This window comes from Asticcacaulis aquaticus (assembly GCF_028550415.1).
Taxonomy (GTDB): domain Bacteria; phylum Pseudomonadota; class Alphaproteobacteria; order Caulobacterales; family Caulobacteraceae; genus Asticcacaulis; species Asticcacaulis aquaticus.
In genome coordinates this window covers 1-200,276 of sequence record NZ_JAQQKX010000006.1, presented here as the reverse complement: position 1 = coordinate 200,276, position 200,276 = coordinate 1, and the positions used below count along the sequence as shown (strand labels likewise).

Genomic DNA, 200,276 nt, shown 5'->3' with positions numbered 1-200,276 from the left:
ACCCATTGGCAACATCCCACCAGCCGAGGCCGAACAACTCTACTACGCTGCCCTCGACACTTTAGAATTGGCCGCGTAACTTAAACCAATGAGCCTCCGGCAAAGCCGGGGCGGTTCAGACAGGCCTTCATGCGGCTCCATCCCCATCACCCAGCGGGCCTGTGCCCCGAAACGCACCGCCTCCCCACTCTGGGCCGAGGCAAGCAGCGCCAGCAAGGCCTCTTCATCGCGGGTCAGTTCGATCAGGCCGGGCCGCCCCAGTTCCAGCTTGCGGCGGCCTTTCGACAGCGCGATCAGCCAGTCGTAGAACGCGCCCACCCCGGCTGAGGGCTCGGGTCCGAAAGCATGGACGAACTCCCGCTGGAGCATCCGGCAGTGCGGCGAACAGGCGACCGACGTCCGCAACGCCCAGGCCAGAAAATGTTCGACATAGCGCAGGCTGCGCAGATCGCGCCCCCGGTTATCACGCATCGACTGTGCCGTCATGGCGTCTCGCCCCTTGTAATTAAGAATAATTCTCATTAACATTGGCAAATCATGATGGCAACCGATTCCCCGCGAAAGGCACGAAAAATGTTCAGTGAACCGACTCTGAAAGAGATGCTCGACGATCCCGTCGTGCGATTGCTGATGCACCGCGACGGCATCCACCCTGACGATGTTCGTCATGTCATGCGGGCGATTATGAAGGCCTGAGCAGATGGAGAGCAGGCAAGGTTGCCGTGGCCAGAATCTTTCTTAAGCCGAGGTCAGGGCGTCCAGCTTGGCCTGTAACTCATCCGGTTTGAACGGCTTCGACATATAGTCGTCCATCCCCGCCGCCAGACAGGCGTCCCGATCTCCCGACAGGGCATGCGCCGTCAGGGCGACGATCTTGACCGGGCGGTTGCGACTGACGCGTTCATACTGGCGGATGCGACGCGTGGCCTCGTACCCGTCCATGACCGGCATCTGAAGATCCATCAGAATGATGTCGTAGGCTCCGGTCTCGAAAGCCTTTACCGCCTCTTCGCCATCTTCAGCCGCGTCATAGGCATAGCCCAGTCGTTCCAGCAGGATACCCGCCACAAGCCGATTGGCGGGATTGTCCTCGACCAGCAGAATGCGCGAGGCTTTGGCGGCGTCCAGGCTCATCACACAAAGGCACCCTTGCGCCGCAAGGGTGCCTTGAACGTGGCGGAGCAGATGGACTTCATACAACAGGGCCCGAATCGAGGTGACGCATTAACCTCAAACAGGTCACAGGGGTTGTAAAAAATCCATAATAACTTCCTTTACATAATCGCGCATTTTATCCGCTGTTTCGTCAGCGGCGATCAGCCCCGCAATGAGGACAGCCGGGGTCATGCGTGGCTTTCTTTCCATTTGGCGTACCGGTTCAACGCGCTGGCGGCACTGTTATTGTACCAGGAATAGCCGCGACGGCGTTCCGGTTCGACATCGGTGATTGTGTCGTGCAGGGTCTTCGAACGGTTGCCGAAGATCGGCTTCAGCGTCTTCATATCGTAATAGCGCGACCACAGCGGCCCGGCGCCGTCCTTCGGCGTCAGCAGACGATCCTGACCGTCGGGCGTTTTCGCAAACACCATGCCTTCGATCTTCAGCTTTTCCAGCATGGCCGCCCCGGCATGGACCGCCGCGACGATGTCTTTCGACGGCGCGTTCAGCTTCATCAGATAGGTCAGGACCGAGGCGCTTTCGCTCGACGACAGGGCTGGCGGCTCATAATTGCGCGCCGAGGTCGGCGTCAGGGTCAGGGGATCATACTGCTGCGCCCACAGGGTGCGCTTGCCGTCGATGATGACCTGCGCATCGAGCAGCACCTGAATGGCGCGCGTTTCCGCCGCAGCGGTTTTAGCCCGCAACTCTGCGGACACGGCGGCAAAGTCGCCCTCCCCGCGCCCGGCATCGCCCATCAGTTGCATGACCGAGGACATGGCATTGTCATTCAGCGTCATGCCGTCGTGATAGCCGCCGGTCAGCGGCCACACTTGCGGCCAGCCGCCATTGGGGAACTGCGCGTTGAGCAGATATTGGAGCCCGCGCAAGGCACTGGCGCGATAGGCCTCCACCTTGGTCGCGGCAAAGACTTTGAACAGGAAGCGCGTTTCAGTGATCGTCGCGTCGTTGTCGATCGTCCCGACATAGCCCCAGCCCGGCAGATGCGGCGCATCGAAGTCGTCCGGCTTCTGGTTCGGCGGCATATTGTTGGCGACGTAATGCTGCCCTTTTAGGCGCACCGGACCATTGCGCGGCTGGTTCTTGCCCCAGCCGCCCGCAGGCGTCTGAAAGCTGACGATATTATCGGCGACAGCCCTGGCCTCGACAGACTCGTACCATTCGGCGGGCTTATCGAGCGGCATGGTGGCTTCGCCATTGCCGCCCTTGGGGCCGTCGGGGATGGTCGTCATCCCCTCGCGCTCGGCCTTGAGCGCCGCCTGATCGGCAGCCATCGCGACTTCGGAACGCTTGAGATAGTCGAGCCACGCCTGACGCTGGGCGGCAGGCAGGGTGTTGATGCGTTCGACCGTGAGCGCCGGGAACGGCGTATTGACGCCGATCTGCGCCGCGAAGGCCGGAACGGCACCAGCCAGAGGCAGGACGGCCAGGCTGGCGAGGAAATGACGACGGTGCATATCAGAGCGCCCTGTAGATGAAGTTCTTGAAACGCACCTCGCCCTCGCCCGCCGCATAGAGGCCGGGCTTGAGCATGAGGAAGCCGCCGCGCACATTGTGATGATAGCCCGAGACTTCCATCCCGCGGTCGAAGCGCTTCCAGGTCACGCCGTCAGACGAGGTATGGAAGCTGACGATATGGCGGTCGTTGCGCAGGCGCATCTTCATCTTCTGGCCGTGCGGATTGGCCGGACGGCCGCGCTCGATGCCGTACTGATGGGTGACGAAGTTCTTCTCGCCGAAGCCCAGCCCGCAATAGAGCTTGGAGTCGTAGAACAGGATCAGGCCGCCGCGCGCCTTCGGATCGATCTCGATCTCGCACTCGATCTCATAGGCCTGATCACCCGTCACAAAGATCAGTGGCGACGACGTTGACGGCGCTTCGCCGGTCGCCTTGAGGTGCATCACGCCGTCCTTGCGCACGATGCGCTCGGCCTCGGTGGTCGACGGATTGAAGAAGTTCCACTGCGTCCCGTATTTGTCGGTTTTGAAGTCGTCCGACAGGGCCAGACCGTGCGGCACGGCCTTGCCACCTTTCGGCTTCGGCAGAGGCTTCGACAGGTCGCCACCGCCGAAATCGAACCAGCCGTCCTTCGACCACGCGACCGGCGCCAGAAGCGTCTGCCGCCCCAGCGTCCAGAAGCCGTTTTCATAACCGTGATAGACGCTCCACCAGTCGCCCGTCGGGCCTTCGACCAGCGTCGCATGGCCGCGCGACCACCACTTTTCGTCCAGCGACGTCGTGCGCACCAGCGGGTTGCGCGGATGCTGCTCCCACGGGCCGTTGATCGACTTGGACCGCGCGGCGATGACCATGTGCCCGGTCGGCGGACCCGCCGTGCCGCCGACGGCGAGGATCAGGTAATAATAGTCGCCGTGTTTGGTGACCTTGGGACCTTCGGGCGAGAAGCCTTCGACGTCCCAGGTGTCGGGATAACGCCAGGGATCATAGACGTGCTCGGTCGCACCCACCGTCGACAGCCCGTCGTCGCTCAGGCGCACACGGTCGCCGCCCGACAGGAACAGCCAGCGCGAGCCGTCTTCGCCGACCGCATGACCCGGGTCGATGTGGCGCGGCAGGTTGAGGTCGATCGGCTCGGACCACGGCCCCTTGATATCGTCGGCCCAGATGACCCACGAGGTCGTCTTCGAATCCGGTGCCGAGGTCTTCTTGGTCGGGATATAGAGGAAGAAGCGACCCTTATGCTTGGTCAGTTCCGGCGCCCAGACCGAACCGACGTTTTTGGTCAACGCCGCGGTGATCGGCTGCCAGTTGACCAGATCCTGCGAATGCCAGATGACCAGACCCGGATAGGCGTCGAAGGTCGAAAAGGTCATATAGTAGTCTTTGCCGTCCTTCAGAATCGACGGGTCGGGATGGTCGCCGGCCATGATCGGATTGAGGAAGGTACCATCGCCCAGATCGGCCTTTCGCTGGCCTTCGATCCCTTTTGCCCAGGTTTTGGGCTTGACGGGCGTGGCAGCCTTTTTGGCGGCGGCTTCGGCGGTCAGCGGCGCACCGAACAGCAGTGCACCCAGCCCTACCGATTTGAGGGCGTTTCTCCGATTGGTCGTCATGGCATTTCCTTATTTTATGAGCGTTTTTGTATTGAACGTCCGGCGCGTCGCTGTCCGTTGCGGATAGCCGCCGACCTCGGCTTCCGAATCGATGAGTTTGCCTCTACCCGACTTAGCGTCGGCGATGATGCGCGCATCGATCGGATCGCGCGCCCACGGGCGGCTGCCGACATTCTTATAGACCGAGGCCTCGACCTGAGCGGCGGGACGGACCACCAGACCGGTGGGCCACAGGGCTTCCTTTGGCATCGAGCGGATATAGGCCTGCGCCACATAGGGACCGGTGTCGAAATAGCCGTCCGGTCGCGCCTGATAATAGCCGATGGACGCAATGGCCGAACCGTCGGCGCGCGTGGCGATATTGTCCGTCGCGTGGAGCATCAGGTCGCCCTGCCCCCCGAACAGCAACAGCGGCGTGTCCTTAGGCGTATCGACCCCGCCGCGCAGGACATTACCGCGCAGGATCATCCGGCCCGGCTGCGGTGTGCGGCCTGTCCACTGCTCCGCAACCAGAGTATATTGCGTGCAGGTATGGCCCGGATTGACGAAAACGTTGTTGACGATGACGGCTTCGGCCCCGCCCTTGACCAGCGGATGACGCTCATTGTTATGGGCGTAGAGATTGCCGGTCAGAAGCACGCCGGTGACGTTGTCGTGGATCAGCGAGCCCATCGAATGCGGGCCTTTGGAATGGCTGGCGTCGCGTAAGGATTCGGCGATCAGGTTGTTCGAAAAGGTAACATTGTGCGACGTATTGCGCCGCCAGTTTTCGAGCGTGTCGCCTTGAAAGCGTGGCCCAGATGCCGACAGGGCCTCGTCCACCGCCCAGGTGAAACTGCAATGATCGATCAGCACATTATGCGAGGCGACGGTCGAAAGGCCATCCGGCTCGAAGCCGCTCTTCTTGGCCATACCCGCCGTACCGGGACGGATGGCTATGTGGCGGACGATGACGTCGTGCGCCGAAATCTGCATTCCGCCCTTGATCAGGGTGATGCCAGGGTCCGGCGCTGTCTCACCCGCTATGGTCAGGAACGGTTCGGTGACCTTCAGCGAGGTCTTGTTGAGATCGATGACCCCGCCGACCTCGAAGACCACGATGCGCGGGCCCTTGGCGTCCAGCGCCGCCTTCAGCGAGCCTTCGCCCGAGGCGTTGAGATTGGTCACACGCAGTATCTGCCCGCCCGTGCCGCCCGTGAACGGCGCGGCCTGCGCCGGGACACAGGCGCCCGCAACAGCAATAGCGGGGATCAGCCCAAGGGCGCGGCGGCGGGTAAATAACATAAGAACTTCCGTCTATCTATTTACAAACACAGACAAAAAGACGGACGGCGGAAGCCTCCGTCGTCCGCTTAAGTGGCCAGCTTGAAACCTCACAGTCGAGGTAACGGGGAGCTGGAGCCCGAACAATGCCGCCACGCACCGCAAATGTGGCTGCCGGCGGCATCGAAACTCACAAAAAAGGCGCCCGGATGGCCGGAAGACATCCGGGACGCCATAGTCAGGAAAGACGTCCGCGCCTCAGACAAAAGCGCGGACAAGATGCTTAGTACTTACAATCGTGCATTCGATCCAAAAACCGCATGCACACTTTATGGCATGCACTTAGTACTTGTAACGCAAACCGACGCGGTAATTGACGCCAACCGAAGCGTAGTTGGAGACGACCGGATCAGTATAGGCGTAACGCTCGGACTTCTGATCCGTCAGGTTCAGGGCCTCGAAGCTCACGGCGATCTTCTTGGTCGGCTGATAGCGAACCGACATATCGACGTTCAGCGTTGCTTTCGAGCCGCCGAATTCGTTGATCAGCGGGGCGTCGCAGGCGGCGCCCGTCGTTTGCAGACCGGGTTGGCAGTTACCGGCAGCCAGCGGATAGGTGGTGTAGTACTCATCACGTTGCGACGCCGAAACGCGGGCATTAAACTTTTCCGTTTCGTAAAAGACGGTGAAGTTGATCGCTCGCGGCGATGCCCCCAGCCACGGTCCAGTGCCATAAACGGCGGGCGTGACGACGGCTCCGGTGGTGGCGTTCTTGGTGCCCGGATCGAGAATATAGTTCAGTTCGGTATCCAGTTCGGTCATGTTGAACTGAACGCCCAGGTTCTTGAAGTACCACGGCAGGAAGGTCAGATTCTGCTGATAGCTGAATTCCCAGCCCTGAACCGTACCGCCCGGCGCGTCGCGCACCTGACGTGCCTGAACCGGGTAATTGCCGTTGATATAGGCCAGACGGAAATTATCCGCCGCCGTACCGGTCGCGAACTGCGCCTTGAGCTGTTCGATGGCCTCAGCGTCGAGGAACTGCGACAGGGGGGCATCGTACAGAATGGTTTGCGGGTAGGAATTGATTTCCTTCTTGAAGATGGCGAAGGAGACCAGACCGCCCTTGGCAAAATACCATTCGGCACTCATGTCGTAGGCCGTACCGCGGAACGGCGACAGTTTGGGATTGCCGACCGAAAGCGTGCCGCCGACCGTCGTACCATCGCCGGGGATCGAGATGCCAGTCACCGCAGGCGACAGGTTGCCGAGCAACGGACGAGCGATTACCTTGGCGGCGCCGACGCGGATATAGAGGTCGTCATACACTTCCCACGCCGCGTTGAACGACGGCAGGGTGTCGTCATAGCTGTTGGTGCCGTAGATCGTGCGGCCCGCCGTCGTCTGACCGGTCGACAGGACGTCTGTATGCGCCTGACGGACACCGATATTACCGAACAGATTACGGCCGAAAACGTCGTAGTTGAAGTTCAGTTGCGCGTAATAGGCCTGCGTCTTTTCGGTCACCGCGAAGGTCGTAGTACGATTGCGCTTGGTCGTCACGCGCCAGTCGCCGTACTTGTTGATACAGTTGCAGGTAAAGCCAAAGACGTTGTCGAAGGCTTCGATTGACGGCGCGAAGAAGCTGGTCGTCGAACCCGCCGGCACATCCAGACCGTCGCCGAACTGAATCACGCGACCCAGAGACGCCACCGAAACGCCCGCTTCCTTTTCGGTCGGATTAAGCGTGTCGTTATTGCGTTCAAGCTGATTGGTCGAGAAGTCGTACTGGCGCGTGACGCCGCCGAACTTCCACGTCAGGTGATCGGTCCAGTCGTAGTTGAAGTCAGCCTTGAACCCGGAATATTCGTTTACGGTTTCGCGGATGTAATTCCGCATGCCCGAGAAGCCCTTGACAATGCCCCACTTCGTCGGATCGGCCGCATTGAAGCCGACATTGAACTTGGGCATGGCGGGATTGCCGCGTTCGTCAAAGATGAACGGCTCCTGCGCGTCCATGTAGTTGAACTCGACCAGAGTGCCCTGGTTCTTGTTCGTCGAACTGGACAGACCGAGCGTAAACTGGCTCGAAAGCTTGTCCGTGAAACGATGCGTCAGGTCGAACGAGACCTGAGCAAATTCGGTCGTATAGGCCCCGCGGTCGGCGGCGGAGCGCCAGTCGACGTTCTGTAGCTTCAGGTATTCGGCGTTCTGACCGATCACATCGGCTTCCAGCACCTTGACTGACGGACGTCCGATCAAATCACCGCGGAACGGCAGGGTCGAGGCGGCACCCATATAGCCCGGCGAGGCCGGATTGGTGTAATATTCGAAGGTATCGCGGTTATAGGGATTGAAGCTGAACGTATACCCCGTCAGTGGCGTGGTGCCGTAAAGTCGCTGACCGCAATCGATACCAGGGTTGAGATCGGTTTCGATCACCTCGGTACAGGTATTGGGGTAAAGGGCGCGACGCTGAGCATCGGTCAACTGCGTTCCATCCCGGGCCGTCGCAGTCGGCAAATTGCCACCATAAGTATTGGCAGGTTCGGTCGCCGGTGCGCGCGGAACATAATCGAACGCATAGGTATCGCTGGTGTTGTTGCGGTTCAGGCCCACCGGTGACAACTGATAGTTGGTGCTTTCGCTTTCAAACTTCGAGTACATGCCGTCGATCGTGAAGCGGGTCTTTTCGGACAGCTGCATCTGGAACGACGAAGTGATGCCGAGGCGCTCGGTAAAGGTGTCGCGTTGCTGGATGGCCGGCAGGGCCGGGAAACGGATCTGCGAATCGTTACAGCCCGGCGAGGTAGCCGTCAGATTGGCCAGCGGCGTGGCGACCGCCGCCGCACAGTTTGGATAAAGCTTGGCGTAGGCCGTGGGATCGGACCCGGTCAGTTCGGCATAAGCCGCCGGATTGGATACGGGGTTGTAGTAGTTGTTGGGGTCCGCCTTATAGGTGTCGAGCGCGGCACCCGTGAGAGTCGTCGGGATCAGGGCGCGGAACACCGTCCCCGTCGGCGCGGCGAAGCCGGCGCGCCCGGGCAGTTCATTGCCAGCCCAGGTCGAACCGCGATAGACATAGTCGGACGAACCGACACCGCGCGAATAGTTGTCGTCTTCCGAATTACGCTTGGCATAGGCCACCGACATCAGGAAGCCGAGACGGCCGTCGGCCCAGCGCTTCGAAAACAGACCGGCGACGCGCGGGCTGTGGGTGCCGCCGTTCTGATAGTAGGAATCTTCCATCGAGAAGGCGTAGGCATCCTTCTTATAATCGAACGGACGCCCCGTGATCAGATCGACAGTTGCCCCCAGCGAGCCTTCGTCGGTCGCGGCGGATGCCGTCTTCTGAACCCGCAGGCTGTTGAACAGTTCCGACGCGAAGGCGTTGAAGTCGAAGGCGCGCGAGCGGTTCGGTGACGAACCGGCATCGTTCGAGGCGCCGGTCGACAGGGCTTCCATATTATTGATGCGAACGCGGGTAAAGTCACCTCCCAGGCCACGCACCGAAATGGTACGGCCTTCGCCATTATCGCGATCGATCGAGATGCCGGGAATGCGTTGCAGCGACTCGGCGAGGTTCGAATCCGGGAAGTCGGCGATGTCCTCGGCATTGATCGCGTCGAGCATGACGTCGGCCTTGCGCTTCGTATTCAGCGCGCTTTGCAACGAAGCCCGATAGCCGGTAACGACCACGGTGGTCGTATCATCGTTCGCCGCAGCGGCAGGCGCGGCGTCCTGAGCGTAGGCGCCTCCTGCGGCCAGCAGCGCCGTCATGGCAGCCAGAGAAATGCCTTTACGCAGAGCCAAAGACGCATTTCGACTGTCGGTTTTGAAGTATTTCATAATTATCATCCCTGTTGTGACACGGGTCGATTTTTCGACGCCATTATTGTTAGGCCACGCATATTGATACCGGCATCATATCCGGAATCGTACATATGCGTCACCTTTCAGACATTGTTAGCGCTATCTTTTGCATCCCTGCAAGTCCAAACATCGTCACCGCGCCACTTTTCCCCTTGCCTTTTGTGACTAGTGGTCCGGATGTGTTTTTTTTGACACTAAATCCGCAGGTACCGGAAGGTTTAGACTTAATAGCGCGAATTATTATATAAATGCCGCAAGACAAGCCGGAACAGCGCTGTCAACGATTTGCCCGTGGCTGCAACCACGCAAACGCCTATTTACTCAGACAAAAACACCTTTATAAGACAGGGCAAGGCACAAAATCGCCAGAGAGGAAGCACATGGACAGGATCACACGGCGGGGCGTCATCAGGAGCGGCGGGCTTGGTGCCGGTTTCATGGGCGCGGCAGGTCTTTCGGCGACGGTTTCGGCCCATGCCGCCACCGGCCCCGCCGTCAGTTCCTTTCCGCTGGCGCAGGTCCGTCTGCGTCCCTCCCCCTTTCTCACCTCGATCGAGGCCAATCAGCGCTACCTTCTGGCGTTGAGCGCCGACCGTTTGCTGCATAATTTCCGTGCGGGCGCGGGCCTTGAGCCGAAGGGCGCGGTCTATGGCGGCTGGGAAGCGCGCGGTATCGCCGGACACAGCCTCGGCCATTACCTGTCGGCCCTGTCGCTGATGTACGCCCAGACGGGCGACGTTCGCTTCAAAGACCGCGCCGCCTATGTGGTGCAGGAACTGAAAACCATTCAGGCCAGGAACGGCGATGGCTATGCGGGCGGCACCACCGTCGACCGCGGGGGTAAAACCCTTGACGGCAAGATCGTCTATGAGGAACTGCGCAAGGGCGATATCCGTACCGGCGGGTTCGATCTCAATGGTGGCTGGGTGCCGCTCTATACCTATCACAAGGTATTTGCCGGGGCGCTCGATGCCCACCGCCTGACGGGTGACACCGACGCGCTGGGCGTGGCGGTGGGGCTTGGCGACTATCTGGGGACCATCCTCGAAGGTCTCAGCGACGAACAGATCCAGCAGATCCTGCGCGCCGAGCATGGCGGCCTCAATGAATCGTTTGCCGAACTTCACGCCCGGACCGGCCATAAGCGCTGGCTGACCCTGGCCGAGCGCGTCGGGCACAAGGCCATCCTCGATCCCCTGAGCGAAGGCCGCGACGAACTGAACGGCAAACACGCCAACACCCAGATTCCCAAGGTCATCGGTGCGGCGCGGCTGTATGAACTGACGCACAATCCGCGACACGCCCGGACGGCCATGTTCTTCTGGGAGACGGTGACCAAAGACCATTCCTACGTCATCGGCGGCAATTCAGACCACGAACACTTCGGCAAGCCGAAGCAGTTGTCGACGCGGCTGGATCAGCAGACCTGCGAGGCGTGCAACAGCTACAACATGCTGCGCCTGACGCGGCACCTGTACGGCTGGAGCGGCAAGGCGGCCTATTTCGACTATTTCGAACGCGCTCACCTCAACCACATCATGTCGCAGCAGGACCCGAAAACCGGCATGTTCACCTATTTCACGCCGCTGGTGTCGGGTTTCGGGCGCGTCCATTCGGACCCGGAAAACGACTTCTGGTGCTGCGTTGGTTCGGGCATGGAAAGCCATTCGAAACACGGCGAAAGCATCTACTGGAAACGTGGCAGCCGCGTCATCGTCAATCTCTACTACGCTTCAACCCTGAACGCCCCCGAAGCGAAACTGACGCTCGACAGCGCCTACCCTTACGGCGACACGGCGACGATCACCGTGCAAAAGGCACCGAAGGAACTGGCGCTGCGCGTCCCCAACTGGTGCACGACGCCGTCGGTCACCGTCAATAACAAGCCCGCCGGCAAGCGTGAAGACGGCTATATCGTCCTGAGCGGTCTCAAAGCCGGGGACAAGGTGGCGGTGAAACTCCCCATGCCGGTCCGCGTCGAGACCATGCCCGACGATGAACGGGTGCTCGCCTTCCTCAGCGGACCTCTGGTTCTGGCCGCCGATCTGGGCCCGACCACCACGCCGTGGGAAGGCTTCGATCCCGCCGTGGTGTCGGACAGCGCCGACAATCTCCTGACGAAGACCGCAACGGCGCACAGCTACACGCTCGGCGGCAAGGGACGCCCCGACACCCTGAAACTGCGCCCCTTCCTCGAACAGCACCACAACCGCACCGCTGTCTATTTCCGCCGTTTCGGCACGGCGGAATGGGTCTCTACCGAGGCCAGCTATGTGGCGGCGGCAAAGGAGCGCGCCGATATCCGCGCCCGGACCGTCGACGTTATCCGGCTCGGGGAACAGCAGCCGGAAAAGGATCATAATTTCGACGGCACGCCCAATACGGCCACCATCACCCACATCGCCGAACGCGGACGACTGGTCATGAAGGGCTTCTTCGAATTCGACATGGCGGTCGGCGACGGTCCTCTGGCGCTTCAGGTCACCTATGGCGGGCGGGAACGCAACAAGGCCTTCCGCATTTTGGTCGACGGCAAGGTGCTGGCGGAGGAAACCCTGTCCGGCGATCCCCAGACGACCGCCAACCTGAAGACCTATCCCCTCGCCCCGGACCTGACGACCGGCAAATCCCGGATACGAGTGCGCTTCGAAGCGACGCGCGATCAGTGGGCCTTCGTCTATGAGGCGCGGATTTTCAGAACAAGCGCGGCCTAAGAAGAGCAGGCCTCACGAGATCAGGCCTGAGCCAAATTGTCGGGGTTAATCCGGCGCAACAGACAGGAAAGACGAGCATGCGGCCTTGGATGGCGATAACGGGACTGCTGATGGTCAGCAGCCTGACGGCGGCGGCGCAGGATAAACCCCGGACCGTGCCGGCGCCCGCCACCTGGACCGCCGACAACGGCAATGGCACCTTTACCAACCCACTGTTTTACGACGAATTTTCCGACCCCGACCTGATCCGTGTCGGCGATGACTATTACCTGACCGGCACCACCATGCACTCCATGCCGGGCCTGCCGATCCTGCATTCGAAAGACCTGATCAACTGGACATTTCTCACCTACGCCTCGGACAAGCTCGATCTGGGGCCGCGTTTCCGGCTGGAGGACGGCAAGGATATCTATGGTCAGGGCATCTGGGCGCCCAGCTTCCGCTACCATAAGGGCACCTTCTACATTTTCAGCAATGTGAACGGCCAGAAGACGCAGGTTTTCCGCGCCACCGACCCGAAAGGGCCGTGGACGCGCAAGGAAATGAAGCGCTCCTTTCACGATTTGTCGGTGCTGTTCGACGACGACGGCAAGGTCTATGCGATCTGGGGCTATCAGGGCATCAAGATGGTGCAGCTGACCGACGACCTGACCGACGCCGTACCTGGCACCGAGCGCGAAATCATCCCGGCCTCCGCCGACCCGAAAGGCGGCATGGGCGAAGGCGTCCATTTCTACAAGTTCGACGGCAAGTACTATATCACCTCGGCGTGGTTTGCCGGACGAATGCGGATGCCGGCGGCGCGCGCCGACAACGTCTGGGGGCCTTACGAGGTCAATCCGGCGATCAGCACCGACGAGGATTTCGGTCTTGCCGAAGGCTACCGCCTTGAGGGCAAAACCGCGCCGTTTAAAATCATTCCGCCCAATCCCGCGCCCAATGGCCGCCTGTCGCTGCATCAGGGCGGCGTCGTGCAGACCCAGACCGGTGAATGGTGGGGCTTTTCGATGATGGATTACAACTCAGTCGGCCGTCTCCTCAGCCTTGCGCCGGTGACGTGGAAGGACGGCTGGCCCTATTTCGGCCTGCCCGGCAATCTGACGCGTAATCCGCGGACGTGGATAAAACCTGATACGGGCCACATTTCAGCGCCCCACGCCCCTTATGAACGCAGCGACGATTTCTCAGGCACTGCGCTGAAACCGGTCTGGCAATGGAGCCATGTGCCGGTCGATGGCAAGTGGTCGCTGAGCGAGCGCCCCGGCTTCCTGCGGCTGCGCGCCCTGCCCGCCAGTACCGTATGGGCCGCGCGCAACAGCCTGACCCAGCGCGCCATCGGACCTGAGTCGCGTCCGACCGTGGCGCTCGATGCCGCCGGGATGAAAACCGGCGACGTGGCGGGTCTGGCCCTGTTCAGCCAGCCCTATGCGTGGATCGGCGTAGAGAAGACCGCCACCGGCCTCGATATCGTGCAGTTCGATCAGCAGACCGGTGACAGCGCGCGCGTGAAGACCGGCGCGACGAAGCTGTGGCTGCGCGCCGACGCCGATTTCATGACGGAAAAGGCGCGGTTCAGCTATTCGACCGACGGCAAGGCCTTCACGGCTTTGGGCCGGGACTTCACCATGGTGTTTCAACTACGCACCTTTCAGGGCGTGCGCTACACCCTGTTCAATTACAACACCTTGGGGGTCGAAGGCGGCGTCGCCGATTTCGACTCGGTCGAGATTTTCGAGCCGCACCCCAGAGGTCTGAGACGCCCCATTCCCTACGGCAAGACCGTCGCCCTGACGGCGTTCGGCAAGACGACCGATCTGGCTACGGTATTGAAAACGAAACCGTTTACGGTTGTCGACACAAAGCTGGGTCGCGTAGCGCTGAAATCCGGCGACCGCTATCTGAGCGTTGATGGCACGGGCAAGGTCGGCCTTGCGGCAGGCACGCCGGGCCCTGCGCAAAGCTTCCAGTGGATCGAGACGCCGACGGGCGAACTGGTCCTGATGTCGCTGACAACGAACCGCTTCCTGCGCCTCGATCCTCAGACGGGCGCGGTCACTGCCGACAGCCCCGGCCCGCAATCCGACGGCAAGGACGGGGTGCGGTTTGTGTGGAAAGTGAAGTAGTTAACTGGCTTTCTTCAACTGCGCCTTGTCCGAAATGGTGCGGGCATAGGTGCCTAGCACGCCTTCGGCATCGACCGCGATGCACACGGTCTGGCTGGGGAGATTGTCCCATGCCCCCGGCGGGAACAGCAGGCCGTCCTGTTTGAGGATGGTCTGCCCCAAAGCGATACCGTCGCAGACCGCGCGCACCCCGCCCTTGGCATAGTCGAACAACTGCGGTTCGAACACGGCGATGGCGGCGGCCACGTCGTGCAGCGCGCAACCGGCGAAACCGTCGCGTTCCCGGTACAGCTTTTCGTAACCGCGTGAAATATCGAACAGGAACTTCCCCGTATCGCCGCCGGTTTCGGCCAGGGCCTGCGCGGCGGCGGTCGAGAAGATGCACTGCGTCGTCACATCGAGCCCGATGGCGCGGACCGGCCACGGGGCGGTGAAGACGCGGTCGGCGGCGTGCGGATCGTTGATGATATTGGCCTCGGCGACCGGTGAGACATTGCCGCGACGCGGTCCCCAGCCGAAGGCACCGCCCATGATGACGACTTCCTTCACCAGGCCGGTAATGCCCGGATCGAGTTCCAGCGCCAGCGCCAAATTGGTCAGCGGCCCGACCGCCAGCAGGGTCACCTCGCCCGGATATTCCCGGATCAGCTCGACGATGCGCACCGGCGCGGACGTGGCTTCCGCCTCGGCCGCAAAGCCTTGCAGGGCACCGATATCGCCCAGACCGTCATAGCCGTGGACGTGCGGCGCGGGCGTCGGCGCGGGCAGGTGCAGCGGCGTATGCGCCCCCTTATAGACCGGCACCGAAATGCCGAAACGCTGCGTCAGATAAAGGGCGTTGCGCGTAGTGATATCCACGCCGCCATTACCGAAGACCGTGGTGAGGGCCAGCAATTCGGCCTGAGGGTGTGCCCCGAGATAGGCCAGAGCCATGGCGTCGTCGATGCCCGGATCGGTGTCAAAAATGATCTTCACTGCGCAACCTCCAGCGGAGTCTGCGCGATCGGCGGCGCGCTGCACAGGTCCGACACGACCGCCAGACACATGATTTTCAGCGTCGTTTCGGCGATGGTGTCCGCCGTGCGCATCCGCTCCGGCGTGGCATGGATAGCGGCGACCTTGGGCCAGATGCGCTCGTAACGGTAAATATAGACCGGCACGGTCATGTCCTTGGCGGCGCGCACGACGTTCTCGATATTGCGTTTGCTGTCGTCGACAAAGATCACGGCGTCGAACTTCTGCCCCAGCGACCCGGCCAGCAGACGCAGCATGATGCCCTTGTCCTGACCGGTCGTCATCATGATACCGTCGGACACGGTGATGTCCTTGTAAGGGGTGTTCAAAAGCGCGACATTCAGCTTCTGTCCCGCTGCCCGGATCTCGGCGTCGCGCAGACGGCCGCTCTTGGTGCACAAAGGTTTGATGCACTCCGGTGCCTTCGACAGGTCAATTTTATTCAGTTCCAGCACGCGCTCGGTGGAACCGCGCAGAGCGGGATTGCGCGCCGTCAGGGCGAAAACGGGCAGGCCGCTGTCCTGAAGGCTGGCGATCAGCGCCGGACCGTCGGGCTGGGTCGGCATCATATTGGTCACCTGATACCAGACGGCCTGCTCGAAAAAGATCGGCTCGTAGTTCGGTGCCTGACCTTCGGGGGTTTTGGCGCGCACCTCAGCCATGCGTTCGGCCAGCCAGCCTTCGGAACCGAGGTCCTGCGGCATGGTCAGGATCGTGTCGTCGATATCGAAAACCACCAGAACGCGCTTTTTATGGGCGTGTTCGCTCAGAGCTTTTTCCACCGGCACCTTGAGATCGGTGACCGAATAGAACCCTTCCGGGCTCAGTTCGGGGTGAGCCGTTTGAGCCAGTGCGGTTTGGGCCAGCAGGGCCAGGCCGAAAGCCATGATCTTGAAGCTCCCCATGAGCTTCCGGGGGCGATAATCGCGCATGTCTGTTCCTTTTAGTCTCAGTTTCACAGGAAACCAGACCCGGCGGCGCTTCGCAAGCCTCTCCTTAGGTAAGTCTGCGCAATTGAAGGGGAAAACGCACGACCCCCATTTCTTTCCGCCCGAAATTGGGTTTACAATCAGATGAAACCATCGCGGAGCTTTTCATGCGCGCCTTTCGACGACTGTTATGTGCACTGGCCGCCTTTACCGCCCTGCCCGCCGCCGCCGAAACGCAACTGCGCCTGATCGGGGTCTATGAAGCGCCGGAAACGCTGGGGGACAAGGGGACCATCTTCGGCGGCATTTCCGGCATCGATTATAATCCTCGTTCCAAAAAATGGGTGCTGGTGTCGGACGACAAGTCCGAAGGCGGCCCTGCACGCTTCTATTTTGCCGACTTCACCTATGACGAAACCGGCATTCAGGGCCTACGCAAGGTGCGCAACGTCATCCTGCGCGACGACGAAGGCCGCCAGTTCGCCGACCCCAAGGTGGCCGACGTCGAAAAGCGCGAAGTCCCCGATGCCGAATCCATCCGCTTCGTACCAGGCACGTCGTGGTTCCGCCCACGCCTTCTGTGGTCGAGTGAAGGCTACAAAAAGGGCGGCTTCAACGCCCGTCTGCGCACCATCGATTTCAAGGGCAAGGTCAGGCCGGACACCTATAGGCTGCCTGCCGATGTGCGCTTCGATCCGTCGGAAACCGTCGGCATGCGGCACAATGCCGGTCCCGAAGGCATGAGTTTTTCCAGCGACGGCAAGGCCTTGTGGGTCTCTCTTGAAGGCCCGCTGATCGAGGACGGTCCTCTCCCCATCAAGGGCAAGGGTACGGTGACGCGCCTGATGAAGCTCGGGGACGCGCCGATGCAATACGCCTATCCGCTCGATGCGATTGTGCATCAACGTGACGGATTACAGGCCGACGACGGTATCTCCGAAGTCCTGGCCGTCAGCGACACGAAGCTGTGGGTCATCGAGCGCGCAGGCGAGGAACGCGCCAAAAACGACTGGGCCTTCCACGTCAAGCTCTACGAAGTCGATACGGCCAATGCCCTCGCCTATCCGCTCGGTCAGCCCCTGCCCGCCGATGCCGTGCCGTTGAAAAAGACCCTGCTGGTCGATTTCGACGGCTTCGGGATGAAATGGATCGACAATCTGGAAGGCATGACCTTCGGCCCGGTGCTGCGCAACGGCCATCGTTCGCTGGTCATGGTATCGGACAATAATTTCGCCAAAAACCAGTTAACTCAGTTCTTTGTTTTCGAGGTCCTTCCCTGATGTCGTTCATCGTTGTTCTCGGCTCCATCAATGTCGATTTCTTCATCCGTGTCGAAGCCCTACCCAAACCGAACGAAACCATCATGGGGCACGACACCGCCGTCGCCATGGGCGGTAAGGGCCTGAATCAGGCCGTCGCCGCCGCGCGATCGGGTGTCGAGACGCGGATGATCGGCGCGGTCGGCAGCGATAATTTCGGCGTTATGGCGCGTGATTTTCTGACCGCGCGCGGGGTCGACGACACGCATGTGGTGGCGCTCGATGAGGTGGGCACCGGCATGGCCAATATCCTCGTCGCTCCCGACGGTCAGAACATGATCGTCGTGTCGTCCGCCGCCAATGCGCGCCTGACGCCGGGTCATGCCGAACAAAACCAATACCTTATCGAAGGCGCGGGCGCTCTGGTGGTGCAGCTTGAAACCCCGCTGGAGACTCTGAAAACCGCGCTGGAAATCGCCACGGCGGCGGGGGTGAAAACCATCCTCAATCCCGCGCCGGTCGATCCGGGCGTCTTCGACCTGCTGCCCTTGTGCGAGGTGGTCACGCCGAACGAGACCGAACTGGCCAAACTGACCGGCATCGACGGTCAGGACGACGACTCGCTGATGACGGCCATGCAGACCCTGCGGGCGCATGGCGCCGAAACAGTCATCGTGACGCTGGGCGACAAGGGCTGCGCCGGTCTGATCGACGGCGAACTGGTCCGTCTGCCCGCGTTTAAGGTCGACGCCGTGGACGCGGTCGGCGCGGGCGACGTGTTCAACGGCGCACTGGCGGCACGGCTGGTGCTGGGCGACGACTATGTCAGCGCCATGCGCTACGCCTCGGCGGCCTCGGCGATTTCGGTGACGCGCTACTCCGCCGACGCCGCCCCGGACCGGGCCGAGGTCGAGGCGTTTCTGGCCCACAGGGGTTAATCATCATCCCAGCCCTGACGGCATTTTTTCTTGCCGTTAATCAGATCGTTAAGCCCCGGATAGGCCCCGGTGCCGTTACGATACTTGTCCCACTGCCGCTCGCGCTCGGCCAGGCACAGCTTGGTCGGACGGTTTTCCGGCGGCTTGTTCGGCAGGTCGATATCCCTGGGCGGCGACACGGGACAATCCTTGTCCATGGGCTTGCCCGCATTACGTTGCTGGATACACAAATCGCGTTTGAGCAGGGCGCGGGTCAGGCCGGCGCGGCCCTTGTCGCCGCCTTCGGGATAGGCGCGCGGCGTCACACCGGTACCGCTGGCACCGGCTTCGGCCTTCGGGGGCGCAGGCGGCGACGGCGATATCGGCAAGGACTCAGGGACCGGAGAATCTATCACCGGGACCGGGTGTATGACCGCCGGGCGCGGCCGCGCTTTCGTCGGCGATGGCGGCGCTTCGGACCGCTCGGGCACGGCCTCCAGCTTCGGCGGGCTTTCCAGCTGCGGCAGATACCACAACTCGACCGGAACAGGCTCGGGCACCGCGTCTTCGGGTACCGGCGCACTCAGCCACAGGACCAGCAGGAACAGCGCGTGGACGCCCAGCGCCACGCCCGTTCCCCACAGCCACCGTCCTGTCCCTGCCTTGCGTCGCGTCATCGCGGGCACTTACGCAGCCTACCGTGTCGGCATTACGGCGCGGGCATGACCGCGTTCGTTTTATTTAGGCCTGTTCACAACAAGGTGTTGCGGCATACCGGCCCCGGAGGCGTATAATCACAGCGTTATTTCATCGGGAAGGAGGTGCATTTCAATGCGTATCCCGAAAGTGAGCCCCAAGGTCGACGCCCTCATGGACAACGTCCTCCCTCTGGCCCTCGCGACGACCATGCTGCTGGCCTTCGCCGCTGCGGCCATGGCCGTTTTCTGAACGTCAGGCGTTTTGGGCGTCCCAGGCTTTTAGCGTCGTCTTCTTGACCTGGGCGCGCCAGACGCGTTCTATATTTGACCTTACCCAGTCCATATCGACCTTGTCGGGCCGCGCCAGAATCAGCGGCCACGGTCGGTGATGATCGGTGGTAAAGAAGGTCTCCGGATCGACCTCCAGCAGGAAGTCGCGCTCTTCGAACGACACCTTGAACACCGGGCAATCGTGCTTTGGGTTCCAGAAGAACATGGCCTTCTTGTTGACCTTGAACGAACGGGCGTCCCACGACATCGTCTCTTCGGTATCCGGATAGGCGAGCGTAATCTCGCGCAGCATTTCAAACGTCAGCATGGGACCTCCGTAAACCTATAGGTATCACGGTTTCATAATGTGCGCGCTTCAAAGCGCGCGCCCAAGCCAGCGCGCGGCATTGCGCGCAAAGGTTTCATTATCGAGCCCGGCGACGTTCATCCCCATTTCGATCCGCCCGCCGTCCGGGCGGTTGAAGACCTGAGCCGACAACATGCCGGCCTCTCCCTGCCCGATAAGTCGGCCCTGACCGTAATCCATGGCAAAGCCCTGATAACGGTCCTTGAGCACTGGCAAGCGGCTATCGCCGATCTGATCTTGCGTCGCCGCTTCGCGCGCCTCCGGCCCCAGCTTCAGAAGACCCGACGCCCCGGACGGCAGGCTAAGAGACTGCCCGGTAAAGGCGCGTACCCGCTTCAGCCCCTGAGTGACCGGATGCGGCAACAGGCCCGTCGTCGGCGTGTAGTCGATCTGGCTGGGGTTTCTGCGCCCCGGCTCGAACACCCAACCTTTACCCATCTCGAAGCCGAACGCGGCCGCCAGACCGCTGGCGGCCGCGCCGAAGGGCGCATGGTCGGCGATAAACCAAAGGGCACCACCGGAACGCACCCATTGCGTCAGGACGTTGCTCTCTTCGGGCGTAAAGGCGGGCTTACCGTTCTGACCGGCATTGGCGATGACCAGCAGACGCGTCCCCTCAAGACTATCCGCCGTGAACGGCGCGGTCCCGGCCTGCACATCCCAGCCGTCCGCCGCCATAACCGCCGCAAACGGCGCGTAACGACCGTCGCGCGTGTGGAAATTGCCATGCGCCTGATCAATCACCAGACGCGGCCGGTCTTTGAAGGCCGGGGTCACAGGCTGAGGCTTGAAGCGGGCATCGCTGGTCTGGACCTGAGCCGCCGCACCGGCGGTGAGCGCCATGCCGGTCAGGGCAACGGCCCCGGTTATCACGTCGCGTCGGTTCATCACATTCTCCCTGATCCTTCCGATAAGCCTAGCATTATTCAGTCGCCCAGACATCTCATACTTGACATCCGGCGGTTTGCCTCGAAGGTGAGGCCGCACACTCGGAGCCCCCCATGCGCCCTATGGTCACCCGTCGAGCCCTTGCCCTTTTCGTCGCGCTTGCACTGGCCACAGGCGTCCAGGCGGCGCCCAAAACGGAAAAATGGGTCGGCAGCTGGGCGTCATCACAGATGATTCCCAACCCCGACACGACTCTGGCCGCCGACATGGCGTCCGACGTCACGATCCGGCAGGTGGTGCGCCTGTCCGCGGGCGGGCCTCGCTTCCGCGTCAGGCTGTCCAACGCCTTCGGCAACAAACCCCTGACCATAGGCGCAGCGCAGGTGGCCTTATCGCCCGACAACCGGACACCGCGCGTCGAAGGCGGTCAGGCCCTCACCTTCAACGGCAAGACGCAGATCGTCATCCCGGCGGGCGCGGACTATTTATCCGATCCCATAAATATGCCGGTCAAACCCCTGACCCATATCGCCATTTCGATCTATCTGCCTGAGGCCGCTACACCGCAGACCAGCCATCCGGGGGCACGGGCAACCTCATGGTTCATACGGGGCAATCACGTCGCCGATGCGTCGTTCGACGCGCAAAGGACGATGGATCGCTGGTTCCATATCGCCGCCATCGACGTCGAAGGCCCGGCAAAATCAGCCGCTATCGTGACCTTAGGCGACTCGATCACCGACGGTTACGGCATCACCCCCGGCAGCAATGCCCGCTGGCCCGACCGGCTGGCCGAGCGGCTTCAGGCTGATCCGCGCACCCGGCACCTGTCGGTGCTCAATCACGGCATCGGCGGCGGACGCGTGCTGAATGACGGCACCGGCCCCAACGCCTTGGCGCGCTTCGAGCGCGACGTGCTGGGCCAGACCGGCGTCAAATATCTGATCATCCTCGAAGGCGTAAACGATCTCGGCACCCTGACGCGCGACGCGCTAGCAAGCGCGGAGGCCCACGCGGCGCTGGTCGACAACCTCATCGGCGCCTATCGTCAGATGATCCGCCGCGCCCGCGATCGCGGCATCAAGGTTTATGGCGCGACCATCTTGCCGTTCATGGGCTTTTCGCTTTATCATCCCGACGCCCTGAATGAGGCCGACCGTCAGGCGATCAATCGCTGGATCAGGACATCGGGCGAATTCGACGCGGTGATCGATCTGGATAAGGTCATGGCAGACCCCAAACGCCCGGACTGGCTCAAACCGGAATACGATTCCGGCGACCACATCCACCCTTCACCCGCCGGATACAAGGCGATGGGCGACGCGATAGACCTTAATCTATTCAAATAGCTATTTGCGAGTCTTAGCCGATTTATCGCGTACCGCCTTGAACTCCGAACCCGGTTTCCACTCGGGCCAGACCTTCGCGGTTGCCAGCTTGCGGCCTAGTGCGTAATAGGCCTCAAGATCCTGCATCCCGCCCGTCATATCCCAGCTTGCCTCGTATTCGTCGGACGGCTGATGATAATGGTCGCGGATATAGGCCTCGGAGAATTTTTTACCGGCCTCAAGCCCGCCCTCGACCATATCCAGCCCCCACGCCCCGAACAGCATCGGTACGCCACGCTTGGCCATCGGGAAATGGTCCGAACGGTAGAACAGCCCCGCCTCGGCGCGCTGATCCGGCGTCACCACGCGCTTTTGCCCTTTGAGCGCCTCGGCCAGCATATCCTCCAGTGTCGATTGCCCGTAGCCGGTCAGCTCGATATTGCGCGTCTTGCCCGCGATATTCAGCCCGTCAATATTGACTCCGCCGACCGTCTTATCGAGCGGAAACAAGGGGTTGGAGGCATAATATTCAGACCCCAGCAATCCGCTTTCCTCGGCGGTGAACGAGATCATGACGATCGAGCGATCCGTGCGCGGGGCCCTGGCGAACGCCCGCGCCAGTTCCAGTATCCCCGCCACGCCGGTGGCATTGTCGAAGGCGCCGTTGAAGATTTTGTCGCCCGTCGCATCCGGATTGCCGATCCCCAGATGGTCCCAGTGCGCCGAATAGAGCACGTATTCATCGGGCTTGGTCTTACCCGGCAGGACGGCCACAACATTGCGGGTATGGATTTCATCGGCGGTGACCTTATAGGTGCCGCTTAAGGTCACGCCTTTAAGCTCAACGGGCTTGAACGCCTTTGATCGCGCCTGCACGCGCAGGGCCTTGAGATCGAGCCCTGCGGCGGTGAACAAAGCGTCCGCCGTATCGGCCTGAATCCACGATTCGAGCGCCGGATTGACCTTGAGCGGTTCGGCCCGGACGATGTCGAAGCGGTCGCGCGTATTGGAGTTCTTCACCGTCGCCCAGCCATAGGCCGCCGCATCGGTGTCATGGATGATGATAGCACCCACCGCGCCCCGTCGCGCCGCTTCTTCGTACTTATAGGTCCAGCGCCCGTAATAGGTCATGGCCTTGCCGTTGAACGTCTTCAACGCCGGCTCGACGAAATCGGGATCGTTGATCAGGACGACGATGATCTTGCCTTTGACATCGACGCCCTTGAAATCGTCCCAGCCGCGTTCGGGCGCGGTTACGCCATAACCCACAAAGACCAGCGGCGCGTTGAGCGTGACATCTGCCGTCGCGCCGCGCGTGGCCACCGTCATGTTCTCGCCCTGCACCACCGGCACCGTCTTGCCGTCCGGCAGGGTGAAACTCAGGGCAGGATCGCTGACACGGAACCGGCGCAGGGCCACATCCTGAAAATAGGACGGCTTACCCGCCGAGTCTTTCGCTCCCGGCAGGAAACCCGCCGTTTTGAAACCATCGGCGATATAGGCGACAGTCTTGTCCTCGGCGCGCGTAGCCACCCCGCGCCCCTCGAATTCATCCGAGGCCAGCACCTGCACGTCTTTCAGCACGCGATCCACGCTTAACGTCTGGGCACTCGCCGCTCCGGCACTTATCAGGCACAGGGCCGTCCATATGACTCGCTTCATGACCACCCCTCCATTTAGATTACGATATAGTCCACTTATAAACGTGAACGAATTTGTCGCCGACCTTGGCGTCCGACTGCGTAAAATCCACTGTCGCGGACCTGTACAATTTAAGCGTCGCGCTCCCGAAACCATACTTTTCAGGGGCTTCACTTAAAAGCTTACAATCCAACCGGCCCTTATCCAGAATCACACATTCGATCTGCGCCCAGCCTTCAGCCATAGAGTCCTTCGCGCGCTCGGGATAGTAGGCATAGCCGGGCCCCTTGAATTTCAAAGTGACTTTCGACGGGTTCGTGATTTGAGGCGGCGCAGGCAATTCCGAAAACCTGGGCCCCGCCATAGCCGTGGTGCTGATCAAGGCCATTGCCATTACAGCACCGCAAACACCAACATGTTTGTTTCGCATTTATTTTCCCCTCTCTCCAATTCTGTAGAAGACTAAACCCGGCTCTTAGCGAATTCAACGCGTAAACATATGGGTGAAGCGGGTCAGTCCTTAACTACCCGCCCCCTGCCCCTTCCCCCGCCTTACGGTTCATGCTATCGCGCAGCCCATGACCGATCTTTCCCAAATCCGTAACTTTTCCATCGTGGCCCATATCGACCACGGCAAATCGACCCTGTCCGACCGCCTGATCCAGTTCACCGGCGGCCTCACCGCGCGTGAGATGAAGGAGCAGGTCCTCGACAATATGGAGATCGAGCGCGAGCGCGGCATCACCATCAAGGCCCAGACCGTTCGCCTCAACTACAAAGCCAAGGACGGCAAGGACTACGTCCTCAACCTGATGGACACGCCGGGCCACGTCGACTTCGCCTACGAGGTGTCGCGCTCGCTCGCCGCCTGCGAAGGCTCGATTCTGGTTGTCGACGCCTCGCAGGGCGTCGAAGCCCAGACGCTGGCTAACGTCTATCAGGCCATCGACAATAATCACGAGATCGTCCCCGTCCTCAACAAGGTCGACCTCCCCGCCGCCGAACCCGAACGCGTGCGCGCTCAGATCGAGGATGTGATCGGCATCGACGCGTCCGACGCTGTGCTGGCTTCGGCCAAGTCCGGCATCGGCATCGAGGACGTGCTGGAAGCCATCTGCACCCGCCTGCCCGCCCCGAAGGGCGACGCGACCGCGCCGCTCAAGGCTTTGCTGGTCGACGCCTGGTATGACGCCTATCTGGGCGTTATCGTTCTGGTGCGCGTTTTCGACGGCTTCATGAAGCCCGGTCAGCAGGTCAAGCTGATGAACGCCGGCGCGACCTACAAGATCGACAAGCTGGGCGTTTTCCAGCCCAAGGCCACCGATGTCGAGGCGCTCGGCCCCGGCGAGATCGGCTTCTTCACGGCACAGATCAAGGAAGTGTCGGATGCCGCCGTCGGTGACACCATCACCGACGAGCGCAAGCCGACCGCGCAGGCCATGACGGGCTTCAAGGAAGTCCAGCCGGTCGTTTTCTGCGGCATCTTCCCGGTCGATGCGGCCGATTTCGAAGACCTGCGCGCGGCGATGGGCAAGCTGCGCCTGAACGATGCCAGCTTCTCGTACGAGATGGAAACCTCCGCCGCGCTGGGCTTCGGCTTCCGTTGCGGATTCCTCGGCCTGCTGCACCTCGAAATCATTCAGGAACGCCTGAGCCGCGAGTTCAATCTCGACCTGATCGCCACGGCGCCGTCGGTCGTCTATCAGATCTATATGAACAACGGCGATGTGATTGACCTGCACAATCCGGCGGACATGCCCGACGTCGTCAAGATCGACCACATCGAGGAACCGTGGATCAAGGCAACCATCTTCACGCCGGACGACTATCTGGGCGCGGTGATCAAGCTGTGTCAGGACCGTCGCGGTATTCAGCTCGACCTGTCCTATGTCGGCTCGCGCGCCATGATCGTCTATAACCTGCCGCTCAACGAAGTCGTCTTCGACTTCTACGACCGCCTGAAGTCGATCTCGAAGGGCTATGCCTCGTTCGACTATACGATCGAGGAATATCGCGAAGGCGACCTCGTCAAGATGTCGATCCTCGTCAATTCCGAGCCGGTCGATGCGCTTTCGATGCTGGTCCACAAGGACCGCGCCGAAGCGCGCGGCCGCGGCATGTGCGAAAAGATGAAAGACCTCATCCCGCAGCACCTGTTCGTCATTCCTATTCAGGCGGCCATCGGCGGGCGCATCATTGCGCGCGAAACCGTCCGCGCCCTGCGCAAGGATGTGACGGCGAAATGCTACGGCGGCGACGCCACGCGGAAGAAGAAGCTGCTGGAGAAGCAGAAGGAAGGCAAGAAGAAGATGCGGCAGTTCGGCAAGGTCGAAATCCCGCAGGAAGCCTTTATCGCCGCGCTCAAGATGGACAACGACTGACCGGCACGCGACCGACAAAAAAGCCCGCTCAACCGAGCGGGCTTTTTCATTTGGTTTGTCGCGATATTGTGGGCGAAAACCGCTCACACCTTTGGCTACGTCGAGCTGCGTTTCGACATAGTGCGCTAGCTATCCAGCGGCATAACACCGACCTTATCGGTGCTGTAAAGTCCCTTGAGCGTCACGCGGCACGTTTTCGTCGCCATGCCCGGTTCACCGTACAACAGCACGGCTTCTTTACCGGGGCACATCTGTTGCCCATTCATATATTGCAGACTGACCTCGCCCGCCGACATCAGGCCATCGCAAGAACCGTCTTTACTGAAGGCAAATTTCAGACCGGCATCGGGTGTCTTGATGCCACCGGCAGGCGTAGCCAGCACAACCACCGTATTGGATTTGACAAACAGCACACCCTGAAAATCATTCGGAGTCATGCAAAAGGCCGGCTTGATCACCGCGTCGTCTCTGGGCATCATTTCGGGACGATCCGTCGGTTTTACATCCGGCCTTGCCCGCACCGTCACCTGTGCCATCGCGCCCGTGCCCGCTGCGATGACCGTCACGATGGCCAACGGCTTCATTATACCGCGCATCCCATACCTCCCCTTACGTTGCGATGTTTCAGCATTCGTCGCGATTCAGGCTATTTTACGACGGCACGTTTCCGAATTTGTGATCACAGACACCTGTGCATAAGTATATTTCCGAACATTTCCCACTTGCCAGTCCACTATTGACGGGCCTACGGTTTGTTTCGATTTGTTACAAAACGTGATCTCGCCATGCCGAACACTGTCCTCGTCCTCGAAGATTCCAAAACTCAGGCGCGCATCGTTTCCGCCCTGTTTGAAAAAGCCGGTTTCAAGACCGACATCGTTCACGACCGTTTCGATGCCTGGCATAAGCTCAAGACCCGGCGTTATTTCCTGATCTTATTGGATGTCTTCATCGGTGAGGACAATACGCTCGACTATATCAACGATTACAGAGCCTTGGCGGATACAACGCCAATCGCGATCATGACCGCCGGTCAGCGTGAACGCCCCCTTGCCGCCAGTCGGGCGCTCAACGAAGCCCGCCGCGCCGAGGTCGAATTCCTTCTGCCCAAGCCCTTCGATCTCAATGACGTGAAACAGGTCTGTGCCGAGACCGAGCGCATCCGCCGCCGCAAGGGGCCGATTCAGCGCGTGCTGGTCATCGACGATGACGCCCATGCGCGGATCATCTATCGCAATTTTCTCGAAGAAGAAGGCTTTTATGTCGCCGAAAGCGCGTCGATCGAGGACGCCCTCATCCGGCTTGAGATTACACGCGTCGACGCCATAGTCAGCGATATCATTATGCCCGGTATCGGCGGCATGACCGGCATCAAGATCATCAGCGCCACCTGGCCGGACGTACCGATCATCGCCATTACGGGCTACACCAAGAACACCCACCATCTTGAGGATGCACTGGAACGCGGCGCCCGCTATAGCCTCGCGAAGCCGTTCAACAAGTCGCAACTGATGCAGTTGATCCTCAAATCCCTGCCGTCAGACGGAAATACCGTTATGATCTAGCTTCAGGTTGTGGGCGTACGCTGATACTTCTGTTTGGCCAGCACCTTGGCCTCTTCAGCGGCGACGGGCGTCGCCGTCTGTACGAAACACGGCGTCCGGATATTGCTGCCGCTGAGTTTTACCGAAAGCTGGATATCGATCGGGTCGCAGATTTGCTGCATGCCGCGCCATTCGAACACAAGAACGTCGTAGGGATTGAGGCGGCAGCCCTCGACCTTGACCAGCATCCCGCTGCGACCGTTCTCCTGCACCAGCAGGGTATTTTCGTCCAGCACATGGGTATCCAGCCCCGGCCCGTTGATGCACCGCCGCATCTTTTCACCCGAAGGCGCCGCATCCTGCGCCCCGGACACCTGAGGCACCAACGCCAGCGCCCCCAGACCGGCTATTATCGCACCGGTCAGACCCAGTGCCCTGTTTCTGATCATCCCCATCGCCAACTCCTTGTCCTGCCGCGGTCGACACCCGTCGGCTCCAATGAAACGGTCTCACGTGACTATCAAAACATTCGGGCTGAATTGGGACGCCCACCTTCCCATTACGGGCGGATATATATAAAACGGAACGTCTCGCAAAAGCGAAAGCCCCTTTTAATCTTTTGACCTTAAGGTTAGCTTACCCGCGCTCGTCTCTTCCTGCCCTCCCCGGCCCAAAGCCGCAAGCCGACGTTCGTTTCATGACCAAGACCGTACTCATTCTCGAAGACAGCCGTACCCAGGCGACGATCATCGGCAAGCTGTTCGAGCGCGCGGGCTATACCCCCACGGTGGCGCTCGACCGCAGCGCGGCTCTGGCCCACCTGCGCAGTGATCTATGGTCCCTGCTGGTGCTGGATGTCTTTATTGCCGGGGAAAATACGCTGGAGCATCTCGACGCCTACCGCAAGCTGGCGCCCGACACGCCGATCGCTGTCATGACCGCTGGCAATCGCGAAAACCCGCTGGCCGCCAGTCAGGCACTCAACGCCGCGCGACGTGCGCGGGTCCAGTTCCTGCTGCCCAAGCCGTTCAATTTCGACGATATCCAGCAGATCTGCGCCGAAGCCGACGCGCTCAACGGCCCGCGCGACGCGCTTTATCTCTAATAGTTTTGCGCCTCGGCCTTGCTTAACGGCGTGATGCTTTCGATCAGGCAGCGCAGAGGCGCTTCGTTAAAGCGCGAATAGAGAATCTTGACGTCGTGACGACCGCAGATCTGGGTCGAGCCGATAAATTCGAAGCCGATGCGGTCGAGATCATCGAGATTCTGGCACGGCTTCGACAATTTGAGCAGGGCCGAGCGGCCAAATCCGTCCTCGATCAGCACCGTCGTCTTGTCGACCACCATCCGTCGGTTAAGGCTATGCCCGTCCAGACAGGTCTTCAGACGGGCCTCGGGTGTTGGTGTGGTTTCGGGCGTGGCATGGGCCAGATTCAGACCACCCAGCAAGGCCAGAGTCGTCGCGGCCCATCCTATGACCCCCATTGGGCCCCCCGCTGGCGTTTTCATGTGGCACCGTTGGTGCGCGCCGTCTTGGGTTCCACGCCCTCGATCTTATCCGCCTCTTCCGGCGTGATCGGCGTCACCTCGGTCACGCTGCAGCGGCTAAGACGCCCGGACCCCAGATCATTGTACAGAATTTCCGCATCAAGGCCGCCGCAGACATTGCTGAGGCCGTTGCGCGTCTTCACGCCGATGCGCAGGGCCTCCTCGATGCCCATGCACGCCCCGGACAGGGTAAGCTTGTAATGCTGATGGGCGTAGGTCTCGATGATCATGGTGCGTGAATCAACCGGGTTGAAGCGGTCGATATCGTCGCTGCGGAAACACTTTTTCATTTCCTTTTGCGCCAGGGTCTCCGGTTTGGCTTCGGAGCGGGCCGGGACAAGGCTGAGCGCGGTCAGGCCTGCCGCCGCGACCGCCGCCAATGACAGCAGGGTTTTCATCGCAATATCCTTACGGTGCTTAAGACGCCAATTAGGCGAGCCAATTCAGGCCATTTGATGACGGATTACCTGGCCCGTCAACCGCCATGAAAGCGGTCCGGACGCACCAGATGCGCCGAGGCTTTCGGCAACGGCGACGGCAGTCCCAGCGCCTGTGCCACCAGCGCCCGGCCCAGAAGCGGTGCCAGACAGAAGCCCCGTGCCCCCAGTCCGGTCAGGGCATAGGTATGGGGGCTCACTGGCCCCATGACCGGCAGATGGTCACGCGTCGTCACCCGGATTGCGGCGCGCGCGTGCGTCCCGGCTTCGGCCGCAGCGGCTTCGTCGGCCAAAACGGCGCGCAGGGTATCGAGATTGTGCGCCCGGTCCGCCTCGCACACCTCCGTTCCCCGATCGCCGCGCACATGCGTCGCCCCGAAGACAAAGCCGTCCGGCGTGGGAACATAATAACCGCCCCAGGCCTGCGCCTGAGGATCGCGGGTTTTCGATCCGGCCACCTCGATCTGGCCGCGCACGGGCCGCAGGTCGAGGGAATGGCTAAGATCGAGGTCAAAAATCCCCTCACCGCACGTCATGAAGATGATATCGTAACCCTCTGTGCTATCTGCAGTTTTCGTTACCCGATTAATGTCACCGAGCAGGCTTTCCACCACCGTACGCGGATCGAGGGCCAGGGCGCGGGGCAGGCGCAGTCCCGCCGCCTCGACACCCATGTCTAGCGCATCGAAGGCCACCTGCCCGGCAATTTTCGCGAATCGCGCCGGGTCTCGGTCGCTGGCCGGACGTTGCAACACACCTTCGGAGAGAATCGCGTCCGGCACGTCTCGCCGCAGCAGGCCCGTCGCATAATAAAAAGCATCGGCAAACAGATCGCTGATCGCGCCCCCACCGGCGTCAAGGCGCGGCGTCAGAAGCCCCGCCGGATTGCCCGACGCACCGCTGCCCGGTGCGGGGTCGATCAGATCGGCGGCGTAGCCATAGTCGCGCAGGGCGGCCACCACCGAAGCCCCCGCAATCCCGCCCCCCACCACGGCGATGCGTTGCGGTTCATGACGCAGGTCGGGCTCACCCGGAAAGATCGCCTCCAGCCGCTCGCGCTTCTTGCCGAAGCCGGGCTGTTTGCTGACCGCAAAGCCCGCTGCCTGAAGCCCGCGCCGGACGAACCCTGCCACGGTAAAGGTCGCCAGCCGTGCCCCCGGCGCGGTTTTATCCGCCACGGCCTGAAGCACGTCGTCGGCCCACATGTCCGGATTGCAGGCCGGCGAAAACCCGTCGAGAAACCACGCATCGGCCTTGCCCTGCCATTGCGACAAGGCGCTGCGCACGTCCATCAGGGCCAGGATCAGGGTCACGCCCCACTGCGGGAAGCGCATGATGTGGAAGCCCCGTCGCTGCGGCGGCCACTGGGCCAGCAGTTCGGCCGCGAAGGGGGCCATGTCCGGCCACGCCGACAGGGCGCTGGCGGCGGCGTCCCGTGGCATCAGGAAGCCTTCGACCGAGAAGATGTGCAGATGACCGCTTTCGGGGCGCTGCGCGGCCCACAGCTGCATCAGGGCGGCGATATTGAGCCCCGTACCGAAGCCTAGTTCCGCGACGGTGAAATGCCGCCGCCCGGCCCAGACCTCTGGCATCGCGCAGCCGTTCAGGAACACCGCGCGCGATTCGCTCAGCCCGTCCTGCAGGGAATAATAGATGTCGTCGAAGCGCGCCGAGCGGGGATTACCGTCGTCAGCGAAATAGAGTTGTGGATCGGTTTCGGTTTGGGTCATGTCAAAAAGAAGAAAAGGCCGCTTCCCGGGAAGCGGCCTTTTCAAATTTTCACAATCACGCGTCCAGAGGACGCGATTGATTAGTGAGCAGCAGCCGGAGCTTCAGCAGCCGGGGCTTCCACGGCGGCAGCCGAGGCAGCGTCGGAAGCTTCAACAGCAGCCGAGGCGTCAGCCGAAGCGTCGGCCGGAACGGTTTCTTCAGCAGCCGGGGCTTCTTCAGCGGGCTTCGAGCAAGCGGCAACCGACAGAGCGGCGACGGCAGCGGCGGCGAGCAGGGCCTTGCGGACGATTTCAGAGGTCATGGATCCAGATCCTTAGGTTCTAACGTTAGAGCGCCTAGCAACTGCGCCCGACTCTATTCATACGCAAATTGGCCGAGTCCCGCAAGAGGTGTTTTCACAAATATGTGATCAACACCGACAATAAAGCGACTATTTTGGGCAGAAATACACCGATAAGGCGAAATTAACGCCTTGAGAGGGCCATTTTCTATAAAATGGCGGCCGGTTTATCCCCGTATATCACGATACAGGTGATACGACCAGAGGGGTTTCCGTTACGGAAGATTCGAATCGTAAACGGTAAAATACGCTTCTGAATCTATTTTTACTCGTTCGGCATATTATTAAGCGCTTCTTCCATCTCGGCAAAGGACGGTTGCGCGGTCGACGGGATATTGCCGCGGCCGATTTCAACCGAAATCTGCGCCGCATTGCCGTGCAGGTGGGCCACAAGCACCGCCTGAATGATCTTGTAGAAGGCGCCCTCTTCTTCCACCACGCCGTTCATGCGCGTGGCGAAGGGACCAACGAGGCCATAGGCCAGCATAACCCCCAGGAAGGTACCGACCAGCGCGCCGCCGATCATGCCGCCCAGCACTTCGGGCGGCTCGGTGATGGCGCCCATGGTCTTGATAACGCCCAGAACGGCGATAACGATGCCCAGCGCCGGCAGGGCGTCGGCGACGCTTTGCATGGCGTGGGCCGGGTGCAGCGCTTCGTGGTGGTGCTTTTCGAGCTGCTTTTCCATCGCGTCCTCGACCTGATGCGGGTCTTCGAGGTTCATGGTCATCATGCGCAGGGTGTCGCAGATGAAGTCGATGGCGAAGTGATCCTTCATGATCTTGGGGAAGCGCGAAAAGATGGTCGAATCGTGCGGCTTTTCGATGTGGCTTTCCAGCGCGATGACGCCTTTCGACTTCATGGTCTTGGTCAGCAGGAACAGCAGCGACAGCAGGTCCTTGTAATCGGAGGCCTTCCACTTGGCGCCGCCGAACACCTTGCCCATGCCGCCGCCCATGCCCTTGATCGTGTGCAGGTCGTTGGAAATCAGCACCGAAGCCACCGCCGCACCGCCGATACCCATCAGTTCGAAGGCCAGCGAGTGCAGAATCGGCGCCATCGAGCCGCCCGACATCAGATAGCTGCCGAACACGCAACCGAAGAGGACGACGATACCGATGATCTGAAACATGAAAGGGCCTGAAAAGCGTCTGAGTCGCGCTCAGGCTAGGGCCTAATCCTTAAGGGCAGGTTTCCGGTTAACCCTTTTTGTTAAGGATAGACACGTCACGCAGCAGGTTTCGCGCGTAAAGAATGTCCGCCAGCTTCTTGTTGGTAAATCGGTTATCGTTCGCCGCCACGGCATGGATAATGTCATCGGCGATTTCGAGCGGCACCTGATCCGGCGCGACCTGAAAGCGCTGAAGTTCGACCTCAGCCAGAACGAAATAGACCGCACCTGTTTCGTCGCGCAGGCAATCAACCACCCATTCGCCGTCATCGGTCTCTTTTATATAGCGCGTCTTGCGGATAGATTCGACGCACAATGGCCACAGCATGTTGAAGTCGTCGGCAGAGATCGCCGTCTCGATCTCGACTAACTCTTCCGCCTGCGGCACCCATTTCTTGTAGGTGAAGAGATAGGTATCGCCGTACTGACGCAGGCGCGGACCGTCGTCGAGATAGGCCTGACGGATATCGATGGCCTGCCAGTCGGTCAGCCGCGCCGCATCGAAATCCGGCGACAGGACGTATTTGCGCTCGTTCTCGACCGGCATTACTGCGACGACGGGCCAAGAATGGTGTAGCCGGTCGTCTTCGCCGACAATTCGTTGGCCAGCTCATAGCTGAGATAGCCGTCGGCCACGCGGCCATTGGCCTTTTGCCATTCGCGGAGCGCTTTGCGCGTGCCGACGCCGATGACGCCGTCGACCGCGCCGACATTGAAGCCCGCCGCATTGAGCGCGGTCTGCGTCCCTTTGCGCTGAGCGATCGACAAAGGCTGTTCTTCGGGCCACGGGGCTTTCAGCGCGCCCTTCCCCGCCATGCCGTCAGCGTTCAGGCCGACCGCCAGCGCATAGGCCGTCGAATTATTGTACTTGCGGATGACATAGTGGTTCGGCAGGGCCAGAAACGCCGGCCCTTTGGCCCCCGACGGCAGGATCAGCACGGCGGGTGCGGCCTTTTCCGATTCGTTCCATGTACCGCCGTCGGCGCGCACAACGCCCTTTTCGGCCCACCAGACCGGATTCTGCGTTTCGGTTTCCGACAGATAATAGTCGAATCCTGCCGGGATCGTCACCTCGACCGCCCAGGCCTGACCGGGCCGCCAGCCTTCCTTGCGCAGCAGGTTCGCCGCCGAGGCCAGCGCGTCGGAATCCGATTTCCAGATATCGACGTGGCCGTTGCCGTCGCCATCCTGGCCCAGCTTGAGGTAGTTTTCCGGCAGGAACTGCGTCTGGCCCATGGCGCCCGCCCATGAGCCTTTCAGCTCTTCGCGCGTCGCCTTGCCCGTCTTGATGATCGTGAGAACCGTCAAGAGCTGCGTCTCGGCCCAGTCACGCCGACGACCATCGAAGGCCAGAGTCGCAAAGGCCGTCACCACGTCGATGTCGCCCTGGACACGGCCGAAATCGCTTTCCATGCCCCAGATACCGCCCAGCACTTCGCGCGGCACCCCGTATTTCGCCTCGATAGCCGGGACGTCGGGATTGGCGCTCAGACGTGTGCGACCGCCTTCGACGCGGGCATTGGACACGGCGTTCTTCACATAGGCGGAGATCGGCTTGGAAAATTCCGGCTGACCCGAGTCGGCCTGCACGATCGCGGCCCGCGGCTGCACGTCGGCGAGGATATTTTCGACAAAGGTGCGCTCGAAGCCCTGCGCCACCGCCTTGGTGACGAAAGCGGCGCGCCAGTCGGCGAAGGTCGCATAGGTCACCTGAGCCGGTTTTGGCGTTGGGGTCGGGGCGGGTTTGGTCTCGTCTTTTGCCTCGTGCGTCGGCTTGGGCTTCGGCGGGGCGTTGTCGATCGGGGTCGGCACGCTGGTCGCGGTCGAACAGGCCCCGAGGAACAGGCACAGGCTGAGGATACGACGCTTCATCAAGGATTCCCTTCCGCTTGGCCCCAAGCTTAGCCTCGCAATTGCGACAATTCCAAGCTTAATCCGGTAAACAAGACGTTATGAAGGGGCAAATCAGCTCTTATCCACCAGTCCAGACAACACCTCGATATAGCTGGCGAAGGCCTTGCGTCCGGCGGGGGTAATATGGACCCGTGTCAGCGGTTTACGGCCTTGAAAGCCCTTGACGATCTCGACATAGCCCGCCTCTTCGAGCTTGCGCAGGTGGACCGAGAGATTGCCCTGCGTCGCCTCAAGCACGGCTTTCAATTCGTTGAAATCGGCGGCCTCGGCGTCCATCAGATAGGCCATGACCCCCAGCCGCAAGCGACCGTGGATGGCGTCATCCAGTTTATTGATGTTGAAGCCGGGGACACTCATTTTTGGCGGTTCATCCACGCTTTGCCAGCCGCCACATGACGTAGCCCGGCACCCCCATCAGCCCGATCAGGGCCAGGGCCAGCCCCAGCAGGTACGACCCTATGTCATGGATGATAAAACCCAGCGTCGCGGCGGCGGCGAACCAGCCGATGGCGACGGCCATCAGCCACAGCTTACGCCGGATCATATAGGCGACGTACCATGCTCCGCCCTGCAAGGCGCAGATGACGATGGGGTAGATCAGCCAGATCAGCATGCTCTTTTCGCGCGTGGCGATGGTTCCAAAGACGAGGATCATCACCAGATTGACCAGCCCCGTCGAGGCATAGGCGGCGTTCATCGCCCGCGTTGCGACGCCGGCGGCCTGTTGCCCGCGTTCCTTGATGATGACCCAGATCATCGGCACCAGAAAGATGACGATGGGCAGGATCGCCGTCAAAAGCCCTGCCAGTGGCGGCAAGCGGTAAAAGCCTGCGATCTCACCCCAATAGACCAGACACTGAACGCCATAGGCCCCGCCGCCGACCATGAACAGCAGACCGGCCGAGCCCTGCGCCTTGGGGGCCTGATCGACCAGCGCCCGCACGAAGGCCAGATCGGCGCGGGTCGCTAATCCGTCATCACTTTCGTTCGTGCTCATATGGTTTGCGCCTTCAGTTTGGCCCTGGCGGGTTTCATGCGTTTGCCGTTCAGAATCGTCCCGATGAAACTGTACCTTACCAGAAGCTGATAGGTCGCGAGCGATATAAAGATCGTGCCGATGACGACCAGCGAAAACTTGGCTTCGGCGGGCCAGTCGAGGTCGAGCGCCAGATACTGCAAGACCAGCAACAGCGGCAGGTGGACGATATAGACCCAGTAGGACGAGTCCGCCACATAGCGCCAGAACGGATTGGGTCGATCCCAAAAGCGGAGGGCCAGCCCCGTCAGGCCCAGACACCACGCCCAGATACCCGACACATAGGCTGCCGCATAGAGCATCTGCGCCGGATAGCTGGCCATGTCGAACTTCGGCACGATGCCTTCGGACCACAGGCAGTAGGCCGTGAAACCGATGGCCGAAACGATACCGGTCAGCCACTGCTTTTTGATCGTCTCCAGCAACCCGACATTCCGGTGCAGCAACCAGCCGACGCCAAAGGCCGAACCGAAAGCCACCAGCGCCACAACATTGGGGGCGAGGCCCTTATCCGGGGTCGGGATACCGAACCAGTACATCCACGTCTGGGGCTGCGCCATCAGGATCAGGAACAGCGGCAGACCAAAGACCAGCGGGCTCAGACCCGATTTGATGGCCAGTCCAAACACCACATCCACCGCCCGACGCAGCGATCCGCCGCGATCGATAAAGGCGAACAATCCGCGCAACGGCACGAACACCGCGTAGAGGATCAGCAGGACATAGAGGAACCACAGGTGCGTCAGCGGAAAGGTCTCCGCCGTCAGGGGCGGTGGTGGCGCAGCGGGCTTCGACGCCAGTTCCGGATTGGCCTTCAACGCGGCCATGATCAGCAGGGTGATGATGATGGCCAGCACCGGTGTCCAGAAGACCGCCAGCGGCATGGCGATACGCTTGAGGCGGTTCATAGCAAAGGCTTTCGCGCCGTAGCGTTGGTACAGCAGCCGCGCGAAAAACCCAGCCAGCAGGAAGAACAGGCTCATACGGAACATATGGATGGTGAAAAACATCACCCCCAGCCCCGGCTCGACCGCCGTGTCGTTTACGATCCAGATATGCGGCGCCATATAGCCGAGCGTCGTGTGCAGGGCGACACCGAGAAACAACGCCCCGCCGCGCACGGCATCGAGCGCGTGATAGCGCCCCCCGTTGGTATATTCAGCACTCATAAGCCTCCGCCCTCCTCCGGCGGTCCGCGATCCAATTCACGCCACATTTAAACCAGTTTATAATTTAAACTAGTCTAAAAATGACATCGATATGAAAATCTGCAAAAACCCTGTCACGGATTGTTGACTTGGGCCGTTCGTTCGCGTAGGAACCGCGCCTCACTTACGGCTTGTCAGTGGCGCTTCCCTTTCGGGTCGAGCGTTTCTTCGGGCCTCAGGCACATTTTTTACAAAGGTTGGGACCATGAAAGTCCGTAGCTCGCTCAAGTCGCTCAAGACCCGTCACCGGGACTGCAAGATCGTGCGCCGCAAGGGCGTGGTCTATGTCATCAACAAGACCGACCCGCGCTTCAAGGCCAAGCAAGGCTAATTGAAGCCATCCTTCGGGATGCTTACAGTTTAAAAAGCGCTTGGAGCCCTGCTCTAGGCGCTTTTTCTGTTGGCCGGACGCTCGATTTCTATCCACAGCAATCGAATCCAGCGCGAATCACCCTGCATTGAGCGACCGATTCGCTTCGGCTATGGTGCCGCCACATACCCCATTAAGGATAGTTGCCATGGCCGACGATCAGCACCCCGACGTTATCACCGCTGCCGCCCAGGGCCGCCTGCGCACGATCATCGAGCGCATCGAGCGTCTGGAAGAAGACAAGGCCGCCATCTCCGGCGACCTGAAAGAGGTCTATGACGAGGCCAAGGGCGAAGGCTTCGATGTGAAGATTCTGCGCAAGGTCGTGCGCTTGCGCAAGCAGGACAAGGTCAAGCGCGAGGAAGAAGAAGCGCTGCTCGACCTCTATCTGTCGGCCATCGGCGGGATTTAAGTAAGCAAGAAACCCCACCACCATCTGCGCTACGCTTGATGCCCCCCCTCCCCGACAAGTCGGGGAGGTATAATGTAGCTTGATCTTTGCTATCTGAGCGCCTTTGATGGCCCGATGAGCCGCCTGCCCGTACATTCAGGCCTAACCGATGGCGTTTAAATCGAAAACGCCTTCAAAAGGCTTGCGGCAAAAGACACCGCTTCAGACCAAAAAGCCGTTGCAATCGAAAGCCGGGTTCAAAGCGAAACCCGCCGCACCTGCCGCGCTCCCTTCCCCGCTCGATCAGAAAAAAACGCTGCAACGCCAGACGATCCGCGCGCTGGAACGCGCGAAGAAAGCCGCGCTTGAGGCCGGAGTCGATCTGTCGGACTGGGAATCAGACTTCATCGACGGCGTTACCGAACGCGTAAAAACCTATGGCCGCGCCTTCGCCGATCCGGACAAGGGCGCGATGAACGGCACCCTATCGCTGCTGCAAGGGCAGAAGCTGCGCGAAATCCGCAAGAAGGTGAAGGACAAGGCCAACCGAGAGACACCAGAGTCTTCCGACGAAGCCTAGCCCACTTCCTTGACCAGACCTTCGAGGCCGCAGTCACGCACCTTGCGATACAGGGTCGAGCGGCCGATACCGAGACGGCGGGCGACTTCGGACATATGACCGGCATAGACGCTGATGGCGTGCTCGATCAGGTCGCGCTCGATGTCCTCCAGCTTGCGCAGGTGGCCCGCACCATCAAGGATCTTCACCGGCTGATCGGTCATGCCGGCATCCATCGCCTCAAGCTGGCTGATCGCCGCCTGATGCTCGGCGATGACGGGGGGCACAGGCGCGGTGAACAACGGCAGGGCGGTGGAAACCGGCAGGCTCTGGCCCGAAATGGCCGGGAAGTCGTAGGCCTGAAGGTGCGGCGTGTCAGACAGGACGATGGCGCGATAGACCGTGTTTTCCAACTGACGCACATTGCCGGGCCAGTCGTAGCCGCACAGCAGTTGCAAAGCGTCCGGCGCGACACCGGTGACGCGTTTGCCCTCCTCGATATTGAACCGGCGGATGAAGTGCTCGATCAGGGCCGGAATATCCTCGCGGCGTTCGCGCAATGACGGCGCCTCTACCGGGAAGACATTGAGACGATAGAACAAATCTTCGCGGAAGGCGCCCGCCTTGACCTGATCCGCCAGATTGCGGTTAGTCGCCGAAATGATGCGGACATCGACCTTGACCGGGCGCTTCGAGCCGATCGGATCGATCTCGCCTTCCTGTAAGGCGCGCAGCAGCTTGACCTGCATGTCGAGCGGCAGTTCACCGACCTCGTCGAGGAACAGGGTACCGCCATGGGCCTCCTGAAACTTGCCGAGGTGCTTGTCCGACGCGCCGGTGAACGAGCCCTTTTCGTGCCCGAACAGGATCGATTCGACCAGATTGGCCGGCAGCGCGCCGCAGTTGACGGCGACGAACGGCTTACCCGCGCGATCCGACGACCCCTGGATGGCGCGCGCAATCAGTTCCTTACCGACGCCGCTTTCGCCGAGGATAAGGACAGGGATGCCCGACTTGGCGGCGCGTTCGCCCAGACGGCGGACCATGGTCATGGCCGGTGACGCGCCGACCAGATCGTCGAACGAGGTGCGGTTGGCGGCGTGCTTCTTGAGGCGCGACACTTCCGCGACCATGTCGCCCATCTGCAGGGCGTTTCTGACGCTGACCAGAATGCGTTCCGGCGAGGCGGGCTTGATGAAGAAGTCCTGCGCCCCGGCCTGCATGGCCTTGACGACCGTGTCGATGCCGCCGGATGCGGTCAGCACCACCACCGGCGTGCGGATGCCCGCGGCGCGGATGTCCTTGAGGGTGTCGATGCCCGACTGCCCCGGCATGACCAGATCGAGGATCACCGCATCGATGCCCGAGGTTGTCGACAGCCGGTCATAGGCCTGCGGCCCGTTTTCGGCATGCAGGACGTGAAACCCCTCGCGCTCCAGCACGGCCTGAATCAGGCGGCGTTGCGTGGGATCGTCGTCACAGATCAGGATCGTCTTAGCCATTTCAGCACACCATCTCATCATCGGTTTCCGTCCCGCTGCGGTGCGGATACGGATTATTTTGAGACAGGTTTACCCCAACACCCTGAAAATCCCGTTGAAAGACAAGGTTAATGTCCCGTTGAGAGACGACCTGTGGCCCAGGATGACCTCAGGTGATCCACTGGCTCAGCGTCTTGGTGGTGCACGTCTCGCCCTTACATCGGACAATGAATGCCCCCCCGACCCATGAGGCCGACCACGCGACGTAAAACGACGAACCGTCGGGCGAAGCGAAAATCGTCGTCACCTGCGGCGGATAGAAGGGCGCCTCACCGCGCCCCAGATGATCGAGGTCGGCGGGCGAATAGACGATCAGCCGGAAGGGTGTTTGTACGATACCGGAAAATATGTCTCGCGCCGAAACGATGAACATCGTCCCGCGCGGCCCCTGCGGCACAGCCCCGCCAAGGGTAGCGGACAAAATATCGTCCAGTGCATTCGACGCCTTCTTCCCACGTGGTGCCACGACGATGGCGCCGGCATCGTGTCCCATCAACTGTCTGAGAATGATACGGGCGATCTGATCGGTGCGGGGATCGGTGTTCGTTTTGTAAGCCGTCAGAGGCAGGGGATCGCGGCCATCGACTACGCCGTCGCCGTCACTGTCGGCTTTATTCGGGTCAAGGCCGATGCGCCGCTCTTCGATATCGGCCAGACCGTCGCCATCGCGATCGGCGCGCAATTCGGCCAGCGGGATATCGAGATAAAGGCCGTCGGCCTGGCGTTTGAACTGCGTATTGACGGGCGGAAAGATAATCGTGTCGGGATCGATCTCACGCACCTTGACTTCCAGTTGCAGACGGTCGTCCCGGATCAGCGGCAGATGCGACCCCGGCGTCACCACATAGGGAAAATGCTGTTGCATCCCCAGATAAAGCGGCGCCTCCCATATACCCTTGCGTTTAAGCCCCAACCACAGGCCGAACGCCGGAAGCTCACCCGACATATCGTATTCGCCTGAGGCAAAGACGACCGCGGCATCCTCGCCCGACGCCTCATATCTCAGGACGTAGTCCATGCGTTCGGGCAGTTGCGCCGATTTCGGGACCTCGGGCGCCTCGTCGCCCTGCCACGCGGTGACACCGTCCGGCAGGGGTTTTTCGGTCCATACCACCGGCGTGGGCGACGCGACGTGGACCGGGCCAGCGATAGCGGCTTTCAACCGTTCGGTTTCGATCGTTCGGGCCGCCGCGATACGTCCTGCCCACTCTGCCTGACGCGCCCGAACCGTATCAGGGATCTGCGCCTCACGACCCTGCCACAGCGACTCGTCCTCGCTAATATAGCGATACTCGCCCTGCGACCTCAGCCACGCCGCCATATCGGCGTAGCCAGCCGCCTGAAGGCGACGCGCGACGATTTCACGCTCGGACGCGGAATGCTGCGCCATTTGAAACAGAGGGCTATCCCCCTGAAGGCCCCCGGAATAGATTTTATTGCCGCAGGTGTCGGCTCCCTTCTTTTGCCGGTCCGATTGGTCGAGATAGAGGGTGAACAGAGCGGCATCAGGGACCGTTGGCTTAAGTGCTTCGCGCACCGGATCAAACAGCGACACCGGCGATGCCTTACGCCATCCCGCCGGCAGGGCGAAGGCCCACAGGGCGCGCGCCTCGGTTTCATGCCCCTCGACCCACAGAGCCGCCGCCATCCGATCGGCAAAGGCCAGACTGTCCCCGGCCTGACGGCACTGATCGTCCGGCGCCCAGTCCATCGGCAGGAACGGCAGTCTGGCGCGTACCGCGTCGGGATAGGCAAGATATCGTTCGACGGCCGCGTGCGTCAGCCCCAGACTCAACATCTCATCCAGCAGGTGCTGGGCGATCTGCAGACGCCAGGCCTGACCGGCGGGCGTCTCGGCCATCCGCGCTTCAGTGGTTTCCAGTACGGCATAGACCAGACCGCTCATTTCATCCTGTGTGCCCGAGAAACGGGCCTGATCGAACAGCAACGGCGGAAGTCCCGTCGGATCGTCGGGCACTTTCAGCAAAGCGGCGGCCAGAAAGCTGGTGTCCGCGCCATACTCATAGAAATGCTGCAGCAGGGACAGGGCGGCGGGATGGGCCTCGATCAGCGGGATTTGAGCCGCCACTTCGCCCCGCAACGCCGCCGTTTCAAGAATGGCCGACAACAGCCCACCCGTCGGTTCCGTCGGCGTCAGTTGCCGGACGCGGTCGTAAAGTGGTGTGCCCGGTGCGAAGACGCAGGAACTCGCGGTCTCGCAGGTATGGAAATAGACCACACTATCGACGATCAGCTCGGCATATTCGCCCGCTCGGGCCGGATCGAGCCGGAGGCGGCGGGCGAAATCCGCTACCGCTGCTTCCCGCGTAGGCGCCGCTTTCGCCGCTACGTAAAGCTGATCTTCAAAATTCCCGGCAACCACCGTGCTGTAGGAAGCGCTGCTCTCTTCGAGAAATGCCTGCCATGACTTCGGGAGCTCTGCCGCCGCGGGCGATGCGACGAACAGGATTATGAGTGTAGATAGACTGAGTTTGAGCCGCATCTTTCCCCCCGATGTCATGCCTTATGGGGGCAAGATTTATCACGAAACACCGGCTTGTAAACCGGGCGTTGCAGTGGATCGGCACGCGCCGGTGACCGTCTATAGAGAAATGGGCGGTAAACCCTGATCGATTCCTGATGCCGCCGGTGCCTAGGGTAGAGTCCCTCCTCTAATCCCTCGGTATGCCCAACTTGTCGTCGTTTAAAGACCGTGCCAGCGATTTCAGCCGCAAGGCCCGCGCCGACATAGCCGGGGCCAGTGCGGCAATGTGGGCGTGGATCAAGGCGACACCCAAACGCGTGCGACAACTATCCGCGCCGATCCGCTGGACCATCGGCATCGTTCTGGCGCTGCTGATCGCGCTGATCCTGTTTCTGGCCAACTCTAACTGGGACTGGTTCCGACCGACGCTTTCCTCGATCATTTCCGGCAAGACCCACCGTCCGGTGCAGATCACCGGACCATTGCGCGTCCACCTGTTCAGCTTTACGCCCAACGCCACGATCGGCGGACTTAAGATCGGTCAGCCGGACTGGCATAAAGACCAGACGAACCTTGCCGATATCGACGGACTGGCGGTCAGGGCAGAGCTGATGCCTTTGTTTATCGGGCGCATCGTCCTGCAACGGCTGGAGGTCACCCGGCCCAATGTTGCGCTCTATCAGGACAAGACCGGCCGCGCCAACTGGGATTTCAGTGACGGCAAGGTCAAGGGGAAGCCGACCAAACTGCCGCCGATCAAGGATTTCATCATCACCGACGGCAAGATCCACCTGACCAGCCTCCAGCGTAAGATGGTCTTCACAGGCACGATCGACGCGCGCGAAAAGGCCGGTAGCGACAAGCAGGCGTTCAATATCAGCGGCGACGGGACGCTCAACGGGCGTGAATTCGAGTTGAAAGCCTTCGGCGGGCCACTGCTCAATGTGCGGACGTCGCAGCCCTATCCGTTCGACATGACCGTGCGCGCCGGATCGACGCGCCTGACCGCCAAAGGCCGCGTCATCCACCCGTTCAATCTGGGACAGGTCGATGCCAATGTCTCGGTCAGCGGCCACAGCCTGGCCGACCTTTATTACCTGACCGGTCTGACCCTGCCCAATACCCCGCCCTATAAGATATCGGCCAAGGTCACGCGCAACGAGCGCACCTACGACATCGCCGGGATCAATGGCAAGGTCGGCGGCAGCGACCTGCACGGCAATCTGAAGGTCGATATCCGCGATGACGGGCGTCCCTATCTGACGGGCGACCTGAACTCGAAAATGCTCGATTTCGAAGACCTCGGCTCGCTGTTCGGGGCGACCGCAGCCAATGCACCCGCCGCGCCCGAATTGGTCGCGGACCCAAAAGCCACCACTGGCCGCCGCGTCCTTCCCAACGCCACGCTCGATATCGAACGCGTGCGCGGCATGGACGCGAAGGTCACATATAAAGCCGCCTCAGTGCGCGCGCGTCCAAACCTGCCGCTGCGCGCCGTCAGCCTTGGGGTGTCGCTGGATAAGGGGTTGCTGACACTCGATCCCATCGACATCGGTTTCCCGCAAGGCCGCCTGACCGGCACGGCGGAGATCAATGCCCGCACAGCCAACCAGAGCAACACCGTCGATCTGCGCGTGACAGGTCTGGCAGTCCAGCAATGGCTGCCCGATTTTCAGGGCACTAAACCTTTGGAGGGTCGCCTGAACGCCCGCGTTCGCGCCACTGGCGGCGGCAATTCGGTACACAAGGCGGCGGCCAATGCCGATGGTCAGGTCGCGGTCGTCATGTCCGGCGGCAAGGTGCGGCAGAGCCTCGCCGAACTGCTGGGGGTCAATGCCACAAAAGGCCTATTCCAGCTTCTGTCGAAAGACCCCAAGGAAACCGACGTGCGCTGTGCCATCGCCACCTTCAATGTACAGAACGGCGTCATGCGCGCCGAGCACATCGTCTTCGATACGGGGGTGGTTCTGGTCAATGGTCAGGGTTCGATCAACCTCAATGACGAGAGCCTGAAACTGGTCTTCAAGGGCAAGCCGAAAAAGTTCCGTCTGATCCGCATCAATGCCCCCATCGTCATCGGCGGCCATCTGTCGAAACCGACCGTCGGTATTCAGGCCGGTCCGGCAATTATTCAGGGTGGGCTGGCAGCGGCGCTGCAATCGGTCGTGCCGTTCCTCAGCCTCGATACGGCGGACGATGCCAACTGCGCGGGCCTGATTTCGGAGGCCCGGGCCGATGGGGCACCGGCAGGGCGATAAATCCCCCTCGATTTTAGATTTTGTTTTGGCTATGTCCGGCACATGACACAGATCACCCCTGCCCTCGACATCGATTCGCCCGACACGCTCCCGATCTGGGACCTGACCGACCTCTATAGCGGCCCGGAAGACCCCAAGATCGCCGCTGACTTCGACGCCGCCGCCGCGGCCCTGAAAGAGCTCGGCAAGCTTCAGGGTAATTTCATCGCCTCGCGCGGCAATCCCGAGCGTCTCGGCCTGTCGATCGATCAGGCGGCGACCCTTTATGAGCGCGCCTCGGACCTGATGGGCGGGGCGCTGGCCTTCACCACCCTGTCCTCGACCATCGCCCGCGAAGACGCCCACGTCGCCAAGCTGGAGGCCGACCTGCGCAACAAGGCGGCGCTGATCTCGACCGACAGCCTGTTCCTGTCGCTGGAACTGAACCAGCTTGAGGACTGGGAGATCGAGCAGGCCCTGCGCGCCACCGAAAAGGCGCAGAAATGGCGGCCGTGGCTGCGCCGCATCCGCGCCAGCCGTCCGCACGAACTGTCCGCCGACCTCGAAAAGTTGCTGCTGGAAAAGATGCCCGGCGTCGCCCAATGGGTGCGTCTGTTCGACGAAACGCTTACCCGGTTGCGCGCCAAGGTCGGCAAGGAAACCCTGACGCTGAACGACGCCCTGACGCGGCTGGGTTCGCCCGATGCCAAGGTGCGCAAGGCCGCCGCCACGGGCCTGTCCGAAGCGCTGAAAGACAATGCGCCGGTGCTGGCGCTGGCGCTCAATACGCTGGCGTTTGAAAAGCAGGTCGAAGACCGCTGGCGCAAATATCCGACTCCTGCCGCCTCGCGCCATCTGGCCAACGAGGTCGATGCCGATGCCGTTGACGCCATGGCCGATGCGGTCGGCGAGTCCTACGCCGCCCTGTCGCACCGCTACTATGCGCTCAAAGCGAAGATCATGGGTCGCAAATCGCTCGATTTCTGGGACCGCAACGCGCCGCTAACCACGACCGAGCAGAAGAAATACAGCTGGACCGAAGCCAAACAGATCGTGCTCGATTCGTTTGCCAGGATGGGCCCGGAATTCGCCGCCCGTGCCCAGACCTTCTTCGACCGCCCGTGGATCGATGCCGCCCCGCGCGAAGGCAAGTCGTCGGGGGCCTACGCCCACCCGGTATCGTCGAGCCACCACCCTTATGTCATGCTCAACTTCACCGGCGAACGCCGTGAGGTCTTGACGCTGGCGCACGAACTGGGCCACGCGGTGCATCAGACTCTGGCTGCGCCGCTGGGCTCGATCCTCGCCGACACGCCGCTGACCCTGGCCGAGACCGCCTCGATCTTCGCCGAAGGGCTGGTGTTCGAATATCTGGTCGCCGACGCGACGCCGGACGAAAAGAAGGCCCTGCTGGCCGGCAAGATCGAAGACGGTCTCAACAGCGTCATCCGCCAGATCGCCTTCCACCGCTTCGAGGAAAAGTTCCACGCCCTGCGGCTTGAGGGCGAGGTCTCGATCGATCAGATCAACGCTCTGTGGCTGGAGATCATGGGCGAAAGCCTCGGCCCGGCGATTACGCTGAATGAGGGGTATGAATATTGGTGGGCCTATATCAGCCACTTCGTCCACGCGCCGTTCTACGTCTATGCCTATGCGTTCGGTGACCTGCTGGTTTCGGCTTTGATGGAAAAACGCCGTGAAAACCCCGAAGGCTTTACGCCACTGTACGAACAACTGCTCAGCGCGGGCGGCACGAAGACCTATACCGAAGCTCTGGCCCCGTTCGGCATGAACCCGCGCGAGAAGGCGTTCTGGGAAATGGGCTGCGCCCGGTTGAAGGGCCTGATCGATCAGTTCGAGGCGCTTATATAATCATACCTCCCCAACTTGTTGGGGTACATTGAAGGCGAAAGTACAGCTTTCGCCAAACGATGGGACCGCACGAGCCACGAAGTGGTGAGATGTGGTGGTGGGGGGGCTTACTTACTTACGATAGCTCCCGCTGAACCTCAGCAAGACACCCCACCACCACGCCCTTCAGGCGCGGTCCCCCTCCCCGGCATAGCCAGGGAGGTATAAGATTCTCAATGCCCGATATAACGTTCCGGCTTGTGCCAGCTCATCATGACCCCGCTCATGGCCGCCGCCGAGAGGATCGAGTACAGCAACTGTTCGCCGTTCAGAACGAAGAACGACGACCCCACGATCAGGGCGTCGATGACCAGTTGCGTCTTACCCGCATTAATGCCGCGCGTCTTTTGCAGATAGAGGCAAAGGACCCCTGTACCGCCTGCTCCGGCACCGTGTCGCGCCAGTGACAATATCCCCATCCCGATGATCGTCCCGCCGAACAGGGCCGCGAACAGGGGCTGCACGTAATCGATATGTACCGCCAGCGGCATAAGTACGCCCAACGCCATGATCGAAGCCGACACGATCACTGTCTTGATCATGAACAAACGACCCATGCCCAGATAGGCGAAGACGAAAAACGGCACATTGATCAGCATAAACAGCACACCGACCGGCAGCGGCACGAGGTAAGAGACCAGCAGCGCTATCCCCGCCACCCCGCCGGTGACCAGCCCCACGGCTTTCAGCAGTACGATCCCCAGCACAATCATCGAACAGCCGATGGCGAAGGCATAGGCATCCTCCAGCGGCGTATGGCGGATACGCAACTCCGAACCGTCAGACGTGTGTCCCGGCTTCAGTCGCCCGAAAAATCTAGTCAGAAGCGCCATATCCCAACCTGTAAGAAATGGCCCTGCCGTGCGTCACCCTGTGTAGATGCAGTCGCATCTTTATATTCTCATTTGAAACCAGTTTTACGCTATTTCAGGCGCACCGTCCATCGCCCCGTTGACCGATCCGCGCACCTTTTGTAAGAACGGATAACAAACCTATTCTCTTTCAGGAAACGCATCATGGCCGCAGATCATTCGGGCGACTACCACAAGGGTGAGATGGACATCCACGAACAGGCCGCGACCTTCGACATGTTCACCGGCATGGCCAAGTGGGGCAGCCTCGTGATCGCCGTCGGCCTCCTGTTCTTCACCGTCTGGTTCGCCGTCAAGGGCGCGGGCTTCATCCCCGCCGCCATCTCGGCGTTCGTCGTGGCCGTCGTCGGCTTTCTGGCCCTGAAAAAAGGCGCCAACGCGCACTGATCACGGTGAGCGATAATCGAAACCGCGAAAGGCCCCACCCGCTGGGGCCTTTTTTGCAAGCGCCGCGCCGGTTCATTCACCGCGCGCTGAGCCACCTCCCCGCGCCTCTGGCCGAATTCATTCTGTTCGGCCTGAAAATGGCATGGTCGTGCCTGTTCGGCGCGGCGATGCTGGCCTTGCTGATCGTCACGCACCTCTTCTGGCCCGCCGACGCGCCCCTCTATCGTTACGACTTCCTGTTCGCCGCCGCGGTGACGATCCAGATTCTCATGCTGCTCACCCGACTGGAAAGCCTTGAGGAAGCCCGCGTGATCTTTCTCTATCACGTGGTCGGCACGGCGATGGAGATCTTCAAGACGCATATGGGGTCGTGGACCTATCCCGAAGCCGCCCTGATTCGTCTGGGCGAGGTGCCTCTGTTCACCGGCTTCATGTATGCCTGTGTCGGCTCGTTCATCGCGCGAGCCAGTCGCGTCATGGACCTGCGCTATACGCACTATCCGCCACTATGGGCGACGGTTGGGCTGGCCATATTGATCTATGTCAATTTCTTCACCCACCACTATGTGGTCGACATCCGTTATCTCCTGTTCGCGGGGATAGGCGGATTGTTCTGGCGCACATGGATCGTGTTTCGCGTCGATAAGGTCGATCGGAAGATGCCCTTCCTGCTGGCCAATTTTCTGACCGCGTTTTTCCTGTGGGTGTCGGAAAACATCGGTACCCTTACCAAAACCTGGACCTATCCCGGGCAGGAAACCTGGCATCTGGTCAGCCTGCACAAACTCGGCGCGTGGGCGCTGCTGCTCGTCCTCAGCTTCGTCATGGTCAGTCTGGTAATCCGACCGAAAGCGCCATAACGCGCACGTGACTATCGTCCTGACCAAACACGGTTATAAAGAAAACCAAAGATGGGGCCACACATGACGAATCTCACAGCCAAAAATCTGACTGACAGGCAGCAAAAATGGTTCGCTTCGGTTCAGGCGTCGCTGGAGCGCGACACCGGCAAGACTCTGGCCGAATGGGTCGAGATCGTGAAAACGCAGTGCCCGGAGACCAAACCCCGTGCCCGCAGCGTCTGGCTGAAGGAAAATTACGGCCTCGGCGTCAACCGCGCCGCGCAGATCCTCGACGCCGCCTACCCTTCCGCCGACGCCTGGGATGAACCCGACGCCTTGCGGGCCGCCCTGTGGACCGATCCGGCGGCCACGGCCATCCTCAACGCCGTTGAGGCCGCCGTCGCGGATTTCGACGGCCTCGTGCCCACCCAGCGCAAGGGATTTTCAGCCTTTTCGCGCAAGGTGCAGTTCGCCGCCGTACGCCCGATCAAGGGCGGCGACGTCTGGCTCGGCCTCGCTATTGCACCGGATGCCGACGCCCGCCTCGAACCCGCGGGCAAGGAGGGATGGTCCGAGCGGTTGACCAGTAAAATTCGCCTGTCACACCCGGACGATGTGGATAGCGCTATCACGGCCTGGCTTAGGGTGGCTTACGAAAGATCATGACGGCGCAAGGCCGACCCTAGGCGCTTAATTTAGAGAAACTCAGCTATCTGTCTTTACTTGAGCGCGCTTTGCCCCTATTGGGCCACAGATAGTAAAAGCGTAATATGTTGCAATTGAAAGGATTTTTCTGAATAAATCAGACAAATCCGGGGAGGAACACCTTGCCAGTGACGATAGGAATACTGAAGGAGGTTGTGGCCGGGGAGACGCGCGTGGGCGCGACGCCGGACACGGTCAAAAAGTGGGTCGGTGCCGGTCAGCGCGTCATTATCGAAAGCGGCGCCGGTGTGGCCGCCGCCTTTACCGACGAGGCCTATATTGCCGCCGGGGCAGAGATCGTCAGCGCAACGGACGCCCAGGGGGCTGACATCGTGCTCAAGGTCCGCGCCCCGCAAGCCGGTGACATCAAGGGTTTTAAATCCGGTGCGACCGTCATCGCGCTGCTCGACGCCTATCGTGAAAAGGACGCGCTAAAGGCGTTGGCCGACACCGGTGTCACGGCCTATGCGATGGAATTCGTGCCACGCATCACCCGCGCTCAGGTCATGGACGCCCTGTCGTCTCAGGCCAACCTCGCCGGCTATCGCGCCGTCATCGAGGCCGCGCATCTGTACGGCAAGGCCTTCCCGATGATGATGACCGCCGCGGGCACCGTCGCCCCGGCCAAGGTCTTCGTCATGGGCGTCGGCGTCGCGGGCCTTCAGGCCATCGCCACGGCCCGTCGTCTGGGCGCGGTCGTCACCGCTACCGACGTCCGCCCGGCGACTAAGGAACAGGTCGAATCGCTCGGGGCAAAATTCATCGCCGTCGAGGACGAAGAGTTCAAAAACGCCCAAACCGCTGGCGGCTACGCCAAGGAAATGTCGGCGGAATATAAGGCCAAACAGGCCGATCTGGTCACCAGCCATATCGGTAAGCAGGACATCGTCATCACCACGGCCCTGATTCCCGGTCGCGCGGCCCCGGTGCTGGTCAATGCCGCTCAGGTCGCCTCGATGAAGCCCGGCTCGGTGCTGGTCGACCTCGCCGCGCCGCAGGGTGGTAATGTCGAAGGCACGCTTGCCGATACCGTCGTCGATGCCAACGGCGTGAAAATCTACGGCCCGTCGAACATCGTCACGGCCATCGCCAACGACGCCTCGGCGCTCTACGCCAAGAACCTGCAGGCCTTTGTCGGCCTGCTGATCAACAAGGAAGGCCAGATTGCACCGGACTTCGAGGACGAGATCCTCAAGGCCGCGCTGGTCACGCAAAACGGTGCCGTCGTGCACCCGAATCTTCAGAATTAGGGAGGGACACCGTGGAACACATCAACCCCACCGTCTTCCATTTCGCCATCTTCGTGCTGGCGGTCTTTGTCGGCTACTACGTCGTCTGGTCGGTGACCCCGGCCCTGCATACGCCGCTGATGGCCGTCACCAACGCCATCTCCTCGGTCATCATCGTGGGCGCCCTGATCGCCACCGCCGCCTCGGGCTTCGGCGCGGGCGCATGGGTATCCAAAGGCTCCGGCGCCATCGCTTCGGCGCTGGCGGCCGTCAATATCTTCGGCGGCTTCATGGTCACGCGCCGGATGCTGGCCATGTACAAGAAAAAAGAAAAGAAGGCGGAGGCAAAGTAATGAGTTTCGCTGATTTCTCCGCCCTCGCTTACCTCGTGTCGGGCGTGCTGTTCATCCTGGCTCTGCGCGGCCTCTCCTCGCCCGAGACCTCGCGTCAGGGTAATCTCTACGGCATGGTCGGCATGGCCATCGCCATCGGCGTTACCCTGCTCGGCCTGTTCATCGGGCAGCAGCTCGACGGCGTGACCCTCGCGCTCATCCTCGGCGGCGTGGCCGTCGGCGGGTTTGCCGGCGCGACCATCGCCAAAAAGGTCTCCATGACTTCGATGCCGCAACTGGTTGCCGCCTTCCACTCGCTGGTCGGTCTGTCAGCCTGTCTGGTCGCCGTGGGCGCGCTCTATGCCCCCGACGCCTTCCATATCGACTCAGGCCTCGGCATCAAGACGCAGTCGCTGATCGAACTGTCGCTCGGTGTCGCCATCGGCGCGATCACCTTCACCGGCTCGGTCATCGCCTTTGCCAAGCTCAACGGCAATATGTCCGGCGCGCCGATCATCCTGCCCGCCCGGCATCTGATCAATATCGTGCTGGGCCTGGCGGTGTTCGCCCTGATTGGCGTCCTCATCGCCACCGCCGGTCAGGCGCAGTGGGCCTTCTGGGGCATCTTCCTGATCGCTCTGGTACTGGGCATCACCCTGATCATCCCGATCGGCGGGGCCGACATGCCGGTCGTCGTCTCGATGCTCAACTCCTATTCCGGCTGGGCCGCGGCGGCGCTGGGCTTCACGCTGGAAAACGTTGCCCTGATCATCACTGGCGCGCTGGTCGGTTCCTCGGGCGCGATCCTCAGCTACATCATGTGCAAGGGCATGAACCGCAGCTTCATCAGCGTCATTCTTGGCGGTTTCGGTGCCGATGCGGGCGCAGCCGCCGGTGGCGGTCACGTCGAAACCCGTCCGGTGAAGCAAGGCTCCGCCGACGATGCCGCCTTCATCATGAAGAACGCCTCGAAGGTCATCATCGTCCCCGGCTACGGCATGGCGGTGGCTCAGGCCCAGCACGCCCTGCGTGAAATGGCCGACAAGCTCAAAGAGGAAGGCGTCGAGGTCAAATACGCCATCCACCCCGTCGCCGGTCGGATGCCCGGCCACATGAACGTCCTGCTGGCCGAAGCCAATGTCCCCTATGACGAGGTGTTCGAGCTTGAGGACATCAACTCCGAGTTCGCCACGGCGGACGTCGCCTTCGTCATCGGGGCCAACGACGTCACCAACCCGGCGGCCAAGACCGATCCGACCTCGGCCATCTTCGGTATGCCGATCCTCGACGTCGAAAAGGCTCAGACGGTTCTCTTCGTCAAACGCGGCATGTCGTCGGGCTATGCCGGGGTCGAGAACGAACTCTTCTTCCGCGACAACACCATGATGCTGTTTGCCGATGCGAAGAAGATGGTCGAAGGGATTGTGAAGGCACTTTAGATAAGGCAAGGGGCCATAATGGCCCCTTGACCCCAGAACTGGCGCAGGCGGCAACGTCTGCGCCTTTTTCGTGCGTTATATCGCTACCATAGACGTTTGTCGTATGGACATGGCCCCCATATCGCGGGACAGTCTCCGCGCGCCGCAACGACGGTGCCGCCGAACGACGGCGGATCAATGACATATTTGGGAATGCACACATGAAAATTCACACCCCTCTCGCCCTCGCTGGCGCGCTGCTGCTGGCCGCCGGTGCCGCCAACGCCCAGACCGCCTTGCCCGAGCACTTCGCCAAGATGGACAAGGACGGCGACGGCAAGCTGAGCCCCGCCGAATGGACCCGCGACAAGCCGCAAACCTTCAAGAAGATGGACGCCAACGGCGACAAATTCGCGGACAAGGCCGAGGTCGAGAAATTCTACGTCGCCATCGCCCCGCTGGACGATCCCAAGACCGCCAAGCGCATCAGCGGCGTTCTCAATGCCGACACCAATGGCGACGGCAAGGTGACGATCGAGGAACTGACCGAATACAGCCTGGTAGACTTCAAAAAGCGTGACAAGGACGGCGACGGTTTCATCTCCGGCGACGACGCCGCGAAGAAGTAACGAAAAGCCCGCCTCAACTGAGGCGGGCTTTTTTTATCTACGTCTGCTGAAAACGCCGAGGCGCCAAAACCAGAGCGCAACCCCCGCCATATACACGAAAACCAAGGCCCAATGCCCCCACAGGAGCATGACATCGGTCTGGCTAAGATAACGCGTCGTGCGGTTGATCGTTTCCGCGACCACGTAACCTGACGAAGGGGCCGGCGCTTCAGGACGAGCCTCTAACTTCGTGATATGCCAGAAAAGACTCAATATGACGAAAAAGCCGATCCAGCACGGCACGCCAATTTTCAGTAGGGGATATTTTCTACCGTTTAAAGTGATATGCATCGGAGCCTCCTTACGGCGATTATACGGTAAAATCATCCTAAGAGAAGTGTCGCAAAGACCGGATATTGCCCAAATCATAAAAGCCCGCATCTTGCGATACGGGCTTTCGGATAGTTGGTCTATATAACCAATCAGGACAACACGACGATAACCACCCTTCGGTTCGCCGCGCGGCCTTGCGCCGTATCGTTCCCGGCCACTGGCTGTTCGGCCCCGTAGGACACAGAGGCCATCCGGTTCAGCGCCACGCCCTGACCGTTCAGGAAGCGACGCACGCTGTCGGCACGGTCGGTCCCCAGCCTGTAGTTGACGGCATCGGTCCCGGTGGAATCCGTATAGCCTTGAATCTCCAGATAGACGTTCTTGTTATCGGCCTTCAGGCGGCTGGCCAGTTGCGCCAGAGTCTGCTTGCCCGTTTCCGACAGCACCGCCTGCCCCGTGTCGAACTTGATCGAATCGTCGGTCAGCACGACCGAATAGACGAACTTGCCTTCGGCCAGCTTGCCCGCCGCCGTGGCGCGGTTCAGCGCCTCCTGCGTCGTCTGGTCCAGTTGCCCAAGGTGCGCGTCCTGCTGGTCCATACGGCCATTGGCGGTGGCGATCTTGTCATCGACATATTTGTGGCTGGCGCACGCCGACAGGCTGAGAACCAACGGCAGCGCAACGATTAATGCGCGGGATTTCAAATGCTTCATCGAAACCTTCCTGTTTCCGATCCCCGGCCCGTTTCTATTACAGAGGGCAAAAAGGACCGGAAAAAGGCAATTTTCTAAAGGAACGATGAGGCATCTACCCGTTTGCCTCCGGCCATATCGTGTTTTAAGATGGCATGTGGGGGAAAAATCATGACCAGCCGATCGCGCGCCAGACGCAGCGTTTTTTATGAAATGGCGGGCCTGCTGGTTTTCGCCGCGCCCATCCTGTACGGCATGATAGGTCCGCTTCATCTGTTCGGTACGCTGTCGGTCTTTCCTTATGGCCTTCCCGACACACCTCTGTTCTGGTGGCCGCTGACCTGCTGGCCCATACTGATCGTGTTCGGTGTCTGGGGCTTGACGGGTCTTTGGATTACAGACAAGACGCCGCTGAGCGGGCCTTGGCTGTTGGGCATAACCGGCACGCTGTGCCTGTCGGCCCTGATCGCTGATATGGGCGGCGGTGTCGCCCTCTATGCGGATCGCATCGTCGTGCGCGACCTCAATCGTTTTTCGGTGGCACAGGAAACCCTGTGGCTCAAGGACGTCCGATCGGTAAGCCTGCTATGCGATAAGACGACCCGGTATGTCCGGCGCGGCGGCAGTAAGCGCCTGCCGGACGCCGCCGAATACCGCGTCAGCTTCGCCAACGGGCGCGTGGTGAACCTGACCGAGGGCGACTACAAGACCAGGGTTCAGGCGCGCTGGCTCAAGGCCATGACGACCGTCGATGCCCGCCTTAGCGCAAACGGCGTGCCGCGCCGCCTGTCGCCCGATCAGGACCCGGCCATTTACGGTCAGTGCCTGAACCTGTTTACCGATGATTTTGCGCCTCAGGACCGGGCGGCCTACACCTATCTCTTCTCACCGGACGCACCAAAATAAAACGGCCCCGTTGCCGGGACCGTTCATATCGTTAGCTAATTTCAAAACCTTGAGTCGAATAATAGCTGACAAGCGCCGCCGGTACCCTTAGTACCGGCAAGCGCAGACCGCGTATTAGTCTACCAAGGTTTGGGATTTAGTCAGCCTTGACGCGCTTCTTGCGGAAGGACGGGTTCAGTTCCTTCTTGCGCAGACGGATGTTCAGCGGCGTCACTTCGACCAGTTCATCGTCCTCGATATAGGCGATGGCCTGCTCCAGCGTCGGGCGACGCGGCGGCGTCAGGCGCACGGCCTCGTCCTTGCCCGAGGCGCGGACGTTGGTCAGCTGCTTGGCCTTCATCGGGTTGACGTCGAGGTCGTCCGAGCGCGAGTTCTCACCGATGATCATGCCCATATAGGTCTTTTCACCGGCGCTGACGAACATCACGCCGCGCTCTTCGAGGTTCCACAGGGCGTAGGCCGCCGTTTCACCGTCCGAGTTCGACACCAGCACGCCCTTACGGTTCTGGTCGATGATACCCTTATAACCTTCGTAGTGCGAGAAGACGCGGTTGAGCACGCCCGACCCGCGCGTGTCGGTCAGGAACTCGCCCTGATAGCCGATCAGCGAACGCGACGGGGCCTTCAGCACCACGCGCTGCTTGCCCGCACCCGACGGGGCCATGTCCTTCAGCTCAGCCTTACGCGCCGACAGCTTTTCAATCACGATGCCGGTGAATTCTTCGTCGACGTCGATCACGACGTCTTCGATGGGCTCCATGCGCTCGCCGGTCTCTTCGTCCGTCTGGAAGACGACGCGCGGACGCGAAATGGCGACTTCGAAGCCTTCGCGGCGCATGTTTTCGATCAGCACGCCCAGTTGCAGTTCACCGCGACCGGCGACCTCAAAGGCGTCCTTCTCAGCCGACTCGGTGATGCGGATGGCGACGTTCGACTCGGCTTCCTTGAGCAGGCGCTCGCGGATGACGCGCGACTGCACCTTGGTGCCTTCGCGACCGGCCAGCGGCGAGTCGTTGACCGAAACGGTCATCGAGATGGTCGGCGGATCGATCGGCTGCGCCGGCAGCGCATCGGTCAGGCTCATGTCGCACAGGGTGTCGGCCACGGTCGCCTTCGACAGACCGGCAATGGCGCAGATGTCACCGGCTTCGGTGCCTTCGTCGATCGGCTGACGCTTCAGGCCGCGGAAGGCCAGCACCTTGGTGATGCGGCCGCGCTCGATTTCGACGCCGTCACGGTTCAGCGCCTTGATGGCCAGACCCGGCACCGCCTTACCCGACTGCACGCGGCCGGTCAGGATGCGGCCCAGGAACGGGTCGGATTCGATAAGAACGCTCAGCATCTGGAACGGCTGATCGACGTTCTTCTGCACGGCAGGGGCCGGAACGTGATCGACGATCAGGTCGAACAGCGGCGCCAGGTTTTCCGACGGCGTGTTGAGGTCCATGGTCGCCCAGCCGTTCTTGCCCGACGCATAGATGTGCGGGAAGTCCAGTTGCTCGTCCGTCGCGCCCATGGCGGCGAACAGGTCGAAGGCTTCGTTGTGGACGCGGTCCGGATCGGCGTGCGGGCGGTCGACCTTGTTGATGCACAGGATCGGACGCAGGCCCAGCTTGAGCGCCTTGCCCAGCACGAACTTGGTCTGCGGCATGACGCCTTCTTCGGCGTCGATCAGGATGACGCAGCCGTCCACCATGCCGAGGATACGCTCGACTTCGCCGCCGAAGTCGGCGTGGCCGGGGGTGTCGATGATGTTGATGCGGGTTTCGCCCGCCTTGCCGTTCCACAGAACGGAGGTGCACTTGGCGAGGATGGTGATGCCGCGCTCGCGCTCCTGATCATTGGAGTCCATGGCGCGTTCGACGGTGGCCTCGTTGGCACGGAAGACGCCGGACTGCGCCAGAAGGGCGTCAACGAGCGTGGTCTTGCCGTGGTCAACGTGAGCGATGATGGCGATATTACGAAGGTTCATAAAGGGCTCTGATTAATCCCCTCTCCCTTGAGGGAGAGGGTGGCGCGGAGCGCCGGGTGAGGGGGTAATCTGTCCACACGCACCCAAGTTGACCTTTATGGCCGCCCGATACGCGCCGCCAAAACAAAAGCCCCTCGCAGGTGTGTGGGAGAGGCCAAAGTGTTCGGCGTGTTGGATTTGGCGCGCTCTATAACCGAATCCGCGTCAAAGCACCACCCCCTCGCCCCGATTATTTTCGCGGGTGCGAGAGGCAGGGGGTTTGATCTCGAAGTATTGATCCAAATGGATGATTGATCTAACAGCGGTTGGTAAGATTTAGGCGCATTCAAGGAATATTTGTATAGTGAGCGATCCGCACCCTATCGATCAGCACGTTGGCGCTATGGTCCGCAGACGCCGCAAAGAGCTGGGCATGTCTCAGGATGCGTTAGGTGATGCCTTAGACCTCACATTCCAGCAGGTGCAGAAGTACGAGCGCGGTGCCAACCGTATCAGTGCATCAAAGCTGTATGAAACCTCTCAAGCGCTAAAAGTGCCGGTCGATTATTTCTTTAGGGGCGTCGAGGCTTTCCCGGAAACCGAGGTCGCCGAGTCCGAAATCACAGTGTCGAACTTCCTAATCAGTGGCGAAGGGCTGGAAATGGCCGAGGCGTTCCCAAAACTGAGCCCGGTGAAACGCCGAAGCATTGTTGGTGTCGTGAAGGCTGTTTTGGCGGATCAAGACACCGACGCCTGAGCTTGGGCGCGACGGCGGTAGACTTCGCTTTCTATGACCGCGCCGACTAAGGAAAAGGCGACACCGTACCCGCTAAGGATCATGAGCGTCGTCAGGTAGCTGTTATAGCCGATATTCAGCGCTAACCCCGCACCTATGTGCGCCAGAACACCGGCGAACGAACACGCCGTCGCAAAGAGGCTCCAGATGCGGCGCGACCAGATCGATATGCCGAGCATCAGTACAAACGCCGTGACATCGACAACAACGCCCCAGATCGTGGGGTCATAGTTTTTTTGTAGAAACGGCGTGATAAACCACGCCGTTAAAATAACGACGGCCCCGCTGCGTTCAGCGGGACCGCCGCGCCATAAGGCTAAGGCTCCAAAGACAAGGGCCATGGCCGACCCCAGATAAGCCCAGATCGAATACATTCTGCCCCCTGTATATCAGGCGGCGATATTATCCTCCGCCTCAATGCGTGTGTCATCGCCATCCGGCTTTTCATATTGTGTACCGTAAGCGACGGTACGGCAACCGATCTGTGTTTGAACGTCTTTTAGCGCGCCATGCGCCTTAACCAAAGCGCCGCGGGCATTCGAAAGCGCCATAACCGCTTCGGCCACTGAACTCACGGCCTCCTGTCCAATCACCGCCGACAACTGGCTGTTGACGCGCATCCGGCTCAGGCTCGATGCCAGATTGGCGGTGAGCGCCAGCGCGTGTTCAACAGCATCTTCGGACATAAACAGTTCTTCGGCACCTTGGCGTACCATATCGGCGCGTTTCATGGCAGTCTTAGCGGTAATATCAGTCATGTTTAGCCCTTACTGTAAGAGCCGGTTCCCCGGCCGGTTGGCACCGACCGGGGAATGTTTACCCGGATCGGCGGTAAATCTGTTGAATGGCTTCCAAAACACCCACGATCCCGACCATAAGGCCACCTGTCACGAGTATGATAAGAAGGGTTAGGCCGATCATCAGACCGACCCATTGGATAGCGCTGAGACTTCTTAAGCGGTCTCCGATACCGGGTGATCGTCCGTAAGCCAGGCTGTCGCGGCGATCATCGAAAAGACGGCCTTCTCTGGCCCCGCCGTGCGGTTCAATTCGCGGATGGCTATGATCGTATCCGTAATCTCGGCCTGTTTCTCCGGTGTCGCCAGCATCCGCCAAGCGGCTTCCAGTTCTTCCCATCGGACGAGAAGGTAAGCTTCGTTCGGGTGGTGTGGGGTATTGGGTGGTGTCGTTTTCATGGTCCGAGGATGCACCATCGTCCTCATCATCGGGCATCACTCTCGGCGGGTGTCCCCCCTCATGGGTGAGGCCTTGCTGGGCGTCAAATTCAACTACCATCAATGCTGCGGCACGACTCGTCGATGCGCCCAAGCGTCGGCGCGCTTCGACAGTATGTGTTTTGACGGTATGCTCGCTGATATTCAGGATGCGAGCGACTTCCTTCGCCTGAAGGTGTCGCGCGATAAGCCGCAATATTTCCCGTTGACGCTGAGACAGAGCCTCAACGCGCGTAATTTTCTCATCCAGCTTTGGGGCCATCACAACGTCCTCAGCGTGCGCTTCTGCATCTCGTTCGGTGTCACGATAGACACAAATTAACGATGTTTCCAGATAGATGCGTCGAACGTCCTTACTTTAGAAACAATCATTTCTACAATTAATCCCCCTCCCCACCTACCGCGCCTATCCTGTTCCCATGTCACAGGACCCGCGCACATCGGAGAGGCTGACGCCGGAAGAGCGGCGGGCGCGGCTGCGCGCCTTTGCCGACCGCATACTGATGTGCGTCGAGCAAATGGACGATCCCAAGGATATGGTCGAGGCCGAGCGCGCCATGCGCTTCGGGGCGCTGGTCGAGCGGGTCTATTCGCGCTGCGATGCCGCCGACGTGCTGCGCGACAAGCAGGCGGCGGTCAAGATCGTTCATCGCGTCGAGCTGGCTAACAAGACCGAATGGCAGCAGAGCCTGATCAACAAAGGCAAGTTGCCCGCGCCGCCCCTGCCCGCTGTGGCCGTGCCGGTTGCGTCGCCTGTGGCGCGGGTCGTGGCCTTGCAGGTGGCGCCGAAGCTGGAAACCAAGCGCGCCCCGGCTTCTGTGGTGGTGCCGGTGGCGACCGTTGATGGTGGCAAAGACCCGTGGCGGCATGTGCTCGACCGGTTGAAGACCGAGTTGCGCTATCGTCCCGACATCGATGAGGACGGCGAACTGAGCCGGGAACTCGATGATCTGGCGGATGATTATGCGGACGATCCCTATCCGGATGATCCCTGGTACGATGAAGATGGAAAGCCGATGGCTGATCCGAGGCGGAAACCGGGGCCGTCGGGGTAGGTGGATGCAGTTCCCCCTCAGCCTCGCAGGCCCGCGCCCGCCCCTCTCCCTCAGGAAGAGGGGAAGAAAGAAAGCAAATCCATACCTCCCCAACTTGTTGGGGAGGGGGACCATGAGCGAAGCGAATGGTGGTGGGGGTTCTTACGGAAGCTCCACGAGCATAGTCGTAAGTAAGCAAGATACCCCACCACCACATCTCACCGCCTTTGGCGGCTCGTGCGGTCCCCCTCCCCGGCATAGCCAGGGAGGTATAAGGTTAGGGATTTCCTCTATAGACCAAAGTCGCATAGCGGCGGGCTTGACCTGACGACGGCGTCGGAGACATTTGCCGTATAACGACACACAACGGTCTCAGGGGTTTCCATGTCCAAATCTGCTTTTGCGCGTTCGCTCTTTGCCGGGACGGCGCTGGTGTGCGCTTTCGCAATGCCCGCTCAGGCCGCCGACAAGAAGACCTTCGTTTTCGGCAGCGACGCCAAGCCGACAGCTTCTGCCGTGGTCGGCAACGGCGTTTATAATGCCGCCTCAGGCTTTGGCGTCGAAGGTACCGCGCCGCAATTGCAGAAACAGAGCGCCAACGGGGCCTTCTACTATTCGGTCGACGTGCCGGAGGGCAATTACAAGGTCACCGTCACCTTCGGCGGCGATCAGGCGTCGGAGACCACCGTCAAGGCCGAACTGCGCCGCCTGATGCTGGAGCGCGTCAAGGTCCCCGCCAAGGGCTCGGTGACCAAGACCTTTATCGTCAATGTCCGCACGCCGGTCTATCCGGGGGGTAAGGTCAAGCTGAAAGTGCCGCGCGAGGTCGAGGGCGAGGCCCGGGCCTGGGATGCGCGCATTACGCTGGAATTCAACGGCACCCCTGCCGTCCGCGCGATCACGGTCGAGCCGGTCACCGTGCCGACGCTCTATGTGCTGGGGGACTCGACCGTCTGCGATCAGTCGGGCGAGCCCTATGCCTCGTGGGGGCAGATGTTCCCACGCTTTTTCAAGCCGACCGTCGCCGTCGCCAATCACGGGGAGTCGGGGGAATCGACCTTCTCGTCGAAGGGCGCCAACCGCTTCGACAAGATCATTTCGCTGATCAAGCCGGGTGACTATTTCATCGTGCAGTTCGGCCATAACGACCAGAAGTCGAAGGATGCCGACGCCGAGCAGAAGTACAAGGCGATCCTGATCGACTGGGCCAATCAGGTGAAGGCCAAGGGCGGCACGGCCGTCATCGTCTCACCGATGCACCGCAACCGCTTCGAGGGCGGCAAGGTCAACGAGACGCTCGGCAACTATCCGCAAATGGCCAAGGAGGCCGCGGCGGAATCGGGCGCGATCTTCATCGATCTGCACGAAAAGAGCCGTGTGCTGTACGAGACCCTGGGCCCCAAGGGCACGATGGCTTTGTTCATGCACAACGAGGATTACTCGAAGAAGGACGGCACTCACCACGGCCCTTACGGCGCTTACGAACTGGCCAAGATCGTGGCGCAGGGCCTGCGCGACGCCAAGGCTCCGGTTGCCAGCGAGATCGTCGCCGATTTGCCGGGTTACGATCCGTCGAAGCCGCTGCTGGAGAAGGACTTCAAGGTGCCGCCGAGCGCTGCCTTCACCACCGAACGGCCGCTGGGGGTCAATCAGGAGCAATAGTTTAGAAACTAATCCCCCGGTCACCCCGGGGGATTATGCTTTTCAAGGAAGGCGACGATGGCGGTGGACATTTCCAACCGCCGGGCCTCGACCGACGACCAGTGGTCCTCGCCTTTCAGCTCGATGAAGGTCACGTCCTTGCCCGCTGATTTGAGCGCGCGCTCCATCTTCCGGCTCTGGCCGATATCGACGACGATGTCGTCCTTGCCGTGGATGAGCAAAACGGGGACCGTGACCTTGTCGACGAATTTGATCGGCGAAATCTGATCGAGGGTCTTGCGATCGCCGACCGAGCGCTTGAGCGACAGGACGACGGGGCTGGTGCTGGAGCCGGACTGGCTGGAATCGAACTCCAGCATGGCCTTGATGTCGGAGATCCCGGCGACCGACACGGCGCAGTTATAGACGCCGGGATCAAGCGTCACCCCGGCCAGAGCGGCATAACCGCCGTAGGAGGCCCCGACGATACAGACGCGTTTGGGATCGACAAGGCCGTCCTTGACCAGATACCGGACGCCGTCGGACAGATCGGTCTGCATTTTGCGGCCCCACTGACCGTAACCGGCTTCGACAAAGTCGCTGCCATAGCCGGTCGAGCCGCGAAAGTTCGGTTGCAGCACGGCATAGCCGCGCGAGGCATAGAGCTGGGCCTCCCAGTCGAAGCCGGAGGTATCCCGAGCATGGGGCCCGCCGTGCGGCAGGACGATCAGCGGCAGGTTTTTGGCCTCACGGCGCGGTGGTAAAGTGAGATAGCCGTGGATGTCCAGACCGTCGGCGGCCTTATAGGTGACCGGCTTTTTCTGGGTGATCCATTGCGTCGGCAGGTCGGGATAGTTGGCCCCGACCGGAATGTAATCCCCGTTGCTGAAATCGATGAAATAGTAGGTTCCGGGATCGTCGGGGCTTTCGCCGTAAATGATGACCTTGCGCGGATCTTCGGCAGCAAACTCATAGATGGAGACGTTATAATCCGGCATGGCTTTTTTGCAGGCTTCGGCCAGACGTTTCAACTGAGGGTCGTTGTACTCATAGGTTACCCAGTCGTCCCAACGCGCGAAACCGGCAAACAGTTTCGTTGTGGGATGGAACATAGGACCGCGATTATAACCGTCCTTGTCCAACGGTTCGGAGAGCGTCCCGTCGTTTCTGATCTCTATATATTCGCCGGCATTGTCACCGGCATCTATATAGATGATCACGGACTTTTCGTCCCGACCGAGTCCGACCAGAGAGGGATAATCTATGGCTTCCTTTTGTTTGAAGACTTCTTTCCAGATACCTTTATCGTTGCGCATCTGAAGACGCCATTCCTTGCGGTCACGGTCGTAATCACAACGCGCCACCGGTACACCGGCGGGCGTCAGAACCCAGCGACGGGTGCCATTGTCCCCGGCATCGAGCTGTTTGGCCTTACCCGTCGCCAGATCGAAGCGGTAAAGCACGAGCCCATAGTCGTCGCGCAGGAAATAGTTGGAGGCCGTAACGTAGTATTTGCCGTCCTGTTTGATGCGATAGAGATCGCCTTCGACGGTATTGTAGAAACTCTCCATCCTGTCGAACAGGGTACGCAACTTACTCGTCGCTATGTTGATATAATGCGCCTGACTGTGTTCCTGACGCGCCCCGGTAAACTCCCTCAGGCCGACGGTCGAAGTCGTAAACACCACCACATGTTCATTATCGCCCCAGAAGACGCTCCTAACCTTGGACTCCCCCAGCCATATCGTCTTGTTCTTCTGGGTGGCGATCTCGTGGATCAGCAGAACATATTTGCCCTCGACCAGCGTAATCAGAGCGATATGTCGGGCGTCCGGCGACAGGCTAACATCGGATATATCCGGTTTCCGGACATAGACTTCGAGTTCGGGCCGCGGTGGCACGACGGTCTTCTCCGCGGCCGCCGGCGTTTCGGCGGCATCAGCCCGCACGCTCAGCGTCATGACCGACACGCCGGCGATCCCCGCCAGCCATTGACGGCGATCCAGTTCGATTCTCATGATATTCCCCCCATCGGTAGCCAGATCAATCTAGCCGGGCTTATCCCCGACGACAAGTCGGCGCAGTCTCATATCCCCGATGCCGTCGGGTCTTACGCGAAGCCTCAGCAAAACTCACTTTTCCTGAGGCGCGAAATCCGCTACGCCACGACACACCAACCCCGGCATAACGGGATTACCCAGGACGTTCTTCATGACCACCGCCCAGATCGCGCCCCCCTTGGCCAAGCCGGTCAATTCCCCGGCTCAGGTGCTTGTCGCCAGCCTGATCGGCACGACCATCGAGTTCTTCGACTTCTACGTCTATGCCACCGCCGCCGTGCTGGTCTTCCCGACCCTGTTCTTCCCGACCAGCGACCCGACCTCGGCCCTGTTACAGTCCTTTGCGACCTTCTCGATCGCCTTTTTCGCCCGACCGATCGGCGCGATGGTCTTCGGCCACTTCGGCGACCGGATCGGGCGCAAGGCGACTCTGGTGGCGGCACTGCTGACCATGGGGATTTCGACGGTGCTGATCGGCTGCCTGCCGTCCTATGCTCAGATCGGGGTGTGGGCGCCGCTGCTTTTGTCGCTATGCCGCTTCGGTCAAGGCTTCGGGCTGGGTGGCGAATGGGGCGGCGCGGTGCTGCTGGCGACCGAGAATGCACCGGAAGGCAAGCGCTCGTGGTACGGCATGTTCCCGCAACTGGGCGCGCCACTGGGGCTTTTGCTGTCGTCGGGGGCGTTCTGGATCCTGCTGCACTTCATCTCTCAGGAAGACCTGCTGAGCTGGGGCTGGCGCGTGCCGTTCATCGCCTCTCTGGCCCTGATCATCGTCGGCCTGTGGGTGCGCCTGTCGATCACCGAAACGCCGGAATTCCAGCAGGCCATCGACAAGGAAGAACGCGTCAAGGTGCCGCTGATCGACATTTTCGCCCGTCACAAGCGCAGCCTGTTCCTCGGCACCTTCGTGGCGCTGGTCACCTTTGTTCTGTTCTATATCGGGAGCGCGTGGCTCCTGTCCTACAACGTCAAGGTTCGCCAGATTCCCTTCCTCGAAGCGCTTGAAATCCAGATTCTGGGCTCGGTCGCCTTCGGCCTGTTCATCCCGCTGTCGGCGAAGCTGGCCGAGCGCTTCGGTCGCCGTGAAGTGCTGATCGGCACGACCGTCGCCATCGCCCTGTTCTCCTTCCTGTTGCCCGTCCTGATGGGCGGCAGCGAAGCGGGGATTTTCGGCTTCTCGATTGGGGCCATGGCCCTGATGGGCATGACCTATGCCCTGATCGGCACGGCGCTGGCCGCCCCCTTCCCGACCAGCGTGCGCTACACCGGGTCGTCGCTGACGTTCAACTTCGCCGGTATTTTCGGGGCGTCGCTGGCGCCTTATGCCGCGACGTGGCTGCAAAAGACCTATGGTTTGAGCCACGTCGGCTATTACCTGCTGGCGGCAGCGCTGATTACGCTGCTGTGTATTTTCGCGTCGGGCAAGGACGAGGTTTAAGGATGAAGCTGCGGGCCTTTCTTGCGGCTTTCTTTCGCCGGGAGACAAAGCCCGTAGCTTTGTTGCCGCTCTCATCCGAACGACCGGCGGCATCGGAATCCTATGCTCCATATCCCTACAAGGCCTTTACCACGCAATACGATCGGGTAGTCGAGGCCGCCGACCTTGGCAAGCTTCTGACGCTGGATGCCGGGGGGCAACGCGCCCACGACGAGGCCTGGGAAGCCTTCGAAACCGGGCTTCAGGGGTGGCGTGTGCGACTTTCGATGGCCGCGCTTGAAGTGTCCGGCGAAATACGCGAACTGACATCGGAAACGCAACGTCATGATACGGTTATAACGCTTCTGGTCGATCAGTCCGGCTCCATGAAAGGTCAGAATCTTCTGATGCTGGCCGGGGCAGTCGATGCGGCTCAGGACTTCCTCAGCCATTTGAATTGCAAGGTGGAACTGCTCGGCTTTACGACCCGAAGCTGGCAAGGCGGACAGTCCCGTAAACTTTGGCAAGGCCAGGGCATGCCGAAAAATCCGGGCCGGTTATGCGACCTGCTCCACGTTATCTACAAATCCGCTGACGATGATCGTTCATCGGCTCTGGGCTACATGCTCAAACCGATGTTTCATCCTCTTCTTTTGAAAGAAAATGTAGATGGCGAAGCCATCCAATGGGCGATGACACGTCTGACCGAACGCGAAGAATCCCGCAAGCATATCGTCGTCATATCCGACGGAGCCCCGGTGGACGACTCGACGCTCGACGCCAACGGGTGGACGCGCCACGGTCACAATATACTCTCCGACCACCTCACTGAGGTCATCACGTCCATTGAAAACCACGGCATTATCGGTATTTCAGCCATAGGAATCGGGCACGATGTTTCAGGTTTTTATCGCGATGCCATTAGTCTGGACTCACCCGACGATCTAGGCACCGCGCTTCTGAGCCACTTGAAAGGCCTTCTTTTGAACGTCGCCCTGACAAGGCATTAATTCGTCTCGACGATCACCGGCGCGCCTTCGGAGGCCGGGACCACCGGGGCCTGAGGGGCGGATATGACCGGGGCAGCTTCCGACAAGGGCTCGGCGGTATTATCGACCGTATTCCGCGCCACCGCCTCGGCGTCGCGGCAAGTGTCAGTGCACACCGTTACCCCGGCGCGCGGTGACAGGTCGGCGGTCTGCACAGAATTGGTATAGATGACAACCGGTCTATCCCCGGTGACGGCTGTGGCGTCAGAATAGGCCACAGGCGACGGCGAGTCCGCTTCCAGCGGCACGGTCTCCGACATCGGCCTGTAAGCCGTATCGAACGACGATGGCGCAAAAGCATAGGTAAAAAGACCAGATCGCGTCTCCGCCGGTTTCGGCGGTCTCACATCAAGGGTTTCACGCACCACGTCGGTGGTGTCAGGGAAGATTGCCCGCGGATCGAGCCGTGCTTCCTGTACGACGTCGGGCATCGAAAACCCGATGACGCGCGTGGCAACGATACCGCCGCCGCACAGGGCCACGATCAGCCCGGTCCACAGGCTAACCGACAGAGCGTGGCGGGTCGGGACGTGAGAGGACAAGGTGCGCATGACTGGCCGCCTCAGGTGACCGACGACCGCACCAGTTCGGCCTCGGGGATGGTGCGGTCATGGCGGCGTTTCAGCCCTTTGACGAAGGTCGCGGCGGCCATCACCGCCAGCCCGATCGTGACGGCGGCGCTCAGGCCCGGCGCGGCGCGGCGGACGAATGGGGTATTGACCAGAGCCGCCGCGGCCATAAGCTGAGGCGACTGGGGTTGTCGGGTGAAGGCCTGCGCAAAGGGCAGAAAGCCCAGAATACGGTTGGCCAGAATACGGTTAGCATGGGTCAGAAGCGGCGTTTTCATGGAGAATCCTCGTTCGGTATTCCCTCAACCTACGCCGCCGCGCATAAGGATGGTCTCGGGGTCTGGGGCACCAACCATCAAAAAACGGAGCGGATTATTCCTTCGGCGGCACCCGGACCCGGGCGACCTGTTCGAAGGCGTAACCGGCCCTGAGCAGGGCCTCATCCGACCACTGGGTACCGATAAAGGACATCCCCAGCGGCAGCCCCTGCACATAACCCATGGGCACCGTCAGGTGCGGATAGCCCGACATGGCCGGCCACTGACTGGCCGAAGGACCTGAGAACTGATCGCCATTGACCTCGTCCGACAGCCACGGCAGGCCATAGGTCGGGGCGACGAGAATGGAGACGTTGTACGATTTCAGCAAACCGTCGATATGGGCCTGCGACACGGCACGGGCCTTGGCGGCGGCCAGTTTGTAAGCCGGATCGTCGAGACCCCTGGTCTTTTCGGCATCCTCGAAAAAGCCCTGCCCGAAGAAGGCCATTTCGGTCGCGGCATTGGCTTTGTTGAAGGCAATGACATCGGACAGCGTGCGCGTTTTCACGGCGGCGGGCGTCGTGGCCAGATAGGCGTTGAGATCGGCCTTCAGTTCGGTCTTGAGCACCGTCAGTTCCGCTTCGCCGAGCCCTTCGATACGCGACACCGGGATGTCGACCAGCACGGCACCGGCGGCCTCCAGAAATTTGAGCGCGCCGTTGAAGACGGGTTCGATCTTGCCCGGCCCGCCGGTACGGTCGCGCAGGACGCCGATGCGCACGCCTTTCAGCGCATCGGGCGTCAGCCGGGCGGCGTAATCGATCTTATGCCCGTCGGCCCCGGCTGTGGCAGGATCGGCGGGGTCGCTGCCCGCCATGACGCCGAGCATGACGGCGACATCTTTGACGCTGCGGCCCATCGGCCCGGGGATGTCCTGAGAATGCGAAATCGGTACGACATGGGTTCGCGAGATCAGGCCCATCGAAGGTTTAAGCCCGACGATGCCGTTCATCGCCGACGGGCAGACGACCGAGCCGTCGGTTTCGGTGCCGACGGCGAGGACGGCGAAGCTCCACGCCACGGCAACCCCGCTGCCCGACGAGGAGCCACAGGCCGAACGACGCGAGTCATAGGCGTTGCCAGTCAGGCCGCCCACCGCGCTCCAGCCGCTCATCGAGTCGTTGTCGCGGATATTGGCCCATTCGGACAGGTTGGTCTTGCCCAGTATGACCGCCCCGGCCGCCCGCAAGCGCGCCACCACCGGCGCATCGCGTCCAGTGATATTGTCTTTCAGCGCCAGAGAACCCGCCGTGGTGGCGATCGGGTCCTTCGTCTCGACATTGTCCTTGATCAGGACCGGGATGCCGTGCAGCGGCCCGCGAATCCGACCGACCTTGCGCTCGGCATCCAGCGCCTTTGCCTCAGCCACGGCATTCGGATTGAGCACGATGACAGCGTTCAGACCCTTCGCCTTGTCGAAGGTCTCTATCCGTTTGATCGATGCACGGGTCAGGGCTTCGGCGGAGGTGTCGCCTGTGCGCATGGCGGTTTGCAGGCTTTCGACCGAGGCTTCTTTTACCCCCTCCGGTTTTGGAGCCGCGCTGACCGAACCGGCCACCAGAGCCACCGCTATCATGATCGTTACCCTGGCCTTCATGACCCGTCCCTCCATCGACACAGCACGAAGGTTACACGGGAAACCGCCTGCCGCAAGCGCCGCATTACAAATACCGACAGCCGAAGAACAACGATTTTCAAAACGAAAACATGGTGTATGTTCCCCTCAGAGCCCGGGCCATGGCTGTTCACCCGCTGCCAGACCGGCAGCACAACGGACCGGGAGCACCACAGGAGACACCCATGCGTATTTCTTCCCTGATCGCCGTCGCCGCCCTGGCGGCGGGCGGAACCCTTGCCGCTGGCGCCTCGCAGGCCGCCGCCCCCGTTGTCGCCAGCGGCCACGCCACCGGCAAGTGCATCGATATCCGCGCCGGCAGCAACGACGCGATCCTATATGGTTGCCACGGCGGCACGAACCAGCAACTGGTGTTCAAGGTCGGCGCCTATGGTCAGCTGATGGTGAATGGCAAATGCCTGTCGACCTCGCCCGGCGATTATAATGCCAAGCGCGCCGCGCCGCTGATCGCTACCACCTGCAATAATTCGACGGCACAGCGCTGGGCCAATACGTCCGAGGGCTTCCTGCGCAACGAAGAAGGCTGGTGCGCCGATATCGAAGGCGCCAGTTCCAACGATACGGCCCGCATCATCGCCTATACCTGCGAAAAGGCCGGCAGCTACGCCAAGTCGAACCAGCGCTGGAGCTTCACCCGCCTCTATACCAATGCCGAACTGCGCACCATGGGCACCGCCGGTATCCAGCTGGCCAATCAGGCCAATAACGCCAAATTCGGTTCCATCCTGAACACCAGCGGCATGGTCGCTGCAGGCGGTGGCAACATGGTCGCCGCGGGCGGTGGGAACATGGTCGCGGCCGGTGGCGGCAATATGGTCGCTGCGGGCGGTGGGAACCTGCTCTCGCCGCAGTCGGGCATGGTCGCCGCGGGCGGCGGCAACTAATTACGACAGATTCTGACGGACGGCGCGGAGTGATCCGCGCCGTTATTCATTTCCGTTTTGCCGACACCGCCACCCCGACCAGCACGGCGGTGGACAGCAGAATCCCCGACATCAGCCCGGCTATGGCCCAGATACCGGCGGGCGTCACCTCAACCCCCATGCGCACGGCCACGGGACCGGCACGCAGCGCCAGATGCGCCGACTGGATCTTGGCGGGGGGATCGATCTCGCTCATGGCAGGCCTCCGGGACTGAGAGATCGTTATAGGCGCTTGTGCCCTCGGTTGAAATGACTACCTTTCTCGAATGCCTGTGCCCCACCGCCCCCTCAACGACAGAGAAATCCACGCCCTGCCTTCGCGCCTGATCGCTGCGCTGGCGCTGGACACAGTGCAACTGGTCGCGGCGCATCACCCGGTGTCGCGCCTGTCGCAACTGATCGGACGCAGTGCCCTGATCGTCGTGCGTGGTCAGCGCATCTTCTGGCCGAACCTGCCCGACGACCTGTCGGCCCGGCCCGAGACCCTCGGGCTGCTGGCGCACGAACTGACTCACGTCTGGCAATATGCCAACGGCATGACGCTGTGGCACTATCTGTGGCGTGAACGCGGGCACTATCGTTACCGGCCTATCCCCGGCCAGCCGTTTCAGGCCTATGGTTACGAGCAGCAGGCGGCCATCGTCGAGGACTGGGTGCGCGGTCTCAACGGCCTGCCGCCACGCTGGGGCGCGACAGCGACCGCCGAATTGCAGACTCTTGTGCCGTTCCCGCATTGACATAACGGCATTCGGCCATCCTTAATAAGGCCTCGCCAGCCTGATGGAATACCCTTGTGCTCGACGACGACAACCTCTTCACCGGGCTTGCCCTCGCCAGTGTAGCTCTGGCGCTGATCGTCGGGCTATGGTTGCTGCTGTCGGCGTTTGCGCATCTGGGGCTGGCCCTGATCCGCGCCCTGAGCGGCAAACGGGCCCGCGTCAACGGCTGGACCGCGGCCCGCGCCTTGATCGCACTCGGCGCTCTCGCGATCGTCGCCACAGGCCATGTCGCCGTTCAGCACGGCATGCTTGGCGATCACCCCCTGCTTCTGCCCGCCGGGGGCCTGATCGCCCTGTTCGGTCTGATCGGCGCGCCGCTGCTGCTGGTCATCGCGCGCATCCGTCTGGTCGATATGGAGCGTCCGCAGAACGCCGAAGGCTGGCCGCGCCTGAAACTGGCGCTGAAAAACGGCGGCCTTGTGCTTGCCCTGCCCGGCATGATGACGCTTCTGGTCACCGGCAGCCTGCTGATCGACACAAACAGCGACCCGGCGAGCGGCTATTATATCTTGCCGCGCCCAACCGCCTGTTCGGTCTGGCTGAGAGGCGCCGCCCCTATCGACCTGCCGCCGCAAACGGAACCGCGCACCACGGGGCACCTCGCCGTCGCGTCTGAATTCTGGCTCGACTCGACGGTCAACGCCCTGACCTTCAGTCTGTTCGACGCCACCGGCTGCTATCTGCGCCGCGTCGACTACAACCGTGAAAGCCCGCGCATGGTCGCCAGCGTCATCACCTACAACCTGATCCTGATCTTCGTCGTCTCGACCATCGTCGTCTCGATCTTCCGCCATAAGGTCCGGCAGGGCATTACCAGAGGCGTGAACAAGGGGTTGAGCGCCCACCGACCGACAGAGGAGCCAGTGTAATGGCTGAACCTAAAACCCAGCCGACCGACGTCGATCCGCGCGTCTATATCGCAACCGACGCACCGGAAAAACATCGCGCCGACGCCCTGCGCCTGATCGACCTGTTCAGCGAAGCGACCGGCGAATCGCCCGTCATGTGGGGTCCGGCCATCGTCGGCTTCGGTCGCTACACCTACGTCAATTCATCGAAAAAGCCCGCCGACTGGCCTTTGGCGGCCTTTTCGCCGCGCAGCGCCAACCTTACGCTTTACGTCCTGTCGGGCGACACGGACAAGACGCGGCATCTGGTCAGGCTCGGCAAACACAAGGTCAGCGGTTCGTGTCTGCATATCAACCGCCTGAGCGATGTCGACGAAACGGTATTGAAAGACCTGATCCTCGACAGCTATACGGCGATGAAAGCCAAATATTCATCTTAATTCTGCCTTGATATTTTCATCCCGCGTTCAGCCTTATTTTCGTAATATCCGGTCGTTACAACGGCCTTTCATAATAAAAGTGGTGGACCTCCTCATGTTTAAGCGTATGCCCCCGCTCGTTCTGGCGAGCGCCCTCAGCTTCGGTGCCCTGGCCGCTACGCCGGTCCTTATGGCCGCGCCCGCTGTGGCCGACGACGTGCAGAAGGAAGTCTCTGCCGATCAGGCCTTTCCGTTCCTGTCGAAATTCCTGGCCCTGCCGATCGCGGAGCGCGACGAAATCACCGTCGCCTACCTGCTCAAGATCAAGAACGGCAGCGCCCGTGACGGCTCGATTATCCTTAAACACAATGGCCAGAGCCAAAAACTGAGCATCCTTGGCGACGGGCGCATTACCCCCCTGCCGACTCTGGCGCAATTACGCGGTGGCAAGATCGTCCTGACCGGCCCAAAAGATATGAGCGTCGCCATGAAGGTGCGCATCTATGCCACCGAGACCCCCGCGAAGACCATGCCTGCCGCGCCGCTGATCAAGGCCGTAGACCAGAGCGGCCGCGTCCTGAAAAAGATCGCCGGGGCCCTGTTCGCCCTCGCCCCCAAGCCGGACCGGGTCTATTTCGTCGGGGCCGGTAATGCCCGCGTCGTTATGGCCGACGGCAGCCAGAAGATTCTGCCGCGCTCGGCGGTCGCCGACGCCTATCCGGCGGGGACGCCCTATTTCGTACCGTCGGAATATCAGGGTGCGGTCAGCTTCACCTTCGACAACGTGCCGTCACGGATCGGCATCGACGATCGGGCGAAGTAAGGCTACCGTCAGGCGGCTCAGGCCGTCTGACGCAACCGCATCAGGGTGACGTAATTGCCCAGCAGCCCCGCGCCATAGGCCGAGACCGCGCATAGCGGCAGACAAATCATTACCACCCAGTTCGGGTGCGGAATGATGCTCATATGGATCATGTAGCTGGCCACCAGCAGAATGCCGGTGAGCCAGGCCGGAAACGCGCCGGTCCGCGCCATGCGCACGGCGATATAACCACCGCCGAAAGTGCCGAGCGTCCAGGAAACGAGCTTGATGATATAGGCGTCGGCCGGCACCGTATCGAGCAGGGTGCGAATATCCTCGGGGCTGGCCATATCGAAGGTCGGCGGCGGCGGAAAAATATAGTTGCCGATCTGACGGAACACCGTGTCCAGCACCAGCCCCAGCAACAGGCCGGTCAGCACCGCCAGAGTCACGTTCAGCACCGCCCGCGTCTTATCCTCCGACCAGTCGGTAAACCAGTTACGAAGCCGTATCAGCATGGATTGTTTCGCCATTCGTAACCTCCCTGAAACACCCGACAAAATGACAAGGCTTCACCGGCGGGTCAACGGAATTATGGTAAATCGGCATCTGCGACGATCAGGGAAGCGGCAAAGGCCGTGGCTTTCCGTCCTCATCGATGGCCACGAAGGTAAAATCGGCTTCGGTGACCATGATGCGTTCATCGTTGTGGCGCGAGCGGCGGTAGGCTTCGACGCTGATCTTCATCGAGGTGCGGCCGACCGAAATCAGTTCGGCATAGACCGAGACCTCGTCCCCGACATGAACCGGCGTATGGAAGGTCATGCCTTCGACGGCGATGGTAGCGGCGCGGCCCACAGCGCGGCGGGCGGCGACATTGCCCGCCGCCAGGTCCATCTGCGACATCAGCCAGCCGCCGAAGATATCGCCGTTGGGATTGGTATCCGCGGGCATGGCGATGGTGCGGATGGCGATGTGGGCTTCGTTGGGGCCTTTAGACGGGGATTTGGAACGCATGATCTGGGTCTCGGTGGCTTTTATTGTTGAGCTATCAAACCGCGCCCGCGTTATTTTGCAACGCAAAAAGCGCCGGAACCGGAGTTCCGACGCTTTTTATACTCTGTCCGAAGACGAAAGCCTTAGGCCTTGGCACGAACCGGAGCAGCACCGCCTTCGCGCTGAATGCGCTTGCGGGCCAGCTTGCGGGCGCGACGCACGGCTTCAGCCTGCTGACGGGCGCGCTTTTCCGAAGGCTTTTCGTAGTGCACGTGGCGCTTCATTTCGCGGAAGGAACCTTCGCGCTGCATCTTCTTCTTCAGGGCCTTGAGGGCCTGATCGACGTTGTTGTCGCGGACAAAAATCTGTACCAGAGGTATCTCTCCATTCCAGTGAACCGCCAGCCCTTTTGTTTGGGCCGAAAAAGGGCGGGGTTAAAAGACCAAGCTGCCCGCAAACTGACGTCTGCGGGCGTGTGGGGAAGGGCAATACATCAAGCTTGCGCTCAATTCAAGCCGAACCGGACAGGAAAACACCCTTATTTACCCTCATGCCTGAAATGCGCGATAAATTTACCGTCGCTCTGGCAGCTTTGGCCGCTGCCTTTGGTCGCAGAACCGGATTTCGGCTTGGCGGGCCTAAATCAAAAGCCTAATATAGATGCCATGACCGACGCTCTCACCGCTCTGGAAACCGAACTGGCCCATGCCGTGGCTGCCGTGATGCCGGATCTGGGCCTCAACAGCCTGTCCGTGCGCGCCGGCGCCAAACGAATCGGCCTCAGCGACGCCGAGGTGGCGCTGGTCTGCCCCAACGGCCCCGCCGATATCGCCGCGATTCTGTGGCGCGAAGGCGACCACGCGGTCGAGGCGGAATGGACGGACGAAGCATTGGCGGGTCTGAAAATCCGCGAGAAGATCGCCACCCTGCTGCGCGCCCGACTGGCGGCGGCCTGTGTCGATGAGGCCGTGACGCACCGTCTGATCGGGCATCTGTGTCTGCCGCAACATCTGGGCCTCTATAAGCGCCTGCTGTGGGATTCGGCGGATCTTATCTGGCGCAAGGCGGGTGATACGGCGCTGGACGAGAACCACTATTCGAAGCGCCTGATCGTGTCGGGCATTCTGGCGACCGCCTTGATGACGCGTCTGACCCGCGGCCTTGAGGCGCAGAACGAACAGATCGATCGCAATATCGATCAGGTCATGGCGTTTGAGAAATGGAAGGCGAAACTGCCATTCAAGCCTGAAACGGCGCTCCTGAACGTCGTGGAAACCCTGGGAAAGTTACGTTTCGGATCAGCGGCTTAAGGAAGATTTTTACCACGAAAAGCACGAAAATCACGAAAAGATGTGTCATCGTCTTTGCGCAAAGCGCCTGGCATTCTGAGCCGCGATACGGGTAAAAGCCCTTCGGGCGAAACTATATCCGTCTGCCTTTTTGTGCTTTTCGTGCTTTTCGTGGTAAAGTTTTCTTATCTTACAGCGAACGCTTCAACCGGTTGATGTGACCCATTTTGCGGCCTTCGCGGGGATCATCCTTGCCATAGACGTACAAGCGTGAATCCGGCTCCTGCGACAGGGTCTCCCACGCCAGAATGTCCGGCCCCAGCAGATTTGTCATCTCGACCTGAAAGCGCGCGGTCGTATCGCCCAACGGCCATCCCGCCACGGCGCGGATATGCTGCTCGAACTGGTCGCACAGGCAGCCGTCCTGCGTCCAGTGGCCGGTGTTGTGGACGCGCGGCGCGATCTCGTTGAGCACCAGCTCATCGCCCTCAAGCACGAACAGCTCAACACCCAGAACACCTACGTAATCAAGGCCTTCCAGCACTTTCTTCGCAATATCCTCGGCACGGTTTTTTAAGGTTTCCGATATCGCTGCCGGAGCCAGGGTCGTCGACAGAATACCTTTCACATGGTGATTTTCGCCGACCGGATAGGTGCGCACCTCGCCATTGAAACCGCGCGCGGCGATCACCGACACTTCGCGCAGAAAATCGGCCTTAGCTTCCAGAATGGCCTTCGCGCCGTTCAGGCTTTCGAAGGCGGCCCTGGCCTCGTCGGCGTGACGAATCCATACCTGCCCCTTGCCGTCATAACCTTCGCGGCGCGTTTTCAGAAGCGACGGTACACCATTGATCGCAATCGCTTTTTCGAGATCATCCAGCGTGTTGATTTCGTAAAAATCAACCGTTGAAATACCGACCGATCGCGCGAAAGACTTCTCCAGAACGCGGTCTTGCGTGATCCCCAGCGCCCGGGCGTTCGGCGCGACCTTCGCGCCTTTGGACACCAGGTATTCCAGCGACGACACGGGCACGTTTTCGAACTCGAACGTAATCACGTCCGACGCGGCCGCAAAGCGATCCAGCGCCGCCTCGTCCGTATAGCGGGCGACTTTGGATACCGCCGAGACGCTGGCGGCGGGCGATTCTGCGTCGGGGCCATAGACCACGACCTTGAAACCCAGACGACTGGCGGCCTGTGACAACATGCGCCCCAACTGGCCGTCGCCGAGAATGCCGATTTTAGAACCTAAAGGAAGAGGCTTCACGCTTAGTCCTCGACGCTATCGGGTACACTGTCGGTCTGGGCGGCGCGCAAAGCCTCGATCCGTTGACTCAGGTCGGGGTCGGTCAGGGCCAGAATTTGTGCCGCCAGAAGCCCGGCATTCTTCGCGCCCGCTTCACCGACGGCCAGCGTCCCGACCGGAATACCGCCCGGCATCTGCACGATCGACAGCAACGAATCGATGCCTTTGAGGCCGTCGCGCACCGGGACCGGCACGCCCAACACCGGCAGGGTGGTCATCGACGCCGTCATGCCCGGCAGATGCGCCGCGCCCCCGGCGCCGGCGATGATCACCTGAAAGCCCGCCGCCTTGGCCCCCTTGGCGAAGTCGACCATGCGTTCCGGCGTGCGGTGCGCCGACACGACGCGCGCATCGTAGGCGACCCCCAGACCGTCGAGCGCCTCGGCGGCCTTCTTCATGACCGGCCAGTCGGAGCGCGACCCCATGATGATGGCCACTTTAGGTGAGGTTTCAGGTTGTGCCATCAGGCGCTCCCAAACTTGCGAACGAGGGTAAGTCAGAGTCGCGCATTACCTTCGAAACGTCGTCAGACATGCGCGTTAATATTAAGCTGCGCGCACTATAGGAATAAAGCGGTGACCGCAAGGTCACCCGCCGCATTTAACACTCGCATGACAGTGAAAAGGTCGCTAAACTCCGCGCCATGAGCCTCCCTCCCCCTGCGTCTCAGAACGACCCGGATACCCCGCGCGCCCCCATGCCCGGAAGCGCGGCGGGTGGCTATACCGCGTCGATGCAGAACCTGCTGCAAAGCCATTTCGGCACGGTCAGCGCACTGGCGACGCCCCGGCCCCAAACTACTTCGCAGGCCGCGCCGACCCTTGCGGAGACCGGTGAGGAATGGCCCTACGCGGCACGCGCTTTGATCGACAGCCTGATCCGCGAAAACACCCGCCTCAAGGCCGATATGAAGGCTCTGTCCGAACAGGCGCAGGCGGCAGAGCATCTGGCCGATCACGATGTCCTGACGCCGACGCTCAACCGCCGCGCCTTCCTGCGCGACATGGCCCGCGCCATGAGCGACTGCAAGCGCTACGGCGAAGCGGCCGTCCTGATCTTCCTCGACATGGACGGCTTCAAGAGCATCAACGACACCTATGGCCATGCGGCGGGCGACGCCGCCCTGATCTATGTCGCTGAACTGCTGAAAGCCAATGTTCGCGAAGGCGACAGCGTCGGCCGGATGGGTGGCGATGAATTCGCCATCCTGCTGCGCCATGCCGATCTTGCGGTCGCCCGTTCGAAGGCGCAGAAGCTTGAAGCCGAACTGCACCTCGGCACGTTCGAATATCAGGGCCTATATCTCAAGACCGGCGGTTCGTTCGGTGTGCGCGCCTATGATGGACAAACCTCCGCCGAAGCCTGGGTGTCCGAGGCCGACGCCGCCATGTTCCTCGTGAAAAAAGCGTCGCGATGAGCCATATCGCAGCGGTCACCCTCGTCGTCCCGGATTACGACGAGGCCATCTTGCACTATTGCGAAGGCTTCGGTTTTGATCTGATCGAAGACACCGATTTCGGTAACGGCAAGCGCTGGGTGCTGATCGCGCCGCCGGGTTCGCATGAAACTCGTCTGCTGCTGGGCAAGGCCTCCACGCCGGAGCAGATCGCCGCCATCGGCCATCAGACCGGCGGCCGCGTCTTCCTGATCCTGTTCACCGACGACTTTGCCCGCGACCATGCCAGCTTCAGCGCGGCGGGCGCGGTCTTCACCGAAGCCCCGCGGCAGGAACCCTATGGTACGGTAGCGGTTTTTCGTGACAGGTTCGGGAATCTGTGGGATTTGTTGCAGCCGAAAAACTAACCCCTGCATCAGTCGGGGGATGGGGGAAAAATGATCAGAATTATGACGCGGCTTGCGGTCATCCTACTGTGTCTCGTCGGCACGGCGGCACAGGCTCAAACCGCAGCGGACGGGCGCTGGTCGGACATTACCGAAGTCATCGTCAAGGCACCGCGCGTCACCGAGGTCAAGGTCAATGCCCCCTGCCCCGCCATGTGGCGGCTGCAGCGCGGCGACTCGGTGGTGTGGGTCATGCCGACCCTGACCACCGTCACCTTCGGCATGCGGTGGGACGAGCGCTGCCTGAAACGGCGGCTCAAAGGCGCCAATGCGCTGCTGGTCCAGAGCCCGATGGTTCGCGTGGCGGCCGATCTCGTAGAACTGAAAAAAGGCCGGTTGAAGGACGTGGTGTCGCCGGAAACCTATGCCCGCTACAAGGCCGCAGCGCGGCGCGCGGGTGAAGGCAATGGCGGTCGCTACGACCGCTATCGCCCCGGCTGGGCCGCGACCTTCTTCCTGCGCGATGCCTATGCCAAAGGCAATCTTGTTAATCAAAGCTATCCGCCCCGAATGCCGGACGTCGCCCGCAGCGTCGGGACGCCCGTCAAGGAAATCACCCTGTTCACCGGGGGCGACGAAGGCCGCAACACGCGCAACCTGCTGGACGCCGCCGGGGACGAAGCCTGCCTGAACGCCGTGCTCGACCGGCTGGACCATACCTATGATCAGCTGCCCGATATGATCGAGGCGTGGCGCACCGCCGACATCGCCACGGTCCTCAGGCTGTTCCCGGCGGAAAACGATAGCTGCTTTCCCGCCAGAGCCGACGGTAAACGCATTCGTCAGGAAAATCAGGACCGTTGGGCCACGGTGCTGAACGCCGCCTTGAACACGCCGGGCAAGACCGTCGTCGCCATGCCGTTGAGCTGGTTCCTGTACAAGGGCGGTGCGCTCGATCAGATGCGGCGCGACCCTAACCTTATCATCACCCTGCCCGAGGGGCTGGAGGCGGAATAGCTAAAGACTGAACAGCGCCTTGTGCTGACTGATGGCGAAGCTGTCGGTCATGCCTGCAATATAGTCGCAGACGACGCGGGCGCGCTGGGCCTCGGTGTCCTTGGTACAGACGCGGCCGAACCAACCGGGCGGCAGAACCTCGGGCTCTTCCATGAACAAGGTGAACATTTGCCCCAGGACGCGCTTGGCCTGAGAGCGTGTGCGGTTGACCATGAAATGCTTGTACATCTTCGCGTACAGGAAGGCGCGCAGCCGCGACAGGTCTTCGTTGACGGCGTGCGAGAACTGCACCATCTGGCGTTGCGCGTGGCGGACGTCCTCGGTGGTCTCTATGCCATCGGCCCTGAGCCGCGCTTCGGTTTCCTGACAGACGTCGCGGATCATAAAACCGATGACCCGGCGAATGGCCTCCAGCCTGAGCAGGCGCGTGTCGATCAGCGGCCAGTCCTTTTCGACCTCGCGGATCGCCGGGCCGATCAGGGGGATATCGCGCAGTTCGTCCAGCGTGAACAGACCGGCGCGCAGGCCATCGTCGACATCGTGATTGTTGTAGGCGATATCGTCGGCGATCGCCGCGATCTGCGCCTCCAGCGAGGCATAGGTCTCCAGCCGCAAATCCCATTCGTCGGAAAAATCGGCGACCGATTTCCAAGCGGGCTTGCCCAGCTTGTGCGCAACGGGACCATTATGCTTGATGATCCCTTCCAGCGTTTCCCAGGTCAGGTTCAGGCCTTCGAACGCCGGATAGCGGTGCTCAAGCCGCGTCACGATGCGGAAGGTCTGGACGTTGTGGTCGAAACCACCCCATGGCTCCATCATCTTGTGCAGTTCGTCCTCGCCCGCGTGACCGAAGGGCGAATGGCCGAGATCGTGCGACAGGGCGATGGTTTCGGCCAGGTCCTGATCGGCCCCCAGCGTATGGGCCAGCGAACGCGCCACCTGCGCCACCTCCAGAGAATGGGTCAGGCGCGTACGAAAATAGTCGCCTTCGTCGGCGACGAAGACCTGCGTCTTGCCCTTCAGGCGGCGAAAGGCCGTGCAGTGGATGACCCGGTCACGGTCGCGCGCAAACGGCGTGCGCGTCGAGCTTTCGGCCTCGTGATACAGTCGCCCCCTTGAGGCAGCGGCGTTTTCGGCAAAGGCGGCAAGGGACAGGGTCATGGGGGGCTTTGCAACAGAATCGGCAGACATCGGAAACTCAGGGTAGGATACGACTTTGCGCCTTCCTTGTCCTTATCGGATCGTCTGGCAACCGGATTTGCGCGAAAATATGAGATTTGCCCCCTAAAACTCCGGGGCGTTTGCCTCTATATTGACGGCATGACCCAGATTACCCTGTCCGGCGCGGCGGCGCGCCACATCAACCACCTGTCCAGCGAAGCCGGGCATCCGATCATGCTGCGCGTGGCGGTCGATGCAGGGGGCTGTTCGGGGTTCCAGTACAATCTCGACCTTGTCGACGCCGCCGAAGACGGCGATGCGGTCATCGAATATCAAGGCGCGAAGGCGCTGGTCGATGAGATTTCCGCGCCGCTGCTGTCGGGCTCGATCATCGACTATGTCGAAGAACTGGTCGGTGCGCAGTTCAAGATCCTGAACCCAAATGCCAAATCGTCCTGCGGCTGCGGCGTGAGCTTTTCGATCTAAACTATACCCCCTCTCCCTGAGGGAGAGGGCTGGGGTGAGGGGGAAATGTAGGCTATAGACTCGATTCCAACATTTCCCCCTCATCCGGCACTTCGTGCCACCTTCTCCCTCAGGGAGAAGGGAATATGTGGATCGGCGCCATGAGATTCTTCACCTACAACGTCAATTCGGTCAATGCGCGCCTGCCGCTGATCCTCGAATGGGTCGCCGACGCGCAACCCGATGTCTGCGCCTTCCAGGAACTGAAGTGCATCGACGAAAAATTTCCCTATGAGGCCTTCGAGTCGCTCGGCTACAACGTCGCCGTCCACGGGCAGAAGACCTATAACGGCGTCGCCCTGATCTCGAAATCCCCGCTGATGGACGTCGAAAAGGGCCTGCCCGGCGAGGATGAGGACGAACAGGCGCGTTATATCGAAGCCGTGGTCGATGGCCCCGTGCCGGTGCGCGTCACGTCGATCTATCTGCCCAACGGCAATCCGATCGGCACCGACAAATACGCCTATAAGCACCGCTGGTATCAACGATTGATCGCGCGCGCCAGAGAGATTCTGGCCTATGAAGAGATAAGCATTTTATCCGGCGATTTCAATACGATCCCCTTCAAGGCTGATCTTTACCGCGAACCGGCATGGCTGGACGATGCCCTGTATCAGCCCGAAACCCGCGCCGCGTTCCAGACCCTGAAAAATCTGGGCTATACCGATGCCTTCGACGTCCTGCCGCCCGCCGATAACCGCTACACCTTCTGGGATTATCAGGCCGGGGCGTGGCAAAAGAACGAAGGCATCCGCATCGATCACCACCTGCTGTCGCCGCAGGCCGCCGATCGCCTCAAAGGTTTCGAAATCCACAAGGATGCGCGTGGCCGGACGCATGAAACGGCCAAACCGTCGGACCACGTGCCCGTCGGCGTCGAACTGCTCACCGAAAATTAACCCGCGCGACCTAAGACTTGATCCGTAAGCTTTTATTAAGCCTGTAGTTCTTAGCTCGGCGGTATGATGGAACAGGCCCTGCGCGTCATCTTGTGGTTCGGGTTCGCCGCTCTGGCGCTGACCCTGATCGCGTCCGGCGCGCTGTGGTGGTTCGAAAACACCCGCCGTCTGGCCCGCGGCGTCACGACGGCGTTGGGCCACGCACCCGACGCCCTCGTCTTCGACACGCGCAACACCAAGGCCGCCGGGCTCGATTTCAGCCACGGTGATCTGGCCATTCTATGGGATGTAGGCCGTCACGGGCTGGTCTTCACCTTCGACGAGATCGAGGGGGCCGAGCTGATCGTCGATGAGCGTGTCGTCGCCCGCACGCAAAAAGGCGAACCGCGCCGGGTGCTGGAAGAGACCTACCCCAACGCCTCGCGCGTTGTGCTGCGGCTGATCTTCGCCGACGTCCAGACGCCGGAATTCGAACTGACGCTGTTTGGCGATGTGACGACCAGCAGCGTCCACCCCAAGACCGCGAGCGAGGCGGTGCAACTGGGCCGCAAGTGGCTGTCCCACGTCGATGCCGTGATCAAACGTGTCCCGCAAAAGCCCGTTCCGGCACAACGCACCGATCTACCCTCTCCTGAAATCTAACATCCTTCCCCGTTTACGGGGCCAAAAAGACTTACATCCTTCCCCGTTTACGGGGAAGGTGGCACTGAGCAAAGCGAAGTGACGGAAGGGGGAGACCGTAGAGTCCTTAAACGCTTTCCCGTCGAGTTGAAACACCGCTTCCCCCTTCCGTCTTTTTGCTTTCAGCAAAAATCCACCTTCCCCGTAAACGGGGAAGGATTAAAACTTAACGCCCGCGCCGTTTCGTGGTTAATATACGGCAGAGTCTTATTTTGGGGAATTGAGACGCCGTCGTGAACCAGTATCTGCCGACCATCATCATCCTGACGGCCGCTGCGTTGGCCGTGCTGCTGGTGCTTTACCGGATATGGGATTCCCGCGTCGAAGCGCCGAAAAAGCTGGAAGATGAAGTCGCCGAAGCGCTCAACGGCGCGCGGCCCGACGTGGTATCGATCGAACCCGCGCGCAAGGCCGCCGCCGCCCTCTCCTACCTCGCCAATACCTGCGTCATCGTGCGCGAATTCGGCAAGGCGCCGACCCGCGTCTATGGCATGGTCGAGATCATCGGGATCGAGGTCTTCGTCAACAACAAGGTCGCCGCCCGCATCATCCGCAGCGGTGCCCATAAGATGTTCGACGACATCGCGCCTCAGGTCGACCGCGTCACCATCCGCCTGATGTTCAACGACCCGTCGCGACCGGATTTCGAACTGGTCCTGTGGGACCCCAACGACGCCCTGACCGCCCGCGCCGAAGGCCCGCGCGCCGCCATGGAAACCGCCCGGCGCTGGTTCTACCACGTCGAAGCGATCATCCGTAAACCTTTGGCCGACATCGAAAAAGAACTCAATCCGCCCCCTCCTCCGGCTCCCGTCCCTGAACCACCCGCACCGGTCGTTCACACCCACACGCCGGACGAAGACGCCCCGCCGCCTCCGCCAAAGTCCAAATCCGACGGCGCCCGGGATGGTGACGTCCTCAACGCCCCGCTTATCCAGTATCTGTAAAAGGCCAAGATTTTCATGTGGACCCTGGCCCTGGCCTGCGCCTTCTTCCTTTCCATCCATGTCCTGATTTCCGGCAGCCGCCTTAAAGAGCAGCTGGTCGACGCTATCGGCGCCGGCATCTACAAGCTGCTGTTCGCCCTCCTGTCGCTGGGCGGGTTTTTCTGGATGGTCACGGCCTTTTTCGGCGCGCGCAGCGATCCGTTCAATCATCATTTCTGGGAAGCGCCGTTTATTCTCAAAACCATCGCCTTCGTGTTCAACTTCGTCGGCCTGATGCTGCTGATCGTCGGCGCCCTGAGCCCCAGCCCGACCAATCTCAAAGGCGCGAGGCACTGGCCCGACGAACCGGTCAGCGGCATTATCCGCATCAGCCGTCACCCGGTGCTGGCGGGTATCGCGCTCCTGTCGGCGACGCACCTCGTCTGTAACGGCAATCTGGCGGCCTGGGTGTTTTTCGGCACCTTGCTGGCGCTGAGCCTTCTGGGTGCCAATAGCATCGACCGCAAACGCGAGGCGGCCTTCGGCGATGCCTATGCGTCGGTCATGCGCCGCACCTCGATCGTGCCGTTTCTGGCGATTTTTCAGGGCCGTGTGGCGTTCGAACCCGCGGAACTGGGTGTTTTACGCGTCATGGTGGCGACCTCGGCCTTTACGGTGCTGGTGGTGTTGCACGAACTCCTCTTCCTCAGGCCCGCTCTGTGATGGGTGCGCACAATTCCATTGCCATCATCACAAATATTTGAATAACTGCGGGTATAGGGTTAAGCGGGGACACGCGAAGGGCTTATGAAACCTACGGCAACGACAATCTTGCTGTTTCTGATCTCGGTGACCCTGGTCTTCGCGAGCCTGATCGGCTATTTCCGTCCGTTCGAAGGCGAAGGCGTCGATATCATGGCGCACTACAAATACGCCTTTATGGGCGCGGGCTATGCGGTGCTGGCCTTTACGGTGCTATTCAAGAGCCGTTAGCGCTTGCGGCTGCGGCTTGAGATTTAGCCACGAAAAACACGAAAAGCACCAAAAAGAAGGCTGATACAGCTTCGCCCAAAAGGCCTGTTACACAGCGTTGCGACTCCAACTTCAGGGCGCTAAGCGCGGCAATCGACACAGCTTTTTCGTGCTTTTCGTGCTTTTAGTGTTTTTCGTGGTCAAAAATTTTCTTAGAAACCTTCGGCAATCGCCTCATCTATCGCCAAGGCCAGCGTTAATGCCTTCAACGCCTCTTCGCCCGTCGCTAGCGGCCGGTCGCGCAGACCGGCGACCTTGTCGAGGAAACGGAACACGCTGGTCCCCAGTGGATCACGGGCGATATCGGCTTCAGCGAAATCCGGATTGAGCGCGAACGGCGTATTGTTCTCGAACTTGCGGTTCAGCAAATCGATGAACAACTCGCCCGACGGGTAGACGATCCGCATGGTACGTTCGCGGGCCTCGGCCATGCGCGACGCGGCAAAGGTCGCTATGAACCCGTCATCGAACTTGACCTCGGCCGCGGCTTCGTCGGCGCCGACCGCCTGATAGCCTTCGTCGGTGCGGAATTTCGCCTGAACCTCGATACCGCCCGCCTCGCCTTCGGCCAGAGTCAGCCCCAGATCGAGATCGTGAATCATCAGGTCGAGCACGACCGAGACATCGAGATTGCGCGTTGAGACCGTGCCGTTACGCACGGCTTCGAGCCGCAACGGGCGCTCCGGCACATCATAGAGGCCCATGGCCTCAAACACGGCGCGTTCCTGATGCCCGCAGACCAGAACCACGCCCTTGTCCGCCGCCAGCGCCACCATGGCCTCGCCATCGGGCTGGGTGATAGCCAGCGGCTTTTCAACATAGGTATGGACGCCCGCCGCCAGTGCTTTCAGCGCGACCTGGGCATGAGCGAAGGCGGGCACGGCAATAGTGATGACGTCGAGCTGCGCGAGATAATCCGGCAATTGCTCACCGTAAAAGGCTGTGACCCCGAACTTTTCGGCAGCCGCTTCGGCGCGCGCCTGATCGAGGTCGTAAATGCCGACGAAGCTGACCTTACCCGCGACTTCGGCTTCCTTGTACTTGTTGGCGTGATACCCCCCGAACACCCCGGCGCCGGCGACGCCCGCTTTCAAAACGGTCATAATTTTACCTTTTATCCAAGCGCCCGAAGTGCGGGCGGCTATTTGTACACAGGATTTCCCGCCGGATGGAAATACAAAATGGCACATAAAACCGACAATGCACAGTTTAGGGTTTGGTGCGGCGCGTCCCTTGGGCTAAAACCCCCGCCAGTTGTTTTAATTCGATAGGAGCCTGCCGTGGCGCGTCTGTTCGGAGCCTATGTGATCGTTGACTGGAGCGCCGCCGAAGGTAAGAAAACCGGCGAGTCCTCAGTGTGGATCGGCGTCATGAAGCGCGATGTGCGCTTTCGCCTGTCTTACGAGTCGCATAATCCCGCCACGCGCGCCGAAGCCGTCGCCCTGCTGAAGACGATCGTCGGCGACCTCCACAAGCGCGGCGACCGCATTTTCCTGGGCTTCGATTTCAATTTCGGCTTCCCGCGCGGTACAGCGGCGAAGCTGGGCCTGACCAACTGGCAGTCGATGTGGGATTTCGTGGTGAAAAACGTCGTCGATAAGGCCGACAACACCAATAACCGCTTTGCCGTCGCCGCCAAGATCAACCGCCTGACGACCGACGAGGCGTTTCCGTTCTGGGGCTGCCCCAAGAACGCCGCGCAGAAGTGGCTGTCGACGCTGAAACCGGCCAGCTATGGCGACTTTCCCGAGTTCCGTCTGACCGAAGACGCCGCACGCAAGCTGGGCAAACACACTCAGGCCAAGACGGTGTGGCAAATGCATGGCGCGGGCGTGGTCGGCGGTCAGACCCTGCTCGGTATCCCGGCGGTGCGCGCCCTGCGAGAGGCGTTGCCGAAGTCCAAAATCTGGCCGTTCGAGACCGGGTTCGCCCCCCTGACCGAGGCCGATCTTGAGGGCACGGATACGGTCATCGCCGAGATCTACCCATCGCTCTATCCGGGCGCGTCCGAACATCTTGAGGTCAAGGACGCCGCCCATGTGCGCCTGACGGCCACGGCTCTGGCCGATTTCGACGACAAGGGCACGCTGGGGTCGCTGTTCGGCGCACCGAAGGGGTTGAGTGAGGACGAGGTCGATATTGCGCTGACCGAAGAAGGCTGGATATTGGGCGTCTAACCCATTTATACCTCCCCGCTGGCGGGGAGGGTGTCGGCGCGGAGCGCTGACGGGTGGGGTGGCACAAACCCGTCAATGGCCTCCCCGCAGTTAAGAAAGAACACCCCACCACCATTTGCTCCGCAAATGGTCCCCCTCCCCGCACTGAAGTGCAGGGAGGCATAGTTACCGGCACTTCGTTTGCTGCACGCGCTGCATTTCCCGAGCCAGTTTTGGGCCAAGGACAAGCTGAGCGCCGGTCGTCAGATGCAGATCGTCACTATTTTTGGGCAAATCTGCCGCCGTAACATAGCCGACACGATTGAGTTTCAACGCTTTTTGCTGCGCCTGCACCTCGGGCCACGCGGTATAACCGCTGGATTTCGTGGGGTCCGGCTGATCAGCCAATCCCACGATAACCCACGGCAGACAGGCATCCTCAAGATCGGCACGAACCTGCGTGATCAGGTTCGTCAGACGTTCGCCATAGGTGTTGGCGGCCTCGACGCTGCGGCCATCGGTTTCGCCCTGATACCATAGGACACCGACAATCGTGCCCTTTCCAGCGGCCTCTTTGGCGCGCGCCAGACAGGAGCCATAAAGCTTATCACGCGCCGGGTTCGGCTTCCATTGCGCCAGGGACGAGCCACCCTTGGCGCAGGTCACCAGACCGACCGGGCGGCGGGTGTTCAGCGCTTTGGCAAACGACAACCCCGGCCCGACACCGGCCTTGTCCTCGCCCTTGCTGCTCAGTTCGTTGGACACGGCGTCGATCTGACCCGTCGAGGAATCGAGCGGGTCGGCGGCGGGTTTCCACACACCGTCATTGCCGTAGAGCCAGATATTGACGAACGGGCCACGGGCTGCGTCCGGTAAAGCGCTCAGATCACCACGCCCTGACATGTTGGATTGCCCCATCAGGAGGTAGATATCCATGTTCTTGGGCGGTTCGGCCTGAGCCGGAGCTACGATGAGCGCCATCAGCGCAGTCAAAAAAGCGAAGCGTTTCATCCTGACAACATGGACAACCGTTTGCCTTTGTTCAAGCTGCTTGCCCTGCGACTTTAGTCTTGCCACAGTCTGCCGATGAAAACGTTCCTGATCTACACCTTCGCCGCCCTGTGCGAAATCGGCGGCTGTTTCTCGCTCTATGCGGTGCTGAGGCTGCACAAGACGCCGCTGTGGCTGATCCCCGGCATGGTGTGTCTGGTAGCCTTTGCGTGGCTGCTGACGCTCACCGACTCAGACACGGCGGGGCGGACCTATGCCTCATATGGCGCGATCTATATCGCGGCCTCGATCGGCTGGCTGTGGGCCGTGGAAAAACGCGCACCGGATATCTGGGACGGCGCGGGCCTCCTGCTGTGCCTGATCGGTGCGGCGGTTATATTGTGGGGCCCGCGAGCCGCCGGATAATGGTACCGGGAGCGCGGGAGAAACGCATCTCTTCTTCGCAGAAGCCCGGCTTATCGCCTCGCCACGTCTGACCTCCCGGCATGGCTAAGACTACTCAAAGTGTATCACGCAGGGCTTTCTTGTCCAGCCACAGGAAGCGCCCCAGCAGAAGCGACGCCGACAACCAGCTGGCAATCGCCGCGGCATAGAGCAAACCCGGCACGCCGAGTTTCAGATGCAAGGCCAGCCAGTAACCGGCGGGCAGCATGATAAACCCATAGGCGATATAGTGCAGGACCGGCGCGACCACGACGTCCTGACGGGCGCGCAGGGCCTGAGCCGCCACGACCTGAATGCCATCCGGCACGAAGAACAGGCACGCCAGCAGCAACGCCGCCTGCACGCCGGGGCGCAGGGCATCGTCAGACGTATAGCCTGCCGAAATCCACTGCGACCCCAACAGAACCACCGCGCAAACGCAAAACATAAAAGCCGCCGCAGACGCGAAGCTAACGCGACCCATGCGCGCGATCCCTTGCGGATCCTGCGCACCGAAGGCCCGACCGACCAGCACCGAACAGCCGATGGCCAAGCCCATCGGGACCATGAACACGACCGAGGCGAAGTTGAGCACGATGGCCCACACGGCCACCGCCGCTTCGGAAATGCGCCCGGCATAGAAGGTCATACCGGCAAAGGCGGCGACTTCGATAAAATAGGAGGCTCCGGCGGCATAGCCGATCTGACGTTGCTCGCGCGCGCCTTGCGGATCGGGGGCATGACGCGACAGGAGCTTGTATTCCGCCACGCCCGGCAGGGTCAGCAGATAGACCAGCAGGGCCACCATGACCAGTCCGCGCGCCACCATGGTCGAGAGCGCCGCCCCCATCGCGCCATCGCTATCGAGGCCGGGGATGGTGATGATCCCCGGCACCAGCAGGAACAGCAGGGCGGCATTGACGACATTGCCCGCCCAGGTGAATACCATGCCGGGGCGCGTCCGTCCCAGGCCTTCTAGGAATTCCGACACCGCAACCGAAACCATATAGAACGGCATGGACAAGGCGAAGACGAGCAACGGCGCGGACGCACCGGCTGCCAGTTCGGGTTTCACCGCCGCGTGCAGGATCGTCGGCCCGGCCAGCCACAGCAGAACCATCGAGCCGAAGCCGAGTATCAGAGCATAGAGCATCCCCCGCCGGAAGGCCGCGCCGATGCGGTGCGGTTCCCCTGCCCCCATGAAATGCGCGGTCTTGACCTGAATGCCGACCAACAGACCGATGGAGGTGACCAGAAAGATCGAGGTCGGGGCCCAGGCGAGCGAATGATAGCCCAGCTCCGCCGCGCTGTAGTGGCCGACGACCAGCGTATCCATCAGCCCCATCAGCATGAAACCTAGACGCGATCCGACCACCGGCCACGACAGGTGGAACAGTTCTTTGAAGGCGGAGGTGTACGCGGCTTTGGTCATGCCGCGACCTGTAGCCGAGTTCGGTTACATCTTCAACGACGTGATCACAAACAAAAAGGGCCGCCGAAGCGACCCTTTCCATTCAGTTCAAATCTGGATTACGCCGCCTTGACCGCGGCATCCTTCATCGCGTGCAGCCGTTCGGCCACGAGGAAGGACAGTTCCAGCGCCTGATCCGCGTTCATGCGCGGGTCGCAGTGCGTATGGTAGCGGTGGCTCAGTTCGTCCTCGCTGAGGGCATGGGCGCCGCCGATGCACTCGGTGACGTTCTGGCCGGTCATTTCCAGATGCAGACCGCCCGGATGGACGCCTTCGGCCCCGGCCACGTCGATGAACGAACGCACTTCCGACAGGATACGGTCGAACGGACGCGTCTTGTAGCCGTTGGCGGCCTTGATGACATTGCCGTGCATCGGGTCGATCGACCACACCACCGGCACGCCGTGTTCACGCGTCGCCTTCATCAGCTTGGGCAGGCGCTCGCCCACCTTGTCCGAACCGAAACGACCGATCAGGGTCAGGCGGCCAGCGATGCCTTCGGGGTTGAGGGCGTCGATCAGGCGCTTCAGGTCGTCGGGCTCCAGCGTCGGGCCACACTTGACACCGATCGGGTTCTTGATGCCCTGCATGAAGTGGACGTGCGCACCGTCGAGTTGACGCGTGCGCTCGCCGATCCACAGCATGTGCGCCGAGGTGTCGTACCAGTCGCCCGACGTCGAATCGACGCGGGTCAGGGCCTGTTCGTAGTTAAGCAGCAGGGCCTCGTGCGAGGTGAAGAAGTCCACCTGACGGATTTCCTGCGCCTTGTCCGACGTGATGCCGATGGCCGACATGAAGCTCAGGGTCTCGCTGATCTTTTCGGCCAGCACCTTGTAACGCTCACCCTGCGGCGAACCCGACACAAAACCGAGCGTCCACTTGTGGATGTTGTAGAGGTCCGCATAGCCGCCGTTGGCGAAGGCGCGCAGCAGGTTCAGCGTCGCCGACGACTGGTTATAGGCCTTCACGAGGCGCGACGGATCGGGCAAGCGCGCTTCGGGCGTGAATTCCATGCCGTTAATATTGTCGCCGCGATAGCTGGGCAGGGTCACGCCGTCGATGGTTTCAACGGGCGACGAGCGCGGCTTACCGAACTGACCGGCGATGCGACCGACCTTGACCACCGGCTTGCCACCGGCAAAGGTCAGGACGACGGCCATCTGAAGGATCAGGCGGAAGGTGTCGCGGATATTGTCGGCGGAAAATTCCTTGAAGCTTTCAGCGCAGTCGCCGCCTTGCAGCAGGAAGGCTTCGCCATTGGCGACCTTACCCAGAGCGGACGTCAGGCGGCGGGCTTCACCGGCGAACACCAGCGGCGGCAGGGTGGCGATTTCGGCCTCCGCGGCACGTAACGCCGCCGCATCGGGGTAATCGTCAGGGATGTGGAGCGCGGGGCGCGCGCGCCAGCTATGGGGGGACCAGGACTTGTTCATGCGGCCTATTTAAGCTGCCGTCTCGGCAAACTCAATATCCACATGGACGTAAAAACGATCAGCCTCAGAAAAAATGACTTAAAAGTCAGTATTTTATAGTTTAATTTGAAACTTCAACCTGCATTTATACTGTACTCCAAGCCATTTTCGCCTCCCGGGCGGCCTATTTTCCGGCGAATTTCAGCGCTTTTTGCGTCATGGCCAGCACGGCGGCGACGATGGCCGCCAGGGCCAGCCACCATTCCTGCCAGATGCCAAAGCTCAGTTGCGCCAGAGTGAAAAACGCCGCGACGGTGGCCAGGATATAGGGCCGTGTATCGATGCCGTCGCTGTCACCAATGTCCCTGAGCGCTCTCGGATCATTGCCCTGCACAGGGCCACCCTGCCCCACCCGCAGAATCAGAAGCACCCAAAAGGCGGCGAGGATAAATAGCCCGACATAGCCCAGTTCAAGAGCCACCTGCATCGACATGTTGTGGGGATGGAGCGGAATCGCCTTACCGAAATGTCGACTTGAATCAAAACCCCAGCCAAGGAATGGCTTGGTCATGATTTTTTCGGCGGTAAACATCCAGATATCGACCCGCGCATCCCACGATGGCGGCAAGAACTGATGCATATTATCGTCCCATTTCATGACTTTGATGAAATGCATGATAACGGGGAAATACAGAATCTTGACCGCAACGACAAAGGCCGCCCAGTAATAGATGCTGATCTTACCGATATAGGGCACATAACGTGCCAGCAGAAAGAAGATATAAGAGACGACCATGGCCAGCACCGGTGCATTCGCTCCGGTAATGATCGGCGTCACCACACAGGCCCCTAGCGCCACGATCTGGATGCTGCGCGACTTGAACTCACCCACCAGCATGACCGGCCAGTATAGCAGCACGAAGGCATAGGTCGCTATCGATAGCTTAACCATAGCGAGGTCAGGGCGGATCGGCTTATAGATGGTGGCCGATATGGCCTGATAGATAGATGCCCCGCTCAAGGCGTCGACGATGATCAGCCCGCACAGACCGATAAAGGCGTAGAATAGTCCCCCGGTCAGCTTGAAGGCGTCTTCGTCCTTCATTTTCAGCGCACCGAGGATCAGGGCACCGTACCACACCGGCTGGAGGATCATCTTGAGCCAGGCCTGATCTTCCCAAGTCTGGTACTGGCCGAAATCGGCCCCGCTCTGGATATCGTAAAGCAGCGTCGAGCGGCAAACGAGCCACGCCAACAGGACCACCAGCGCCAGTCCGACCCAGCCAAACGCCTTGGCGTAGCGCCAATAGCTCAACAGCAGAAGACCGCCGAACGTTGCCGTCAGGGCGTACCCCAGCGAACCGAAATAGGTAAACAGGACGAAGAAGGCGAGCGTGATGAACATCACGCCTTGCGTATAGGACGGCATTTTGAACCCCACCGCCGACATCTTCGCTACCGCCATAGTCCCTCGCCACTCAAACGCTTATCGACTCCCTTACATCCTTCGACGGGGTGGGGAAAGGATTAAGCCGTGCGTTTTTCCCTCAGCGTCACAAATTCCTCGGCCGCGGTCGGATGCACCGCGCAGGTGGCGTCCCACTGGGCCTTGGTCAGGCCCGCCTTGACCGCGATCCCGGCCATCTGGATGATCTCGGCGGAATCCGGCCCGACCATGTGCACGCCTAGCACCACATCGGTCTTGTGATCGACGATCAGCTTCATTAGGGTGCGGTTGTCGCCGCCGACAAACGCCGTCTTCATCGTCTTGAACCGCGCCGTATAGATATCGACGCGAATCCCCTGCGCCACCGCGTCCTGCTCGGTCAGGCCGACCGTGCCGATCTGAGGCTGCGAGAAGACCGCCGTCGCGATCTGGCTGTGGTCATAGGCCTGAGGGTTGTTCTTGAACGCCGTCTCGACAAAGGCCACGCCTTCGCGGATGGCGACCGGCGTCAGGTTGCAGCGGTTGGTCACGTCGCCGACGGCATAGATATGGTCTAGCGCGGTCTTGGAGAACTTATCGACGACCACCGCACCGTCGCGATCCAGACCGACGCCGATCTCTTCCAGCCCCAGATTGCGCGTATGCGGACGGCGGCCCGTGGCGTAGAGGACGGTTTCGACCGTCAGTTCGGTGTCGTCGGTCAGGGTCACCTTGATGCCATCGGCCACCCGTTCCAGCGACTTGGGCTCGGCATGGGTCATGATGCGGATGCCCTTCTTGCCCATTTCCTGAGTCAGGTGCTCGCGCACCTCCTGATCGAAGGCGCGCAGGATCTGGTCGCCGCGATAGAGGAGATGGGTTTCGACGCCCCAGCCGTTGAGCACGCCAGCAAATTCCACCGCGATATAGCCGCCGCCAACGATGGCCATCGATTTCGGCAGCTTGTCCAGATGGAACATCTCGTTCGAGGTGATGGCCAGTTCCTTGCCCTCGACATCGTCGGGCACGAAGGGGTGGCCGCCGACGGCGATCAGGATCGTCTTCGCCGTCACCTCATAGGGCGCATCGCCGTTCGACGGCGTCAGGTGCACCGTATGTTCGCCGGTCAGCTTGGCGCGGGCATTGATCAGGTCCGCCCCGACCTTGACGAGGTTGGAAGCATAGATGTCCGACAGTCGGTTGACCTCTGTATTATTGGCGTTGCGGAATTTCACCCAGTCGAACTTGCCCGACTGCGCTTCCCAGCCGAAACCGCGCGCATAGGCGATCTGTTCGGGCACTTCCGAAGCATAGACCATGAACTTTTTCGGGACGCAGCCGCGCAGGACGCAGGTGCCGCCGGCCTTGTCCTCTTCGGCCACGGCGACCCTGAGGCCGAGTTGCGCCGAAAGACGCGCCGCGCGCACCCCGCCGGAGCCCGCGCCGAGGACAAACAGGTCATAATCGTAGTCGGACATCTTAAATCCTTAGGGATAAAAAACTTTGACACCCTCATCGGTGCCGATAAGCGCGATGTCGGCCAGATCGAGGAACAGGCCATGATCGACCACGCCGGTCGTGGCTTTCAGTGCGCTGGCCAGGCCCGACGGATCGTGGATCGCCCCGCAGGCCACGTCGAAGATAAGATTGCCGCCGTCGGTTACAAAGGCCTCGCCGCTTTTTTTGCGCAGGATCGGCATTTTGGCGATATCGAACTCGGACAGCACATCGGTGATGCGGTTGATCGTGCCTTTGTAAGCAAAGGGCTCAACCTCGATCGGCAGGGCGAACTGCCCCAGCGTAGCGACGTGCTTGGCGGCGTCGGCAATGACGATGCAGCGGTCGGCCATTTCCCAGATCAGCTTTTCACGCAAAAGCGCCCCGCCGCCGCCCTTGATCAGGGCCAGCCCTTCGCCGATCTCGTCCGCGCCGTCGACGCAAAGATCGAGCTTGCCGACATCGTTGATGTCCCTGATCTCCAGCCCCAGCGAATGGGCCAGATGCGTCGTCTGGTTCGAGGTCGAGACGAGCGTCAGCTTCATACCCGCCTTGACCTCATCGGCAATGGCCTTGACGAACCAGGCCGCCGTGGAGCCGGTGCCCAGCCCGACCTTCATGCCGTCCCGGATGTGGTCGATGGCCGCAAGGCCGGAAATCTGTTTTTGCGTATCGGCGCTCAACGGCTCTATCCTTTTTTGAGAGCGGCTTTTTCAGCCCGTTTGCGGTCGCGGAAGGCCTTGGCCCAGCCTGGTTTTTCGGTCTGACGCGCGCGCTCGAAGGCCAGAGCATCGGCGGGCACGTCCTGCGCGATGACCGAACCCGACCCGGTGATGGCACCCGCCCCGATATTGACCGGCGCGACCAGAGAGCTGTTCGAACCGATGAAGGCTCCCTCACCGACGACGGTCCTGTGCTTGAAGAACCCATCATAGTTACAGAAGATGGTGCCCGCGCCGATATTGGCCTTTGCGCCGACCTCGCCATCCCCCAGATAGCTGAGGTGATTGGCCTTGGCCCCGTCACCGATTTTGGCGTTCTTGACCTCGACGAAATTGCCAATATGGGCGTCACGACCGATCTGCGCCCCCGGACGCAGGCGGGCATAGGGACCGATCAGCGCGCCGGACCCGACCTTCGCACCTTCGAGATGCGAAAAGGCCCGGATCACCGCACCGCTATCGACACTGACCCCCTGAGCAAAAACGACGTTCGGCTCGACGATGACGCCGGCGGCGATCTGCGTATCCCATGACAGGAAGACGGTGTCGGGGGCCGTCATGGTCACGCCGTCTCGCATCAAAACATTGCGGCGGCGCGTCTGCCAGATGGCTTCGGCCACGGCGCGTTCGGCCTGCGAATTGACCCCGATGACGTCATCTTCGGCGACGAAACAGGTTTTCGGCTTCAGGCCGCAGCCCTTGGCCAGCCCGACCACGTCGGTCAGGTAATATTCGCCCTTGGCATTGGCGTTGGTCACCTCACCCAGCAGCGAGAACAGCGTCGCACGATCCGCCGCCAGAACGCCGGAATTACAGGCCGTGATGGCCAGTTGCTCAAGGCTGGCTTCCTTGGCCTCGACAATGGCGCTCAGGTCATTGTCGCCCTCGATGATCAGACGGCCATAGGCGCCCGGGTCGGCAGCGGTGAAGCCCAACACAGCCAGATCGGCGGTATCGGCCAGATCGAAGACGGTTTTCAGTACGCTCGTGTCGATCAGCGGGCAGTCGGCATAGGACACCACGACCTGACCGTCGAAACCGGCCAACGCGTCCTTGGCGGCCAGAACCGCGTGACCGGTGCCCAGAGGCGGGTCCTGAATGACGACGTTTTCGGCGCCGAGTCTGGCACGCGCCGTCTCGCCGACCTGCGGCGAATGGGCGCCGACCACGACGACGATGCGGTCGCAGCCCAGACCTTCGGCGGCGTCGATGGCGAGGTCGAGCATCGTCCGCCCGGCAACCGTGTGCAGAACCTTCGGCACAGGCGATTTCATCCGCGTGCCCTGCCCTGCCGCCAGAATGACCGCCGCGCGTTTCGTGTTTTGGCTCATGATCGTCGATTCACCCGTTGCCGTTGGGTTCGGTTTAGAGCGCATTCCGAAAAGTGTGAAGCGGTTTTCGGATCAAATGCGCGACAATCAAAAACAAACTGGCTAAAGCAAACGGGATTAGAATGCAAAAACGAATTGCGAGCGGCTTTTTCAAATGACCATCCTCCCCGACCTGACCGGATACTGCCTCGCCTTCGATCTCGACGGGACGCTGGTCGAAACCGCGCCGGACATTATCGGCACGCTGAACGAAATCCTGGCCGATTACAAGGTGCCGAAATTTGCCTATTCGGATGCGCGCAAACTGGTCGGACGCGGCGCACGGTCGCTGATCCAGCGCGGCTTCGCTGCTGCCAATGTTCCGCTCGATGCCGCCGCCGAAGACCCGATGGTGGCGCGCTTTCTCGACATCTATCGCGATCGCATCGACCGCGAAAGCACGGCCTTCGAGCGGCTGGAGGACACGCTCGACGCCCTCACCGCCGCCGGGGCGACGCTCACCGTGTGCACCAATAAGCCGACCGACCTGTCGGTGTTGTTGCTGACCAAACTCGGCCTGATCGACCGCTTCGGCTCGGTGCGCGGCGCCGACAGCGTGCCGGACAAGAAGCCCCATCCCGGCCATTTGCAGGCCTGCGTCGACGATGTCGGCCTGACGATGGCAAAGACCATCCTGATCGGCGATTCCGAGACCGATTACCTGACGGCGCAAAACGCCGGCGTGCCCTGCGTGCTGGTCAGTTTCGGCTATTGCGACACGCCGATGGAAGAGATGTCACCTGCCGCCCTGATCCATCATTTCGACGAACTGCCCACAGCGATTGCCGGGCTAGCGAAATAAAACCCCTTGTCAGGCGCGGATTGAGCGGCTAATACCGCCGTCCTCGCAACGTGGTAACGGACTCGTAGCTCAGCGGGAGAGCATTCGCTTCACACGCGAAGGGTCACAGGTTCAATCCCTGTCGGGTCCACCATTCCCTTTTTCCATTCAGATAGTTAAGTGCGCGCCGCGCGTCACGGCGACGTGAGCGAGGATGATGCCCTACTATCGATAAGCCCAGCGCTCTGGCCCTGAGTTCTGCCATAAACGGGCAAAAAACCGTTTTTGTTACCCCGGCCCTTATCCCCTCAATGAGATAAACCTAAAAGCCAAGTCTTACGATACATCGCCAAAGACCTGCCCCTGATTATTTATCCTCAGATGATTGCCGTTCGTGTTGACGGCCTTACCCGCTGGCCCGCCCGGACGCCCGCCGTTGCCGCCCGGCAGTCCGGCATTACCACCCGCGCCACCAGCATTGCCCCGCGCCCCTGCTGCGCCACCACCGCCCGGCGTGCCGGGGCGGCCATAGTCCGAAAAGGAACTGCCTTCGGACGCGACACCGGTCCCGGCGGCCCCGCGATTACCATTGGGGAACCCGCCACCGCCGCCGCTACCGCCATTGCCGCCGCCCGGACCACCGGCGCCCCCACCGCCGCCGCCCTTGACGGTGGCCGACGGCAGGATGACCAGCGTGATCGGCGTGTGCAGGGCGATGGCGTCACCCCCGCGCCCGCCCTCCGTTGGCCCGGGAATATCGCCGCCGTCGCCGCCATTACCGCCACCACCGTAGACATGGCCGCGAATGATCAGCCGTATTTTCACGCCTTCTGGCCACAGACCAGTGTCGATGCCCGGCTTGCCGCCCGGCGCGCCCATGATGACGACCTTATCGGGCACCACGAAATCGAAAGCGGTCGGGGTGCGCCCGTCATAGCCCTGCTGATCCGCCAGTTGCCGCAGATTGGCGGTCTGGCTGACAAGGATCAGCGTCGGCATGGCATCCTGCGCCCTGACGGCAGAGGCTATTGCCGCACCGATCAAACCACCCAGACAGGCTCTCCGGTTCAGGTCAAAGGTGTTTGCGGTCATAGGCTCACTCCCGTTTCCATTTGCGCCGACGTTAAAGTATATAATATACCAATTCAAGTGGAACGGTAAAAGGATATGCCATGACGGAACAGATTCTGACGCTCGACGATGCCCTGTCGCTGAGCGAGCGCGTGCTGGAGGCAAACGGCTTTTCGCCAGATCATGCCCGCGCCATCGCCCGGACGATCTGGCAGGGTCAGCGCGATGAATGTCAATCGCACGGCCTGTACCGGCTGATCGTCTGTACCCACACGGCGCGGTCGGGAAAGGTGTCGACCGACGCCCTGCCCGACATTACCGATGCCGCGCCCGGACTTGTTCGCGCCGATGCGAAGGGGGCCTATTCGCTGCTGGCCTTCGAGCGCGGCCTGCCGATACTGGTCGAAAAGACCCGCCGTCAGGGGATCGCGGCGCTGGCCATCAATCACTGCTACCATTTCTCTGCCCTGTGGCCCGAGGTCGAGGCGATTGCCGCCGAGGGGTTGGTAGCCCTTGCCATGACCCCCAGCCACGCTTGGGTCGCACCGTACGGCGGCACCAAGGGCGTCTTCGGCACGAATCCGCTGGCCTTTGCGTGGCCACACGCCGACGCCCCCCCGTTCGTCTTCGACTTCGCCACCAGTGCAGCGGCGCGCGGCGAGATCGAACTGCACCGCCGGGCGGGCAAGGCGATCCCCGAAGGCTGGGCCGTCGATGCGGACGGACACCCCACGACCGACGCCGAAGCGGCCATGAAAGGGGCCATGCTGACCTTCGGCGGACATAAAGGCTCGGCCCTGTCGGCGATGATCGAACTGATGGCCGGACCGCTGATCGGCGATTTCCTCAGTCTGGAGTCTCAGGCCTATGATGCCGGTGCCGGGGCCACGCCCTATCACGGAGAACTGCTGATCGCCATTGATCCGAACATCTTCATGGGCGGACAGGTCGCCCACCATACGCAACGCGCCGAAGCTTTGTTCGACGCCATACTGGGTCAGGGCGCGCGCCTGCCGTCGCAACGGCGCTACGAGGCCCGTGCCCGCAGTCTGGCGTCCGGTACGGTCAGTATCCCCAAGGCGCTGTATGACGATATACTCGCACTGATATGAAAAATGCCCGCGACCGGAGAGACGCGGGCATTCTTCCAATGAAGCGGTTTTGAAAAGGGGGGAGGAAACCGCCTCAGAGTGTATTAGTTTGCACAGTTCGCCTTCGCGGCCCCTTTTACAGACTGCGGCAGTGGTGCTTTCGGTGTCGTCGAAAAAGCCTGCCATTCCTGCGCGGCAACGGCAGCAAAGGTCTTGCCGTCGGTCGAGGCGTCGAAGACCGCCCGCAGGCAGCGCGTGGTGACGGGGGTAAACTCGACGCGGTTATAGGCATCGAGCTGGCTGCTATAAGGCGTCGTGGCGCTGACCGCTTTCCAGCCCTTGCCGTCCCAGTATTCGACGCGCCAGTCTTTCGGCGGTGCGACGCCGATGCCCGATCCGGCGGGCTGATCGCCCCAGAAATACAGGCTCGACCCGTTGAGCGTCACCGGCTGATCCCACTGATAGACGATCCATTGTTGCTTCGGATTGTTCGGCGACCAGGTGCCCCACATGTCGGGTGGCAGCGGCGCGGGATGCACCTTGCCGTCGTTGAGCGCGCGCAGCCAGTATTGCACCGGCACCGGGGCATTCGAAGCTGTGACGCGGGCATGCGAGGCGATATTGGCCACAGGCGCGGGGTCGAACGGCGCACCGCCGGTCGGCACGACCTTTTTCGGGCGCGGCGGCGAGACGCTGTCGTCCCACAGCACTTCATCGACGGCAACCGAACGACGGAAATGACCGCCGTTATTCGCGTCGGCAGTGTGATAAGCGATGTACCATTTGCCCTTATATTCGACGATCCCCGGATGCGAGGTCGTCGACGACACCGGATCGAGCATCACGCCGCGATAGGTCCACGGCCCCAGCGGCGATTTGGCCGTACCATAGGCAATGCAGGCATAGTAGACGGCCTCGGTACAGTCCGACTCCGGCCCGGCGCGGTTGCCCGCATAGGCCATGTAATAGGTGTCCTTGCGCTTGAAAATCCACGGGGCCTCAAAGAAACCGGTCAGGCTGGTCACATCGACCGGTGCGCCCTTGAAAGTGACCATATCGGCCTCAAGCTCGACGCCTTTCAGCCGCCCGAACGTGCCCCAGTAGAGATAGACGCGCTTGTCGTCATCGATCAGGACGGTCGGGTCGATATTCTGGATATTGTTGGCGACCGGGTAGGACTGCGACACGACCGGCCCCTCTGGGTGGGCATCGACCCACGGCCCGGTCGGACTGTCGGACACGGCCACGCCGATGGCAAAGCCGTCCTTGTTGGTCGAACCGGCCTGCATCACCGGGGCATAGAGATAGAACTTGCCGTTCGGTCCCTGTACGATCTGGGCGGCATAGGCCCGGCCCGGCGTCGCCCATTTGAACACGTCGTCGGGCTTGAGGAAGTGCGGATAGTGCGTCCAGTCGCCGCGCATCGGATCGCCCGAAGCCTCAAGCATCTGCCATTCGGGCATGATGAAGTCGTTGACGCCGGGTTCGGCCTTGTCACGCCCGGTCAGGACGTAGAACTTGCCGCCCGCCACCAGCGGTGCCGGGTCGGTCGTATAGTCCGCCCCGTCCGACAGGATCGGATTGGACGCGGCCTTGACGGCGTGGGCCTCCAGCGCCGGATTGGGTGTATAGCTTTTCGTATCCGCAACGGTTTGCGCCGTCGTCGCACAGGCCGCCAGTACGGGCAGAAAACTGATCAGGCTAAGGGGTTTCATCATCAGTACTCAGGTGGTTTTCGTAGCAGGGGCAGTGGTAAACAAACGGACACCGAAGACGGGCCCTGCGGTCTTGCCTTCCTGCGGGTTGAACCTGACATTGACCTTGGTCTTACCGCGCGTCAGGTCGTGCGGGATCGGGTAGGCGACATCGACCCACGCCCCCGGCTGGCGGCCCGACAGGCGTTCATGCGCAATGACGGTGCCGTCGATTTCGATGGTGAAACTGCGGTTGAACTCCGAGCCCCAGTAGGTCGCCTGAAGCACCAGCGGGCCAGGGTCGTTTTTGGCATCCTTGTTGTCCTTGCTAACCTTGAGGTCGAAGGCGAAGAAGCCGCCGGTGCGCGCATCGCGTCCGTTACGACCGCGATAGACGACCGGATAGGAATTGCCGCCCGTGGTCAGATTATGGTCGCGTTCGGGCTGCATTTCGCCGAGGTGCATGACGTCGACCGAACGGTTGGCCAAATCCTTGAGGCGGGCCTGTTCGGCGCGATAGGCAACCTGTGCCTCGGCCCATTCGGCGTCATTATAGCGGTTGAAATAGACTGCCGTGCGGCGTTCGTATTGGCTGTAGAACGGCCGGAAGGTCATATCGCCGGGACGGCCGATGCCCTTCGACTGATAGACGGCTTCGGTCAGCGAGACCGGCGTGAAGCTGCCCAGCAGGTCCGAGCCCACCAGCGCCGGAGCATCGCCTTCCCAAGGCTTGTCAGCCGCCCCCAGATCGGCGGCCAGTACCATCGGACCGCGCAACAGGGCGACGACGGTGTCGTTGCCCGCCGTGGTTTCGAACCGCAGTTCCAGCGGCAGGTCCAGCGTCACCACGTCGCCCGCTGTCCACTTGCGTGTGATCAGGGCATAGCCCTTGTCCGTTTTGGCCAGAGCGGGTTTGCCGTTGACCATGAGCGTGTGGCCCTTGGCCCAGGCCGGGATGCGCACGGCGACGGTGAAGGTCTTCGCGCCTGACAGCTTGCTGAGTTTCAGCGCCACCGCCCCTTCGTAGGGGTATTTGGTGGTCAGCTCGAAGGCGGCCTTCTGCGCGGTCCACTCGACCTTCGACGGGATGAACAGGTTAACGAAGAGCGTCTTATCCTGTTGCCAGTAGATCGAATCCCCGTGCTTGGAATGGGTCTCGATCCCCGAAAGAACACAGCACCAGAAGGAATTTTCCGGCTCCGAAAACTCGCGCGCGGTGCCCGACATCAGCGGCATCATATAGGTGAACATCCCCGTCGCCGGGTTCTGATGCGCCAGCATGTGGTTGAGGTGCGCGCGCTCGTAATAGTCGAACCACGACGCGTCCGGCGACCAGCTATACAGATGCCGCGTCAGCTTCATCATATTGTAGGTGTTGCAGCTTTCGCAGGTCTGCTCGGTCAGGTGCGCCGACACCGTATCCGGCTCGAAGAAATATTCGCGGTCGGCATTGCCGCCGATGACGAAGCTGTGGTGATTGACGACGCGCTCCCAGAAAAAGCCCGAGGCGGTCTGGTACTGCGACTTCCTGGTGATCTCATAAAGCCGGGCCAGACCGATCAGTTTCGGCACCTGCGTATTGGCGTGGTTATTGGCCAGCTTGTCCTCTTTGGCCGCCAGCGGGTCAAGCATCCGCTTGTGATAGAGCCGTTCGGAGAGGGCCAGCCAGCGCGGGTCCTTGGTACGGGTATAGAGTTCGGCAAAGGATTCGTTGATGCCGCCGTGTTCGCAATCGAGCACCTTCTGCACCTGCGCGTCATCGAGTGCGGCGAAGACCTTTTCGATATAGCCGCCCAGCGCGACGGCGACCGGAATGCCACGGTCGATCCCGGCATAGGTCTGGGCATCCATCAGGCCCGCAAACAGCTTATGCCAGTTATAGAACGGCACCCAGCAGCCATTGAGGTCGAAGCCCGCCGAGCGGATATCGCCGGCCATGATCTCCGGGAAAATCTCCTTGCCATCGACGATGCTCGCATCCTTGCGCTTGCGCATGAAGCCCGCAGCATAGCCGTCGCCGTGCGCGGCCTGCACCTTTTCGAGTTCGGCAATGATATAATTGATGCGCGTCACGCATTCGGGATTGCCCGTCTGGGCGTACATCAGCGACAGGGCGCTTAGGTAATGGCCTAGTGCCTCACCGGCGATGGTGTCGGATTCCCAACCGCCATAGATCTCGCCCTTGACCGGCAGGCCTGCGAACTTATGGTAGTTGTGCAGAAGACGGTCCGGCGACAGGAACATCAGATATTTCGTATTCGCTTCGACCGCTGACAGATAAGGCGACGGCAGCAGGCGCACGTCCTTCAGCGGCACGGCCTCGGCCACGATCGGCAGGGTCACGGCGGCCGCGGCCAGATTGGGGCCGATCAGCGCCGTCAGGAGTGTCGTAGCGGCGGCACCGCGCAGCAGCGTGCGACGGTCGGTGGAAAGGGCGATGCGGGTCATCGGGCGGCCTCGTTTTTGTGAATCCGAAGGTTGCACCTAAATCATTATACTGTATACAATTATCGCACAACCCCCGAAAATAACGCTTTAGCCCTGAGGTTCGCGTCCGATGAAAGCCCTGCTCCGCACCACCGCTCTTATCCTCTGCCTATCCGGAGCCGCCATGTCCGCTCACGCCGATCCTGCGACCGACGCGAAGTTTGAAACCATCTACAAGACCGAATGGGAATGGCGCGGCAAACAGATGGCCTCGGACGAAGACGCGCCCGCCGATCAGCGTGGTGGCGGCCTGCCCGACGTGTCGAAGGCCGCGCAGGACAAGAAGCTCGCTTACTGGCAGACCGTGCTGAAGCAACTCGATGGCGTCGATACCAAGGCCTTATCGCCCGAAGCCCTCGTCAACTATCAGGTCTATCGCTTCCAGATCGAGACCCTGGTCAATGGCCAGGTGTTCAAAACCTATGAACGGCCTCTGGCGGGCGACACCTCGTTCTGGAGCGACCTCGGCTATATGGCGCGCGGCAGCTACCGCACGGAGGCCGATTATCGCAACTATCTGAAGTCGCTCAACGACATGCCGCGCTATTTCGCGCAGAATATGGACAATATGCGCGCGGGGCTGAAGCGCGGCTTTACAGTGCCCAAGGTGTCGCTGGTCGGACGTGACGTGTCCCTGACCACGGTCATCGACGCCAGGGGCGAGGACAATATGTTCTTCCTGCCGTTCAAGTCGATGCCGTCGAGCATCCCGGCCGCGAAACAGGCCGAACTGAAGGCGCTGGCGCTTGATGCCATCGGCAAGAGCGTCATCCCGGCGCACCAGTCCGTCCTGACCTTCATCACCAAGGAATATGCGCCGAAGGCGGCCACCTCGATCGCCGCCTATGATCTGCCCGACGGCAAGGCTTTCTATAAGGCCCAGAGCCGCGAATATACGACGCTGGACCTGACTCCGGAAGCAATCCACCAGATGGGCCTCGACGAAGTGGCCAAGATCCGGGCCGAGATGTTCGCCGTCATGAAGGAAGTGAAATTCGACGGCGACCTCAAGGCCTTCCTGCACTTCCTGCGCACCGACCCTCAGTTCTACGTCACCAAGCCGCAGGACCTGCTCGACCGCGCCGCCTGGACGGCCAAGTTGTTCGACGGCAAGGCGGCGGAGTATTTCGGCCGCATGCCGCGCTCGCGCTTCGGCATCTATCCGGTGGCGCCGGAACTGGCCCCCTTCTATACGGGCGGTCGCGGCGGGCCGGGCGGCTACTGGGTCAATACCTATAACCTGCCCGCGCGCCCGCTCTATTCCATCCCGGCTCTGACCCTGCACGAGTCGGCCCCTGGCCACGCCTTCCAGATGCCGCTGGCTATGGAAAATAAAGGCCTGCCGCCCTTCCGTCAGCACACCTACATCTCGGCCTACGGCGAAGGCTGGGCGCTGTATGCCGAACGTCTCGGCGACGAAATGGGCATCTATCAGACGCCCTATGAGCGGTTCGGTATGCTGAGCTATCAGATGTGGCGCGCCGCCCGTCTGGTGGTCGATACCGGCATCCACGCCAAGGGCTGGACGCGCGATCAAGCCATGGCCTTCATGCGCGACAACACCGCCCTGTCGGAGCACGAAATCACCACCGAAACCGACCGTTATATCGCGTGGCCGGGTCAGGCGCTCAGCTACTATCTGGGCGAAATGGCGATCTGGAAGGCCCGCGCCAGGGCCGAGGCCGCGCTGGGTGAAAAGTTCGACATCCGCGCCTTCCATGATACGGTGCTGGAACTGGGCTCGGTGCCCCTGCCCGTTCTTGATGCGGCAGTCGACCGCTTCATCGCGCGCGGCGGCACCAGCCCCTATGCCGGACAGGATTGAGGGATGAACTTAAAAGGGATTTTGCTGGCTGCCGCTTTGGTGGCGACGCCTGCGGTGGCAGCGAATATCGGCCAGCCACCGACCGCGCTCAAGCTCGATCCCTTTTATCGCAAATACCTCAATGCGGGCGGCATTCCCGTCATCGGCTCGGATAAGGTGCCGGACACGGCGATGTGGGCGGCCCGCGACATCGTCGTCACCCTGCTGGCGCACCGTCCGGACCTGCGCCAGGCCCTTGTCAAGGCCGGGGCCCGCGTCGGCGTCATGGCGCAGTCGGAAACCACGACCGACATGCCCGAACAACGCCACTGGAAAAAGCCAACCATCGACGACCCGCGTCTGTCGAAATGCGACGTCCGCGATTATGCGACAACCATAGGGCGGATGACGGATCGTCAGTACTGGGACGCCCGGGCGCGCGGCATGGGCGGGCTCTATACGACCGGCGCGGCGGAAAACCTGATGGCCGTGCCGGGCACGCGCTATTACGGTGAAAACATTCTGGTGCACGAATTTTCGCACAATATTCTGGGGGCGATCCGTCAGGTCGATCCGGCCCTGATGAAGCGCATCGAAGCCGCCTTTATCAACGCCAAGGCCAATGGTTTGTGGCGCGCCGCCTATATGGCGCTTAATGTCGATGAATACTGGGCCGAAGGGACGCAGTTCTGGTTCAATTCGAACATGGCCTATAAGCTGGACGGGCTGGTCGTCGTCAACGACACGGACCTCAAGGCCCACGACCCTCAGCTTTATGCCGTACTGACCGAGGTTTACGGCCGCACACATCGCATCGCCGGCGACGCCTTCTATGGCCACAGCGCACGGCTCAACAGCGCCCCCGCCGATCTCAAGAACGACTGCTATTCTTAAAGCTTATCGATCGCCGCCTGCGGTTCGGTGAACCATTTGGCGCCCCCTTCGGTGACATACATGTGGTCCTCCAGCCGGATGCCGAAGCGTTCCGGCACGACGATCATCGGCTCGTTGGAAAAGCACATGCCCGGCGCTAGCGGCGTTGTGTCGCCGCGCACCAGATAGGCCGGTTCGTGGATATTCAGCCCGATGCCGTGCCCCGTCCGGTGCGGCGTGCCGGGCAGCGCATAGTCTGGCCCCAGCCCATACTTTTCCAGCACGGCGCGCGCCGCATAGTCCACGGCCTCGCACGGAATGCCGACCTCGACACGCGCAAAAGCTGCGGCCTGCGCCTCTTTTTCGATGTCCCAGATGCGCCGCTGCTCCGGCGTCGCCTGACCGAAAACATAGGTACGGGTGATGTCGGAGGTGTAACCCTGCACGTAACAGCCCGTATCGATCAGGACGAGGTCGTTCGCTTTCAGGGTCTGCACACCCGGCAGGCCGTGCGGATAGGCGGTGGCGTGGCCGAACTGCACGATGACAAACGAATTGCCCGCCGCGCCCAGTTTTCGGTGCGCCGCCTCGATGAAGTTGATGACCTCGGTCGTGGTGATGCCCTCGCGCAGGATGCGGGCGGTCGCCTTATGCACAGTTTCGGTCATTGACTTCGCCTGTTGCATCAGGGCGATTTCGGCCGCCGACTTATACATCCGGCAGCCATTGATCACCGAAGACGCCTCGACAATCTCCAGCCCGGTTTCGAGTCCCAGACGACTAACCATCTCGAAACTCATGGCCGGATCGACAGCGATTTTCGACAAACCTCGATCGGCCATCGCCTGTTTGATCAGGGCGTGCGGGCTCTCGTCCTCCTGCCACAGACGCAGATCGAACGGCAGTTTCAGATCGGCCTCGACCGAGCCGCGCTCGAAGAACGGGCAGATGAAAACCGGTGCGCCATCTACCGGCAACAAAAGCGCGATCAGCCGCTCCGATGCCCCCCACGGCAGGCCGGCAAAGTAGCGCAAGGACGCCCCCGCCCCGATCAGCAGCGCCTGAGCCCCCATATCGCGCGTCAGACGCCGCGCCTTGTTTAGTCGCGCTTCATATTCGGCAACCGCAATGGCGGGCGCGGCCACCAGCGGACGCAGCGCGCCCAGTTCGGCTTCGACATCGGAATCACCAATCGACATAATGCTTTATCCAAATCTTTTGAGGTCGAAGACATCGGGGCCCACCCCGGACGCCAGCATATCGGCGACGATTTCGCCGGTCGTTGCCCCCAACGTCAAGCCCAGATGCTGATGACCGATAGCGTAGTAGAGGTTGTCGGCGCGGTCGCTGCGCCCGATAGCGGGCAGATAGTCCGGCAGGGTCGGACGAATACCCACCCATTCGACCAGTTCGCCGCGCAGAGGCAGGTTCAGCTCCAGTGCGTGACGGCGCAGGGCCTGCCATTTGCGCGGATCGGCAGGAGCGTCGATTCGATTCAATTCGACAAAGCTGGCGGCACGCAGACCACTGTCAAAACCGGTAACGATCATCGAGCGGTCCTCAAACACCACGGGCGGGTGTCCTTCCGGCCAGCCGTGATCGCGACTCTGGATATGGTAGCCGCGTTCGGCCACGATCGGCACCTTGTGCCCCAGCGGCTCCAGCAGTGCCTTCGACCACACCCCCGCCGCGACGACAATGTGATCAGCCTCCAGGACTTCGCCGGCTTCCAGCCTGACCGCAGCCTGACCGTCCGTTCGCACCAGACCTGTGACCTCGGTCGTCAGCACCTCACCGCCGCGCGCGACGAAGGTCGCCTCCATCTCGCGCAGCAGTCTCGCCGTATCGGTGACCTGCCCCGTATTTTCAAAGCGGATGGCGCCGTGGATCGGGACCGTCGTCAGGGACGACAGAGCCGCCCGTTCCTCAGGCGTCACTTCTCGCCAGTGCGCCGTGCCGGTATCCGCCGTCCGCCAGCTTTTCAGGCCGTCAGCAGCGCTGGCCCCGCTCTCCCATACTATATAATGTCCATCCTGACGCAACAGGTCCGGCCGGGCGATATCGGCAACCAGTCTTGCCCAGGCGGGCATGGCTCCGGCGATCAGCCCTGACAGGGCGGCCTTGCCCCGTTCGAAGCGCGCCTGCCGCGCTGCCCGCAATAACCGCAGCGAAAAGGGCAGCCACGCACCGATTCCCCCCGGCGGCAGGGAGAGAGCCCCGCCGCGCATGAACCAGCGACGCGGTGCCGACCGCACCATATCCATAGAGGCCAGAGGCTCGACCTGCTCGATCGCGATATGGCCCGCATTGCCATAGGAGGCCGTCGTGCGCACCGCGTCACGGTCGATCAGCCGGACCTGATAACCGCGGCCTTGCAGCCTGAGCGCAATGGACAGACCGACAATGCCGCCCCCGATGACGATAGTCCTCATTTTAGCACACGTAACCTTCTTGCATTGCACTATCGCATATAGTATACGGTATATATTCTCGTGCAAGCCTTAGAGCGTATTCCGGTCTGATTCACACCGCACTCGCTTATAAGTTTTTGTTTTGACGTATATGTTCCCGAAAACCATTGCACAGTTTCCGGGCGGCGCTTTAGGAGCTTTGATATGAAAATCGACTGGCAAGGTGTGTTTCCGGCCGTTACCACGCAATTCAAACCCGACCTTTCCATCGATTACGCCGACTCGCAACGGGTCGTGGACGATCTGATCAAGGACGGTGTTACCGGCATTATCGCGCTGGGCACCTGCGGCGAAAATAACTCCCTCGAAGCCGATGAAAAGCGCAAGCTGCTGACCGCCATCGTCGAAGTCGTCGCCGGTCGCGTACCGGTCGTCGTCGGTACGTCGGAACTGACCACCCCGCGCGCCATCGCCTTCGCGCAGGACGCTGAAAAAATCGGTGCCACGGGTCTGATGCTGTTGCCCGCCATGGTTTATGTGCCGAAAACCGAAGAGCTGGTTGCGCACTTCACGCAGGTCGCCGACGCCACGTCGCTGCCGATCATGCTCTACAACAACCCGACCGCCTACCGCGTCAATATCGGTAACGATGCCCTCGAAGCTCTGCGCCCGGTGAAAAACATCGTCGCCGTCAAGGAGTCCGCCGCCGACACCCGCCGCTTTACCGACGTCTATAATGCCTTCGGCGACCGCTACTCGATCTTCGCCGGTCTCGACGATGTCGCCTATGAAGGCCTGCTGCTCGGCGCCCAGGGCTGGGTGTCGGGCCTGACCTCGGCCTTCCCGCACGAATCCGTCATGCTGGTCAAGGCGCTGAAAGCCGGCGATCTGAAGACGGCGCTGGAAATCTATCGCTGGTTCCTGCCGCTGCTGCACCTCGACGCCGAGCACGACCTCGTTCAGTCGATCAAGCTGGCCGAACAGATCATGGGCCGTGGTTCCGAACGCGTCCGTATGCCGCGCCTGCCGCTGACCGGCGAACGCCGGGCTCAGGTGACGAAAATGGTCGAAGAGGCCGCCGCCTCGCGCCCCAGCCTTAGCATCAACAAGGCTGCCTAAAGGTAATGGGGGCGTAACGCCCCCATACCCCCTTACTTTTCACTTTCCTGATCCTGCACGGCAAAGTATTTGCGGCTTTGCCGCTTCTCTTTATCTGTGAGTGTCTTATGCGTCATACCTTTTTCTGCATCGACGGTCACACAGCGGGCAACCCCGTCAGACTCGTTGCGGGCGGTGCGCCACTGCTGGCCGGATCGAACATGTCCGAGCGACGGCAGGATTTCCTCAACCGCTTCGACTGGATCAGGACCGGCCTGTGCTATGAGCCGCGCGGCCACGACATGATGTCGGGGGGCTTTCTCTATCCGCCGACACAGCCCGATACCGATGCCGGGATTCTGTTTATCGAGACCTCCGGCTGCCTGCCCATGTGCGGCCACGGCACCATCGGTATGGTCACCTTCGCGCTGGAAAACGGACTGATCATCCCGCGCACGCCCGGCAAGCTGAAACTGGAAGTGCCGGCGGGTGTGATTAATATCGACTACCAGACAAACGGCGCGAAGGTCACGGCGGTGAAGATCACCAATGTCCCCGCCTATCTGGCAAAAACGGGCATCGAGATCGACGTGCCGGACTTTGGGCACCTGACGCTCGACGTGTCCTACGGCGGCAATTACTACGCCATTATCGAGCCGACCGCAGACGGCCCCTATACCGGGCTCGACGCGCTCGGTGCGGCACGCATTGTCGAATTGTCGCGCAAAATCAGATCACTGGTGCAGGAAGCTTATGTACCCGTGCACCCGCTCGATCCCACCATTCGCGGCGTCAGCCACGTTCTGTGGGCCGACGTACCCAAAAACGCCGAAGGGGAAGCCAACCCCGCGCATGGCCGTAACGCCGTCTTTTACGGTGAACGCGCCATCGACCGGTCGCCCTGCGGCACCGGCACCTCGGCGCGACTGGCGCACCTGCACGCCACGGGCCGCCTCGCGGTGGGCGAGCCCTTCGTCCATCAGAGCTATATCTGTTCGCGCTTTACCGGTGTGGTGACCAAAGAGGTCGATCTGAACGGTCAGGCGGCCATTATTCCATCCATCGAAGGCTCGGCCATCTCGACCGGTTTCAATACGATCTGGATCGATCGCGAAGATCAGTTCTGGGAAGGTTTTCAGGTTCTCTGACCTTATTCGACCTATGAGTGATTTTGTATCGGGAGAGACAACATAGACTTGCCAGACTCAGGGAATAGCGGGTAGTGTGGTATACTTTATATAAACGAACGTGGGTATAAACTCACCTTTCCTCCCCTAAGGTTTCGGCTTCATGGCCATTATTGTTCAAACCCTCTCCGAACAGATATTTACGCTGGTCCGTGACCAGATTATTTCCGGCAAGATCCCTATCAATGAATCCATCCGTCAGGATGCGCTGGCCGCCGAACTGGGCGTCAGCAAGATACCTCTGCGCGAGGCGCTGGCGCGACTGGAGCAGGACGGGCTGCTGCTCAACCTCAAGAACCGCGGCTATTTCGTCCGTCCGCTGAACTCCGACGAGGTCGAGGAAATCTACGCCCTGCGTCTCAAGATCGAGCCCGATGCCGTGGCGCAGGCCTCTCTGGTCGCCACCGATGCCGATCGCCGCGTCGCCAAAGACGCCTTGCTGGCGCTGGACGCCGCCGCCCACTCGGACAAAGGTGAGGTCGGCAAGCTCAATCGCGCCTTCCACATGGCCCTGGTGCGGCCCCTGAACCGTCAGGTGACCATCCAGATCATCGAGCGCCTGCACATCATTTCCGAACGCTATGTCGGCAAGCACCTGGAGCCCGCCGGTCGCGACGACCGCGCCCACAAGGAACATACCGAGATGTACGAGGTATGGGCCGCCGGCAAGGCGCAGCAGGCTTCGGCCATGATGCACGATCACATCGCCTCGACCCTCTACGACCTCAGGGCACAGTTCGCCGATCAGGGCTGAACCACACGGCAAAGACCATGAAAAAGGGCCGGAGGGCCCTTTTGTTTTGCAGGTTCGGGGCGTTACGCCCCTTCCTTTTTCAGGCGGCTGTTCCAGCGACCATAGGAGAAATAGACCACCAGACCGATGGCCATCCAGATAAAGGTGAAGACCTGGCTTTTAACCGGCAGGCTGTAGAAGATGAAGCCGCACCCTAAAATCGTCGCGACACCCACCAGAATGTAAGCAGGCACCTTGAAGGTGCGTGGCAGGTCGGGGAAGCGACGGCGCAGGATGATCATCGACAAAGCTACCGCTATGAACGCGATCAGGGTTCCGGCGTTCGACAGGGCCGCGATTTCATCAAGCGGTACGAAACCCGCAAAAACGGCCACGAAAACGCCGGTAACCAACGTAATCAAGGCGGGTGAGCCTTTCTTGTTTACCTTGGACACGACTTTCGGCAGCAGACCATCGCGGGCCATGACGAAGAAGATACGGCTTTGGCCATACATCATGACCAGAATGACCGACGGCAGGGCAACGATCGCCGCTAAACCGACCAGCGTGGCCATCAGGGGATAACCAACTTCTCGCAGCACATGTGGCAAGGCCTCACCCGAAAAGGCGAACTTATGGAAGTCGACCGCGCCGATAGCCGAACCCGCCACCAGCATGTAGATAAGCGTCGAAACAGCCATCGAACCCAAAATACCGATAGTCAGGTCGCGACCGGGATTCTTGGCTTCTTCCGCCGAAGTGGATACAGCGTCGAAACCGAAGAAGGCAAAGAAGACAATGGCCGTCGCGGCCATAATTCCGTATTTCTTGCCCTCCATTTCCTGAGCCAGAAAACCATAAGGCGCAAACGGATCGTAATTACCTGCCTGTACGTGCGGCAGAGTCAGAAAGACGAAAGCCCCCAGCGCAACGATCTTGATGATAACCAACAAGATGTTGAGTGTGGCACTTTCGCGCGCTCCAATGAGCAACAGCCCCATCACGCCAAGCGACACCAGAACCGCAGGCAGGTTCACCAATCCTCCGGCATGGGGCGCATGCATCAGTATATCGGGTAACTGAAGACCCAGCCCATCGTGCAGCCAGCCAAAAAGATGTGCCGACCAGCTTACCGCAACGGTCGAGCAGGCCAGAGAATATTCGAGGATCAGCGCCCAGCCGACAATCCAGCCTGCAACTTCCCCGATGGCCGAATAGGTGTAGGTATAGGCCGAACCCGCCGTTGGGATCAGGGTGGACATTTCGGTGTAGCACAACGCCGCGCAGGCGCAGACGAGGCCACAGAGGGCGAAGGAAACGAGTACGCCTGGCCCGGCCAGACCCGCGCCCGTCCCAGTCAGCGAATAAATCCCTGTGCCGATGATGCCGCCGATCCCCAGCGCCATAAGGTGCGGCCAACTCAGCGTCTTGGCGAGCGCCTTGCCATCCTCTTCCGCCCTGACGAGCGGCTTAAGTGGTCCGAAAAGTCCCATGATTAGTCCCCTTGGTAATGTGTGGTCAGTACGGTGTGAATTGGTCCTGCTGTCAATCACCCGTCACGATATTGTCGCAAAAGATACAAGTTTTACGGCGTAAAAAAACCACGCCGTGGTGAGCGGCGTGGTTTTGATATTTAAGCGGGCAGAAGGTTCAGCGTCACCGGGGCGGCGCCCAGCGTCACCGCGTAGGCCCCCAGTTCAACCGGCGCCTTGGCGCTGTAAGCCTTCGCGCCCTTGACGGTCGCTTCCGCCGTCACATAGGCCTTGGGCGTATGGGCGTCAGCCGCATCGAAGGTCACGCTGACCTTGCCGGTGGCCGTATCGTAGGCGACGGCGGCGATCTTACCGGCATCGAGCGTGATCCACAGACCGGCGGGCGCGATGAACACCCGGCGGCGGGCGCTGTCCTTCGGCGTGAAGGTGACGACCGAACCCGTCGTCTTCACGATGCCGCCAAAGCCTGTCCAGCCGAAGGTCGGGTGTTTGACTAGGTACGACGCCGACGACACCGCGTGGCCGAAGAAGCTCATGCCGTAGTCGCCATTGATGGCGTCCCACTTCATGGCGTCGGGGAAGGAGTGGAAGGCCGCCGAGGCGAAGCCCTCTTCGTCGATATTGGTCAGCGAGCCCATCAAACCGCCATAGGCGACGCGCAGCATATAGAGATCGTCCGGCGCGGCGCGGTAGGCGTCGAACAAAGGCACGGCGTTGAGCGAGGAGCCGTAATGGTGCAACTGACGCTCGATGCGCGACTGCTTGCCGGCATAGAGGAAGTCCCAGAACCGTCGCGCCGAGCCGTTATAGCCCCAGTGCGGAATGGCCGGATCATAGGCCATGATGACTTCGCGGGTCACATCGGCCTGTGCCTGATGGCCGAAATAGCGCATCCACATATAGACCTCGGCCTGACCGGTCGAATCCCACGGCATTTCCGAGCCGAACGGATATTTCAGCGTCTTCCAGTGATCGACGCGGCCTTTCATCAGGGACTCGACCTCGGACGCCAGCGTATCCATCTTCTCGCGCTTCAGGTCCTGAAGGATATAGACGAAGACATCGCCTTCCATCTGACCGAACTGCGTATAGTACGGCGCCTTGGTCATCATGGCCTTGGTCGTTTCCGCCGCGCGGGTCAGATAGGTCTGCCACGTCTCGCCCGTCGCCATGCCGGTGTGGTAGCGGTTGACGCGGTAGAGCGTCCACCACGCCGCCGCCGGGTGCGGGTAGTTGTAAGAGCGCCCCAGATCGGCGGCGTGCTTGCGATCCCAGGCCGACCATACCTTCCAGTTGAGGCTCTCGTCATAGGTGCCCTTGGGCATGCCCTCGGGGTCGTAGAACATGACCGACTTGCGCACGCCGTATTTGTCGGGACCTTCCGCGGTCTGGATCTTGCCCCATAGGGTGCTGTTGGCGAAGCGTTCGAATTTCGCCACTTCTTCGGCGTTCGGATTGTCGAGTTGCTTCATGATCGCCGCCAGCCACGCCCCAGCCCCGCCCTCGTCGCTCAGGCCCGAGACCCAGACGCGGTTGTCCTGAAGCACCAGCTTGTTGGTTTCCCGGTCATAGATCATGATCGACGGCGAACGCCCAAAGGCGTCGTTCGGGTTCTCGTACCACTGCTTGGTGGTCAGGAACTCACCCATCTTCGCCACGGCCAGATCCTGCGGCTGGGTGACCTTGTAGTGGATCGTCTGCTGCGTGCCGTCGGCATAGGTGACGTCGAGGCGCGCGCGGCCCAGAACCTTGCCCGCGACCGTGTATTTGAGCCAGCCGCCCTTGACCGTGCCCGCAGGCGTGACCTCAAGCGCCCCCGCCGGACGCACGGCGATGTCCTTGACGGCCTTCGGCGCATGCAGGAACAGGTCGGCGGGCAGGTCCGTCGGCACCACATAGCCCGGCAGGCCCACGGCCACGGGACGGTTATGTTTGATAAGCGTCGGTTCGATCTCGCGGATCGTCGGCGACAGAACGAACTTCACCGCCACCGTGGTCGACGCGCCCGGCTTTATGAACAGCGAGGTCGGCGTGTTCCACTGCTCGATGCCCTTCCATTCCGTGTCGGCGAAGCCCTTGGCATTGGTCATCCAGTTATAGAAGCCTTCGAACGTCATGTTGCGCGGTTCGATATCGGTGTAGATCTTCGGCGTCTTGTCTTCGTTGCGGCCATTGAGGATCGGCTTGTACAGCTCGAACTTCGCCGTGTCGGTCTCCGGCAGGACCAGCAGCGACGGCCCCTGCCCGTTCAGGCGGTTGACCTGAAGATAGCCGGCATTCAGGCCGACATAGGGGTCGTAGAAGGAGGCGACGTCGTGCGCTTCTTCGAGATGACGGCCCGTGATGATGTTGTCGAAGACCATGGCGATGCCGAGGCCGCCGACCTCGATCGTTTTGGCGGTCGGGTTGCTCAGGGTGAATTTCAGCACCAGCTTACCGCCGACCACCGCCCAGGTCCGTACGACCTTCAGCGGCAGGTTGCCAAGGCTGGGGGTAATATCCGCCGCCGCCAGCGCCCCCTTGGGTTTCGGCAATGCCTTGACCTTGACGCGCTTGAAGGCCGTCGAATGGTCGCTCCATGCCTCTTCACCTTCAGAGCGGACGCGCAGGTCGAGATCGCCCAGACGATAGCAGCCATCACCGAGGCGCTGGGTGAACTTGTTCGACGGCGCGAAATCGAAGCCGCCGCCGACGCCCTTGGGGGCCAACGAGACGAGGGTCTGCGAGGTTTCCTGAAGCGAGACCATGAAGTCCGGCGTTTCGAACAACAGGGTCTGAGCGTCCGGGCTGTTCCACAGGTTCTCGGCGCGCGCCACGGCGGGCGCGACAAAGGCCGACGCCAGAGCGATCAGGCTGGTTCGGCGGGACAGCGTCGACGCGGCGGAAAAGGTCATGGCGGGTCTTTCTAAGTCGTTTAAAGTTTAACGCGCATTTGAATCCAAAAACCGCTGTACACTTTTTGGAATGCGCTCTGAAAAGAAGCGCCCGTCGGGAAGATTCCACACGACGGACGCTTGAAGTCTCGCGCGCGGGACGACACCCGGCCTAAGGAAGCAAAACCGATCACCCCGACGCGCTTGGTACGCACAGATCGGACACGACATTCCCGGAGAGGCCCGTCACATCCGATCTGTGAAATTTAAACCATCACCCGATGGCGTCGTCAAATATAAAATATACGATTTTGCAATATATCTGATTTATTTACGATTTTTGTTCGCATCAATGATCGCGACCGCCCCGCCTGACGGCGCGATCACCAGTTTCATCGTTGAGGCCTTCGTCACCTCGGCGTCCGATTTTGTGAGGGTCGAGACCGTGGCCCCGTCCTGCCATAGGCGGACCTTGAAAGCGCCATCACCAAGGAAACTCAGCGGCACCTCGATCGTGCGGCCCTGTTCATTGGTCATGGCCCCGATGAACCAGCGATCGCCCTTGCGGCGGGCGGTGACGATATATTGTCCGATATCGCCCAGCAGGACGCGCGTCTCGTCCCACGTCGTCGGCACGGCCTGAATGACCTCGACGCCGTCTTCCCAATGGCCATCAGGCTTCTTGTAGGCCTGAGGCGCATCGGAGACCATGACCAGCGGACTGTCGTAGACGATATACATGGCGACGGCCTGCCCGCGCGTCGTCTGGGTCAGGGGACGGTTTTCGTGGATCGCGAAGGTCTCCGGCGTGCGGTGGGCAAAGCCGCCGGGCGTATAGTCGATCGGCCCCAGAATCATCCGCGTAAAGGGCAAGGTAACGTTGTGCGTGGCGGTGATCCGCGTCGTCCACTTGTTGTACTCGGCCCCCAGCACGCCTTCCTGCGTCACGTAGTTGGGGTAGGTCCGCACCAAACCGTTCGGCGCATAAGCCCCGTGCAGGTCGACCAGCAACTTGTGGTCGGCGGCCTTCGACAGCACCTTGTGGAAATAGTCGACCATGTCCTGATCGGAACGGTCCATGAAGTCTATCTTGACCCCGGCGATACCCCATTTTTCATAGGCGGCAAAGGCGGCGTCCATCTGCCAGTCCAGTTGCTCCCATTGCAGCCAGATCATCACGCGCACACCGCGGTCTTTGGCGTACTTGATGATCGCCGGCATATCGACGGCGGCGATGGGTTTGGTCACATCCGAGCCCGGCTTAGGACGCGTCGAGGAACCGACGTACCAGCCTTCGTCGATCAGGATGTAATCGAGCCCCATCTCTTTGGCGAAATCGACATAGGCCTTGTAGGTCTCGGTATTGATACCCGGATTGGCGACCGGCGCATTGAATCCGTTCCACCAGTCCCAGGCACTCTTGCCGCCCTTGATCCAGCTTGTGTCCTTGATCTTCGACGGTGCGCCCAGCGTGGCGATCAGATTCGATTCGACCAGATCGCGCGCGCTGTCGCCAATCATCACCACACGCCACGGCGTCTTGAATTCGGTGCCGGTCTGACTGATCTTCGCCACATAGGGCTTGATCGAGTCGCTGTCGAGCCGTGGCGGCAGTTTAACTGCCACGCCCAAACCATTGTCACCCTTACGATTATAGTAGGTCGCCGGATAGTGCTCGACATCGGATTCGGCCAGAGCAAACACCGTCTCGCCTTCGCCCGTCTTGCACACCAGCGGCGAGTCGTAGAGGCTGTGGTCGCGGATCATCGAGGCCTTGACCGCGTCGAACTCGCCTTCGTGGGCGTTGTGATATTTGCCGAGATTCAGCCCCCAGCAGTCGTAGTCCTTCGGGAACGAAAACTCGGTCTTTTCACCGTAGATACCGAAGCTCTGGAAATCCCCTTGGTTCGGCACGACGTACCGCAGGGCCACACCATTGTCATAGGCGCGCACGACGATACCTAAGCGCCGCTCACCGCCCGTTTCCTTGAAGGTGAGTGCGGTTTCCGTATAGACGTCCGGCGCGCTCTTCGCCTTGCCCAGCACAATGGCATAGGTCTCGTTGACCTGACGCACCTTGACGTCGGCGATCTCAAAACCCTTCGCGCCGAAGCCCGCCACATCCGTGCGCAAGCCAAGCTCCGACGTCGCGATAACCGGCTTGCCTTCGAAGGTCACCGCGTATTTGGGCAGGCCCGCAGACGCCTTGTCCAGCGTGATCGCCACGCGACCGTCCGGCGATGCCGTCGTCCACACCTCGGCCTGAGTGGCTCCGGCCAGCAGCACTGACGACGCGGCAATCGTTTTAAAAAACAGAGTCATATGGCAAGTTTCTAAGGTTTGACGTCGATCAGGTTGGTGACGAAATAGCCGGTCAGCTTGTCCCAGTAATAGGGCTGAAAGACCGCATGATTTGTATTGGGCAGGATGACCAGTTCGTGTGGCTTGCCCGCCTTGATCAGGGCTTCCGACAGGCGCAGCGAAGCCGCCACGGGCACGTTGTCGTCGATATCGCCGTGGATCAGCATCAGCTTGCCTTTGAGGTTTTTGGCCACGGAAATATTGGAGTTGCGCTCCCACGTCGCATCATCCGCTATGCCCATCGACACTTCCGGCCACCACGCCTTGTCGAGCCTGAGATCGTGATTGCCCGACGAAGCCACCCCGACCTTGTAAAAGTCGGGCCGCCGCAGAAGAAACCGCGCCGTATCGTAGCCGCCCGCCGAACCGCCATAGACGCCGACGCGGTTAAGATCGAAATAGGGGTACTTCGCTTTCATCGCCTTGAGGACGTGGATGTGATCGTCCAGCCCGACTTCGCCGAGGTTCTGATAGGCCGGTAAGCGGAATACCTTGCCGCGTTGCGACGTGCCGCGCCCATCGATGGTCACCACGATAGCGCCGTACTGCGCCAGGGCATTGGTCGAGGCGACGACATTGTCCTCATAGGACTCCCCAAAGCGGTGCGTCGTCGGACCGGTATAGACGTTTTCGATCACCGCATAGGACTTCGACGGATCGAAGTTGGCCGGGCGATAGATCATGCCGTAAAGCTTGGTCTTGCCGTCATCGGCCAAAGTTTCGAACGGCTCCGGCGGCGTGAATCCCGTGGCCAGCAAGACCGACGGATCGGCGCGGCCCAGTTCGGCAACGATGGCGCCGTCGACCGCCCGGCGCAGGACGGTTTTCGTCGGCACGGTCGGCGACGACATACGGTCGATGATCCACTGCCCGTCGTCGGAGACCTTGACCTCGTGGTCCAGAGGCTCCGGCGTCAGATGGCTGATTTTCCCGTCCAGCGTCACGCGGTACAGGCTCTTGAAATACGGATTGACGCCCGCCTCGCGCCCGATGCCGGTGATCAGGATGACCCCGTCCTTGGCGACGTGGTTGATCTCGGTGACCTCCCACGCGCCCTTGGTCAGGGCCTTGCCGCCATTGGGGTCTTCGCCGCGCTTGATGAAGTAAAGCTGCGCCCAGTTGCTGCGTTCGGAAATGACCAGATAGCCGCCCAGTTCCGGCGCGTTGCGGATGCCGCTCGATGTCACCGTGACCAGTGGCTTCAGGGCCTCACGCACGCGCAGATCGGCCTTACCCGTCACCGGATCGACTTCGTAGAGCGTGATTTCGCCATAGCCGCGCGCCTGCCATTCGTAGATGACCTTGCCCGACTCGTCCCAGTAGATCGGCGGATCGCCCGGCCACAGCAGCGACAGAGAGGGCACATCGAGCAGCTTGACCGGCGACAGCCCGCCCTTCCCCGCTGCGGCCACATCAATGACCAGCGGATGGATCTGCGGCACGTCCTTCGCCCCGGCGGTGGGGTAGACGTAGGAAAATTCGCGCGGGAACTGACTGCCCGGCGGGTTCTGCTGCACGGCGTGCCAGATATAACTGCCGTTGCGGTCCATGCGGTAGGTGACAAGCTTCTGCGAATCCGCCGACCACTGCGCGGCGATGCGCGCATCCGGCGTCTCGGAATTGGCCGCCGCCATGGCCCCCAGCAGCGGATAGTTCTGCCCGTAGCGCCGGTCGTAGCTGCCGTCGGTGGTCAGAGCCGTCTCACGTCCCGTCGCCACATCGACCAGCCACAGATTGTAGTTGCGCGCGATGATCTTCGACTTGCCGTCCGGCGACATCAGCCCATCGTCCTTCGCCGGCGGGATAACCGGCTTCAGCGCCCCCGCCTCATAGAGCCATTCGCGGCCGTTGACGGCGAGCTTAAGCACCTTTTTGTCGGCGTCGTAATCGAGCGGACGCACATCCGCGACACCCTCGATTTTCACGCCCTGCGCCGTCAGCATCGGCGTCAGAGTGGCTTCGGTAACGATATCGGTCAGCGTGCCGGTGGCGGAATCGGCATGGACGATGCGCCCTGCGCCCTTCGCGCCCAGACGATATATCACGCCCTTGCCCCCGCCCGTAAACCGCGCCCGGATATCGAGGTCGGTGATCAGCGCCCCCACCTTACCCGGCAGGTACATGTCGGCCTTTACCGCGCGCGGATCGGGCGCCGTCACAGAGGCCTGAGCCAAGACCTGCGTCACCGGCCCCATAGACAGGGTCGACAGGCAGACAGCGAGGAAAATCGGTTTCAAAGCCATAACAGGTACTTCTCTCATACACGTGACCCGGCGACCTGAGCCGCCGGGCGTAAACTTAAAGGTGCGTGCCGCCTTAGTCTTCGGTGATCACCGTAACCGTCAGCGTACCGGCATTGTCGGCGAAAATATCGTCGTTCAATCCGAACTGGAGTTTTTTAGCGCGCGCCGGGACGGTTACGGTAAAGGCCTCTCCTACGGCAAAAGGCCGTGCCACCAGCGCCCCTTTGTCATCGACGAACACGCCGACCAGTTCATTCAGATGCACCGGATAGCTGGACGGATCGATAAAGCGCGCCGGAAACAACGTGCCCGACCCACCGGGCTGCTCCGTCGCGACGAAATCGGCCTGCCCCGCCGGTCCGAAAAAAGCCCCGCCGGGAATAGTCGAGGTCGTGCCGGTCGCCGTAATGCGGATCGACGCCCCCGGCACGATTTTCAGGCCCTTGACCTCAACCGGCTTGGTGCCGTCATTGCGCCCGAACGGAATGTTGGGATTGGCCTTAAGGCTCCATGGCATGGCCGTACCGGGCACGTTCAGAACGACGGTCTCCGCCAAAGCCGCCCCGGCCAGGCCTCCCAAAATCACGCTTAAACCCATCACTTTTGCCAGCATTGGATTACCCCTGAAAAACACCTGCGCATGGTCCTCCGATCTCATCACAAAGTCAAATACTTTATACGATATACTTTGCGTTATGAAAAAGGCCCCAACCGCGAACGGCTGAGGCCTTTCCTTCTATCTTAACAACGTCTCTTAGTAGCGGAAACGCGCACTCAACTGGATCGTACGAGCCGCCACCCGAACACCGGCGGGAATGATATTATTCGCCCCGTAATAGGTGTTTGTATTGTTTTCCGTCAGGTTCGTACCTTCCAGCGACAGCGTCATATATTTCACCGGCGTCCAGTTGATGGCCGCGTCGAGACGCTCCGTTGGCTGGTAATAGGTGCTGTAACCGAGGGCCGAATAGCCGTCGAGATTGGCGCGCCACTTGTCGCGATAGTTATAGGCGACACGCGCGCTCAGCTTCGGTGTGTCATAGTAAAGCGCAAAGTTATAGGTCGTTTTCGAGTTGTTCGGCGCGTCGAAGATACCCGGGATCGTGTCGATCTGCGCCTGGGTGATCGGCTCACCGTTATAGTACTCGAAAAGTATCTCGGCCTTGTTGTTATAGGTCACATTGGCCTGAGCACCGAAATTGCTCCACGGCTTCGGCAGGAAGTCGAAGAAGCCCTGCGCGTTGAGTTCAATACCCTGGAACATACCACCGGCGGCATTGACCGGGCGGCTGATGCGATAACGCGAGCCATTGTAATCTTCGAAGGTATAGCCCCAGATGATGAAGCCATCCGGTTCCTTTTGGTAGATGGCTGCCGACAGGATACCCCCGCGGCCGAAATAGTATTCCAGCGACGCATCATAGCTGGTTTCCTTGTTCGGGCGCAGGTTCGGGTTGCCACCGTAACCACAGTTACAGCCAAGGGTATCGTAGAAGACGAAGGTGCTGGTATCCGAGAAGTTCGGGCGCTGGATATTGACGCCGTAAGCGAGACGCAGCTGCAGTTTCGGCGTGAAGTGGATCACCGCATTGGCATTAGGCATGACATCTGTACCCTCGCCTTCCTGATACACCTCGAAGGGCGTTTCCATGTAGACGCCGTTCACCAGCATATTGCGACGGCTCATGGTCGTGCTGTTACCTGCGGTGGTCACAGAGCGTACACCGACGATACCGTCGACCGGAATAGCGCCGACATTGAACCCATAGGTAATCTGGGCATAGATGGCCGACGTCTTTTCATTGGATTCGAAGCTGCCGAGCAGTTGTTCAGTATCGACCACCTTGTCGTCCCAGTCGCCCGATCCTCCATGGTAGGAGCGCTGGGTGAACAGGTACTGCCGGAAAGCATCGTAGTTTTGCAGCAGGCTGTTGCGTGAAATGCGATACCAGCTCGGCAGGCCCGAACCGCCCGCTTCGCTCTGAACCAGTTCGTAGGTGCTGCCACCCGGAACGCTGGTGAGGGCTACCGGTGTATTGAACCCAGCGTAGCGGTAACCATAGGCGCGGCCCAGATCGCGGTCGGTATGACGAACGCCCAGTTGCAGGGTGCGGAAGAACTTGTCATCGCTGAGACGATGCGTGACATCGAGCGCAAAGACCGTTTCCTTGCTGCTTTCGAAACCCTTGCCGTCTTCGAATTCCTTGAGCGTGTAGTTGCTTATGTTCGACGGGCTGGCACCGAGATATTCCACGAACGGACCACCGCCGGGAATCTTGTTCGACACCATATCGATGGTAAAGCCGGTCAACCCTTTGAGACGCAGGGTCTGGGTCATCCACTGGTTATTGAACGAATTTTCATCACGATAGGCCGTGAAATTGACGTTGGTCTTTTCGTTGTGCCAGTGCGCTTCGAAGTTGACGCGATTGTTTTCGGCCACATTGAAGTCGTCGCGCGACGTCGGACCGACGGGCAGGATATCGCCATCCGTCGTGTTCGGGTCCGTCACGGTCATGCCGATGATCGTCTTGCCGTCGGCGGCGTAGCGGATGTTCGACAAAACGCCCGGGCTGTCCTTGATGCGGGTGTTGAGCGCACTATAGGCACGGTTTTCGCGTGATTTGAACGACGAGGCTTCGAGCACGACATCCAGCTGATCATTGATGCGCCACTGATAGGACGCGTTTAGCGACGGACGGCGAACCTTACCACTTTCGACGCCGTACTGTGCACGATAGATGGAGATATTGTTCGCGGCCTTCTGAGCATCGGTCGCGCCGGGCACGCTGGTCCACTGGGTGCCGCAACACCAGAACGATGCCGGGGTTTCGCTCTGAACATATTGTTCGTTATAGTTATTTTCCTGATAGGACAGGTTAACCAGGAAGCCCATCTCGCCATAGGGCGTGTCGAAACGCTTGGCGATCAGGGCGCTGCCGTAAGGGCTTTCGGTATCGCCGATGCTGCCATAGACGTTGCGGACGCTGCCCGCGAGGGTCCAGCCCTTTTTCAGGTCGAGCGGACGGCGAAGATCGACGTTCACCGTACCGGCGATCCCGCCTTCGACCTGATCGGCGGTGCGGGTCTTATAGACCTGAACCGATTTCAGCAGTTCGGCCGGAATGTCGTTCAGCGAGGCCGCGCGACCGACACCGGCATTGTTCGGGCTTCCGTTCAGGGTCGTCTGAACGTCGCTCATGCCGCGGATCATCAGGCTTTCGCCTTCGCCACGGGCGCGCGTGATCTGAACACCGGTGACGTGCGCCAGAGCTTCGACCACATTGTTGTCCGGCAGCTTGCCGACGTCTTCGGCATCGATGGCGTCGACGATCTGCGCGGACTTGCGCTTCTTGTCCACGGCCGACTGCAGGCTTTTGCGCAGGCCTTTGACGACGACGACGGTTTCTTCGTCGTCGGCTTCCGCCGCAGGCGCCGTGGTCGTCTGAGCGAACACCGGCGTGCAGTGCATGATGACCGCCAACCCCGTAGCGGCCAGCATAAAGGTTTTCTTTTTACTGACGTTTAGCATCTTGATCCCTCGACAATGTGGCGCCCCGTCCCCTGACTGTGCGCTCGTCTGAGGGTAAGAAGGACACGAAAAACGTCGGTAGTCAAAATATTTTATACGATATACGACCAATAAATGTCATTTTTATTAACAGGACAAAATCTGTTGTCACGATGTCACACCATATCGAGAGGTCTCAAGGCGTAAAATTATCCTGCGATATTAATGTGTATATAGGGCGCTTTCGTTTTCGGTTTATCGCAAGGTCATAAGTCGGACATAAACGACTTGCCCCTTCATTTGTATATGGTATACCAATAAACAAACGGAGGCATGACATGACCGGCTCGACTCACACCACGCGGCGCGACCTCATGACCGGTACAGCGGCCTTAGGGCTGCTGGCGGCGATTCCCGCCACGGCAGCAGCAAGACCCGGCCTGCGCTCGCTACCGCTGTCGGATGTGCGCCTTCTGCCCTCGCCGTTCAAAACGGCGGTCGATGTCAATGAGCGGTACCTCCTCAGCGTCGATCCGGACCGCCTGCTGCACAATTTCCGCAAGGGCGCGGGCCTGAAGCCCAGAGCCGAGATGTACGGCGGCTGGGAGCGCGACACCATCGCCGGACACAGCCTGGGCCATTATCTGTCGGCCATTTCGCTTATGCACGCTCAGACGGGCAATGTCGTGCTGAAGCAACGCGCCGCCTATATCATCGACGAACTGGCCCTGATTCAGGGCGCTCAGGGCGACGGCTATGTCGCGGGCTTCACGCGCAAGCGCAAGGACGGCACGGTCGTCGACGGCAAGGAAATCTTCCCGGAAATCATGGTGGGCGATATCCGCTCGGCCGGCTTCGACCTCAACGGCTGCTGGGTGCCGCTCTATAACTGGCACAAGCTCTATAGCGGCCTGTTCGACGCCCAGACCTTCTGCGGTCACGACAAGGGCCTGACCGTCGCTGTCGGGCTTGGCGTCTATATCGACAAGGTTTTCCGCGCCCTGAACGACGAGCAGGTGCAGAAGGTGCTGGATTGTGAATTCGGCGGGCTGAACGACTCGTTCGCCGAGCTTTACCGCCGCACGCAGAACCCGCGCTGGCTGGCTCTGGCCAACCGTCTGCACCACAAGCGCATCATCGATCCGCTGATGGCGGGCGAGGACAAGCTGGCCAACAATCACGCCAATACGCAGGTGCCCAAGCTTCTGGGCGAAGCGACCCTATACGAGGTCACCGGCCAGCCGGAACACCAGAAAGCCGCCAGCTTCTTCTGGGAGCGCGTCGTCAACCACCATTCCTACGTCATCGGCGGCAATGCCGACCGCGAATATTTCTTCGCGCCGGATACGATCTCCAAGCACATTACCGAAGCGACCTGCGAGCATTGCAACACCTATAATATGCTCAAGCTGACGCGGCACCTGTACGGCTGGAACCCGGACGCGCGCTATTTCGACTATTTCGAGCGCGCCCACTTCAATCACGTCCTGGCACAGCAAAACCCGAAGACCGGGATGTTCAGCTATATGACACCGCTGTTTACCGGGGCCGCGCGTGGCTTCTCCGATCCGGTCGACAACTGGACCTGCTGCCACGGCTCGGGGATGGAAAGCCACGCCAAGCACGGCGAGTCGATCTTCTGGGAGACGACGGACACCCTGTTCGTCAATCTGTACATCCCGGCGACCGCGAAATGGGCGTCAAAAGGCGCGCAAATCCGCCTCGATACCGGCTATCCCTATGACGGCGATATCCACCTGTCGATCCCGGCCCTGCGTCGTCCGACGGCCTTCAAGCTGGCCCTGCGCGTCCCGGCGTGGGCAAAGACCGCCGATCTCAGCCTCAATGGCAAGCCGGTCAAGGGCACGCGCAACGGCGGTTATCTGATCATCGAGCGCGTCTGGAGCGCGGGCGACAAGGTCAAACTCCGCCTGCCGCTCGACCTGCGTTTTGAAGCGACCAGCGATAATGCGCAGGTTGGTGCCCTGCTGCACGGGCCGCTGGTGCTGGCCGCCGATCTCGGTTCGGTCGAGATGCCCTATACGGGCACCGAACCGGCGCTGGTCGGCGACGACCTGCTGGCGACGTTCAAACCGGTGGCGCCGGACAAGGCTCATTACCGCACGCAGGGCTCCGGTCGTCCCGGCGACATGGATTTCGTGCCGTTTTACAGCCAGTATGAACGCCGTAGCGGCGTCTATTTCAAGAAATTCACCCAGACTCAGTGGACAACCGAAGAAGCCGCCTTCCTCGCCGAACAGGAACGTCAGCGCGATCTGGCGGCGCGCTCGGTGGATGTCATGTACCTCGGTGAGATGCAGCCCGAACGCGACCACAATCTCGAATCGGACGTCTCGTGGCCGGGCACCTATCGCGGGCGCAACGGGCGCGACGCGCGTCAGGGCGGCTTCATGCAATTCACGATGAAGGTGCGCCACGACGACGGCAAAGACCCGGGTCCGCTGAAACTTCAGGCGACCTACTGGGGCGACGACAAACGATCCTACGACATCCTGATCGACGGGCAAAAGGCCGTCAGCGTCTCGCATCCGAACGCGCCTAAACCGGGCGAGTTCTTCGACGAGACCTACGACATCCCCGAAGCGCTCACCAGGGGCAAATCGACGGTCCTCGTCCGCCTGCAACCGACCAACAACCGCTCCACCGGCATGGTCTTCGGCCTGCGCCTGTTCACTGCTCAATAGGATTCCCGATGCGCGCTTTGATTTCCACGGCGGCCCTGCTGACCGCCCTCGCCGTCTCGTCCGCTGCAAATGCTCAAGAGGGCAACGCGCGCGAAGCCTGCAAGAGCGGCACCTATACCGTGGTGTCCGGCACGCCCGAAGAAGCCCCGGTGCAATATGAGACCGAGCACTACGCCTTCCGCTGGAAAGAAGGCGCGGTCAACAAGGCCGACGCGGTGTCGGCGGGCGAAAAGCTTGAATATATATGGAAATTCTACATGCAGGGGACCGAATTCGCCGTCCCCTACTGCGACACCGATAAGAAGCACAAGGCCAATATCAATCTCGACCCGACCTTCGCCCTGTCCGGCGGCCCGACGGGCGAGCGCGATATGGGGATGTGGATTCACCCTCTGTCGCTGAAAGACAACTGGGGGCTGGCGCATGAATTCGCCCACGGGCTTCAGGGGGCGTCGCGCGGCTTCCGCGATTCGATCTATTCGGGCTGGCTGTGGGAAAACCACGCCAACTGGATCACGCATCAGTTGCCGTTCTTCCGCGACAACGTCCATTGCTCGGAGATGCTAGTCAACTTCCCGCACCTCTATTACGGCTCGACGCGCGACCGTTACTGTAGCTGGCAGTTCCTCGAATATCTGAAGAACGAGTACGGCTATGCCGCCGTCAACGACCTGTGGTCCAAGGCGCTGAAACCCGGTCAGGCGGGTTACGAGCAGGAAGATCCGTTCGTGGTGCTGATGCGTACTCAGGGCTGGAGCGTGGCCGACCTGAACGACGTCTTCGGTAACTGGGCCCTGCATAACGTCAACTGGGACTATATCAACCCGGACGGTGCGGATCAGGGCGTCGTATATCGCGAAAAGTACGGGTCTTATGATCAGCGCGACGGGCAGCGCGTCCTGCGCGTGACGCAGCTCGATCCGATCGATGCCAAGAAGCGTCAGTTCGCCGTACCGTTCGATTGGGCGCCACAGCGCTGGGGCTACAATATCGTGAAACTGATCCCCGATGCGGGCGCGAAAAAGGTCACGGTGACGTTCCGTGGCGTGGTGCAGGCGAAGCCCGCCAACGCCCTGCCCGGCCTTACTGATGAACCGAAGGCCGTCGCCGATCCCGGTTCGAACTGGCGCTGGGGCGTGGTCGCCATCGGGGCCAACGGCAAATCGCGCATTAGCCCGGTGGTCGATGGCGCGGACGGCGACATGATCTTCCCCGTCAGGGCCGACGATAAGGCGCTCTATCTGGTCGTCATGGGCGCGCCGGACATATACCAGAAGATCCAGTGGGATCAGCCGTGGCATTCGGTCTATCGCTATCCGTGGATGGCATCGTTTGATGGGGCCATGCCCGAAGGCTATCAGGCCGGTGCGCCTGCCCCTTCAGCCAAAGGCCACAAGCATAAGAATGGCGGCGGCTGGGTCGCCGACGGCGCGCAGGTGGACGACACCGTCTATGTCGGGCCTCAGGCCCGCGTTCTGGGTGGCAAGGTGACGGGTCGCGCCCGCATCGAGGACCACGCCCTGATCCTCAGCGGCGAAGTATCGGGCGACGCCGTGGTCGGCGGATTGAGCATCATTTCCAATGGCGTCACGGTCAAGGACAAGGCCGTCGTCCGCACCAGCTTTATGGGCATCGGCATGTTCGAGCCGAAGGCGACCATCGGCGGCACGGCGAAGCTTTACGGCGATGTTGAACTGCGCGGCGGCCCGACCCTAAGCAAGGGTGCCTATTCCGGCTTCGTCGATCAGGCGTCGCAGGACGATCCGAAAAAGGGTGCGGACCTGACGGATATACCGTCAGGCATTACCGCACACCCCGACTATGTCTGGCGACCGTGATATAAGGTTCAACATATCGGACAGACGTAAAGATCCGCGAAAGCGACCAGAAGGCTTTCCAAACAACCAACTGCTGGTAACCCACAAAGCTCACCGGCTTTTTACGGCTATTCCAATCAATAATTGAAACTAAAGCGCGCGTTTATAGAGCGCCAGCAGATTGGCCCAGGCTTTTTCAGCGGCGGCCTCGTTGTAAACCTGACTGGTGCGAACGGTCCAGCCGTGATCGGCGCCTTCGAACACCTCGACCGTGGCCGGTCGCGCGGCTGCGGCAAAGGCCGTCTTCAGGCGCGCCTTGGCCCCCGGATCTTTTGCGTCGTCATTAGCGGCGATTTCAATCAGGTACTCGGCCTTGGTTTGCGGAATAAGCAGATGCGGGCTCGACGGCTGATCGGTGGCCAGACCGCCCCCGTGGAACGACGCGACGGCGCCGATCCTATCAGGTACGGCGGCGGCGGTCCGGAAGGCGAGCGGGCCGCCCATGCAATAACCCTGAACACCCGCCTTGCGCTTCGTGTCGGTAACGGCCTGCGCATCAAGGAAAGCAAGGAAGGCTGCCGCGTCGCGCAAGGTCCCTTCCGGCGTGATACTGGCGCGCAGCGGGGTGAGCTTTTCGCGGTCGGCGGGGGTGGCGAAGTTGAACGTGCCCTCGACCACGGGCGATTTGCGCACCCGATAATAGGGGTTCGGCACCAGCACGACATAGCCTTCGGCCGCCAGCCGTCGCCCCATGTCTTCGAACACCGGGCGCAGGCCCATCACGTCGGTCCAGATCAGAACGGCGGGCCATTTGCCCTTCGCCGCCGGATGAAACAGGACCGCATCGGCTTCGCCGTCCGGCGTCTTTATCGTGACCGCCGTATCGGTCACCGCCGCGGCGGCATGGACGCTGGCGGAAGCGAGGGTCAGCCCGCCCGCCGCCGCAAGCCCGAACGCGCGACGCGACAGACGCGGATCATGGACCAGTCCCTGGTGGATGTCGTCATCGCACATGTGGCGCTCCCTTTTCTGACGGTGAGCCCATGTTACACCCTCAATCGTCCGGTTCAATGGGGTTCCTATCGGCAGATATATAAAGCCGCAATAAGGCTCATCGTCGCGCCCCTTGCGAACGGAAGCGCTCTGTACCATGGTGCGCCCGCCGAGTCGGCCTCCGCCGCCCGGCCGTAGCGATCTATAGCGTACACAGGCAGGCCCATGCAGCCACCCGTCTTCTTCGATCCCACGGGACGACGCAGCAAGATTACCCTGGCGGGCGTCATCGCCCTGTCGGCAGTCTCCGCCCTTCTGTTTCTGGGGCTGATCCTCTCCATTCTTTTTGTCCCGGTGCCCAGAGCGATGGACCTGCACATGGTCTATCCGCATCCGATAAAGGCGCGCAGCGACCTGCCGCACAATCGCCGCGGTCATGCCCTGCACGTCCCGCGAGGCCTGCCCGCTCAGACGCAGCAGATCAGCGCCTTCTACGTGCCGTGGGACGACGGCAGCCGCGCCGCCTTCCGTGACCACGTCGCCGACATGAATCTGGTCGTGGCGGCGCTCGCCACGGTATCGGGGCCGGACCACCGGTTTCAGTATCAGCCCGATCCGCAGTTTCACGCCATCCTGGCCGCCGCCAAACCCGCGCCCCGTCTCTATACGCTGGTTCAGAACGCTCAGGCCGGGGGTTTCGAGCGGGAAAACACCGCCCGGCTGCTGAAAGACGCGGCCCGGCGCACGCGGCTGCTCGATCAGGTCGAAGCCATGCTGCGTCACGAAGGCTCGGCGGGCGTCGTCTTCGATTTCGAAAACCTGCCGCCGGAAAGCCTGCCCGACTATCTGAGCTTTCTGAAAGTCGCCCGGGCGCGGCTGGGGGCGGCCGGGTTCACCGTGACCCTGACCGCGCCGGTCGACGATCCGGACTGGGACCTCAGGGCCTTCGCGGCGGCGACCGATCAGATTTTCCTCATGGTCTATGACCAGCATTCGATGATCGACCCGCCCGGCCCGATCGCGGCTCAGGACTGGTTCAACGACAAGGTCACCTATGCCCTGAAACAGGTGCCCGCCGCAAAGGCCATTATCGCCATCGGCAGCTATGCCTACGACTGGTCGAAGGTCGGAACCGTTCCCCTGAGCGTCGGCGATGCCTGGCTTATCGCGCACGATTCCGGCACCGTGCCCGCCTTCGACGACGGCAGCGCCAACAGCCATTTCAGCTATAGCGAAGACGGAATTGCGCACGACGTCTGGATGCTCGACGCGGTGAGCGCCTGGAACCAGCTCCTCACCGCCCGGGCGTCAAGGGCCGCCGGTGTCGCCCTGTGGCGGCTGGGCAGCGAAGACCCGGGGGTATGGGCCGCCCTGCACACCTATCACGGCACCTCTCTGCCGGATTTGACGGTGCTGAAGCCCGGCGGCAGCGTCGATGTCGAAGGCGCCGGTGAAATCCTGCGTATCGAGGACGTCCCGGCCCTGGGGCGACGCGCCGTGACCTTCGATCATGACCGCGTGGCACAGTCTCAGCGTTACGACCGCCTGCCGACGCCCTATGTCGTCCGGCGCACGGGCTACAAACCCGGCCTCATTGCCCTGACCTTCGACGACGGCCCCGACCGGCAGTGGACGCCGAAGATTCTCGATATCCTCAAGGCCGAAAAGGTGCCTGCCACCTTTTTCGTCGTCGGCGAAAACGCCCTCGATCATCCTTTCCTGCTCAAGCGGATGGTTCGCGAAGGCCACGAACTCGGCAACCATACCTATACCCACCCCAATCTGGCCGAAATCTCCGGCGACTGGGCGCGGCTGGAGCTCAACTCGACGCAACGCGTCGTGGAGGCCTATACGGGCCGCTCTCTGCGCTGGGTCCGGGCGCCCTATTTCGGCGATGCGGAGCCCACCACCGACAACGAACTGGGCCCTGCCCTGATGGCACAGCGCATGGGCTATACCAGCGTCGGCCTGCATGTCGACTCGCAGGACTGGCAAAGACCGGGGGTTGACCGGATCGTCCGGAATGTACTGGACGGCGTGGCCGCCGGAGCGCGCAGCGCAACCTCCGAAGCCTGTCGCGACGACGTGAACGCCTGCCATTCGGGCCAGATCGTCCTGCTGCACGATTCCGGCGGCGACCGCGCCCAGACGCTCGCCGCCCTGCCCCGTCTCATCGAAACCCTGAAGGCGCAGGGTTATCGTTTCACGACGGTCGGCGGTCTGGCCGGACTGCCCGAAAGCGAAGTCATGCCGCGCCTGACGGGGAGCGACCTCGCGCAGGTTCGCTTCGATGTCGGCCTGTTCATGCTGGTCGCGTGGCTGGGGACAGCCCTGAAATGGCTGTTCATCATCGCCATCGTGCTGGGGGTGGCGCGCGCCATTATCCTGAGCGTCATGGCCATCTGGGCGGACTATAGCGGCCATATGAACCCGCCCCCCGAAGACGCCGACGGTCATCTGGCCGAATGGGTCCGATCCCGCCGGGTCAGCGTCATTATCCCCGCCTATAACGAAGCCCGCGTGATCGAGGCCTCCGTGCGCCGCGTCCTGACCAGCGTCGAGGTCGATCTGGAGGTGGTAGTGGTCGACGACGGCTCTATGGATGACACCAGCGCCATCGTCGCCCGCGCCTTTGCCGACGAGCCGCGCGTCACCCTGATCACTCAGGCCAATGCCGGCAAGGCCGCCGCCGTCAATACCGGCATTGCCCGGGCGCGCGGCGAAATCATCATCGCACTGGATGCCGATACGCAGTTCGAGCCGGAGACCATCGCCCGTCTGGTGCGCTGGTTCATCCGGCCCGAGATCGGGGCCGTCGCCGGAAACGCCAAGGTGGGCAACCGCTTCAACTTCGTCACCCGCTGGCAGGCGGTAGAATATGTCACGGCGCAGAACCTCGAACGCTCGGCCCTGGCCACGTTCGGGGCCATGATGGTCGTGCCCGGCGCGGTCGGCGCGTGGCGGCGCACGGCGCTCGACGCCGTCGGCGGCTATCCGCACGACACCCTGGCCGAGGATCAGGACCTGACCATCGCCGTGCAGCGGCGCGGCTGGCAGGTCGCCTACGATCAGGACGCCGTCGCCTGGACCGAAGCTCCGGAAAGCTTCGCGGCCCTGATCAAGCAACGCTACCGCTGGGCCTTCGGGACGCTGCAATGCCTGTGGAAACACCGCGCCATCGTGAAAACCGGTCAGCCGCGCGGCCTTGCTCGCATCGGCCTGCCGCAGGCCTGGGCGTTCCAGATCGGCTTTTCGGTCGTCTCGCCCCTGATCGATCTGGCGCTTGTCCTTAGCCTGATCGACATGGTCTGGCAGGTCAGCCAGCACGGCCTGCAGCAATATGGCGGCAATCTCGAACGTATGCTGATCTATTGGGTGGTGTTCGTCGTGATTGATGCCCTGTGCGGCGCCATCGCCTATGCGCTGGAGCCGCGTGAACAACGCTATCCGGTGTTATGGCTGCTGTCGCAACGCTTCGTCTATCGCCAGATCATGTACTATGTCGTGCTGAAAGCTCTCGCCTCGGCCCTGCGCGGCATGGCCGTCGGCTGGGGCAAGCTCGAACGCAGCGGCCGGGTGACCGGTAACGCGCAAAACTAAGGCTGCGCCGGGTCTTCCGCCGCGTCGTCGGTCAGGATACGCGACAACTCCTTCTGCGACAGGCGCGAGAAATTGACCAGATCCGGCTCGCTGTCGAAGAAGGCGAAGGACTTGCGCAGCGTCACGATATCGTGGGCCAGAAACTGCTTGGCCTTGCGCTCGATCGTCGCCTTGGGATAGCCCATAGAGATCATGGCTTCACGCGCCAGAGCCAGCGACGAGTCGAGCGTTTCGCGGTGGTAGTAGTCGACCCCGGCGCGATCCAGCTCATAGGCGTGACGACGGTTGCGCGCCCGGGCATAGAGCTTGAGCTTCGGGAAATGCTCGCGGGCGTGATGGACGATCTGCACGGCACCGTCGGCATCATCGATGGCGATAATCAGCATCTGGGCGCTCTCCGCACCCGCCGAACGCAGCACGTCCAGCCGTGTGGCGTCGCCGAAATAGCCCTTGGTGCCGAACTTTTGCAGCAGTTCGATCTGGTCCGGATTCTTTTCGAGGATCGTCACCTTGACGCCCTGCGAGACGAGGAAACGCCCGACGATCTGACCGAAGCGGCCGAACCCGGCGATGATGACGCTGTTGCGTTCCTCAATGGTGTCCGGATCGCGTTCGGGCAGGACCGACATGAATTTTGGCACGATGAAGCGGTTGAACAGCTCAAGGCAGATCGGCGTCACCCCGATGGAAATGGCCACCACCAGCGTCAGGAAACGCCGCGTATCGGGCTCCAGCAGCCCCAGTTGCCCCGATAGCTGGAACAGGACGAACGCAAATTCGCCCCCTTGCGCCAGAGACAAGGCCAGCCCCATGCCGACCAGCCCCCTGAGGTCGAAACGCAGGGCGACGACCCAGATGATCAGGGCCTTGATCGCCATCAGTCCCGCGACGGCGGCCAGCAATTGCAGCGGCTGGGTGAGCAGGCGATCGACATCCATGCCCATCCCGACCGAGATGAAGAACAGACCGAGCAACAGACCCTTGAACGGCTGAATGTCGGTCTCGATGGTGGTTTTATAGGGCGAGTTGGCCAGAACCACGCCACCCAGAAACGCGCCCAGCGCCGGAGACACCCCGACCAGCTGCATCAGGATCGTCACCCCGACCACCAGCCCGAGCGACGTCGCCGTGAACACTTCGCGCAGATTGGTGCGGGCGATCCGCGGCAGGAAATAGCGCGACAGCAACTGCCCCCCCGCGACCACCAGCAGGATCGTGGCGATCCCCGCCATGGCCTGCGCCCAGACCGGCAGATCGGCGACCAGACTGGTGCCGTGCGCCGACGCGCCATGCCCCCCCGCCGCCAGAAGCGGGATAATGATCAGGATGGGAATGACGGCGATGTCCTGAAACAGCAGGACCGAGAACGAGGCCTCGCCGACCTGGGTGCGCATCAGGTTGCGCTCCTCAAGCATCTGCAGCACCAGCGCGGTCGACGACATCGACAGCGCCATGCCGATGGCCAGAGACGTCTGCCAGTTCAGACCGAAGGCCATGGCCGCCAGCGTCAGGGCGGCAGACGACAGCACGACCTGCAGACCACCGAGACCGACGATCGTCTTGCGCAGGCGCCACAGCAGTGCCGGTTCCAGTTCCAGCCCGATGAGGAACATCATCATCACCACACCGAATTCGGCGAAGTGCATGGTCGAGGTGACCCGGTCGATGAACCCCAAACCCGACGGGCCGATAAGAATACCGGCGACCAGATAGCCCAGCACGGCCCCCAGCTTGAACCGCGCCGCCAGCGGCACGACCAGACAGGCCGCCGCCAGAAACACGAATACGTTCAGTAACAAGCCGGTATCCATGTCGTGCCTCCTGCAATCCGTTTCAGGATATGTGCGTTCGGGCGCGCTTCACAAGACTTTAGAGCTTTGAAAGCCGGCTTATTTTACACTGGCCGACCACTCCGAGAAATTGAGCTTGATGAGGGTATAATCGCCATCTTCGTACAGGGACTTGCTGACGCGTCCCGCAGAGACCGATAACCACAGCTTTTGCGAAATCCGGTGATTCCACGCCACGCTTATGCGGGTGAATTCCACATCGGCGAGCGAGGCCTCTTTAAAGTCGCGACGATTGTAGGACGCCCCCAAGACCAGGCTTTGCCCTGCCCAGCTTCGGGTGTAGGCAAAGGCGAACGTGCCTTCGCGAATATCCTTCGGCGTATCCTTGGCGATATCGACCGTCGCGACATCCGTATATCTGGCCTGAAGCGAAAGGAAGTCCTTTGGCGCCTTCGAACGATCGTCGCCCAAAGGCACCTTGATGCCGGCCCATACCGACAGGCCGTCCGGCACCAGATGACTAAGGCTCTTATTATCCGCGCTCCACACCTGCCCAAGACCTGCATAGCGCTCGACCTCCCAGAGATAGCGGTTCCGGGCATCGGCAAAGCACTTGCCCGCCTTTTCTGTGGGCTCAAGCGGACGCGTGGGCTGAACACCGGCCAGAAACGCTATAAGCAGGTCTTGCTTATCCGACGGCAGTTTAGATTCCGCGACGATACTCGCAGACACAAGGGTGTTGGACTTAAGTCTGTCCTCCATAATCAGAAGCCTGTCGGTACCCACGCCCATATCGACCAGTTTCGGTTTGATCTTTTCCGTCCACGCCCTTTTTACCCAGGCCTGTGGTGCCTCAAGCTGAACCGCCTGATGCAGACACCCGGCCAGTTCAACGTCTTCCGCCGGATCAGCCTTACCATTGAAACTGGTTTGAACGCCCAAAGCCAGACGAGTCTTTATTCTGCCCTCGGCCTCAACCGTCGCCGTGGCCAGATCGATACGGCTGCGGGCATAGAGACGCCCCAACGGCGTAGCTTCGCGATTGTAGGTATCGAGATCCTGATACCTATGCGTGACAGTCCAGTAGGGGCGAAATGACCACGATATGTCCGGGATGTCGCTCTGGCTGGCCGCAGCGCTGACCGCCCACATACTCCCCAGTTGTCCCGCCGTCGCAGCGTCGGGTTGACGCCCCAGAAGAGTCAACGCTATAGAGCCGGGCATATCCAGTTGGACATTGTATTTCGGCACGTTGGCTTCGCCATCGCTACGGATGGTAACGGTCGGCGCTTCGGCATTGTCCGCCGCCATGGCGGGTACGCCACAGCCAAAGGTAAAAACGGCAAAAGCCGTTACACGATAGAGCCTTTTCAGGATGCCCATATCCCTACCTCCCCTTGCGCGCCGGCTACGGGTCCCGTACTGAGCGGGATAATAATGCGACCTCGGTGACTGTCCTTAAAATTACCGCTCACATCGTCATAGGCCGAGAAGTCCACACCTGCGCCCCCACTGGTAATATCGACAATCAGACCAGGGAAGCCTCTGGCGATTTGCTGAACCACAAAAGGTGCAGCCAGCTCCAGCCCCTCTGCATCGGATTTTATCTGACACGCCCAACTGGCAAACCGCGGCGACGTCGCAGGGCCACTGTTAAAGCCCGTTCGGCTAAATACATTCGCGACCGTCAGCACACTGGCCCCTGCAGCCGTCAGACGAATATCGAACAGCACGTCGGTGGGCACATCGCCCAGCTTAATGAAAATCATTATAACCCCCGAAATAGTGCGACATCACAACTATAACGACTTTATAATTATTATGCATCTTTAAATTGTCAACCCGTGAGATGCACGCAGCATCATTGACAAGTCAAGCTCGCTCGTTTCAACTGTGCTCATGAGCTTTAATAATCAGTCTACGGATATTTTTACCATCCATCAGGGCGCCGGGCCGCTGGTCGTCGCCGCGCCGCATGTGGGCACCTATCTGCCGCCTGAAATCGCCGCTCAGTTAAATGACGTAGGCCGCTCGGTGATGGAAACCGACTTCCACGTTCACCGATTGTATGATTTCGCGCCTGAGCTGGGGGCCTCGACCCTGTTCGCCATCCATTCACGTTACGTGGTCGACCTTAACCGCGACCCCAATTCCGCGCCGCTCTATCCGGGGCAGTTCGAGACGGGGATGTGTCCCTTGACCGACTTCGACCTGCGGCCCATCTATGCGGGCGACGTGCCGTCCGAGGCCGAAATCAACCGCCGCCGTCAGCACTACTGGTGGCCGTATCACGCGAAACTGGAAGAATTGCTGGAGGCCGCACGTGAACGGCATGGGTTCGCCCTGCTGATCGACGCCCATTCGATCCGGCCTTCCATCCCGACCCTGTTCGAAGGTGCCCTGCCCGACCTCAGCTTTGGCACGGATTCGGGCCGCACCTGCCCTGCGGACGTGCTCGACGCCCTGCAAGGCTGGATGGCGCAGACCACGGCCTATTCCAGCGTGCTGGATGGGCGTTTCAAAGGCGGCTTCACCACGCGCGGTCACGGTCGCCCGGAAGACCGCGTCTATGCCCTGCAGATCGAAATCGTGCAAAGCTGCTATCTCGATATGAGCGATCCGACGACCTACGGCGCGGAACGGGCGCGTCCCTTGTCCGAGACGCTTAAACCGCTGGTCGAGACCTTGATTTCGGCGGCAAAACAGGCCAAGTGAGCGGCCATTCCCTTCCGGTGTTCAGGAGCAGCTCAATGGCAACCCGTGGCAATATTATCGACGGCTTCGGCTATGCAAAGGGTCTGCGCGAGCGATTGGGTGAAAAGGTCGCCGCGCTGAAGGCCGAGCACGGCCTGACGCCGTGTCTGGTGGTGGTCATCGTCGGCGAAGACCCGGCCAGCCAGATCTATGTGAAGAACAAGGGCGAGACGACCAAGGCCATCGGCATGGAGTCGCGCACCATCACCTTGCCCGACACGACGTCGGAGGCCGATCTGCTGGCTCTGATCGCCGAGCTGAACGCCGATGCGGCGGTCAATGGTATCCTCGTGCAACTGCCGCTGCCGGGGCATATGTCGTCGCTCAAGGTCATCGACGCCATCGACCCGCTGAAGGACGTCGACGGCTTCCACGTCCAGAACGCCGGACGTCTGGCGGTCGGGCTTGACGCCATTGTGCCGTGTACGCCGCTGGGGTCGCTGATGCTGTTGAAAGACGCGATTAAAACGCACGGTGATGGTTCGCTGTCGGGCCTCAACGCCGTCATCGTCGGGCGCTCGAACATCGTCGGCAAGCCGATGGCGCAGCTTCTGCTCAATGAGAACTGCACCGTGACTATCGCCCATTCGCGCACCAAAGACCTGCCCGCCGTGTGCCGTGGCGCCGATATCCTCGTCGCCGCCGTCGGGCGTCCGAAGTTCATTCAGGGCGATTGGATCAAGGACGGGGCCTATGTGATCGATGTCGGCATCAACCGCATTGAGGTCGATGGTAAAGGTAAGATCGTCGGCGATGTCGATTTCGACGCCGCCTTGCCTCGCGCCACGGCCATCACGCCCGTACCCAAAGGCGTCGGGCCGATGACCATCGCCTGCCTGCTCAACAACACCCTGCACGCGGCGTGCCTGCAACACGGCCTGCCCGCCCCGAAGGATATCTGAGGGTGAGCGGGGTCGTCATCATCGGTGCCGGTCACGCTGGCGGGTCAGCCGCGGCATTTCTGCGTCAGTACGGCTATGAGGGCGAGATCACGATTATCGGGGCCGAGCCGGACCTGCCCTATCAGCGCCCGCCCCTGTCGAAAGCCTGGCTCAAGGGCGAAGCGTCCGGCGACGATCTCTATTTGCGGCCGCAAGAATTCTACGACGAAGCCGACATTGCCATCTGGCTGAACAAAGTCGTCGAAGCCATTGATACGACGGATAAAACCGTTACCATCGATGGCGAACAGATGGTCTATGAGCACCTGATCATCGCCACCGGGTCAAAGGCGCGACCCTTTGGCTGCCCCGGCGCGGAGGAGACGCCGTACCACCTGCTGCGCACTATGGCCGACGCCGAAGGGCTCAAGCCGCACCTAAGCGCAGGTCGTCATATCGGCCTGATCGGCGCGGGCTATGTCGGGCTCGAAGTCGCCGCTTCGGCGCGTAAACTGGGTTGCGAAGTGACGGTGTTCGAGCGCGAATCGCGCATTCTGGCGCGTGTCGCGTCGCGGGTTTTGTCGGACGCTTTTATGTCCATTCACCGCGATAACGGCGTCGACCTGATCACCGGGGCCGAGGTCGTCGGTGTCAGTGCCGACGGCGACCGTAAAAACGTCCACATGGCCGATGGCACGACGCACACCTTCGACGTGCTGCTGGTGGGCATCGGCGCTCTGCCCGCCGACGATCTGGCTAAGGCCGCGGGGATCGCCTGTGCGAACGGAATCATCGTTGATTCGGAGGCCCGCACCTCGGCCCCCGACGTCTTCGCTATCGGCGACGTGACCTCGCGCGAGATCAAACCCTACTATGAAGGCCGCTACCGTCTGGAGAGCGTACCCAATGCGCTGGAACAGGCCAAGCAGGCCGCCGCCGCCATTACTGGCTTCAAGGCCCCGCCGACCGAAGTGCCGTGGTTCTGGTCCGATCAGTACGACTATAAGCTCCAGATCGCCGGGATCACCCGCCCGGACGCCAAACTGCTGACGCGGGGCGATCCGGCGACGGGTGCGTTCAGCGTCTTCCATCTGAACGCGGATCAACAGTTGATCTGCGTCGAAGCCTTCAATCGCCCCGCCGATTTCATGGCGGGCAAGCAACTGATCGCCAAAGGTGTGGCGCTCGATGACGCCGTCGTTGCTGATGCAGAAGCGTCGCTTAAACCCTATCTTCAAACGCCCCGGTAAAGTTGTTGCGATGCGGCATTATTCCGCATGACAGGCGGTCGCGTTTCGGCTTAGGGTCACAGCAAATCAGGAGGTGTGCCGTATGGCCAGCAAGATATATCCCGACGCCAAGAGCGCTTTGGAAGGCCTGACCTTCGACGGCATGACCGTCATGGCGGGCGGCTTCGGCCTGTGCGGCATTCCCGAAAACCTGATTGCCGCCCTGCGCGACACCGGCACGACCGGAATCACCGCCATTTCCAACAATGCCGGGGTCGATGGCTTCGGTCTGGGGGCGCTGCTCAATACGCGGCAGATCAAAAAAATGATCTCGTCCTATGTCGGCGAGAACAAGGAATTCGAGCGTCAGTACCTCTCAGGCGAGCTTGAGCTGGAATTCAATCCGCAAGGGACCCTCGCCGAACGCATTCGTGCCGGTGGTGCGGGCATCCCCGGATTCTACACGGCGACGGGTGTAGGCACTCTGGTCGCCGAGGGCAAAGAACTGAAAGAATTCAATGGCAAAACCTATGTTCTTGAGACGGGATTGGTCGCGGACCTCTCCATCGTCAAGGCGTGGAAGGCCGACGAACGCGGCAATCTGGTCTTTCGCAAGACCGCGCGCAATTTCAATCCGATGATGGCGACGGCGGGCAAGGTTTGCGTCGTCGAAGTCGAGGAAATCGTGCCGGTGGGGTCGCTCGATCCGGACAGCATTCATACACCCGGCGTCTATGTCGACCGCATGATCAAAGGCACGTTCGAGAAGCGAATCGAACAACGCACGGTGCGTCAGCGCGCCTCTGAAACCGCTGCCGCCGGAACGGAGAACTAAGATGCCCTGGACACGCGATCAACTGGCCGAACGCGCCGCCAAGGAACTCAAGGACGGCTTCTACGTCAATCTCGGCATCGGTATCCCGACCCTGGTGGCCAACCATATCCCGCAGGGCATGACCGTCACCTTTCAGTCGGAAAACGGCATGCTCGGCATGGGCCCCTTCCCCTATGAGGACGAGGTCGATCCCGACCTTATCAATGCGGGCAAGCAAACCATCACCGAATTGCCGGAAACCGCCTATTTCTCGTCGTCGGATTCGTTCGCCATGATCCGCGGCGGCCATATCGACCTGACCATTCTGGGGGCGATGGAAGTGGCCGAAAACGGCGACATCGCCAACTGGATGATCCCGGGCAAACTGGTCAAGGGCATGGGCGGGGCGATGGATCTCGTGGCCGGTGTCAAGAAGGTCGTCGTCGTCATGGAACACGCCAACAAGCACGGCGAGTCGAAAGTCCTCAAGGCCTGCACCCTGCCGCTGACCGGGACGCAGGTGGTCAGCCTGATCATCTCGACTCTGGGCGTGTTCGAGGTCAAGTCGGACGGGTCGGGTTTGAGGCTGATCGAACTGGCGCCCGACGTGACACTAGAAGAAATCGCCGCAAAGACCGAAGCCGCTTATGAGGTGGCGATCTAAGCACATCCCAAAAAAGGGTGGCGGTTTTTGGATCAGATGCGCGCCAAATAGTCAAAAAGCCCGGAGCGATCCGGGCTTTTTTGTTACTTCTTCTCGGGCGCGACGACCGGTGCCGGCGTTTCGGCTTCTGCCGCCGCAACGGCCTCTTCGGTAAAGCCGATCAGATTGACCACCGCTTGCGACGACGCCTTTTCGAATCCTTCGACCATCAGGGTCAGGTCGCTTTTGCGGACGGCCACGTCAGAGGAAATAAAGCGCTGCGCCACGACCTTGCGATCCGACAAACGCACGACACGGGCGTCGAGCGCCACGACGATGGTCGGGCGGCGACGTGCATAGGCGGCTTCGAAGCGGCGTACATCGACGTCCACCCGGTATTTGGCCGTCACCCGGCCCTGTCCGCCGATACGCAGACGGTCGCTGCCTGCACGCGCAAAGCCTTCGGACAGGAGATCGCGGAACTGCCCCTGCGCGGCGCTGGCCCAGCGGCCGCCGGAGACGTAGGACACCTCGTTGCCTTCGGTCGTCAGGATACGGTCGCCCGCCGCTGCGCGCGGGAAGTTGTCGAAGTTGAGAAACAGATCGACCGGCTCGGATACCGTCGGCGCGGGCGCCAGCGGCTTATCTACCACTTCAGAATTGAAGCGGATCGTGTAGAGCTGGATCGGCTTCACCTCCGGCAGGAGCGTGATGCAGCCCGCCAGACCCGTCGCGCCCACCGCCATCACGGCCATCGCCAGACTTTTTAAGTTGGGGAAACGCATGACTAGTTGACCTTCCTGTCCTTGGCCTTGGCCTTGCCGATCAGGCCCTGCGGACTTGAGCGGATTTCATCGACCAGTTGTTCGACGGCGCGCGTGGCGCTGTTGAGGTTTTGCAGGCTTTCCGCCATCGCCGGCAGGGTATTTTCGGAGAATTCATTGACCGGACGCTCGATCGTCTTGGCAAGACGCTGAACCTCGGTCGCGGCATTGCCCAGCTCCGTGGCGGCGGCATCGATGCGGACCATGGTCTCAGGCACACGATCCTTGACCAGCACATCGACCGAATTGGCCAGTTTGGAGAGGTTCTCCGCCGCGATCCCGGCCTGCACGATGGCTTCGTGGGCGTCGTCGAGCATCTGCTTGCGGCTCTTGAGGTCCTCGGTGACTTCGCCGATATCGCTGGTGATATCTTCAATGTTTTTAAGCGATTGTGCGAACGAGTTGAGATTCTGATCCGACAGGAGCTTGTTGATGCGGCTCAGCGACTCGTAGGCGCTTTCGATGACGCCGCCCGAGCCCGACAGCAGCTTGTCGAGGCGACTTTCGGTGGCACGGATCACTGGATTGGGCACCCCCATGCCGGCGGCCTTTTTCAGCAGAGCCGCTTCTTTCGAGCCCGGGGATATCTGGATATAGTTGAGGCCGGTGACCCCCAGCGGCTCCAGTACGGCGGTCGAATCGACGCGCACAGGGGTTGAGGCCTGAATGCGAACCGTGGCGATGACCTGGCTGGTATTGACCTGCCCCAGCTTGAGTTCCTTGACTTCGCCGACCTTGATGCCGTTGAAATGCACCTCGCCGCCTTCGGTCAGGCCGTTGACCGGGGTGTTGAACAGGACGTCGTATTCGGAATAGGTCTCGTTGAAGCTGCCCTGAATCAACCAGAAGGCAAACAAAAAGGCCGCGGCGGCAAGCACCAGCGTAATGAGACCGACAAACGCGTAGTGGGCTTGTCTTTCCACGCTATTCTCCTTTGCTCACGCGGCCACGCGGGCCATGGAAATATTCATGAATCCACGGATGTTCGGATTGTTCCAGCACTTTCGGCGGCGCGGTTTCCACCACCTGCCGGTCGGCCAGCACCGCGACCTCGTCGCAGATGGCATAGAGACTGTCGAGATCGTGGGTGATCATGAACACCGTCAGATTGAGGCTGTCCGACAATTCGCGGATCAGGGTGTCGAAGGCCGCCGCCCCGATCGGATCGAGCCCGGCGGTGGGCTCATCAAGGAACAGCAGTTCCGGATCGAGGACCAGCGCGCGCGCCAGCGCCGTGCGCTTGATCATACCGCCCGATAGCTCCGACGGCCGCTTGTCCGCCGCATCGAGCGGCAGGCCGACCAGCGCCATCTTCATCAGGCCGATTTCGCGCGCCATGGCCGGTTTCAGCCTGGCATATTCCGTCAGGGGCACGCAGATATTTTCCACCACGCTGAGCGCCGAAAACAGCGCCCCGCTCTGAAACAGGACACCGAAGCGCGACTGCATGGCGCGCATCTTCTTCTCGGAGAGTCTGGTAATATCCTGCCCGAACAGGTGGATGGCACCCGCCGACGGCTTTTGCAGACCGAGGATCGAATTGAGCAGCACAGTCTTGCCCGTGCCGGAGCCGCCGACGACGCCCAGAACCTTGCCGCGCTCGACCGTAAGCTTCAGGTCTTCGTGGACGATGTTCGGACCGAACTGATTGCGCAACCCTTCGATGACGATCGGGTGGACGACCGGCTTTTCCTCGGTTTCGGGGACGATGTCGGGTATATCTGCCATCAGAAATTGAACCCGTTGAACATCATCGCGAAGGCGGCGTCGATAAGAATGATGGTGAAGATGGCCTGCACCACGGCCTTGGTCACCTGCTTGCCCAGCGAGATGACGTCCGATGTCACGATCATACCCAGACGGCAGCCGATGATGGTGATGGCGGCGGCAAAAAACGGCGTCTTGATCATGCCGACGAAGTAATTGACGAAGGGGACGTACTCGGTCATGCGGATCGAGAAGAAGTTGGGGCCGTAGCCGAGCGTGCCCCATACCACGACCAGCCCGCCGAACAGACCCGCCATCGACCCCGCAAACGAGACCAGCGGCAGGGTCAGGACCAGCGCCGCCAGACGCGGAAAAATCAGGGCGTCGAACGGATTGATGCCCATGACGCGCATGGCGTCGATTTCCTGATTCATCTTCATGGCGCCGATTTCGGCGGTGAAGCTCGACGCCGAGCGGCCTGCCATCAGGACGGCGGCGATAACCGGGCCGAATTCGCGCAGGACGGAAATGCCGATCAGCTCGACCGCGAATACCGCCGCGCCGAACTGCTGCAATTGCAGAATGCCGAGGAAGGCCACAACCGCGCCGACGAAGAAGTTGGTCACGCAGACCACCGCCAGCGCCCCCAGACCGGCTCGCTGCATCTGGGCCACCAGCGGCGTCCAGCGGATGCGGCGCGGATTGACGCACGACAGGAAACACACGACGACCAGTTGCCCGACAAAGGCATTGAGATTTCGGATATCGGCCAGAATCTCAGCCGTACTGCGCCCGATCGCCGCCAGGGTATTGATGATCGGTGAGAACGCCTTGCGGGCGGCCTTATGCTGCGCCTCAGCGATCTTCGGCTGAAGGTCGCAAACCAGCGCATAGACGCGCTGATGGTTGTCCTGTCCGCTGAACAGGTCACCATCGCCTGTGTCGCCCACCGCCGCACGGACGGCATAGGCGCCGGCGGTGTCGAAACCCTTTAATTCAGAACTGTCTATGCGGAGGTTCGTCTGGCCTTTCACGGCCGATTTGAGCCGCTCACCGGCGTCGCGCAGCCCGACCGCCGTCCAGTCGCCCCTGAGGCTGACGACGGGCGCCCCCTCGCCCGAAGCGGTCTGAATTGTAAAGTCGGCTTTGGACATCAAGGCGTATGTAATCACTAAACGCTAAAACAGCTATTAAAATACACAGTCCTGCATAAAGCCTGCCGTATAAGCGGACAATAGGTGTTTCTAATTGTCACTCACGTCGGGCGTCGCTTGGGCCAGGCGCACCCGGTAAATGCCCTTGATCCCTTCGAAATCGACGACCTTGCCTTTGCGGATGACCTCGATCTTGCCTTCGTCGACCAGTTTCTGTATGGCCGCGCGCACCTGCGGCAACTGACGCCGCCAGTTTTCCTCATTGATCGTCTTGGCGACTTGATTGGGGCTCAGGGTATCGTTACCTTTGAGATCAGTCAGGAGTTCGACAATCAGCTCTTCTACCGGGTTCGACATGTTCTGAGCCTGTTTTGTTTGTGTAAGGATAGATTATGGCCGATCAGCTGCAACCCATTCAGGTCGAGGACGGCGAGTTCAAGGGCTGGTTCCTTTCGCCCTTTCACGACGACTATGTCAACCTCATCGGGCCGTTTTATTATCTGCCCGACGATCAGGGCAATATGCAGGTCGCGCTCAAGGTGGAACAGCGGCACCTGAACGGCGGCGGGATCATGCACGGCGGTTGCCTGTTATCGCTGGCCGATACGGCGCTCTATGTCTTCGCCCTGTCGAACCTTCAGACCTCAGGCGGGGTGACCATGCAGCTCGACGCGCAGTTCCTCAGCCCCGGCAATCTTGGCGATATCGTGGTGGCGACGGGGGAAATCACCCTGGCGGGCCGATCGACCATCTTTGGCCGCGGTCAGATCAAGGTCGGCGACCGGATGGTGATGACCTTCTCCGGCGTCATCAAACGCGCCAGCAAGTCGGGCGCGTAAGCTTCAATTTGGCGCATAAATAAGCCCGGAACAACACTCCGGGCTTATTTATGCTACACAAGACTATTGCGCCGAAGCGGAAGCATCCGCCAGAGCCTCGCCTGGCGTTTCGGCTACGGGCGGCAAGGGCGCTTCGACAGCGACCTTTTCCGGCACCTTGTCCGAAATGCCGAACAGCGAGTCCGGCATGGCGCCGATGATCGCCGCGGCCAGACAGGTGGCGACAAAGCCCGCGAACAGGGCCTTCCAGACCAGTCCCAACACCTCTTCGCGGCGTTCAGGCATAAGGACGCTGAGGCCGCTGACCGTAATGCCGACCGAAGCGATATTGGCAAAACCGCAGATGGCATAGGTCATCAGCATCCGCGTGCGCTCCGACATCTCATCGACCGGAATGGCCCCCAGCTTCAGGAAGGCGACGAATTCGGTCAGGGTCAGCTTGGCACCGAGGATATAACCGGCTTTTTGCGCTTCTTCCCACGGCACGCCGATGATCCAGGCCAGCGGTGCAAAGACATAGGACAGGCCCCGCTCCAGCGACAGGGCTTCGCCACCCACGTGCGGGAACATGCCGAGGATAATATTGACCAGAGTCACAAACGACACGAACACGATCAGCGTCGCCGAGATATTCATGACCACCATCAGGCCGTCGGACGTGCCCTTGGATATGGCGTCCATCGCGCTGTCATATTTGAGCGAGGAGTTGTAGTCGGCCACCGCGCCGCCCTCGCCGTCTTTTTCCGGCACGATAATGCGCGACAGAAGTACGCCCGCCGGCGCCGAAACGATCGAGGCGACCAGCACGTGACCGGCAGCATTGGGCAGGGTCGCCTTGAGGATCAGGGCATAGGCGACCATGGTCGAACCGGCGACGGTAGCCAGCCCTACCACCATCATCATGAAGACTTCGGAGCGCGACAGCTTGGACAGATAGGCGCGGATGACGATCGGGCTTTCGATCATGCCGAGGAAGATATTGGTGGCAACGGCCAGCGCCGATGCCCCGCCGAGCCCCATGGTCTTCTGAAACAGGAAACCGAAGGCCTGCGTGATCCATTTGAGGATATGCCAGTGCCACAGCAGCGCTGACAGGGCCGAGATGACGAGGATCAGGGGCAGGACCTGAAAGGCGAAGACGAACAGGGCATTGGGATCATTTACGGCGTAGGGCTGGCTGCCGCCGCCCAAATAGCCGAACACAAACTGCGTGCCCTGATTGGTCGCCGCTGCCAAAGCGTCGACGCCGGCATTGATGCCATCCAGTACGGCCTGGGACTGAGGGAAAGCGAAGAACAGCAGGACCAGCAGAACCTGCACGCCGATCGCACCGATCGTCAGGAAGATCGGAAACTTTTTCTTGTTCTCCGACACCAGCCAGCACGCCAGAAGCATGAGCCCGATGCCCAGTATGCTCTGAAAATTCAACATCCCGTATGACGGCATATACGCTTATCCCCAAAACCAGATTTGTCGCGCGTCTTCACAGGCAGCGCTAACGGGCCGGTGCACACGATTGCGCCCGCAAGCGGTGGACTATCCGATAACAGTTGAAACCATGGCAAGCGCTTTTTACATCCGGCAATACTTATTTACGCGCCATGACAAAAAGGCGACAAATGCCTGATGACAAATCAGGCACGTCGCCTGTAATCTCCGGCTGATATTTGTAACAAGGGCAGGAAAACGTGAGCGCACCCAACGGCATCAACGACGCCATCGTCCGCCACCTGCTGGTCGTCGACGACGACGACCGCATTCGCAATCTTCTCAAGGAGTTCCTGTCACGGCAAGGGTTCCGCGTTACTGCGGCGGCCCACGCCGATGCCGCCAAGCGCATGTTGCAGCTGCTTGACTTCGATCTTCTGATCCTCGACGTCATGATGCCGGGCGAAGACGGATTTTCACTGTCGAAATGGGTGCGTCAGCATTCCAACGTGCCGATTCTCATCCTGACGGCGCGCGGCCTGCCCGACGACCGCATTATGGGCCTTAGCCTGGGGGCCGACGATTACCTGTCGAAACCCTTCGAGCCGCAGGAGCTTCTGCTGCGAATCGAAGCCATTCTGCGCCGGACCGGGATCAAGCCCGCCCTGCCCAAGACCATCAATATGGGGCAGATCGCCTTCGACCTTGAACGCGCCGAACTCAGCAAGAACGGCACCATGGTTCGCTTGACCGAGGCCGAGGCGCAATTGCTCAAATATCTGGCCGAACGCGCCAATGTGCCGGTAGACCGCATGGACCTCGCCAAGGACAGCGTCGATACGACGGGTCGCGCCGTGGATGTTCAGGTGACGCGCCTGCGCCGCAAGATCGAGCCGGACCCGAAGAATCCGCGCTATCTGCAAACCGTTCGCGGCAAGGGCTACATGCTGGCGCCGGATTGATTTTCGCTTTGAAGCCCCCTCTCCCTCGAGGGAGAGGGTTGGGGTGAGGGGGAACGGCTAATTACGAGCGCGGTTCTACCATTTCCCCCTCACCCGGCCCTTATGGGCCACCCTCTCCCTCAAGGGAGAGGGGGAGCCTGTTAAATGCGCATACCTCGTCTCAAATTCTGGCCGCAGGCCTTCAAGCGCAAGATCCCCAAAACCCTGTGGGGCCGCGCCCTGCTGATCATCGTCCTGCCGGTCGCCCTGATGCAGGTGGCGGTGACCTGGGCCTTTTTCGACATGCACTGGGAAACCGTCACGGCCAAGCTGTCCGAAGGCCTGATCGGCGACGTGTCATGGGCGGTCGATGCCTATAAGGCCGATCCGACGCGGGAAAACATGGACAAGGTCGCCGCCGCCGCGCAAAAATCGATGCAGTTGTCCATTGCCTTTCAGCCGGGACGTGAACTGCCGGAAAACCGTCGCCGCAATCCGTGGGCGGCGCTGGATCGTTCGCTGAAACGCGCCCTGACCGAACAACTCGACGACCCGTTCTGGTACGACACTACCCGCTATCAGGCCTCGGTCGATATCCGCGTCAAGGTCGATGGCGGCGTCATTCGCGTCATCGCGCCGCGTGAGCGGGCCTTCGCCACGCGAGCGCATATCTTCATCCTGTGGATGACCGGCGCGACACTGGTCCTGACCGCCATTTCGATCCTGTTCATCCGCAATCAGGTCCGCGCCATCGAGCGCCTGTCGGTGGCCGCCGAAAAGTTTGGCCGCGGCGAGGACGACCCGAACTTCAAGCCCTACGGCGCCGCCGAGGTTCGCGCCGCCGCCCAGAACTTCCTCAAGATGAAGACGCGCATCCAGCGTCACATCGAGCAGCGCACCACCCTGCTCGCTTCGGTCAGCCACGATCTGCGCACACCGCTGACGCGGCTCAAGCTGGAACTGGCCATGGCCCCGCAAGACACTGCCACCGAACGCATGAAACAGGATGTGTCGGAAATGGCCTATATGATCGACGAATATCTGGCCTTCGCGTCGGGCGAAATGATCGAAAGCCCGCAGACCGTATCGGTCAACGGGCTGCTGGAAACCGTCGCCGATGGCGCACGCCGCGCCGGACACGCGCCGGAATTCGTCCCCCTGCACGAGGATATCGAGACCGCCTTCCGCGTCTCGGCCATTTCGCGCGCCCTGTCGAATCTGGTCATGAACGGCTTCCACTACGCCGCCACGGTGCGGATTAGCGCCGAGATAGAGCACAAGACGGGTGGCAAGCGCTCGCTGCATATCTATGTCGACGACGATGGACCCGGTATCGCGCCGGAAAAACGTGAAGATGCGCTCAAGCCGTTTTCACGGCTGGACGACTCGCGCAATCAGAACAAGAAGGGTGTGGGCCTGGGCCTCGCCATCGCCCGCGATACGATCCGCAGTCATGGCGGCGAACTGGAGCTGGATCAGAGCCCGATGGGTGGTTTGCGCGCCAATATCGGGATACCGCTGATCTAGTGGATGTGTCAAAAATCTGATACTTATAATGGCTTAGCGGTTGCTAGCAGGTAGTCACGATGGGAAATCTCTTAAAAGCCTACGATATGGTTTACGCCATCATCGGTGCCATATGCCTACTGGCCTTTGTTTTCTTGCTAATGCGGAACCACACAAAGAAAGAAGGCAAGCGCTTTTGGGAAATTTGGTTCGATGCATGGGACATCTTTGACCCCACGCCTCATAGAGATTCGAATGAAGAAGATTTGAAGCTGAAAGCGCGTCGTAAAGCGCGGAAGCCCGGTCAGTTAGCTGACTTCGACTGACGCCAACGCCTGTATTTTAATGTCAATTAACCCTGTTTTCTAACGCTTTGTTGACTCTGTTGCGGCATTTTATATGCGAAAGCTTTGCCAAAACGCAGGGCTATGGAACAGAAGGTTCAGCATGGCACACGCCGAGACCGCATCGACGCCTGCCCGTCAGCGTGCCCCCCTGAAGGCGTGCGGCGACTGCAACCTGTGCTGCAAGGTCTATGACGTCGATGACGTCGGCAAGAAGGCCGGCACGCTATGCCAGCACACGCGTGAGAGCGCCGGTTGTGGCATCTGGGGCCTGCACCCGCAGATGTGTCAGGATTTCAAGTGTTTGTGGCTCAAGCATGACGACCTGAACGGCCTGTGGCGACCGGATACGGCGGGCTTCGTCCTGCGCCTTGAACCGAACGGCACCACGCTTAATATCGACGTCGATCCCGACCGTCCGGACGCCTGGCTCAAGCACCCCTATTACAAGCAGTTGAAGCTGTGGAGCGAAGGCATATACCGCAGCGAAAATCTGGTGGTGGTCTATGCGCCCGAAGGTCTTTACGTGGTCACACCCGAAGAAGATCTTTTCCTGCGCAAGCCCAAGCGCGGCGACATTCTGGAGACCGGCATGGAAATGACCCTGTTCGGCCCCCGCCCCTTCGCCCGCGTTATCCCGGCGGCTCAGGCGAAGTTACGGGCATAAAAAAACGGCCCCCCGCGAAGGAAGGGGCCGTTTTAGTTTACTCCTGTTCGACCGTGCCTTCGCCGCTGATCTTGGTGTCGAGTTTTTCCGGGTGGCTGGCAATACGTACCTCGCCTTCGCCGGACACCTCGACCTTGGCGTTCTTGCGCGGGGCAATGGTCGTTTCACCTGAGCCCGAAATATTGACGTCGGCGTCTTCGACCCGCAGGCTTTCCAGATCGGCCTCGCCATAACCCGAAATATCGAGCTTCAACGTCTTTGCCTGCCCCTTGATCCGGGCATAGCCGTTACCGGTAATGGTCAGGTCGATGGCGGGCTGATCGTAGGCATCGACCTTGAGCCGCGCATCGCCGGTCAGATTGAAAGCCTTCACCGACGGGGCGGTGACCAGAACGCGCAGACGGTCATCATTGGTCTCACTGTGGATGCTGCCATGGCTCCACCTGATATTGACGACTTTCTCGTATTTCGGGCCGTCGACCATATAGAGCCGACCCTTATCGAGGCGGACGCGGTCGGCCAACACCTTGGGGCCTTCGACCGTCACCAAGGTGGTGTCGCCCTGCGTGTAGATGACCTCTGCCGGCAGGTCGAGGTCCAGCATGGCCCCCGCTTTCCAGTCGAGCGTCCGGCTGATCGACGGCTCGGCCTTCAACTCGCCGCGATAGAGGCGGATATTATCGCCGACTTCACGCATCGACCATGGATTGACCGACATATCGTGTCCGGCCAGCGCCACGGCCCCGGCCAGGGTGGCCACCGAAAGGACAAAGCCCGCGCCGGAAATAATGAACAGTTTGCGTATCATATTGAAATCTCCTCTCGCGTTCTTTTAAGCGGCCTGCGGCTCAAGCGCAGGCTTCAGCAGGCGGTAATGCAGGCGGGCGAACCAGACGAGGCCGTTGACCAGCCACACGGTGACTACACCGGTCAGCGCGGCCAGCGTGACCGCGGCCGCCATCAGACCGACGCCCCCCAGCATGGCGGCCGCGATCCCACCCGGCAGACCGAGGAACGGCCCGGCTGCGAACAGGACGCCGCCCGCGATGAAGACGCCGATGGCTGCCATGAAGAAGCCGACCAAGGTGCCTGCGACCCCCATCAGGATCGGCAGCAGCACCAGAATATCGAGCGCGCCTAGGCCCAGAACGGCGAAGATGGCCGTAACCGCCGACGACGGCGTCTTGACGTCTTCCCACTTTTTCAGGCCGATCTCGGCCTTCAGTTCGCGGGCCAGACGGTCCGGGTCGCCCAGCGCCGCGGCCACTTCGGCCTCACTGCGCCCGGCGGCGATACCGTCCTCGAAGTGTGCTTCGTGATCGGCGACGATGTCGGCGATGCTTGAGGCCGGAAGGCCGACGAGGCCCTGCTTCAAGCGGTTGATGAATTCGTTACGGGTCATGTCCCTTACCCCTCCTGAGTCGTTTCAGATGGCGCCGCGTCCAGCAGCGCATCGACCGCGCGGGCAAAGCCGCGCCATTCGGTTGCCTGCGCCGCCAGGGCCTCATGCCCGGCCTTTGTCAGGCGATAATATTTACGCGACGGGCCGGACGAGGATTCGACCAGCCGGGTTTCAACCCAACCGTCGCTCTGCATCCGCCGCATCAGCGGGTAAATCGTGCCTTCGCCCATGCCGATCGCGTCGGACAGGGTGGAGGCGATCTCGTAGGAATAGCTCTCGTTTCGGGCCAGCAGGGCCAGTACGCACAGGCCGAGCACCCCTTTCTTCAGTTGGATGTCAATGGTTTCCGCCATCTCCGTTTTCCTTTCGCCGGGACGATCATTCGCCCCGTCATGAGATGGTGTATATGACAAGCTACTGTTTATTGCAAGATACCATTTTATAACATGTACCATTTGTAATGTAGTAGCCATCGACGCACGGTAGCTTGTATGGCTCTGCTTGAGGCAAGGCTGGACAGTAACGGTATGAAAAGGCATGTAGACGCCATGACCGAGACACCTCAAATCCTGCCTGACGCTGCTGCCACCAACTGGGTCGACCGCCACGCGCCCGTGGCCCTGCGACCGTGGCTGAAGTTGGGGCGCTTCGACCGGCCCGTCGGTATCTGGCTGCTGTTTCTGCCGGGCGCGATGGGGATCGTTTTCGGCGCGCAGTGGGTGCTGTCGTGGGAGGCTCTCTATAAGCTGGTCCTGTTTGCTGTCGGATCGGCCCTGATGCGCGGCGCGGGCTGCGCTTTCAACGACTTCGTCGACCGCGATTTCGATGCGCAGGTCGAGCGTACACGGATGCGCCCGATCCCCGCCGGGCAGATCACCCCGAAACAGGCGCTGGCCTTCGTCGCGGCCTCTTCCCTGATCAGCCTGCTGATCCTCATTCAACTGGGCTGGACCGCCATAGCGCTTGGCATTGCGTCGCTGGCCCTCGTCGCCGCCTACCCGTTCATGAAGCGCATCACCTGGTGGCCGCAGGCGTGGCTGGGCCTGACCTTCAACTGGGGCTTTCTGATGGGGTATGCCAGCCTGACCGGGCACCTCAGCCTTGGGGCGCTGATATTCTATGCGGGGCTGGTCTTCTGGACCATCGGTTACGACACGATCTACGCTTATCAGGATATCGAGGACGACGCGATGATCGGCGTTAAATCGTCGGCCAGAGCGTTAGGGAGCAATGCGCGGGGCGGCGTCTCGTTCTTCTACGCGCTGGCTATCGCCCTGACCGGTATCGGCGGCATCGTCGGCGGACTGTACTGGCCCTTTTACGGTGGACTTTTTATAACCGGATGGCATCTATTCGCTCAGGTCCGCGCCTTGCGAATCGATGATAACGGCCTGTTGCTCAGGCTGTTCAAATCGAACCGGGACACCGGTTTGTTGTGGGTAGCGGCGATCATATTGGGACACCTGCGCCCCTAAGGGACACTCATGACCACCGCTCTGCGTCTTTCGACCATCGCGCTCTGTTTTCTCGCCGTCGTGGCCTGCTCGAAAAAAGAGGAGAAGGGCAAATCCACCGCCCCGGTGGCGGAATCGGCGACCTCGTTCAGCCAGTCGAATAGCGACGCCGAGGTGGTCCTGAGTTTCCCTGACACGATCAAGGCCTTCCCTGAGTTGCACGTCAAACTCTATACCGAGGGCGAAGCCGATCTGAAAGATTTCGCCACTCAGGCCGCCAAGGATCATGCGGAACTGAAGGCCGCAGGGTCCGAGCCCCTGCCCTATTTCCGCTCGATCAAATGGACCCTGCCCGCGCAGTCCGAGCATCTGGTGTCGGTCTATGCCGACATGCAGGATTTCACCGGCGGCGCGCACCCCAATACCAATTATCAGGCGATCCTGTGGGACAAGGACACACAACAGGCGCTCGATACGCGCACCCTGTTCGCGCAAGGCGCCAACCTCAGCGATGCCGACACCTATCTGTGCCGTCAGATCGAGGCCGAGCGCTCGAAACGCGCCGAGACGCCGACGACTCAGGCCGCCACAGGTTTCACCTGCCCGAAACTGATCGACAGCCGCATCGCGCTGGTGCCCTCAACGACGGCAGGCAAGATTGGGGCGCTGGAGGTGCTGTTCGCGCCGTACGATGTCGGGCCTTACGCCGAAGGGCCTTACCAGATCCGCATACCGCAGGCCGTGATCCGCGCCCTGATTAATCCCGCCTATGCCGCCGATTTCGCGGGCGATCCCGTTGCGGTGACCGCCGACCCGGCCGGTTGATGCACGCCGATTTCATCCGCGCCCATACGCGCCCCCTGCCCGTGCCGTCTTTACCGGACATCACTCTCTATCAGGCCGACGAGGTGACGCCCCTGTGGCTGATGACCGAGGCCGAACTGTCGCAGCATAACCTGTCGCCGCCGTTCTGGGCCTTTGCCTGGGCGGGCGGTCAGGCGCTGGCCCTGCACCTCAAACACCATCCGGAACTGATCGCGGGGAAGCGCGTTTTCGATCTGGCCTGCGGGTCCGGGCTGGTCGGGATCGCCGCCGCAACATATGGCGCGGGTTCGGTCACGGCAAACGACATCGACCCTTTCAGCGAGGCAGCCGTGGTACTCAATGCCGCCCTGAACGGTGTGGCTATCGCATTTGAAAGCGGCGATCGCCTCTCAGCCTTGCCACCTGACGTCGATGTCATTCTCGCCGGGGATATCTGCTACGAAAGAGCAATGGCCGACGCCATGCTGACATTTTTGCGCGCCGCCCGCGCCAAGGGTATCGATGTCTATGTCGGCGACCCGCACCGCAGCTACTTCCCCTCCGAAGGAATGGAACGCGTCGCGCGCTACGACATCGCCACAAACACCGAAATCGAGGATCGCGCCGTCAAGGCCGCCAGCGTCTGGAGACTGATATGAGCACTCATCACAAGATCGACTATATCGAATGGCCGGCCGGTGACCTGCCTGCCACCAAGTCCTTCTATCAGAAGGCTTTCGGCTGGAGCTTCATCGATTACGGGCCGTCCTATGGCGCTTTGTCCGAAGCCGGGATCGATGGCGGATTCGATGCCGATGGCGGTCCGGCCAAACCGCTGGTCATCCTCTATTCGGACAATCTCGAACAGAGCCGTGACGAGGTTGTGGCCGCCGGTGGCGGGCTGACGAAAGACATTTTCGACTTCCCCGGCGGCCGCCGGTTTCAGTTCACCGACCCGTCGGGCAATGAACTGGGTGTGTGGAGCGACAAATAGGCTTGCCGCCCGTGTGAGGTTTGGGCCATATGCGTTCGAACCGAGACACTAATATCCCCCTCTCCCTGAGGGAGAGGGCTGGGGTGAGGGGGAAGTGGTGCAGGATGCGCGGTGGATTTGGAAACATTTCCCCCTCACCCGGCCCTCACGGGCCACCCTCTCCCTCAGGGAGAGGGGAAGTATGATTGATCTGAGATTTCTCAAAACCCGCCTGGCCCAACTCCGTACCGGAAAATGGGGCGATGAGCCTCTGACCAAGGTCCTGTGGCGTGACGCGGCCCTGCGCTGGATACTGGGGGTCGCCGTCGTGGCGCTCGGCCTCTTCAACTTCGCCCGCGACCTCAACGACCCGCCCTACGCCTTCTGGGACGAGAGCTACTACGTTACCGCCGTCCAGCGCGCCGAAGAACATACTGCCCAATACGCCTCGCACCCGCCGCTCGGCTTCATGCTGATGAAGGTCGGGCGCGATATCGTCGGTGACGGCGACCCGAAAAGCCATTTCCTTGCCGAAATCAAGAAGACCGATACACGCAAGATCCCTCAAACCTACTCCTATGTCGGTCCGCGGATGATGGGCGGACTGTTCGGCGTCATCGGCGCGCTTTTGTTCTACGGCATCTGCCTGTGCCTGACGCGCGAGGCCTTTTCGGCCTTTATTTTCAGCCTGCTTTACCTGTTCGAGAATGCCTTCATCGTCCATTTCAGAGCCATCCACCTCGACCCGTATCAGATCGCCTTTGCGCTGGGCGGTATTCTCGTCTGGCTGAGGGCGTTCAACGACCCGCAGAAAGATACGTGGAAACACGCCGCCCTGTTCGGGGCGCTGATCGGACTGAGCTTCATGGTCAAGGTCAATACGCTGGTCCTGCTGGCCCTCACCGGCCTGACCATTCTACGCGACCTGCACCGTGCGCGCTGGCCGATGGACCGCGAACTGAAACACGGTATCGTCAAATCCGCCGCCATGCTGGGCGCGTTCGGCAGCGTAGTCGTAGGCCTCTTCGTCCTGCATACCCTGATCAATCCGGTGGCGCCCGACTTCAAAACGGAGGCCGGGCGGCGGGACGCCACCTATATGTCCGCGCCTTACAAGGCGTGGCTGGAAAAGCGCGGCCCGCTGACACCGGGGGTGTTGTGGGACGCCACCAGCGGCTATTTCGCCTATATGGAGCACGACTTTACCGGCATCGTGAAGACCGAGAAAAACGGCTCGATCCCTGCCCTGTGGCCGGTGATGCACAAGACGATCAACTATCGCTGGGACTCCAACCACGGCAAGACCAGCTACGTGCAGATGGTCGGCAATGTGTTTAGCTGGGGTCTGGGCCTTTTCGGCATCCTCGTCGCCACGGGGCTGATCGCTCAGCGTCATTTCCAGAAAAAAGTCTGGCTCGACACGCACGAGATGGACATCCTGACCGCGGTGCTGGCCATGTGGGCCATTTTCATGGGCGTGCATATCTTTCTCGGCACCCAGCGCGTCATGTATGTCTATCATTATTTCGCGGGCCTGATCCTCAGCTACATGTTGCTGCCGCTGATCTATCAGGTGCTGAAAAGCCGCTTCAGGGCCATCGAACGACAGAAAGACTTCGTGCTGGGCGGGGTGTGCGCCGGAGTCACCCTGTGCTTTATCTGGTTCGCGCCGCTCACCTACCATCAGCCCCTGACGCGCGCCCAGTGCGAGATGCGCAACCGCCCCTTCCACGTCCTGACCTGCCAGCCGAAGCCGAAACCGGCGAGTGACGACAAGGCATGAGCAATTTGTCATCCTCCCCTGCGTAGCGGGGGAGGATGTATAATCTAACTGCCTTTAAAAGGCCTGAAAGCCTGATAAGTTACGCGGACAGGATAGGAGTCCGGAATGCGGTTCAAGGCATGGGTGTTGGGGATGGCGGTCGCTCTGGCGGTGCCGGGGGCCTGGGTCGGTGCCGATATGGCCGCCTATGCCGAACCCCTGAAAGCCGGCAAGTCCGGGGCGCAGTTCGCCCACATCCATTCCGACCTGCCGGTCGATCCGACGGCCCGCTTCGGGCGGCTGGCCAACGGTATGACCTACGTCATCTACCCCAACACGACACAGCCCGGCAAGGTCGTCATGCGCCTGCGCGTCGGTGCGGGCGTGCTGGATGAGGCCGACGAAGAAAGCGGCATCGCCAACCTCATTACCTACATGGCCTTTTCCGGCTCGGCTCACTACCCGCAGGGCGATATGTTCCGGCAGTTGGAGCGCCAGGGCATCCAGATGGGGGCCGGTCAGCAGGCCCGCGTTTCCGAAGGCGAGACCAATTATCAGATTACCCTGCCACGCAACGACGAAGCCACGCTGGAGACCGGATTCAACGTCATGCAAGACATGGCCTTCGGTCTGACCTTCCCTGAGGCGGCTTTGCAACGCGACCGCGATCTGGTGGTGACTCAGATGGTCAATCAGGCGCGTCCCCTGGAGCGTCACTTTGAGAACTGGCTGCGCACGGCCTTTGCCGGGCAATTGCTGGCCGAACGGCCGCAGAAGGGCCAGCGCGACATCGTCCTCTATACGCCGCGCGACTCGATCGTGAACTTTTACAATAGCTTCTACCGTCCGGACCTGACCACGCTGGTCATCGTCGGCGACGTCGATGTCGAGGCCCTTGAAAAGCGCGTCCAGAAGAGCTTCGGCGGCTGGAAGGCGAAAACGGCCGATTATCCCCGTCGCGATCCGGGCGTCTACGCTGCCCGGGGGCCGCGCGCCTATACCTATTTCGAGCCGGGCCTGCCCGAAATCATCGATATTTCCTGGCTCAGGCCGGTCGATACGCGCTATCAGAACCGCGATCTCGTCCGTGACATGATGCTGGAAAATCTGGTGCTGGGGGCATTGAACGCGCGTCTGGAGCGCGCCGCCGCCCGGGCCGATTCGCCGATCACCCGGGCCAGTATCAATACGGGCCGCTTCCAGCGCACCGGCGACAGCGCCGGCTTTTACGTCATGCCCCGCCCGGGCCAGACGCAGGACGCGCTCGCCCTGGCCATCGGCCTGATCCGGCAGGCGGGTGAATTCGGCTTCACCGACGCCGAATATCGTCGAACCGTCGCCGACTACGAAGCCTCTCTGCAACAGCGCAAGGCGGGCGAGGCCACGCGCTCCAACGAATGGATCGCCGACATGATCGCCGGTTCCGTCGATGCGCGTTACGTCATCAATTCGCCCTCTCAAGACGTCGAATTCTACGAAAGCCTGAAACCGCAACTGACCCGCGAGGCGATGAACGCCTATTTGAAAAACCTGCTCAAACGCGACGGGCCTCTGATCTCGCTGATCGGCCCCGCCCCCGTCGCGGGCCTCGACGCCCCGGCTCTGGAACGTCAGTATGCCGGACTGTCAAAGGCGAAACTGTCGCCCCCCGAAGATGCCGCGGCCAAGGCCTGGCTCTATAATGATTTCGGCCCGGCGCAGGCCCCGGTCAAAACCGTCCGTGACGAGGCGCTCGACTATACGCGTCTGACCTATGCCAACGGCGTTACGGTCAATATCAAGACGACCAGGCTCAAGGCCAATGAGGTCGTGGTTACCGTACGCTCAGCCGGCGGGCTGAAGCGCCTGTCACCCAAAAAACCGACGCCGGTCTTTGCCCTGAACTTCTACGACCTGTTCGAAGGCGGACTGGTCAGGATGAGCGCGGCAGAGATCAACGAAGCCACGGCGGGCGAAAACTTCGAACTCAGCTACCATATGACCGAAGACGCCGCCGTCCTGCTGGGCCAAAGCGGTACGAAAGACTTCACCCGCCAGATGCAGGTCCTGCGCGCCTTTTACAGCGACGCCGGTTTCGACCCCAGCTATCTGGAGCGCGTGCGGCACACCGTTCCATCCTTCTATACCTACGCCAATACCAGCCCCGGCGGTGTTCTGGGTCTGCACCTGTCGCGTATTCTCTACGATAACGACTCGCGCGTGACGCCCCTGTCGCAGGCCGAATTCACCACCCTGAGCAACGACAGTCTGGCCGCCGTCGTGCGCACATCGCTGCACGATGCCCCGGTCGAAATTACCGTGGTGGGCGACATCACCGTCGATCAGGCGCGTCCGGCGCTGGACGCCACCTTCGGCACCCTGCCGCCCCTGCCCGCGACCTATGCCACGATCGACGGCAGCGACGAGGTGCATTTCCCGAAATCGGGCCTGTTCAAGACCCTCTACCATCAGGGCGGCACCGAACAGGCTTTGGTCCTGATCGCCTTCCCCACCACAGATCGTTACAGCGATCCCGCGACCGCTGTGGGACTTGACCTGCTGGCCGAAGTCATCAGCCTGCGCCATTACGAGGCCGGACGCGCCGATACCGGATCGACCTATGTACCGCTGGCACGCAACGTCAATTCGACCACCTTCAAGGGGTTCGGCTACCTCTCGGCAACGGTACAGGTCTATCCCGGTGCGGAAACGGGCTTCTACAACGGCTTCCTCGGCCTGGTCGAGGGCGTCAAGGCCCAGCCGGTCAGCGCCGACGAACTCCTGCGCGCCCGGCAACTGCTGCTGACGCGCCTGACCGAAGAAACGCGAACCAACGGTTATTGGCTGAACCTTCTGCCCGGGGCCGCCGAAAATCCGGGTCAGCGCGACTATGCCCTCAAACGCAAGGCGCTGATCGAAGCCGTCACCCCGGCGCAGCTGCAGGACCTGGCCAAACGCTACCTCGACGCCGACAAGGCGCTGAAGGTGCTGGTCCTGCCGGTCCCCAAGGGCGAGTCGCGAGCCTCCTGATCTCCCCGCTTGCGGTGATAGGGAAGCGCTCACATAACACTGGCACGGAGTTTGAACCCTGATAAGCGAACCGTCCCGAAACGGTACGCTTTTTCAACGAACGAGGGATCAAACCTATGGCTACCGACATCGATCTGCATCTGGGCAAGCGCCTGCGCCGCCGCCGCCGCCTTCTGGGCCTGACCCAGCAACAACTGGCGCTCGCTGTCGGCATCCGCTTCCAGCAGATCCAGAAGTACGAATGCGGTGCCAACCGCATCTCCGCCGCCCGCCTGTTCCAATTGGCCAAGGCGCTGGAAACCCCGATCAACTACTTCTACGACGGCCTGACCGACGAGACCACCGAAGTCGCCGCCGTCCAGAACGAAGGCATCGAAGTCTTTTCGCGCAAGGAAACCCTCGACCTCATTCAGGCCTATTATCGCCTGTCGGAGCGTCCGCGCCGTCGTCTGCTCGACCTCGCCAAGTCGCTCAACGGCGAAAGCGAACAGGCCGCCTAGGCGTCTGCTTTTGGTCTCTTCGTTCCTCGTTTTGTAAGCGTTGCGTAGCGTAAGCGTTTCCGGGTCGTCGCGTAAAAGGCGACCCGGATTTTTCACATTGCGCTTTAAGCGCTCGATCTCTACACCTGCGCTAACATTGACTGCGCAAGGTGACTCATGCCCCCCTCCCCGGCGGAACTCGCGACCCTCGAAGCCTTCGCGCTCACCCTCGCTCAGGCCGCCGCCGACGTCGCCCTGCCCCTGTTCCGCGCCCGCGATCTGGCCGAGATCAACAAGGGGAACGCCAGTCGCGCCGATGTGGACTTCGATCCCGTCACCGAAGCCGATAAAGGCGCCGAGCGCGCCATACGCGCCCTGATCGAGGCGCACTATCCCGATCACGGTATCATTGGCGAAGAATACGGCACGCTGCGCCCCGACGCCGATTTCGTCTGGGTGCTCGATCCCGTCGACGGGACACGTGCCTTCATTTCCGGTCTGCCGTTATGGACGACCCTGATCGGTCTGCGTTTCAAAGGCCGTCCCATTCTGGGTCTTATTTCACAACCCTATCTGAAAGAGGTTTTCCTCGGCTCGCCGCTGGGCTCGCGTCTGGTGACCGCGGAAGGCTCAACGCCGCTGAAGGTTCGCGATTGCGCCGGACTTTCGACCGCCGTCATCGCCACCACCGACCCGCACCTGTATAGCGGCGACGAAGTGCAAGCCTTCAACCACACGCGTCTGGCGGCCAAGCTGATCCGCTACGGCTGCGACGCCTATGCCTTCGCCATGGTCGCACAGGGCACGATGGACGCGGCGCTGGAAACCGGCCTCAAGGCGTGGGACATCGACGCCATCATCCCGGTCATCGAAAACGCGGGCGGGATCGTCACCGATTGGGCGGGCGAGCCTGTTGGCACATACGGCGGGCAGGTCATCGCCGCCGGGTCGCCCGCCGTCCTGACCGAGGCCTTGGCGCATCTGTCGCTGGCGGCCAAACCCGCCGATCCGCATTAGAGCACGTCCCAATCTGGTTGGATCGGAACCATGCTCTAACCTTTTGTTTTGTCGCGCATTTGATTCCAAAAACCGTTTCACACTTTTTGGAATGCGCTCTAAGCGCTTTGCTGGCCGTCCGGTTTGGCCGGTTTTTCAGGCTCGACCTTTTCGGCGCTGACGGCCTCTTCCCAATCGACGACCTCGATCTCTTCCGCAGGCTCCAGCGGTGGTGCATAGGCCGGGACATCGCTCAATTCATAAGCCACGAAAAGCGCAGGTTTGGGCATTTCCACCGCGGGCTCATCCGCCTCAGCCTCGACCGGTGGGGCGACGCTCAGATTGTCTTCGGGCGGTTCGACCGCCGTCCCGGCCGCTGGCACAGCCTCAGGCACATGCGAATCGAACACTTCGGCGGCTACCGGCACGGGGGCGGCCTCGACCACCTGAACCGGTGCGGCGCTGACCGGCGGCGACGCAAAGGTCACCGGTGCGGGTAAGGTCGCCTCAGCCATCTCGTCGAACTCGGCCCAGAACTGCCGGCGGTATTCGTCGAGTTCCATCAGGACCTCGTGGTCGGCCCCGGGGATCTCGACATAACGCCCTTTCGGCAGCTTCTTGGCGAACATCTTCGACGGCTGCTTCATCATCAGGGTATCGTCGCCGGAACAGACGATCGAGACCGGCGTGCGCACCTTCTTGATCAGCTTGCCCTTATCCTTGAGCAGGGTCTCGCCGATCCTGAAGGCGAAGTTGAGCCAGCCCCAGGTCGGCGTACCGATCGCCAGATGCGGGCAGGCAAACAGTTGCTCGCGCCAGATATTGTAGCGGTGTTCGTCGTGACAGAGCGCGTCGTCCTCAAAGGTGTGCTCGAACGGGTCGTCGAACAGTTCCGGCACGTAGTCGGTGCCCTGCCCGTGCCGCACCTTCCAGTCGGTCTGAAAGGTCACCGACCACAGGGAATGCTTGCCGGTCTTGATCCGCAGCATAGGGTTGATAAAGATCGCGGCGCCGAACCGCTCCTCACCCTTGATCAGGGTCGACAGGTTAAGCGCCGCCCCCATCGAATGGCCCATCATGATCCACGGCTTGGGCGCGCGCTCCTCGAAGCCGTCCAGCAGGCGCTGATAGTCGTCGAGAAACTCCTCGGTCGACCGGGCATGGCCTTTCAGCCGGTCGGGCAGCAATCGCGCCGACAAGCCCTGCCCGCGCCAGTCGTGCACCACGACGCAGAAACGGCGCGCCAGAAGGTCGGACACGACCTCGTAATATTTCTCGATCGGCTCCGAACGCCCCGGGCTGACGAAAACGGTGCCGCGCGGGGTGCCTTTTGGTTGCCAGAACCCCAGCCTCAGACGCAGGCCGCCCGCACCCCGAAACCATTCGCCGACGCCACCCTCGGGCGGACGGGATTCGGGAATGGCCATCAGCGGGGCTGTGGACGACAGGGCGGCGATGCGACTCATTATCCGGGCTTCTTAAATTTCAGGGTCATACGGTCACTCTCCCCGATGGATTCGTAGAGTGTACCATCAAATTCAGGATTTGCAGGCTCTCCGCGCGGCGCGGTCAGTCTCTGCGGCGGCAGGGTCCATACGCCGAACGGGTGTGACTTGTTATCCTTGGGATTGGCATTGATCTCGCTGGCCTCGACGAACTCGAACCCGGCTTCGGAGGCCAGTTGCTTGACGAAGGGCTCCTGCACATAACCGTTGGTCGCCGCCGGGTCCTGCGCATTGCCGATATCGGAACGATGCTGTTCTATGCCGAGGATGCCGCCGGGCTTGAGCGCGGCCATGGCGTCCGTAAACGCTTTTTCAGCGATACCCGCCGCCATCCAGTCGTGCAGCACCAGCAGAAACAGGACCGCATCGACGCTTTCAGGGTCGGCCAGCGCCCCCGAGGCCGGTCCGAAGGCCGTATAGGTCATGTCCCCATACAGCTTCTTGTCGGCGGAAAACCGGGCCTTGTACTGTTCGGTGAGTGTCGCGGCTTCGGGAGCAGCGGCGTCGGTCTCGATCAGACCGGCCACATAGTGCCCTTTTCCGCTGGCCAGATAGGGTGCCAGAATATCGGTCATATAGCCGGCGCCCGGCCACATATCGAGGACGGTATCCTTCGGCTTGATTTCAAAAAAGTCGAGGGTTTCGATCGGATGGCGGTACTTGTCGCGCTCACGGTCGAGCTGGCTGCGCCACGCGCCCGACACCGCCCAGGCCAGCGAGCCTTCTTCGGATTTGAGCCCGCCGGGCGCCTTATCCGTCTTGCCGCACGCCGCCAGCAGCGCCGCCGCGCTGCCCGCTGCCCCTAAACGGAGCAGACCGCGCCGGTCGAGCCAAAAACTGTCGGATGTCTGCGCCAATACGCCACCTTGAACTGTGTTCCTGTTCGGGAAAGTTAGGGGCTATAATGCGAAAGGTCAAAGGGCAAATGCGGCGGCCTTAACCAAAACCGGGGCTATGGGCGCGAACCGCCCACAGCTTTGGTTCATAGCTGTGGTTTGGGGCTTTGGTTCGGGCAAGGTCACCCCTCGCCTTCGATTTCCTTCATCGCGCTTTGCAGGTAGTTCGGCTCGCCCATCATCTTGATCAGGTTGAGCTGAGTCTCCAGCCAGTCGATATGGTGTTCGGTATCCGACAGGATCTTCTTGAACAGTTCACGGCTGACGTAATCAGCGTGCTCTTCACAGTACTTCACCGCCTCGACCAGAGTCTTGTGGCCACGCACCTCGACCGACAAATCGGCGGTCAGGCATTCGGTGATCGTCTCACCGATCTTCAGCTTGTGCAGGTCCTGAAGATTGGGCAGGCCATCGAGGAAGAAGATGCGCTTGATGAGCAGGTCGGCGTGCTTCATCTCCTCGATCGATTCCTGATAGACGATGCGGCCCAGATGCGTCAGGCCCCAGTTTTCCAGCATACGCGCGTGCAGGAAATACTGGTTGATCGCCGTCAGCTCGTTGGTGAGGACGGTGTTGAGAAGTTTGATAACCTGAGGATTGCCCTTCATGGTGCCGCTCCGTTTTGTGTTGGCGGCAGAATGGAGAAGGACGAACTATTCGGCGGCCAGTCGTACTGAGGCGCTCACGTCGTCGATCATCTGCCGGATGTCGCAAACGCATTTGGCGCACTGGGCGCGGGTCTGGCAATGGTCGAAAACGGCTTTTACGGTCGCGGCGCCGCACATAATAGCTTTTTGCGCGTCTCTTTCGCGAATTGCGTTACAATTACAAACGTACACAGCCGAACCCTGGGTAAAACCCGTGTGAATGCCTCTGAGAATGTGTCTCAATTATCAGATTGCGAATTCAATTGCAAGTCACTTGCAAAGAGCGCGTACGATTCTTCGGCTGTGGTACGCTGTTACTTCATCAGGCTTCCTTGAAGCTGACCGTCACACCGCGCTTCTTGAAGTAGGACTGCATCAGCTTGCGGCCTTGACGGTTGTTCTGCGCCAAACGCGACGGCTCGAACACCGCTTCCTTGAGACCTTCGGCCGCCAGCGTCTTTTTCAGCGCCGCGATGTGCGAATCGAGATCGGCATTATCCGCGATCATCGAGGCGTAGACGTTTTCAAGGGCTTCGGTGACGGTTAGGGTGGTCAAGGGGCTAACTCCGGTGATTTTGCGTCCTGTTAGCAGAAGCGCCGCCCCCTATCAATCCATAGAGCCTGATCGTTCAGGCAAAAGAAAGGGATGGCCGCACAACCCGCAAAGGCGACCATCCCCGTTCGGTGAAGGCGACCGTTAGAACCGGTAGCCTACGCCCACCGAAACGACCAGCGGATCAAGCGTCACGTCGGATTTCAAAGCCCCGCCATTGATCTTGGCATTCGTGTCGAAATAGACCTTTTTGATATCGGCATTGAGGGACCAGCGGCCTTTCAGCGCCACATCGACCCCGGCCTGAAGCGCGTAACCCGTGCCGTCGTCCAGCTTCACCTTGAAGCCGTTATAGTCCTTCTTGCTGTGGAAGATCATGGCGTTGAGGCCCGCTCCGACATAGGGACTGACGCGACCCTTGGGGTTAAAGTGGTACTGCACGGAGACCACCGGCGGCAGCACCCAGGTCGAGTGGACCCGCACGTCGGTCGCGCCACCCACGGCCCGAACCTCATGCTTCGAGGTGCCGAGGATGGCCTCGACGGCGACGTGATCGGTCAGGAAATAGGTGAAGCCAAGGCTGGGGATGGTATCGTCGCTGACCTTCACGTCCAGCCCCGAATCCACACCCGCCGCCGTCAGGATATCGCCCGACTCGTCAGGTGCGACCGAGGTGATGCGGCTATTGACGATCAGTTGCCCCTTGGCCTTGGGGGTAAACTCCTGCGCGGCAGCAGAACCGGCGACGAGTGCCAGAAGGCTGGCGGCGATACAATATGCGGCTTTCATAACGAAATGTCCTCTCTCGGTGTAAATCCGTTGAGAGGGGTTTAGACGCGAAAATCCGCCCTGTGACCTGCGCATTCTGCCGCGCGACGGCCTGCCTCAGGGGTGTGATGCCGCGCGGCAAAACGTCATATTTTTATGGCGATAGCGCACACAGACCTGTATGACAGACAAACTGTCAAGGAGCCCCGCATGTCCGTCCGCAACCTCACGCCCGCCGAAGTCCAGACCGCGCTCGAAAGCGGCCAGATTCATCTGATCGACGTACGTGAAGACTACGAATTCGAACAGGCGCGCATCGCAGGCAGCGTCAACCAGCCGCTGTCGACCTTTCATCCGGGCGAACTGCCGCAGGACGGAAAAGAGATCATCTTCATGTGCGCAGGCGGCGTGCGCTCGCTGCGCGCCATCGAAGCGGCTCAGGCCTTTGGGATCAACGCCGACGCGCATCTGGCACCGGGCATTCGCGGCTGGATCGCCGAAGGCCTGCCGGTAGAGCCGTAATCACCCTCCTCCGCTTCGCAGGGGAGGATGTTATTTCCGCGTGATGCGGTCGAAAATCCCGCCGTCCTCGAAGTGTTTGGCCTGCACCGCGCCCCAGCCGCCCAGATCGCGGATCGTACTCAGCGTCACCGAAGGAAAGCGATCGGCATAGCGCGCGGCAATCTCCGGTACGCTCGGGCGGTAATAGTGCTTGCCGATAATCTCCTGCCCGACGTCACTATAAAGCCAAGTCAGATAGGCCTCCGCCACGACCCGCGTACCTTTCTTGTCGACGACGCGATCGACCCATGCCACCGGCGGTTCGGCCAGAATCGAGGTCGGCGGGGTGACGATCTCGAAACTCTCGCCGCCCGGCTCGCTGACCGCCAGATGGGCCTCGTTCTCCCACGTCAGCAGGACATCCCCTACACCACGCTGCACGAAGGTCGTAGTCGAACCGCGCGCCCCCGTATCAAGCACCGGTACATTGGCGTAAAGACGTTTCACATAGTCCTCGGCCTTGGCTTCGTCGCCACCATAGGTTTTCAGCGCCCACGCATAGCCCGCCAGATAGTTCCAGCGCGCCCCGCCACCGGTCTTCGGGTTGGGTGTGATCACCGCTGTCCCCGGCCTGACCAGATCGCCCCAGTCCCTAATGCCCTTCGGATTGCCCTTACGCACCAGAAACACGATGATCGAGGTATAGGGCGCGGAATGGTTCGGCAACCGCGTATCCCACCCGGCTGGCAACAACGCCGCCTTGCTCACCAGCGCGTCGATATCATCGGACAGGGCCAGCGTCACCACATCTGCCTCAAGGCCCTCGATCACCGCCCGGGCCTGCTTGCCCGACCCGCCGTGCGACTGTCGGACCGCCACCGCCTGACCGGTCTTATCGAGCCAGTATGTGGCAAAGGCCGCATTATATTCGGCATAAAGCTCGCGCGTTGGGTCGTAGGACACATTGAGCAGTTCGACCGCCTTGCGCGTCTCCGGCTTCTGACCGCAAGCCGACAACAGGCTCAGGCCTGCTCCGGCGGACAAGATATGGCGACGATGGGGAGCGGCTTTAAACATGGTCTTTTCCAAAAAAGCAGGCGTCTGTATGCAACAGACGCCTGTAGTCTCGGGGAGGGAAGTTGGCCCCTCCCCTGTTGCGCAGAGAATAAACGCTTAGAACGACTTGCGCAGCGTTACACCGAAGGTACGGGGATCGCCCGGCTGACCGAATAGCGCGCCTGAATTGCCCTGCTGGATGGTCAGGAATTGCAGGTACTCTTCGTCGAAGGCGTTCTTGACCCACAGGAAGATTTCGGTGCCGCCGCTGGCGCGATAGCCGAGGCGTAGATTGGCGATAGTCGATTCATCAACCACGGCGTATTTCGATACCGAGGCGTCCGAGTTCCATTCCGAACGGTAGGAGACGTCGCCGCTGACATAGGCGTCACCCGTCAGGGCACCGAACGGCGCATTCCAGGTATATTCGCCGCCCAGCGACCCGGCCCACTTCGACACGCCGGGCAGGTCCTTGCCGCTCAGGTCGGCGATCGACGTGCCGGAGGCTTGCAGTTCCAGCGGTGCCGGAGCGTTGGCGAACGAGGCGTACTTGCCGTCGGTATAGCTGACCGTACCCCAGATATTCAGGCCGTCAAACGGACGCCAGCGACCGTCGAGTTCGACGCCCTTGACCTCGACCTTTTCCACATTGGCCAGATAACCGCGCAGCGAACCGGTGTTGGAGTCGACGACATTAGCCTGATAGTCCTTTACGTCGTTCGAGTAGATGGCGAGGTTCAGCGTCGCGCGCTTGTCCCAGAACTGGGTCTTGAAGCCCAGTTCGATGCCGGTGACGTCTTCGGGGCGCAGAGCGGCGCTCTGGATGACCGGGTTGCCGTTCGAATCCGTCGGGATGCCCGCCGCGTTAATGCCACCCGACTTGTAGCCCTTCGAGAAGGTCAGGTAGGACAGGACGTCAGGCGCGAGGTCATAGGACAGGCTGAGCTGGCCGGTCACCTTGCTGTCGGACAGTTCCGCCGTATAGGCATAGGTCCGCGAAATGCCGTTCTTGGCCGAGATGAGCGCCGAGTTAGTCGTCGCCAGACCGCCCGAAGCCACCTGCTGGTAAAGTTGGTACTTGTCTTCGGTGGTATAACGCAGACCCGGCGTGACCTTGAATCTGTCCGTCACGTTCCAGGTCAGTTGCCCGAACACCGCGTAGGACGTCGTCTTGCCGACCGCGTGCAATTTCTGCTCATAACCGTCGAGCAGATTTGACGGCACGGCCACGGCGGGCGAACCGGTCGTGGTGCCGATCAGCCACCAGGCGGCGTCCTTGCCCCAGGCTTCGGTGCCGTTGGTCTCGACGCGCTGCTTGAAGGCATAGGCGCCGACCACCCAGTCGATCGTGTTTTCGCCGTTCGAGGCCCAGCGCACTTCCTGACTCAGTTGCTTCTGGTCCGACGGATTGCTCGACTTGGTGCGGATCGACAGCGCGGTGTAGTCGCGGTCGTTCTGCGGCCACCACTCCCATTTGCGCCATGCGGTGATCGAGGTCAGGGTCGTGTCACCCAGATCCCAGTTGAAGGTTGCCGAGGCACCATTGATGCGCTGCTTGGCCTGAATCTCACCGTTCACGTCGACCAGACGGTCGTAGGGATTGGTCGAGGCGGGCTGATAACCACCGGCCTGTTGCGACAGGAAGGCGAACTGACGGTTGGCGGCGCGCAGCGTCGTACCGGCGCGCACGAAGGCCTGCGTATTGGCTTCCGGGTCCTGATAGGCGTAGTCGTAGCTGAAACGGCCGGTCAGGGTGTCGTTCGGCGTCCACAACAGTTGAGCCCGCAAAACCTGACTGTTCAGGTCGTTCTGTTTGGTCTTCGTCGTGACATTCTCATAGAGGCCGTCGCGTTTCGTGCTGCCAACCGCCAGACGCCCGGCCAGCTTGCCGTCGATCAGCGGCCCGGAAATGATGGCCTTGCCTTGCAGGAAGCCGTAATTGCCGGCGGTGACCTCAAGATGCGCTTCCGGTGTGAAGCTCGGCGCGCGGGTCGTGATATTGAGCGCCCCGGCGGTCGTGTTCTTGCCGAACAGCGTGCCTTGCGGGCCGCGCAGGACTTCGATGCGCTCGACGTCGATCAGGTCGGCGACCGCCGAACCCGGGCGGGCGTAGAAGACTTCGTCGACATAGATGCCGACGCCCTGTTCCAGGCCGTCATTGGTCAGGCCGATGGTCGAGCCGAGGCCGCGGATGGTGGTCGCGGTATTGCGCGGGTTCTGCGTGATCAGCTGAATCGACGGCTGGGCGCGGGTCAGTTGCTCGACATTGTTGATGCCTTGCGCTTCCAGTTGCGCGCCGCTGACGGCGGTTACCGAGATCGGCACATCCTGAATGTTTTCCGACTTGCGGCGGGCGGTGATGTAAACGTCGGTGATGTCGTTCTTGGCGCGCTCGGCGGCGTCGGCATTGTCATCGGCCGCAACAGCGGGCGCGTCGGCGGCAAAGGCCGGATGGGTGACAGCGAGCGTCGAGACGCTGGCCAGCAGGGCAAGTGTCAGGACGCCCGATTTGGTCTTGAAACCCGTGTTTTTGGGGGAGGAGGACATGGAGATAGCCTTTAACGGTGCGGTTTCTGGGTGTGTTTTTGAACGCGGGAGCCGCTCTATGCGGCATACTGAAATCAGGCGTCGCGCTTCGTCTCGAAACGGACTTTTTCGCTCTTCTCGATCTGAACGATGCGCGAGTCGTGGATGACCACCTCGACCGAGCCGTAACGGATCTGGCCGATAGCATTGAGAATATGCTCCTCGGCCTCGCTGAGGCGGCGGACGGGATTAAGGGAATGAACCTGGCTCATCTACATCTCCGGAACGAAGGCGCTAATTACAACCAAATAAGTTGTATATGGCGTCGTTCGCGTCAATAAAAATATGACTTGGTTTAGAAATGATGCCTTAGGATCGCCACAAAGGCGACTCTACTCGGCAACCGCTTTTTCAGGTGACGCCGAAAGATGAAATTCATATTTCAGTTTGAAAAATATAATATATTTAAAAAATAGAGATTGAAATTCGGTACGGTTTAACCGCAGATTCCAGCAAAACGGCTCTTAGGGCACTGAGATAAAACTTTAGCGAACCTAATCAAAAATAGACTGATTTAGTCGACTTTAAATAGGGCTTTATTTTCATAGGGTTTCAAATTTCGTCAGACGGTTTCAGTTGTCACCGATCTTGCTGCCCTTGATCGCCGGATTGCTGGCGTCCCTGACCTCCACGCGCTGGCCTTCGATCGTAATCGCGCCGCCTTTGAGCGCGATCTGACCGTCCTTCTTCATGACCAGCGACGCCCGTCCGGTCGTCAGGCGGATTTCATCCCCGGCGTTGAGATCGATGACCTTGCCGATCTGCCCCGTCAACGATTGCGATCCCGACAGGGCAATGCGCTTGTTTTCCGGATCGTTGCCGACCTTGGCCTCCAGCGCCGAGATACGCGCTTCGAGCGCCGTCACGCGCGGCGAGTCGTTATCGGCCCATACCGGCACGCTCAGCCCCACCACCAGCCCGACGGCCAGACCACCCAGAAAAATAAGCTTGCGCATGAATGCCTCCTGTTTCAGCAAAGCCTTACACAGAACGCCGATTTTGGCCATGTCAGGCAAACCTGACATTTATTTTTGATGTCAGGTTGACATTACATTTTTCAGATGTAACCTAAACCTTACATCCGGCCCGATGTCCTTTCCCCCTCACAGGACACACATCATGACACAGATAAATTTCAAATCGCACAGCGCCCGCTACACCCTGAGCATTCTGGGATGGATGACGCTCTACGTCATCCTTCTACTGATCGTTGGCTTCTATGCCCGCGCCCATCCCGAACCGACGCCCCTGCTCTATACCCTGGCCGTGCTCCCCAGCCTGCCGGTCGGTATGACCATCTGGTGTGTGCTGCGCTTTATGAGCAAGACCGACGAATATATGCGGGCCATCCTGACCGAACGCTTCGTGACCGCCACAGGCCTGACCCTGTTCCTGTGTACGGCGTGGGGCTTCCTGATCAACTATGCGCAGGTCCAGAGCCCGCCGCTTTATATGGTCTATCCGATGTTCTGGATCTTTTACGGCATCAGCTGCGCCTTTATCCGGTCCGTCAAATGAAGACCAACCTCAAGGAACTCCGCTCCGCGGCTGGTTTGACCCAGGCCGATCTGGCCGTCAAGCTGGGCGTCTCACGACAGGCCGTCATCGCCGTCGAATCCGACAAACATGACCCGTCGCTTGACCTCGCCTACAAGATCGCCGGCGTGTTCGACCTGCCCGTCGAGGACATCTTCGACAATCCCTATCGTCCGAAAACCGGCGCCTAAACTGTCATCCAAAAGGAAATCATCATGTCAGAACGCAGCCCTCAGGCGCGTTGCCGCCCCCGCCTTGCTCCGTGGTTCATTCTGTTTATCGCCATCTTCGTGGCCTGTACCTCCGGCGCCAAATCCGCCACGCCTTTCCCGTCCGCCGAAACCGCACGTTTTTCCGTAGAGGTCGTAGGTCAGGGTCCGGACATCATCCTGATCCCCGGGCTCAACTGTTCCCGCGAAGTGTGGGACGCCACGGTGACACAGTTGAAAGGCCGGTACCGCCTGCACGTCATCAATATTGCAGGCTTTGGCTCCGAACCCGCGGCCGCCAATCGCACCGGCCCGGTCATCGATCCGGTCACCGAGGCGCTCAATGCCTATATCGTGCAAAACAAGCTACAAAAGCCGATCGTTGTCGGTCATTCGCTAGGGGGCCTGACGGGTCTACGTCTGGCCAGCCAGCACCCCGACAGCGTGTCGAAAGTGATTGTCGTCGATGCCCTGCCGTTCATCGGCGTCCTGTTCAACCCGATGGCCACCACCGAAACCATTATCCCGCAAGCGACCCAGATGCGCGACAATATGCTGAAAGGCGACGACGCCACCTACAAGGCCCAGCAACAGGCCGCATTGGCTGCCCTGCCCGCCCCGAAAACCGAAGCCGAGAAAAACCGCCTGCGCATCGCGACGTGGGGCGCGCAATCCGACCGCCACGTCGTGGCTCAGGCCTTCTACGATGACATGACCATGGACCTGCGCCAGGACCTGCCGAAGATCACCGCGGCGGTCGTGCTGTTCTTCCCGCATCATGCGTCCATGCCCTATACGGCAGACCAGACCGAAGCCTTCTACAAAACGCAATATGCGGGAACAGCGCACTTCACGGCCCGCCGGTTCGACAACAGCCAGCACTTCATCATGTACGATCAGCCCGATGCCTTTGCGGCGGCCCTTATCGAGGCTCTGAAATAGCCTGCGGCGAATGACCACATAAACCGAAGGGATAAATCGGCATAAAAGTGGCGGGTTCGCGTAAAGGAGCCCGCCTATGCCCGCCACAGTTCTTCACAAAAATTGGCCCCACAAAAGCTGGCAAGACCACGATGTCGCCCGTTTTCTGGGTCGTGAAGCGCCGCGCTATACCTCCTACCCGTCGGCGCATCACTTCGGTGAGATGACGCCCACGGTTTACGGCGACTGGCTAGCGCAGATGACGCCGCAACGCTCCATCGCGCTTTATCTGCACATCCCGTTCTGTGAGCAGATGTGCCACTTCTGCGGCTGCAATACGCGGGCGACGCGGCGTTACGATCCGGTCGCCACCTATGTGAACAGCCTGATCACCGAGATCAACATGGTCAGCGACCGGCTGAACTTCCGCCCCCGCGTTCACAGCATCCATTTCGGCGGCGGCTCGCCGTCCATGCTGACGCCCGGCGATCTGGGGCACATTATGGAGGCCCTGCACCAGCGTTTCGACCTGACGATGGATGCCGAACTGTCCATCGAACTCGATCCACGCCGGGTGACCCTGAGCAAGGTAAAGACCTATGCGGCGCTGGGCTTCAACCGCGTGTCGCTCGGCCTTCAGGATACCGATCCGGTCGTCCAGCAGCTTATCAACCGTATCCAGCCGATCGAGCTGATCCGCTCGGTGATGCAGATGCTGCGCGACAACGGCCTGAGCGCTATCGGCCTCGATCTGGTCTATGGATTGCCGGGTCAAAGCCCCGAGAGTTTGCAGCGAACGCTGGCGCACGTTGCCGATTTGGACCCCGCCCGTATCTCGGCCTTCTCCTACGCCCATGTGCCGTGGGTTAAGAAGCACCAGACCCTGATCGACACAGCCACCCTGCCCGACACGGACGACAAGGTGCAGATGTACCTTGCCCTGACGGCGTTTTTCGACGCACGCGGCTATCGGGCCATCGGTATAGATCACTTCGCCAAGCCTGATGATGAACTCGCTCGCGCTTTTGAGGCCGGGACCATGCGACGTAACTTCATGGGCTATTCGACCCTGCCCAATGACGATCTGCTCGGCTTCGGGGCCTCGTCGATCGGAGAGCTTGAGGGCGGTATCGTGCAGAATATTCCGCAATCAACCACCTATCAGAACCGGCTTGCCGAGGGTGTGCTGCCCACGGTGCGCGGCTGGGCCTACCGGGCCGACGATAAACTGCGCAAGGCGGTAATCAGCGATCTGATGTGCTATTTCCGTGCCGATATCCCGGCCATCCTGGCGCGGCACGGCTATGCGGCGGACTATCTCGACGGCGATATCGCGGGACTGGCCGACTTTGCCGAGGCCGGGATCGTCAGCGTGACGGATCGTGTCGTGACCTTCCATTCGCCGCTGAAGATGCTGGTGCGCAATGTCGCCTGCGCCTTCGACGCCTATGCGCGGCAGTCGGACACGCAGAACCGCTATTCCAAAGTCGCCTGACGTTTCAACAAGGCACGCGGTGAGAAGTTGACCACCAGCGCCGTGCCGTAAAGGATCAGCGCCCCGCCGATCAGGGTCGACCAACCCACGCCTTCGTGCAGGAACAGGTAACCCCACAGGGTGCCGAACACCGGCACCAGAAACGTGACCGTCAGGGCCTGAGCCGCGCCGATATCGGCGACCAGTTTGAAATAGATCATGTAGGCAATGCCGCTGCATACGATGCCGAGCGCCAACACCGCCGCGACCATGAGCGGCGTCACAGTGGCCAGTTGCGCCGCCTGAGGCGCGAAAAACGGCGTGAACGGTGCGATCAGCAGCACCGAGGCCCACATACCACCGTGGGCGTTCGATAAGGGATCGGGCGTGCGCTTCGCTTGCCGCGCATAGACCGAAGCGATGGCGTAGCACAGGGCCGCCATCATACCCGCGCCGATGGCAATCAGGCTCTGGACGGTCAGATGCGCGGCATCGAGCCCCACCAACACCGCTACCCCGCCAAGCCCCAGGACCATGCCGATCATCGTCTTCACCGTCGGCAGGCTGCGCGTCCAGAGCGACGAGATCAGCACGCCGAACAGCGGCGCCATCGAATTGAGGATCGACAGCAACGACGCCGACAGGGTCTGGGCAGCGAAGGCGAACAGCAGGAATGGCACGGCGGAATTGAACAGGCCGAGGATCAGGAAGTACTTATAGAATCCTTTGACCTGCAAAGCCTTGCGCAGGACCAGACCCACGCCGGTCAGAAACAGTCCCGCCAGTAACACGCGCAAGGTAATCAGCCAGACCGGCCCCAACGCCGGGACGCTCAGGCGCATGAAGAGGAATGACCCGCCCCAGATGGCGGCAAGTGACAGGAGGCGAAGCAGGCTGGCGGCAGACATATTTTAATCCATATTGAACCGCGCTTTTTACCTTACGGGCCGTAGAAGCGCTTGCCGTTTCTTGCGCTGACAACCTTGCTATGTCCAGCGGCAGAACAGCCATCATGCGCATGAATCCTGCCAGCTTGAGTCAGCAGCCTGTACAGATTTTACTTATCCAAAATCCAAGAACTATCTATTTTCTTTACTTCATCAACGCCGCCATAGTCGCCTCACACCCGAGGAGAGATCAAGATGAGCGACGCCAAATGCCCCGTCATGCACGGCACCCCGATAACCACCACCGCCGGTGCACCGATAGCCGATAACCAGAACAGCCTGTCGGCCGGCCCACGTGGCCCGTTGCTGATGCAGGATTGGCAACTCATCGAAAAGTTGGCGCATCAGAACCGGGAGCGTATTCCTGAGCGCGTCGTCCACGCCAAGGGTTGGGGCGCGTTCGGCACCCTGACCGTGACCCACGACATCTCGAAATATACGCGAGCCAGAGTATTCGAGTCGGGTTCGCAAACCCCGCTCCTGCTGCGTTTTTCGACCGTGGCCGGGGAGATGGGGGCCGCCGACGCCGAACGCGACGTGCGTGGTTTCGCCCTGAAATTCTACACCTCCGAAGGCAATTGGGATCTGGTCGGCAACAATACGCCGGTCTTCTTCATCCGCGATCCGTTGAAATTCCCCGACTTCATCCATACGCAAAAGCGCCACCCGCGCACCAATCTGCGTTCCTCGACGGCTGCCTGGGATTTCTGGTCGCTGAGCCCCGAGGCCCTGCATCAGGTGACCATCCTGATGTCGGATCGCGGCATCCCGACCGATCCGATGCACATGAACGGCTACGGTTCGCACACTTACAGCTTGGTCAATGCCGATGGCGAACGATTCTGGGTCAAGTTCCACTTCAAAACCCAACAAGGCCACAAACACCTGACCAATGCCGAATCTTCGGCGGTCATCGGTCAGACGCGCGAATCCTATCAGGAGGCCCTGTTCGGGACGATCGAGAATGGCCAATTCCCGCGCTGGGACGTCAAGGTCCAGATCATGCCCGAACTCGACGCCGACACAACGCCCTATAGTCCGTTCGACCTGACCAAGGTCTGGCCGCACGGCGATTATCCCTTGATCGATGTCGGGTTTATCGAACTGAACCGTAATGCGTCGAACTATTTCGCCGAGATCGAACAGGCGGCCTTTTCGCCCTCGAATATCGTGCCGGGCATCGGGTTCTCACCGGACAAGGTGCTCCAGGCACGGCTGTTTTCCTATGCCGACGCCCACCGCTACCGTCTGGGGACACATTACGAGGCCCTGCCGGTCAATGCGCCGAAATGCCCGGTGAACCACTATCACCGCGACGGTTCGATGCGTTTCTTCGATAATTTCCAGTCGAACCCCAACGCCTATTATGAGCCCAACAGTTTTGGCGGACCGACGCAAGCGCCGGAATATCGCGAGCCACCGCTCCGGATTTCCGGCGACGCGGATCGTTACAATCACCGCGACGGCAATGACGATTACGCTCAGCCGCGCGCCCTACATGCCCTGTTTACAACGGAGCAAAAGGCGAGGCTCTACAGTAATATCGCGGCGTCTATGGCCGGGGTGCCGGACTTTATCGTCGAGCGGGCACTCGGGCACTTCGACCGCATCGACCCGGCCTATGGCGACGGTATCCGCGCGGCACTTGATGCGGCCAAGGGGTCAGCCGCCGAAGCCAATCGCTGAGCTTTTCCGTCGCGCACGTGATTCCAAAAACCGCTGCACACGTATTGGCGTGCGCTTATAAGCCACCACTTGCCCCCTGCGCCAGAACCGCAGGGGGCCTTTTTTGTATCAAGCTCTGCGCTTGACCACCGCCGTCAGAACCAGCAGCAAGCCGATCCCGATCACCGCCGTGAACGCCATCAAAGGCTCGTTCTGACGCACCACATTGGCGGCCGCAATCCAGCCCAGCGCCCAGACCAGCGGCACGGCATAGACGACACTGCGGATGACCGACAACAGCCCCCCGGCTACGGCGATCAGGCCCAGCAGGAAAGCGAGCGATACGATCACATCACGCGGATTGACCATGGCTTCCGCCGCCACAAGGCTGGATGTGAAATTGACGACCATCGCCGCCGTGATCCAGCCGGTAACCAGCGCCATCGGCGCGAAGAGAAACCCCTTTTCGGCCTGGCTCAACGACATCTCGTTCAGCTTCAGAAGACCGCTCACGCCGGAGATCACCGATACGGCGATGATGACGAAGCTGATCCAGTCGATGCCATTGACCGGTACCCAGACCGACCAGACGGCATCAAGCAACCATATAAGCGCCAGATGCCCGCCCGCGGTTTTCAGCGCAGCACTGTCTCTGTGCCACAAGGCCCAGACCGCGCTGACCAGTCCATAGAGATAGATAAGGCCCCAGATGGCAAAGGCCGGTCCCAGCGGCACCAGAGGGTGCGAGGTGGCCGCCGATTGTTCGGCGACATTGCGCCCTATGCCGAACCATTCGGGTGACTGTGAGGCGACGATCTGCGCCACTGCAAAAACCAGCAGCGCCAGACCGCTTATCGGCAAGGCGCTGCGCGTGGCGGACGTGTCGGAAGAGAGGGTTAAGGCCATGACGTGTCCTTTCGGTTCAGGACAGCCTAAGCCTTCGATCCAGCGAATGAGATAGGGTTCGCCGGCGCGTTTCATAAGGCCGCGATGAAAATCAGGCCTTTTTCACAAATTCCGTCCGGAGCACCAGACCACGAACCTTTTCGTGGTTACACTCGATCTCATCCTCGTCATGAGTCAGGCGAATATTCTTGATCAGGGTGCCGCGCTTGAGCGTCACACCACCCGATCCCTTGACCTTGAGGTCCTTGATCAGGGTCACGCTGTCGCCATCCGACAGGCGTGTGCCGTTGGAATCCTTTACGATGATGTCGTCTTCGTCGGCCATAGCAGCGCTCCTTCTAATCAGGGACGCTGCCTAACCGATCAGTTTAAAAACCACAATAGTTTTGCGGGCTTTATTCTGCGCGCATTTCATCCGAAACGTAGTTCGGCGTAGCCAAAACCGGTTCCCACTTTTCGGAATGCGCTTTAATCGCGACAATAACCTTCGCCGGTGGTGACGGTCACGCAGTCGCGTTTGTCGGCCAGCCATTTCATGCCGGTCTGAGCGCCATTGCTGTGCTGAATGAGAAACTTTTGGCCGTCGCGCTCGATCTGGATACCGTTACCCACCACAGTGCCGGTAAACTCCTTGGGCCCGTCGAGGTTGGTGATCGAGACCACATAGTCGTGTTCGCGCGCGGTGACTTCCAGCGAGGTGCCCTCCGGCCCGATCCAGCGACCGACATAGTCGCTGGCAACGTCAGCAGCGGACGACGCACTGGCTGACACTTCGCTGGAGGCCGAGGCCTCGGCCTTGGTCGGCGGCGGGGTGTCGTCCTTAGGGGAACAGGCGGCAACAGTCAGAAGCGCAATTACAGAAGCGGCGGAAAGAATGGTGCGGATCATGTGGCGTCTCATAAGGATAGTCATAAGCCCGCACCCTAACGCATATTAACTTTTGGTGGGATGCCGCTCTTACCGTCCATTTATAAAATCGCTATAATGGCGTGAGGCGGTCGGAGGGGGAATATGCGGACGGTCACTATACTCATCTGGATCACGCTCTACGCCGTATTTTCTGCGACCGCCCAAGGCAGCGAAACCGTCAACGATATCACGCAGCTAAATCCTATCGTCGTCGAACGGATCGTCGCCCCCACCTCCACCGAAGAAGTCAGCGCCCTCGTCGCCGCACACCCCGGCCCCATATCCATCGGCGGCGGGCGTTATAGTCAGGGCGGGCAGACGGCCTGTACCGGCTGCCTGTTCATCGACATGCGCCAGATGAACCGGGTGCTGGCTTTCGATCCGGCGGGCAAACGCCTCACCGTTCAAGCGGGCATAAGCTGGCGGGCGGTTCAGGAAATCGTCGATTGGGAGAACCTGTCGCTGCGCATCATGCAGAGCTTTTCCAACTTCACCGTCGGTGGCTCGCTCAGTGTCAACGCCCACGGTCGCTATGTCGGTGAAGGCCCTATCGTGCGTTCGGTCGAGTCGTTCAAAATCGTACTGGCCGACGGCAGCGTCAAAACCGCCAGCCGCGATGAGAACAGCGACCTGTTCTTCGGCGCCATCGGCGGTTACGGGGGGATCGGCGTCATTACCGAGGTGACGCTGAACCTGACGGACAATGTCGCTGTCGAACGCGTATCTCAGCGCATGAAAGTAACCGACTACACGGCGTTTTTCGAGGCAAGGATCAAGCCATCGCAAACGGCCATAATCCACAATGCCACGCTCTATCCGCCGGAATATAAGGGCGTCAACGCCCTGACTTTCAGCCGGACGGACAAGCCCGTCGATATCGCCGATCGCCTGGCACCCATAAAACCGGCCGGTAGCTTTCGGCAGGAGCTTATCGCCTGGGCGACGCACGGCCCGTTCGGCAAGCAGATCAAGGAACACATTTACGAGCGCATAATCTATGCGCGACCCCGCGTGGCATGGCGCAACTACGACGCCAGCCTCGATGTGTTGGACATCGAACCGGCCTCGCGTGCCAAAAGCACCTATGTACTTCAGGAATATTTCGTCCCCGAAGCCCGGTTCGACGCCTTCGTACCGCGTCTGTGTGATATCCTGCGTCGGCATAAGGTCAATGTGCTGAACGTCTCGATCCGTCACGCCAAGGCCGATCCGGACACCCTGCTGAACTGGGCGCGCACCGACGTGTTTGCCTTCGTCATCTATTACGAACAGGGCGTCAGCGAAGCCGACAAGGCTGCGGTCGGGGTGTGGACGCGCGAACTAATCGATGCGGCAATCGGTCTGGGCGGGGCCTATTACCTGCCCTATCAGATTCACGCGACGCCTGCGCAATTCCGCGACGCCTATCCGAAAGCGGACGCGTTCTTTGCCCTCAAACGCCGCGTCGATCCGACTTACAAGTTCCGCAATCGCCTGTGGGAAGCCTACTATATCCCCTGAATATGCTTCCGCGTTTTCATCAGCGGCTGGATCTTCTGCCCGAAGTCATCCATGCCTTTGATAAAATCGTCGAAGGTCAGCAGTACGCCACCGGTCCCCTCGACCTCAGCCATTTCGTCGAGCATGGCGGCGATCTTGGCATAGGAACCGACCAGCGTCCCCATATTGATGTTCACTGCCGATACCGTGTCTGACAACTGCACCACATTGGTCGTCTTATTGACGGCATTGGGCGCCGACTGGGCCTTGAGCCACTTGACCGCGTCTTCGTCGACACCGTCGCGATAGGACTGCCACTTGGCCTCGGCGGCCTCATCGGTCTCGCCGGCGATGACCATCATCAGCACGAAGGTCTTGACGTCGCGCCCGGTCTTATCAGTGGCGGCCTTGAGGCGGATATTGTTTTTCTCGAAGGCCTTCGGCGTATTGACCCCGACGCCAAGGCAAAACGCATAATCGGCATATTGCGCCGAAAAGGCCAGACCGTCGTCGGATGAGCCCGCACAGATGATCTTGGGCGCGACCTGCGGCTTGGGGCTGACGCGGCAGTCGGTCATCTCGAAATACTGGCCCTTGAAATTCGACACGCCGGTGTCGAACAGGTCGCGCAGGATCTGCGCATACTCGGTCAGCATGTCGTAGCGCTTGACGTAATGTTCTTCGCCCGGCCACAGGCCCATCTGGTCGTATTCGGCCTTTTGCCAGCCGGTGACGAGATTGATGCCGAAACGTCCGTGCGAGATGGAATCAATCGTGGACGCCATGCGCGCCACGATCGCTGGTGGGATAGTCAGAGTTGCCGCCGTGGCGAATATCTTGATCTTCGACGTCACCGCCGCCAGACCCGCCATCAGGGTAAAGCTTTCGAGATTATGCTCCCAGAACTGCGTCTTGCCGCCGAACCCGCGCAGCTTGATCATCGAGAGCGCAAAGTCGAGGCCGTAGCCCTCAGCCTTGAGGACGATCTCCTTGTTGAGGTCGAAACTCGGCATATATTGCGGCGAGTTCTCGGAAATCAGCCAGCCATTGTTACCGATAGGAATGAAGACGCCGATTTCCATTTTATATCCCCTTTAAAAACGTGGTGAGTATGTCGTTGAATTCGTCCGGCACGGTGACATTGACCGCGTGACCGCCCCAGCCGATGACCTTGCATTGCGCATTCGGCAGGCCTTCGGCGAGGAAGGCCGAGGAGCGCACCGGCACCAGCATGTCATCGAGCGTCCCGATGACCATGACCGAGCAGGTGATGTCCTCCAGTCGGTCGCGGATATCGAAGTCGCGCAAGGCCCCGATGCGCGCCAGCAGATTGGCCTCGGACTGGAACCCCGGCGCGTGGTGCGCGGCCTGAGCGTCCAGTTCTTCCAAATGATCGTTGATCCATTCCGCCGGGAACAGGAACAAAGGCTGCGCCTTCAGATAGGCTTCTGCCCCGCCGCTTTTGTAGATCGCCGTGCGGATTTCGAAGCAGCGTTTGAAGTGCGGCTCGGCCACCGCCCAGCCGTTGACGCAGGTCAGGCTCAGGACCTTGTTCGGATGATCGAGCGCCAGTTGCAAGCCGGCCACCGCCCCGGCCGCGTGACCGACGATGTGGGCGGCTTCATAATCGAGCCCTTCGAGGATCAGGGCGATATCATCGGCCATATGACGCGCGTGGTAGGTGGCCGACAGTTCGTCGCGCTCGCTGCCGCCCGTGCCGCGATGGTCATAGAGGATGACACGGAACTTCTCGCACAGGGCCTCGACCTGCGGCGACCAGTAAGCCCCGTGGCCGCCCAGTCCCGGCGACAGGATGACCGGGATACCGGCCTTACGGCCATAAAGCTTGACGGCTAGTCCGGAGATCGTGACCGTTTCAGCTTCCGGGAAAGATTTTACCTCACTTGCCAACATGGGCAACGCTGGCGATTTCGACGACAAGGCCCGGCTTGACGAGGCCGCACTGGATGCAGAAGCGCGCGGGCTTCTCGCCGGGGAAATATTCGGCATAGACCGCATTCATCGCCGCATAGTGCGCCCAATCGGTCAGGAAGATGTGGTTGAAGGTAATATCGTCCATCGTACCGCCACCGGTCTCGACGACTTTTTTGATCGTCTCAAGGATGTGCCTCGTCTGCGCCGTGGCGTCGCCGGGGGCATGGATCGAGCCATCGGGATCGATGGCCAGAGTCCCCGACACATAGACTACGCCATCGGCCTTGGTCCCTGACGAATATGGGGCCAGCGGTTTCGGGAATCCGGGCGGGTTAATCGCTTCCTTGGGCATGGTGTTCCCTTTTAGGTTATGGATTGATGTCTTTGATCGCGTTGCAGAAATCATCGACGGTGGCGACCCAGCCGAAGAAGGTTTCGACGTTATAGACTGTGGCCTTCTGGATGAAATCGGGACCGAGCTGATGCGTCGCGTCCTCCAGCATGACCCCGAAATATTCGAGATGAAAACCGTCTCTCAATGTTGATTCCACGCATACATTGGTGGCGATACCGACAAAGATCAGGTTGCGGATACCACGCGCTCTGAGGATCGAGTCGAGCTGCGAATTGAAAAAGGCCGAGTAGCGCGGCTTGTGGACCCGGATATCGCCGTCCTGCGGCGTCAGGGTGTCGACAATGTCGTAGTCCCACGTTCCACGCGCCAGCAATTGTCCTTTCAGATTAGGATTGCGGCGCATCGTCTTGAGCGCATTGGACTTATGGTAGTTAGGCGACAACGGCGTTCCGGCCTCGACATAGTCCGGGTCCCAGCCGTTTTGCAGATAGACGACCTGAATACCCGATTGCCGCGCGGCGCTCAGGGTCTTCGCGATATTTTCAATAGTGGATTGCGCGCCCGAAATATCGAACCCGGCCAGATCGACATAGCCGCCTAGACTGGCATAGGCGTTCTGCATATCGATGACGATTACCGCCGTTTCAGCGGCTTTGAAGGTCATCGCCTCCGGCCGCGCGGGCAGTTCAAATTCGGTGCTGGATATGCTCATCGCCGACCCCCTCTTCCACACAAACAAGGCGGTTAAAACAAGAGGTAATCAGGCATTTATTACATGTGCAACAAAAATATGACGACAGGTCTGAAACCTTTACCCGATCAGCAAGCCCGCGATTGCCGCGTTCATCAGGTTGGCCAGAGTCGCCGCCGCCAGCGCCCTCGGACCGATCTTGACGATCATGTCGCGCTGGTTCGGCGCCAGGCCGCCGATAACGGCCAACTGAATGGCAATCGAGGACAGATTGGCAAAACCGCACAGCGCAAAGCTCATGATGGCGGTCGAGCGCGGGGACAATTGCCCGCCCTCACTCATCAGGTGGATATAGGCGACGAACTCGTTCATGATCAGCTTTTCGCCGAACAGGCCGCCCGCCGTCACCGCCTCGTTCCACGGGATATTGATCAGGAACATGACCGGGGCCAGCACGAAGCCCAGCATGCCTTGCAGGGTCAGGTCGGGATAGCCGAACAGGCCGCCGATACCGCCTAAAATGCCGTTGAGCAAGGCGATCAGAGCGACGAAAGCCAGAATCATGCCGCCGACCGACACAGCGATCTTCAGGCCATCCTGCACGCCGTCGGAAATGGCGCCCAGCAGGCTTTTCGGGTGGTGATCGGCGTCTTCCATGATCGGCACGGGCGAATGGATCGGGGCCCCCTTCGGGTCAGGAATGATAAGCTTGGCCATCAGCAGCCCACCCGGGGCCGACATGAAGCTGGCCGCCAGCAGGTAGTCAATCTTGATGCCGATCTGGGCATAGGCGGCTAGGATCGTGCCCGCCACGCCGGCCATGCCCGACGCCATGATGGCGAACAGCTGCGCCTTGGTCAGGCCCGCCAGATAGGGCCGCACGACCAGCGGCGATTCCGACTGCCCGACCAGCACATTGGCGGCCGCGGCCAGCGCCTCGACACGGCTGATGCCGATGATGAAGCCCAAGCCCCCGCCGATCACCTTGATGATCAGCTGCATGATTTTCAGGTAATACAGCACCGAGGCCAAGGCCGCGAAAAAGACGATCACCGGCAACACATTGATGGCAAAGCCCGCTCCGCCCTCAACATTGAGCAGTCCGCCGAATAGCATCTCGATCGCGCCCTTGGAATAGCTCATCAGGGCTTCGACACCGTGGGCCATGGCCTGAACCGCGATCTTGCCCCAGCTTGTATGCAGGACCAGCACACCGATCAGCACCTGAAGCGCGAAGGCGCAGGCAACCATGCGCAGGCGGATCGATTTACGGTCGGTGGACAGCAACAGCGCGATGGCCAGCAGGGCGACGATCCCGCCGATGCCGATGGCCCAGTTAGTGTTCACGCCCGGTACGGACGACAGGGCGGGAATGACGGTAGCGGAGGCGGAAGCGGCCATGAAGGACTCGGAAACAGCGGGTAAAAAGGCAGCTAAACACCGATGTGAAAACCCGTCAATCGGTTGCACCTGTAACGGCGAAATACGCTTCGACTTTGGTCGGGGATGCTGCACCGCCGCGCGTCGATTAGTCTCAACCCCAATGAATACAACAGTGAGGACTATCATGAGCGAGACCGTCTATCCGGTACCGGCCCAATGGCGCGACAGCGCCGTCATCAGCGCGGACGCCTATGAGACGATGTATGCGCGCTCAAAAAACGACCCGCATGCCTTTTGGCTGGAGCAGGCGCAGCGCCTCGACTGGATCAAGACCCCGACGCAGACCGATAATTCATCGTTTCATAAGGCCGATTTCGCCATCAACTGGTTCGAGGACGGCGTACTGAACGTCGCTGCCAATTGCCTTGATCGGCATCTGGACACGCGCGGCGATCAGCCGGCGATCCTGTGGGCCGGTGACGATCCGTCGGAACAGCGCACGATCACCTACCGTGAGCTGCATGCCGAGGTCTGCAAGTTCGCCAATGTTCTCAAGGATCAGGGCGTGCGCAAGGGTGACCGCGTCACCATCTATATGCCGATGATCCCCGAAGCGGCCATGGCGCTGCTGGCCTGCGCCCGCATCGGCGCGATTCACTCCGTCGTCTTCGGCGGCTTCTCGCCCGAAGCCCTGGCCGGGCGTCTGACTGACTGTGATTCGAGCATCGTCATCACCGCCGATGAAGGGCTGCGCGGCGGCAAGGCCGTGCCGCTCAAGGCCAATGTCGATGCCGCGCTGGCGCTGAGTCACTCGGTCACCCGCGTCATCGTCGTACAGCGCACGGGCAATAATGTGCCGATGACCGCAGGGCGCGATTTCTGGTATCATGCCTTGGCGGCGCAGGCTTCGACTGACTGCCCCGCCGAGCCGATGAACGCCGAAGACCCGCTGTTCATCCTCTATACGTCGGGCTCGACGGGCAAGCCGAAGGGGGTTTTGCACACCTCCGGCGGTTACCTGCTCTGGGCCTCGATGACTCATGCTTACGTCTTCGACCACAAGCCGGGTGACGTCTATTGGTGCACCGCCGATGTCGGCTGGGTCACCGGCCACTCCTATGTCGTCTACGGCCCGCTGGCCAATGGCGCGACCTCCGTCATGTTCGAGGGCGTGCCGAACTATCCCGACCATTCGCGCTTCTGGCAGGTCGTCGATCAGTTCAAGGTGACCACCTTCTATACCGCCCCAACCGCCATCCGCGCCCTGATGCGCGAAGGCGAAGCGTGGGTCGATCGTTGCGATCTGTCATCTCTGCGCCTGCTGGGCAGCGTCGGTGAGCCGATCAATCCCGAAGCGTGGGAATGGTACAATCGTGTGGTGGGCAAGGGGCAATGCCCCATCGTCGATACGTGGTGGCAAACCGAAACCGGTGGGCACCTGATCTCGCCATTGCCCGGTGCGACCGCGCTCAAACCGGGTTCTGCAACCAAGCCTCTGTTCGGCGTCTTCCCCGAAATCCTCGACAATGACGGGCGTGTCCTGAGCGGCGCGGCCGAGGGGATTCTGGCCATCGCCAAAAGCTGGCCGGGGCAGATGCGCACCGTCTGGGGCGATCACGAGCGCTTCTTCCAGACCTATTTCGCCAGCTATCCGGGCAAGTATTTCACCGGCGACGGTGCCCGCCGCGATGCCGATGACTATTACTGGATCACCGGCCGCGTCGACGACGTGATCAATGTCTCCGGCCACCGCATGGGCACCGCCGAGGTCGAAAGCGCGCTTGTGGCGCATGAAACCGTCGCCGAAGCCGCCGTGGTCGGCATGCCGCACGACATCAAGGGTCAAGGCATCTACGCCTATGTGACGCTCAATGCCAACGAAGTGCCGTCCGAAGCCCTGCGCAAGGCCCTGATCCAGTGGGTGCGCCACGAAATCGGTCCCATTGCTACGCCCGACGTCATCCACTTCGCGCCGGGCCTGCCCAAAACGCGCTCGGGTAAGATCATGCGCCGCATCCTGCGCAAGATCGCCGAGGGCGAAATCCATAGTCTGGGCGACACCTCGACGCTGGCCGATCCGTCGGTGGTCGAGGCCTTGGTCAGGGATCGCGTCCTGCAACCGGCCTGATACGAGATAGTACTTGCGAAACCGGGGCGCTGATGGGTAAAGATGGCCCGTCAGCGCTTTCGTCTATAAAAAGGGCGCGACGGAGGTTTTTCTGTCCAGCCCCGCATCCATTCTGGTCGCCGACGACCACCCGCTGTTCCGTCAGGCCCTGACCCTGGCGGCGCGCAAGGTGCGTCCCGATGCCGATATCCTTGAGGCCGGAACGCTGAATGCCGCCCTTGACGCCGTCAAATCGGCGCAAAACCTCAAACTGATCCTGCTCGACCTGAAAATGCCGGGTGCCGAAGGTTTTTCCGGCGTCGCCCTGATCCACGCCGAAGCGCCCGAAGTGCCCGTGCTGGTGGTCTCCGCCGCCGAGGCCGAGCAGGCGGCGCAGCAGGCCCGGCGATTCGGCGCGGTGGGTTTTATCGGCAAGGATCAGCCCCTGCCCTTCATGCAAAGCGCCATCAACGACGCACTGGAAGGCCGCCGGATCGAGACCGCGCCCGACGATCACGAGGTGGACGCCGTCGCTGCCAAGGTCGCCGACCTGACGCCCACGCAATTGCGCGTTCTGCTGGGGGTGCTGGCCGGACGGCTGAACAAGCAGATCGCCTTCGATCTCAATATATCCGAAGCCACCGTCAAGGCACACATGACCGCCATCATGCGCAAGCTGGATGTGCAGAACCGCACTCAGGCGGTTCTGGCCGCCAAAGCTCTAGGCATCGGCGGATCGATTTAAATACCCAGCCAGTTTTTCAGCACCTTCGGATCGAGGGGCTTGTAAAACAGGGGCACGCCCGCCGCCTCGCAAGATTTTGCCGTCTCCAGTCCATGATCGGCGGTCACCAGCGCCACCCGCAGGTCCGGCTGCGCCGCCCGCAATCGGGCAATCAGCGACAGTCCGTCGGCCCCGCCACTGAGATTATAGTCGACCAAGGCCCCATCGACACCGTACAAATGGGCCATTGCCGCGTCCGGATCATCGGCGATGCAGGCGTCGCACCCCCAACGGGCCAGCAGTGCGGCCATGGCGTCACGCACCGCCGGTTCGTCATCGACAATCAGAATCCGGCGCGCCTTTTCAGACGTGACGGTCGAAGCCTGCGCCGGCACCACCACCTCAGGCACGGCGGCCATTGGCAGGATCACGGTAAACCGACTGCCCTTTCCGAGGCGTGAGCGCACCTCGACGGGCAGATCCAGCAGGCGCGCGGTGCGCTCGACAATGGCCAGACCCAGACCGATCCCGGCCTCGCCGCTGACGCCCAGTCGTTCGAACTCGCGGAAGATGCGCGCATAGTCCTCATCGGCGATACCGCAGCCGGTGTCATAGACTTCGATCCGCACCCGGTCCTGACGCGGCCGTACCGCTATCAGCACCCCGCCACGTTCCGTATAGCGCACAGCATTGGACACGAAATTTTGCAGGATCGAACGCAACAGGTTGCGATCGGTCTCTACCCAAACCGACGGAGCCCAAAGCCGCAACGCAATCCCTTTTTCCGCCGCCAGAGGCGCGAAAATGACCTCTATATCCTGCACCAACCCTAACAGGTTGAACCGCGCGACCCGCGGTACGATCCCCCCCGCATCGAGTTTCGAAATATCGAGCAGGGACCGCAGCAGGGCATCCGCGGCATCGATCGAACGCTCGACATTACCGACCAGCGCCAGCCCCTCGCCCGCCGCCACTTCCTCGGACAGGGCCGCCGTGAACAGCCGCGCCGCGTGCAGCGGTTGCAGCAGGTCGTGGCTGGCCGCCGCCAGAAACCGCGTCTTTTCCTCGGTCGCACGTGCCAGTGCGGCATTGGCCGCCTGAAGCTCCGCCGTGCGCTGTACGACGCGGCTCTCCAGTTCCAGCCGCGCATGCTCCAAACCGGCCAGGGCCGCCGCTTCATTGGTGATGTCGGTGAAACACATGACATAGCCGCCGCCGGGCATGGGGCCGCCGACCGTCTTGAGCACCTTGCCGTCGGCGCGACGGCGCTCGAAGCTGTGGCGCGCGCCGCGTCGCATGTGCTCAAGCCGCCGCGCCACATGGCTTTCGACCTCGCCGGGCCCGCATTCGCCGCGCTCGGCATTATAACGAATCAGGTCCGCGACCGGCGCGCCGACGCGAATCATCGACGGCGGGTACTGGAACAGGTCCAGATAGCGGCTGTTCCACGCCACCAGCCGCAGGTTCTGATCGATCACGCTGACGCCGGGGTCGATATTTTCCAGCGTCGCCGCCAGAAGCCCCTTCGAGAACTGCAGGCTCTGGCCGGACTGATCCAGAAGGCGCGCCACGTCCTCGACGCTGATCGTCGTGCCGGACAGGGCCGACGACACGATGGCGTGGGCCGACGGCGCGCCGACCACGCCGGCGATCAGGCGCTCGGCCCGCCGCGCCGACGACCGGTCCACCGGGGCGCCGGGGGTGACGGGACCGAAGGTTTCGCTCACCGCCTCCGCCCCGGCAAAACGCGCCGTCAGAGTCGTCAGTTGTTCAAGGGTCTGTACCCGGCCTTCGCGCACCACCGGCATCAGGCGAAACCCCGGCAAGGCCCCCGTGCGTCCGAAGGCAGACACGGCCAGCCAGGCCAGGCCGTTGGCCCCCAGCGACGCTATTACACCATGCGTCAGTGGGTCGATACCGCTCAGGCCAAACAGCCCGACAGGGTTGAACACACCGCCCGCCATGGCGGTCAGCCACGGCTCAGGGGCGAGGGTCGGAAAGAACAGGGTATAGAACCAGACGATCAGGCCACTCAGCAGTCCCGCCTGAATAGCGGTGGCGTCACGCACCTTGCCGCGCACCGCCAGCAGCAGGGCCGGCGTGAACTGTGCAATGGCCGCAAAGGCAATCAGGCCGATGAAAGCCAGTTGCCGGGACGGCGGCACCCACAGGGCGTAGGTCAGGGCCGCGCCCATGACGCCGCCGATGGAAATACGCCTGACCCACAGCATGAGACGGCCGAAGTCGGCGGCGCTCGACATGGTGCGATGGCGCAGCAGGAACGGCGCGATCAGATCGTTGGAAATCATGGTCGACAGGGCAATGGTTTCGACCAGCGCCATGCCGGTCGCCGCCGAAAACCCGCCGATGAATACCAGAAGCGTCAGCCAGTGCACGTCCGCCCCGAACGGCAGGTTCAGCACGAACAGGTCGTGCGACACCTGCGACGGCAACAGGGTCAGACCCGCCAGTGTGATCGGCGGAATGACCAGAAGGGTCAGAAGCAGATAACCGACGAAGGGGCCACGGGCCTTTGTCGCATCGTCGGGACGATCGGCACCGATGACCCCTGTATAGAATTGCCGCGGCAGGCAGACGATGGCCGCCATGGACACCAGCGTGATAACGACAAAGTCGAGATCGATCTGCGAGGGGTCGAATCGGGCCGAAAAGCGCAGCCATCCGGCATCGCGCGCGGCGGGCGGGGCAGCCTGGAACGCCAACACCGCAAACCCGGCCACGGCCACCAGAGCCAGAAGCTTGACCAGCGATTCGGCCGCGACCACATAAAGCACACCGGCATTGCGGCTCGATGCCACATAATGCCGCGTCCCGAACAATATGGCGAACAGGCCCAGCGCGCCCGCCGTCAGCGCCATAGGCCAGACGGTCTCGCCCCCGGCCAGCTGGGCGAAGCTGGTGCCGACCGAGCGCAATTGCAAGGCTAGATACGGAATCGTCCCGAACAACGCCAGAAGCGTAACCAGCGCCGCCACGCCACGGCTCTTGCCGAAACGCGCGCCGATGAAATCCGAGATCGAGGTCGCCCCCTCGGCCTGCACCGCGGCGATGAGCTGGCTCAGGAACTTCGGTGCCACCAGCCAGACCAGAATCGGCCCGAGATAAATAGGCGCGAAGCTCCACCCCTGCCCCACCGCCGAGCCGACAGCACCGTAAAAGGTCCAGCTTGTGCAATAGACACCCAGCGCCAGCGCATAGGCCGGTAAACGAAAACGTGGCTGCCCACCGGCCCCGGCATGCTTTTCCGCCCAGGCACCGATGGCAAACAGACCGCCGACATAGGCCGCGGCCGCCAATAACAGGACTATGCCGTTCAACCCCGTACCGCCCCTTCTGTAATTCTCTTCAGGCGATATCAGGAAACAGGGCGTATTTCCACCGATGTGAATTGCTGCGCTGCAATATACGGTTTCCGATTGAACGCCTTCTGGCCGTACGGTGCTCCTGTACGGAAACCGCATCGGAAACCCATCACAGATTGTAAATTACAACTTTATTAGTGAAATTGGGCCCATTATTGCGGCCCCGACATATGGCGCGCAACATATTACCGCGCCAACCCCGGCCGCCCTGACATTCCCTTGGGTTTATTGCGTAAGCGAAACCAAGCCGCGCCTCGAAACCGGCATATCCCACAAGCGGCATACGATTTCGGGCTGCATTCCTACCGCTTGGTTACCTGTGTGACCTTATTGAAACAGGTTTCATTTGTTATTGACAAATTTGTGGCTAGAGATTGACGCGCCTGTGACACCAATGCGTTATTCACATTAACAGCGTGTAATGCTGGACAAAATTTCGGCCCTCCCCATGGCCGATAACCCGGAGAATGAGTAGTGAGAAAAGATTCCAAGCGATTTGGCCTTCTGGCCACGACGTCGTTTTGCAGCGCGGTACTGACCGGCGTTCTGACGACGGCTTTCACGGGCGGTGTCGCCCAGGCCCAGGATACGGCCCCTAAGGCCGATGCTGCCGCCGCTGAAGAACCCGTTCAGGAAGTCATTGTTACGGGTTCGCGCATCCGTCGTAACGTGGCCAACGCCCCGGCCCCGCTGATCCAGATTACGCAGGAAGACATCCTGCAGTCGGGCCAGCCGAACATCATCGACCAACTGGCCGACATCCCGGCTCTGACCGGCTCCTACGTGCCGGAAGACACCACGGGCTCGAACCTGAATGACGGCGGCCTCTCGCTGCTCAACCTGCGTCAGCTCGGCTCGGGCCGTACGCTGGTTCTGGTGGACGGCAAGCGTCACGTCGGTGCTCAGCAAGGTTCGCTGGCGGTTGACGTCGACACCATCCCGCGCCTGCTGATTGAACGCATCGAACTGATCACCGGTGGTCAATCGGCCATGTACGGCGCCGACGCCGTGTCGGGCGTCGTCAACTACATCATGAAGGATGACTTCGAAGGCCTGATCGTCGATGGCAACCTCTCGCAGATCAATCAGGGCGGTCAAAGCCAGAAGCGTATCTCGGCCTTGTGGGGCAAGAACTTCTTCGACAACCGTCTGAACGTCTACGGTTCGTACGAACACGAAGAAAACGACGAAGTTAAGGACTCCGACGTCGATTGGCGCCGTCGCGCCTGCGGTCTCTACGCGATGGACGCCGACGTCAATGCGGGCACCCCGGATGGCGTATACGATAACCAGCTGCTGTGCGGCGTGCGCAACTTCTCGCGCCCCTATACCGGCCTTCTGGTCGTCGCTTCGGGCCTGCAAACCAGCCCGGCTTCCGATCCGGACATCGCCGCCTCGCTGACGGCCTGTACGCCGCCCGCTACGTCGGCCACCAACAAGTTCCCGACCACGGCGGCGAGCAACACCAACTGCTTCTTCGCAAACGAAAAGAACGCCTATGTCTTCTCCGCGACCGGTGCCGCCCGTCTGCTCGACATCGGTTCATCGCGCGTCGAAGTCGGTGGTCCGCGTTCCAACGCCATCGGTGGTGACGGCCTGAACATCGGTACCGAGTTCTCGCAAGGCAGCCGTATCCCGCAGTCGAACGCCAACCGTCTGCAAGGCGGCTTCAACTTCAAGGTCAACGACTACGTTACCGCCTACGGTGAAGCGAAGTACGTCAAGGAAGAAACCTATGACGATGGTCAGGGTTCGTTCTTCAACATCGGCCTCTACAACGTGCCGGCCAACTCGATGCCGCAATGGACTCCGGCCACCAGCTCGTTCAACATCGGCCTGGATAACGCCTATCTCGATCCGGCGGTCCGCACGATCATTCAGAACAACCTGCTCAAGACCTACGACAAGGACGGCAATCTGGTCTCGACGTCCACGACGGTCGATGCCCGCGCCATGTTCACCAACTTCGGTCCGCTGCGCAACCAGCTGAACTTCCGTGAAGCCAAGCGTTACGTTCTCGGTGCTAAGGGTCAGGCGGACGAGTTCCTGTTCGCCAAGGACATTGCCTGGGAAGCCAGCTATGTTTACGGTGAGCTGAAGAACGAAAACCACGAGCGCGGCCTTGACGTCGAGCGCTATCGTATGGGTGCCGACGCGGTTGTCGACACGGCCGGTAAGGTTCATGGCAAGCCGGGTGAAATTGTCTGTCGCTCGCAGCTTCTGGCTGCCAACGGCTATGCGATTGCCGATCCGTATCGTGGCGGCAATGTCAGCCCGACCGACCCCAAGGTGACCGGTTGCGTACCGTTCAACATCTTCGGTAACGGCCAGAACGACCCGGCGGCCCGCGCCTATTATGACGCGGAAATCCAGGTTTCGCACACCAACAAGCAGCAGCATTTCCTGGCCTATGGCTCGGGCAATCTGTGGGACTTCTGGGGTGCGGGCCCGATCGGTGCCGCCATGGGCGTCGAGTGGCGTAAGGAAGAAGCCGAAGGCAAGGGCCGTACCGGTCCGACCGGCGATCGTATCCTCTTCCTCAACACCGGTGCCGACTTCCCCTACTCGCACTACGAAGTGAAGGAAGCCTTTGCCGAACTGCAACTGCCGCTGCTGAAGAACCTGCCGTTCGTCAAGTCGCTGGAATTCTCCGGTGCCGCCCGTACCTCGGACTACACCACCGTGGGCAAGGTTGACACCTGGTCGACCCAGTTCATGTGGGAAATCAACGACGAGTACAAGATCCGCGGCACCCGCGGTAAGGCCGTACGCGTTCCGACCCTGTCGGAAAACTTCTCGCTGCAAAGCCAGACCTTCGCTTCGATCACCGACCCCTGCGACGCCGTGGTCATCTCGAACACGACCGATCCGAAGACCAAGGAAAACCGTATCAAGAACTGTGCGGCCCTCGGTATCCCGGCCGGTACGTCGATCACCTACACTTCGACGGTCGGCGGCTTCAACGGCGGTAACCCGTTCCTGAAACCGGAAACCTCGGTATCCCGCACGCTGAGCTTCATCGCACAGCCGAAGTTCCTGCCGCGCACGACCTTCGTGTTCGACTGGTACAACATCGAAATCCGCAACGCCATCGCTTCGGTGACGGCGCAGACCCTGGCTAACCAGTGCGTCGGCGGCGATGTCCTGAACAGCAACGCCTGCGGCCTGATCGCCCGCGATCCGACCAACTACCGCATCAACTGGTTCTTGCAAGGTTCGCTGAACTACGCCAAGCTCGAAACGCAAGGTATGGACTTCACGGTCACCTACCGTCAGCCGCTCGACTCGGTCTTCGGCAAGAACCTGGGTCAGCTGAACTTCTCGCTGCGTGGTAACTACGAGCAGTGGAACCGCGAATACACCAACATCGATGCGCCTCTGGCCCAAACGGACTACACGCAATCGGTCGGTGCGCCGCAACTCCGCTTCGCAACCAACGTCGCCTGGCGCTTCAAGCCGGACCTGAGCTTCTTCTGGAACATGGACTTCCAGTCGAGCCAGGAAATCGCCGATATCGACCTGCTGCGTAGCGACTCGGACAACCGTGAGTACAAGTTCCTCACGACCGGTGACTATATCCAGCATGATTTCTCGGTTCGCTGGGATATCAAAGACAACCTCCTGCTGCGTGCCGGTATCGTCAACGCCTTCGACGCCGATCCGGTCGACTGGCTGGGGCAAACGACCGCCGACAACTTCGACCTCTTCGGTCGCCGCTTCTACGTCGGCTTCCAGTACAAGCGCTAAGTCCTTCGGGATGGATGCAAAGAACGGCGGCAGGGCAACCTGCCGCCGTTTTGTTTTGCGTGGCAGCCATAAGGTCCATAGGCCCCTGCACTCTATTATCGTAAATGCTCCCGGTTATGGGGTGTGATACCTGTTGGCCCCACAGTCTGTTAGAGCCGGGTTTCGTTCAGATTGAATCGAAACCTGGCTCTAACATTTCGTTTTGTCGAACATTTGGTTCACATCTTTCTGAAACGAAGTTCGGCGAAGCCAATGCGCTCTAAGACCTGACCTGTGACCATGAAAAAAGGCCGCCGGTGGTCCGGCAGCCTTTTTATTTGCAGTTTTTACTTATCTTAGTCCGCGGCGTGGACCTGTCCATTGGCCATGGTCCGACGGCACAGCCAGATCAGCGGCACCAGACAGACGATGATGATCGACGAGATGCGGAAGATATCGACCGTCGCCAGCAGATAGGCCTGCTGCATGACCTGCCGGGTCATGACGCCCACCGCCTGAGCCTGCGACATACCCATGGCCTGCGCCTGCTCGATCGCCCGGTTCAGCGTTTCCTGATGGACGATATTGGCGATATTGCCCTGAGCGGCGGTTTCATAGCGATCCCACAGGGTCGTCGCCAGAGACGCGGCGAACGAGCCCGCTGTGATCCGGGCAAAGTTCGACAGGCCTGAGGCGGCGGGCATCTGTTGCGGCTTCACATCGCGGAACGACAGGGTGATCATCGAGGTGAAGAACATGCTCATCGCGGCCCCCATGACGAACATCGGCACGATCAGATTGCCGAAATCGACATCCGGCGAATAGAGCGAGCGCATATAGAACGACAGGGCGAACAGCAGCATGGACACCGTGGCCAGAATGCGCGCGTCGATACGGTTCGACAGGCGGGCCACGAACGGCGTCAGCACCACGGCCACCATGCCCGACGGTGCCGCCGCCAGACCGGCCCAGGTCGCCACATAGCCCATATTGGTTTGCAGCCACAGCGGCATCAGCAGGTTGTTGCCGAAAAAGACCGCATAGGCCAGACAGAGCGCGATGACGCCGAAGAGGAAGTTGCGGCTCTTGAACAGCGACAGGTCGACGACCGGGTTCTTTTCGTTAAGCTCCCAGATCAGCCACGCAATGAACCCGATAGCCGCCATGATCGACAGGATGACGATCTGCGGCGAGGAGAACCAGTCGGCGTCCTTACCCGTATCGAGCACCAGTTGCAGCGTACCGACCCAGAAGACCAGCAGCGAGAACGAGATCATGTTCAGCTTACGCGCCACGGTCGGCGTCTCGCGATTGCGCATGAAGCTCCAGCAGATCCACGTACAGGCAATGCCGATCGGCACGTTGATCAGGAAAATCCATTCCCAAGCAAAATTATCGGAGATGTAACCACCCAGAATCGGCCCCAGAACCGGCGCGACCAGCGTGGTCATCGACCACACCCCCAGGGCCGTAGATCGTTTATTTGGGGGGAAGATCATGATCAGCAGGGCCTGAGACCCCGGGATCATCGGGCCTGACACTGCCCCTTGCAGGACGCGGAACAGGATCAGTGACGGCAGGTTCCACGCAATGCCGCACAGGAAAGAGGCCAGCGTAAACAGGGCGACCGAGACGACGAAGGTTCTGACGACGCCGAAGCGCATCATCAGCCAGCCGGTCAGCGGCACGGAAATGCCGTTGGCGACCGCAAACGAGGTGATGACCCACGTCCCCTGATCGGAGGCGACGCCAAGATTACCGGCAATCGTCGGCAGGGCGACATTGGCGATGGTCGAATCGAGCACCTGCATGAAGGTGCCGAGCGCCAGCGCCACGGCGGCCAGCGCCAGAGCGCCTCCGGTTAGCGGCGCGGGCATGGAATTGGGAGGTGCTGAGGCCATGAGGGCGCTCTCCATGAACAGAACGCGGAGGCAATACGGCCCCCACCACCCCGACCGCTACGCGGCCGCGGTCCCCCTCCCCGCCCAGCGGGGAGGTATTGAAAAAAGCTCCCCGCTTACGCAGGGAGCGGTCTTACTTCGATACGTCGATTTTGGCCTTCATCGACAGGCCGACGCGCAGCGGGTGCGCCTGAAGCTCCTTCGGATCGAGCTGGATGCGCACCGGCAGGCGCTGCACGACCTTGATCCAGTTGCCCGAGGCGTTCTGAGCCGGGATCAGCGAGAAAGCCGAACCCGTGCCGCCGGAGACCCCGACGACCTTGCCCTTGAACTTGACGCCTTCGCCGTAGAGGTCGGAGGTCAGTTCGACTTCCTGACCCGGCACGACCTTCTTGAGTTGCACTTCCTTGAAGTTGGCGTCGACATAGGCGTTGGCCACCGGCACGACGGCCATCAGCGGCGTGCCGACCTGAACCTGCTGGCCGATCTGAACGGCTTTCTTGGTGACGACACCGGCCATCGGCGCGCGGACGATGGTGCGGTCGAGCGCCAGCTTGGCCCCGGCCAGCTTGGCGCGCGCAGCCATGACTTCGGGGTTTTCACCCGGCTGCACGCCCGCAAACAGGGTGGCGTTCGACTGGCGATTGCCTTCCGAGGTCAGCAACGCGGCCTGAGCCTGCGCACGGGCGGCGCGGGCGGCGCTGACATTGGCCACAGCGGCGGCATAGGCGCTCTCAGTAGCGGTCAGTTCTTCCTGCGACACCGCGCCGGTCGAGGCGAGGTTCTTGCGGCGGTCGTATTCGAACTTGGCGCGGGCGGCCTCGGCTTCGGCAGCCTTGATCCCGGCATCGGCCTTGGCGATGTCGGCAGCGCGCGCGCCCATGGCACCGGCCAGCGCCTTGTCGTTGCTGTAATAGCCCATGACGCGGCGTTCAGCCGAAGCGAGAGCCGCTTCGGCGGCGGCGACATTGATCTTCGCATCCGCATCATCGATGACCATCAACACGTCACCGGCCTTAACGACCTGGGTTTCCTGCGCCAGAATGCGCAGCACCGGGCCGGAGACCAGCGCGTTGACCTGCGCGGTTTCGGCCCCGACATAGGCATTGTCGGTCGAGACGTAATGCGAGGCGACGAGGAAATAATAGGCACCATAAGCGACCGCGCCGATGGCGACGACGGCGGCAAGGCCGGTCATCAGGGTGCGGCGGTTGTTATTGGCAGGCGTGCGGACCGGGGCGACCGGAGCGGCGGGAGTTTCGGGTGCGTTGTCGGACATGTGACTGACTTTGTTCTTAGGGAAACTGAGAGAATGGAGGAATTTAGTAGGGACCACCGAGCGCCTTGACCATGGCGACTTCGAGCGTCAGGGCGCGGCTTTGCAAGGCGTTGTTGGTGCTGCGTTGCGTCAGCAGGTTCTGTTCGGCCAGCAGCAGGGTGGCGTAATCGCTTAAGCCTCCCTCGTAGCGCAGACGCGCCAGACGATAGGCCTCTTCGCTGGCCGCCAGAGCCGCGTTGGAATGTTGCAGACGTTCGCTTAAGGCGCGCTGGCTGGCGCCGATGTCGGCGACCTCCTGCATGGCGGTGACGACCGTCTGGTTATAGCTGGCCAGGGCCACCGACTGATCGGCTTCGGCGCCGCGCAGATTGGCCTTCAGCTTGCCGCCTTCGAACAAAGGCAGACTGAGGACCGGACCGGCGTTGATAGCATCCATGCCCGACCCGCTGAGGTCGTTGAGGAACACCTTGCCGGCGAAGGCCATTAGGTTGATGTTCGGATAGAAGGACGCCTTGGCGCGCTTCGTCGAGGCCGAGGCGGATTCGACGCGCATCCGGGCGGCGGCGACGTCGGGGCGGCGGCTGATCAGCTCCAGATCGAGACGTTCCGGCGCTTTGAAAGCGCGGGCGTCAGGCAGGTTCGGACGCTCCAGACGCTCGCCATAGGCCGGGGCCTGACCGGCAAGGGCGGCGATCAGGTGACGCTGGATCGTGATGCGCTCTTCGATGGCCGCCAGTTCACCACGGGCATTGGCCACGGCGGCGCGCGCCAGTTCAAGCTCGGCCTTCGAGGTCAGGCCACCGGCGGCCTTCTGCGAGACCAGCGCTTCGGAGTCCTGACGAATGATCAGGGCGCGCTGAGCGAGGTCGTAGTCTTTGTAGAGATGCGCCAGTTCGAAATAGGCATTGACCGTGGCCGTCGTCAGGACCAGCACGGCCTGATGGGCATCGGCGCGGGCGGCGTCGGCGGCGGAGGTTGCCGCCTTCACCCCGGCGCGGTTCTTGCCCCAGAAATCCAGCTCCCAGCCGAAATTGATACCACCGAGCGTTATCGAATCGATTGCAGGGTTGTTACCGCCCATTTGCAGCGTCGCCCCCAGGGCCGTCGCCGTCGGATAGAGCGAGGCGCGCTGGCTGTCTTCGAGCGCCCGCGCTTTCAGCAGCCGCGCCGCCGCCGCCGACAGGTTCGGCGCATCCTTGCAGGCATCTTCGAGCAAGGCGTTCAGTTGCGGATCATTATATTGCGTCCACCAACGGTTATGCACCATGTCAGCGGGGATTTGCACGGCCTGAGGCACGGCAGCATTGGTCTGATCCTTCGGTAGGGCCGCGCACGCGGTCATACTCAGGGCACTGACGCCAAGCAAAAGAAGGGAAACGGGGCGCTTATTTACGAACATAGCGGGACCTTGGAAACGCAAACCGTACGGTACGGTCATTTATCACTTGTGCCTATAGGCCTCTGCCGCTATATTGTCAACAGAACCGTACGGTACGGTCAGAAAAAATTTCGCAGTGCGAAAATCTGAACAGGCCGTACAAGATATATTGCATAGAGGCTAATCAAGTATGAGTACGCAGGAGCTTAGATCCCGCGGAGACAAGGACGCCCGCCGCGAGGCCATTCTCGATGTGGCCAGCGATATCTTCCTCGAAGGCGGTTTCGACGCCGCCTCGATGTCGGCTATCGCGGCCCGCGTCGGCGGCTCGAAAGGGACGCTTTATAATTACTTCAAAAGCAAGGAAGAGCTGTTCGAGGCCTTTGTGCAGCGGCACTGCGCGCTGCACGCCAACCTGATCGACATCCTGATCGAGGCAGAGACCGGCAATTACCGCGAAACCCTGACGCATTGGGGTCAGCGCTACCTGAAGGTTGTGACCTCCGATCTGACTCAGCGCAATTTCCGCGTCATCATGGCGGTTGCCGAGCGCTGGCCGGAAAGCGGTCGCCGCTTTTACGAGAATGGTCCGTTGCGCGGCATCAAGAACGTCGCGGCCTTTTTGCAAAAAGGTGTCGAGGCGGGTGAGTACCGCATCGACGATACCCTGCAGGCGGCCAGCCAGTTCATCGCCCTGTGTCAGAACCGCTATCAGAAGGCGCGTTTCCTGAACTATATGCCCGAACCGACCGACGACGAGATCGTGCGTGAAGTCGAGGCCGCCTTGCGCACCTTCTATGCCGCGTTCGGCGCAAAGTAACCTTACGTCATTCTTACATTTCGCTGATGGAAGCGGCGCAATATCATTACGCCCGATAGTCTAAAAGGGGTGCTGCCGAACCCTTCGGCAGCACCCCTTTTTTCACCCTTCCCTGCCTTGACCGCGTTCGCCGCGGGCCTTTTCGCGCGCCGGTCAGGGCTTTATCCAAGGAATGATCCCATGGCCGATACCCTCACCCCGACCGACGTTCTGTCCAAAACCGAAGACACGATGCAAACGACCGCCGACGCCGCAAAATCCTCCGCCGAAAAGGGCATGGCCTATGGCCGCGACGCCATGAACACCGTGCGCGAAAACACCGAGCGCATGAGCCAGCGCAGCAAGGAGATCGGCGAGCGCACGATGAACGCCTATGCTCAGGCCGGCAAGCAGACCTCCGACATGCTGGGTGAAGTTAACAAGGCGATGACGGATGCCTATGGCCGCTCATTGGCCAATTACGAGGACCTGTCGAAACAGGCGATGAGCGTCCGCACACTGGAAGACGTTCTGGCTCTGCAAAACGCCGCCGTCGAAAAGATGCAGGACAATATGGCGGCCATGACCGGCGTCTACAGCCTGTTCGTCTCGCGCCTGACTCAGGTCATGCAACCGGTCGCCAAACAGGCCGCGGACGAGACGCGCACCTTCGCGGCATAAGATCTCTGTTTGTGTATACTGTAAGGCGGCCGTTCCAGGCCGGGACGATCGAATGGATCGGCCTGCGCCCGGTGAAACACGGCGAGATAGACAGCGTGACCGAGACGGACGTGATCGCGGGCTATGCCAATGCGTCTATGCGATCCGGACCTGATCAACATGTTGGGTGCCAATTCAGTTGATCATGAACAAGATGTAGTAGGGATAAAGACCCCGTCACACATCGCGGCGGGGTTTTTGTCGGTTTAATCAGCCAGTAGCTTTAGTAGCTCACGTCCGCGCGGTGTTGGTCGGGGCTTGCGGAAGTGGGAGATTGGCGGCGCTGTGTTAATCTCATACACCAAGCCGATATCATAAAGGTTAGCTAACGACGTATCAACAGCGGTAGAATCTAGTTTGATGGCGTTGTCCAAGTCCGATTTATCGAAGTTATTGGTCATTTGGCTGAGCACCAACGCGTCAAGCGGCTCAAGCTTTTTAATAGCGTTTATGAAGTATCTGCTAACCTTGGCGCTTCTATTCGGGTCTCTTGCCGCCGCCAAAAGTCTGGCCCAGACGTCCTTAAGTTCCGTCCGGCCCTCGTCCGCAGCACCCTCAAGTAAAGGCAGTGCTACTGACAAAGAGACGGGAACCGTCTGTGTGACGCCGCGTGCCGCCAAACGAGCCTGGCTATCGCGACTCATTTCAGCAATGCGGTCGGCGCGCACCTGTTTAAGCCAGTCCGCCCCCATAAGGCCGGCAAGGTCTTTAAGGGGCTCGCCAATCAGTTCGCCCACGAATCGGGTTGAACCGCCCCGGCTTTGCCGGAGGCTCCAACTTCTGAGAAGATGGAGCTACTATGAACAAAACGACGAACAAGTTTTCACCTGAAGTCCGCGAACGCGCTGTGCGGATGTTTCTCGA

The 200,276-nt window shown here is 61.0% G+C and carries 185 protein-coding genes, 1 tRNA gene and 1 pseudogene; 85 read left to right on the top strand and 102 right to left on the bottom strand.

The window, feature by feature from the left end; genetic code table 11:
* Window positions 1–42: 42 nt before the first annotated feature.
* Window positions 43–471, bottom strand: coding sequence for a hypothetical protein (locus PQU92_RS09705; protein ID WP_272748016.1), 429 nt, complete (start codon window positions 469–471; stop codon window positions 43–45).
* 102 nt (window positions 472–573) lie between these two features.
* Here PQU92_RS09705 and PQU92_RS09700 point away from each other — a divergent pair, with 102 nt between their 5' ends.
* Window positions 574–696, top strand: a complete 123-nt coding sequence (locus tag PQU92_RS09700) for a hypothetical protein (RefSeq protein WP_272748015.1) — start codon at window positions 574–576, stop codon at window positions 694–696.
* Between the two features lie 42 nt (window positions 697–738).
* Here PQU92_RS09700 and PQU92_RS09695 read toward each other — a convergent pair whose 3' ends face one another.
* The 5 genes from PQU92_RS09695 to PQU92_RS09675 all read right to left on the bottom strand — a co-directional run bounded on the left by PQU92_RS09695 (window position 739) and on the right by PQU92_RS09675 (window position 9,366).
* Window positions 739–1,134 carry a response regulator gene (locus PQU92_RS09695; protein ID WP_272748014.1) on the bottom strand — a complete coding sequence of 132 codons (396 nt, stop codon included), beginning with the start codon at window positions 1,132–1,134 and terminating at the stop codon, window positions 739–741.
* A gap of 209 nt (window positions 1,135–1,343) precedes the next feature.
* Window positions 1,344–2,636, bottom strand: a complete 1,293-nt coding sequence (pelA, locus tag PQU92_RS09690) for a pectate lyase (RefSeq protein WP_272748013.1) — start codon at window positions 2,634–2,636, stop codon at window positions 1,344–1,346.
* A 1-nt stretch (window position 2,637) separates the two neighbouring features.
* Complete coding sequence (locus PQU92_RS09685) at window positions 2,638–4,254, bottom strand: family 43 glycosylhydrolase (RefSeq protein ID WP_272748012.1); 1,617 nt, start codon at window positions 4,252–4,254, stop codon at window positions 2,638–2,640.
* A 9-nt stretch (window positions 4,255–4,263) separates the two neighbouring features.
* Window positions 4,264–5,538, bottom strand: a complete 1,275-nt coding sequence (locus PQU92_RS09680; protein WP_272748011.1) for a pectate lyase family protein — start codon at window positions 5,536–5,538, stop codon at window positions 4,264–4,266.
* 321 nt (window positions 5,539–5,859) lie between these two features.
* A complete protein-coding gene (locus PQU92_RS09675) occupies window positions 5,860–9,366 on the bottom strand; it encodes a TonB-dependent receptor domain-containing protein (RefSeq protein ID WP_272748010.1) in 3,507 nt (1,168 codons plus the stop codon).
* 404 nt (window positions 9,367–9,770) lie between these two features.
* On the opposite strand from PQU92_RS09675, the gene PQU92_RS09670 reads away from it, so the two are divergent.
* Both PQU92_RS09670 and PQU92_RS09665 read left to right on the top strand, forming a co-directional pair.
* Window positions 9,771–12,104 carry a glycoside hydrolase family 127 protein gene (locus PQU92_RS09670; protein WP_272748009.1) on the top strand — a complete coding sequence of 778 codons (2,334 nt, stop codon included), beginning with the start codon at window positions 9,771–9,773 and terminating at the stop codon, window positions 12,102–12,104.
* Window positions 12,105–12,193: 89 nt separating this feature from the next.
* Window positions 12,194–14,227, top strand: a complete 2,034-nt coding sequence (locus tag PQU92_RS09665; protein WP_272748008.1) for a glycoside hydrolase family 43 protein — start codon at window positions 12,194–12,196, stop codon at window positions 14,225–14,227.
* On the opposite strand, the gene PQU92_RS09660 is transcribed toward PQU92_RS09665, so the two are convergent.
* Both PQU92_RS09660 and PQU92_RS09655 read right to left on the bottom strand, forming a co-directional pair.
* The gene (locus tag PQU92_RS09660; RefSeq protein WP_272748007.1) at window positions 14,228–15,202 is read right to left on the bottom strand and encodes a nucleoside hydrolase; all 975 of its coding nucleotides are present in this window, start codon (window positions 15,200–15,202) and stop codon (window positions 14,228–14,230) included.
* Window positions 15,199–16,173: a DUF2608 domain-containing protein gene (locus PQU92_RS09655; protein ID WP_272748006.1), complete on the bottom strand. Its 975-nt coding sequence runs from the start codon at window positions 16,171–16,173 to the stop codon at window positions 15,199–15,201. Before PQU92_RS09655 ends, PQU92_RS09660 begins: the two co-directional genes overlap by 4 nt.
* Before the next feature lie 164 nt (window positions 16,174–16,337).
* Between PQU92_RS09655 and PQU92_RS09650 the strand changes: the two genes are divergently transcribed.
* Window positions 16,338–17,450, top strand: coding sequence for an esterase-like activity of phytase family protein (locus PQU92_RS09650; RefSeq protein WP_272748005.1), 1,113 nt, complete (start codon window positions 16,338–16,340; stop codon window positions 17,448–17,450).
* Complete coding sequence (gene rbsK, locus PQU92_RS09645) at window positions 17,450–18,367, top strand: ribokinase (RefSeq protein ID WP_272748004.1); 918 nt, start codon at window positions 17,450–17,452, stop codon at window positions 18,365–18,367. Before PQU92_RS09650 ends, rbsK begins: the two co-directional genes overlap by 1 nt.
* On the opposite strand, the gene PQU92_RS09640 is transcribed toward rbsK, so the two are convergent.
* The 3 genes from PQU92_RS09640 to PQU92_RS09630 form a co-directional block, all read right to left on the bottom strand.
* Window positions 18,364–19,023 carry a hypothetical protein gene (locus PQU92_RS09640; protein WP_272748003.1) on the bottom strand — a complete coding sequence of 220 codons (660 nt, stop codon included), beginning with the start codon at window positions 19,021–19,023 and terminating at the stop codon, window positions 18,364–18,366. The genes rbsK and PQU92_RS09640 overlap by 4 nt on opposite strands.
* Before the next feature lie 274 nt (window positions 19,024–19,297).
* Window positions 19,298–19,642 (bottom strand): MmcQ/YjbR family DNA-binding protein, encoded by a 345-nt coding sequence (locus PQU92_RS09635; protein ID WP_272748002.1) that lies wholly within the window; start codon window positions 19,640–19,642, stop codon window positions 19,298–19,300.
* 48 nt (window positions 19,643–19,690) lie between these two features.
* Entirely contained in the window at window positions 19,691–20,569 is an 879-nt protein-coding gene (locus tag PQU92_RS09630; RefSeq protein WP_272748001.1) for a DUF4350 domain-containing protein, read from the bottom strand.
* Between the two features lie 230 nt (window positions 20,570–20,799).
* Between PQU92_RS09630 and PQU92_RS09625 the strand changes: the two genes are divergently transcribed.
* The gene (locus PQU92_RS09625; RefSeq protein WP_272748000.1) at window positions 20,800–21,918 is read left to right on the top strand and encodes an SGNH/GDSL hydrolase family protein; all 1,119 of its coding nucleotides are present in this window, start codon (window positions 20,800–20,802) and stop codon (window positions 21,916–21,918) included.
* Here PQU92_RS09625 and PQU92_RS09620 read toward each other — a convergent pair whose 3' ends face one another.
* Window positions 21,919–23,559 (bottom strand): M28 family metallopeptidase, encoded by a 1,641-nt coding sequence (locus PQU92_RS09620; RefSeq protein ID WP_272747999.1) that lies wholly within the window; start codon window positions 23,557–23,559, stop codon window positions 21,919–21,921.
* A 19-nt stretch (window positions 23,560–23,578) separates the two neighbouring features.
* Complete coding sequence (locus PQU92_RS09615) at window positions 23,579–23,968, bottom strand: hypothetical protein (protein WP_272747998.1); 390 nt, start codon at window positions 23,966–23,968, stop codon at window positions 23,579–23,581.
* A 148-nt stretch (window positions 23,969–24,116) separates the two neighbouring features.
* On the opposite strand from PQU92_RS09615, the gene lepA reads away from it, so the two are divergent.
* Complete coding sequence (gene lepA, locus PQU92_RS09610; RefSeq protein WP_272747997.1) at window positions 24,117–25,919, top strand: translation elongation factor 4; 1,803 nt, start codon at window positions 24,117–24,119, stop codon at window positions 25,917–25,919.
* Window positions 25,920–26,044: 125 nt separating this feature from the next.
* On the opposite strand, the gene PQU92_RS09605 is transcribed toward lepA, so the two are convergent.
* Window positions 26,045–26,503 (bottom strand): hypothetical protein, encoded by a 459-nt coding sequence (locus PQU92_RS09605; protein ID WP_272747996.1) that lies wholly within the window; start codon window positions 26,501–26,503, stop codon window positions 26,045–26,047.
* A gap of 201 nt (window positions 26,504–26,704) precedes the next feature.
* Between PQU92_RS09605 and PQU92_RS09600 the strand changes: the two genes are divergently transcribed.
* A complete protein-coding gene (locus PQU92_RS09600; protein ID WP_272747995.1) occupies window positions 26,705–27,484 on the top strand; it encodes a response regulator in 780 nt (259 codons plus the stop codon).
* A gap of 2 nt (window positions 27,485–27,486) precedes the next feature.
* Here the strand turns inward: PQU92_RS09600 and PQU92_RS09595 are convergent, their stop codons facing one another.
* On the bottom strand, window positions 27,487–27,912 hold the full coding sequence (locus PQU92_RS09595; protein WP_272747994.1) for a hypothetical protein: 426 nt from the start codon (window positions 27,910–27,912) through the stop codon (window positions 27,487–27,489).
* A gap of 248 nt (window positions 27,913–28,160) precedes the next feature.
* Between PQU92_RS09595 and PQU92_RS09590 the strand changes: the two genes are divergently transcribed.
* Window positions 28,161–28,568, top strand: coding sequence for a response regulator (locus tag PQU92_RS09590; protein WP_272747993.1), 408 nt, complete (start codon window positions 28,161–28,163; stop codon window positions 28,566–28,568).
* On the opposite strand, the gene PQU92_RS09585 is transcribed toward PQU92_RS09590, so the two are convergent.
* The 10 genes from PQU92_RS09585 to PQU92_RS09540 all read right to left on the bottom strand — a co-directional run bounded on the left by PQU92_RS09585 (window position 28,565) and on the right by PQU92_RS09540 (window position 36,809).
* The gene (locus PQU92_RS09585) at window positions 28,565–28,948 is read right to left on the bottom strand and encodes a DUF6491 family protein (RefSeq protein ID WP_272747992.1); all 384 of its coding nucleotides are present in this window, start codon (window positions 28,946–28,948) and stop codon (window positions 28,565–28,567) included. The genes PQU92_RS09590 and PQU92_RS09585 overlap by 4 nt on opposite strands.
* 20 nt (window positions 28,949–28,968) lie before the next feature.
* Window positions 28,969–29,409 carry a DUF6491 family protein gene (locus PQU92_RS09580; RefSeq protein ID WP_272747991.1) on the bottom strand — a complete coding sequence of 147 codons (441 nt, stop codon included), beginning with the start codon at window positions 29,407–29,409 and terminating at the stop codon, window positions 28,969–28,971.
* A gap of 77 nt (window positions 29,410–29,486) precedes the next feature.
* Window positions 29,487–31,178, bottom strand: a complete 1,692-nt coding sequence (gene mnmC2, locus PQU92_RS09575; protein ID WP_272747990.1) for a tRNA (5-methylaminomethyl-2-thiouridine)(34)-methyltransferase MnmC2 — start codon at window positions 31,176–31,178, stop codon at window positions 29,487–29,489.
* 80 nt (window positions 31,179–31,258) lie between these two features.
* Entirely contained in the window at window positions 31,259–31,480 is a 222-nt protein-coding gene (locus PQU92_RS09570; protein WP_272747989.1) for a hypothetical protein, read from the bottom strand.
* A 304-nt stretch (window positions 31,481–31,784) separates the two neighbouring features.
* The gene (motA, locus tag PQU92_RS09565) at window positions 31,785–32,651 is read right to left on the bottom strand and encodes a flagellar motor stator protein MotA (RefSeq protein ID WP_272747988.1); all 867 of its coding nucleotides are present in this window, start codon (window positions 32,649–32,651) and stop codon (window positions 31,785–31,787) included.
* Between the two features lie 67 nt (window positions 32,652–32,718).
* A complete protein-coding gene (locus PQU92_RS09560) occupies window positions 32,719–33,237 on the bottom strand; it encodes a CYTH domain-containing protein (protein WP_272747987.1) in 519 nt (172 codons plus the stop codon).
* On the bottom strand, window positions 33,237–34,562 hold the full coding sequence (locus PQU92_RS09555) for a lytic murein transglycosylase (protein WP_272747986.1): 1,326 nt from the start codon (window positions 34,560–34,562) through the stop codon (window positions 33,237–33,239). The genes PQU92_RS09560 and PQU92_RS09555 overlap by 1 nt, the downstream gene beginning before the upstream one ends.
* Window positions 34,563–34,655: 93 nt before the next feature.
* Complete coding sequence (locus PQU92_RS09550; protein ID WP_272747985.1) at window positions 34,656–34,961, bottom strand: winged helix-turn-helix domain-containing protein; 306 nt, start codon at window positions 34,959–34,961, stop codon at window positions 34,656–34,658.
* Between the two features lie 10 nt (window positions 34,962–34,971).
* A complete protein-coding gene (locus PQU92_RS09545; RefSeq protein ID WP_272747984.1) occupies window positions 34,972–35,601 on the bottom strand; it encodes a hypothetical protein in 630 nt (209 codons plus the stop codon).
* Window positions 35,598–36,809, bottom strand: a complete 1,212-nt coding sequence (locus PQU92_RS09540; protein ID WP_272747983.1) for an acyltransferase family protein — start codon at window positions 36,807–36,809, stop codon at window positions 35,598–35,600. Before PQU92_RS09540 ends, PQU92_RS09545 begins: the two co-directional genes overlap by 4 nt.
* 244 nt (window positions 36,810–37,053) lie before the next feature.
* On the opposite strand from PQU92_RS09540, the gene ykgO reads away from it, so the two are divergent.
* From ykgO to PQU92_RS09525, 3 genes are all read left to right on the top strand, one after another.
* On the top strand, window positions 37,054–37,179 hold the full coding sequence (ykgO, locus tag PQU92_RS09535; protein ID WP_013479043.1) for a type B 50S ribosomal protein L36: 126 nt from the start codon (window positions 37,054–37,056) through the stop codon (window positions 37,177–37,179).
* Window positions 37,180–37,366: 187 nt separating this feature from the next.
* Window positions 37,367–37,630, top strand: a complete 264-nt coding sequence (gene gapR, locus PQU92_RS09530; RefSeq protein WP_023461209.1) for a nucleoid-associated protein GapR — start codon at window positions 37,367–37,369, stop codon at window positions 37,628–37,630.
* A gap of 148 nt (window positions 37,631–37,778) precedes the next feature.
* Complete coding sequence (locus PQU92_RS09525) at window positions 37,779–38,189, top strand: hypothetical protein (RefSeq protein ID WP_272747982.1); 411 nt, start codon at window positions 37,779–37,781, stop codon at window positions 38,187–38,189.
* Here PQU92_RS09525 and PQU92_RS09520 read toward each other — a convergent pair.
* Together PQU92_RS09520 and PQU92_RS09515 are read right to left on the bottom strand one after the other, a co-directional pair.
* Window positions 38,186–39,670, bottom strand: coding sequence for a sigma-54-dependent transcriptional regulator (locus tag PQU92_RS09520; protein WP_272747981.1), 1,485 nt, complete (start codon window positions 39,668–39,670; stop codon window positions 38,186–38,188). The two genes, PQU92_RS09525 and PQU92_RS09520, sit on opposite strands and share 4 nt — an antisense overlap.
* A 148-nt stretch (window positions 39,671–39,818) precedes the next feature.
* Complete coding sequence (locus PQU92_RS09515; RefSeq protein ID WP_272747980.1) at window positions 39,819–42,212, bottom strand: hypothetical protein; 2,394 nt, start codon at window positions 42,210–42,212, stop codon at window positions 39,819–39,821.
* A 191-nt stretch (window positions 42,213–42,403) separates the two neighbouring features.
* Between PQU92_RS09515 and PQU92_RS09510 the strand changes: the two genes are divergently transcribed.
* Both PQU92_RS09510 and PQU92_RS09505 read left to right on the top strand, forming a co-directional pair.
* On the top strand, window positions 42,404–44,452 hold the full coding sequence (locus tag PQU92_RS09510) for an AsmA family protein (RefSeq protein ID WP_272747979.1): 2,049 nt from the start codon (window positions 42,404–42,406) through the stop codon (window positions 44,450–44,452).
* Window positions 44,453–44,494: 42 nt separating this feature from the next.
* Window positions 44,495–46,303 carry a M3 family oligoendopeptidase gene (locus tag PQU92_RS09505; protein ID WP_272747978.1) on the top strand — a complete coding sequence of 603 codons (1,809 nt, stop codon included), beginning with the start codon at window positions 44,495–44,497 and terminating at the stop codon, window positions 46,301–46,303.
* A gap of 212 nt (window positions 46,304–46,515) precedes the next feature.
* On the opposite strand, the gene PQU92_RS09500 is transcribed toward PQU92_RS09505, so the two are convergent.
* Window positions 46,516–47,175, bottom strand: coding sequence for a YitT family protein (locus tag PQU92_RS09500; RefSeq protein WP_272747977.1), 660 nt, complete (start codon window positions 47,173–47,175; stop codon window positions 46,516–46,518).
* A gap of 183 nt (window positions 47,176–47,358) precedes the next feature.
* Between PQU92_RS09500 and PQU92_RS09495 the strand changes: the two genes are divergently transcribed.
* The 7 genes from PQU92_RS09495 to PQU92_RS09465 all read left to right on the top strand — a co-directional run bounded on the left by PQU92_RS09495 (window position 47,359) and on the right by PQU92_RS09465 (window position 52,756).
* A complete protein-coding gene (locus PQU92_RS09495; protein WP_272747976.1) occupies window positions 47,359–47,601 on the top strand; it encodes an aa3-type cytochrome c oxidase subunit IV in 243 nt (80 codons plus the stop codon).
* A gap of 53 nt (window positions 47,602–47,654) precedes the next feature.
* The gene (locus PQU92_RS09490; RefSeq protein ID WP_272747975.1) at window positions 47,655–48,461 is read left to right on the top strand and encodes a DUF817 domain-containing protein; all 807 of its coding nucleotides are present in this window, start codon (window positions 47,655–47,657) and stop codon (window positions 48,459–48,461) included.
* A gap of 63 nt (window positions 48,462–48,524) precedes the next feature.
* Complete coding sequence (locus tag PQU92_RS09485; RefSeq protein ID WP_272747974.1) at window positions 48,525–49,109, top strand: DUF4287 domain-containing protein; 585 nt, start codon at window positions 48,525–48,527, stop codon at window positions 49,107–49,109.
* 161 nt (window positions 49,110–49,270) lie between these two features.
* Window positions 49,271–50,398: a Re/Si-specific NAD(P)(+) transhydrogenase subunit alpha gene (locus tag PQU92_RS09480; RefSeq protein WP_272747973.1), complete on the top strand. Its 1,128-nt coding sequence runs from the start codon at window positions 49,271–49,273 to the stop codon at window positions 50,396–50,398.
* 11 nt (window positions 50,399–50,409) lie between these two features.
* Entirely contained in the window at window positions 50,410–50,730 is a 321-nt protein-coding gene (locus PQU92_RS09475) for a proton-translocating transhydrogenase family protein (protein ID WP_272747972.1), read from the top strand.
* A complete protein-coding gene (locus PQU92_RS09470; protein WP_272747971.1) occupies window positions 50,730–52,148 on the top strand; it encodes an NAD(P)(+) transhydrogenase (Re/Si-specific) subunit beta in 1,419 nt (472 codons plus the stop codon). The genes PQU92_RS09475 and PQU92_RS09470 overlap by 1 nt, the downstream gene beginning before the upstream one ends.
* A 200-nt stretch (window positions 52,149–52,348) precedes the next feature.
* On the top strand, window positions 52,349–52,756 hold the full coding sequence (locus PQU92_RS09465) for an EF-hand domain-containing protein (RefSeq protein ID WP_272747970.1): 408 nt from the start codon (window positions 52,349–52,351) through the stop codon (window positions 52,754–52,756).
* A gap of 33 nt (window positions 52,757–52,789) precedes the next feature.
* Here the strand turns inward: PQU92_RS09465 and PQU92_RS09460 are convergent, their stop codons facing one another.
* Entirely contained in the window at window positions 52,790–53,086 is a 297-nt protein-coding gene (locus tag PQU92_RS09460) for a hypothetical protein (RefSeq protein ID WP_272747969.1), read from the bottom strand.
* Window positions 53,087–53,217: 131 nt separating this feature from the next.
* Entirely contained in the window at window positions 53,218–53,781 is a 564-nt protein-coding gene (locus tag PQU92_RS09455) for an OmpA family protein (RefSeq protein WP_272747968.1), read from the bottom strand.
* Window positions 53,782–53,931: 150 nt separating this feature from the next.
* Between PQU92_RS09455 and PQU92_RS09450 the strand changes: the two genes are divergently transcribed.
* Window positions 53,932–54,666: a hypothetical protein gene (locus PQU92_RS09450; protein ID WP_272747967.1), complete on the top strand. Its 735-nt coding sequence runs from the start codon at window positions 53,932–53,934 to the stop codon at window positions 54,664–54,666.
* Between the two features lie 136 nt (window positions 54,667–54,802).
* Here PQU92_RS09450 and typA read toward each other — a convergent pair whose 3' ends face one another.
* Window positions 54,803–56,638: a translational GTPase TypA gene (typA, locus tag PQU92_RS09445; RefSeq protein ID WP_272747966.1), complete on the bottom strand. Its 1,836-nt coding sequence runs from the start codon at window positions 56,636–56,638 to the stop codon at window positions 54,803–54,805.
* A gap of 382 nt (window positions 56,639–57,020) precedes the next feature.
* Between typA and PQU92_RS09440 the strand changes: the two genes are divergently transcribed.
* Entirely contained in the window at window positions 57,021–57,374 is a 354-nt protein-coding gene (locus tag PQU92_RS09440) for a helix-turn-helix domain-containing protein (RefSeq protein WP_272748021.1), read from the top strand.
* Here PQU92_RS09440 and PQU92_RS09435 read toward each other — a convergent pair.
* From PQU92_RS09435 to PQU92_RS18880, 4 genes and pseudogenes are all read right to left on the bottom strand, one after another.
* Window positions 57,356–57,787 carry a hypothetical protein gene (locus PQU92_RS09435; protein ID WP_272747965.1) on the bottom strand — a complete coding sequence of 144 codons (432 nt, stop codon included), beginning with the start codon at window positions 57,785–57,787 and terminating at the stop codon, window positions 57,356–57,358. The genes PQU92_RS09440 and PQU92_RS09435 overlap by 19 nt on opposite strands.
* Before the next feature lie 15 nt (window positions 57,788–57,802).
* The gene (locus PQU92_RS09430; RefSeq protein WP_272747964.1) at window positions 57,803–58,171 is read right to left on the bottom strand and encodes a hypothetical protein; all 369 of its coding nucleotides are present in this window, start codon (window positions 58,169–58,171) and stop codon (window positions 57,803–57,805) included.
* 195 nt (window positions 58,172–58,366) lie between these two features.
* Complete coding sequence (locus tag PQU92_RS09425; protein ID WP_272747963.1) at window positions 58,367–58,609, bottom strand: hypothetical protein; 243 nt, start codon at window positions 58,607–58,609, stop codon at window positions 58,367–58,369.
* Window positions 58,610–58,766: 157 nt separating this feature from the next.
* Window positions 58,767–58,910, bottom strand: a pseudogene (locus PQU92_RS18880) (LuxR C-terminal-related transcriptional regulator); the annotation flags it as partial.
* Window positions 58,911–59,067: 157 nt separating this feature from the next.
* On the opposite strand from PQU92_RS18880, the gene PQU92_RS09415 reads away from it, so the two are divergent.
* On the top strand, window positions 59,068–59,703 hold the full coding sequence (locus tag PQU92_RS09415) for a hypothetical protein (RefSeq protein ID WP_272747961.1): 636 nt from the start codon (window positions 59,068–59,070) through the stop codon (window positions 59,701–59,703).
* Window positions 59,704–60,066: 363 nt separating this feature from the next.
* Window positions 60,067–61,344, top strand: coding sequence for a rhamnogalacturonan acetylesterase (locus PQU92_RS09410; RefSeq protein WP_272747960.1), 1,278 nt, complete (start codon window positions 60,067–60,069; stop codon window positions 61,342–61,344).
* A gap of 20 nt (window positions 61,345–61,364) precedes the next feature.
* On the opposite strand, the gene PQU92_RS09405 is transcribed toward PQU92_RS09410, so the two are convergent.
* Window positions 61,365–63,341: an alpha/beta hydrolase family protein gene (locus tag PQU92_RS09405; protein ID WP_272747959.1), complete on the bottom strand. Its 1,977-nt coding sequence runs from the start codon at window positions 63,339–63,341 to the stop codon at window positions 61,365–61,367.
* 193 nt (window positions 63,342–63,534) lie between these two features.
* Here PQU92_RS09405 and PQU92_RS09400 point away from each other — a divergent pair, with 193 nt between their 5' ends.
* Complete coding sequence (locus PQU92_RS09400; RefSeq protein ID WP_272747958.1) at window positions 63,535–64,821, top strand: MFS transporter; 1,287 nt, start codon at window positions 63,535–63,537, stop codon at window positions 64,819–64,821.
* A gap of 2 nt (window positions 64,822–64,823) precedes the next feature.
* On the top strand, window positions 64,824–65,810 hold the full coding sequence (locus PQU92_RS09395; RefSeq protein WP_272747957.1) for a cobaltochelatase CobT-related protein: 987 nt from the start codon (window positions 64,824–64,826) through the stop codon (window positions 65,808–65,810).
* Here PQU92_RS09395 and PQU92_RS09390 read toward each other — a convergent pair.
* The 3 genes from PQU92_RS09390 to PQU92_RS09380 all read right to left on the bottom strand — a co-directional run bounded on the left by PQU92_RS09390 (window position 65,807) and on the right by PQU92_RS09380 (window position 68,335).
* Window positions 65,807–66,400: a hypothetical protein gene (locus PQU92_RS09390; protein ID WP_272747956.1), complete on the bottom strand. Its 594-nt coding sequence runs from the start codon at window positions 66,398–66,400 to the stop codon at window positions 65,807–65,809. The genes PQU92_RS09395 and PQU92_RS09390 overlap by 4 nt on opposite strands.
* Window positions 66,401–66,411: 11 nt before the next feature.
* Window positions 66,412–66,696 carry a hypothetical protein gene (locus PQU92_RS09385; RefSeq protein ID WP_272747955.1) on the bottom strand — a complete coding sequence of 95 codons (285 nt, stop codon included), beginning with the start codon at window positions 66,694–66,696 and terminating at the stop codon, window positions 66,412–66,414.
* Between the two features lie 94 nt (window positions 66,697–66,790).
* Complete coding sequence (locus PQU92_RS09380) at window positions 66,791–68,335, bottom strand: amidase (protein WP_272747954.1); 1,545 nt, start codon at window positions 68,333–68,335, stop codon at window positions 66,791–66,793.
* 203 nt (window positions 68,336–68,538) lie between these two features.
* Here PQU92_RS09380 and PQU92_RS09375 point away from each other — a divergent pair, with 203 nt between their 5' ends.
* Window positions 68,539–69,258 carry a ricin-type beta-trefoil lectin domain protein gene (locus PQU92_RS09375; protein ID WP_272747953.1) on the top strand — a complete coding sequence of 240 codons (720 nt, stop codon included), beginning with the start codon at window positions 68,539–68,541 and terminating at the stop codon, window positions 69,256–69,258.
* A gap of 46 nt (window positions 69,259–69,304) precedes the next feature.
* Here the strand turns inward: PQU92_RS09375 and PQU92_RS09370 are convergent, their stop codons facing one another.
* Window positions 69,305–69,493, bottom strand: coding sequence for a hypothetical protein (locus PQU92_RS09370; protein WP_272747952.1), 189 nt, complete (start codon window positions 69,491–69,493; stop codon window positions 69,305–69,307).
* 76 nt (window positions 69,494–69,569) lie between these two features.
* On the opposite strand from PQU92_RS09370, the gene PQU92_RS09365 reads away from it, so the two are divergent.
* From PQU92_RS09365 to PQU92_RS09350, 4 genes are all read left to right on the top strand, one after another.
* On the top strand, window positions 69,570–70,034 hold the full coding sequence (locus PQU92_RS09365; RefSeq protein WP_272747951.1) for a hypothetical protein: 465 nt from the start codon (window positions 69,570–69,572) through the stop codon (window positions 70,032–70,034).
* A gap of 56 nt (window positions 70,035–70,090) precedes the next feature.
* Window positions 70,091–70,945 carry a hypothetical protein gene (locus PQU92_RS09360; RefSeq protein ID WP_272747950.1) on the top strand — a complete coding sequence of 285 codons (855 nt, stop codon included), beginning with the start codon at window positions 70,091–70,093 and terminating at the stop codon, window positions 70,943–70,945.
* Entirely contained in the window at window positions 70,945–71,364 is a 420-nt protein-coding gene (locus PQU92_RS09355) for a DUF1801 domain-containing protein (protein WP_272747949.1), read from the top strand. Before PQU92_RS09360 ends, PQU92_RS09355 begins: the two co-directional genes overlap by 1 nt.
* 94 nt (window positions 71,365–71,458) lie before the next feature.
* On the top strand, window positions 71,459–72,166 hold the full coding sequence (locus tag PQU92_RS09350; RefSeq protein WP_272747948.1) for a hypothetical protein: 708 nt from the start codon (window positions 71,459–71,461) through the stop codon (window positions 72,164–72,166).
* A 17-nt stretch (window positions 72,167–72,183) separates the two neighbouring features.
* Here PQU92_RS09350 and PQU92_RS09345 read toward each other — a convergent pair whose 3' ends face one another.
* From PQU92_RS09345 to rpsU, 3 genes are all read right to left on the bottom strand, one after another.
* A complete protein-coding gene (locus tag PQU92_RS09345) occupies window positions 72,184–72,678 on the bottom strand; it encodes a hypothetical protein (RefSeq protein WP_272747947.1) in 495 nt (164 codons plus the stop codon).
* Between the two features lie 85 nt (window positions 72,679–72,763).
* A complete protein-coding gene (locus PQU92_RS09340) occupies window positions 72,764–73,162 on the bottom strand; it encodes an acyl-CoA thioesterase (RefSeq protein WP_272747946.1) in 399 nt (132 codons plus the stop codon).
* Window positions 73,163–73,284: 122 nt separating this feature from the next.
* Window positions 73,285–73,545 (bottom strand): 30S ribosomal protein S21, encoded by a 261-nt coding sequence (rpsU, locus tag PQU92_RS09335; protein WP_031229933.1) that lies wholly within the window; start codon window positions 73,543–73,545, stop codon window positions 73,285–73,287.
* Between the two features lie 261 nt (window positions 73,546–73,806).
* On the opposite strand from rpsU, the gene PQU92_RS09330 reads away from it, so the two are divergent.
* Window positions 73,807–74,451 carry a COQ9 family protein gene (locus PQU92_RS09330; RefSeq protein WP_272747945.1) on the top strand — a complete coding sequence of 215 codons (645 nt, stop codon included), beginning with the start codon at window positions 73,807–73,809 and terminating at the stop codon, window positions 74,449–74,451.
* A 169-nt stretch (window positions 74,452–74,620) separates the two neighbouring features.
* On the opposite strand, the gene PQU92_RS09325 is transcribed toward PQU92_RS09330, so the two are convergent.
* Both PQU92_RS09325 and purE read right to left on the bottom strand, forming a co-directional pair.
* On the bottom strand, window positions 74,621–75,697 hold the full coding sequence (locus PQU92_RS09325; RefSeq protein ID WP_272747944.1) for a 5-(carboxyamino)imidazole ribonucleotide synthase: 1,077 nt from the start codon (window positions 75,695–75,697) through the stop codon (window positions 74,621–74,623).
* 2 nt (window positions 75,698–75,699) lie between these two features.
* Window positions 75,700–76,200 carry a 5-(carboxyamino)imidazole ribonucleotide mutase gene (purE, locus tag PQU92_RS09320; protein ID WP_272747943.1) on the bottom strand — a complete coding sequence of 167 codons (501 nt, stop codon included), beginning with the start codon at window positions 76,198–76,200 and terminating at the stop codon, window positions 75,700–75,702.
* 179 nt (window positions 76,201–76,379) lie between these two features.
* On the opposite strand from purE, the gene PQU92_RS09315 reads away from it, so the two are divergent.
* The 3 genes from PQU92_RS09315 to PQU92_RS09305 are packed head-to-tail and all read left to right on the top strand — an operon-like array spanning window position 76,380 to window position 78,535.
* Entirely contained in the window at window positions 76,380–77,153 is a 774-nt protein-coding gene (locus tag PQU92_RS09315) for a GGDEF domain-containing protein (protein WP_272747942.1), read from the top strand.
* Entirely contained in the window at window positions 77,150–77,539 is a 390-nt protein-coding gene (locus PQU92_RS09310) for a VOC family protein (protein ID WP_272747941.1), read from the top strand. Before PQU92_RS09315 ends, PQU92_RS09310 begins: the two co-directional genes overlap by 4 nt.
* A 30-nt stretch (window positions 77,540–77,569) precedes the next feature.
* Window positions 77,570–78,535: a TraB/GumN family protein gene (locus tag PQU92_RS09305; protein WP_272747940.1), complete on the top strand. Its 966-nt coding sequence runs from the start codon at window positions 77,570–77,572 to the stop codon at window positions 78,533–78,535.
* Here the strand turns inward: PQU92_RS09305 and PQU92_RS09300 are convergent, their stop codons facing one another.
* Window positions 78,536–79,726, bottom strand: a complete 1,191-nt coding sequence (locus PQU92_RS09300) for a deoxyguanosinetriphosphate triphosphohydrolase (protein WP_272747939.1) — start codon at window positions 79,724–79,726, stop codon at window positions 78,536–78,538.
* 129 nt (window positions 79,727–79,855) lie between these two features.
* Here PQU92_RS09300 and PQU92_RS09295 point away from each other — a divergent pair, with 129 nt between their 5' ends.
* From PQU92_RS09295 to PQU92_RS09270, 6 genes are all read left to right on the top strand, one after another.
* A complete protein-coding gene (locus PQU92_RS09295; RefSeq protein ID WP_272747938.1) occupies window positions 79,856–80,182 on the top strand; it encodes a HesB/IscA family protein in 327 nt (108 codons plus the stop codon).
* A 140-nt stretch (window positions 80,183–80,322) separates the two neighbouring features.
* A complete protein-coding gene (gene xth / locus PQU92_RS09290) occupies window positions 80,323–81,120 on the top strand; it encodes an exodeoxyribonuclease III (protein WP_272747937.1) in 798 nt (265 codons plus the stop codon).
* A gap of 66 nt (window positions 81,121–81,186) precedes the next feature.
* Window positions 81,187–81,762 (top strand): hypothetical protein, encoded by a 576-nt coding sequence (locus PQU92_RS09285; RefSeq protein WP_272747936.1) that lies wholly within the window; start codon window positions 81,187–81,189, stop codon window positions 81,760–81,762.
* Window positions 81,763–82,034: 272 nt separating this feature from the next.
* Window positions 82,035–82,748, top strand: a complete 714-nt coding sequence (locus PQU92_RS09280; RefSeq protein ID WP_272747935.1) for a hypothetical protein — start codon at window positions 82,035–82,037, stop codon at window positions 82,746–82,748.
* Between the two features lie 15 nt (window positions 82,749–82,763).
* Window positions 82,764–83,450 carry an NnrU family protein gene (locus PQU92_RS09275; protein WP_272747934.1) on the top strand — a complete coding sequence of 229 codons (687 nt, stop codon included), beginning with the start codon at window positions 82,764–82,766 and terminating at the stop codon, window positions 83,448–83,450.
* Window positions 83,451–83,534: 84 nt separating this feature from the next.
* Complete coding sequence (locus PQU92_RS09270) at window positions 83,535–83,720, top strand: hypothetical protein (RefSeq protein WP_272747933.1); 186 nt, start codon at window positions 83,535–83,537, stop codon at window positions 83,718–83,720.
* A gap of 191 nt (window positions 83,721–83,911) precedes the next feature.
* Here PQU92_RS09270 and PQU92_RS09265 read toward each other — a convergent pair whose 3' ends face one another.
* The gene (locus tag PQU92_RS09265) at window positions 83,912–84,862 is read right to left on the bottom strand and encodes a Gfo/Idh/MocA family protein (RefSeq protein ID WP_303657344.1); all 951 of its coding nucleotides are present in this window, start codon (window positions 84,860–84,862) and stop codon (window positions 83,912–83,914) included.
* Between the two features lie 177 nt (window positions 84,863–85,039).
* Between PQU92_RS09265 and PQU92_RS09260 the strand changes: the two genes are divergently transcribed.
* A complete protein-coding gene (locus PQU92_RS09260) occupies window positions 85,040–85,936 on the top strand; it encodes a cobalamin biosynthesis protein CbiG (RefSeq protein ID WP_272747932.1) in 897 nt (298 codons plus the stop codon).
* Window positions 85,937–86,101: 165 nt separating this feature from the next.
* On the opposite strand, the gene PQU92_RS09255 is transcribed toward PQU92_RS09260, so the two are convergent.
* Entirely contained in the window at window positions 86,102–86,926 is an 825-nt protein-coding gene (locus PQU92_RS09255; protein ID WP_272747931.1) for a sialate O-acetylesterase, read from the bottom strand.
* 75 nt (window positions 86,927–87,001) lie between these two features.
* Between PQU92_RS09255 and PQU92_RS09250 the strand changes: the two genes are divergently transcribed.
* Window positions 87,002–87,331 (top strand): YnfA family protein, encoded by a 330-nt coding sequence (locus PQU92_RS09250; RefSeq protein WP_272747930.1) that lies wholly within the window; start codon window positions 87,002–87,004, stop codon window positions 87,329–87,331.
* A 94-nt stretch (window positions 87,332–87,425) separates the two neighbouring features.
* Here the strand turns inward: PQU92_RS09250 and PQU92_RS09245 are convergent, their stop codons facing one another.
* The 6 genes from PQU92_RS09245 to glmU all read right to left on the bottom strand — a co-directional run bounded on the left by PQU92_RS09245 (window position 87,426) and on the right by glmU (window position 95,208).
* On the bottom strand, window positions 87,426–88,781 hold the full coding sequence (locus tag PQU92_RS09245; protein ID WP_272747929.1) for an MATE family efflux transporter: 1,356 nt from the start codon (window positions 88,779–88,781) through the stop codon (window positions 87,426–87,428).
* A gap of 98 nt (window positions 88,782–88,879) precedes the next feature.
* Entirely contained in the window at window positions 88,880–90,253 is a 1,374-nt protein-coding gene (locus tag PQU92_RS09240; protein WP_272747928.1) for a class II 3-deoxy-7-phosphoheptulonate synthase, read from the bottom strand.
* A gap of 163 nt (window positions 90,254–90,416) precedes the next feature.
* Window positions 90,417–91,697: an O-antigen ligase family protein gene (locus PQU92_RS09235; RefSeq protein WP_272747927.1), complete on the bottom strand. Its 1,281-nt coding sequence runs from the start codon at window positions 91,695–91,697 to the stop codon at window positions 90,417–90,419.
* 62 nt (window positions 91,698–91,759) lie between these two features.
* The gene (gene gor / locus PQU92_RS09230; protein ID WP_272747926.1) at window positions 91,760–93,136 is read right to left on the bottom strand and encodes a glutathione-disulfide reductase; all 1,377 of its coding nucleotides are present in this window, start codon (window positions 93,134–93,136) and stop codon (window positions 91,760–91,762) included.
* 9 nt (window positions 93,137–93,145) lie between these two features.
* Complete coding sequence (gene rpiA / locus PQU92_RS09225; protein WP_272747925.1) at window positions 93,146–93,838, bottom strand: ribose-5-phosphate isomerase RpiA; 693 nt, start codon at window positions 93,836–93,838, stop codon at window positions 93,146–93,148.
* A gap of 5 nt (window positions 93,839–93,843) precedes the next feature.
* The gene (gene glmU, locus PQU92_RS09220; protein ID WP_272747924.1) at window positions 93,844–95,208 is read right to left on the bottom strand and encodes a bifunctional UDP-N-acetylglucosamine diphosphorylase/glucosamine-1-phosphate N-acetyltransferase GlmU; all 1,365 of its coding nucleotides are present in this window, start codon (window positions 95,206–95,208) and stop codon (window positions 93,844–93,846) included.
* Window positions 95,209–95,362: 154 nt separating this feature from the next.
* Between glmU and PQU92_RS09215 the strand changes: the two genes are divergently transcribed.
* Window positions 95,363–96,049, top strand: a complete 687-nt coding sequence (locus tag PQU92_RS09215; protein WP_272747923.1) for an HAD-IA family hydrolase — start codon at window positions 95,363–95,365, stop codon at window positions 96,047–96,049.
* A 58-nt stretch (window positions 96,050–96,107) separates the two neighbouring features.
* Window positions 96,108–96,182 (top strand) — tRNA-Val (locus PQU92_RS09210).
* Window positions 96,183–96,364: 182 nt separating this feature from the next.
* Here the strand turns inward: PQU92_RS09210 and PQU92_RS09205 are convergent.
* The gene (locus PQU92_RS09205; RefSeq protein WP_272747922.1) at window positions 96,365–97,120 is read right to left on the bottom strand and encodes a hypothetical protein; all 756 of its coding nucleotides are present in this window, start codon (window positions 97,118–97,120) and stop codon (window positions 96,365–96,367) included.
* Window positions 97,121–97,200: 80 nt separating this feature from the next.
* Here PQU92_RS09205 and PQU92_RS09200 point away from each other — a divergent pair, with 80 nt between their 5' ends.
* A complete protein-coding gene (locus PQU92_RS09200) occupies window positions 97,201–98,211 on the top strand; it encodes an Ldh family oxidoreductase (RefSeq protein WP_272747921.1) in 1,011 nt (336 codons plus the stop codon).
* 83 nt (window positions 98,212–98,294) lie between these two features.
* Here PQU92_RS09200 and PQU92_RS09195 read toward each other — a convergent pair whose 3' ends face one another.
* Together PQU92_RS09195 and PQU92_RS09190 are read right to left on the bottom strand one after the other, a co-directional pair.
* Window positions 98,295–99,908 (bottom strand): family 43 glycosylhydrolase, encoded by a 1,614-nt coding sequence (locus PQU92_RS09195; RefSeq protein ID WP_272747920.1) that lies wholly within the window; start codon window positions 99,906–99,908, stop codon window positions 98,295–98,297.
* A 6-nt stretch (window positions 99,909–99,914) separates the two neighbouring features.
* Window positions 99,915–102,332, bottom strand: coding sequence for a glycoside hydrolase family 127 protein (locus PQU92_RS09190; RefSeq protein WP_272747919.1), 2,418 nt, complete (start codon window positions 102,330–102,332; stop codon window positions 99,915–99,917).
* Window positions 102,333–102,441: 109 nt separating this feature from the next.
* Between PQU92_RS09190 and PQU92_RS09185 the strand changes: the two genes are divergently transcribed.
* Window positions 102,442–104,196, top strand: a complete 1,755-nt coding sequence (locus tag PQU92_RS09185; protein WP_272747918.1) for a DUF885 domain-containing protein — start codon at window positions 102,442–102,444, stop codon at window positions 104,194–104,196.
* A gap of 3 nt (window positions 104,197–104,199) precedes the next feature.
* Entirely contained in the window at window positions 104,200–105,069 is an 870-nt protein-coding gene (locus PQU92_RS09180; protein WP_272747917.1) for a glycoside hydrolase, read from the top strand.
* Here PQU92_RS09180 and PQU92_RS09175 read toward each other — a convergent pair.
* Together PQU92_RS09175 and PQU92_RS09170 are read right to left on the bottom strand one after the other, a co-directional pair.
* Complete coding sequence (locus PQU92_RS09175; protein WP_272747916.1) at window positions 105,066–106,247, bottom strand: M24 family metallopeptidase; 1,182 nt, start codon at window positions 106,245–106,247, stop codon at window positions 105,066–105,068. The genes PQU92_RS09180 and PQU92_RS09175 overlap by 4 nt on opposite strands.
* 6 nt (window positions 106,248–106,253) lie before the next feature.
* Entirely contained in the window at window positions 106,254–107,480 is a 1,227-nt protein-coding gene (locus PQU92_RS09170; protein ID WP_272747915.1) for an NAD(P)/FAD-dependent oxidoreductase, read from the bottom strand.
* Window positions 107,481–107,663: 183 nt separating this feature from the next.
* On the opposite strand from PQU92_RS09170, the gene PQU92_RS09165 reads away from it, so the two are divergent.
* The 3 genes from PQU92_RS09165 (at window position 107,664) to PQU92_RS09155 (ending at window position 110,498) form a co-directional block, all read left to right on the top strand.
* Window positions 107,664–108,578, top strand: a complete 915-nt coding sequence (locus tag PQU92_RS09165; protein ID WP_272747914.1) for a dihydrodipicolinate synthase family protein — start codon at window positions 107,664–107,666, stop codon at window positions 108,576–108,578.
* Between the two features lie 107 nt (window positions 108,579–108,685).
* Complete coding sequence (locus PQU92_RS09160) at window positions 108,686–109,705, top strand: 4-hydroxyproline epimerase (RefSeq protein ID WP_272747913.1); 1,020 nt, start codon at window positions 108,686–108,688, stop codon at window positions 109,703–109,705.
* A gap of 142 nt (window positions 109,706–109,847) precedes the next feature.
* Window positions 109,848–110,498 (top strand): GntR family transcriptional regulator, encoded by a 651-nt coding sequence (locus PQU92_RS09155; protein WP_272747912.1) that lies wholly within the window; start codon window positions 109,848–109,850, stop codon window positions 110,496–110,498.
* Window positions 110,499–110,560: 62 nt separating this feature from the next.
* Here PQU92_RS09155 and PQU92_RS09150 read toward each other — a convergent pair whose 3' ends face one another.
* The 6 genes from PQU92_RS09150 to PQU92_RS09125 form a co-directional block, all read right to left on the bottom strand.
* Window positions 110,561–111,970 carry an APC family permease gene (locus tag PQU92_RS09150; RefSeq protein WP_272747911.1) on the bottom strand — a complete coding sequence of 470 codons (1,410 nt, stop codon included), beginning with the start codon at window positions 111,968–111,970 and terminating at the stop codon, window positions 110,561–110,563.
* Between the two features lie 140 nt (window positions 111,971–112,110).
* Window positions 112,111–114,864 carry a DUF5695 domain-containing protein gene (locus PQU92_RS09145; protein WP_272747910.1) on the bottom strand — a complete coding sequence of 918 codons (2,754 nt, stop codon included), beginning with the start codon at window positions 114,862–114,864 and terminating at the stop codon, window positions 112,111–112,113.
* Window positions 114,865–115,170: 306 nt separating this feature from the next.
* The gene (locus tag PQU92_RS09140) at window positions 115,171–117,165 is read right to left on the bottom strand and encodes a glycoside hydrolase family 97 protein (RefSeq protein WP_272747909.1); all 1,995 of its coding nucleotides are present in this window, start codon (window positions 117,163–117,165) and stop codon (window positions 115,171–115,173) included.
* Between the two features lie 11 nt (window positions 117,166–117,176).
* On the bottom strand, window positions 117,177–119,447 hold the full coding sequence (locus PQU92_RS09135; protein ID WP_272747908.1) for a S9 family peptidase: 2,271 nt from the start codon (window positions 119,445–119,447) through the stop codon (window positions 117,177–117,179).
* Window positions 119,448–119,520: 73 nt separating this feature from the next.
* Window positions 119,521–120,033, bottom strand: a complete 513-nt coding sequence (locus PQU92_RS09130; RefSeq protein ID WP_272747907.1) for a hypothetical protein — start codon at window positions 120,031–120,033, stop codon at window positions 119,521–119,523.
* Window positions 120,034–120,201: 168 nt separating this feature from the next.
* On the bottom strand, window positions 120,202–122,949 hold the full coding sequence (locus PQU92_RS09125; RefSeq protein WP_272747906.1) for a TonB-dependent receptor: 2,748 nt from the start codon (window positions 122,947–122,949) through the stop codon (window positions 120,202–120,204).
* 347 nt (window positions 122,950–123,296) lie between these two features.
* On the opposite strand from PQU92_RS09125, the gene PQU92_RS09120 reads away from it, so the two are divergent.
* Window positions 123,297–125,663: a glycoside hydrolase family 127 protein gene (locus tag PQU92_RS09120; RefSeq protein ID WP_272747905.1), complete on the top strand. Its 2,367-nt coding sequence runs from the start codon at window positions 123,297–123,299 to the stop codon at window positions 125,661–125,663.
* A gap of 8 nt (window positions 125,664–125,671) precedes the next feature.
* On the top strand, window positions 125,672–127,501 hold the full coding sequence (locus tag PQU92_RS09115; protein ID WP_272747904.1) for an Svx/AvrXca family virulence/avirulence protein: 1,830 nt from the start codon (window positions 125,672–125,674) through the stop codon (window positions 127,499–127,501).
* Window positions 127,502–127,630: 129 nt separating this feature from the next.
* Here PQU92_RS09115 and PQU92_RS09110 read toward each other — a convergent pair whose 3' ends face one another.
* Window positions 127,631–128,494: a dienelactone hydrolase family protein gene (locus tag PQU92_RS09110; RefSeq protein ID WP_272747903.1), complete on the bottom strand. Its 864-nt coding sequence runs from the start codon at window positions 128,492–128,494 to the stop codon at window positions 127,631–127,633.
* A 204-nt stretch (window positions 128,495–128,698) separates the two neighbouring features.
* Here PQU92_RS09110 and PQU92_RS09105 point away from each other — a divergent pair, with 204 nt between their 5' ends.
* On the top strand, window positions 128,699–132,073 hold the full coding sequence (locus PQU92_RS09105; protein WP_272747902.1) for a trifunctional glycoside hydrolase family 18/polysaccharide deacetylase/glycosyltransferase family 2 protein: 3,375 nt from the start codon (window positions 128,699–128,701) through the stop codon (window positions 132,071–132,073).
* On the opposite strand, the gene PQU92_RS09100 is transcribed toward PQU92_RS09105, so the two are convergent.
* From PQU92_RS09100 to PQU92_RS09090, 3 genes are all read right to left on the bottom strand, one after another.
* Complete coding sequence (locus PQU92_RS09100; protein ID WP_272747901.1) at window positions 132,070–133,884, bottom strand: monovalent cation:proton antiporter-2 (CPA2) family protein; 1,815 nt, start codon at window positions 133,882–133,884, stop codon at window positions 132,070–132,072. The genes PQU92_RS09105 and PQU92_RS09100 overlap by 4 nt on opposite strands.
* 78 nt (window positions 133,885–133,962) lie before the next feature.
* Window positions 133,963–135,246 (bottom strand): hypothetical protein, encoded by a 1,284-nt coding sequence (locus PQU92_RS09095; protein ID WP_272747900.1) that lies wholly within the window; start codon window positions 135,244–135,246, stop codon window positions 133,963–133,965.
* Window positions 135,234–135,632 (bottom strand): hypothetical protein, encoded by a 399-nt coding sequence (locus PQU92_RS09090; RefSeq protein ID WP_272747899.1) that lies wholly within the window; start codon window positions 135,630–135,632, stop codon window positions 135,234–135,236. The genes PQU92_RS09095 and PQU92_RS09090 overlap by 13 nt, the downstream gene beginning before the upstream one ends.
* Before the next feature lie 130 nt (window positions 135,633–135,762).
* Between PQU92_RS09090 and hutG the strand changes: the two genes are divergently transcribed.
* The 5 genes from hutG (at window position 135,763) to PQU92_RS09065 (ending at window position 140,205) form a co-directional block, all read left to right on the top strand.
* Window positions 135,763–136,578: an N-formylglutamate deformylase gene (gene hutG / locus PQU92_RS09085; protein ID WP_272747898.1), complete on the top strand. Its 816-nt coding sequence runs from the start codon at window positions 135,763–135,765 to the stop codon at window positions 136,576–136,578.
* Between the two features lie 35 nt (window positions 136,579–136,613).
* Window positions 136,614–137,519: a bifunctional methylenetetrahydrofolate dehydrogenase/methenyltetrahydrofolate cyclohydrolase FolD gene (gene folD, locus PQU92_RS09080; protein WP_272747897.1), complete on the top strand. Its 906-nt coding sequence runs from the start codon at window positions 136,614–136,616 to the stop codon at window positions 137,517–137,519.
* Window positions 137,520–137,521: 2 nt separating this feature from the next.
* Window positions 137,522–138,748 carry an NAD(P)/FAD-dependent oxidoreductase gene (locus PQU92_RS09075; RefSeq protein ID WP_272747896.1) on the top strand — a complete coding sequence of 409 codons (1,227 nt, stop codon included), beginning with the start codon at window positions 137,522–137,524 and terminating at the stop codon, window positions 138,746–138,748.
* A gap of 82 nt (window positions 138,749–138,830) precedes the next feature.
* Complete coding sequence (locus tag PQU92_RS09070; RefSeq protein ID WP_272747895.1) at window positions 138,831–139,562, top strand: CoA transferase subunit A; 732 nt, start codon at window positions 138,831–138,833, stop codon at window positions 139,560–139,562.
* Between the two features lies 1 nt (window position 139,563).
* Window positions 139,564–140,205 (top strand): 3-oxoacid CoA-transferase subunit B, encoded by a 642-nt coding sequence (locus PQU92_RS09065; protein WP_272747894.1) that lies wholly within the window; start codon window positions 139,564–139,566, stop codon window positions 140,203–140,205.
* Window positions 140,206–140,288: 83 nt separating this feature from the next.
* Here the strand turns inward: PQU92_RS09065 and PQU92_RS09060 are convergent, their stop codons facing one another.
* The 5 genes from PQU92_RS09060 to PQU92_RS09040 all read right to left on the bottom strand — a co-directional run bounded on the left by PQU92_RS09060 (window position 140,289) and on the right by PQU92_RS09040 (window position 144,226).
* Entirely contained in the window at window positions 140,289–140,969 is a 681-nt protein-coding gene (locus PQU92_RS09060) for an ABC-type transport auxiliary lipoprotein family protein (protein ID WP_272747893.1), read from the bottom strand.
* Between the two features lie 2 nt (window positions 140,970–140,971).
* Window positions 140,972–141,931: an MlaD family protein gene (locus PQU92_RS09055; RefSeq protein ID WP_272747892.1), complete on the bottom strand. Its 960-nt coding sequence runs from the start codon at window positions 141,929–141,931 to the stop codon at window positions 140,972–140,974.
* Window position 141,932: 1 nt separating this feature from the next.
* Window positions 141,933–142,736, bottom strand: coding sequence for an ABC transporter ATP-binding protein (locus tag PQU92_RS09050; protein ID WP_272747891.1), 804 nt, complete (start codon window positions 142,734–142,736; stop codon window positions 141,933–141,935).
* A complete protein-coding gene (locus tag PQU92_RS09045) occupies window positions 142,736–143,869 on the bottom strand; it encodes an MlaE family ABC transporter permease (protein WP_272747890.1) in 1,134 nt (377 codons plus the stop codon). The genes PQU92_RS09050 and PQU92_RS09045 overlap by 1 nt, the downstream gene beginning before the upstream one ends.
* A gap of 90 nt (window positions 143,870–143,959) precedes the next feature.
* Window positions 143,960–144,226 carry a DUF3253 domain-containing protein gene (locus PQU92_RS09040; protein ID WP_272747889.1) on the bottom strand — a complete coding sequence of 89 codons (267 nt, stop codon included), beginning with the start codon at window positions 144,224–144,226 and terminating at the stop codon, window positions 143,960–143,962.
* A gap of 35 nt (window positions 144,227–144,261) precedes the next feature.
* On the opposite strand from PQU92_RS09040, the gene PQU92_RS09035 reads away from it, so the two are divergent.
* The gene (locus PQU92_RS09035) at window positions 144,262–144,708 is read left to right on the top strand and encodes a PaaI family thioesterase (RefSeq protein ID WP_272747888.1); all 447 of its coding nucleotides are present in this window, start codon (window positions 144,262–144,264) and stop codon (window positions 144,706–144,708) included.
* 63 nt (window positions 144,709–144,771) lie between these two features.
* Here PQU92_RS09035 and PQU92_RS09030 read toward each other — a convergent pair whose 3' ends face one another.
* Entirely contained in the window at window positions 144,772–146,154 is a 1,383-nt protein-coding gene (locus tag PQU92_RS09030; RefSeq protein ID WP_272747887.1) for a NupC/NupG family nucleoside CNT transporter, read from the bottom strand.
* Window positions 146,155–146,396: 242 nt separating this feature from the next.
* On the opposite strand from PQU92_RS09030, the gene PQU92_RS09025 reads away from it, so the two are divergent.
* The 4 genes from PQU92_RS09025 to PQU92_RS09010 all read left to right on the top strand — a co-directional run bounded on the left by PQU92_RS09025 (window position 146,397) and on the right by PQU92_RS09010 (window position 149,594).
* Window positions 146,397–147,098 carry a response regulator gene (locus PQU92_RS09025; protein WP_272747886.1) on the top strand — a complete coding sequence of 234 codons (702 nt, stop codon included), beginning with the start codon at window positions 146,397–146,399 and terminating at the stop codon, window positions 147,096–147,098.
* Window positions 147,099–147,242: 144 nt separating this feature from the next.
* Window positions 147,243–148,604, top strand: a complete 1,362-nt coding sequence (locus PQU92_RS09020; RefSeq protein ID WP_272747885.1) for an ATP-binding protein — start codon at window positions 147,243–147,245, stop codon at window positions 148,602–148,604.
* A gap of 59 nt (window positions 148,605–148,663) precedes the next feature.
* Entirely contained in the window at window positions 148,664–148,909 is a 246-nt protein-coding gene (locus tag PQU92_RS09015; protein WP_272747884.1) for a hypothetical protein, read from the top strand.
* Window positions 148,910–149,030: 121 nt separating this feature from the next.
* A complete protein-coding gene (locus PQU92_RS09010; RefSeq protein WP_272747883.1) occupies window positions 149,031–149,594 on the top strand; it encodes a hypothetical protein in 564 nt (187 codons plus the stop codon).
* A gap of 37 nt (window positions 149,595–149,631) precedes the next feature.
* Here PQU92_RS09010 and PQU92_RS09005 read toward each other — a convergent pair whose 3' ends face one another.
* From PQU92_RS09005 to PQU92_RS08995, 3 genes are read right to left on the bottom strand one after another with little or no spacing between them, the layout of a single operon-like run.
* Window positions 149,632–150,402 carry a GIN domain-containing protein gene (locus PQU92_RS09005; protein ID WP_272747882.1) on the bottom strand — a complete coding sequence of 257 codons (771 nt, stop codon included), beginning with the start codon at window positions 150,400–150,402 and terminating at the stop codon, window positions 149,632–149,634.
* A 24-nt stretch (window positions 150,403–150,426) separates the two neighbouring features.
* The gene (locus PQU92_RS09000) at window positions 150,427–150,996 is read right to left on the bottom strand and encodes a DUF1700 domain-containing protein (protein ID WP_272747881.1); all 570 of its coding nucleotides are present in this window, start codon (window positions 150,994–150,996) and stop codon (window positions 150,427–150,429) included.
* Window positions 150,997–151,001: 5 nt separating this feature from the next.
* A complete protein-coding gene (locus PQU92_RS08995) occupies window positions 151,002–151,349 on the bottom strand; it encodes a PadR family transcriptional regulator (protein ID WP_272747880.1) in 348 nt (115 codons plus the stop codon).
* 195 nt (window positions 151,350–151,544) lie between these two features.
* Between PQU92_RS08995 and ubiA the strand changes: the two genes are divergently transcribed.
* The 8 genes from ubiA (at window position 151,545) to hisN (ending at window position 160,494) form a co-directional block, all read left to right on the top strand.
* Complete coding sequence (gene ubiA, locus PQU92_RS08990) at window positions 151,545–152,471, top strand: 4-hydroxybenzoate octaprenyltransferase (RefSeq protein ID WP_272747879.1); 927 nt, start codon at window positions 151,545–151,547, stop codon at window positions 152,469–152,471.
* A gap of 9 nt (window positions 152,472–152,480) precedes the next feature.
* On the top strand, window positions 152,481–153,275 hold the full coding sequence (locus tag PQU92_RS08985; RefSeq protein WP_272747878.1) for a DUF3298 and DUF4163 domain-containing protein: 795 nt from the start codon (window positions 152,481–152,483) through the stop codon (window positions 153,273–153,275).
* Window positions 153,275–153,913, top strand: coding sequence for a class I SAM-dependent methyltransferase (locus PQU92_RS08980; protein WP_272747877.1), 639 nt, complete (start codon window positions 153,275–153,277; stop codon window positions 153,911–153,913). The genes PQU92_RS08985 and PQU92_RS08980 overlap by 1 nt, the downstream gene beginning before the upstream one ends.
* Entirely contained in the window at window positions 153,910–154,248 is a 339-nt protein-coding gene (locus PQU92_RS08975; protein WP_272747876.1) for a VOC family protein, read from the top strand. Before PQU92_RS08980 ends, PQU92_RS08975 begins: the two co-directional genes overlap by 4 nt.
* Window positions 154,249–154,429: 181 nt before the next feature.
* Complete coding sequence (locus PQU92_RS08970; protein ID WP_272747875.1) at window positions 154,430–156,010, top strand: phospholipid carrier-dependent glycosyltransferase; 1,581 nt, start codon at window positions 154,430–154,432, stop codon at window positions 156,008–156,010.
* Between the two features lie 105 nt (window positions 156,011–156,115).
* Entirely contained in the window at window positions 156,116–158,998 is a 2,883-nt protein-coding gene (locus PQU92_RS08965) for a M16 family metallopeptidase (protein ID WP_272747874.1), read from the top strand.
* A gap of 116 nt (window positions 158,999–159,114) precedes the next feature.
* Complete coding sequence (locus tag PQU92_RS08960) at window positions 159,115–159,498, top strand: helix-turn-helix transcriptional regulator (RefSeq protein WP_272747873.1); 384 nt, start codon at window positions 159,115–159,117, stop codon at window positions 159,496–159,498.
* A gap of 156 nt (window positions 159,499–159,654) precedes the next feature.
* On the top strand, window positions 159,655–160,494 hold the full coding sequence (gene hisN / locus PQU92_RS08955; RefSeq protein WP_272747872.1) for a histidinol-phosphatase: 840 nt from the start codon (window positions 159,655–159,657) through the stop codon (window positions 160,492–160,494).
* 98 nt (window positions 160,495–160,592) lie between these two features.
* Here the strand turns inward: hisN and PQU92_RS08950 are convergent, their stop codons facing one another.
* The 6 genes from PQU92_RS08950 to PQU92_RS08925 all read right to left on the bottom strand — a co-directional run bounded on the left by PQU92_RS08950 (window position 160,593) and on the right by PQU92_RS08925 (window position 164,863).
* Window positions 160,593–161,939 carry an alpha/beta hydrolase gene (locus PQU92_RS08950; RefSeq protein WP_272747871.1) on the bottom strand — a complete coding sequence of 449 codons (1,347 nt, stop codon included), beginning with the start codon at window positions 161,937–161,939 and terminating at the stop codon, window positions 160,593–160,595.
* Entirely contained in the window at window positions 161,939–162,835 is an 897-nt protein-coding gene (locus PQU92_RS08945; RefSeq protein WP_272747870.1) for a class I SAM-dependent methyltransferase, read from the bottom strand. Before PQU92_RS08945 ends, PQU92_RS08950 begins: the two co-directional genes overlap by 1 nt.
* 161 nt (window positions 162,836–162,996) lie before the next feature.
* The gene (bfr, locus tag PQU92_RS08940; RefSeq protein WP_023461278.1) at window positions 162,997–163,482 is read right to left on the bottom strand and encodes a bacterioferritin; all 486 of its coding nucleotides are present in this window, start codon (window positions 163,480–163,482) and stop codon (window positions 162,997–162,999) included.
* 45 nt (window positions 163,483–163,527) lie between these two features.
* Window positions 163,528–163,713, bottom strand: coding sequence for a (2Fe-2S)-binding protein (locus PQU92_RS08935; RefSeq protein WP_272748019.1), 186 nt, complete (start codon window positions 163,711–163,713; stop codon window positions 163,528–163,530).
* Between the two features lie 130 nt (window positions 163,714–163,843).
* Window positions 163,844–164,077, bottom strand: a complete 234-nt coding sequence (locus PQU92_RS08930) for a hypothetical protein (RefSeq protein ID WP_023461280.1) — start codon at window positions 164,075–164,077, stop codon at window positions 163,844–163,846.
* 141 nt (window positions 164,078–164,218) lie between these two features.
* Window positions 164,219–164,863, bottom strand: a complete 645-nt coding sequence (locus tag PQU92_RS08925) for an OmpW/AlkL family protein (protein WP_272747869.1) — start codon at window positions 164,861–164,863, stop codon at window positions 164,219–164,221.
* 189 nt (window positions 164,864–165,052) lie between these two features.
* On the opposite strand from PQU92_RS08925, the gene PQU92_RS08920 reads away from it, so the two are divergent.
* The gene (locus tag PQU92_RS08920) at window positions 165,053–165,364 is read left to right on the top strand and encodes a rhodanese-like domain-containing protein (protein WP_272747868.1); all 312 of its coding nucleotides are present in this window, start codon (window positions 165,053–165,055) and stop codon (window positions 165,362–165,364) included.
* 30 nt (window positions 165,365–165,394) lie between these two features.
* Here the strand turns inward: PQU92_RS08920 and PQU92_RS08915 are convergent, their stop codons facing one another.
* From PQU92_RS08915 to PQU92_RS08900, 4 genes are all read right to left on the bottom strand, one after another.
* A complete protein-coding gene (locus tag PQU92_RS08915; RefSeq protein WP_272747867.1) occupies window positions 165,395–166,420 on the bottom strand; it encodes a sulfate ABC transporter substrate-binding protein in 1,026 nt (341 codons plus the stop codon).
* A gap of 96 nt (window positions 166,421–166,516) precedes the next feature.
* A complete protein-coding gene (locus tag PQU92_RS08910; protein WP_272747866.1) occupies window positions 166,517–168,946 on the bottom strand; it encodes a TonB-dependent receptor in 2,430 nt (809 codons plus the stop codon).
* Between the two features lie 74 nt (window positions 168,947–169,020).
* A complete protein-coding gene (locus PQU92_RS08905; RefSeq protein WP_272747865.1) occupies window positions 169,021–169,197 on the bottom strand; it encodes a YezD family protein in 177 nt (58 codons plus the stop codon).
* Between the two features lie 360 nt (window positions 169,198–169,557).
* Entirely contained in the window at window positions 169,558–169,941 is a 384-nt protein-coding gene (locus PQU92_RS08900; RefSeq protein ID WP_272747864.1) for a hypothetical protein, read from the bottom strand.
* Between the two features lie 163 nt (window positions 169,942–170,104).
* On the opposite strand from PQU92_RS08900, the gene PQU92_RS08895 reads away from it, so the two are divergent.
* From PQU92_RS08895 to hemN, 4 genes are all read left to right on the top strand, one after another.
* Window positions 170,105–170,503 carry a hypothetical protein gene (locus PQU92_RS08895; protein WP_272747863.1) on the top strand — a complete coding sequence of 133 codons (399 nt, stop codon included), beginning with the start codon at window positions 170,105–170,107 and terminating at the stop codon, window positions 170,501–170,503.
* The gene (locus PQU92_RS08890) at window positions 170,500–170,712 is read left to right on the top strand and encodes a helix-turn-helix transcriptional regulator (protein WP_272747862.1); all 213 of its coding nucleotides are present in this window, start codon (window positions 170,500–170,502) and stop codon (window positions 170,710–170,712) included. Before PQU92_RS08895 ends, PQU92_RS08890 begins: the two co-directional genes overlap by 4 nt.
* Window positions 170,713–170,736: 24 nt before the next feature.
* Window positions 170,737–171,672 (top strand): alpha/beta fold hydrolase, encoded by a 936-nt coding sequence (locus PQU92_RS08885; RefSeq protein WP_272747861.1) that lies wholly within the window; start codon window positions 170,737–170,739, stop codon window positions 171,670–171,672.
* Window positions 171,673–171,748: 76 nt separating this feature from the next.
* Window positions 171,749–173,146 (top strand): oxygen-independent coproporphyrinogen III oxidase, encoded by a 1,398-nt coding sequence (gene hemN / locus PQU92_RS08880; RefSeq protein ID WP_272747860.1) that lies wholly within the window; start codon window positions 171,749–171,751, stop codon window positions 173,144–173,146.
* On the opposite strand, the gene PQU92_RS08875 is transcribed toward hemN, so the two are convergent.
* Window positions 173,128–174,033 carry a DMT family transporter gene (locus PQU92_RS08875; protein ID WP_272747859.1) on the bottom strand — a complete coding sequence of 302 codons (906 nt, stop codon included), beginning with the start codon at window positions 174,031–174,033 and terminating at the stop codon, window positions 173,128–173,130. The two genes, hemN and PQU92_RS08875, sit on opposite strands and share 19 nt — an antisense overlap.
* Window positions 174,034–174,291: 258 nt before the next feature.
* Here PQU92_RS08875 and PQU92_RS08870 point away from each other — a divergent pair, with 258 nt between their 5' ends.
* The gene (locus PQU92_RS08870; protein ID WP_272748018.1) at window positions 174,292–175,758 is read left to right on the top strand and encodes a catalase; all 1,467 of its coding nucleotides are present in this window, start codon (window positions 174,292–174,294) and stop codon (window positions 175,756–175,758) included.
* A gap of 108 nt (window positions 175,759–175,866) precedes the next feature.
* Here PQU92_RS08870 and PQU92_RS08865 read toward each other — a convergent pair whose 3' ends face one another.
* The 3 genes from PQU92_RS08865 to PQU92_RS08855 form a co-directional block, all read right to left on the bottom strand.
* Window positions 175,867–176,643: a TspO-related membrane protein gene (locus tag PQU92_RS08865; RefSeq protein ID WP_272747858.1), complete on the bottom strand. Its 777-nt coding sequence runs from the start codon at window positions 176,641–176,643 to the stop codon at window positions 175,867–175,869.
* A 91-nt stretch (window positions 176,644–176,734) separates the two neighbouring features.
* Window positions 176,735–176,968 (bottom strand): alkylphosphonate utilization protein, encoded by a 234-nt coding sequence (locus PQU92_RS08860; protein ID WP_023461299.1) that lies wholly within the window; start codon window positions 176,966–176,968, stop codon window positions 176,735–176,737.
* A gap of 143 nt (window positions 176,969–177,111) precedes the next feature.
* Window positions 177,112–177,531, bottom strand: a complete 420-nt coding sequence (locus tag PQU92_RS08855) for a hypothetical protein (RefSeq protein ID WP_272747857.1) — start codon at window positions 177,529–177,531, stop codon at window positions 177,112–177,114.
* Window positions 177,532–177,654: 123 nt separating this feature from the next.
* Between PQU92_RS08855 and PQU92_RS08850 the strand changes: the two genes are divergently transcribed.
* On the top strand, window positions 177,655–179,052 hold the full coding sequence (locus PQU92_RS08850; RefSeq protein ID WP_272747856.1) for an FAD-binding oxidoreductase: 1,398 nt from the start codon (window positions 177,655–177,657) through the stop codon (window positions 179,050–179,052).
* On the opposite strand, the gene rutA is transcribed toward PQU92_RS08850, so the two are convergent.
* From rutA to PQU92_RS08825, 5 genes are all read right to left on the bottom strand, one after another.
* Window positions 179,040–180,113, bottom strand: a complete 1,074-nt coding sequence (gene rutA / locus PQU92_RS08845; RefSeq protein ID WP_272747855.1) for a pyrimidine utilization protein A — start codon at window positions 180,111–180,113, stop codon at window positions 179,040–179,042. The genes PQU92_RS08850 and rutA overlap by 13 nt on opposite strands.
* Before the next feature lies 1 nt (window position 180,114).
* A complete protein-coding gene (gene rutD / locus PQU92_RS08840) occupies window positions 180,115–180,945 on the bottom strand; it encodes a pyrimidine utilization protein D (protein WP_272747854.1) in 831 nt (276 codons plus the stop codon).
* Window positions 180,932–181,318 carry a pyrimidine utilization protein C gene (rutC, locus tag PQU92_RS08835; protein ID WP_272747853.1) on the bottom strand — a complete coding sequence of 129 codons (387 nt, stop codon included), beginning with the start codon at window positions 181,316–181,318 and terminating at the stop codon, window positions 180,932–180,934. The genes rutD and rutC overlap by 14 nt, the downstream gene beginning before the upstream one ends.
* 16 nt (window positions 181,319–181,334) lie before the next feature.
* The gene (gene rutB, locus PQU92_RS08830) at window positions 181,335–182,033 is read right to left on the bottom strand and encodes a pyrimidine utilization protein B (protein ID WP_272747852.1); all 699 of its coding nucleotides are present in this window, start codon (window positions 182,031–182,033) and stop codon (window positions 181,335–181,337) included.
* A gap of 99 nt (window positions 182,034–182,132) precedes the next feature.
* Window positions 182,133–183,413: a NupC/NupG family nucleoside CNT transporter gene (locus PQU92_RS08825; protein WP_272747851.1), complete on the bottom strand. Its 1,281-nt coding sequence runs from the start codon at window positions 183,411–183,413 to the stop codon at window positions 182,133–182,135.
* 166 nt (window positions 183,414–183,579) lie between these two features.
* Here PQU92_RS08825 and acs point away from each other — a divergent pair, with 166 nt between their 5' ends.
* Both acs and PQU92_RS08815 read left to right on the top strand, forming a co-directional pair.
* Window positions 183,580–185,523, top strand: a complete 1,944-nt coding sequence (gene acs / locus PQU92_RS08820; RefSeq protein ID WP_272747850.1) for an acetate--CoA ligase — start codon at window positions 183,580–183,582, stop codon at window positions 185,521–185,523.
* Window positions 185,524–185,614: 91 nt separating this feature from the next.
* Window positions 185,615–186,247, top strand: a complete 633-nt coding sequence (locus PQU92_RS08815) for a response regulator transcription factor (RefSeq protein WP_303657347.1) — start codon at window positions 185,615–185,617, stop codon at window positions 186,245–186,247.
* Here PQU92_RS08815 and PQU92_RS08810 read toward each other — a convergent pair.
* Entirely contained in the window at window positions 186,244–189,564 is a 3,321-nt protein-coding gene (locus PQU92_RS08810; RefSeq protein WP_272747849.1) for a PAS domain-containing hybrid sensor histidine kinase/response regulator, read from the bottom strand. The two genes, PQU92_RS08815 and PQU92_RS08810, sit on opposite strands and share 4 nt — an antisense overlap.
* Before the next feature lie 519 nt (window positions 189,565–190,083).
* Between PQU92_RS08810 and PQU92_RS08805 the strand changes: the two genes are divergently transcribed.
* Window positions 190,084–193,356 (top strand): TonB-dependent receptor domain-containing protein, encoded by a 3,273-nt coding sequence (locus tag PQU92_RS08805; protein WP_272747848.1) that lies wholly within the window; start codon window positions 190,084–190,086, stop codon window positions 193,354–193,356.
* Window positions 193,357–193,691: 335 nt separating this feature from the next.
* Here the strand turns inward: PQU92_RS08805 and PQU92_RS08800 are convergent, their stop codons facing one another.
* The 3 genes from PQU92_RS08800 to PQU92_RS08790 form a co-directional block, all read right to left on the bottom strand.
* A complete protein-coding gene (locus PQU92_RS08800; RefSeq protein ID WP_272747847.1) occupies window positions 193,692–195,236 on the bottom strand; it encodes a DHA2 family efflux MFS transporter permease subunit in 1,545 nt (514 codons plus the stop codon).
* A gap of 133 nt (window positions 195,237–195,369) precedes the next feature.
* On the bottom strand, window positions 195,370–196,515 hold the full coding sequence (locus tag PQU92_RS08795; RefSeq protein WP_272747846.1) for an HlyD family secretion protein: 1,146 nt from the start codon (window positions 196,513–196,515) through the stop codon (window positions 195,370–195,372).
* A 43-nt stretch (window positions 196,516–196,558) separates the two neighbouring features.
* Complete coding sequence (locus PQU92_RS08790; RefSeq protein ID WP_272747845.1) at window positions 196,559–197,857, bottom strand: efflux transporter outer membrane subunit; 1,299 nt, start codon at window positions 197,855–197,857, stop codon at window positions 196,559–196,561.
* A 226-nt stretch (window positions 197,858–198,083) separates the two neighbouring features.
* Here PQU92_RS08790 and PQU92_RS08785 point away from each other — a divergent pair, with 226 nt between their 5' ends.
* Both PQU92_RS08785 and PQU92_RS08780 read left to right on the top strand, forming a co-directional pair.
* The gene (locus PQU92_RS08785) at window positions 198,084–198,713 is read left to right on the top strand and encodes a TetR/AcrR family transcriptional regulator (RefSeq protein WP_272747844.1); all 630 of its coding nucleotides are present in this window, start codon (window positions 198,084–198,086) and stop codon (window positions 198,711–198,713) included.
* A 180-nt stretch (window positions 198,714–198,893) separates the two neighbouring features.
* Entirely contained in the window at window positions 198,894–199,373 is a 480-nt protein-coding gene (locus PQU92_RS08780) for a phasin family protein (RefSeq protein WP_272747843.1), read from the top strand.
* 245 nt (window positions 199,374–199,618) lie between these two features.
* Here the strand turns inward: PQU92_RS08780 and PQU92_RS08775 are convergent, their stop codons facing one another.
* Window positions 199,619–200,149, bottom strand: a complete 531-nt coding sequence (locus tag PQU92_RS08775; protein WP_272747842.1) for an Abi-alpha family protein — start codon at window positions 200,147–200,149, stop codon at window positions 199,619–199,621.
* Window positions 200,150–200,276 lie beyond the last annotated feature (127 nt).

Bases quoted from the DNA above. Each gene is read 5' to 3' on its own strand.
- PQU92_RS09605 (WP_272747996.1), bottom strand. From the start codon at position 26,503: ATGAAGCCGTTGGCCATCGTGACGGTCATCGCAGCGGGCACGGGCGCG.
- PQU92_RS09235 (WP_272747927.1), bottom strand. From the start codon at position 91,697: ATGGCGGTAGCGAAGATGTCGGCGGTGGGGTTCAAAATGCCGTCCTAT.
- PQU92_RS08825 (WP_272747851.1), bottom strand. From the start codon at position 183,413: ATGGCCGCTTCCGCCTCCGCTACCGTCATTCCCGCCCTGTCGTCCGTA.
- PQU92_RS09620 (WP_272747999.1), bottom strand. From the start codon at position 23,559: ATGAAGCGAGTCATATGGACGGCCCTGTGCCTGATAAGTGCCGGAGCG.
- PQU92_RS08860 (WP_023461299.1), bottom strand. From the start codon at position 176,968: ATGGCCGACGAAGACGACATCATCGTAAAGGATTCCAACGGCACACGC.
- typA (WP_272747966.1), bottom strand. From the start codon at position 56,638: ATGAACCTTCGTAATATCGCCATCATCGCTCACGTTGACCACGGCAAG.
- PQU92_RS08960 (WP_272747873.1), top strand. From the start codon at position 159,115: ATGGCTACCGACATCGATCTGCATCTGGGCAAGCGCCTGCGCCGCCGC.
- PQU92_RS09105 (WP_272747902.1), top strand. From the start codon at position 128,699: ATGCAGCCACCCGTCTTCTTCGATCCCACGGGACGACGCAGCAAGATT.
- PQU92_RS09675 (WP_272748010.1), bottom strand. From the start codon at position 9,366: ATGAAATACTTCAAAACCGACAGTCGAAATGCGTCTTTGGCTCTGCGT.
- PQU92_RS09340 (WP_272747946.1), bottom strand. From the start codon at position 73,162: ATGCGTTCCAAATCCCCGTCTAAAGGCCCCAACGAAGCCCACATCGCC.
- PQU92_RS09095 (WP_272747900.1), bottom strand. From the start codon at position 135,246: ATGGGCATCCTGAAAAGGCTCTATCGTGTAACGGCTTTTGCCGTTTTT.
- acs (WP_272747850.1), top strand. From the start codon at position 183,580: ATGAGCGAGACCGTCTATCCGGTACCGGCCCAATGGCGCGACAGCGCC.
- PQU92_RS08895 (WP_272747863.1), top strand. From the start codon at position 170,105: ATGACACAGATAAATTTCAAATCGCACAGCGCCCGCTACACCCTGAGC.
- PQU92_RS08795 (WP_272747846.1), bottom strand. From the start codon at position 196,515: ATGTCCGACAACGCACCCGAAACTCCCGCCGCTCCGGTCGCCCCGGTC.
- PQU92_RS09265 (WP_303657344.1), bottom strand. From the start codon at position 84,862: ATGACCGTTTTGAAAGCGGGCGTCGCCGGCGCCGGGGTGTTCGGGGGG.
- PQU92_RS09300 (WP_272747939.1), bottom strand. From the start codon at position 79,726: ATGTCTGCCGATTCTGTTGCAAAGCCCCCCATGACCCTGTCCCTTGCC.
- PQU92_RS09175 (WP_272747916.1), bottom strand. From the start codon at position 106,247: ATGTCGATTGGTGATTCCGATGTCGAAGCCGAACTGGGCGCGCTGCGT.
- PQU92_RS08915 (WP_272747867.1), bottom strand. From the start codon at position 166,420: ATGTTTAAAGCCGCTCCCCATCGTCGCCATATCTTGTCCGCCGGAGCA.
- rutA (WP_272747855.1), bottom strand. From the start codon at position 180,113: ATGGAAATCGGCGTCTTCATTCCTATCGGTAACAATGGCTGGCTGATT.
- PQU92_RS08980 (WP_272747877.1), top strand. From the start codon at position 153,275: ATGCACGCCGATTTCATCCGCGCCCATACGCGCCCCCTGCCCGTGCCG.
- PQU92_RS09305 (WP_272747940.1), top strand. From the start codon at position 77,570: ATGATCAGAATTATGACGCGGCTTGCGGTCATCCTACTGTGTCTCGTC.
- PQU92_RS09545 (WP_272747984.1), bottom strand. From the start codon at position 35,601: ATGAGCACGAACGAAAGTGATGACGGATTAGCGACCCGCGCCGATCTG.
- PQU92_RS09615 (WP_272747998.1), bottom strand. From the start codon at position 23,968: ATGCGAAACAAACATGTTGGTGTTTGCGGTGCTGTAATGGCAATGGCC.
- PQU92_RS08785 (WP_272747844.1), top strand. From the start codon at position 198,084: ATGAGTACGCAGGAGCTTAGATCCCGCGGAGACAAGGACGCCCGCCGC.
- PQU92_RS08890 (WP_272747862.1), top strand. From the start codon at position 170,500: ATGAAGACCAACCTCAAGGAACTCCGCTCCGCGGCTGGTTTGACCCAG.
- PQU92_RS08965 (WP_272747874.1), top strand. From the start codon at position 156,116: ATGCGGTTCAAGGCATGGGTGTTGGGGATGGCGGTCGCTCTGGCGGTG.
- PQU92_RS09205 (WP_272747922.1), bottom strand. From the start codon at position 97,120: ATGACCGCAAACACCTTTGACCTGAACCGGAGAGCCTGTCTGGGTGGT.
- PQU92_RS09140 (WP_272747909.1), bottom strand. From the start codon at position 117,165: ATGACTCTGTTTTTTAAAACGATTGCCGCGTCGTCAGTGCTGCTGGCC.
- PQU92_RS09155 (WP_272747912.1), top strand. From the start codon at position 109,848: ATGGCCATTATTGTTCAAACCCTCTCCGAACAGATATTTACGCTGGTC.
- rutB (WP_272747852.1), bottom strand. From the start codon at position 182,033: ATGAGCATATCCAGCACCGAATTTGAACTGCCCGCGCGGCCGGAGGCG.
- PQU92_RS09665 (WP_272748008.1), top strand. From the start codon at position 12,194: ATGGCGATAACGGGACTGCTGATGGTCAGCAGCCTGACGGCGGCGGCG.
- PQU92_RS09590 (WP_272747993.1), top strand. From the start codon at position 28,161: ATGACCAAGACCGTACTCATTCTCGAAGACAGCCGTACCCAGGCGACG.
- PQU92_RS08875 (WP_272747859.1), bottom strand. From the start codon at position 174,033: ATGTCTGCCGCCAGCCTGCTTCGCCTCCTGTCACTTGCCGCCATCTGG.
- PQU92_RS09005 (WP_272747882.1), bottom strand. From the start codon at position 150,402: ATGATACGCAAACTGTTCATTATTTCCGGCGCGGGCTTTGTCCTTTCG.
- PQU92_RS09270 (WP_272747933.1), top strand. From the start codon at position 83,535: ATGAAACCTACGGCAACGACAATCTTGCTGTTTCTGATCTCGGTGACC.
- PQU92_RS08780 (WP_272747843.1), top strand. From the start codon at position 198,894: ATGGCCGATACCCTCACCCCGACCGACGTTCTGTCCAAAACCGAAGAC.
- PQU92_RS09410 (WP_272747960.1), top strand. From the start codon at position 60,067: ATGTCCAAATCTGCTTTTGCGCGTTCGCTCTTTGCCGGGACGGCGCTG.
- PQU92_RS09385 (WP_272747955.1), bottom strand. From the start codon at position 66,696: ATGAAAACGCCGCTTCTGACCCATGCTAACCGTATTCTGGCCAACCGT.
- pelA (WP_272748013.1), bottom strand. From the start codon at position 2,636: ATGCACCGTCGTCATTTCCTCGCCAGCCTGGCCGTCCTGCCTCTGGCT.
- PQU92_RS09215 (WP_272747923.1), top strand. From the start codon at position 95,363: ATGACCATCCTCCCCGACCTGACCGGATACTGCCTCGCCTTCGATCTC.
- PQU92_RS09450 (WP_272747967.1), top strand. From the start codon at position 53,932: ATGACCAGCCGATCGCGCGCCAGACGCAGCGTTTTTTATGAAATGGCG.
- PQU92_RS09680 (WP_272748011.1), bottom strand. From the start codon at position 5,538: ATGTTATTTACCCGCCGCCGCGCCCTTGGGCTGATCCCCGCTATTGCT.
- PQU92_RS09240 (WP_272747928.1), bottom strand. From the start codon at position 90,253: ATGAACAAGTCCTGGTCCCCCCATAGCTGGCGCGCGCGCCCCGCGCTC.
- hisN (WP_272747872.1), top strand. From the start codon at position 159,655: ATGCCCCCCTCCCCGGCGGAACTCGCGACCCTCGAAGCCTTCGCGCTC.
- PQU92_RS09370 (WP_272747952.1), bottom strand. From the start codon at position 69,493: ATGAGCGAGATCGATCCCCCCGCCAAGATCCAGTCGGCGCATCTGGCG.
- mnmC2 (WP_272747990.1), bottom strand. From the start codon at position 31,178: ATGACCCAAACCGAAACCGATCCACAACTCTATTTCGCTGACGACGGT.
- PQU92_RS09560 (WP_272747987.1), bottom strand. From the start codon at position 33,237: ATGCCGGTCGAGAACGAGCGCAAATACGTCCTGTCGCCGGATTTCGAT.
- PQU92_RS09285 (WP_272747936.1), top strand. From the start codon at position 81,187: ATGGAACAGGCCCTGCGCGTCATCTTGTGGTTCGGGTTCGCCGCTCTG.
- PQU92_RS09310 (WP_272747941.1), top strand. From the start codon at position 77,150: ATGAGCCATATCGCAGCGGTCACCCTCGTCGTCCCGGATTACGACGAG.
- PQU92_RS09655 (WP_272748006.1), bottom strand. From the start codon at position 16,173: ATGCGCGATTATCGCCCCCGGAAGCTCATGGGGAGCTTCAAGATCATG.
- PQU92_RS08790 (WP_272747845.1), bottom strand. From the start codon at position 197,857: ATGACCGCGTGCGCGGCCCTACCGAAGGATCAGACCAATGCTGCCGTG.
- PQU92_RS09380 (WP_272747954.1), bottom strand. From the start codon at position 68,335: ATGAAGGCCAGGGTAACGATCATGATAGCGGTGGCTCTGGTGGCCGGT.
- PQU92_RS08905 (WP_272747865.1), bottom strand. From the start codon at position 169,197: ATGAGCCAGGTTCATTCCCTTAATCCCGTCCGCCGCCTCAGCGAGGCC.
- PQU92_RS09200 (WP_272747921.1), top strand. From the start codon at position 97,201: ATGACGGAACAGATTCTGACGCTCGACGATGCCCTGTCGCTGAGCGAG.
- PQU92_RS09040 (WP_272747889.1), bottom strand. From the start codon at position 144,226: ATGTCGAACCCGGTAGAAGAGCTGATTGTCGAACTCCTGACTGATCTC.
- PQU92_RS09050 (WP_272747891.1), bottom strand. From the start codon at position 142,736: ATGGCAGATATACCCGACATCGTCCCCGAAACCGAGGAAAAGCCGGTC.
- ykgO (WP_013479043.1), top strand. From the start codon at position 37,054: ATGAAAGTCCGTAGCTCGCTCAAGTCGCTCAAGACCCGTCACCGGGAC.
- PQU92_RS08850 (WP_272747856.1), top strand. From the start codon at position 177,655: ATGCGGACGGTCACTATACTCATCTGGATCACGCTCTACGCCGTATTT.
- PQU92_RS09330 (WP_272747945.1), top strand. From the start codon at position 73,807: ATGACCGACGCTCTCACCGCTCTGGAAACCGAACTGGCCCATGCCGTG.
- PQU92_RS09470 (WP_272747971.1), top strand. From the start codon at position 50,730: ATGAGTTTCGCTGATTTCTCCGCCCTCGCTTACCTCGTGTCGGGCGTG.
- PQU92_RS09400 (WP_272747958.1), top strand. From the start codon at position 63,535: ATGACCACCGCCCAGATCGCGCCCCCCTTGGCCAAGCCGGTCAATTCC.
- PQU92_RS09185 (WP_272747918.1), top strand. From the start codon at position 102,442: ATGAAAGCCCTGCTCCGCACCACCGCTCTTATCCTCTGCCTATCCGGA.
- PQU92_RS09245 (WP_272747929.1), bottom strand. From the start codon at position 88,781: ATGACCAAAGCCGCGTACACCTCCGCCTTCAAAGAACTGTTCCACCTG.
- PQU92_RS09180 (WP_272747917.1), top strand. From the start codon at position 104,200: ATGAACTTAAAAGGGATTTTGCTGGCTGCCGCTTTGGTGGCGACGCCT.
- PQU92_RS09135 (WP_272747908.1), bottom strand. From the start codon at position 119,447: ATGGCTTTGAAACCGATTTTCCTCGCTGTCTGCCTGTCGACCCTGTCT.
- rbsK (WP_272748004.1), top strand. From the start codon at position 17,450: ATGTCGTTCATCGTTGTTCTCGGCTCCATCAATGTCGATTTCTTCATC.
- PQU92_RS09405 (WP_272747959.1), bottom strand. From the start codon at position 63,341: ATGAGAATCGAACTGGATCGCCGTCAATGGCTGGCGGGGATCGCCGGC.
- PQU92_RS09110 (WP_272747903.1), bottom strand. From the start codon at position 128,494: ATGTGCGATGACGACATCCACCAGGGACTGGTCCATGATCCGCGTCTG.
- PQU92_RS09515 (WP_272747980.1), bottom strand. From the start codon at position 42,212: ATGCGGCTCAAACTCAGTCTATCTACACTCATAATCCTGTTCGTCGCA.
- PQU92_RS08995 (WP_272747880.1), bottom strand. From the start codon at position 151,349: ATGGCGGAAACCATTGACATCCAACTGAAGAAAGGGGTGCTCGGCCTG.
- PQU92_RS09485 (WP_272747974.1), top strand. From the start codon at position 48,525: ATGACGAATCTCACAGCCAAAAATCTGACTGACAGGCAGCAAAAATGG.
- PQU92_RS08800 (WP_272747847.1), bottom strand. From the start codon at position 195,236: ATGGCCTCAGCACCTCCCAATTCCATGCCCGCGCCGCTAACCGGAGGC.
- PQU92_RS09190 (WP_272747919.1), bottom strand. From the start codon at position 102,332: ATGACCCGCATCGCCCTTTCCACCGACCGTCGCACGCTGCTGCGCGGT.
- PQU92_RS09115 (WP_272747904.1), top strand. From the start codon at position 125,672: ATGCGCGCTTTGATTTCCACGGCGGCCCTGCTGACCGCCCTCGCCGTC.
- PQU92_RS09670 (WP_272748009.1), top strand. From the start codon at position 9,771: ATGGACAGGATCACACGGCGGGGCGTCATCAGGAGCGGCGGGCTTGGT.
- PQU92_RS09525 (WP_272747982.1), top strand. From the start codon at position 37,779: ATGGCGTTTAAATCGAAAACGCCTTCAAAAGGCTTGCGGCAAAAGACA.
- PQU92_RS09350 (WP_272747948.1), top strand. From the start codon at position 71,459: ATGTTTAAGCGTATGCCCCCGCTCGTTCTGGCGAGCGCCCTCAGCTTC.
- hutG (WP_272747898.1), top strand. From the start codon at position 135,763: ATGAGCTTTAATAATCAGTCTACGGATATTTTTACCATCCATCAGGGC.
- PQU92_RS09020 (WP_272747885.1), top strand. From the start codon at position 147,243: ATGCGCATACCTCGTCTCAAATTCTGGCCGCAGGCCTTCAAGCGCAAG.
- lepA (WP_272747997.1), top strand. From the start codon at position 24,117: ATGACCGATCTTTCCCAAATCCGTAACTTTTCCATCGTGGCCCATATC.
- PQU92_RS09570 (WP_272747989.1), bottom strand. From the start codon at position 31,480: ATGACCTCTGAAATCGTCCGCAAGGCCCTGCTCGCCGCCGCTGCCGTC.
- PQU92_RS09460 (WP_272747969.1), bottom strand. From the start codon at position 53,086: ATGCATATCACTTTAAACGGTAGAAAATATCCCCTACTGAAAATTGGC.
- PQU92_RS09430 (WP_272747964.1), bottom strand. From the start codon at position 58,171: ATGACTGATATTACCGCTAAGACTGCCATGAAACGCGCCGATATGGTA.
- PQU92_RS09695 (WP_272748014.1), bottom strand. From the start codon at position 1,134: ATGAGCCTGGACGCCGCCAAAGCCTCGCGCATTCTGCTGGTCGAGGAC.
- PQU92_RS09705 (WP_272748016.1), bottom strand. From the start codon at position 471: ATGCGTGATAACCGGGGGCGCGATCTGCGCAGCCTGCGCTATGTCGAA.
- PQU92_RS09595 (WP_272747994.1), bottom strand. From the start codon at position 27,912: ATGATCAGAAACAGGGCACTGGGTCTGACCGGTGCGATAATAGCCGGT.
- PQU92_RS09195 (WP_272747920.1), bottom strand. From the start codon at position 99,908: ATGATGAAACCCCTTAGCCTGATCAGTTTTCTGCCCGTACTGGCGGCC.
- PQU92_RS09585 (WP_272747992.1), bottom strand. From the start codon at position 28,948: ATGGGGGTCATAGGATGGGCCGCGACGACTCTGGCCTTGCTGGGTGGT.
- PQU92_RS08870 (WP_272748018.1), top strand. From the start codon at position 174,292: ATGCACGGCACCCCGATAACCACCACCGCCGGTGCACCGATAGCCGAT.
- PQU92_RS09120 (WP_272747905.1), top strand. From the start codon at position 123,297: ATGACCGGCTCGACTCACACCACGCGGCGCGACCTCATGACCGGTACA.
- PQU92_RS08970 (WP_272747875.1), top strand. From the start codon at position 154,430: ATGATTGATCTGAGATTTCTCAAAACCCGCCTGGCCCAACTCCGTACC.
- PQU92_RS08885 (WP_272747861.1), top strand. From the start codon at position 170,737: ATGTCAGAACGCAGCCCTCAGGCGCGTTGCCGCCCCCGCCTTGCTCCG.
- PQU92_RS08975 (WP_272747876.1), top strand. From the start codon at position 153,910: ATGAGCACTCATCACAAGATCGACTATATCGAATGGCCGGCCGGTGAC.
- PQU92_RS09000 (WP_272747881.1), bottom strand. From the start codon at position 150,996: ATGACCCGTAACGAATTCATCAACCGCTTGAAGCAGGGCCTCGTCGGC.
- PQU92_RS09625 (WP_272748000.1), top strand. From the start codon at position 20,800: ATGATTCCCAACCCCGACACGACTCTGGCCGCCGACATGGCGTCCGAC.
- PQU92_RS09355 (WP_272747949.1), top strand. From the start codon at position 70,945: ATGGCTGAACCTAAAACCCAGCCGACCGACGTCGATCCGCGCGTCTAT.
- PQU92_RS09090 (WP_272747899.1), bottom strand. From the start codon at position 135,632: ATGATTTTCATTAAGCTGGGCGATGTGCCCACCGACGTGCTGTTCGAT.
- PQU92_RS09060 (WP_272747893.1), bottom strand. From the start codon at position 140,969: ATGCGTTTCCCCAACTTAAAAAGTCTGGCGATGGCCGTGATGGCGGTG.
- PQU92_RS09495 (WP_272747976.1), top strand. From the start codon at position 47,359: ATGGCCGCAGATCATTCGGGCGACTACCACAAGGGTGAGATGGACATC.
- PQU92_RS09100 (WP_272747901.1), bottom strand. From the start codon at position 133,884: ATGGATACCGGCTTGTTACTGAACGTATTCGTGTTTCTGGCGGCGGCC.
- PQU92_RS09600 (WP_272747995.1), top strand. From the start codon at position 26,705: ATGCCGAACACTGTCCTCGTCCTCGAAGATTCCAAAACTCAGGCGCGC.
- PQU92_RS09165 (WP_272747914.1), top strand. From the start codon at position 107,664: ATGAAAATCGACTGGCAAGGTGTGTTTCCGGCCGTTACCACGCAATTC.
- PQU92_RS09255 (WP_272747931.1), bottom strand. From the start codon at position 86,926: ATGAAACGCTTCGCTTTTTTGACTGCGCTGATGGCGCTCATCGTAGCT.
- PQU92_RS08865 (WP_272747858.1), bottom strand. From the start codon at position 176,643: ATGGCCTTAACCCTCTCTTCCGACACGTCCGCCACGCGCAGCGCCTTG.
- PQU92_RS09635 (WP_272748002.1), bottom strand. From the start codon at position 19,642: ATGCTGACGTTTGAAATGCTGCGCGAGATTACGCTCGCCTATCCGGAT.
- PQU92_RS09345 (WP_272747947.1), bottom strand. From the start codon at position 72,678: ATGGCGAAACAATCCATGCTGATACGGCTTCGTAACTGGTTTACCGAC.
- PQU92_RS09170 (WP_272747915.1), bottom strand. From the start codon at position 107,480: ATGAGGACTATCGTCATCGGGGGCGGCATTGTCGGTCTGTCCATTGCG.
- PQU92_RS09415 (WP_272747961.1), top strand. From the start codon at position 59,068: ATGTCACAGGACCCGCGCACATCGGAGAGGCTGACGCCGGAAGAGCGG.
- PQU92_RS09295 (WP_272747938.1), top strand. From the start codon at position 79,856: ATGACCCAGATTACCCTGTCCGGCGCGGCGGCGCGCCACATCAACCAC.
- hemN (WP_272747860.1), top strand. From the start codon at position 171,749: ATGCCCGCCACAGTTCTTCACAAAAATTGGCCCCACAAAAGCTGGCAA.
- PQU92_RS09070 (WP_272747895.1), top strand. From the start codon at position 138,831: ATGGCCAGCAAGATATATCCCGACGCCAAGAGCGCTTTGGAAGGCCTG.
- PQU92_RS08855 (WP_272747857.1), bottom strand. From the start codon at position 177,531: ATGATCCGCACCATTCTTTCCGCCGCTTCTGTAATTGCGCTTCTGACT.
- PQU92_RS09065 (WP_272747894.1), top strand. From the start codon at position 139,564: ATGCCCTGGACACGCGATCAACTGGCCGAACGCGCCGCCAAGGAACTC.
- xth (WP_272747937.1), top strand. From the start codon at position 80,323: ATGAGATTCTTCACCTACAACGTCAATTCGGTCAATGCGCGCCTGCCG.
- PQU92_RS09500 (WP_272747977.1), bottom strand. From the start codon at position 47,175: ATGGCGCTTCTGACTAGATTTTTCGGGCGACTGAAGCCGGGACACACG.
- PQU92_RS09150 (WP_272747911.1), bottom strand. From the start codon at position 111,970: ATGGGACTTTTCGGACCACTTAAGCCGCTCGTCAGGGCGGAAGAGGAT.
- PQU92_RS09425 (WP_272747963.1), bottom strand. From the start codon at position 58,609: ATGAAAACGACACCACCCAATACCCCACACCACCCGAACGAAGCTTAC.
- PQU92_RS08925 (WP_272747869.1), bottom strand. From the start codon at position 164,863: ATGAAAGCCGCATATTGTATCGCCGCCAGCCTTCTGGCACTCGTCGCC.
- glmU (WP_272747924.1), bottom strand. From the start codon at position 95,208: ATGAGCCAAAACACGAAACGCGCGGCGGTCATTCTGGCGGCAGGGCAG.
- PQU92_RS09630 (WP_272748001.1), bottom strand. From the start codon at position 20,569: ATGAACCGACGCGACGTGATAACCGGGGCCGTTGCCCTGACCGGCATG.
- folD (WP_272747897.1), top strand. From the start codon at position 136,614: ATGGCAACCCGTGGCAATATTATCGACGGCTTCGGCTATGCAAAGGGT.
- PQU92_RS09435 (WP_272747965.1), bottom strand. From the start codon at position 57,787: ATGTATTCGATCTGGGCTTATCTGGGGTCGGCCATGGCCCTTGTCTTT.
- PQU92_RS09395 (WP_272747957.1), top strand. From the start codon at position 64,824: ATGAAGCTGCGGGCCTTTCTTGCGGCTTTCTTTCGCCGGGAGACAAAG.
- PQU92_RS09390 (WP_272747956.1), bottom strand. From the start codon at position 66,400: ATGCGCACCTTGTCCTCTCACGTCCCGACCCGCCACGCTCTGTCGGTT.
- PQU92_RS09455 (WP_272747968.1), bottom strand. From the start codon at position 53,781: ATGAAGCATTTGAAATCCCGCGCATTAATCGTTGCGCTGCCGTTGGTT.
- ubiA (WP_272747879.1), top strand. From the start codon at position 151,545: ATGACCGAGACACCTCAAATCCTGCCTGACGCTGCTGCCACCAACTGG.
- motA (WP_272747988.1), bottom strand. From the start codon at position 32,651: ATGTTTCAGATCATCGGTATCGTCGTCCTCTTCGGTTGCGTGTTCGGC.
- PQU92_RS09160 (WP_272747913.1), top strand. From the start codon at position 108,686: ATGCGTCATACCTTTTTCTGCATCGACGGTCACACAGCGGGCAACCCC.
- PQU92_RS09640 (WP_272748003.1), bottom strand. From the start codon at position 19,023: ATGACGCGACGCAAGGCAGGGACAGGACGGTGGCTGTGGGGAACGGGC.
- PQU92_RS09440 (WP_272748021.1), top strand. From the start codon at position 57,021: ATGGTCCGCAGACGCCGCAAAGAGCTGGGCATGTCTCAGGATGCGTTA.
- PQU92_RS09250 (WP_272747930.1), top strand. From the start codon at position 87,002: ATGAAAACGTTCCTGATCTACACCTTCGCCGCCCTGTGCGAAATCGGC.
- PQU92_RS09315 (WP_272747942.1), top strand. From the start codon at position 76,380: ATGAGCCTCCCTCCCCCTGCGTCTCAGAACGACCCGGATACCCCGCGC.
- PQU92_RS09125 (WP_272747906.1), bottom strand. From the start codon at position 122,949: ATGCTGGCCGCTACGGGGTTGGCGGTCATCATGCACTGCACGCCGGTG.
- PQU92_RS09465 (WP_272747970.1), top strand. From the start codon at position 52,349: ATGAAAATTCACACCCCTCTCGCCCTCGCTGGCGCGCTGCTGCTGGCC.
- PQU92_RS09580 (WP_272747991.1), bottom strand. From the start codon at position 29,409: ATGAAAACCCTGCTGTCATTGGCGGCGGTCGCGGCGGCAGGCCTGACC.
- PQU92_RS09035 (WP_272747888.1), top strand. From the start codon at position 144,262: ATGGCCGATCAGCTGCAACCCATTCAGGTCGAGGACGGCGAGTTCAAG.
- purE (WP_272747943.1), bottom strand. From the start codon at position 76,200: ATGGCACAACCTGAAACCTCACCTAAAGTGGCCATCATCATGGGGTCG.
- PQU92_RS09145 (WP_272747910.1), bottom strand. From the start codon at position 114,864: ATGACCTTTTCCGCCGCGTCGACGCTGTCCCGCCGAACCAGCCTGATC.
- PQU92_RS09045 (WP_272747890.1), bottom strand. From the start codon at position 143,869: ATGTCCAAAGCCGACTTTACAATTCAGACCGCTTCGGGCGAGGGGGCG.
- gapR (WP_023461209.1), top strand. From the start codon at position 37,367: ATGGCCGACGATCAGCACCCCGACGTTATCACCGCTGCCGCCCAGGGC.
- PQU92_RS09550 (WP_272747985.1), bottom strand. From the start codon at position 34,961: ATGAGTGTCCCCGGCTTCAACATCAATAAACTGGATGACGCCATCCAC.
- PQU92_RS08985 (WP_272747878.1), top strand. From the start codon at position 152,481: ATGACCACCGCTCTGCGTCTTTCGACCATCGCGCTCTGTTTTCTCGCC.
- PQU92_RS09275 (WP_272747934.1), top strand. From the start codon at position 82,764: ATGTGGACCCTGGCCCTGGCCTGCGCCTTCTTCCTTTCCATCCATGTC.
- PQU92_RS08910 (WP_272747866.1), bottom strand. From the start codon at position 168,946: ATGTCCTCCTCCCCCAAAAACACGGGTTTCAAGACCAAATCGGGCGTC.
- PQU92_RS09010 (WP_272747883.1), top strand. From the start codon at position 149,031: ATGGCACACGCCGAGACCGCATCGACGCCTGCCCGTCAGCGTGCCCCC.
- PQU92_RS09015 (WP_272747884.1), top strand. From the start codon at position 148,664: ATGGGAAATCTCTTAAAAGCCTACGATATGGTTTACGCCATCATCGGT.
- PQU92_RS09540 (WP_272747983.1), bottom strand. From the start codon at position 36,809: ATGAGTGCTGAATATACCAACGGGGGGCGCTATCACGCGCTCGATGCC.
- PQU92_RS09030 (WP_272747887.1), bottom strand. From the start codon at position 146,154: ATGCCGTCATACGGGATGTTGAATTTTCAGAGCATACTGGGCATCGGG.
- PQU92_RS09555 (WP_272747986.1), bottom strand. From the start codon at position 34,562: ATGAAGCGTCGTATCCTCAGCCTGTGCCTGTTCCTCGGGGCCTGTTCG.
- PQU92_RS09375 (WP_272747953.1), top strand. From the start codon at position 68,539: ATGCGTATTTCTTCCCTGATCGCCGTCGCCGCCCTGGCGGCGGGCGGA.
- PQU92_RS08950 (WP_272747871.1), bottom strand. From the start codon at position 161,939: ATGAGTCGCATCGCCGCCCTGTCGTCCACAGCCCCGCTGATGGCCATT.
- PQU92_RS09505 (WP_272747978.1), top strand. From the start codon at position 44,495: ATGACACAGATCACCCCTGCCCTCGACATCGATTCGCCCGACACGCTC.
- rutC (WP_272747853.1), bottom strand. From the start codon at position 181,318: ATGCCCAAGGAAGCGATTAACCCGCCCGGATTCCCGAAACCGCTGGCC.
- rutD (WP_272747854.1), bottom strand. From the start codon at position 180,945: ATGTTGGCAAGTGAGGTAAAATCTTTCCCGGAAGCTGAAACGGTCACG.
- PQU92_RS09685 (WP_272748012.1), bottom strand. From the start codon at position 4,254: ATGACGACCAATCGGAGAAACGCCCTCAAATCGGTAGGGCTGGGTGCA.
- gor (WP_272747926.1), bottom strand. From the start codon at position 93,136: ATGTCCGACTACGATTATGACCTGTTTGTCCTCGGCGCGGGCTCCGGC.
- PQU92_RS09650 (WP_272748005.1), top strand. From the start codon at position 16,338: ATGCGCGCCTTTCGACGACTGTTATGTGCACTGGCCGCCTTTACCGCC.
- bfr (WP_023461278.1), bottom strand. From the start codon at position 163,482: ATGAAGGGCAATCCTCAGGTTATCAAACTTCTCAACACCGTCCTCACC.
- PQU92_RS08900 (WP_272747864.1), bottom strand. From the start codon at position 169,941: ATGCGCAAGCTTATTTTTCTGGGTGGTCTGGCCGTCGGGCTGGTGGTG.
- PQU92_RS09520 (WP_272747981.1), bottom strand. From the start codon at position 39,670: ATGGCTAAGACGATCCTGATCTGTGACGACGATCCCACGCAACGCCGC.
- PQU92_RS08920 (WP_272747868.1), top strand. From the start codon at position 165,053: ATGTCCGTCCGCAACCTCACGCCCGCCGAAGTCCAGACCGCGCTCGAA.
- PQU92_RS09700 (WP_272748015.1), top strand. From the start codon at position 574: ATGTTCAGTGAACCGACTCTGAAAGAGATGCTCGACGATCCCGTCGTG.